The sequence below is a fragment of the Sorangiineae bacterium MSr11367 genome (assembly GCA_037157805.1).
Taxonomy (GTDB): Bacteria; Myxococcota_A; Polyangia; order Polyangiales; family Polyangiaceae; genus Pendulispora; species Pendulispora rubella.
This window is the reverse complement of sequence record CP089983.1, coordinates 5880449-6111134: the sequence shown is the minus strand read 5'-3', so window position 1 is coordinate 6111134 and position 230686 is coordinate 5880449. Positions and strand designations below refer to the sequence as shown.

General features: G+C 65.9%; 187 protein-coding genes and 2 pseudogenes (2 of these 189 cut by a window edge). 104 read left to right on the top strand and 85 right to left on the bottom strand.

The features are described 5' to 3' along the window. A protein-coding gene (locus LVJ94_23320) for a PQQ-dependent sugar dehydrogenase (protein ID WXB10144.1) crosses the window boundary here: on the top strand, positions 1 to 505 show its 3' portion. 758 nt of this gene lie to the left of the window's left edge; the window shows 505 of its 1263 coding nt (coding positions 759-1263); its start codon lies off the left edge, out of view; it ends in the stop codon at positions 503 to 505. Positions 506 to 657: 152 nt separating this feature from the next. Here the strand turns inward: LVJ94_23320 and LVJ94_23315 are convergent, their stop codons facing one another. From LVJ94_23315 to LVJ94_23285, 7 genes are all read right to left on the bottom strand, one after another. Then, positions 658 to 1869, bottom strand: coding sequence for a hypothetical protein (locus LVJ94_23315; protein WXB10143.1), 1212 nt, complete (start codon positions 1867 to 1869; stop codon positions 658 to 660). A 1-nt stretch (position 1870) separates the two neighbouring features. Beyond that, entirely contained in the window at positions 1871 to 3058 is a 1188-nt protein-coding gene (locus LVJ94_23310; GenBank protein WXB10142.1) for a hypothetical protein, read from the bottom strand. A 23-nt stretch (positions 3059 to 3081) separates the two neighbouring features. Continuing rightward, the gene (locus LVJ94_23305) at positions 3082 to 4023 is read right to left on the bottom strand and encodes a hypothetical protein (GenBank protein ID WXB10141.1); all 942 of its coding nucleotides are present in this window, start codon (positions 4021 to 4023) and stop codon (positions 3082 to 3084) included. Then, positions 4017 to 4799 (bottom strand): hypothetical protein, encoded by a 783-nt coding sequence (locus tag LVJ94_23300; protein ID WXB10140.1) that lies wholly within the window; start codon positions 4797 to 4799, stop codon positions 4017 to 4019. Before LVJ94_23300 ends, LVJ94_23305 begins: the two co-directional genes overlap by 7 nt. 38 nt (positions 4800 to 4837) lie before the next feature. After that, positions 4838 to 5746, bottom strand: a complete 909-nt coding sequence (locus tag LVJ94_23295; GenBank protein ID WXB10139.1) for a hypothetical protein — start codon at positions 5744 to 5746, stop codon at positions 4838 to 4840. Positions 5747 to 5834: 88 nt separating this feature from the next. Next, positions 5835 to 8714 (bottom strand): penicillin acylase family protein, encoded by a 2880-nt coding sequence (locus tag LVJ94_23290; protein ID WXB10138.1) that lies wholly within the window; start codon positions 8712 to 8714, stop codon positions 5835 to 5837. Positions 8715 to 8830: 116 nt separating this feature from the next. Beyond that, complete coding sequence (locus tag LVJ94_23285) at positions 8831 to 9034, bottom strand: hypothetical protein (GenBank protein ID WXB10137.1); 204 nt, start codon at positions 9032 to 9034, stop codon at positions 8831 to 8833. 153 nt (positions 9035 to 9187) lie between these two features. On the opposite strand from LVJ94_23285, the gene LVJ94_23280 reads away from it, so the two are divergent. The 3 genes from LVJ94_23280 to gspD all read left to right on the top strand — a co-directional run bounded on the left by LVJ94_23280 (position 9188) and on the right by gspD (position 14209). Next, positions 9188 to 10759, top strand: a complete 1572-nt coding sequence (locus tag LVJ94_23280) for a hypothetical protein (GenBank protein WXB10136.1) — start codon at positions 9188 to 9190, stop codon at positions 10757 to 10759. Then, a complete protein-coding gene (locus tag LVJ94_23275; GenBank protein WXB10135.1) occupies positions 10746 to 11861 on the top strand; it encodes a tetratricopeptide repeat protein in 1116 nt (371 codons plus the stop codon). The genes LVJ94_23280 and LVJ94_23275 overlap by 14 nt, the downstream gene beginning before the upstream one ends. Positions 11862 to 11944: 83 nt before the next feature. After that, positions 11945 to 14209 (top strand): type II secretion system secretin GspD, encoded by a 2265-nt coding sequence (gene gspD, locus LVJ94_23270; protein WXB10134.1) that lies wholly within the window; start codon positions 11945 to 11947, stop codon positions 14207 to 14209. A 149-nt stretch (positions 14210 to 14358) separates the two neighbouring features. Here the strand turns inward: gspD and LVJ94_23265 are convergent, their stop codons facing one another. The 6 genes from LVJ94_23265 to LVJ94_23240 are packed head-to-tail and all read right to left on the bottom strand — an operon-like array spanning position 14359 to position 17048. Beyond that, entirely contained in the window at positions 14359 to 15132 is a 774-nt protein-coding gene (locus tag LVJ94_23265) for a class I SAM-dependent methyltransferase (protein ID WXB10133.1), read from the bottom strand. 27 nt (positions 15133 to 15159) lie between these two features. Further along, on the bottom strand, positions 15160 to 15330 hold the full coding sequence (locus LVJ94_23260) for a hypothetical protein (protein ID WXB10132.1): 171 nt from the start codon (positions 15328 to 15330) through the stop codon (positions 15160 to 15162). Between the two features lie 3 nt (positions 15331 to 15333). Beyond that, positions 15334 to 15678, bottom strand: a complete 345-nt coding sequence (locus LVJ94_23255; GenBank protein WXB10131.1) for a metalloregulator ArsR/SmtB family transcription factor — start codon at positions 15676 to 15678, stop codon at positions 15334 to 15336. Then, on the bottom strand, positions 15678 to 16127 hold the full coding sequence (locus LVJ94_23250; protein WXB10130.1) for an aminotransferase: 450 nt from the start codon (positions 16125 to 16127) through the stop codon (positions 15678 to 15680). The genes LVJ94_23255 and LVJ94_23250 overlap by 1 nt, the downstream gene beginning before the upstream one ends. 55 nt (positions 16128 to 16182) lie before the next feature. Continuing rightward, positions 16183 to 16467 carry a hypothetical protein gene (locus LVJ94_23245; protein WXB10129.1) on the bottom strand — a complete coding sequence of 95 codons (285 nt, stop codon included), beginning with the start codon at positions 16465 to 16467 and terminating at the stop codon, positions 16183 to 16185. Continuing rightward, on the bottom strand, positions 16464 to 17048 hold the full coding sequence (locus tag LVJ94_23240; protein WXB10128.1) for an RNA polymerase sigma factor: 585 nt from the start codon (positions 17046 to 17048) through the stop codon (positions 16464 to 16466). Before LVJ94_23240 ends, LVJ94_23245 begins: the two co-directional genes overlap by 4 nt. 107 nt (positions 17049 to 17155) lie before the next feature. Between LVJ94_23240 and LVJ94_23235 the strand changes: the two genes are divergently transcribed. Together LVJ94_23235 and LVJ94_23230 are read left to right on the top strand one after the other, a co-directional pair. After that, a complete protein-coding gene (locus LVJ94_23235) occupies positions 17156 to 17542 on the top strand; it encodes a hypothetical protein (GenBank protein ID WXB10127.1) in 387 nt (128 codons plus the stop codon). Next, positions 17539 to 18246: a CPBP family intramembrane metalloprotease gene (locus LVJ94_23230; protein ID WXB10126.1), complete on the top strand. Its 708-nt coding sequence runs from the start codon at positions 17539 to 17541 to the stop codon at positions 18244 to 18246. The genes LVJ94_23235 and LVJ94_23230 overlap by 4 nt, the downstream gene beginning before the upstream one ends. A gap of 125 nt (positions 18247 to 18371) precedes the next feature. Here the strand turns inward: LVJ94_23230 and LVJ94_23225 are convergent, their stop codons facing one another. The 7 genes from LVJ94_23225 to LVJ94_23195 form a co-directional block, all read right to left on the bottom strand. Further along, positions 18372 to 19274, bottom strand: coding sequence for an MBL fold metallo-hydrolase (locus tag LVJ94_23225; protein WXB10125.1), 903 nt, complete (start codon positions 19272 to 19274; stop codon positions 18372 to 18374). 77 nt (positions 19275 to 19351) lie between these two features. Beyond that, the gene (locus tag LVJ94_23220; GenBank protein WXB10124.1) at positions 19352 to 20173 is read right to left on the bottom strand and encodes a hypothetical protein; all 822 of its coding nucleotides are present in this window, start codon (positions 20171 to 20173) and stop codon (positions 19352 to 19354) included. Further along, positions 20170 to 20418 (bottom strand): hypothetical protein, encoded by a 249-nt coding sequence (locus LVJ94_23215; protein WXB10123.1) that lies wholly within the window; start codon positions 20416 to 20418, stop codon positions 20170 to 20172. Before LVJ94_23215 ends, LVJ94_23220 begins: the two co-directional genes overlap by 4 nt. A gap of 15 nt (positions 20419 to 20433) precedes the next feature. Next, positions 20434 to 23607: a CusA/CzcA family heavy metal efflux RND transporter gene (locus LVJ94_23210; GenBank protein ID WXB10746.1), complete on the bottom strand. Its 3174-nt coding sequence runs from the start codon at positions 23605 to 23607 to the stop codon at positions 20434 to 20436. After that, a complete protein-coding gene (locus tag LVJ94_23205) occupies positions 23607 to 24788 on the bottom strand; it encodes an efflux RND transporter periplasmic adaptor subunit (protein WXB10122.1) in 1182 nt (393 codons plus the stop codon). The genes LVJ94_23210 and LVJ94_23205 overlap by 1 nt, the downstream gene beginning before the upstream one ends. After that, positions 24785 to 26071 carry a TolC family protein gene (locus LVJ94_23200; protein ID WXB10121.1) on the bottom strand — a complete coding sequence of 429 codons (1287 nt, stop codon included), beginning with the start codon at positions 26069 to 26071 and terminating at the stop codon, positions 24785 to 24787. The genes LVJ94_23205 and LVJ94_23200 overlap by 4 nt, the downstream gene beginning before the upstream one ends. A 92-nt stretch (positions 26072 to 26163) precedes the next feature. Further along, positions 26164 to 26499 carry a hypothetical protein gene (locus LVJ94_23195; GenBank protein WXB10120.1) on the bottom strand — a complete coding sequence of 112 codons (336 nt, stop codon included), beginning with the start codon at positions 26497 to 26499 and terminating at the stop codon, positions 26164 to 26166. A gap of 260 nt (positions 26500 to 26759) precedes the next feature. Here LVJ94_23195 and LVJ94_23190 point away from each other — a divergent pair, with 260 nt between their 5' ends. The 6 genes from LVJ94_23190 to galT are packed head-to-tail and all read left to right on the top strand — an operon-like array spanning position 26760 to position 33677. Then, the gene (locus LVJ94_23190) at positions 26760 to 27776 is read left to right on the top strand and encodes a substrate-binding domain-containing protein (protein WXB10119.1); all 1017 of its coding nucleotides are present in this window, start codon (positions 26760 to 26762) and stop codon (positions 27774 to 27776) included. A gap of 37 nt (positions 27777 to 27813) precedes the next feature. Further along, entirely contained in the window at positions 27814 to 29397 is a 1584-nt protein-coding gene (locus LVJ94_23185; protein ID WXB10118.1) for a sugar ABC transporter ATP-binding protein, read from the top strand. Continuing rightward, positions 29394 to 30413, top strand: a complete 1020-nt coding sequence (locus LVJ94_23180) for an ABC transporter permease (protein ID WXB10117.1) — start codon at positions 29394 to 29396, stop codon at positions 30411 to 30413. The genes LVJ94_23185 and LVJ94_23180 overlap by 4 nt, the downstream gene beginning before the upstream one ends. A gap of 20 nt (positions 30414 to 30433) precedes the next feature. Beyond that, entirely contained in the window at positions 30434 to 31408 is a 975-nt protein-coding gene (gene galE / locus LVJ94_23175; GenBank protein WXB10116.1) for a UDP-glucose 4-epimerase GalE, read from the top strand. Continuing rightward, positions 31378 to 32589 (top strand): galactokinase, encoded by a 1212-nt coding sequence (gene galK / locus LVJ94_23170; GenBank protein ID WXB10115.1) that lies wholly within the window; start codon positions 31378 to 31380, stop codon positions 32587 to 32589. Before galE ends, galK begins: the two co-directional genes overlap by 31 nt. Next, positions 32586 to 33677: a galactose-1-phosphate uridylyltransferase gene (gene galT, locus LVJ94_23165; protein ID WXB10114.1), complete on the top strand. Its 1092-nt coding sequence runs from the start codon at positions 32586 to 32588 to the stop codon at positions 33675 to 33677. Before galK ends, galT begins: the two co-directional genes overlap by 4 nt. Here galT and LVJ94_23160 read toward each other — a convergent pair. Both LVJ94_23160 and LVJ94_23155 read right to left on the bottom strand, forming a co-directional pair. Further along, complete coding sequence (locus LVJ94_23160) at positions 33655 to 35313, bottom strand: FAD-dependent oxidoreductase (protein WXB10113.1); 1659 nt, start codon at positions 35311 to 35313, stop codon at positions 33655 to 33657. The genes galT and LVJ94_23160 overlap by 23 nt on opposite strands. A gap of 3 nt (positions 35314 to 35316) precedes the next feature. After that, entirely contained in the window at positions 35317 to 37197 is a 1881-nt protein-coding gene (locus tag LVJ94_23155; GenBank protein ID WXB10112.1) for a prolyl oligopeptidase family serine peptidase, read from the bottom strand. Between the two features lie 264 nt (positions 37198 to 37461). Here LVJ94_23155 and LVJ94_23150 point away from each other — a divergent pair, with 264 nt between their 5' ends. Next, positions 37462 to 39255 carry a bifunctional metallophosphatase/5'-nucleotidase gene (locus LVJ94_23150; protein ID WXB10111.1) on the top strand — a complete coding sequence of 598 codons (1794 nt, stop codon included), beginning with the start codon at positions 37462 to 37464 and terminating at the stop codon, positions 39253 to 39255. 71 nt (positions 39256 to 39326) lie between these two features. Then, positions 39327 to 41846 carry a protein kinase gene (locus LVJ94_23145; protein WXB10110.1) on the top strand — a complete coding sequence of 840 codons (2520 nt, stop codon included), beginning with the start codon at positions 39327 to 39329 and terminating at the stop codon, positions 41844 to 41846. Positions 41847 to 41976: 130 nt separating this feature from the next. Here the strand turns inward: LVJ94_23145 and LVJ94_23140 are convergent, their stop codons facing one another. Then, entirely contained in the window at positions 41977 to 42645 is a 669-nt protein-coding gene (locus tag LVJ94_23140) for an urease subunit gamma (GenBank protein ID WXB10109.1), read from the bottom strand. A gap of 88 nt (positions 42646 to 42733) precedes the next feature. Between LVJ94_23140 and LVJ94_23135 the strand changes: the two genes are divergently transcribed. Then, positions 42734 to 44101 (top strand): sigma 54-interacting transcriptional regulator, encoded by a 1368-nt coding sequence (locus tag LVJ94_23135; GenBank protein WXB10108.1) that lies wholly within the window; start codon positions 42734 to 42736, stop codon positions 44099 to 44101. A 21-nt stretch (positions 44102 to 44122) separates the two neighbouring features. On the opposite strand, the gene LVJ94_23130 is transcribed toward LVJ94_23135, so the two are convergent. Next, positions 44123 to 45364 carry a hypothetical protein gene (locus tag LVJ94_23130; protein ID WXB10107.1) on the bottom strand — a complete coding sequence of 414 codons (1242 nt, stop codon included), beginning with the start codon at positions 45362 to 45364 and terminating at the stop codon, positions 44123 to 44125. A gap of 326 nt (positions 45365 to 45690) precedes the next feature. On the opposite strand from LVJ94_23130, the gene LVJ94_23125 reads away from it, so the two are divergent. The 4 genes from LVJ94_23125 to LVJ94_23110 all read left to right on the top strand — a co-directional run bounded on the left by LVJ94_23125 (position 45691) and on the right by LVJ94_23110 (position 51763). Continuing rightward, positions 45691 to 47121, top strand: a complete 1431-nt coding sequence (locus LVJ94_23125; GenBank protein WXB10106.1) for an alkaline phosphatase — start codon at positions 45691 to 45693, stop codon at positions 47119 to 47121. Between the two features lie 351 nt (positions 47122 to 47472). Next, positions 47473 to 49029, top strand: coding sequence for an ABC transporter substrate-binding protein (locus LVJ94_23120; GenBank protein WXB10105.1), 1557 nt, complete (start codon positions 47473 to 47475; stop codon positions 49027 to 49029). A gap of 72 nt (positions 49030 to 49101) precedes the next feature. Next, positions 49102 to 50709 (top strand): serine/threonine protein kinase, encoded by a 1608-nt coding sequence (locus tag LVJ94_23115; GenBank protein WXB10104.1) that lies wholly within the window; start codon positions 49102 to 49104, stop codon positions 50707 to 50709. Positions 50710 to 50863: 154 nt separating this feature from the next. Next, a complete protein-coding gene (locus LVJ94_23110) occupies positions 50864 to 51763 on the top strand; it encodes a hypothetical protein (GenBank protein WXB10103.1) in 900 nt (299 codons plus the stop codon). Here LVJ94_23110 and LVJ94_23105 read toward each other — a convergent pair whose 3' ends face one another. Together LVJ94_23105 and LVJ94_23100 are read right to left on the bottom strand one after the other, a co-directional pair. After that, positions 51764 to 52795 carry a ribonucleotide-diphosphate reductase subunit beta gene (locus tag LVJ94_23105; protein ID WXB10102.1) on the bottom strand — a complete coding sequence of 344 codons (1032 nt, stop codon included), beginning with the start codon at positions 52793 to 52795 and terminating at the stop codon, positions 51764 to 51766. It abuts the gene before it with no gap. Further along, on the bottom strand, positions 52792 to 55131 hold the full coding sequence (locus LVJ94_23100; protein WXB10745.1) for a ribonucleoside-diphosphate reductase subunit alpha: 2340 nt from the start codon (positions 55129 to 55131) through the stop codon (positions 52792 to 52794). The genes LVJ94_23105 and LVJ94_23100 overlap by 4 nt, the downstream gene beginning before the upstream one ends. A gap of 295 nt (positions 55132 to 55426) precedes the next feature. Between LVJ94_23100 and LVJ94_23095 the strand changes: the two genes are divergently transcribed. Both LVJ94_23095 and LVJ94_23090 read left to right on the top strand, forming a co-directional pair. Continuing rightward, positions 55427 to 55891 (top strand): GNAT family N-acetyltransferase, encoded by a 465-nt coding sequence (locus LVJ94_23095; protein WXB10101.1) that lies wholly within the window; start codon positions 55427 to 55429, stop codon positions 55889 to 55891. After that, on the top strand, positions 55888 to 57105 hold the full coding sequence (locus LVJ94_23090; GenBank protein ID WXB10100.1) for a GNAT family N-acetyltransferase: 1218 nt from the start codon (positions 55888 to 55890) through the stop codon (positions 57103 to 57105). Before LVJ94_23095 ends, LVJ94_23090 begins: the two co-directional genes overlap by 4 nt. A gap of 252 nt (positions 57106 to 57357) precedes the next feature. Here the strand turns inward: LVJ94_23090 and LVJ94_23085 are convergent, their stop codons facing one another. Together LVJ94_23085 and LVJ94_23080 are read right to left on the bottom strand one after the other, a co-directional pair. Beyond that, complete coding sequence (locus LVJ94_23085; protein ID WXB10099.1) at positions 57358 to 57864, bottom strand: FHA domain-containing protein; 507 nt, start codon at positions 57862 to 57864, stop codon at positions 57358 to 57360. A gap of 31 nt (positions 57865 to 57895) precedes the next feature. Continuing rightward, the gene (locus tag LVJ94_23080; GenBank protein ID WXB10098.1) at positions 57896 to 61540 is read right to left on the bottom strand and encodes a protein kinase; all 3645 of its coding nucleotides are present in this window, start codon (positions 61538 to 61540) and stop codon (positions 57896 to 57898) included. Between the two features lie 54 nt (positions 61541 to 61594). Between LVJ94_23080 and LVJ94_23075 the strand changes: the two genes are divergently transcribed. Continuing rightward, positions 61595 to 63202, top strand: coding sequence for an amino acid permease (locus tag LVJ94_23075; GenBank protein WXB10097.1), 1608 nt, complete (start codon positions 61595 to 61597; stop codon positions 63200 to 63202). Between the two features lie 297 nt (positions 63203 to 63499). Further along, positions 63500 to 63769, top strand: a complete 270-nt coding sequence (locus LVJ94_23070) for a hypothetical protein (GenBank protein ID WXB10096.1) — start codon at positions 63500 to 63502, stop codon at positions 63767 to 63769. A 75-nt stretch (positions 63770 to 63844) separates the two neighbouring features. Here the strand turns inward: LVJ94_23070 and LVJ94_23065 are convergent, their stop codons facing one another. Further along, entirely contained in the window at positions 63845 to 64459 is a 615-nt protein-coding gene (locus LVJ94_23065) for a TetR/AcrR family transcriptional regulator (GenBank protein ID WXB10095.1), read from the bottom strand. A 126-nt stretch (positions 64460 to 64585) separates the two neighbouring features. On the opposite strand from LVJ94_23065, the pseudogene LVJ94_23060 reads away from it, so the two are divergent. The 4 genes and pseudogenes from LVJ94_23060 to LVJ94_23045 all read left to right on the top strand — a co-directional run bounded on the left by LVJ94_23060 (position 64586) and on the right by LVJ94_23045 (position 68866). Continuing rightward, positions 64586 to 65351: pseudogene (locus LVJ94_23060) on the top strand (SDR family oxidoreductase). 95 nt (positions 65352 to 65446) lie between these two features. Beyond that, a complete protein-coding gene (locus LVJ94_23055) occupies positions 65447 to 66634 on the top strand; it encodes a hypothetical protein (protein WXB10094.1) in 1188 nt (395 codons plus the stop codon). A gap of 114 nt (positions 66635 to 66748) precedes the next feature. Next, positions 66749 to 68101, top strand: a complete 1353-nt coding sequence (locus LVJ94_23050) for a VWA domain-containing protein (GenBank protein ID WXB10093.1) — start codon at positions 66749 to 66751, stop codon at positions 68099 to 68101. 162 nt (positions 68102 to 68263) lie between these two features. Next, entirely contained in the window at positions 68264 to 68866 is a 603-nt protein-coding gene (locus LVJ94_23045) for a porin family protein (GenBank protein WXB10092.1), read from the top strand. A 29-nt stretch (positions 68867 to 68895) separates the two neighbouring features. Here LVJ94_23045 and LVJ94_23040 read toward each other — a convergent pair whose 3' ends face one another. The 4 genes from LVJ94_23040 to smc form a co-directional block, all read right to left on the bottom strand. After that, positions 68896 to 69615 carry a hypothetical protein gene (locus tag LVJ94_23040; protein ID WXB10091.1) on the bottom strand — a complete coding sequence of 240 codons (720 nt, stop codon included), beginning with the start codon at positions 69613 to 69615 and terminating at the stop codon, positions 68896 to 68898. Further along, positions 69612 to 71072, bottom strand: coding sequence for an alkaline phosphatase (locus LVJ94_23035; GenBank protein WXB10090.1), 1461 nt, complete (start codon positions 71070 to 71072; stop codon positions 69612 to 69614). The genes LVJ94_23040 and LVJ94_23035 overlap by 4 nt, the downstream gene beginning before the upstream one ends. A gap of 13 nt (positions 71073 to 71085) precedes the next feature. Next, positions 71086 to 72636, bottom strand: coding sequence for an alkaline phosphatase (locus LVJ94_23030; protein WXB10089.1), 1551 nt, complete (start codon positions 72634 to 72636; stop codon positions 71086 to 71088). A 97-nt stretch (positions 72637 to 72733) separates the two neighbouring features. Continuing rightward, on the bottom strand, positions 72734 to 76333 hold the full coding sequence (gene smc, locus LVJ94_23025) for a chromosome segregation protein SMC (GenBank protein WXB10088.1): 3600 nt from the start codon (positions 76331 to 76333) through the stop codon (positions 72734 to 72736). 237 nt (positions 76334 to 76570) lie between these two features. Here smc and LVJ94_23020 point away from each other — a divergent pair, with 237 nt between their 5' ends. Both LVJ94_23020 and LVJ94_23015 read left to right on the top strand, forming a co-directional pair. Next, complete coding sequence (locus LVJ94_23020; GenBank protein ID WXB10087.1) at positions 76571 to 76948, top strand: zinc ribbon domain-containing protein; 378 nt, start codon at positions 76571 to 76573, stop codon at positions 76946 to 76948. Between the two features lie 16 nt (positions 76949 to 76964). Beyond that, a complete protein-coding gene (locus LVJ94_23015) occupies positions 76965 to 77891 on the top strand; it encodes a GGDEF domain-containing protein (GenBank protein WXB10086.1) in 927 nt (308 codons plus the stop codon). On the opposite strand, the gene LVJ94_23010 is transcribed toward LVJ94_23015, so the two are convergent. Both LVJ94_23010 and LVJ94_23005 read right to left on the bottom strand, forming a co-directional pair. After that, complete coding sequence (locus tag LVJ94_23010) at positions 77892 to 78737, bottom strand: hypothetical protein (GenBank protein WXB10085.1); 846 nt, start codon at positions 78735 to 78737, stop codon at positions 77892 to 77894. It abuts the gene before it with no gap. Beyond that, positions 78734 to 79342, bottom strand: coding sequence for a hypothetical protein (locus LVJ94_23005; GenBank protein WXB10084.1), 609 nt, complete (start codon positions 79340 to 79342; stop codon positions 78734 to 78736). Before LVJ94_23005 ends, LVJ94_23010 begins: the two co-directional genes overlap by 4 nt. Before the next feature lie 23 nt (positions 79343 to 79365). Between LVJ94_23005 and LVJ94_23000 the strand changes: the two genes are divergently transcribed. From LVJ94_23000 to LVJ94_22950, 11 genes are all read left to right on the top strand, one after another. Then, the gene (locus LVJ94_23000; GenBank protein WXB10083.1) at positions 79366 to 80220 is read left to right on the top strand and encodes a chorismate mutase; all 855 of its coding nucleotides are present in this window, start codon (positions 79366 to 79368) and stop codon (positions 80218 to 80220) included. A 7-nt stretch (positions 80221 to 80227) separates the two neighbouring features. Further along, positions 80228 to 81199: a hypothetical protein gene (locus LVJ94_22995; protein WXB10082.1), complete on the top strand. Its 972-nt coding sequence runs from the start codon at positions 80228 to 80230 to the stop codon at positions 81197 to 81199. Positions 81200 to 81242: 43 nt separating this feature from the next. Next, entirely contained in the window at positions 81243 to 81551 is a 309-nt protein-coding gene (locus LVJ94_22990) for a hypothetical protein (protein ID WXB10081.1), read from the top strand. After that, positions 81544 to 82905 (top strand): 3-phosphoshikimate 1-carboxyvinyltransferase, encoded by a 1362-nt coding sequence (aroA, locus tag LVJ94_22985; GenBank protein WXB10080.1) that lies wholly within the window; start codon positions 81544 to 81546, stop codon positions 82903 to 82905. Before LVJ94_22990 ends, aroA begins: the two co-directional genes overlap by 8 nt. 26 nt (positions 82906 to 82931) lie before the next feature. Next, positions 82932 to 83663, top strand: a complete 732-nt coding sequence (cmk, locus tag LVJ94_22980) for a (d)CMP kinase (protein WXB10079.1) — start codon at positions 82932 to 82934, stop codon at positions 83661 to 83663. Next, complete coding sequence (locus tag LVJ94_22975) at positions 83660 to 84622, top strand: hypothetical protein (protein WXB10078.1); 963 nt, start codon at positions 83660 to 83662, stop codon at positions 84620 to 84622. The genes cmk and LVJ94_22975 overlap by 4 nt, the downstream gene beginning before the upstream one ends. A gap of 146 nt (positions 84623 to 84768) precedes the next feature. Continuing rightward, a complete protein-coding gene (locus LVJ94_22970) occupies positions 84769 to 86265 on the top strand; it encodes a serine/threonine protein kinase (protein ID WXB10077.1) in 1497 nt (498 codons plus the stop codon). A gap of 15 nt (positions 86266 to 86280) precedes the next feature. Next, entirely contained in the window at positions 86281 to 87306 is a 1026-nt protein-coding gene (locus LVJ94_22965; GenBank protein WXB10076.1) for a tetratricopeptide repeat protein, read from the top strand. 250 nt (positions 87307 to 87556) lie between these two features. After that, positions 87557 to 89362: a 30S ribosomal protein S1 gene (locus LVJ94_22960; GenBank protein ID WXB10075.1), complete on the top strand. Its 1806-nt coding sequence runs from the start codon at positions 87557 to 87559 to the stop codon at positions 89360 to 89362. A 120-nt stretch (positions 89363 to 89482) separates the two neighbouring features. Next, positions 89483 to 90751, top strand: coding sequence for an AI-2E family transporter (locus LVJ94_22955; GenBank protein ID WXB10074.1), 1269 nt, complete (start codon positions 89483 to 89485; stop codon positions 90749 to 90751). 4 nt (positions 90752 to 90755) lie between these two features. Further along, entirely contained in the window at positions 90756 to 91685 is a 930-nt protein-coding gene (locus tag LVJ94_22950; GenBank protein WXB10073.1) for a hypothetical protein, read from the top strand. Positions 91686 to 91911: 226 nt separating this feature from the next. On the opposite strand, the gene LVJ94_22945 is transcribed toward LVJ94_22950, so the two are convergent. Further along, a complete protein-coding gene (locus tag LVJ94_22945; GenBank protein WXB10072.1) occupies positions 91912 to 93894 on the bottom strand; it encodes a flagellar biosynthesis protein FlhA in 1983 nt (660 codons plus the stop codon). A gap of 223 nt (positions 93895 to 94117) precedes the next feature. Between LVJ94_22945 and LVJ94_22940 the strand changes: the two genes are divergently transcribed. From LVJ94_22940 to LVJ94_22930, 3 genes are all read left to right on the top strand, one after another. Next, entirely contained in the window at positions 94118 to 94894 is a 777-nt protein-coding gene (locus LVJ94_22940) for a Stp1/IreP family PP2C-type Ser/Thr phosphatase (GenBank protein ID WXB10071.1), read from the top strand. Between the two features lie 113 nt (positions 94895 to 95007). Beyond that, positions 95008 to 95916 carry a sulfate adenylyltransferase subunit CysD gene (gene cysD / locus LVJ94_22935; protein WXB10070.1) on the top strand — a complete coding sequence of 303 codons (909 nt, stop codon included), beginning with the start codon at positions 95008 to 95010 and terminating at the stop codon, positions 95914 to 95916. Between the two features lies 1 nt (position 95917). Further along, positions 95918 to 97576, top strand: a complete 1659-nt coding sequence (locus LVJ94_22930; GenBank protein WXB10069.1) for a GTP-binding protein — start codon at positions 95918 to 95920, stop codon at positions 97574 to 97576. Positions 97577 to 97656: 80 nt separating this feature from the next. Here LVJ94_22930 and LVJ94_22925 read toward each other — a convergent pair whose 3' ends face one another. Further along, entirely contained in the window at positions 97657 to 97818 is a 162-nt protein-coding gene (locus tag LVJ94_22925) for a Flp family type IVb pilin (protein ID WXB10068.1), read from the bottom strand. 544 nt (positions 97819 to 98362) lie between these two features. Here LVJ94_22925 and LVJ94_22920 point away from each other — a divergent pair. Continuing rightward, a complete protein-coding gene (locus LVJ94_22920; protein WXB10067.1) occupies positions 98363 to 98524 on the top strand; it encodes a Flp family type IVb pilin in 162 nt (53 codons plus the stop codon). A 92-nt stretch (positions 98525 to 98616) separates the two neighbouring features. Here LVJ94_22920 and LVJ94_22915 read toward each other — a convergent pair whose 3' ends face one another. Continuing rightward, positions 98617 to 99840: an aminotransferase class V-fold PLP-dependent enzyme gene (locus LVJ94_22915; protein WXB10066.1), complete on the bottom strand. Its 1224-nt coding sequence runs from the start codon at positions 99838 to 99840 to the stop codon at positions 98617 to 98619. 185 nt (positions 99841 to 100025) lie between these two features. Between LVJ94_22915 and LVJ94_22910 the strand changes: the two genes are divergently transcribed. Together LVJ94_22910 and LVJ94_22905 are read left to right on the top strand one after the other, a co-directional pair. Beyond that, entirely contained in the window at positions 100026 to 100937 is a 912-nt protein-coding gene (locus LVJ94_22910; protein ID WXB10065.1) for a hypothetical protein, read from the top strand. Positions 100938 to 102795: 1858 nt separating this feature from the next. Further along, a complete protein-coding gene (locus LVJ94_22905) occupies positions 102796 to 104079 on the top strand; it encodes a hypothetical protein (GenBank protein ID WXB10064.1) in 1284 nt (427 codons plus the stop codon). A gap of 7 nt (positions 104080 to 104086) precedes the next feature. On the opposite strand, the gene LVJ94_22900 is transcribed toward LVJ94_22905, so the two are convergent. Beyond that, positions 104087 to 104497, bottom strand: coding sequence for a DUF2000 domain-containing protein (locus LVJ94_22900; protein ID WXB10063.1), 411 nt, complete (start codon positions 104495 to 104497; stop codon positions 104087 to 104089). 34 nt (positions 104498 to 104531) lie between these two features. Here LVJ94_22900 and LVJ94_22895 point away from each other — a divergent pair, with 34 nt between their 5' ends. The 4 genes from LVJ94_22895 (at position 104532) to LVJ94_22880 (ending at position 108225) form a co-directional block, all read left to right on the top strand. After that, positions 104532 to 105386 carry an AraC family transcriptional regulator gene (locus tag LVJ94_22895; protein WXB10062.1) on the top strand — a complete coding sequence of 285 codons (855 nt, stop codon included), beginning with the start codon at positions 104532 to 104534 and terminating at the stop codon, positions 105384 to 105386. 56 nt (positions 105387 to 105442) lie between these two features. Further along, a complete protein-coding gene (locus LVJ94_22890; GenBank protein WXB10061.1) occupies positions 105443 to 106018 on the top strand; it encodes a TetR/AcrR family transcriptional regulator in 576 nt (191 codons plus the stop codon). Continuing rightward, positions 106015 to 106968, top strand: a complete 954-nt coding sequence (locus tag LVJ94_22885) for an MBL fold metallo-hydrolase (protein WXB10060.1) — start codon at positions 106015 to 106017, stop codon at positions 106966 to 106968. Before LVJ94_22890 ends, LVJ94_22885 begins: the two co-directional genes overlap by 4 nt. Before the next feature lie 222 nt (positions 106969 to 107190). Next, positions 107191 to 108225 (top strand): D-alanine--D-alanine ligase, encoded by a 1035-nt coding sequence (locus tag LVJ94_22880; GenBank protein ID WXB10059.1) that lies wholly within the window; start codon positions 107191 to 107193, stop codon positions 108223 to 108225. Between the two features lie 2 nt (positions 108226 to 108227). On the opposite strand, the gene LVJ94_22875 is transcribed toward LVJ94_22880, so the two are convergent. The 3 genes from LVJ94_22875 to nagZ are packed head-to-tail and all read right to left on the bottom strand — an operon-like array spanning position 108228 to position 110754. After that, positions 108228 to 108428: a hypothetical protein gene (locus tag LVJ94_22875; protein WXB10058.1), complete on the bottom strand. Its 201-nt coding sequence runs from the start codon at positions 108426 to 108428 to the stop codon at positions 108228 to 108230. A gap of 2 nt (positions 108429 to 108430) precedes the next feature. Continuing rightward, complete coding sequence (hutI, locus tag LVJ94_22870; protein ID WXB10057.1) at positions 108431 to 109660, bottom strand: imidazolonepropionase; 1230 nt, start codon at positions 109658 to 109660, stop codon at positions 108431 to 108433. Next, positions 109657 to 110754, bottom strand: coding sequence for a beta-N-acetylhexosaminidase (gene nagZ, locus LVJ94_22865; protein WXB10056.1), 1098 nt, complete (start codon positions 110752 to 110754; stop codon positions 109657 to 109659). Before nagZ ends, hutI begins: the two co-directional genes overlap by 4 nt. A gap of 74 nt (positions 110755 to 110828) precedes the next feature. On the opposite strand from nagZ, the gene LVJ94_22860 reads away from it, so the two are divergent. Continuing rightward, the gene (locus tag LVJ94_22860; GenBank protein ID WXB10055.1) at positions 110829 to 111827 is read left to right on the top strand and encodes a CAP domain-containing protein; all 999 of its coding nucleotides are present in this window, start codon (positions 110829 to 110831) and stop codon (positions 111825 to 111827) included. 13 nt (positions 111828 to 111840) lie between these two features. Here LVJ94_22860 and LVJ94_22855 read toward each other — a convergent pair whose 3' ends face one another. From LVJ94_22855 to LVJ94_22835, 5 genes are read right to left on the bottom strand one after another with little or no spacing between them, the layout of a single operon-like run. Then, complete coding sequence (locus LVJ94_22855; protein WXB10054.1) at positions 111841 to 112407, bottom strand: TIGR00730 family Rossman fold protein; 567 nt, start codon at positions 112405 to 112407, stop codon at positions 111841 to 111843. A gap of 17 nt (positions 112408 to 112424) precedes the next feature. Then, a complete protein-coding gene (locus tag LVJ94_22850; GenBank protein ID WXB10053.1) occupies positions 112425 to 112994 on the bottom strand; it encodes a hypothetical protein in 570 nt (189 codons plus the stop codon). Beyond that, positions 112991 to 113518 carry a hypothetical protein gene (locus LVJ94_22845; GenBank protein ID WXB10052.1) on the bottom strand — a complete coding sequence of 176 codons (528 nt, stop codon included), beginning with the start codon at positions 113516 to 113518 and terminating at the stop codon, positions 112991 to 112993. The genes LVJ94_22850 and LVJ94_22845 overlap by 4 nt, the downstream gene beginning before the upstream one ends. 10 nt (positions 113519 to 113528) lie before the next feature. Further along, complete coding sequence (locus tag LVJ94_22840) at positions 113529 to 114113, bottom strand: hypothetical protein (protein ID WXB10051.1); 585 nt, start codon at positions 114111 to 114113, stop codon at positions 113529 to 113531. Between the two features lie 20 nt (positions 114114 to 114133). Continuing rightward, positions 114134 to 114997, bottom strand: a complete 864-nt coding sequence (locus LVJ94_22835; GenBank protein WXB10050.1) for a methyltransferase — start codon at positions 114995 to 114997, stop codon at positions 114134 to 114136. A 101-nt stretch (positions 114998 to 115098) separates the two neighbouring features. Between LVJ94_22835 and LVJ94_22830 the strand changes: the two genes are divergently transcribed. From LVJ94_22830 to LVJ94_22815, 4 genes are all read left to right on the top strand, one after another. Then, a complete protein-coding gene (locus tag LVJ94_22830; GenBank protein WXB10049.1) occupies positions 115099 to 115965 on the top strand; it encodes a mechanosensitive ion channel in 867 nt (288 codons plus the stop codon). A gap of 84 nt (positions 115966 to 116049) precedes the next feature. After that, complete coding sequence (locus LVJ94_22825) at positions 116050 to 117300, top strand: ParA family protein (GenBank protein ID WXB10048.1); 1251 nt, start codon at positions 116050 to 116052, stop codon at positions 117298 to 117300. 52 nt (positions 117301 to 117352) lie between these two features. Further along, positions 117353 to 117661: a ribbon-helix-helix domain-containing protein gene (locus LVJ94_22820; GenBank protein ID WXB10047.1), complete on the top strand. Its 309-nt coding sequence runs from the start codon at positions 117353 to 117355 to the stop codon at positions 117659 to 117661. An 87-nt stretch (positions 117662 to 117748) separates the two neighbouring features. After that, positions 117749 to 118243 carry a DinB family protein gene (locus tag LVJ94_22815; protein ID WXB10046.1) on the top strand — a complete coding sequence of 165 codons (495 nt, stop codon included), beginning with the start codon at positions 117749 to 117751 and terminating at the stop codon, positions 118241 to 118243. Between the two features lie 84 nt (positions 118244 to 118327). Here the strand turns inward: LVJ94_22815 and LVJ94_22810 are convergent, their stop codons facing one another. Next, positions 118328 to 119239: a hypothetical protein gene (locus LVJ94_22810; protein WXB10045.1), complete on the bottom strand. Its 912-nt coding sequence runs from the start codon at positions 119237 to 119239 to the stop codon at positions 118328 to 118330. 454 nt (positions 119240 to 119693) lie between these two features. Between LVJ94_22810 and LVJ94_22805 the strand changes: the two genes are divergently transcribed. Beyond that, complete coding sequence (locus LVJ94_22805) at positions 119694 to 120170, top strand: hypothetical protein (protein WXB10044.1); 477 nt, start codon at positions 119694 to 119696, stop codon at positions 120168 to 120170. Between the two features lie 65 nt (positions 120171 to 120235). On the opposite strand, the gene nth is transcribed toward LVJ94_22805, so the two are convergent. Together nth and gyrA are read right to left on the bottom strand one after the other, a co-directional pair. Further along, positions 120236 to 120991, bottom strand: coding sequence for an endonuclease III (gene nth, locus LVJ94_22800; protein WXB10043.1), 756 nt, complete (start codon positions 120989 to 120991; stop codon positions 120236 to 120238). A gap of 2 nt (positions 120992 to 120993) precedes the next feature. Then, positions 120994 to 123663, bottom strand: coding sequence for a DNA gyrase subunit A (gene gyrA, locus LVJ94_22795; GenBank protein WXB10042.1), 2670 nt, complete (start codon positions 123661 to 123663; stop codon positions 120994 to 120996). A gap of 62 nt (positions 123664 to 123725) precedes the next feature. Between gyrA and LVJ94_22790 the strand changes: the two genes are divergently transcribed. Continuing rightward, entirely contained in the window at positions 123726 to 124358 is a 633-nt protein-coding gene (locus LVJ94_22790) for a glutathione S-transferase family protein (protein ID WXB10041.1), read from the top strand. A gap of 75 nt (positions 124359 to 124433) precedes the next feature. Further along, the gene (locus LVJ94_22785; protein WXB10040.1) at positions 124434 to 124667 is read left to right on the top strand and encodes a hypothetical protein; all 234 of its coding nucleotides are present in this window, start codon (positions 124434 to 124436) and stop codon (positions 124665 to 124667) included. Between the two features lie 23 nt (positions 124668 to 124690). On the opposite strand, the gene LVJ94_22780 is transcribed toward LVJ94_22785, so the two are convergent. Continuing rightward, positions 124691 to 125119 (bottom strand): hypothetical protein, encoded by a 429-nt coding sequence (locus LVJ94_22780; GenBank protein ID WXB10039.1) that lies wholly within the window; start codon positions 125117 to 125119, stop codon positions 124691 to 124693. A gap of 32 nt (positions 125120 to 125151) precedes the next feature. Here LVJ94_22780 and LVJ94_22775 point away from each other — a divergent pair, with 32 nt between their 5' ends. Then, positions 125152 to 126834, top strand: a complete 1683-nt coding sequence (locus LVJ94_22775) for an amidohydrolase (GenBank protein WXB10038.1) — start codon at positions 125152 to 125154, stop codon at positions 126832 to 126834. 219 nt (positions 126835 to 127053) lie between these two features. On the opposite strand, the gene LVJ94_22770 is transcribed toward LVJ94_22775, so the two are convergent. After that, positions 127054 to 127941, bottom strand: a complete 888-nt coding sequence (locus LVJ94_22770) for an SDR family oxidoreductase (protein WXB10037.1) — start codon at positions 127939 to 127941, stop codon at positions 127054 to 127056. Between the two features lie 65 nt (positions 127942 to 128006). On the opposite strand from LVJ94_22770, the gene LVJ94_22765 reads away from it, so the two are divergent. Then, positions 128007 to 128939, top strand: a complete 933-nt coding sequence (locus tag LVJ94_22765; GenBank protein WXB10036.1) for a LysR family transcriptional regulator — start codon at positions 128007 to 128009, stop codon at positions 128937 to 128939. A gap of 5 nt (positions 128940 to 128944) precedes the next feature. On the opposite strand, the gene bamA is transcribed toward LVJ94_22765, so the two are convergent. The 3 genes from bamA to LVJ94_22750 form a co-directional block, all read right to left on the bottom strand. After that, positions 128945 to 131656 carry an outer membrane protein assembly factor BamA gene (gene bamA / locus LVJ94_22760; protein ID WXB10035.1) on the bottom strand — a complete coding sequence of 904 codons (2712 nt, stop codon included), beginning with the start codon at positions 131654 to 131656 and terminating at the stop codon, positions 128945 to 128947. A gap of 214 nt (positions 131657 to 131870) precedes the next feature. After that, complete coding sequence (locus tag LVJ94_22755) at positions 131871 to 133268, bottom strand: thioredoxin family protein (protein WXB10034.1); 1398 nt, start codon at positions 133266 to 133268, stop codon at positions 131871 to 131873. A gap of 87 nt (positions 133269 to 133355) precedes the next feature. Beyond that, positions 133356 to 134600 (bottom strand): MFS transporter, encoded by a 1245-nt coding sequence (locus LVJ94_22750; GenBank protein WXB10033.1) that lies wholly within the window; start codon positions 134598 to 134600, stop codon positions 133356 to 133358. Between the two features lie 116 nt (positions 134601 to 134716). On the opposite strand from LVJ94_22750, the gene LVJ94_22745 reads away from it, so the two are divergent. The 6 genes from LVJ94_22745 (at position 134717) to LVJ94_22720 (ending at position 142612) form a co-directional block, all read left to right on the top strand. After that, positions 134717 to 136687 (top strand): DNA topoisomerase VI subunit B, encoded by a 1971-nt coding sequence (locus LVJ94_22745; protein WXB10032.1) that lies wholly within the window; start codon positions 134717 to 134719, stop codon positions 136685 to 136687. Between the two features lie 12 nt (positions 136688 to 136699). Further along, entirely contained in the window at positions 136700 to 137830 is a 1131-nt protein-coding gene (locus tag LVJ94_22740; protein ID WXB10031.1) for a DNA topoisomerase IV subunit A, read from the top strand. Positions 137831 to 137864: 34 nt separating this feature from the next. Next, the gene (locus LVJ94_22735) at positions 137865 to 138638 is read left to right on the top strand and encodes a TerB family tellurite resistance protein (protein WXB10030.1); all 774 of its coding nucleotides are present in this window, start codon (positions 137865 to 137867) and stop codon (positions 138636 to 138638) included. A 97-nt stretch (positions 138639 to 138735) separates the two neighbouring features. After that, entirely contained in the window at positions 138736 to 140571 is a 1836-nt protein-coding gene (locus LVJ94_22730) for an amidohydrolase family protein (GenBank protein ID WXB10029.1), read from the top strand. Continuing rightward, positions 140568 to 141194: a TetR/AcrR family transcriptional regulator gene (locus LVJ94_22725; GenBank protein ID WXB10028.1), complete on the top strand. Its 627-nt coding sequence runs from the start codon at positions 140568 to 140570 to the stop codon at positions 141192 to 141194. The genes LVJ94_22730 and LVJ94_22725 overlap by 4 nt, the downstream gene beginning before the upstream one ends. A gap of 14 nt (positions 141195 to 141208) precedes the next feature. Further along, positions 141209 to 142612, top strand: coding sequence for an ATP-grasp domain-containing protein (locus LVJ94_22720; GenBank protein WXB10027.1), 1404 nt, complete (start codon positions 141209 to 141211; stop codon positions 142610 to 142612). Positions 142613 to 142780: 168 nt separating this feature from the next. Here the strand turns inward: LVJ94_22720 and LVJ94_22715 are convergent, their stop codons facing one another. The 3 genes from LVJ94_22715 to LVJ94_22705 are packed head-to-tail and all read right to left on the bottom strand — an operon-like array spanning position 142781 to position 146969. Next, positions 142781 to 144088: an insulinase family protein gene (locus LVJ94_22715; protein WXB10026.1), complete on the bottom strand. Its 1308-nt coding sequence runs from the start codon at positions 144086 to 144088 to the stop codon at positions 142781 to 142783. Next, positions 144085 to 145443, bottom strand: coding sequence for an insulinase family protein (locus LVJ94_22710; GenBank protein WXB10025.1), 1359 nt, complete (start codon positions 145441 to 145443; stop codon positions 144085 to 144087). Before LVJ94_22710 ends, LVJ94_22715 begins: the two co-directional genes overlap by 4 nt. Positions 145444 to 145493: 50 nt before the next feature. Continuing rightward, positions 145494 to 146969 carry a sigma-70 family RNA polymerase sigma factor gene (locus LVJ94_22705; GenBank protein WXB10024.1) on the bottom strand — a complete coding sequence of 492 codons (1476 nt, stop codon included), beginning with the start codon at positions 146967 to 146969 and terminating at the stop codon, positions 145494 to 145496. A gap of 467 nt (positions 146970 to 147436) precedes the next feature. Between LVJ94_22705 and LVJ94_22700 the strand changes: the two genes are divergently transcribed. Together LVJ94_22700 and LVJ94_22695 are read left to right on the top strand one after the other, a co-directional pair. Next, positions 147437 to 147949 carry a polysaccharide deacetylase family protein gene (locus tag LVJ94_22700; protein WXB10744.1) on the top strand — a complete coding sequence of 171 codons (513 nt, stop codon included), beginning with the start codon at positions 147437 to 147439 and terminating at the stop codon, positions 147947 to 147949. Between the two features lie 44 nt (positions 147950 to 147993). Next, a complete protein-coding gene (locus LVJ94_22695) occupies positions 147994 to 149052 on the top strand; it encodes a polysaccharide deacetylase family protein (GenBank protein WXB10023.1) in 1059 nt (352 codons plus the stop codon). Positions 149053 to 149207: 155 nt separating this feature from the next. Here LVJ94_22695 and LVJ94_22690 read toward each other — a convergent pair whose 3' ends face one another. The 3 genes from LVJ94_22690 to LVJ94_22680 all read right to left on the bottom strand — a co-directional run bounded on the left by LVJ94_22690 (position 149208) and on the right by LVJ94_22680 (position 152619). After that, a complete protein-coding gene (locus LVJ94_22690; protein ID WXB10022.1) occupies positions 149208 to 150503 on the bottom strand; it encodes a hypothetical protein in 1296 nt (431 codons plus the stop codon). Positions 150504 to 150693: 190 nt separating this feature from the next. Then, entirely contained in the window at positions 150694 to 151638 is a 945-nt protein-coding gene (locus LVJ94_22685) for an NAD-dependent epimerase/dehydratase family protein (GenBank protein WXB10743.1), read from the bottom strand. Between the two features lie 36 nt (positions 151639 to 151674). Then, complete coding sequence (locus tag LVJ94_22680; protein ID WXB10021.1) at positions 151675 to 152619, bottom strand: acyltransferase family protein; 945 nt, start codon at positions 152617 to 152619, stop codon at positions 151675 to 151677. 48 nt (positions 152620 to 152667) lie between these two features. Between LVJ94_22680 and LVJ94_22675 the strand changes: the two genes are divergently transcribed. Next, positions 152668 to 153552, top strand: coding sequence for an LD-carboxypeptidase (locus LVJ94_22675; GenBank protein ID WXB10020.1), 885 nt, complete (start codon positions 152668 to 152670; stop codon positions 153550 to 153552). A 15-nt stretch (positions 153553 to 153567) separates the two neighbouring features. Here the strand turns inward: LVJ94_22675 and LVJ94_22670 are convergent, their stop codons facing one another. From LVJ94_22670 to LVJ94_22655, 4 genes are all read right to left on the bottom strand, one after another. Further along, a complete protein-coding gene (locus LVJ94_22670; GenBank protein ID WXB10019.1) occupies positions 153568 to 158376 on the bottom strand; it encodes a hypothetical protein in 4809 nt (1602 codons plus the stop codon). Positions 158377 to 158446: 70 nt separating this feature from the next. Then, the gene (locus tag LVJ94_22665; GenBank protein WXB10018.1) at positions 158447 to 160168 is read right to left on the bottom strand and encodes a serine/threonine protein kinase; all 1722 of its coding nucleotides are present in this window, start codon (positions 160166 to 160168) and stop codon (positions 158447 to 158449) included. A 72-nt stretch (positions 160169 to 160240) separates the two neighbouring features. Continuing rightward, on the bottom strand, positions 160241 to 161125 hold the full coding sequence (locus LVJ94_22660) for a class I SAM-dependent methyltransferase (protein ID WXB10017.1): 885 nt from the start codon (positions 161123 to 161125) through the stop codon (positions 160241 to 160243). Next, a complete protein-coding gene (locus LVJ94_22655) occupies positions 161122 to 161811 on the bottom strand; it encodes a hypothetical protein (GenBank protein WXB10016.1) in 690 nt (229 codons plus the stop codon). Before LVJ94_22655 ends, LVJ94_22660 begins: the two co-directional genes overlap by 4 nt. 99 nt (positions 161812 to 161910) lie before the next feature. On the opposite strand from LVJ94_22655, the gene LVJ94_22650 reads away from it, so the two are divergent. Continuing rightward, a complete protein-coding gene (locus LVJ94_22650; GenBank protein WXB10015.1) occupies positions 161911 to 162726 on the top strand; it encodes a M23 family metallopeptidase in 816 nt (271 codons plus the stop codon). Positions 162727 to 162735: 9 nt separating this feature from the next. On the opposite strand, the gene LVJ94_22645 is transcribed toward LVJ94_22650, so the two are convergent. Then, positions 162736 to 163653, bottom strand: a complete 918-nt coding sequence (locus LVJ94_22645; protein WXB10014.1) for a LysR substrate-binding domain-containing protein — start codon at positions 163651 to 163653, stop codon at positions 162736 to 162738. Positions 163654 to 163764: 111 nt separating this feature from the next. Here LVJ94_22645 and dps point away from each other — a divergent pair, with 111 nt between their 5' ends. Next, positions 163765 to 164241, top strand: coding sequence for a DNA starvation/stationary phase protection protein Dps (gene dps, locus LVJ94_22640; protein WXB10013.1), 477 nt, complete (start codon positions 163765 to 163767; stop codon positions 164239 to 164241). Between the two features lie 36 nt (positions 164242 to 164277). On the opposite strand, the gene LVJ94_22635 is transcribed toward dps, so the two are convergent. Further along, positions 164278 to 164961: a hypothetical protein gene (locus LVJ94_22635; protein WXB10012.1), complete on the bottom strand. Its 684-nt coding sequence runs from the start codon at positions 164959 to 164961 to the stop codon at positions 164278 to 164280. A gap of 266 nt (positions 164962 to 165227) precedes the next feature. On the opposite strand from LVJ94_22635, the gene LVJ94_22630 reads away from it, so the two are divergent. Genes LVJ94_22630 through LVJ94_22605 form a run of 6 tightly spaced genes read left to right on the top strand, consistent with a single transcriptional unit; the run spans position 165228 to position 178879 of the window. Further along, positions 165228 to 167594, top strand: coding sequence for a zinc-ribbon domain-containing protein (locus LVJ94_22630; protein ID WXB10011.1), 2367 nt, complete (start codon positions 165228 to 165230; stop codon positions 167592 to 167594). Between the two features lie 6 nt (positions 167595 to 167600). Beyond that, on the top strand, positions 167601 to 169448 hold the full coding sequence (gene sppA / locus LVJ94_22625) for a signal peptide peptidase SppA (protein ID WXB10010.1): 1848 nt from the start codon (positions 167601 to 167603) through the stop codon (positions 169446 to 169448). Positions 169449 to 169485: 37 nt separating this feature from the next. After that, positions 169486 to 175812, top strand: coding sequence for a hypothetical protein (locus LVJ94_22620; protein WXB10009.1), 6327 nt, complete (start codon positions 169486 to 169488; stop codon positions 175810 to 175812). Next, positions 175809 to 176354 (top strand): hypothetical protein, encoded by a 546-nt coding sequence (locus LVJ94_22615; protein WXB10008.1) that lies wholly within the window; start codon positions 175809 to 175811, stop codon positions 176352 to 176354. The genes LVJ94_22620 and LVJ94_22615 overlap by 4 nt, the downstream gene beginning before the upstream one ends. Further along, the gene (locus tag LVJ94_22610; GenBank protein ID WXB10007.1) at positions 176351 to 178255 is read left to right on the top strand and encodes a carboxypeptidase-like regulatory domain-containing protein; all 1905 of its coding nucleotides are present in this window, start codon (positions 176351 to 176353) and stop codon (positions 178253 to 178255) included. Before LVJ94_22615 ends, LVJ94_22610 begins: the two co-directional genes overlap by 4 nt. A 21-nt stretch (positions 178256 to 178276) precedes the next feature. After that, on the top strand, positions 178277 to 178879 hold the full coding sequence (locus LVJ94_22605; GenBank protein WXB10006.1) for a TerB family tellurite resistance protein: 603 nt from the start codon (positions 178277 to 178279) through the stop codon (positions 178877 to 178879). A 24-nt stretch (positions 178880 to 178903) separates the two neighbouring features. Here LVJ94_22605 and LVJ94_22600 read toward each other — a convergent pair whose 3' ends face one another. Then, positions 178904 to 181279 (bottom strand): tetratricopeptide repeat protein, encoded by a 2376-nt coding sequence (locus LVJ94_22600; protein ID WXB10005.1) that lies wholly within the window; start codon positions 181277 to 181279, stop codon positions 178904 to 178906. Between the two features lie 50 nt (positions 181280 to 181329). Here LVJ94_22600 and LVJ94_22595 point away from each other — a divergent pair, with 50 nt between their 5' ends. The 4 genes from LVJ94_22595 to LVJ94_22580 all read left to right on the top strand — a co-directional run bounded on the left by LVJ94_22595 (position 181330) and on the right by LVJ94_22580 (position 186778). Next, entirely contained in the window at positions 181330 to 183342 is a 2013-nt protein-coding gene (locus tag LVJ94_22595; protein ID WXB10004.1) for an ATP-dependent DNA helicase, read from the top strand. 128 nt (positions 183343 to 183470) lie between these two features. Next, the gene (gene eno, locus LVJ94_22590) at positions 183471 to 184745 is read left to right on the top strand and encodes a phosphopyruvate hydratase (GenBank protein ID WXB10003.1); all 1275 of its coding nucleotides are present in this window, start codon (positions 183471 to 183473) and stop codon (positions 184743 to 184745) included. Positions 184746 to 184857: 112 nt separating this feature from the next. Beyond that, positions 184858 to 185202, top strand: coding sequence for a hypothetical protein (locus LVJ94_22585; protein WXB10002.1), 345 nt, complete (start codon positions 184858 to 184860; stop codon positions 185200 to 185202). A 61-nt stretch (positions 185203 to 185263) separates the two neighbouring features. Next, a complete protein-coding gene (locus LVJ94_22580) occupies positions 185264 to 186778 on the top strand; it encodes a HEAT repeat domain-containing protein (protein WXB10001.1) in 1515 nt (504 codons plus the stop codon). Positions 186779 to 186802: 24 nt separating this feature from the next. Here the strand turns inward: LVJ94_22580 and LVJ94_22575 are convergent, their stop codons facing one another. Together LVJ94_22575 and LVJ94_22570 are read right to left on the bottom strand one after the other, a co-directional pair. Then, positions 186803 to 188491 (bottom strand): serine/threonine protein kinase, encoded by a 1689-nt coding sequence (locus tag LVJ94_22575; protein ID WXB10000.1) that lies wholly within the window; start codon positions 188489 to 188491, stop codon positions 186803 to 186805. A gap of 116 nt (positions 188492 to 188607) precedes the next feature. Then, positions 188608 to 190287 (bottom strand): ATP-binding cassette domain-containing protein, encoded by a 1680-nt coding sequence (locus tag LVJ94_22570; GenBank protein WXB09999.1) that lies wholly within the window; start codon positions 190285 to 190287, stop codon positions 188608 to 188610. Positions 190288 to 190382: 95 nt separating this feature from the next. Here LVJ94_22570 and LVJ94_22565 point away from each other — a divergent pair, with 95 nt between their 5' ends. Further along, positions 190383 to 193775, top strand: a complete 3393-nt coding sequence (locus LVJ94_22565) for a protein kinase (protein WXB09998.1) — start codon at positions 190383 to 190385, stop codon at positions 193773 to 193775. A 21-nt stretch (positions 193776 to 193796) separates the two neighbouring features. Then, positions 193797 to 194186, top strand: coding sequence for a YkgJ family cysteine cluster protein (locus LVJ94_22560; GenBank protein WXB09997.1), 390 nt, complete (start codon positions 193797 to 193799; stop codon positions 194184 to 194186). Positions 194187 to 194440: 254 nt separating this feature from the next. Here the strand turns inward: LVJ94_22560 and LVJ94_22555 are convergent. From LVJ94_22555 to LVJ94_22535, 5 genes and pseudogenes are all read right to left on the bottom strand, one after another. After that, positions 194441 to 194623 (bottom strand): annotated as a pseudogene (locus LVJ94_22555) (hypothetical protein). 1676 nt (positions 194624 to 196299) lie between these two features. Beyond that, complete coding sequence (locus LVJ94_22550) at positions 196300 to 197457, bottom strand: FecR family protein (GenBank protein ID WXB09996.1); 1158 nt, start codon at positions 197455 to 197457, stop codon at positions 196300 to 196302. Then, positions 197454 to 198107 (bottom strand): sigma-70 family RNA polymerase sigma factor, encoded by a 654-nt coding sequence (locus LVJ94_22545; protein WXB09995.1) that lies wholly within the window; start codon positions 198105 to 198107, stop codon positions 197454 to 197456. Before LVJ94_22545 ends, LVJ94_22550 begins: the two co-directional genes overlap by 4 nt. Before the next feature lie 46 nt (positions 198108 to 198153). Further along, positions 198154 to 199080 (bottom strand): hypothetical protein, encoded by a 927-nt coding sequence (locus tag LVJ94_22540; protein ID WXB09994.1) that lies wholly within the window; start codon positions 199078 to 199080, stop codon positions 198154 to 198156. Between the two features lie 17 nt (positions 199081 to 199097). Then, the gene (locus tag LVJ94_22535; protein ID WXB09993.1) at positions 199098 to 199592 is read right to left on the bottom strand and encodes a hypothetical protein; all 495 of its coding nucleotides are present in this window, start codon (positions 199590 to 199592) and stop codon (positions 199098 to 199100) included. Positions 199593 to 199616: 24 nt separating this feature from the next. On the opposite strand from LVJ94_22535, the gene LVJ94_22530 reads away from it, so the two are divergent. The 4 genes from LVJ94_22530 to LVJ94_22515 all read left to right on the top strand — a co-directional run bounded on the left by LVJ94_22530 (position 199617) and on the right by LVJ94_22515 (position 205606). Beyond that, positions 199617 to 201707 carry a DUF4139 domain-containing protein gene (locus tag LVJ94_22530; GenBank protein WXB09992.1) on the top strand — a complete coding sequence of 697 codons (2091 nt, stop codon included), beginning with the start codon at positions 199617 to 199619 and terminating at the stop codon, positions 201705 to 201707. Beyond that, positions 201700 to 203304 carry a DUF4139 domain-containing protein gene (locus LVJ94_22525; protein WXB09991.1) on the top strand — a complete coding sequence of 535 codons (1605 nt, stop codon included), beginning with the start codon at positions 201700 to 201702 and terminating at the stop codon, positions 203302 to 203304. The genes LVJ94_22530 and LVJ94_22525 overlap by 8 nt, the downstream gene beginning before the upstream one ends. A gap of 113 nt (positions 203305 to 203417) precedes the next feature. Beyond that, positions 203418 to 203840: a metalloregulator ArsR/SmtB family transcription factor gene (locus LVJ94_22520; GenBank protein WXB09990.1), complete on the top strand. Its 423-nt coding sequence runs from the start codon at positions 203418 to 203420 to the stop codon at positions 203838 to 203840. A gap of 44 nt (positions 203841 to 203884) precedes the next feature. Then, the gene (locus tag LVJ94_22515; protein ID WXB09989.1) at positions 203885 to 205606 is read left to right on the top strand and encodes a serine/threonine protein kinase; all 1722 of its coding nucleotides are present in this window, start codon (positions 203885 to 203887) and stop codon (positions 205604 to 205606) included. Between the two features lie 87 nt (positions 205607 to 205693). Here LVJ94_22515 and LVJ94_22510 read toward each other — a convergent pair whose 3' ends face one another. Continuing rightward, a complete protein-coding gene (locus LVJ94_22510) occupies positions 205694 to 206167 on the bottom strand; it encodes a MarR family transcriptional regulator (protein ID WXB09988.1) in 474 nt (157 codons plus the stop codon). Positions 206168 to 206353: 186 nt separating this feature from the next. Next, a complete protein-coding gene (locus tag LVJ94_22505; GenBank protein WXB09987.1) occupies positions 206354 to 206785 on the bottom strand; it encodes an Ohr family peroxiredoxin in 432 nt (143 codons plus the stop codon). A gap of 154 nt (positions 206786 to 206939) precedes the next feature. Here LVJ94_22505 and LVJ94_22500 point away from each other — a divergent pair, with 154 nt between their 5' ends. The 7 genes from LVJ94_22500 to metG all read left to right on the top strand — a co-directional run bounded on the left by LVJ94_22500 (position 206940) and on the right by metG (position 214641). After that, positions 206940 to 207923 (top strand): hypothetical protein, encoded by a 984-nt coding sequence (locus tag LVJ94_22500; protein ID WXB09986.1) that lies wholly within the window; start codon positions 206940 to 206942, stop codon positions 207921 to 207923. Positions 207924 to 207944: 21 nt separating this feature from the next. Then, positions 207945 to 208715 carry a nucleotidyltransferase domain-containing protein gene (locus LVJ94_22495; protein ID WXB09985.1) on the top strand — a complete coding sequence of 257 codons (771 nt, stop codon included), beginning with the start codon at positions 207945 to 207947 and terminating at the stop codon, positions 208713 to 208715. Positions 208716 to 208769: 54 nt separating this feature from the next. Further along, positions 208770 to 209843, top strand: a complete 1074-nt coding sequence (locus LVJ94_22490; protein WXB09984.1) for a LacI family transcriptional regulator — start codon at positions 208770 to 208772, stop codon at positions 209841 to 209843. 130 nt (positions 209844 to 209973) lie between these two features. Beyond that, positions 209974 to 210741 carry a 3-oxoacyl-ACP reductase FabG gene (locus LVJ94_22485; protein ID WXB09983.1) on the top strand — a complete coding sequence of 256 codons (768 nt, stop codon included), beginning with the start codon at positions 209974 to 209976 and terminating at the stop codon, positions 210739 to 210741. 27 nt (positions 210742 to 210768) lie between these two features. Beyond that, positions 210769 to 211557 (top strand): polysaccharide lyase family 7 protein, encoded by a 789-nt coding sequence (locus tag LVJ94_22480; GenBank protein ID WXB09982.1) that lies wholly within the window; start codon positions 210769 to 210771, stop codon positions 211555 to 211557. Between the two features lie 105 nt (positions 211558 to 211662). Then, on the top strand, positions 211663 to 212979 hold the full coding sequence (locus tag LVJ94_22475; GenBank protein ID WXB09981.1) for a serine/threonine protein kinase: 1317 nt from the start codon (positions 211663 to 211665) through the stop codon (positions 212977 to 212979). A gap of 192 nt (positions 212980 to 213171) precedes the next feature. Then, the gene (gene metG / locus LVJ94_22470; GenBank protein WXB09980.1) at positions 213172 to 214641 is read left to right on the top strand and encodes a methionine--tRNA ligase; all 1470 of its coding nucleotides are present in this window, start codon (positions 213172 to 213174) and stop codon (positions 214639 to 214641) included. Here metG and LVJ94_22465 read toward each other — a convergent pair. From LVJ94_22465 to alkB, 3 genes are all read right to left on the bottom strand, one after another. Continuing rightward, entirely contained in the window at positions 214601 to 215374 is a 774-nt protein-coding gene (locus LVJ94_22465) for a hypothetical protein (GenBank protein WXB09979.1), read from the bottom strand. The two genes, metG and LVJ94_22465, sit on opposite strands and share 41 nt — an antisense overlap. 70 nt (positions 215375 to 215444) lie before the next feature. Then, entirely contained in the window at positions 215445 to 215897 is a 453-nt protein-coding gene (locus LVJ94_22460) for a cytochrome c-type biogenesis protein CcmH (GenBank protein WXB09978.1), read from the bottom strand. A 79-nt stretch (positions 215898 to 215976) separates the two neighbouring features. After that, positions 215977 to 216630, bottom strand: a complete 654-nt coding sequence (gene alkB / locus LVJ94_22455) for a DNA oxidative demethylase AlkB (protein WXB09977.1) — start codon at positions 216628 to 216630, stop codon at positions 215977 to 215979. A gap of 119 nt (positions 216631 to 216749) precedes the next feature. On the opposite strand from alkB, the gene LVJ94_22450 reads away from it, so the two are divergent. Then, positions 216750 to 217310: a hypothetical protein gene (locus LVJ94_22450; protein WXB09976.1), complete on the top strand. Its 561-nt coding sequence runs from the start codon at positions 216750 to 216752 to the stop codon at positions 217308 to 217310. On the opposite strand, the gene LVJ94_22445 is transcribed toward LVJ94_22450, so the two are convergent. Both LVJ94_22445 and LVJ94_22440 read right to left on the bottom strand, forming a co-directional pair. Then, positions 217301 to 217675, bottom strand: a complete 375-nt coding sequence (locus tag LVJ94_22445) for a DUF3037 domain-containing protein (protein ID WXB09975.1) — start codon at positions 217673 to 217675, stop codon at positions 217301 to 217303. The two genes, LVJ94_22450 and LVJ94_22445, sit on opposite strands and share 10 nt — an antisense overlap. Beyond that, positions 217659 to 218438 carry an aminotransferase class I and II gene (locus tag LVJ94_22440; protein WXB09974.1) on the bottom strand — a complete coding sequence of 260 codons (780 nt, stop codon included), beginning with the start codon at positions 218436 to 218438 and terminating at the stop codon, positions 217659 to 217661. The genes LVJ94_22445 and LVJ94_22440 overlap by 17 nt, the downstream gene beginning before the upstream one ends. A 53-nt stretch (positions 218439 to 218491) precedes the next feature. On the opposite strand from LVJ94_22440, the gene LVJ94_22435 reads away from it, so the two are divergent. Further along, a complete protein-coding gene (locus tag LVJ94_22435; GenBank protein ID WXB09973.1) occupies positions 218492 to 218803 on the top strand; it encodes a GIY-YIG nuclease family protein in 312 nt (103 codons plus the stop codon). Positions 218804 to 219018: 215 nt separating this feature from the next. Here LVJ94_22435 and LVJ94_22430 read toward each other — a convergent pair whose 3' ends face one another. Then, positions 219019 to 219435 carry a response regulator gene (locus tag LVJ94_22430; protein ID WXB09972.1) on the bottom strand — a complete coding sequence of 139 codons (417 nt, stop codon included), beginning with the start codon at positions 219433 to 219435 and terminating at the stop codon, positions 219019 to 219021. 161 nt (positions 219436 to 219596) lie between these two features. Between LVJ94_22430 and LVJ94_22425 the strand changes: the two genes are divergently transcribed. Next, a complete protein-coding gene (locus tag LVJ94_22425) occupies positions 219597 to 220073 on the top strand; it encodes an OsmC family protein (GenBank protein ID WXB09971.1) in 477 nt (158 codons plus the stop codon). 2 nt (positions 220074 to 220075) lie between these two features. On the opposite strand, the gene LVJ94_22420 is transcribed toward LVJ94_22425, so the two are convergent. Then, complete coding sequence (locus tag LVJ94_22420; protein ID WXB09970.1) at positions 220076 to 220765, bottom strand: hypothetical protein; 690 nt, start codon at positions 220763 to 220765, stop codon at positions 220076 to 220078. 155 nt (positions 220766 to 220920) lie between these two features. Between LVJ94_22420 and LVJ94_22415 the strand changes: the two genes are divergently transcribed. The 3 genes from LVJ94_22415 to LVJ94_22405 all read left to right on the top strand — a co-directional run bounded on the left by LVJ94_22415 (position 220921) and on the right by LVJ94_22405 (position 224117). Then, positions 220921 to 221358 carry a nuclear transport factor 2 family protein gene (locus LVJ94_22415; protein ID WXB09969.1) on the top strand — a complete coding sequence of 146 codons (438 nt, stop codon included), beginning with the start codon at positions 220921 to 220923 and terminating at the stop codon, positions 221356 to 221358. Positions 221359 to 221448: 90 nt separating this feature from the next. Further along, positions 221449 to 223842, top strand: coding sequence for a cation-translocating P-type ATPase (locus tag LVJ94_22410; protein ID WXB09968.1), 2394 nt, complete (start codon positions 221449 to 221451; stop codon positions 223840 to 223842). Further along, positions 223842 to 224117, top strand: coding sequence for a hypothetical protein (locus LVJ94_22405; GenBank protein WXB09967.1), 276 nt, complete (start codon positions 223842 to 223844; stop codon positions 224115 to 224117). The genes LVJ94_22410 and LVJ94_22405 overlap by 1 nt, the downstream gene beginning before the upstream one ends. Before the next feature lie 10 nt (positions 224118 to 224127). Here the strand turns inward: LVJ94_22405 and LVJ94_22400 are convergent, their stop codons facing one another. Continuing rightward, a complete protein-coding gene (locus tag LVJ94_22400; GenBank protein WXB09966.1) occupies positions 224128 to 225030 on the bottom strand; it encodes a LysR family transcriptional regulator in 903 nt (300 codons plus the stop codon). A gap of 48 nt (positions 225031 to 225078) precedes the next feature. Between LVJ94_22400 and LVJ94_22395 the strand changes: the two genes are divergently transcribed. The 4 genes in view from LVJ94_22395 to mukB are tightly spaced (at most 30 nt apart) and all read left to right on the top strand, a layout consistent with a single transcriptional unit that may run on beyond the window. Next, positions 225079 to 225549 carry a class I SAM-dependent methyltransferase gene (locus tag LVJ94_22395; GenBank protein ID WXB09965.1) on the top strand — a complete coding sequence of 157 codons (471 nt, stop codon included), beginning with the start codon at positions 225079 to 225081 and terminating at the stop codon, positions 225547 to 225549. A 30-nt stretch (positions 225550 to 225579) separates the two neighbouring features. Then, the gene (locus LVJ94_22390) at positions 225580 to 226905 is read left to right on the top strand and encodes a condensin subunit MukF (GenBank protein WXB09964.1); all 1326 of its coding nucleotides are present in this window, start codon (positions 225580 to 225582) and stop codon (positions 226903 to 226905) included. Then, positions 226902 to 227723: a chromosome partition protein MukE gene (locus LVJ94_22385; protein WXB09963.1), complete on the top strand. Its 822-nt coding sequence runs from the start codon at positions 226902 to 226904 to the stop codon at positions 227721 to 227723. Before LVJ94_22390 ends, LVJ94_22385 begins: the two co-directional genes overlap by 4 nt. After that, positions 227720 to 230686: the 5' portion of a chromosome partition protein MukB gene (mukB, locus tag LVJ94_22380; GenBank protein WXB09962.1), read on the top strand. Its footprint extends 1497 nt past the window's final position; 2967 of the gene's 4464 nt are visible here — the first part of the coding sequence; it begins with the start codon at positions 227720 to 227722; its stop codon lies off the right edge, out of view. The genes LVJ94_22385 and mukB overlap by 4 nt, the downstream gene beginning before the upstream one ends.

Genomic DNA, 230686 nt, shown 5'->3' with positions numbered 1-230686 from the left:
CTGGGCCGTCGTGCAAGAGCGCGATGGGCGAGGGGAGGACCTCGTACCCGACTATGCCACCGAGCTCAAAGACGGTGGCTTCTACGGCTGGCCCTTCGGCTACATGGGCCGCCGCGAAGACCCCGCCCACCGCAACATGCGCCCCTCGCTGGTGCGCCAAACCCTCGATCCCGACGTCCTCATCCAGGCGCACTCCGCCACGATGTCGATCGTCTTTTACCAAGGCTCGATGTTCCCGCAGGAGTACGTGAACGACGCCTTCGTGGCCCTCCACGGCTCCTGGAATCGCCAAAAGCGCACCGGCTACAAACTGGTGCGCATTCGCATGAACCACGGCCGCCCCGTTGGCGGCTATGACGATTTCGCCATCGGCTTCATGCTGGGCCAAGAGCGCTGCGAAGTATGGGGCCGCCCCGTCGGCCTGGCCGTAGCCAAAGACGGCTCCCTCCTCATGGTCGACGACGGCAACATGCTCGTCTGGACCATCCGCTACAAATCCCCCTGAGCGAGAATTCACAGGAAGACAGGGAAGACGGGAAGACGAACGGCACGGATCGCACAGAAGGCTATTCGTTGGGGTTTCCAATTCGCCCAATGAGCTGATTGGAAATCCCAAAAACCCTTCCCGTCTTCCCGTCTTCCTGTGAATTCTCTCTCTTAGCGCGGCCAGATGGCGACGGTGCCGCCGACCCAGGTGAGGTTCTTGTTGAAGTCCACCCCGAGCATCTTTCCTCGCGAGGTTCGCACCAAGAAGAGGAGCGGCACCAAGGGGCGCGGTCCTTCGAGGGAACGGCGGAGAAGCATGACGCGGACTTCGGCTTTGACGCCGTTGCCGTCGGGCATGCGGATGGCGGGCGCGTAATCGACCTTTTCCTGCAGGATGAAGTTCTTCCGCTCCGCGTCGCCGAGGCGCGCGAGCACGTCGTGGGTCACGTCGATCACCACGCCGGCGCCGGCGAAGGAGAACAGCGGCTTGAGCACGTACCGCGAGAGATCTTCCGGCAGATGCTCGACGTCGGACAGAAAGCGCGTCGGCGGCACCGCGGCGTGCTTCACGAAGGGCAGGGCATACTTCGACCAGGTCCAGTACCAATTGGGGTGCGAGCACCACGTGATGTCCAGGTCCTCGCGCCAGTCGAAGGGCGGCTCCACGCCTTTGACCGCGAGCTCGTCGAACACGAGTCGATTGTAAATGCGCTTTACCGGAATACGCCGCCCGCCCGAATCGCGGTAAAGGCGGCGGCCTTCTTTGATGAGCTTCGTCACGCAAATGGCGTTGACGTCGAAAAGCCGCTTCGTCGCCACGAAGTCCGGTGCCGTCTTCTGCTTCTCCGGCTCGTGGTCGACCAGCACCACTTCCTCGGGATCGTTGCCGCCCAGGATCATCCGGCGGATCCAATCGACGTTTTCGCTCCGGTTCCCCTCGACGAAGCACGTCCACTCCACGTCGAGCCCCGGTACCTTCGCGAGAATCGCGTTCCATGCGTCGGCCTCGAGCGTCTCCAGCGCGTACAGCGAAGGAAACGCCTGCAGCTCCACGACCTTGCCCTCGAGCTTTCCGCCGGGGCCTTCCACAAGCGCAAAGTCGACCTGCACGCAGTCGGGCAAGGGATCCATGCCCGGCGCGTCGTACTTCGCCGGGATGGCTTTCTTCAACTCCGCCAAGGTCTGCGGCGTGGAGAGCTGGCCGACGATTTCTTCCGCCGACCGCACCAATTGGTCCCTCAATTCTGGCGTGACGAACAGCGGCGTTTCGGCCAATCGAAATGGGAATGGCCCCACCGCGCTCTCCAGCCAACGGTGGTAGCGCGTAAACAGGTCTTCTTGGTCGAAAGCGCGGTTGAAGGCGGTGCGGTACGGGGTATCCATCTCAGTTGGTCGGCTCTTTCGCAGCGGGAAGAACGGCGGTGAAGTCGCGCGCGAAGCGTGCTTTGTAGTCCTCGAGCAGGTGCTCGACGCGCTGGCGATCGCTCGATTGCACCACCAGGCCCGCATGGTTCGGTTCCGGCGCGCGGTAGACGATCTCGGGGTCGGTGTAGCCCGACCAATCCGGCCGCTCATCCTTGGACAAGGTCATGAGCAGCCCGGCGTAATCGTTTCGCACGGGCGGCAGTACGTACTCGTCCCGATCGAGCTCGATGTTCGCCCACTCCGCCCAAAGGTTGATGCCGCTGGCCGCCTCGATGCACTCGGCGATGTGGGCACCGCCCACGCGCGCACCCGATTCGAGGAAGTAAAAGCGGTTGTCGTCGCGCCCGAGGATGAACTCCGTGTGCGCTGCACCATACTCGAGCCCCAGCGCCGCGATGACCTGCTCGTTCATCTCGCGCAGCCGCACGGCTTGATCGGAATTTCGATCCAACGTCACCGTGGAGAAAATGCCGCCGCCGTGCGCGACGTCGAAGGGCGGCGCCCCGCAGCGATGGGCCAGTGAGAAGACGATCTTGCCCTTGACCACCAGCGAATCGACGTGAAACACGTCGCCCGGCAGGTACTGCTCGAGCAGGTGGAACGACTGCGCATCACCCTGTTCCTCGATGAGCTGCCACAGCTGCTCTTCCGACTTCACCTTGGTGATGCCCGCGGCACTGGCCTGCGAGCGCGGCTTGTTCATCCACGGCGCCGGTGTCCGCTTGGTGAACGCCCGCACCTCGTCGTGGTTGAACACGCCGGTGAAATCCGGCACCGGCACCCCGCGCTCCTTGGCGCGCTGGCGCATGGCCAGCTTGTCGCGGAAATAGCGTGCGCCCGAATCGCCCATGCCCGGATGGCGGAAGTGCTCGCGCAGGGCGCCCCCGATTTCGACGTCGAAGTCGTCCAACGCGACGATGGCGTCGAACTTGGTCGCCCGCGACAAGTAGCTCACCGTGCGAATGGTCTCGTCGAGCTTGGGCTTGTCCTGCTGCGCGAACACTTCCGTGAGCGCCTCACGCGGCCAGGCCTCCTTGAGAAGCTTCTCCCAGGTCAAAAGGTAGACGCGTGCACCGCGCGCGTGGGCCTGGCGCATGAAGCGTTCGCCTTTGAAATAGCTGGCCAAGACGAGAAGGGACTTCGGCATCAGGTACTCCTCAGAAGATAATGTCAAACAATGGAGGTGAGCTCGTTCCAGCGCGGGCGGCTCGCGCGCGGGGTTTTTGCCGCATCGATCACCAGGTCGGCCATCTTTTCGACCGTCCATCGAAAGTGGGAATCGCCGAGCGACGTGATGTCGAAGTCGGGCGCGGAGTTCATGAAATCGATGGCGTAGGGAATGCCGTCGGCAATCGCGAACTCCACCGTGTTCATGTCGTAGCCCAGCGCGCGCGTGAGCTTGAGCGCGTCGTGCACCACCCGCGCCTCCAGCTCCGCGCCCAGCGGCGGCATCGATTCGTGCGCGTGCCGGTACCGGTCGAAGTGCGAAAGCCGCGGATCCCAGAGCGCCGGAAGCACGTCGCGCCGGCCGATGACGATGCAGCGGACGTACTGCACCCAGCGGATTTCCTCCTGCACGATCATGGTGAAGCGCCCGCTGTGATCGTACGCGGCGTGCAGCTCTTGCATCGAGGCGACGCGCGTGACGCCCGTCCAGCCGCCGCCCCAGTGCGGTTTGATGTACATGGGAAATCCGAGGTCGCGCTCGATGGCGTCCCAATCGACCAGGCCCATGTTGTGCTGGAGCGACTCCGCGCTGATGGAGCTTTCGTAGTTCTTCGACGGCAAGAGCACCGTCTTGGGGACGCTCACCCCGAGGGCGTCGGCCAGTGCCACGTCGAAAAACTTGTCATCGGCGATGCGGAAAAAGGGGTCGTTGATCGTGCGCGCCCCGCGGAGCTTCGCCACCTTCAAATACGGCTGGTAGCAGGGCACCTCGTGCGAAATGCGGTCGACGATCACCTCGTACTCGAGCTTGTCGGTCGCGCGCGGCGCATTGAAGTTCGCATACACGACCTCCACGCCCGCATCGCGCCGGCCGACCTCCGCCATCAGCGCTTCGGGAAAGGAGCGCTCCCTCCCGACGAGCAGCCCGACCCGCCTCGTCACCATCCGAGCCGCTCGCTCAGGTAGTAGTTGAGCATCTTTCGCCACGTCGGCCAGTCGTGCGGCGTGTCGTGGCCCCACAGATCCAGGTTGTTCCAGATCTTCGAATCCCAGAGCACCGACGAGAAGTCTTTCGACTGCTGCGGGTGCTCCCACTGACCTTGGCCGGTCAAGATGTGAATCTGACTATGCCGGATCAAATCCCGCGTGCGCGCGTCGTGGATGTTGCGCACGTACGCCATGGGATTGTTGAAATAGACGTTGTCGTCCGAGTATCCGTGGAGCCAGCTGGGCCAGAGCTCGTAAAAGCCGCTCATCGCAATCAGCGTGTCGAACAGGTCGGGCCGGCGGAAAAACGAGTTGGCCGCGTGGTAGCCGCCGAAGCTTGCCCCGGTGACGCCGATGCGCGCATTCTCGTCGCCCAGAACGCGGCGGATGTGCGGCACCACCTCTTCCTCGACGTATTTGGCATAGAGCGCCTGCCTACGCGCCTTTTCTTTTGGTCCAATATCGCGATTCATCCACGACAAATCGTTGATGGTATTGATGGCGAAGACGTTCACCCGACCATTGAGCAAATGGTGCTCGATCGCTTTGATCAGATAAAAGCGCTCGGCATCGTAAAGATCGCTCTGGGCCGTGGGGAAGAGAAGGAGCGCGTGCCCATAGTGGCCGTAGCGCACGATGGGCATTTCGAGGCCGAGGTTCGGGCTGCGCCAGCCGAAGACCTCTTTGTTCAGCGTCGGGTCGATGTACATGAGGTACACCGATCCATAGCCCATCTCTTCCGACTTGGAACTCGCAGACGCAACCTGCGACGTTATTTACCGTCGTTGGAGCTCGACTGAATGTACCTGGGGCGGCCGATGACCCATTCTTTGAGGCGCGGCGGGTCGCTTCCCAACAAGGGGCGCACGCCGGCGGCGCGCGCGCCACCTGGTCGGGCCAACAGCCATGCGCGCTGCAGCGAGGCGTCGTCCGACGGTGTGATCGCGATGTTCTCCATCGAGATCCCCAGCTCCGTCGGGTGTGGCGCATTGCTCATGGGCGCCAGCGAGGCCGATTTTTCCTGCCACGCATAAGGTTTCGTCTCCGTTGCAATCCGGACGACATCGGGCATTCCAATCAGTCTGGTCGCGACGGAGGGGGCGAACAAATCGGACGCCTTGCAATAGACGAAACCGAGCGTCGTCGGCTTCGGTGTGCGAACCGGGACATCGTTCTGCCAGTACCAATTGGCCGGTGCAGGGCCCCAGCCCACGTAGCCCGACGAGCCCGTGCGCCAGACGACCCACGCGCCTGCATAGCGACGGCCCGGGACCCAGGCCCACCCGCGCGGGCCCGAGAACATCCACCGGCCGTAGTGGAACGTGGCCCAACCCCAGGGAAGCGTGGACACCCAGACGTATTCGCCCTGCCCGTAGGTCCATCGGCCGTGGGTCGCGTAGGGCGTGAAGTTCGCCCCGACCTCGGCGCGCGACGGATACCAGACGGTGCCGAGCTTCCGATCTTCTTCCCAGCTTCCATGCGGCTCGAGTTCGGCCCGGAACTGATCGAGCGCGCTCGGATCGACGTCGGAGTATTGCTCCGAGAAGATATCCGTCTCGCTCGGGACGAAGTGGGGCGTTTCGTGGTGTGCTTCGCCCACCGGAGTTTCAATCTCCGGAATGGTGGATGCACAACCGCTCAGGAGCACCAGCGCGAACGATGAGCAAGCCAGTACCTTCATGACGGCGTCATTCGAGAGTAGCGCGCGTCGCGTGGAAGGGCCATCACGTTGCGCGCCCGCTCGTCGGGTAAGCTGGTGTGTGACGCTCCTACTTCGATGCCGATGACGAGTAGAGGGTTCGCGTTTCCGCTTCTGCCTTCACCTCGGTGTGCGTGAACGACACCGCGTGATTTTGATTGCGCCGCCAGAGCTCGGCCTCGTCGCGGAAGTGCTTGTTCGTATCGTCCCAGACCGCGCCGCCCGGCAATGCATTGCGGGCGCGCGGCCCCGCGGGGTCCATTTCGATGACGAAGCGCTGGGTCGGGCCGTGGGCGTAACTGAAATCTACCTGAGAAAGGTCCCGTGTCTTCGTGCTGTAGGTGGCGACGTCGACGTTGTACCCATCACCATGGCGCGGGAAGCCATTGGGGAAGGTGGCATCGCCGCCCGGCGGAATGGACAGTGCCGGCCACAACGGAACCAAGGACGCGAACCGCAGCGTGTGGAAGGTGCCCCAACGCCACGCGTTGCGATCTTGGCCGGCCCTCTTGTCGGCCTTCAAGAAGGCGAGCGCGTCGAGCAACGAAGTGACCATTCGCTCGTCCCGCGACTCCGGGGTGGCGGTGTTCAGATCGTCGAACAGGAGCGAATCGTTCGCGCGCACCGCATTGACCAGCGCCACCCGCATGTCGAAGGGGGATGTCTTGAACTCGAGTTTGCCAAGCTCATCGTCGAAGGTCGCGCCGAGCATCCGCACGAGCCACACATTGAAGATGAGGGTCGCTTTGCTCGCGAGGGCCTCACCTGCATCGGCCGACAGCGTGTTGTCGTCCAAGTTCAGGCCCGCGGAGGCCTCGTAATCCTTGTCCAAGGCCCAGCGCCGGAAGACGTCTTGCACCTCGGCGATGAGGGCGGGATCGTACGCCGCGCTTTTGACCACGGTCGCGAGGTCCGGGCGCGAGCCCGGTGTCGCCCGCTCCTCCTCCGCATGACCGAGCGCCTCGAGCAACTTGGGCGTGAGCTCCGCGCCCAGAGGCGACTGCGCGTCCCCTTGAATGGAGGCCATCTCCTCGGGGGTCATCTTGTTGCCCACGGCCTCGATGCGCTTCTTGATGCGCGCCTCGCGCAGGCCCGTATCGAAGTAGCAACCCATGTACATCGGATCGCCATTGGGCAATTTGTCGTTGGACGGATCGTTGTCGACGGTCACGCCCACCTGGTCGTTGTTGGCCGTGGCGATGTACCCCGACGAAGGATTCTTCGCGTGCGGAACGTTGGCCTCGGGGAGGTATTCCCCCGTCCACTCTGCGGTGCCGTCGCCCGGCAGGACGAAGCACGGCAACGTGCCCGAAAACGTGTTCGGATCCCAGCTGTACGCCCGTTTGTCGCGCTTCGGTATTTGGGATTGCGACGAATAGAAGATATCCCCGTTGGTGTCGGCGAATACCCAGTTCTGTGCGCCCACCGAGAAGTTGCGAATGGCCACCCGCGCATCCTCGACGGTCTTCGCCCGCATGAATCCGAATACGGCGGCGAGCTCGTTGGTGGGCTCCATACCCGTCCAGCGCATACTGAGCGCGGCCTTCGAAGGATCCGGAGCCACCACCTTATGGTCGACGATGGTCGGTACCAGCGGGCCATGGTGGTGGGGCACCATCAACACGTCGTACTCGATGGGATCTCTTCCCTGGACCTTGATGGTCTCGTGGACCTTCTCGAACGGGACGTTTTGACCGTTGAAGACGACCCCCGATGCATCGCCGTTGAGCTTTTCGCTGTAGACGTCGGTCACGTCGTACAAGGCGGTGGTCGCTCCCCAGCCGACGTTGCGGTTGTACCCCAGAATGACGCCGGCGATGCCCGGGAAGGCCAAGCCCGCGACATCCATGTCCTGCGAGGGATCGCTCGCGTTGATGACGTTCAGGTGCACCATCCAGAAGACGGCGGGGGCGCTCAAGGAAAGGTGCGGATCGCTGGCCAAGATCGCGTGCCCGCTCGCCGTCCGGCTGGGCGCGACGACCCAGTTGTTCGAGCCGGTGAACGGGCGCTCGCCGAGGAAGGAGCGCATCTTCCCCAGGCCCGAAACGAACCCGTTGGCCGCGTCGAACGTCGCCGGCGAAACCGCCGCGGGGCGGACGGCTGCACGCGGCACCACCTGCGTCTGCGCGATGGGCCGCGAACCGATCTCCAGCGGCTGCGATTGCACGTGGCCCCCATCGTTGGGGAAGCCGGGCAACACCGTCGCCGTGTCGAGCGGCTTGAACTGCGCATACTGCGCCAGCAACGGCGCGCGTTTCTTCAATTGTTCATCGGTCGAAGCGCCGAATACGGTTCGCCACTTGGCGATGAAGCTCGATTGCGTGATCTCTTCGTCGGCCGTGAGCGACAACTCCTGGGACTGGAATCGCGCCACCGCCAGAACGTCGGCGCCATTCCAAGGCTCGAACGCGGTGAGGGGAAGGAGCGACATGGACTGCGGCAGCACCTCCTCGGCATTTTCCGAATTGAGGCGCGCATTGAACTGCGAAATACCGTCGGCGTACGCGTCCAGCAGCTTCTTCGCCTCGCTCTCGGCGGGCAGGGCCTCGTACATCTTCTTGGCCACGCGGTGCAGCCCGATGGTGCGCGCGCTGATGTCGCTGTCGATCAGGTCCGGACTGAGACCGCCGAGCAGCTCCGCCATGCGCCCTTCGGCGATGCGTCGAATGAGCTCGAGTTGCGCCGTGCGGTCGCGTGCGAGCTGGTATCCCTCGACGCGCATCGCATCCGCCGACGTGGTCGCGTAGATGTGCACCATGCCGTGCGCGTCGCGCACGACGTCGACGGGGCCTTCCAAGCGCTCGATCTGCGTGCGGAAGTCGATCTTCGGCGTGTAACCAAAAGGCCCCGGCGCTTCGGGAATGCCGTCGCCCGTGGAGTTGCACCCGACGTGGGACATACAGGCAATCGGCCCGAGGGACAGAGTCAAGAGAAGGTTTCGAAGGCGCATTGGCGGCAGGATACACCTTCCGCTTCGCGCGCCCGAGAAAGATGAGCTACGCCGTTCCCACCCCGAGAAAAAGCAAACGGGGAGGGAACGGTCAAAAACGACGACCGCCTTGGCGCCTATTTCAGAAAGCTGCCAATGGCATTCTTGGCGGCATCGAGCGCGCTGTCGACCTTTTCACCCGTGAGCGCCGCCTCGACGTGCCCACGCACTGCGTCGGGAAGCTTCGACCCGATGAAATCGCGCACCACACCGGCGACTTTCTCGGCTTGCTGCTGGTTGAGATCCGCTTTGGCGATGAGTTCCGAAATGAGAGCCTTCATGTCGTCCTCTCCTTTCCGTTGCCCGCGGAGTCTATCATTCGAAGTTGGGTGTGCGAGAACATGCGCGCTCCAGCTTGGGTTGAATTCTCTACGAGCTCGGCGTACACAATGAGGATGACCATCATCGTTCGGCCAGGGCTTATAACCCGCTCCATGAAAAGCCTTCACGTAATGGGCAAAAGCGGTGTCGCGATCGCGCTGCTTTTGCTCGGAGGAGCAGGCTGGATGGCCGCCTGTTCCGATGACGACAACTCCGGCACGTCACGTGGCGATGCGGGGCAAGACGCCACGCCGCGGGACACGGGCGCGCAGCAAGATACGAGCACGCAAGACACCGGCTCCCAGGCGTGCCATGCGCAGCGACCGCCCGTGGCGTCGGCCAAACTGGCGTTCTCGTCGGGGCTCGCGAATTACGATGCCGCGTACGGCAAAGCGCTTGGCGTCATTCAAGCCGACGTGAAAAACGGAGTGTTCATCGCCGGTCAAAACTGGGACCAAGTGTGGACGCGCGACACGTCGTACTCGATCGATCTGGGCGCGGGCCTGCTCTACCCAGACGTGGCGAAGAAGACGCTCGAGGGCATGACGGAAGACGATGCATTCGGCAAAGTGTGGATTCAAGACAAGGCCGGCCACTTCGGCGGATGGCCCAACTTGAGCGACGCCATCGTGGGCGCGCAGGGGGCGTGGTCGCTTTACCTCACCACCGGCGATCAGGCGCTCCTCGAGTGGAGCTACGGCATCACGGCCAACTCGCTCAAGCGCGCCGAGCGCGATGTGTTCAAATCCGACGCGGGCCTCTTCGGCGGGTGCTCCAGCTTCATGGAGTCGAACAGCGGATATCCGAAGAAATACGAAAATACGAAAACGGGATTGGCCGAGACGAAGGCGCTCAGTACGAATCTGCTTTACTACCGCGGATACGTCGTCGCCGCCAAAATGGCCACTCTGTTGAACAAACCCTCCGAGGCCGCGGGTTTCGAGGCCAAGGCCGAGGCCTTGAAGAAGGCCATCAACGACCGACTCTGGATGGCCGACAAAGGCTATTACGCCTATTTCGAAGAGAAGGACGGCACCAAAGAGCCAAAGATGGAGGGGACCGGCGAGTCGTTCGCCATCCTCTGGGGCGTGGCCGACGCCTCGAAGACGCAGAGCATCCTGGAAAAGACGCACATCACGCAGTGGGGCATCCCGTGCCTATGGCCGCAATATGCCGATTGGATGCAGTACGACGCGGGGGATGCGGATTATTACCACAACGGCATGGTGTGGCCGTTCGTTCAAGGCTATTGGGGCTGGGCCTCCACGCAATCGAAGAACGTGCCGCGCTTTCAGTACGAGTTCGATCGCATTCGCGCGCTCTCGGAGAAGAACGAGACGTTCCAGGAATTCTACACGCCCGAGGACGGCCATCCCGATGGGTCTCCGCGGCAGCTCTGGAGTGCCTCGGGGTACCTCTCGATGGTCTACCACGGCATCTTCGGGATGACCTTCGAGCCCACCGGCGTAACATTCGCGCCAGTCGTGCCGCCGGCCTTCGCCCAGTCGACCCTGGACAACATTCCGTACCGGGGCATGACCCTCCACGCGAGCGTGACCGGCACCGGCACTGAGGTGGCGAAATTCTCCGTTGACGGCACGGAACAGGCCGATCACCGCATACCGTCCAACCTGACTGGTGCCCACCGCGTCGATATTGTAATGACGCAATGTGGACAGAACTAGCCTCCTCCTTTCCCTCCTCCTCACGTCCGCGCTTCCGCTCGCGGCCTGCTCGCACAACGACCGCCCGCCGCCCTCCTCGGCTGCGACAACCGCAACCGCGGGAGGGCAGGGCTACGGAAGCGTCGCCGCCGCCCTGTCGCGCGCGCAGCGTGGGCGGGGCGAGTTCGATCAGGCCGAGCGAACCCTGAGCGCGGCGGAATCCAGCGCTCAGGCGTCCGGGGACCGCGCCAGCCTCGGCGACATCGCCGCGGCCAAGGTTTGGCTCCTCGCCGACCGCTCTTTCTACGGCGACGTCGACCCGGTGGCCGCGCGCAAGACCATCGACGATGCCAGGCGCGTCGCGCGCGAAAGTGGGAGTCGCGGCGCGCAGGCCACGGTCATCGACGCCGCTGCGTTTTACGACTACCGCGACATCCTCTTCAACGGCGGCAGCTACACCAAGGTCCGCAACGAGTTCCAACAAGCCTTGAGCGCCTACGAGGCCGTGGGGGATTTCTCCGGCCAGGCCATGAGCCTCTTTCACATCGGGCTGACCTACGAGGAGGAGGGCCGCAAGGCGGAGGCGCGTCCCTTCTACCAGCGCTCTGCGGCCTCGGCCGAGCGGGCCGACGATCCTGCCACTTTGTCGTTCCCGGTCCGGCACCTGGGCTTCCTCTACGCCGAGGAAGGCAAGCTCGACGAGGCGCTGCGCCACCAGCGCCGCTGCTTGTTCCTGCGCATCCGCGCCGGGCTGACCCTCAACGTGCCCTATGCGTACATCGCCGTGGGCGATGCCGAATTTGCAAAAGGCGACCCGGGCCGCGCCCGCATCTATTTCAATGACGCGCTCGACCTGGGCCGCGAGCAGCACTCCGATTCGGTGAGCCTCGAGGCCCACAAATCACTGGGCAAAGTCGACGAGCGCGAGAATCACAAAGACGCTGCTGCACGGCATTATCAGGAAGCTCTCAGCAGCGCCGACAAGTTGAAGAGAAACTCCGACGTCAAAGAGATTTGTGAAAGCCTGACGCGGGTTTACCAGCAAATGGGCGATCGCGATAAAGCGCAATTCTACGGGCAGCGCGCGCGCGAGGCGGACCACGCCATGAAGGCAAAAAACTAGTCGCGATTTCGCGGTCCATTGCCATCGTGGCAAGCGACCGCCAAGTTGGAATAGCGCGCCTCGCCGGGAGGTCTTCGACCGAAATGAATCATCTCGGTCGCGAGCTTCTCCTCGCAGGCGCGTCCTTTTGTCTTGGCCTTTCTTCGCTCGTGGCCTGTCCTCGTCTGGTGCGAGCGGCCGATCCCCCGTTCAAGCCGGAGCTCGCGGTCAAACCGGTCGGACCCAACGAGAAGATCAACTTTCAATTGGTGGACGCGGAGGTCTCGGAGCTCGTCCGCGTCGTGGGCGGGTTTACGGGCAAGCGTTTCGTCATTGCCAACAACAAGATCAAATCGATACGAGCCACCATCGTGGCGGCCCAGCCCATCACCGCGGCCGAGGCGTACCAGGCATTCCTCTCGGTGCTTCAGGCCAATGGCCTCACCGTGCTGGAGCGCGGAACGTATTATCAAATCGTCGAATCGAAGGACGTCGAGCGGCAAAATACTTCGGTGGTGCCGAACGATTCGCTGCCTGCCGAGGATCGGTACGTCACCCAGGTGCTGCGCCTGAAGAACGTGCGCGCGGAAGACGTTGCGGAAAGCGTGCTCGCGAAGTTTCAAACCCGCGATGGTTCGATCGTGCCGTATGCGCCGGGCAACCTGCTCATCATGACCGACACCGGCTCGAACCTGCGGCGCATGATGCGGCTGCTCGAGGACATCGACGTGCCCAATGCCTCGGAGGACAAGCTGTACTTCGAGCCGATTCACTATGCATCCGCCACCGACGTGGAGAAGAAGCTGACCGAGATCTTCGATTTGAAGAAGAAGGACGTTCCCACGAACGACGGTCTTCACATCACCAAGGTCATTGCCATCGATCGGCCGAATGCCCTGGCCATCGTGGCCACGCCCGAATCGTACAAGCGGCTCTTGAGCATCGTGCGCATCATGGACCAGCCGCTGAGCAACGAGGGCCAGATCAACGTGGTGCCGCTCCAGCACGTGGATGCGAAGAAGATCGTGCAGGCGCTCAACGAGGCGGTGAACGGTGCGGCTCCGGCCGGCGGTGGTGGTGCGCCCCCCGGCGCGGGCGGAGCCGCAGGAAGTGCGCCGAAGGCCGCGCTGAGCGTGCTCGAGTCGACGGTGAAAATCAGTGCCGACGAGTCGACCAATTCGATCCTGGTGACGTCGTCACCGCGCGATTATGCATCGATCAAAATGGTCATCGACAGGTTGGACCGGCCGAAGAGGCAAGTTTACATCGAGGCCGTGGTGATGGAGATCACGGCGGAGAGCGGGTTCAATTTCGGTGTGGCCTGGCATGGTGGCAACGTCGCCAGCGACGGCAGCCTACTTTACGGAGGATTTCGCGCGGACAAGTCGGCGCTGCCGCCCGACGCGTCGTCGCTCCAGGCATTTGCCCTGGGCATTCGCACCCCGGAAATTCCGCTGCCGTTCAGCATTCCTACCGGCACGGGCTCGAGCATCAACTCCATTCCCGGCCTGGGCATGCTCATCACGGCGGCGGCGAGTACGAAGGGGGCCGATATTCTTTCCACCCCGAGCGTCGTGGCGAGCGACAACACCGCGGCCGAGCTCAAGGTGCAGATCAACACGCCGCTCAATCCGAATGCACCGCCCCCTTCGATCATCGCGGGCGGGACGACGCTTCCAGGCGCGAACACGTCCAACACGAACATGTTGAAGATTGGGCCGCGCATCAAAATTACACCTCACCTCAACGACTCGGACGAAATACGGCTCGATGTGGACGAGCAGATCAGCGACATCATCTCGAATCCGACCACGACGTACGGCTCCGTCATTTCCGTCGAGCGATCGGCCACGACGACCCTCACGGTGAAGGACGAAGAGACGGTGGTCATCGCCGGCTTGATGAAGAACAACGTGACCAAGTCGGTGGACAAGGTACCCATCCTGGGCGATATCCCCGTTCTCGGCTCACTCTTTCGCAACACGGTGGAAAGCAACTCGAAGAGCAACTTGGTGCTCGTGCTCACCCCGCACATCATGCGCGACAAAGCCGACCGCGTTCGCATCTTCGAAAAGAAGATGGAGGAGCGCCAGGCGATGATCGACCATGCCGCGCTCTTCGGCGGACAAGCGTGGGAGCCGCGCAAAGACTTCGCACACACGCACGGCCTGGTCGGCGAAATCCGCAAGGCCTACGGCGAGACGGCCAACAAAGCCGCCCTCGAGCGCGCGCGCAACCAGCGCGAGATGAAGACGCACGAGCCGCGGGAGCCCGTGGACATGCCCACGCCGATTCAAACCTGGGGTGGCTCGTCGGACTCGTCGCCGTCGAAGCCCGCCGGAAAACCCGCGCCCAACGTGGAGCGCTAGAGAGAATTCACAGGAAGACGGGAAGACGGGAAGGACTTACGGCACAGAGGGCGCGGAACGCTTTTTTGGGGTTTCCAGTTGGCGCTGTGGGCCAATTGGAAATCAAAAAAATCTTCCCGTCTTCCCGTCTTCCTGTGAATTTCTCCCTCTTAGATCCGGCGGGCGATGGCGACGAGGCCGGTGTCGTCGTTGGAGCCGGGGCCGTCGGGGGAGATGTGGCGGTCGAAGTGCTCGCACTCGTCCACGAAGGCTTCGAATGCGCCCGTGTCGCCCGATGCGACCAGCTCGGCGACGTAGGCGTTTCCGCATAGATGCGCGAGAGAACCCATGCCCGAGGCACGCTCGACGAGCAGACCGTTGTTCTCGATGAACCGTCGAAGTTCGGACGCCGTGAAGGCGCGGATGCCGTCCCGCGGTTTGCCGTCGCGTCGGCGGGAGGCGGCTACCCAGGCCTTGTGCGCGGCGGATACGACCAACGTCCGGCGCGTCACGCGGCAGCTTTCGCGGAGGACGCGATCGGCCTCGGGGCCGGATGCCGACAGCGGGCCATCCATGTTGAGCACCACGTCGAACGAGCGATCCGCGAAGGCGGAGAGGTCCGCCGCGTTTCCCTCGAGGAAGCGGATGCTGCCGCCGCCCTCGATGGGCGATGCTTCCACCTTGCCGCGCGCGATGGCCAGCATCGCCGGCGAGATGTCCACGTGGGTGACCTCGAAGCCGCGGCGGGCGAGGGGAATCGAGAAGGCGCCCGTCGCACCGCCCACATCGAGAACCGTGCGCACGCCGCGCGCGTCGGAGGTCACCCGGTCGATTTCACGCCATCGCAGCGAGCGGTTCACCGACGGCGACTTCGTCCATTCTTCTTCGCCCGCCGCATGTTGATCCCACTCACGTCGTATCGCGTCGAAATCGATGCTTGCCATATCGGGAGCATAGAGACGGTGCCCCGTCTAGGCCAGAGGCGGCGCCCCTTTATTTGCAACGTGATTGCGATAAGACATGGCCAGATCGCCCCACCAGCGGCCCATCATGTCGGTGAAGGCCTGATCCACGAGGCCATGGCGTGCCGGGTGATCCGGGCGCAGGTTGCGGAAGCCGCGGTGCTCGAGCATCACCTGCAAGGCTCATGGTCGCTTCTTTCGCCGTTCGGCGTGGGCCTTGAAGGCATCGAGTTGCCCCGTCCAGAACGTCTCCACCTCGTCGAGCCAATCGCGCAAGCGCGCGAAGGGCTCGGGGCGCAGGCGGTAGACGCGTACGCGGGCGTCGTCCGGGAGCTCGTCCTCCTCGACGAGCCCCGTTTTGCGGAGCACGCGAAGGTGACGGCTCATCGCCGGCGCGCTCATGTCGAACGCCGCGGCGAGGTCCCCCGCGCGCTGCGGCTTTTGGCGGAGCAGGTCCACCACGCCGCGCCGCGTGGGATCGGCCAGCGCGGCCAGCGTGCGATCCAGATCGACGGCCGCCGCGGCCATCAGGCGGTCTGCTTCTTCGGGGTGCTCGTGCGCTGCGCGAACCACCAGTGATGGCCTTCGCAGTCGATGGCGGCGTACCCACGGTCGACGCCGTGCTCGTCGCCGTAGTTCTTCGTTTCGAGCTCCGCGGCGATCTTCGCCCCCGCCGCCTTGGCGCGCGCGTAATGCGCCTCCACGTCCTTGACGTAGACGAAGAGCGACTGCGTGTTGACGCCATCGATCGCGCGCGGGCTCTTGCGCCCGTCGGTTCCCCGCGAGGTCGAGCCCACCATGATGAGCCCATCTTGGTATTCGAGCTCGGAGTGAACGATGCTTCCATCGTCCCCCTCGACCTTGAGCCGTGTGACGAAGCCAAACGCGCGGCCGAGCCAATCGATGGCGGCGGGCGCGTCGTCGTAGAAGAGCGCGGACGAAATGCGGGGCCACCCCGCAGGCACATCGCTGGACATGGTTCACCTCATGGTTAACAGGATGCGAAATAGTTGACGATGAGGTGAAATATTGTCAATTCCCGATGTACACCCGCCCCAGGCTGGCAATCGAGCTCACGATGTACGCCGCGCCCATGAGCAGCAGCAGCAGCGGCAACACGGTGTGCGTCCACACGGCCACCAACACATCGCCCTCGCGTTCGGAGCCCGCGGCCGAAGGCGCGCCCGATTCCAGAAACGCGACGCGCGCATTCCGCCGCACCGACGCCGACAGCATGGGCGGCAGAGGAACCTCGGGCAGGTCTCTCAACTTCTCCAGCTTTTCGTCCAGATCCTGCCCCTCGTCATGCTCGCTCATGGTCGTTCCTCCAATCGTTCCGCAAGGGCAGCGCGTGCCCGGGAGAGGCGCTTGCGGACCGCTTCGTTCTGCAAATCGAGAATTTTGCCCACCTGCTCGGTGGTGAGTCCTTCGACCACCACGAGGAGCAGCACCTCGCGATGAATGGGCGCGAGCGTTTCGAGCGCGTGCTCCAGCCGCACCGTCTCTTGGCGCGCCACCGCCGCCCGCTCCGGCTCGACGACCGCCATCGACGGCTCCTTGCCGAACCACTCGCGCCGCACCCGGTCGACGAAAGCCCAACGCCGATGGCTGAGGAAGCGGTTGCGCGCAATGGTGAAAATCCAGGCGGCAAAGTCGGTATCGTCTTTCAGGTTGGCCGCATGCTTTGCCACGGCGAGCCACGTATCTTGAAAGAGATCCTCGGCCACGTGCGTGCCGCCCAACCGCACCAAGAAGCGCCACAGCCGGACATGGTAGCGCCGGTACAGCTCGTCGAAGGCGCGCGCCTCCCGCCGTCGGAGCGCGGCCACCAACGCCACGTCCGTCGTCGCACCCGCGGGCGGGGGAGTTTCGGTCAGTGCCATATGCAAGAGCGCCATGTTTCTCTCGAGAAACGCACCTGCCGGCCGAGCGTGACTCATTTTTTTTACGCGCGGATCCGTCACGCCTCCCGGCCTCCGGAGTTTACGTCTTCAAGGAGAACACGATGGTCGATTTCTTTCGGGAAGGCGGATGGGGCATGTGGACCATTCTCGCATTTGGCATGGTTACCGTGGGCGCAGCGCTCCGGTACGCGTATTCACCGGGCCGCAAAACGCTGCCGTTCATCATCGCGATGTCCGTCACCCTCCTCGTCACCACGGCGCACGCCACCTGGAGCGATCTGGCGGCCGTCTTCTCGTCGCTGGTACGCCTCGGTGAGGAAGGCAAAAACCCCGATGAGCTCCGCTTGATCCTCTTCCAAGGCCTCAAAGAGTGCACACGCCCCGGCTGCTTCGCGGGCCTTTTCCTGACCTTGTCATGGCTCCTCGTCTCGGTGGGCATGCTCCGCCAGCCGGCCACCGCGCCGCCTGCGAGCGACCGAAGCCCGTGAGCCACGAAGCCTCGGTTCACGTCGCGGCCGATTCGGAGTTGCGGCCGGTGGGCGACCTCGGGAGGATCCTCTTTCTGATCGTCGGCATGACGATCTGGGCGGACGTGAACGACTACCTCGTCACGCACTACCACCTGAGCAAGCTGGCGACGTTCGTCATGCGCACCGTCGTCGACTGCGGCGGTGTGGTGTGGCTCGGGTGCCTGCGCTGGGGGAAAAGCTCGCTTCGCGATCTCGGTTGGCGTTTTGCCCATCCGCTCCGGCTCGTCCTCGTGGGGCTGGCCCTCACGACGATGCACGTTGGGACCGTCTTTGCGGCCGTCGCCCTTTTCGAGGGGGGAACGGTGGTTCGAGAGTTCGCCGGCAACGTCGTTGCGCTGTCGGTGGGGCAGCACCTGTTTTATGGCTTCCTCGGCGTGAAGATCGCCTTTTGGGAAGAGACCCTCTTTCGGGGCGATCTCCTCCGCGCCCTCGAGCGGCGCATGCGCGTCGCGCCGGTCCTTCTCGCGTCGGGCGTCATCTTCGCGCTCTACCATCTTCACCTCGACGATCTGGCCGAGGGCTACCGTGTCTTTCTATCGCCCGGCTTCCTCGTGAAAGGCTTCATCGGCGCCATCTACGCGTTCACCGTGATTCGAACGCGCTCCCTATTGCCCGTCGCCATCGCCCACGCGCTCTCCTGGGCCATCTTCGCCAACAATTGAGAAGAGGATTCACAGGAAGACGGGAAGACGGGAAGGGTTTTTAATTTTCGAGAAGGAGAGGACCGGAAACCCTCTCAACCTTCCCGTCTTCCCGTCTTCCTGTGATCCTCTCCTCTCCTCTGACCTCACATGGGCCGGGTTTCGCCGATGGGGAAGATCCAGAGGCGGTTCGGGTCGTGGCCTTGGTTCGTCCAATAGGTGCGCAGGCGCTCGGGGGGCTCGATCATGGGTTCGTCGGTGAGGCGGAAGGTGCCCCAGTGCATGGCGACGAGGACGCGCGCGCGGAGGATTTCCCAGGCGCGGCCGGCTTCTTCGGGGCCCATGTGTTGTGCCTGCATGAACCACGCGGGCTCGTAGGCGCCGATGGGCAAGAGCGCGTAGTCGATCGAGGGGAAGCGTTCGGCGATGCGCGAGAAGACCTCTTCGCGGAAGGCGGTGTCGCCGGCATGGTAGGCGGTGGCTTGGGGCGCTTGGTAGACGAAGCCGCCCCACAAGCGGCGGTTGCGATCCCACGGGAGCCGCAGCGACCAATGTTGCGCGGGCACCAAGGTGATGGCCACATCGCCCTCGAGGTGCGTCTCCCACCAATCGAGTTCCACGATCCGCGTGAGCCCCGCGCGCTGGAGCACCGGGCCGACGTCCCTCGGCACCACGTAGAGCGCGGATGGCCCGATCCTGCGCAAGGTGGGGATGTCCAGGTGGTCGTAGTGCGCATGCGATACGGTGACGATGTCCGGCGTGGGCACGTCCTCCAGCGCCACGCCGGGCGGGCACGTGCGCTTGATGGGCCCCACGCGCGGCGACCAAATGGGATCGGTCGCGATCAACTTGCCACCGAGGCGCATCAACCACGTGGCGTGCCCGACCCACGTCAACGTGGGCTCGGGGCCCGCGATGCGCGTTCCGTCGTTGGCGACCTGCGGCGGGACGAAGTTTCGCTCCGGGCGAGGCCGGCTGAAATGCCATTTGAGAACGTCACCCAGGCCCTTGTCGGGCGTCGTCCCGTCGAGATTCTTGTAGAGCGGCACGCCCTTGATCTAAGTCCGTGCCTTGACACTGTCCAGAAGCCGGCCCGGCGGCTTCATGCATCTTCACAAACCGGAGCTCACCCCGAGATCGAAGCCACCCGCCGCTGCGCGACACCGGACGAGAGCACGTACAGGCATCCGTAGGTGCGGCACACCTCGAGCAGGGTGCGCTTCGCCACGGGATCCACCGTGGTGATGCTCATGAGCGCATCGGCGCAGTCGTAGCCGAGCCACCCGAGAAAGCCCACGGCCATCAACGCCCACGGCCACGCGAGCGCGCCACCACGCAACGCGATCGCGGTCGGAAGCACCGGCGCGATCATGCACAGTGAAACGATGTCGCCGACGCCCGAGGCGATGAACACCAGGGCGGCGCGGTTGCCGGCCAATGCATCGCGCACGTGGACCACCAGCGAGCCTGCGGCGATGAACAGCGCGAGCACGCCCATGGCCACGTAGGTGCGGAAGCGATTGCGCCCCGTGTCGGGCAGCTCCGCCACGCTCCATGCGCGCCCGAAGCGCCATGCACTGAGTATTCCGAAGAAGTTCGCCAACGCCGCAAGCGCGGGGCGCACCAGGTCGATGTTCGGCACCTCGGTGAGTCCCGGGAGAAAGGTGCAGTCGCGCACCAGCAAGAACGAAAAGCAGATCGCGTTGAACAGCCACGCACCGCGCAGGTAGTCGCCCTTCTCGAAGCCTGCGGCGGCGAAGAGACAACCGCTCAGTGCGAGGACCTTCACGCATTCTTGACCCACGCGAAACAATGCGGGCAGCGCGGAGGTCGGAAGGACGACCACCAAGAGAACCTGGGCGATGCTCCAAACGACCGGCAAGATTGCCAGTTGCCAAAGACGCACGTCGGATACGGATTTCGGAGTCCCCATCGCGCGTGCGCTCATAGCCCGAGTTCTTTGCCGATCTGACCGAGGAGGACCTCCGCGTACGCGCGCCCCACGAAGGTGCGGAGCATGGGGCGCAGCGCCGCTTGCAATTGCGGAACGTCCTCGAGCTTGAGCGTTTCCGGACCCCGGCCCAGCGCCTTGATCGTGAACGTCTTCACGGCCACGCGGCTAGTGTTCGGGCCGAGATACGCGGAAAGCTTTTCCGCGATGCGCTCGGCGATGGGGTTGCCCAGGGGATCCATCCGAATGGGAGCCTATCACTCCCCAGGGTACGGTGCCTTCGGGCCCTTTGCGGCAAAAAAAGTGTAAATGACCGGAAGAACGAACAGGGTCAGGAGGGTAGCCGTCAGGAGCCCCCCGATGACCACCGTGGCCAAGGGGCGCTGGACTTCGGCCCCGGGTTGGGTCGACAGCGCCATGGGCAAAAAGCCCAGCGAAGCCACCAGCGCCGTCATGAGCACCGGCCTTAGGCGTTCTTCGGCCGCTTCTTGGATCGCGGGTTTGCCCGTCCCCGGCCCCTCACCAGGACGGGGCCCCCTGGTCATTTGGTTGTCCAGGTGTTGCGCAAAGGACACGAGCACCAGCCCGTTCAACACGGCGACCCCGAAGAGGGCGATGAAGCCGATGCCGGCCGAGATGGAGAAGGGGATATCCCGCGCCCATAGCAAAACGACCCCACCCACCACGGCAAATGGCACGTTGAGAAAGATCACCAGGCCGAGCCTGACCGAACGGAACGCGAGCCATAGCAAGAAGAGGATGAGCGCCAGCGCCAGCGGCACCACCACCGCGAGCCGGCCTTTGGCCTCTTGGTAGTGCAGGAATTGCCCGCCCCACTCGGTGCGGTAGCCGCCCAGGTTTTGCGGTAAGGTCACCTCGCGCGCGACGCGCTGCTGTGCATCGCGCACGACCGAGAGCAGATCGCGCCCGCGCACATTGAACTCCACGCCGATGCGGCGTGACTGGTTCTCGCGGTTGATGGCGGCCGGGCCATCGACGAAGCCGAGATCCGCCACGTCGCCCAATGGGACGATCTGCCCACTGACCGATCGAAGGGGAAGCGCCCTGAAGGCTTCCAGATTGACACTCGCCTCGTCGCCGAGGGCGAGCTGCGTCTTCACCACGATGCCAAAGCGGCGTTCGCCTTCGAGGACGTTGCCTACGTGATGACCAACCGCCATCGTCTCCGCGGCTTGGTTGATATCGTCCACGGTGAGCCCGTACCGCGCGAGCTTGGCGCGGTCGGGTTCGATACGCAGGTACTTGAGCCCGGCGGTCTGCTCCACGCGTACATCCACCGCGCCGTCCACCTTGCGAATGGCCGCCGCGGCTCGCTCCGCCAGGCGGCGAAGTTCGTCGAGATCGCGCCCGTACACGAGCAGCGCCACGTCCGAGCGAAAGCCGGCGACGAGCTCGTTGGTGCGCATTTGAATCGGCTGCGAGATGGCCCCGGCGATCTCCGGCACGTCGGCGGTCATCCGCTCTTCGAGCTCGCGCGCGATGTCTTCCTTGGTGACACCACGCCGCCACGCCTCGCGGGGTTTCAGTCCGATGTAGACGTCCGATTGCTCGATGCCCATCGGATCGGTGGCCACCTCCGGCGAGCCGGTGCGGGTGACCACGTGATCGACCTCGGGGATCTCGCGGGCGACCCGTTCCAGGCGCATCGCCGTGGCATTCGACTCGCGGAGCGCGATGCCCGGCAGCCTTCGCGCCTCGACGAGCAGATCGCCCTCGTCGAGCTGCGGGACGAACTCCGCGCCGACGCGCGTGCCCACGCCGATGGCGGCCACGAGCCCCACGACCGCGATGCCGACGGTCCGCCAGCGATGGCGCATGCACGCTTGCAACGCGGGCACGTAGCGCTGGTGGATCGTGCGCACGATCCAGGTTTCTCCTCGCTCGGGTGGGAGCGGCCGCACGAAGAAGCTCGTCAAGACGGGCACCAAGGTGAGCGAGAAGAGGAACGCGCCGAGCAGCGCGAGGAGCACGGTGATGGCCATCGGGCGGAAGAGTTTTCCCTCGATGGAGGTGAGCGTCAGAATCGGCAGATAGACGATGGCGATGATCGTCTCGCCGAAGACGCTCGCGGAGCGCACTTCGAGGGTCGCCTCTTCGACGATGCCGCGCCGCTCGTCGGCGGAGAGCGCGCGCCCGACCTCGCGCTGGCGATCGGTGAGCCGGCGCACAGCATTTTCGACGATGATGACGGCGCCGTCGACGATGAGGCCGAAGTCGATGGCCCCGAGGCTCATCAAATTGCCGGAGAGGCCTAGCGCGTTCATCGCGATGATGGCAAAGAGCAGCGCCAGCGGGATGGTGACGGCGACCACCAGGCCCGAGCGCACGTCGCCGAGGATCAAAAAGAGCACCACGATGACCAGCGCCGCACCCTCGGCGAGGTTCTTTCCCACCGTCTTGATGGTGCGCTCGACCAAGGTGGAGCGGTCGTAGAAGGCCTCGATGCGCGTGCCTGCGGGCAGAGATGGCTGGATGGCGGCGAGCTTTTCCTTCACCGCCTCGGTCACCGTGCGCGAGTTCTCGCCGAGAAGCATCAGGGCCACGCCGATGACCACCTCGCCCTGGCCGTTCATGGTGGCCGCACCCCGCCGCAGCCGCGCGCCGAACTCCACGTCGGCCACGGTGGCGATGGTGATGGGCACACCTTGGGGCGTCGAGCCGATGACCACGCGTCCGAGGTCGTCGAGGTTCTTCACCAGGCCTCGGGTGCCAATGACGAATTGCTCGCGATCGTGCTCGATGTAGCCGCCGCCGGCGTTGGCGTTGGACTTCTCCAGCGCGGACACCACCTGCGCAATGGAGACGCCCGCCGCTTGGAGGCGTTTGGGGTCGAGCTTGATTTGATATTGCCGATCCTCGCCGCCGAAGCTGTTCACCTCGACGACGCCGGACACGATGCGAAGCTGCGGGGCAATCTGCCAATCGAGGATCTCTTCGAGCTCCATGAGCGACAGCCGCTCGTTGCGCACGGTGAATTGATAAATCTCGCCCAGGCCCGAGGTGATGGGCCCCATTTCCGGCTTTCCGTAGCGCTCGGGGACGGCATCTTGGGCCTCCCGCAGGCGTTCGCCGACTTGCTGCCGCGCAAAGTAGATATCGGTGCCGTCGCGAAAGACGACGGTCACGACGGAGAGGCCGTACTTCGAAATGGAGCGAATCTCCGTGGCGCGCGGGACGCCGGCCATGGCGCGTTCCACGGGGACGCTGATGTACTGCTCCACCTCCACGGGCGCGAGGGCAGGGGCGGAGGTGATGACTTGCACCTGCACATTGGTGACGTCGGGTACGGCGTCGATGGGCAGGTTGAACGCGGCATGGATGCCCGCGGCGACCAGAAGCACCGTGGCCATGAGCACGATGGCGCGGTTCCGGAGCGAGAAGCGCACGACGGCGGAGAGGAACGCGAGCATCACTCGGCCTCGTCCAAAGTGCGGCGTAAGATGGCGCTCTTCAGGGTGAAGGCGCCTTTGACGACCACGGGCTCGCCTTCGCGCAGACCGGAGACGATCTCCACGTCGCCGAGGACGGTGTCGCCGAGAACGACCTCGTGCAGCTCGAAGTCGCCGTCGGCTTCGCGCACGAAGACGATTTTCTTCTCGAAGGCGTCGATGACCGCGGAGCGGGGCACCACGAGTGCCGGTTTTCGCGGGGCGGAGGTGGTGATCTCGATCTTGGCGACGCCGAAAAGGCCGATGCGCAGCCGGTCCTCTTCGTTGGCGATGCGCACGCGCGCCGTGAGGGTGCGGGCCACCGGGTCGATTTCGCGGCCGATGTAATCGAGTTTGCCGGGAAACGGCTGCTCGGGAAAGGCGTTGAGGCGCACCTCGGTGGGGGCGCCCGTGCGCAGGCGGCCGAGGTCCTTCTCGAAGACGCGGCCGAGGAACCATGCCTCGGAGAGATCGGCGATGGTGGCGATGGTTTGGTCCGTGTTGACGGGTTGGCCGACGAAGGCGTCGCGCCGGGTGACGATGCCCGTGATGGGCGCGCGCAACGCCAGCCGCGAGCTGACCGCGTCGCCCGGCGAGCCCATGGCGCGCACCAGTTCATTGGCGGCCTTGGCCTGGGCATCGAGGGCGTCGGCCTCGGCCTTGGCCGAGCGCACTTCTTGATCGGCCGCGAGCCCGCGCGATGCGAGCTCGGTCAAGCGATCCGCATTGACACGCGCCGCTTGGGCGCGCGCGACGCTGGCCGCGAGATCGGCCTTCGCGCGCGCAAAATCCGGGACGCGCACGGCGGCCAGGACATCGCCGCGTTTGACGGTGCTGCCCTCGCGGAAGTTCACTTGCTCGAGGCGGCCGGCCACGGGCGAGGCGATCTTCGCCACCCGATCGGGATCGGCGCTCACCTCGCCGGGGAGCTCGAGGACGTTCGCAAGGACCTTGCGCGAGGCCGGTGCGGTCTCGATCTTCGCATCCGCGATGGCGCGCGGGGTGAGCTTCACCCGCCTGGGAAGCTCCGCGTGCTCGGGCTCGTCCGAGTGCTCGTCGGCGGCCTTTCCTTCGGGCGCCTTTTCGAGCGCGGGCTTCGATTTCGAACAGGCCGCGAGTGCCAACGCCCATGGAAGAATCAGCAGGATGGCTGCGCGTCTCATCGCACGCCTCCCTCGTCCAAGGTGCCCGTCACGCGTGCGAGCTCCACCGACGCGAGGCATAGCTTGCGCCGGGCCTCGACGTAGCCGAAGAGCAGATCGATCAGCGAGCGTTGCATCACCATGGCATCGCGCAGTGCGAGTTTGCGCGTCGCGAGCTCGTCGGCGATGGCCTCCAGCGCGCCTTCGGCTTTGCGCACCGCCTCGGGGTCGAAGCGATCCACCGCCTCTTTGCGCCGCGCGAACGCCTCCGCCGCCTGCACCACGCGGAGCTTCGTATCCCGACGCAGACGCTCGGCCTCCGCCTCGGCGCGCTCGGCGAGGGCATGGGCTTCCTCGATCTCGCCCGCGTTGGTGCGGGCCAGCGGAATGGGAAACGAGAGACCGATGCCCACCGCGCGCTCCTGGATCCAGTCGCGCCGCGCGAAGATCGACACCGTGGGATTCGGAATGCGCGACCGGCGCAAGGTCCGCGCGCGTGCCTCCTCGGCACGGCGCTCCGCCATGGCGGCGTCGATCTCCGGCGTCCGCACGATCGCACGGTCGACACGCACACCCAGTGCCGTTTCGGGGACGGCCATGGGCGTGAGCGTACCCTCCGCATCCGGACGCTGGGCTACCGGATCGAGTCCCACCGCGACGGCCAGCGCCGCCTGTGTTTCCGCGAGCCGCTGCTCCGCTTCCAGCGCGAGCGTCGTCAGCTGCACGCCCTCCGACTCCGCGAGCACCGCATCCACCGGTGCCGAAAGCCCGATCTGCGCACGCGCCGTGGCATACCCTTTGAGCGCCTGCGCAAGCCCGGTCAGCCTTCGTGCAATGCGCTGCCCTTCGGCGGCGGCCAATTCATCGAAGTAATTCGAAAGCGCCGCGGCCACCACATCGCGCCGCGCGACCATCACGCGACTTCGCGCCATCTTCTGCTCGGCCTCCGCCACGTCGATGCGTGCCCCACGCTGGCCGGCGATCTCCACCTCCTGCGAGAGCGTGGCGCTGTAGAGCGTATTCGCCTCGTTCGCGACCGGATTCGTCGGCATCCCCAAGGTCAGGCCCAGCGTCGGATTCGAGGGCAGAACCACGCCCGCCGCCGTTCGCCGTCCATCCGCCGCACGCGCACCTTTCTCTTCCGCGCGCAAGGCCATGCTGTTGGCCACCGCGCACCGCACCACGTGCTCGCGGCTCAGTCGCGCGCCGCCTCGACAATCGACATTCTCGGCACGTGTCTCCTGTGCCAATAGCAGCGACGCCGCAGCCGATGCCACGGCGGCGAATTGTTTCCAATGTTTCATTAAAGTGACCTCTGTCGGCGCGGCTGTGCCGCGCAGTCATCGCCTAAATCGCTAAACGAGGCGGACAGCCCCCGGTCCCGCTTGCGGGCCGGTCACGACAGTCGAGGTGGTCGATAAATGGAGCGCGCTGGCGCAGCCGGCGGCGTGTTCGCTTCATGCGGCGGCGCAACGCCTTCATTAACGTCAGGTAAGGTATCCAGCGCCGTCGCATCCGTGCGGGGCAACGGCGGAACGCCCGCATGCGGGCAATGGCATGCGGGACACCCCGCGGGACAATCGCATCCGCCGCGCTCATCCCCATCGCAATCGCCGCAGGCATCGGCATTGGCCTCGCCGGAGACGATCTCAGCCAGCACCGGCAGCGCGCCCGACATGGGGAGCGCCCCCGCGAACACGAGCACCCGCGCTAATGCGAAGAACAGCGCCATCCATGGATGGTGCGCTCCTCTTCGTTTGATGGGGGCAGCTCGGGACACGGCTCGACTTTTTTCTCGGGGTTGTGTGGAGCGGCGGAGGCCCCCACGGACCTGGAACGTAGCACGTCGTGCTCATGACGCATCGCTTCACGCCGGTGAGAAAGAAATTACCCTGATTCGTTTTTCTCCCCCGACCCGCGCAAGTCTCTTTACGATGCGCTGCTTTGTATATGGTCTGCTTCTCACGTCGAGGAGCTGGAGGAGCGTCGCTCATGAAACGAAGTCTCGCGCTGTGTCTCTCGGTGTGCTGTGTCCTCGCGGCCTGCAAGTCTGGAAAGGAAACCCCGACGGAGAATGCGGCCGCTGCGCAGCCCCAACCGGCCAAATCGGGTAAGCGCACCATTGCGTATATTCAGAAACAGGGAGACCAACAGTACTTCGTCGATCAGGCGGCGGGCGCTCAAGCGGAGGCTGCCAAACTCGGGGTCGAGCTCAAAGTTTCCAATGTGGCGCTCGATTCCAATTTGGCTGTCAGCACCCTCGAGACAATGATTGCTCAAAAGGTGGACGGCATTGCCATCGTCGTTCCTGACCAATTAATCGGTCCGCAAGTGATCGATCGCGCCAAGCAAGCAGGCATTCCGCTCATCGCCTCCGACGACGGAATCCTCGACGCGCAGAAGAACGCCGCGCCCTTCGTCGGCTTCGACGGCACCGCGATGGGAACCGAAGTGGGCACCAAGGCGGGACAGCTTTACAAGGCATCCGGTTGGAAGGCCGCCGAGACGCGCATCATCAGCGCCTCGAAGCAAGATCTCAGCGTTTGCCAAGATCGCGTGAATGGCGCCAAAAAAGCCTTCCTCGAGGCCTCGGGCGAGACCGGCATCAAGGTCATCGACCTGGGAACGAACAATTCACCGACGGACGCGCAAGACAAGACCGCGGGCGTCATGACCGCCAACCGCGGCGTCAAACACTGGGTCGTGTGGGGCTGCAACGACGAGAACGTCAGCGGTGTCGTGAATGCACTTCAGAACGGCAACGTCGACCAGAAAGATATCGCGGGCGTCGGCCTGGGCGCCTATCTCGCGTGCAAGGATTGGAAGGCCGGCAAAACGACCGGCATGAAGGCGGCCCTCTTCATCGACGGAAAAGACGTCGGCGCCGCGGCCGTGAAGGTGCTTTCCGAGGCGATTCAAAACAAGACCCCGCTTCCCCCCAAGACGATCGCCAAAACACACATGGTCGATTCGACGAATTGGGAGCAAGCGGGAGTAAAGTGCATGTGACCGTCAAACATCCGATGTGATAAGACGGTGGGTGCCCATGACCACCGCGTTGCAGCTATCGGGGGTGAGCAAGGGATTTTCCGGGGTACAGGCCCTCTCTGACGTGAGCATCGAATGCCAAGCTGGCGAGGTGCTCGCGTTGATGGGGGAAAATGGCGCCGGCAAGTCCACGTTGCTCAAAGTCCTCAGTGGTGACCACCAGCCCGACACCGGTCGCATCGTCGTCGGCGGAACACCGCGGGTGTTTCGCACGCCGGCCGAAGCGCACAAAGCCGGTGTGCGGGTCATCTACCAAGAGCCCGAGATCATTCCGCACGTCTCCGTTGCGGAAAACGTCTACGTGGGCGCCTTGCCGCATCGATTCCATTGGTTCGATCGCAAAGGCCTCATCAAACGTTTTCGCGCCGACCTGGAGCGATTCGGCTTCTCGGGAATGCTCGACGCGGAGATGTTGGGCAATCAATTGTCCGCCGCGCATCGCCAGCTCGTAGAGATTCTGCGTGCGCTGGTCGGCGAGGTGAAGATCATCGCCTTCGACGAGCCCACCTCCTCGCTCTCGGGCGAGGAGACGGACGTCCTCTTCGCGCTGATCGAGCGGCTGCGCCAAAGCGGCGTGGCCATCATCTACGTCTCGCACCGCATGCAAGAGATCATGCGCATCGCCGACCGCGTGGCTGTGTTGCGGGACGGGAAATACGTGGGTGATCGTAAGGTGCGGGAAAAGCCCGGGGCGCCGGCCACGTTGAGCGAGGACGACGTCGTGCGCATGATGGTCGGGCGCGATCTCTCGGCGATGTACGTGCGCGAGACGCACGAGCCGGGGCACATCGTCCTATCGCTCGACAAGATCACCAACGAGGACGTGCACGGCGTGAGCTTCGACGTGCGCGCGGGCGAGATCGTCGGTCTCGCCGGACTCGTGGGCGCAGGTCGCACCGAGCTTGCGCAGGCCATCTTCGGCGACACGCCGATTCAATCGGGTCGCATCCTCTGGGATGGGGAAGGCGAGGGCAAACTGCGCGAGCTTCACCTGCGCAGCCCGCGCGATGCCATCCGCGCCGGCATCGGCCTCGCGCCCGAGGAGCGAAAGACGCAGGCGCTCTTGATGCGTCGCTCGGTGCGCGACAACACGTCCTTGGCCGTGCTGGAGCATCTTCGGCGTTTCCGCTTCATTCGCGGTGACGAGGAGCGCGATCTGGTGCGCAAGTTCGTGAGCAAGCTGCGCGTGCGTACGCCGTCGCTGGAGAGGGAGGTGCGCACGCTGTCGGGTGGCAACCAGCAGAAGGTGGTGCTTGCCCGGTGGCTTGCACGGCGGCCGAAGCTTCTCATTTTGGACGAGCCCACCCGCGGCGTGGACGTCGGCGTCAAAGCCGAGATCTACGCCATCATCGCGGAGCTCGCGCGTGAGGGCATCGCGGTGCTGGTCATCTCGTCCGACCTCCCGGAGGTCATCGGCCTCTCGGACCGCATCGTGGTCATGCATTGCGGCCACGTGACCGGGCAGCTCACGCGCGCCGAAGCGACCGAGGAGCGGATCATGGCTCTCGCCATGGCGGGTTATCTTCAGCAAGCCCCTGAAAAAGCGTCAAAAACCGAGCAGATGATGGAAGGTGCACAGTGACTCAATCCGCGGCCGAGGCCATCCACGTGCAAGACGAACGATCGCTGCCGCGTCGCGTGCTCGACGCTGTGGGCGCTCAGAACCTGAGTTTGCTCATGGCGCTCGCCGCCGTGGTGACGATCATCGGCGTGCAGGATCCGAACTTCTTCTCCCCGAGCAACATGCTGGCCATCGGCACCGCCGTGGCCATCGCCGGGTTGCTCGCCGCCGTGCAGACCGTCGTGGTCATCTTGGGCGCGCTCGACATCTCCGTCGGATCCATGACCGGCTTCACCTCGGTCATCTGCGCCATGGTCTTCACCGCCACCGGCAGCGCATCGCTGGGCGTGGTGGCGGCGCTGGGCATCGGCCTGTTCTGCGGCTTGATCAACGGCGCCACCATCGTCTACGGCCGGGTGAACCCGGTCATCGCGACCTTGGCGACATTGGCGACCTTCAAGGGCCTCGCGCAGCTCGTCTCGGGCGGCCGCGCCCAGGGCTACACCGGCGGGGACGACTTCTTCATCTTCCTCGCGCGCGGCAGCATCGCGGCCATTCCGACGCTCATCTGGGTGCTCGTGCTCATCGCCGCCGCGCTGCACGTGCTCCTCAAGTACACGGACATCGGGCGCAACATCTACGCCGTCGGTGGCAACGACGTGGCCGCGCGCCTCGCCGGCATCGCCATCAACAAGTACGTGGTTGGCGCCTATGCGCTCTCCGGCGCAGTCGCCGCCATCGCGGGCGTGCTCCTCACCGCGCGCACGGGCTCGGGCCAGCCGGTCTCCGGCAGCGAGGGCCTCGAGCTCGAGTCCATCACCGCGGCCGCACTCGGCGGCTGTGATCTACGGGGAGGAAAGGGCGCCATCCCGAGCACGTTGCTCGCCATTCTGCTCCTCGGCGTTCTGAGCAACGGCATGACCGTCCTCGGCGTGAACCCCTTCTGGCAGAACGTTGCCAAGGGCGCGTTGCTGGCCATCGCCGTCATCATCCAACAAAAGCGCAGCGGCGAACGCGCTGTCGGGCTGCCTCGTTAGAGCGCGAGAGAGAATCCACCATGCGACTATTCGTCACGGGCGGTGCCGGTTACATCGGCAGCGTCGTTGCCGCGAAGCTTCTTCAGGCGGGGCACGACGTCACGGTGTTCGACAACCTTTCCACCGGTCACCGCGAGCTCGTTCCCAAGGCGGCCCGCTTCATCCAGGGAGACCTGCTCGATCGCGCCGCCGTGCAGGCAGCCGTGGGGGCCGGCTTCGATGCCGTGCTGCACTTCGCGGCCAAGTCCCTGGTCGGCGAGTCGGCCCAGAAGCCGTCGCTCTACTTCGGTGAGAACGTCGGCGGTGCGGTCAATCTGGTCGATGCGATGCGCGAGGCCCAGGTCCCGAGCATCGTCTTTTCCTCGACCGCCGCGGTGTACGGCGAGCCCGAGGTGGTGCCCATCCCGGAAGATGCGCCGCCACGTCCCGTCAATGCGTACGGCGCCTCCAAGTTGGCCATCGACCAGCTCCTCAGCTTCTCCGGGGCGGCCCACGGCCTGAAGGCGGTCAGCCTGCGCTACTTCAACGTGGGTGGCGCCTTCGGCTATCAAGGTGAGCGCCACACCATCGAAACGCACGTCATCCCGCGCATCCTCACCGCGGCCCAGCAAGACGAGTCGTTCGACGTCTACGGCACGGATTATCCCACGCCCGATGGCACGGCCGTCCGCGACTACGTGCACGTGGCCGATCTCGCCGACGCGCATCTTCTCGCGCTGCTCGACATGGCGGAGCGCGGAACGATCGGACAGCACCGCATCTACAACTTGGGCAACGGCGAAGGCTTCTCCGTACGCCAGGTGCTCGAGGTCGCGCGCCAGGTGACGCAAAAGGCCATTCCCGCCAACGAGCGCCCGCGCCGCGCCGGCGATCCGGTGCGCCTCGTGGCCAGCAGCGAAAAGGTCCGGCGCGAGCTCGGATGGAACCCGGAGCGCTCCGACTTGGCGAGCATCATCTCCGATGCGTGGTCCTTCATGACGAAAGGCCGGGCCTGACCGTGGCGGTGACGAGTGCCGAACTTCTCGCCACCGTGCGCGCCGAGTTTCGTGCGCTGACCTCGCGCGAGCCGGAAGGCCTCTGGCGCGCGCCCGGCCGGGTCAACTTGATCGGCGAGCACACCGACTACAACGACGGGTTCGTCTTTCCGCTGGCCATCGACCTGCACGTCCTCATCGCAGCCTCACCCCGCACCGATGGCGTGCTGCGGGTTCGCTCCGTCGAAAAGGGCGAAACGGTGGAGATCCCCGATGTGCGGGCCCTCGTGCCGTCCTCCGCGTGGAAGGGCGCATGGGCCTCGTACGTCGCGGGCACCGCGTGGGCCCTTCGCGATGCGGGCTACGCCATTGGCGGTGCCGACATCGTCGTGGGCAGCACCTTGCCGGCCGGCGCGGGGCTCTCCTCGAGCGCCGCCCTCGAATGCGGAACGGCGCGGGCGCTCACCGAGCTGCACGGCGTTGCCATCACGGATCTCGACATTGCCAAGCTCGCGCAGCGCGCGGAAAACGTCTTCGTCGGCATGCCGTGCGGGCTGATGGACCAGCTATCGTCCACGTTTGGCCGGGCAGGGCATGCGCTCTTCATCGACGTCCGCAAGCTCGACATCGTTCCGTATCCCTTCGACGTGCGCTCGGCCAACCTCGAGCTCCTGGTCATCGACACGCGCGCCCACCACGAACTGGTCGACGGCGGATATGCCGATCGCCGCGCCGCCTGCGAGCGCTCCGCCGCCAAGCTGGGGGTGCCCGCCCTGCGCGACGTCGCCGTGTCGGATCTGCCCAGCGCACTCGAGCGCCTCGCCGATCCCATCCTGGTGAAGCGCACCCGCCACATCGTCACCGAGAACGACCGCGTGAACCGCATCGCGGAGCTGCTCGCCGCCGGCCGCGTGACCGAGATTGGCCCGCTGCTCACCGCATCGCACGTCTCCCTGCGCGATGACTTCCAGATCTCGTGCGAGGAGCTCGACGTGGCCGTCGACACCGCGCTTGCCTCCGGCGCACTCGGCGCACGCATGGTCGGCGGTGGGTTCGGCGGCTCGGCCATTGCCTTGGTGCCGCAAGACAAAGCCGCCGCCCTGGAGCAAGCCGTGGTGACCGCCTTCGCCGCGCGCGGATTCACCCGCCCATGGATCTTCCACGCCGTCGCCGCCGACGGCGTTCATCGAGTTCAATCGTGAGCCGACCCGAAACGAACAAGACCCGCATCCTTCTCTCCGACGGCCGCGAATTCGTTTACTACGACGATCGCCCCGGCATCGACCGCACCGCGCCCGATCGCCGCGGCCTCGAGCCTCACAACCCGAAGTCCGAGATCCGCTACGATCCGGTCCTCGATGACTGGGTCATCGTGGCCGCGCACCGCCAGACGCGCACCAACCTGCCCAAGGCGAGCGAGTGTCCCCTGTGCCCCACGCTCCAGGGCGCCGAGTACCTCTCGGAGATCCCTGCGGACGACTACCACGTCGTTGCCTTCGAGAACCGTTTCCCTTCGCTCGGAGGCTCGAGCGGCGGCCTCGAGGTCCTCGAGGGCACCATCCACACGAAGCCCGGGGTCGGCCGGTGCGAGGTCGTCTGCTTCACCAGCGACCATGGCTCCTCCTTCGTGAAGCTCCCCCAAGCGCGCCTGCGCACCCTCGCGGCCGCGTGGGTCGATCGCACGTTGGAAATGTCGAAGTACCCGGGGGTGGAGCAGGTCTTCGTCTTCGAAAACCGCGGTGCCGAGATTGGCGCGACGTTGGACCATCCGCACGGCCAGATCTACGGCTACCCCTTCGTGACCTCACGCACCGCCCGCGCGCTCGCCTCCGCAGAGCGCTGGCAGAAGGCCCACGGCGGTTGCCTCTTCTGCGCCATCGTTTCCGAGGAATCGCAGAAGCGCATTCGCGTGGTCCGCGAGACCGAGCACTTCGTCGCCTTCGTCCCGGCCGCTCCGCGCTTCCCCTACGAGGTCCACGTCTACCCGCGCCGCCACGTGCCCGATCTCCCCGCGCTCACGCAGGCCGAGCTCGACGAGCTCATGGCCCTCCAGGTCGACTTGCTCGAGCGCTTCTTCCGGCTCTTCGACAAGCCCATCCCGTACATGTCCTGCTGGCACCAGGCCCCGGTGCGCGTGGGCCGCGATCTGCACCACCTCTCGCTGCAACTCATCAGCCCGCAGCGCGCGCCGAACACGCTCAAGTTCTTCGCCTCGAGCGAATCCGGCATGCACGCCTACACCATGGACGTCTTGCCCGAGGCCATCGCTACGCGCTTACGGGATATCTAGTCCCGGGCGCGTCCGCCGTCGCGAAGTACTCTTCGAAGCGCCGATCCGCATCGGCGCCGAACAAGATCTCGCACGCCTCGCGAAGGCCCGGCGCATCGCGCAGCACGTCCTTGTGGATCACCAGCGCAATCTTGGAGCGCCGCCGCAAAAAGTCGTCCAGCTTCACGATCATCTCGCGCCGCGCCGCCTGCGCAATCTCGCAGCGCAGGTACTCGGCGCCCTCCACGACCAACTCGGCCATCCGCGGATCGGCGCGGATGTCCTCCAAGAGCCCCAGCGCTTCGGCGCCATAACGCCGCCACAAACGCGACGTCAGCTTCTCCGAGGAGCTCGGCGGGGTCATCCCATCGAGGTTCATCAGCCGCGCCTGGTGCAAGAACTCCCGGTGCGTCTCGTCCGGCGGCTCGCCGTACCAGCGTGCCTGCGGATACGGGAAGGAGACACCCAGCGACTGCACCTCCTCGGCGATTTCCTCGCCCACGTTGAGGCAGTCGGTCAGCTTGCCGCCGAAAATGCTGATGTGACGCCGCTCGCGATCCACCTCGATGGCGTGCTTGCGCGACAGCTGCGTCCAATCGGTGCCGCCATTGCCGGTGGACGTCACGGCCAGCGGGCGCACCCCGCATCGCTCGGCGATGATGTCCGCCTCGGTCAGCGGCTTCTTCAGCTTGAGCCGCTTGTTGATGTTGTCCAACACGAACCGGCGATCTTCTGCGGTCACGTGCGTCTCGGGCCGATCCACCCGCGTGTCCGTCGTGCCGATGCACGAGCGCGGGCCCATGGGAATCACGAAGAACGGCCGCCCATCGTCGGCGAACATGGTGAGCACCCGGCGGTGCGGCGTGATGCGATCCACGATCAAGTGGATGCCCTTGGAGAAGACGTGATGGTGCGACGTCTTCTCGCCGGCGTTCCCGTTCATCGAGTCCACGTACGGCCCGCACGCATTGACCACCACCCGCGAGCGAATGGTGATTTCACGCCCGTCCGTTCTCGAGCCCGAGATGTCCTTCGCGCGTGTGACCCACATGCCCGAGGCCGCGTCGTACTCCGATCCGCGCGACTCCACGTAGTTCGCCGCCACGCAGCCATAGTTCAGCGCACCGCGTACGAAGTTGAAGACGAAGCGCGCGTCGTTGTCGTGCAAAAACGCGTCCGAATATTCGAACCCGCCGTCGGCCACCTCCAGATCGATCACCGGCTCCTCGCGCGCCATCTTCGACTGGGGCAAGAGGCGCGGCTTCTTGGTGAACAGGCTGCCGATGAACCAATAGATCCACGCACCCAAATACAGCTTCCACAATCCGTGGCGAAACCCGCGCGGGTGCGCGGCGAAGAAGCGAATCTCCTGCACCGTGGAGGGGTAACTGCGAATCAAGTGATTGCGCGACATGCAGAGTTTGCGCACCAGCCCAAACTCCATCGTCTCCATGTACTTGATGCCGCCCCATGCCAGGTTCGACGATTGTTGGCTGGTGAAACCGGCAAAGTCGCCCTTGTCGATGAGTGCCACCTTCGCGCCCCGCGCGGAGAGGCACGCCGCCGAAACGGCGCCATTGATTCCCCCACCCACCACGAGAACATCGAAGTCCACTTCGCCGAGGCGCTGGACGTTGGCAATTCGCAATTGAGGCATGATCTATTTCGTGCGTGTATTCAAGTGGGTCTCGAGGAAGCGGGCAACCCGCGAATAGAATTCGACTTGGTTGTCGTGGCGCACAATCCCATGTCCCTCGTCGTCTTTCACCATGTATTCGACGGGGGATTTGTGCTGCCGCAGTGCCTTGACGATCTGATCCGATTCCGCCTTGGGCACGCGTGGATCGTTCTTGCCCGCGTAGACGAACAGCGGTGCGGTGATCTTGCCTGCATCACGCAACGGTGAAATCGAATCCAGGAACGCGGGGTCCTTGTCCGGATCGCCAATCTCCGTCCGGTAGTTTTCCCGCACGGGCCCGCTCGTCGAGGCCATGAACGAGTTGAAGTTCGCAATGCCGAACATGTCCACGCCGGCCGCCCACAACGACGGCTGCCGGATGAGCGTGCTCAACACGACGTACCCACCGTAGCTCGCGCCGAATGCGACCATCTTCTTTCCATCGGCCCAGGGCTGCGACTGCACCCAGCGTCCGACGGCCTCCACGTCCCTGAACGAATCGAGCCTCTTCGGCCCATTGTCGGCGGCCTCGTAGGCCCGTCCGAAACCGGCCGATCCCCGGATGTTCGGCTCGACCCACGCGTAGCCGAGGCTCACGAAAAAGCGGGCGAGGGGAGACCACCGGGTCATCGACGAATCGCTGGGGCCGCCGTGGAACCAGACGATGACCGGTCGCTTCGCGTCCCCGCCGCCGCCACCCGGAGGAATGTACGCGTGCACGGGCACCTTCAGGCCGTCGCTCTCCACTTCGGCCGACGTCGTCTCGATGGCCGGCAATCGATCGAGTGAGGCGCGCGCATCGGCGCGCATCGGCTTCGACGCGCCGGTCTTGGTATCGATGGCAAAGATGTCTTGCGGCGCTTGCGGGGTCGACCACGAAACCGAAAGGCTCGAGCCGTCGTTGGAGAAGTTGCCGGCGTATCCTTGCCCCAGGGGCATCTTGATGGCGGTTTTAGGCTCGAGCGTGCGCGTGTCCAGGAGCCGCAGCTCACTATGGTTGCCGGCATTCAAGGTCAATGCGAGCACGTTCCCACCGGGCGCGACGGTGACGTTCTCGATGGTCGCACGCGGCGCCTCCGTCTCGACGTAGCGCCGGATCTCCCTCCCGCTCTTCGTATCCAGCGCCAGCACGATGGCCTGCTCGGCGCCGCCATCGGTCGCCACGAATACGCGCGAGCCATCCGGCGAAAACGCCGCCCCGCCCACGCGACTTCGTTGCCCAAGCAACGGGTACAGGGTGCTCGACGTGCCTCGCTCCAGATCGAGCAAGGCGAGCTGGTTGTCCGACCACTCGCGGAATCGATTGAAGAGCCCCCACTTCCCATCGCGGCTCACGTCCACGAGCTGCCCGCCGTTGGCATCTTGATAGATCCACTTCGACGGTACGGGCCCCGACTTGTCGGGCGTCATCGCGGTCGTGTACACGCCGGCCAACGCCGAGTTCACCGCCGTGCGGCCGCTGAAGAACAGCATGTCCTGGGCCTTCGCGGGAAGCTGCGGCGAATCGCGCAGAAGCCGATCCCTCGGCGTGAGTATCGTCAGATTTTTCCCGTCGAGGTCCACGCGGAAGAACGTCACCTGCTCGTCGGCGGCGCGATCGGAGCCGAAGACGACCGTCTTCCCATCCCGCGTCACCAGCGGCGAGAACGCCCTATCGGACGAGGTTTGCAGGCGCACGGCCGGCGCCTCCGGGTGCGCCGGATCTCCCAGATACAGCTGCGGAAGGCCTTCGCGGTTGGAGACGAAGACCACCCTCTTCCCGTCCGGTGTCAGCACGGGCTCGCGGTTGGAGAAGGCGTCCAAAATGGGCGCCACCTTTTGGGCCAGCTCCTTCTCCCGGGCGAGCGACGCGCCAGAGGACACGTCTGGATCGGCGTTGGCCTGGATCGACGCTGTACCTGTCGATGTCGCGGGGGGCGGCGCCTCGACTTTCTCGCGTTCTCGGCCAAGACAGCCACATGCTGAACTGCAAGAAAGAGCAGTGAGAGCAGACAAAAACAAGGAGGGCGCGATCGGAAAGGTTCGTAGCACGGACCCAGCATACAACGTGGCGGATGGCGAAAGTATGCTACGAGATGGACGCTCGGCTGACGTGGGTTCGTCACCGGTTTTCGTTACGGGGCAAGCATGCGTCTTCGACGATCGATTCTGGTCCTCTTACCTCTCCTCGCCGCGGCGAGCGTTCCTTTCGTCATCTCTTCCTGCACGGGGGACGACACCCTGTTGAACAACAACGGGGTGGACGCGACGACCGACCACGCGGCCGACGTGCAAGCTGATGCCGCGTCCCCCGTCAAAGTGCAGATTCTCGGCATCAACGATTTCCACGGCAACCTCGATCCGCCGGTGGGAAGCGGCGGTATCATCCCCGCCGCACCCGGCGATCCGGAGATCGGTCCCGACGCCGGCGCCAAGCCGCGCGACGGTGGTACCATCAACGACGTGCCCGCGGGCGGTGCTGCCTACCTGGCCGCGCACATCGCCAAGCTCAAAGCGGCGAACCCGAACACGGCCATCGTCTCCTCGGGCGACCTGACGGGGGCGAGTCCTCTCGTTTCGGCGCTGTTCCACGACGAGCCGGCCGTCCACGTGATGAACGCCATCGGGCTCGATTTCAACGGCGTCGGCAACCACGAGTTCGACCACGGCGTGCCCGAGCTGCGCCGCCTCCAGTACGGAGGCTGCCACCCCGACGAATGCGCCGGCGGCGCGGCCGACTATCCGGGCGCCAGCTTTCAGTACCTTGCGGCGAACGTCGACGTGGCGAAGGACAAGACGGTCTTTCCGCCCTACGCCATCAAGGACTTCGGCAGCGTCAAGGTCGCCTTCATCGGGATGACCCTGAAGGATACGCCCTCGGTCACCATCCCGAGCGCGATCGCCGGCCTCACCTTCGACGACGAGGTCGCGACGGTGAATGCGCTGCTGCCCGAGATCAAGAAGGAGAACGTCAGCGCCATCGTCGTGCTGCTCCATCAGGGCAACATCCCCACCGACGGCACCACCTACGACGGGTGCGGTATCAACAGCGGCGTCATTGCCGATATCGCCACCAAGTTGGACCCGGCGATCGACGTGGTGCTCAGCGCGCACTCGCACCAGCCGTACAACTGCACCCTCGGCGGGAAGCTCGTCACCAGCGCCGCATCGTTCGGCCGCGTGGTCACCCAGATCGAGCTCACCATCGACCCGGCGCAGCACAAGGTCACCGCCAAGACGGCGAAGAACCACGCCGTCACGCGCGACATCGCGCCCGATCCGACGGTGCAGGGAATCGTTGCAAAGTACACGGAGCTCGCCGCGCCTCGTGCGAACAAAGTCATCGGGCGCATCACCGGCCCGCTCACGCGCGTCCAGAGCGGGGAGTCGAACCTCGGCGACGTCATCGCCGACGCCATGCTGGCCGCGGCGCAAAAGCCGGGCTTGCTGGCCAAGGTCGCCTTCATGAACCCGGGCGGCATTCGCTCGGACATTCCGTGCGCGGCCAACGACTGCTCGGCCAGCAAGCCGAGCCCGGTCACGTACGCTCAGGCGTTCACCTCGCAGCCGTTTGGCAACTACCTCGTCACCATGACGCTCACGGGTGCGCAGATCCGCGACATCCTGCAGCAGCAGTTCAACGTGACCCCGGCGCGTTTCCTCCAGGTTGCCGGCATCAAGTACACGTACACCGGCACGACGGTGGACGTGTCCTCGATCCAGATCGCCGGCGCAGCCATGGTGCTCGATCAATCGTACCGCGTCGTGACGAACAACTTCGTCGCGGCCGGTGGCGATGGATTCACGGTGTTCAAGCAGGGCACCGAGGTGACGAATGCCGGCCCCGACGGCACCATCGTCGACATCGACGCGCTCACGGCGTACCTCACGGCGCACGATCCGCTCACGCCTCCGACATTGGATCGGATCGTGAAGAGATAAGACGAGAGACAGGGGACTCGTGACGTAAGCGTCACACGGACGACATCTCTGATTCGGTATAAGCCGGCTCTGTGGGGTCGTCCGCGCACTTTGGCAAATATCGATTCATCGCCACGCTGGGGCGCGGGGGGATGGCGGACGTCTACCTGGCGCTGCAAAGTGGTCCGGTCGGATTCCGCAAGCTGGTCGTCGTGAAGAAGCTCCGCGCGGACGTGGCCGAAGAGGACACGTACCGCGCGATGTTGCTCGATGAAGCGCGCCTCGCCGCGCGCCTTCGCCACCCCAACGTGGTGCAGACGCTCGAAGTGGGCGCGCACGATGGGCAGCACTTCATGGCGATGGAGTACCTCGAGGGGCAACCGCTCGGGCGACTCGCCACCGTGGCCGCGAAGGCCAACGCACCGGTCTCTGCGCCGATCGCCGTTCAGATCATCATGGACGTGCTCAGCGGCCTCCAGTACGCCCACGACCTGCGCGACTTCGACGGCACGCCGCTCGGCATCGTCCATCGCGACATCAGCCCGCAGAACGTGTTCGTCACCTACGATGGCGAGGTCAAGCTGGTCGACTTCGGCATCGCGCGCACCAACTTGAGCAACACCGCGACGCAGGCCGGTACGTTCAAGGGCAAGCCATCCTACACGGCGCCGGAGCAGGTGCGTGGCGATCCCATCGACCGCCGCGCCGACGTGTTCGCCACCGGCATCGTGCTCTGGGAGCTGCTCGCCCAGCGGCGTCTCTTTCGGGCCGAGACGCCCATGGAGGCGATGCACAAGCTGCTGCTCGAGGACATCCCGCTCCTCTCCAGCGTCAACCCCGACGTGCACCCGATCCTCGATGCGGTGTGCGCGCGCGCCCTGCAGAAGGACCCCGACGGCCGCTTCGAATCGGCGGCCGAGATGCGCGCCGCCTTGCAGACGTTCTTCGATCACGCGGGCATCCACCCGACGCCGCGCGACCGGGTGGGCGAGTGGGTCGCGCATCTCTTCGAGAAGGAGCGCACCGCCGTTCGCGATCGCATCGTCGAGTGCATGCGCGTTCAAGATGGGGATGCGCCGCGGAACATCGACTCCGTACCCACCTTGGTCCTCGGCCCGTCGTCGTCGCAGGCCACCCCGCACTCGACGAGCCATCCCATTTATTCGACCGTGCGCGCCGAGGCGAAGCGCAGTCGGGACGCGGCCACGCGCCGCCGGCTCGGTTTGATCCTAGCGGGCATCACCTTGGCGCTGGCCGCCGGCGCCACCGGCGTGGTGGTGGCGCACAACCTCCGCGCGAAGCCCGAGACCGCCGGTGCGCAGATCGCCTCCCAACGCGATGCTGCGGGGAACGAAGAGCGCGTGCTGCGGTTGTGCGGCTCCAACACCATTGGCGCCGAGCTCGCGCCTGCGCTGGTCGAGGCGTACTTCAAGAAGAAGGGCTTCGCCCAAATCGCGCGCGGACCCGGGAAAAAGCCTTCATCCGTGGACGTCCGCGCCGCGCGCGGCGATGAGCGCCCGCAGGTGGTCTCCATCGAGGCGGAGGGAAGCGCCACCGCGTTCACCGGCCTGGCCAACGGTGCGTGCGACGTGGGCATGTCCTCGCGGTCCATCCACGACGACGAGGTTGCGCTGCTCGCGCAAAAGGGCCTCGGCGAAATGCGCTCGCCCGCCAACGAGCACGTCATCGCCCTCGACGGCATCGCGGTGGTCGTCCACCCGAACAACACCGTGCGCTCCCTCGATGCCGATCAACTCCGCCGCATCTTCACCGGCACCGCGCACGATTGGTCCGAGCTCGGCGCGGCGGCGGGACCCATCAGCGTCTTCGCGCGGGACGATGCCTCGGGCACCTACGACACGTTCAAGCATTTCATCCTGGGCAAGGAGAAACTCGTCGGCGCGGCGAAGCGCTTCGCCGACAGCGACGCCCTCTCGGACGCCGTGGCCAACGAGCCCGGTGGCATCGGCTTCATCGGTCTCGCCTACATCCGCTCGGCCACCGCCCTCGCCGTCTCCGATCGCGGCGCGCCGCCGATGTTTCCTTCGCCCTTCACGGTCACCACCGAGGGCTACATGCTCTCGCGGCGTCTCTACTTCTACACGGCGGCACGCCCTTCGAGCCCGCTCACCCGCGAGCTCATCACCTTCGCCCTCTCCGCGGATGGCCAGAACACCGCCCGCACGACCGGCTTCGTCGATCTCAACGTCCGCGTTCACGATCCAGAGGCCTGCGAGAAGCGATGCTCCGCGCGCTACGTGGCCGCCATCAAGCGCGCCCGCCGCCTCTCGCTCGACTTTCGCTTCCGCAGCGGCACCAAAGAACTGGACAGCCGCGGCACACGCGATCTCGACCGCGTCGTCGCCTTCTTGAACGGCCAACCGGGCGCCCGCGTCCTGCTTCTCGGCTTCTCCGACGGCGTCGGCAACCCCGCACAGAACCTCCTACTCTCGCGCGAGCGCGCCAAGGCCGTGGGCGAGGAGCTCGCCGCCCGCGGCGTGCACCCCGCCCAGATCGACGGTTTCGGCGCCGAGATGGCCGTCGCCTCCAACGCAGACGAATCCGGCCGCGAGCGAAACCGCCGCGTCGAGGTGTGGATCGCGCCGGAATAGAGGGTTTAGGGGGTAGGGTTTAGGGTTTAGGGGGAGAGAAGAGAGAAGAAGGGATTACGGATTAGGGCGAGAGAAGAGATTGAGGGGAGAGAGCGTTCGCCCATAACCCCCTCACCAATCTCGTTCTTCCCTAAACCCTAAACCCTAAACCCTCATTCCCCTCGACCAACGTGACGGTGCGTGTCTCGCCGGGCTCGAAGCGCACGGCCGTCCCGGCGGGCACGTCCAGGTGCTTTCCTTCGGCGGCTGCGCGATCGAAGTCCAAGGCGGCGTTGGTTTTCGCGAACGGATAGTGACTCCCCACCTGAATCGGCCGATCGCCGCGGCTGGTCACGGTGATCGTCGTGCGCTTGCGCCCTGCGTACAGATCGAGCTCGCCAGGGGCCACCTCGATTTCGCCGGGCTTCGTCTCGGCTGCTCCGTCCTCGCCGAAGATGGCCAGGTCGGGCAGGGGCAAGAAGCTCCCGTAGAGGGCCAGCGACAGATCGCCATCGTCGAGCACGATGGGATCGTGCACGGTCACCAACTTGGTTCCATCGAGGAACGTCCCCTCGACTTGCACCTCGTGGATCATCTCGGGAACGCTGGCGAGCACCTGGCGGCGCCCCAGCACGCGGCGCCCGAGGTCCATCAGCTCGGCCACCGAGCGCCCATCGCGGATCCATTCGAGCAGCTGGGTGGCAAGCAGGGCGACCGCCTCCGGGTAGTTGAGGCGCGTTCCGCGTGCGAGGCGCTTCTGCGCGAGGAAACCGGCTTGGTGCAGGACGAGCTTGTCGATGTCGCGCGGCGAGAGGTGCATGGTGCCATCATCGCCGCCTGGCATCGTGCGTCAATGTGGACTCTTGCGGCATCGCTTCGGACAGAACATGATGCAGGCTGTTCCGTTCATGCGACACGCAGTTCCACCCGGGGGCGAGCCCACCAAGGTCCAAACATTCGAGCCACTCGCCAAGGCTGCCCCCTGTCCTCACCTGATGTGGCGAGACCTGCGCGGGCAACACAAGGTCAAGCTGACCATGCCCTCGACGCTCCTCGGCTCCGCGAGCGGCGTCTCGGTGGTCATCACCGACACCACGGTGTCCCGCCTCCACGCGGAAATCGAGCTCCGCGAGGACGGCGTTTGGATCCGCGATCTCGGTAGCCGCAACGGTACCTTCGTCGAGGGCGTCCTCGTCTCGCGGGCCCGCGTCGCCGACGGCAGCAAGGTGAAACTCGGCGTGACCGAGCTCACGGTGGTCTACGACGGCGAGCAACAGCCGCCCGAGCTCTGGCCCGAGGAAAGCTTCGGCCCCTTGGTGGGCCGCACCCCGGTCATGCGAGCCTTGTTCGCCTATTTGTCGAACATCGCCAAGGCCGACTCGCCCGTTTTCATCCAGGGCGAAACCGGCACCGGCAAAGAGCTGGTCGCCCAGGCCATCCACGAGGCGTCACCCCGCGCGGACAAGCCGTTCGTCATCGTCGACTGCGCCGCGCTCCCCGAGAGCCTCATCGAAAGTGAACTCTTTGGCCACGCCAAGGGCGCCTTCACCGGGGCCATCACCGCCCGCACGGGCGCCATCGAGGCCGCCGACGGTGGCACGCTCTTCCTCGACGAGATTGGCGACTTGCCCATGTCCGTCCAGCCGCGTCTTTTGCGCGCGCTCGAGTCGAGCACCATCCGTCGCGTGGGCGAGACCTCGCGCCGCAAGGTGAACGTGCGCTTCCTTTCGGCGACCCACCGGGATCTGCGCACGATGGTCAACGCCGGTGACTTCCGCGAGGACCTCTACTTCCGCCTCGCGGTCCTCCCCGTCAGCGTGCCGCCGCTTCGCGAGCACTTGGACGACGTGCCCCTGCTCGTCGAGCGCTTTCTTCCGCCCGGCGTCGCCGCCAGCCCGGAAATCGTGGCCCAGCTCACCAAGCGCCCTTGGCTCGGCAACGTGCGCGCCCTTCGCAACTTCGTGCACCGCGCCGCCGTCATGGGCGCCCAGGTGGCGCTTTCCCTGAGCGACACCGCCGGCGAAGGCGTCCCGTCACCGTCGCTTCCGCCGCCCGCCACCAACGCGGCCGCCGCATGGCCCGGCGTGGCCGACTTCGACCCAGCCATCTTCGACGCCGACTTCAAGCGATTCCGCGAAACCTGGGGCGACACCGGCGAACGCGAATACGTCCGCCGCCTTCTCGCTCGGCACGGCCGCAACGTCTCCAACGCGGCCCGTGCGGCCGGTGTCGACCGCACGTACCTCTATCGCTTGATCCGCAAGCACCTGCTCTAGCCAGGTCCAGTCCTCGTCTCGCTACATCTTCTTCAAGTACGCGAGCATCGCCGGATAGTCCGACGGCGGAAGGTGCGGAATGCCCGGGGCACCCACGGCATTGAGGAACTCCATCAGCGCCGTGTAATGCTGCAGCATTTCCTCCAAGGTGGCGGCGCTGTTGTCGTGGAAGTACGGTGCGGTAAAGCGCAATCCGCGCAACTGCGGAATATCGAACGAATTGAAATCTTCGATTTTACCGCTGATGAGCGCAACGCCCGGATCGGTGCTGGGGCAGGGCTCTTTCTTTTGCGTGAGCGGGCAGGGGGCGATGCTCCCATCGGGCAAGGTGAAGATGTACGGCCGCACCGGGAGTGTGCTGGGCTTGAAGCCGAAAGGTACCTCCGGCGGCCGCGGTCCCGAGACGAAGAGGTTTTGCGCCTGCCCGAACCCAATGTTCGAGCCGGTTCCCGTCGCCCCGCTATGACAGAGCGAGGAACACTTGTTCGTGAAGAGCGTCTTGCCCTCTTGCTCCAGCGCATTCAGCGGCGGATCCGGATCCGGCGGCGTCTCGCCCTTCTCGAGCGCTCGCGCCACCAGGTACATCCCCGGCGACGAAAAGAGCACCTTCTGGAACTCCGCCACATCGGACAGCAGCCTCGCCCCGGGCTCGCGCTGGATCTGCGAATGGTCGTGCAGCGCACCCAGTGCCTGCGATTCCAGATTCGGTTGCCGCCCGTCCTGCTGGTACGGCGCCGTGAGGCCGATGTTCAACACCGGCGGCACACCGCGAAGCACCGTCACCGAGGTCGCCGCGGGATCGTCGGCCAGGTGCACGTTCGGCGGCAGCTTCAAGGTGACGCGGATGAGACCCTTCGTGCGAAGGCTCGTGTAGTCGTTCTTGCCGTCGTCCGCATCGATCGGCTTGAACAGCGGATCGCGCCCATTCGTCTTGCGGTAGAGGGCCTCCGCCGACGCGGGCGACAGGCCGAACGCATCCTCCGGCCGGTGGCACGTCGCGCAGGCCCGCCCGTTTCCTTTGACGCCGGGGAACTCGAAGAAAAAGAGCGCCGCGCCGCGAAGGATGCTCCTCGCATTTCCCTTCGGCAGAAACGCCGCCGAGCCCACGGCCTGCGTCAGCGCCTCCTCGGACATCTCGCCCGTTTCGCCCGCGGTATCCCCCGAGCCGGAATCGTCCCGCGACTCGGCCCCTGCGCATCCCACGCCGCCCCATGCCAGAGCGGCCGCTCCCAGAATGCTCCAGACCAGCGTTGTCGTCTTCAATCGGCACCTGTCCTGTTTTGTGCTGTCGCGTGCTGCGTGGAGTGTTGCGACGGGCTGTACTGCAACGCCGGTACCGTTCGCGCCACGCACCGGGCAGGTTTGAAGTGGCGGAAAAAAAGCCAGGGGATGCGTGGTCTGGCGATCCACTGTCGACTACCAGTCCACAAAAAGTGGTCCAGGCTGCATCTGACACTCCCTGGGCGGAGGTCGTACTTCAGCTCGAAGAAACCAATCGACATGCCTCGAAGCCATCGAAAAATTGAATGAACTGCCCTGTGAAGTTTCAATTCGCTCTCGGGGCCGAGAAGCACCATCCTGTGAGGCACATGAAACGGGGCTTTTTCGTCGCGGTTGCCATCGCAGTCTGCACGGCGTGCGCGCCCACATCGAAGGTCTCGCCGGCCGCGTCGGTTGCGGCGCCGTCGGCCTTTCCAAAGAACGTCATTGTTCTCTTCGCGGACGGAACCGCGTCCACCCAGTGGGAGTTCGGCCGCTACACCAGCGAACATCTGCGCAAGCGCCCGTTTCTCGTGACCGACGTGGTCTTCCGGCAGGGCACCCTCGGATTGATGAGCACCTGCTCGGCCACCGGCATGGTGACCGACTCCGCGGCCGCGGCCACCGCCATGTCGACGGGGGAAAAGACGCACAACTTCATGCTCAGCGTCACGCCCGACGGCAAACCGCTCCCCACCATGATGGAGACGGCGAAGGCCGCCGGCTTGCGCACCGGCCTGGTCACCACCACCGCCATTTACGATGCATCGCCCGCGGGCTTCAGCGTGCACGCCAACGATCGGCGCGCCTTTCAAACCATCGTGGACCAGTACCGCGCCTTCGAGCCGGACGTCCTCATGGGCGGCGGCGCCGATTACTTCCTCCCAGCGCCCCAAGGAAAGCGGAACGACGGCGCAGACGTCATCGCCGCCTTCACCGCCAAAGGCTACCGCGTGGTGCAGCAGCCCGATGACCTGCGCCATCTCGGGGCATCGCGTCTGCTCGGCCTCTTTCCCGAGTCGCCGGAGTCTTTCGTCGACCGGCCCACCGTCGCCGAGCGTGAACGTGCCGCGTTGAGCGTGCTTTCGCAGGGAGATCGCGGGTTTTTACTCTTCGTGGAGAACGAAGGCACCGACAATGCCGGCCATGCGAACGACATTGCCGGATTAATGCACGCCCTCTGGGATTTCGACGACGCCGTGGCCGTCGCCCTCGAGTTCCAAAGGCAACACCCCGACACCCTGGTGATTGTCACCGGCGACCACGAGACGGGGGGACTGAGTGTCACCACCGCGCGCGCCGCCCGGTCGAATGCGCGCATCGTCCCGGGCGATACGGAACTTCGCCTCATCGACCGCATCTCGCTGTCGCTCGAGGTCGCGGCGGACAAGGTTGCCAGTGCGCCCGCCGCGTCAGCCGCGGAAACCCTGGACTCCATGTTGGCCATGCACTTTCCAGGCTTTGTCCTGGACCCCGAATTGCGCCGTACGATCCTGGAGGCCGGGCGCGCGGGGGATGCGGGTGAGGCGAGTGAAGGACCGCGGCGTGATGCGCGCGATCGGCGCGATGCCATTGCTGGCGCACTCGCACGCATGGTGTCACGCCAAACGGGTTTCTATTGGGGGACGTCGGGTCACACGACCGAACCCGTGGTGGTCGGTGCCATTGGGCCTGGCGCCGGAATTTTTCGCGGATACCAAGACAATACCGAATTTGCCCGGCATTTGCGGAGTCTCATCGTGCGCCGGTCACTCCGGTGACCACGCCATATCCGAATAAGAAAGGCCATAAGAGCAAACAAGAGGGCTAGCGCGCGCCACGGAGGATGCTGAAACTTGGATGGAGGACCTTTCGCTCCCACCAGTGCGAAAGATCCAACGTCGTTGACGCGACGCCTCTTGACCTTGTCGCAGATCGACGTAGCCTCATCCGTAGCGGATTTGTACGTTTCAAAGCCTCACGATTTTATTGTTCGATTGCTAGCGCTAACCCATCGAATTGTTTCGCGAGATCAGGGATCATCGAGGCATGAGAATCGAGTCGAGCGGGTCGCAATCGCGGCACGCCAAACGCAGAAACTGCGGCGATAACTTGAGCAGGGGGCAGGTTGGATGAAATTTTTCTCCAAGGTGTTTCTGGTGGGAGCACCGGCGGCAATCGCCGCATCAATGGCTGGCGTCACGGGCGGATGCTCGACGGAGTTTTCGGCCCGTGAGTGCAAGGTCGACGGCGACTGCGGGTCGAACATGGTCTGTGCCTCCGCAGGCCAAGACGGAAACAAGACCGGTGCATCGTCGGCGTGCGTGCTGCCCGAGCAAGCCCCGCTGACCATTGGCATCTCGGCCGTCGGCAATGGTCCGGCCCAGGACCTCGGCATCGGCATGCGCGACGGCATCAAGCTCGCATTCGACTATCAGAACGACCACGGCGCCGTCCGCGGGCGTAAGTTGATCCTCAAGTTCGAGGACGACGGCTACGATCCCGCCACCGCCGAACAGAAGGCGCGGGAGCTGCTGGACGTACAAACGGTCGCGGAGACTCCGCGTTGCCAGTCGACGACGAAGAACCCGCAGACCGCCGCATTGTACCCGGAGGGGACGAACCCCGTGTCCACCACGCGGCTCGATCGAGGTTCGAACGCGGTGCTCGCCATCATCGGCAATGTCGGCACGCCGACGATGGCGAGGTTCGCGCCCATTGCCCTCGAAACGCAGACGCTCTTCTTCGGTGCCTTCACCGGTGCGAAGTTGTTACTCCGCGACGAGACCGCCGGACCCGCGTGCAAGAAGTTCATCTTCAACGTGCGCGCGAGTTACGCCCAAGAGGCGCGCGCGACGCTCGAGTACTTCGTCCGGCACCACAACATCAAAGATTACAAACATCTCATTAGTTTCGATCAGTTCGACTCGTACGGTCAGGCGGGCTTTCAAGGCTTGATCGACGCGTACGGAGCGCTGCAGGCCATCCCGAGCGAAGGCCTCACGCCATTGCCCAACGCCGAGGCGCTCTTTCGCAGCCGCTACCAGCGCGACTCGGTCAATTCGGCGAAGGACGAGGCCACGAAGGTCATCAACTACATCAAGGGTGTCGTCGACGCCGATTCCAACGACCACACGTTTGGCATCTTGATGACCGATACCTACCCTGTGGGCGAGGCCTTCATCAAAGCGATTCGGGATTCGGTGCTGGGGAGTGCCCCCTACGACAAGCGGGCCGCCATCGTATTTAGCAACGTGTCGTTCGTCGGTCCCAATTCATTGGCCAAGCGTCTCAGCGCACTCGGCCCCAAGTACACCAAGAACGTACTCGTGTCGCAGGTGGTGCCGAACTATGCAGAAGACCAGGTGAGTCTGGTCCAGACCTACAACGACCTAACGAAGGGCGATCCGACCAAGCGGAACTTTACGTCCTTCGAGGGCTACATCGCGGGGCGTGTCTTCATTGCCGGACTGCTCCAGCACAAGGGCGCGTTCACCTCGGAGAGTCTCATCAATACGTTCGAGGGGCTGAGCGCGGGCGAAGAGATCGGCCTTGGTACCAGTTCGGGCTTCTCACCATCCGACCACAACTATTCGAAGAGCGTCTGGGGAACGCTCATCAATGACGATGGTTCCTTCCGTAATGCATATTTTTGGCGCGAAGGTACAGCCATAACGATTTACATTTGACCGAGTTGGGTGATGATAAAAGATCATCGTGGACGGCAACTACGGCTCGTCGAGGTGGAGGGAGAGAGTGCGATGCCGCCGGAAAGCACGGCCTCCGAGCACGTGATCGGCAAGTATCAGCTAATTGCCGATCTCGAGCAGGGGGGGATGGGGAATGTCTACATCGCAATGGCCCAAGGGCCCGGCAGCTTCAGCAAGCTGGTGGTCCTCAAGGAGCTCAAGCCGGAGTTCGCCCGTGATCCCGATTTTCTAGCGATGTTTTACGAGGAGGCGAGGGTTGCCTCCCGTCTACATCACCCGAACATCGTTCACACTTACGAAGTCGGCAGTGAAGGCGATCGCCACTTCATTGCCATGGAGTACTTGAGCGGACAGTCGCTGGCCCGGGTGCTCTCGGCCCGACATCTCGGGTTCTCCCTGGAGATGTACCTGCGCGTGCTCTGCGAGGTGCTTCGCGCCCTCGAGTACGCTCATTCGCTCACCGACTTCGACGGCAGCGCGATGGGCCTGATCCATCGCGACGTGAACCCCGAGAATGTGTTCGTCACGTACGACGGGCAAATCAAGCTGCTCGACTTCGGGATCGCCAAGGCCAAGAACTCCCGCGTGAAGACGCGCATCGGCGTCTTCAAGGGCAAGCCCTGGTATATGGCGCCGGAGCAGCTGACCGGCGACATCACGGTGCGCACGGACTTCTTCGCCATCGGCGTGATGATCTGGGAGGCCGTGTCCGGCGCGCCCATGTGGCACCAGAAGTCCGATGCAGAGGTTCTCTCGCTTCTGTCGCAGGGGCAGATCCCTTCGCTCGGCAAGGAAGTGCCCACCGCACCGGTGGAACTGGTGCGCATCTGCGACAAGGCGCGCGCCTTGAAGCCGGAAGATCGCTACGCGACCGCGGTCGAGTTTCTGGCCGATCTGGAACGCTACCTTCGCAATGCGGGCGAGCCCGTGTCCGTCCGTGACGTGTCGGCGCGTGTGGCCGATATGTTCGCCGACGAACGCGCGGAGCGGCGCGAGACGTTGGAGACGTACCTCGGGGCGATCCGCGCGAGCGTGCCCGCCATCTCGACGATCAGTGCGGCGAAGTACAGCTCGGGGGTCGCGCGCGACAGCATGGGCGGAAGTCGCCCGCGGCTTCGCATCCGGCAGACGCCGAGCGGCACGGCGAAAACGGAGGTCGCCCCGTCGGAGGGGCGGCGCAAGTGGCCGTGGATCGTCGGCGCCGCGCTCGTTGCGGCGGCCGTGGTGGCCTTCGTCTACATGAAGCCGCGCTTTGGGATCCAGGCGGAGGCCGCGACGCCGCCCCCGCCGCAGCCGGTTGCCACGGAAACCGTGGCGGCGGCCCCGGTGCCAACGCCGACCCCCGTGCCGGCGGCCGCACCACCGCCGCCGGTTGCCGCGTCGGCCTCTGCGCCGGCGGCGCAAGCAAGTGGAAGCGCAGGTGCGGGTGCAGTTGCGAGTGCGCCGGTGGCCTCGCAGGTGAGTGCGAGCGTGCCCAAGTACCCGGGCTACCGATCGCCGACCGCACGTCCCAGCGCATCGTCCAAGGCTTCGCAGCGTCCTCCCGCATCGTCGGCGGGCACCCCGGCGGCATCCGCCGCGGCCTCCGGCACACCGAACTGCGATCCCCCGTTTTACTTCGAAGGCACGAAGAAGCTATACAAGCCCGGCTGCATCTGACAGGTCTGTGGGGGGCTCCGCCGCCCCACACCCCCGAGAGGGGGAACCGACGTAGCCCCCGAGAGGGGGAACCGACGTACGCCCCGATAGGGGGAGCCGACCTACGCCCCGATAGGGGAATCGATAGGAATCAGGGGAGAGGATTTGCCTCGTCATGACACGTGCGATTCACGTTTGTTTTGCGTTTGCCGCCATCACCGCCTTTGCCGCGGAAGCACGCGCCGCCGATCCGATGACCAAGGAGCAGTGCCTCGACGCGCATAGCCGCGGACAGACATTGCGCGACACGGGCAAAGTGTCCCAGGCGCGCGAGCTGTTTCTCAAGTGCGCACAAAGCGGTTGCCCTTCGCTCATTCAAGGAGACTGCGCGCGCTTCGCCGACGAGATGACCCGCACCGTTCCCAGCGTGTCCTTCGTCGCGCGCGACGCCCGGGGCAACGACGTGGTCGACACCATCGTCTTCGTGGACGACGTGCAGGTCGCCGATCGGCTCGACAAGGGAAAGAGCTTCGACGTCGACCCGGGCGAGCACACCGTCAAGTTTTTGCACGGCGACAAGAAGGTGGAGCAAAAGGTCGTCGTGCACCAAGGCGAGCGCGAACGCCTCGTCGTCGGCACCTTTCCGGATCTGGGGGCACCCGCCAATGGCGCGGTCGCGCCGCCGGTTGCGACCGAGGGAGAGACGGAACCGAAGGACGACAAGCCGAGTCGGGGCGTTGGCCCCATCGTGCTGGCCGGCGTCGGTGCGGCCGCCCTGGTGACGGGCGGCGTCATCGCCATCATCGGCCTCGGCAAAGTTCCCAGCGAGTGCAGCTACTGGTCGAAGGACTGCTCCGCCGCCCCGGGGTCGCCCGTCTTCAAAGACGCCTCGAACGGCGCCAAGCTGGTGAACGTGGGCGTCGTCGTCGGCGGAGTGGGCCTCGCCGCCATTGCCGGCGGCCTCATTTGGTACTTCGTCGGCAAGCCCGGCGAGCCCGCGAAGAACGATCGCGCCAGCATCACGCCGTGGTTCGATCATCGCTCGGGCGGTGTCGCCTGGCAGGGCCGCTTCTAGCTAGAACGCCGCGTCGAGGACGACCTCGCCCGTGATGCCGACCTGGTAGGCCGACACGCGGCGTTCGAAGAAGTTCGTCACCTCCTGCACGTCCTGCAGGGCCATGAACGAAAACGGATTCTTCACGCCGTAGCGTTTGCGCAAACCCAGAGTCGACAGACGCTGGTCCGCGCAGAACTCCAGGTACTGGCGCACGCTCGCCACCGAGAGACCCACCACGCCGTATCCCAGGAGATCCTCGGCGAACTGGCTCTCGCAATCGATGGCCTCGTCGAGCATCGCGTAAATGGATGCCTCCAGCGGGGCATCCCACAGCTCCGGCTCCTCGCGGCGTACGGTCTTCACCACCTCGAAGGCAAAGGCCATGTGCGCGCTTTCGTCGCGGAAGACCCAATTCGTCCCCGCGGCCAGCCCATGAAGCAGCCCGCGGGCGCGCAGGAAATAGACGTACGCGAATGCGCCGAAGAAAAAGAGCCCTTCGATGCACGCCGCAAACGCAATCACATTGAGCAGGAATCGTTGCCGCGCCGCGCGTCCCTCCGGCCCCGCGGGCAGCCGGTCGATCTCCTGCAGCCCATCGAGCCACCGCATGCAAAACTCCGCCTTCTTGCGGATGCTCGGAATGTTCTCCACCGCGGCGAAGGCGCGATGGCGCGCGTCGGGATCGGGCACGTAGGTGTCGAGCAGCGTGAGGTAAAACTGCACGTGCAACGCTTCTTCGTAGAGTTGCCGCGAGAGGTACATGCGGGCTTCGGGCGCGTTGATATGCTTGTACAGATTGAGCACCAGATTGTTCGCTACGATGGAGTCGCCCGTGGCGAAGAAGGCAATGAGCCGCTGCACGAGGTGCCGCTCGGCGTCGGTCATCTTCGTCTGCAGATCGGCCGTGTCCGTGGAGAAGTCGACCTCCTCCACGGTCCACGTGTTCTTGATGGCATCCCGGTACATCTCGAAGAACACCGGGTAAATCATTGGCCGCAACGTGAGGCAAAGCCCAGGGTCGAGGATGCGCGCAGGCCTTTGGGCGCTCACTGGCACGCCTCGCACGCCTCGGGATTCTCCAACGAGCACGCGATGACCGATGCGGGCGCCGCCTCGGACTCGGATGGCACCGTGGCCTTGGCGATGCGCGTCGCCGGTCGCGAACGCAGGTAGTACGTCGTCTTCAGCCCGCGTTTCCACGCATAGAAATACATGCTCGACAACTGCCCGATGTTCGGCGACGCGCTGAACAAGTTGAGCGATTGACTCTGGTCGATGAACGCTCCGCGGTCGGCCGCCATGTCGATGAGCGCACGCATCGGGACCTCCCACGCCGTGCGAAAGAGCATCCTCATCTCGGAGGGCAGCTCTTCGATGGCCTGCACCGAGCCCTCGGAGAGCTTCAGTCGCGAGCGCATCGCCTCCGTCCACATGCCCGACTCCTTCAGAAGCGACACCAAATACCGATTCACCTGCAGGAAGTCGCCCGACAGCGTCTCGCGCTTGAACAAATTGGAAATCTGCGGCTCGATGCACTCGTAGCAACCGGCAATGCTGGCAATCGTCGCCGTGGGCGCAATGGCCACGAGCAGCGAATTGCGCATGCCTTCGCGTCGAATGCGCGCGCGCAGCGCCTCCCAGCGCGCCGCATCGGTCAGCTGGTGCGGCTCGATCCCCCACGCGTCGAATTGAAGCTCCCCGCGCGCCGCACGCGTTTCCTCGAAGGACGGGTGCTTGCCTTTTTCGACCGCGAGATCGACCGACGTGGTGAGGGCGTGGAAGTACACCTCCTCGGAGATGCGCCGCGAAATCTCGCGCGCCTCGGCCGAATCGAAGGGCAGGCGCATCTGAAAGAACACGTCCTGCAGCCCCATGAGGCCGAGTCCCACCGGCCGCCAGCGCTGGTTGGACCGCTGGGTCGCTCCAATGGGGTAGAAATTCAAATCGATGACCCGATCGAGCTGCCGCACCGCAACTCGAACGGTGCGTGCCAGCTTGTCGTAGTCGAACGACACGGTGCCGCTGGCGTCGGTCGTCGTGTGGCGCGCCAAGTTGATCGACCCCAAGTTGCACACCGCGCTCTCCTCGCGCGACGTCACCTCGAGGATCTCCGTGCACAAGTTCGACAAGTGCACCACGCGCCCGGGCAGTGCGGTCTGGTTGCACGCCCGGTTCGACTTGTCCTTGAAGGTCATCCAGCCATTGCCGGTCTGCGCCAAGGTTCGCATCATCCGCGCGTACAGTTCGCGCGCCTTCACCGTCTTGACCGCGAGCCCCTGGGCCTCCGCCTCTTCGTAACGGCGCTCGAAATCGTCCCCGAAGAGATCCGGCAAATCGGGCACCGTCTTCGGGTCGAACAGGCTCCAGATGCCGTCGGCCTCGACCCGCTTCATGAACGCGTCGGGAATCCAATTGGCGAGGTTCAAATTGTGCGTGCGCGCGGCGATGTCGCCGGTGTTGTCGCGCAGCTCGAGGAACTCCTCGATGTCCGCATGCCAGGGCTCGAGGTACACGCAGCAGGCCCCCTTGCGTTTGCCGCCTTGGTTCACCGCGGCCACGGAGGCATCGAGCGTCTTCAACCACGGCACGATGCCGTTGGAGTGCCCGTTGGTGCTCTCGATGAGCGAACCGCGCGAGCGCACGCGGTGGTACGCCAGGCCGATGCCGCCCGAGAATTTCGAGAGCATCGCGATGTCCGTGTACTTCGCGTAAATCTCCTCCAGATGGTCACCCGGCGAGTCGAGCAAGAAGCAGCTCGACAGCTGCTCGTGGCGCGTGCCCGCATTGAACAGGGTGGGGGAGCTGGGCAAATACTCGAGCGACGAGAACAGCCGATACAGCTCGATGGCCTCGGTCACCGTTTCCGAGAGCGCGCAGGCGATGCGCATGAAAAACTGCTGCGGCGTCTCCAGAACGAGACGTTCCTTCGGATGCTTGACGAGGTACCGATCGTAGACGGTGCGCAATCCGAAGTACTCGAACTGGAGATCCTGATCCGCCTCGATGGCGTCGTTGAGCTTGCGCGCGTTGCGCATCACGAAATCATGCAGACGATCCCCGATGAGCCCGAGCTTGTACGCGGTCGAAATCGACTGCGAAAACGCATGGATCTCTTGGTTGCGAACTTCCTTGTCGATGTACGTCGCCAGAAGCCTCGCCGCGAGCTTCGCGTAGTGCGGATCCTCCACGATGAGCGCGGCCGCCGTCTGAATCGAGAGCTGATCGAGTTCGCGCGTGCTGGCTCCGTCGTAGAGGCCACTGATGGTCTTCATCGCCACCCGAAGCGGGTCGACGTCGTGCAGACCGATGCAGCACCGCCCCACGGCACGCACGATCTTGTTCACATCGACCGGCTCCGTCGAACCGTTGCGCTTTTTGACCCGCATGGTGACGCCCCCAGGCTCTTCGTTGGGGGCCGCTGCTGACGCCGGACGCAGCTCCGCAACCGCCCGCGCCTTCGCCGGCGCGACGTACTCGCTCAACATGGTGCGACTCCTCCTCGTCGGGACTTATGCCCTACTAAATACCTGTTCGCAAGTTCAGGTGATTCAAAAGGGAGGTACAACATATGGGGTTCGCTGAACGTGTGTCAATCTAGATGCTGTACTTGGCCCAATTGTCCGATGGAAATCGGTGATTTGGGGCTGTTGTGCACTTTTCTCTTGTCTCAGGATACGGGGTATGCCTAATCGTGCTGCTGCATCGGATTTCTGCATCCCAAACGGTATTCGCCTGGTGGACGGGCTCGATGAACGTGCGGTTCCCGAGACCCTCGCACTGCTCGAGGGCACCTATTGGAACGAGGGCGTCTCCAGGGATGCCGTTGCGCGTTCGCATCTCGGCTCCACGGTGTGGGTCGGCGCATTCGAGGACGCGGGCGCGCTCGTAGGCTCCGCCCGCGTGTTGAGCGACGGTGCGAAGATCGCGTGGATCTACGACGTCATCGTGCGACCCGACTGGCGCGGCCAAGGCGTGGCCCAAGCCCTCATGGCATTCTTGTTGGCGCATCCGGCGGTACGCGATGTCCGACGAGTTCGCCTCAACACGCGCGACGCGCAAAGGCTTTACGCGAAGTTCGGATTTCGCGATTCGCCGCCGCCGCTGGGACCCGAAATGGTCCTCGAGCGTGATATCACCGGAACGTGAGCCTCGAGATCCGCGCGGTCGCCGCGCATGAAATCTCCGATTACGTTCGCGTCGTTTCCACAGCCATGGGCTTTCCGTTCAATCCGGATCGCCTGGGGCGTTCCTCGGTGCCGGAGCACGATGTTCGCTTCGCCGCGTTCGATGGGGACATGCTCGTCGGCGCCGGCGGCTCGTTCTCGTTCCATATGACGGTGCCCGGCGGCGTCTCGCCCGAGATCGGCGGATTGACCCACGTGGGCGTGCTGCCCACGCACCGCCGGCGCGGCATTTTGACGGGCCTGATGCGCGCCATCTTCGAGGAGAACCGCAAGCGCGGGCAGGTCATCTCGGCGCTCTATGCCAGCGAGGGGGTCATTTATGGCCGCTACGGCTTCGGCATGGCCTCCCTCGGCGGCGACATCGAGCTTCCGCGCCACGGCACCGCCTTCGTCGACGGCCCGCAAGCGGGACCTGGGGCGAAGATCCGCTACGTCACCGAGGACGAGAGCGTCCCGCTCTTCGCGTCGATCTGGGACCGCGTGCGCGCCGTCTCGCCGGGCATGTGCAGTCGCTCGGAGGGCTGGTGGCGCGGTCGCCGGGTGGGCGATCCCGATGGCATCCGCGCGGGCCGTCCGCCCCTTCAGCGCATCGTGCTCGAGCTGGAAGGCCAGCCCGCTGGCTACGCGTTTTACCGCTCCGCGACCGGTTACGACGGCTTTCACCTGGTGAACACGCTGGACGTGGTCGAGGCCATCGGCGACTCGCCGGCCGCCACGCGCGCGCTCTGGCGGTGGCTGTTCGACATCGATCTGGTGACCACCGTCAAGGCGACGTTGCTCCCTCCGGATCATCCGCTCTTCTTCCTCTTGGCCGCCCCGCGCGACATGCGCATGCGCATGTCCGACAACCTCTGGGTGCGTCTTCTCGATGTGGCCCCCGCTTTGTCGCAGCGCAAATACAACGAGGGCCCGCCGATCGTCTTCCACGTGAACGACGCCTTCGTGCCGTCCAACACGGGCCGCTACCTCCTCGAGAACGGCATTGCCCGCCCCACGGATCGCGCGCCGGATCTCACCCTCGACGTCAACGCCCTCGGCTCGGCCTACCTGGGCGGCTTCACCTTCACGCAAATGGCCCGCGCCGGCCGCATCCTCGAGCACACCCCCGGCGCCCTGCACCGCGCCGATCTCCTCTTCCACTCCGCCCGCGCCCCCTGGTGCCCCGAAATTTTCTAACTCTCCTCTTCCACTCCGCCCGCGCCCCCTGGTGCCCCGAAATTTTCTAACTCTCCCAGTAAATCCAGAAGAGGATTGAACAGGAAGGGGGGAAGGCGGGAAGGGATACGGCACAAATCCCACCGCGCACCGAGGCTGGTTTGGGTTTTCACTTGGCTCACGAAGCCAACTGAAAACAAAAAAAAGCCTTGGCACTCGGTGGGATTCGCGTTGTTTCCCTTCCCGCCTTCCCCCCTTCCTGTTCAATCCTCTTCAGCGCAAGAACTCGTAGAGCGCGTCGCCGTCCGCGACGCGGGCTTTCGCGCCGCCGATTTGCAAGGTGTCGCCGGGTTCGAGGACCATGGATTTTTGCGCCTCGATGGGGGCGTTGTTCACCTTGGTACCGTTGCTCGAGCCGAGGTCGATGACGCGCAACGGACCTTTGTCGAAATCGTGGAAGTGGGCGTGAAGTTTGGATACGGATGCGTCGCGAAGGACGATATCGCAGTTCGTAGCGCGCCCGACGGACACGCGGTCAGGATACGGATTTTGCGGTGCCTTGGTCACGGGGACGATGTCGAACGCGCTGTCGTAGTTCGACTGCCGCACGTTCTCGATGGTCATGTTCACCGTGCGATAACCGATGTTCAGCGCCTCGGGGTGAGGCGTTACGACCAGGTAGTAACCGGGATACTCACGGATGAAATGTTCACGCGAGAGCGACATCGCGTGCGCTCGAACCATGCCCACGTCGATGACACGACCACCAGCACTCAGCATCGTACGACCTCGTCGATTTGCCTCACTCGATCTATTGCCACGAACCGCGGAGTTGGGCCGCTCGCTCGAGCCATACGCTTGCCCCCGCCGCGCTGAGATATTTCTGGGCCAAGGTAAGAAGAGCACATGCGCCGCCCGCATGCGTGCACGAACGCCGTTCTGCGAGCGTCAATAAGGTTACCCCGTGTTGGAGCACATTGCCCGAGTCGCTGGCCACGTCACGCGCCTGCTCGAGCTCGCGATCGCCCGCCGCACCCGGCAAGACATCCGCCATGGCTCGGCGCGCAATAATTTCGTCGAAGGGATTCGCGTGCAACGGATCGGTCGCACGCGACAGGGCGAGCTCCGCAGCATTGCGTGCGGCATCCTCCCGGCCGCGAAGTTTCTCCAGCCGCGACAGGTAGACGAGCGCGTACGTCTCCATCCGGAAGTCGCGCGCACGGGCCAGCTCGATGGCCTGCGTCAACGCCGTGTAGGCCGCGTCGTACTCCCTTCGCAAGACGAGCAGGCAACCGCGGTAGACCGCCACGTAAAGTTTGAGCCACCCATCGCCGGGAAGCACATGTTCGCTGATGTGCGCGCCGCGCTGCACGATGGCCGTGGACAGATCGATCTCGCACCGTTCGAGGTAATACGGCGGCGTGTAGATGGCCAGGTTTCGCTCGGGCAGGGAAGGGTTCCCCAGGCGCCGCATCCAGTCGTTCATCTCCGCGTAGAGCGGGTCGAACTTGCTCCGATCGCCGATGAACGAGGCGCGCACCAGCAGCGAGAACAGATGGTAAATCCGTAGCTCGATGAATCCGAACTCCGACGCCACGGACATGCCGTCCGAGGTGGCATGCGGATCGGTCTCTTTGCCCATCAGCGCCAAGTTCATATTCAGGAAATAGCTTCCCATGGCCAGCGCCCAGGAAAGGCGCGCCGGCCCCGCGCTCTTCGGCCCACGGGACAGGTGAAACCTCCGCAGCACGTGCAGGTGCCCCATCATCTCGTCGACGATGCCGGCAAAGTGCCCCGTGTGCGCCGTCAGCCCGCCCTTGGCGATGTACGCCGCGGCCCGGAACGGCGAATCTTTGTCGCCGTCGGCTTCCGCCTTGGCGAGCACCGTTTGAAACTCCACGGTGCGCCCCATGATGGCGAGCGCGATGCTTTGCAGGATGCGGTACTCGGAGCGTTTGAGAAACGCCTCCTCCGCGGTCATGTTCGCGCGCACGGGGATCTCGCGGTAGGCCTCGCGCGCCTCGGCAGCGGTGCGCGAACGCACGATGTCTCGCCCCAGATCGAGATCCACGGCCGTCTTCCAATACGTGAAAAGCTTCTCCGCGAAGAAGAACGAGGCCGGCGTGTCGCTGCTGTAGCCCACCTCGATGAGCTTTCCCCACGCCGCCACTTGGAGCTCTGTGCGATTCGGATACTGCGGATCGTTCTCCAGAAGCGCCTCCGCCTCCTTGAGAATGCGGTAACCCTCGAGCATGCCGCTGTGCGCGAGCAGGTGGCTCGATGCCAAGAGCAGCGGCGCAATCGCCCGCGAAGGCTCGAGCGAGCGCGCAAAGTGGTAACCCGACGCGCGCGCCCCCTCCGGCGTTTTCCCCACGGTCCGTTCGAGGTGCTCGGCGATGCGCCCGTGGTGCCGGCGCCGATCCATGTCCGCCGTGGCGTCGTAAATCGTCTTGTGCACGGTGTCGTGCGTAAAGTGGTATTGGCCGCCGGAGTACTGCAAGAACTGCCGCTCGACGGCTTCGTCCAGTGCGAGGAATAGCTTCTCGTCCTCCAGCTCCGCGGCCGCACGAACGAGGGTCATGTCCAGCACGCGCCCGGCCGGCGCCGTGCGCTGCAGAAACTCGAGCTGCTCGGGCCCCAAGGTGGCAAGCCTCGACTGGATCGCGTCTTCGATGCTCGAAGGCAAGGCGACGCGGGCCAGATCGTCGTGCGCGAACCACCGCCCCGTGAGCCGCCGCAACGCGCCCTGCTCCACCAGTGCACGCAAGCACTCGGTGGCGAAGAAGACGTTGCCGTGCGTGGCCGCATGCAGGTTGGCCACGAAGGCTTCGGGCACCACGAATCCGGGCAGCGCCAAGGCCACCAACTCGCGAAGGTGCTCGCGCGCGAGCGGGGACAGCTTGAGGATCTGCGCGGCGCCCTCGACCACCGTCTGGTAGATCGGCGAAAGCCGGGTCAGCTCGTCGGAGCGGAACGTCCCGCACACCAGGCCATGCGTGCCCTGCAGCACCCGGATGATGACATTGAGGTGCTCGACCGTCGCATCGTCGGCCCAGTGCAGATCCTCGAAGCAGAGAACGAAGCGCCGGTGCTTCGCGAGCTCGCTGAGCCAGTGCGAAAGTGCCTCGAAGACGACGAGCTTTTCCTCCGCCGGCGCACGCACTTTGCGTTCGCCCTCGCGCGGCCCGTACTCCGGTGGAAGCAACGGCGCCAGTGGCTCGCGGATGCTCTCGATCAAGTCCGACGACGTGATGGGCAAGAGCAGACGCAGCGCGCGCTTGAGCGGCGCCAGCGGCGCGAGGCCTTCGGCATGGCACTGCCCGAACGCGAACGCCACGTCGGATAGCTTCGCCTGCAGCTCCAACTCCGACAGAAGCCGCGATTTTCCCGTGCCGGCCGGCGCCGCGATGAACAGCGCGCGCGCGTCGCCCTGCTCAGCCGCGCGCAGGGCCTGCTCGAGCCGTGCGGACTCCTTTTGCCGACCCACGACGGTGGGCACGTGCAGGTAGCTCGCGCGGGCGGCCAGCGGCTCCTCGGAGGCGATGGCATCGCTGGCCGATGCGAGCGCGGCCATCAGCTCGGTGGCGCTTTGAAACCGCTCCGTCGGCTCCTTCGCCAGGAGGCGCAGCAGAATGCTCGAAAGCTCCGGATCGACATCGGGTCGGATGGACACCGGATCCGGTGGTGGTGTCTCGCGGTGGGCGCGCAGAAGCTCCTGCACGGTCGCGCCGTGGAACGGATGCTGGCCCGTCACCGCGAAAAACCCGAGCACCCCCAGCGAATACAGGTCCGCCCGCCCATCGATGGCGCCGCCGGCAAGCCACTCCGGCGCGATGTACGCGGCCGTTCCCCAGAGCCGGCCCATCGTCGGCGTTCCGAGCTGGTGCATCAGCCCGAAGTCCATGAGCTTGATGCTGCCGTCTTCGAAAAGACGGACGTTGTCCGCCTTGATGTCGCAGTGAACGAACAACCGCGCGTGGATGAAGGCGAGCGTCTGCGCCAGCCGCATGAGCAGCCCGAACGTCTCCGGCGAATCGAGCGGTTCGTCGCGAACGCGCGCGCGAAGATCCTCGCCCTCCACCCGCTCCATCGTGATGTAGCGGTTGCCCGACGGAAGCATGCCGCAGTCGTAGACTTTGAGCGTGAACGGGTGCTGCAGCCGCCGCATCGCGAAAAACTCGCGGCGGAACATCAGCGCGCTCTCCTCGACCTCGTCGGGCGCGGAGACGGGCATCGCCTCGATCTCCTTCAGGGCGACGCTCTGGCCCTCGACCGCGTCGTCCGCCAGCCACACCCGCGCCGTTCCCCCCGTCCCCAGGAGGTCCACGACGCGGTAGCGACCACCCACGACGTCGCCAACCTCGAGAAAATGAGGAGTCCCAACCTCACGGGCGCGGGTCGCACTTTCGGTGCCCGCGGTGATGGTGTCCAGAAGGTGGGTCGCGATATCGGTCATCGCCGCTTTTTTCCCAGTTGATGTCCGGTGCAGTGGTAGCGTACCTCAAGCCTCGTGTTCGAGCGTCTATTTGCCATCAAAACGGTTGAGCAGATTCGCGCCAACTGTGAGGAATCGGAGCAGGCTGGAACGGGCCTGCGCCGAGCCTTGACGTCCTGGGATCTCATGCTCCTCGGAGTCGGCGCGATCATTGGTGCAGGCATCCTTTCGGCCTTGGGAACGGGGCTCGCGGGCGGGTTCGACGTCAATTTTGGCGTAACACGCCCGGCGGCAGGGCCCGCGCTCATCTTGTCCTTCGTCATCACGGCGGTGGCCTGCACCTTTACTGGACTTTGCTACGCGGAGCTCGCGAGCATGATCCCCGCGTCGGGGTCCGCGTACACGTATGCGTACGCCACCTTGGGCGAGTTGATGGCGTGGATCATCGGCTGGGATCTTCTGCTCGAGTATGCCGTCTCCAACGTAGCCATCGCCATCTCGTGGGGTAGCTATGCGACCTCCTTGCTCGATGGCATGGGCATCCATTTGCCGGGCTGGCTTACCCTCGATACCCGTACGATGCTTCAACCTGCCAGCGAATACGCGGCAGCGCACACGGGCCTGGGTTTTGGGAACCAGTTGACGTTGTTCGCCCAGGCCCGGGCGGGGACGCTGGATGGGAACACGGTGTTCTCGCACTGGGATGCGCTGGCCGGTGCACCGGTGATTTTCGGCATACCGGTCGGGATGAACCTCCTGGCCATGTTCATCACGGTGGTGATCACCGCCCTCTGCGTCGCGGGCGTCCGTGAGTCCGTGCGCACGAACAGCATCCTGGTGGCCATCAAGGTCGTTTTGCTGATCGGCGTCATCGCCGTGGGGGCCTTCTATGTGCACCCCGAGAATTTCCACCCCTTCATGCCGAACGGCTGGCGGGGCGTGCAGGCCGGCGCCGCGATCATCTTCTTCGCCTTCATCGGATTCGACGCGGTCAGCACGACCGCCGAGGAATGCAAGGAGCCAGAAAAGGACCTGCCGCGGGGCATTCTGGGCAGCCTGCTGATCTGCACGGTCATCTACATCGGCGTCTGTGCGGTCGTGGCGGGCATGCTCCGCTACACCGACTACCAGAACATCGCCGACCCCATCGCCCATGCGTTCGCCGCCGTGGGACTGAACTGGGTCGCCGGCGTCGTCAGCGTCGCCGCCGTCATTGCCCTCGCGGGTGCGCTCCTCGTCTACCAGATTGCGCAGCCCCGCATCTTCATGGTCATGAGCCGCGACCGGCTCCTTCCGCCGTGGTTCGGTGTGGTGAGCCCCAAGACGAAGACCCCGGTGAATGCCACCTTGCTCACCGGTGTCATCGTCTTATTGCCCGCGGGATTCATGAACATCGACGAGATCGTCGAACTGACCAACATTGGAACCCTCTTCGCCTTTGCCCTGGTGTGCCTGGGCGTGCTGGTTCTTCGCGTCCGCCGCCCGGACGCCCCGCGCCGCTTCCGCGCCCCCTGGATCTGGGTGAACGCTCCGCTCGGGATCGTGTTTTGCGGCTGGCTCTCCTGGGGCCTGCCCACCCACACGTGGGAACGCTTCTGGATCTGGTTGGCGGTTGGGCTGCTCTTCTACTTCGTCTACGGCGCCCGAACCCCGCGTGGCCCAGCCAACTCGCCGGCCAAATAGGGAATAAGTCTGCTCCCGCTGTTGGTTGCCCCGATGGAGGTGCTCGCTTCCGTGTGGATCGAGCATCCAACCAGAGACCAGTAGCAACCGGTAGGACCGGGGGGAGCAGTACCAAAAAACCTAGAAAAGAAGCACCTGTGCCGCTCGGCCGCAGCGGGCTTGGGCATGGCCTATTTGCATGACACGCATGTAAGCCATGCAGTTTTCGTATGGCGGTCATTCGTACGGATGCAGTAGCCGTTGCTGCATCGCATCCCTAATTTGTAATCAGTGATTTCGATCTAAAGGAGGCTCCCCATGGTTTCATTTCGAACTGCATCCATCGCCCTGGTCGCCCTTGGCTTGATGGCATGTGCGAGCGAAGGGAGGCAGCCGCGAACCGCTTACGATCCCAGCGCGAGCTACGACCCTTCGAGCCTGTACACACCTTCGCCGAATTATAGGCCTTTGGCGGTGAATCCGCCCACCACGGTCACCGGCGTTCCCGGCAACGACGGACTGCCGAGCACGACGAACTGCACCGAAACGGCCGCGGCCACCAGCGCCAATCGCCGTCTGTGTCCCTGACCTGTCGTTGATGCGCCGTCCAATCGGATAGTCATTGGACGATTGTGAATTCAAAGTTGCAGCACTGAGTCGGTTTTAGCCAATCAGCGCGTCCCAGGCGCGCATCCCGGATTCCGCGAGCGCGAGAAGCGCGTCGCGTGACGCGCCATCGCGGGCGCGAAGGGACATCCCTTGCTGAAAGGTGATGTAGAAGCTCGCGATGGCGGCCGGGTCCACCGACGATGGCAGCTCGCCCTCGGCGATCGCGCGTGCGACGCGCTCCCGAACGCGCTCGATGGGGTAGGCGCGCATCGTTCGCAGTTCCTCGAAGATGGGATCTGTTTCGAGCTCGTCGCAGTCCTTGTGGATGGCGGCCAAGGTGATGAAGCAGCCGCCGGGCGAGGCGGGCTGTGAGAAGTTCACCGCGGTGTCGCGGAGCATGCGCTCGATGCCTTCCCGTGCGGTGGAGGCCTCTTCGAGGCCGTTCAACACGTTGTAGCGCTGGGTGTCCGACGTGAAGAGTTCGATGGCCTCGCGGAAGAGCGCCTCCTTGCTTCCGAACGCCGCATAGAGGCTTGGCGAATTGATGCCGAGCGCATGCGTGAGATCCGCCATGGAGGTGCCCTTGTAGCCCTTGGTCCAGAAGACCTGCATGGCCGCCTCCAGCGCCTGCTGCCGATCGAAACTTCGCGGGCGACCGCGTCCGGCCATGGCTTTCTCCATACCTGTCCTGATTTCTGTAACGATCGACAAGTTAATCCCTTGACCCTCGTCGGCAAGGCCCCATCATTTCTGTATCGATTGACACATAAATCGAATCGGAAAGGAACGGACGGTATGTCGAGCTTGCCCAAGGCCCCGGTTGCGGGGGCGCGTTTGAACGAGAAGGTCGCGTTGGTCACGGGAGGAAGCCGCGGTATGGGGGCGGCCATGGCGAAACGGCTGGCGGCGGAGGGGGCGAACGTGGTGCTCACGTACGTCGGCAGCGAGGAAAAGGCGCAGAAGGTCGCGGCGGACATCGAGGCCACGGGCCGGCGTGCGCTCGCCCTCCGTGCCGACGGTGCGGATCCCGCGGCGGTGGTGCGCGCAGTCGAGGGTGCGCGTGTTCGGACGCCTCGACGTGCTGGTCAACAATGCGGGCATCTGGATTGCGGGCCCGTTGCTCGAGGCCACGATCGAGGACTTCAACCGCATCGTCGCAGTGAACGTGCAGGCCGTCTTCGTCGCCTCGCAGGCCGCCGCGCGGCACATGAAGCCGGGCAGCCGCATCATCAACATCGGAAGCAACCTGGCCGATCGCGTGCCCGGGCCGTACATGACGCTCTACTCGATGAGCAAGGCGGCGCTCGTGGGCCTCACCAAGGGCATGGCGCGCGATCTCGGCCCGAGCGGCATCAGCGTGAGCCTCATCTCCCCAGGCCCGACGGATACGGACATGAATCCCGCCGACGGGGTCCACGCCGAACATCAGCGCGGCCTGATGGCCATTCCGGTCTACGGCAACGCCGACGACGTGGCAGGCTTGGTCGCCTACGTCGCCAGCGCCGAGGGGCGATCGGTCAACGGTGCCCAGTTGGTGATCGACGGTGGTGTGAACGCCTGATCAACGTAGGGGCCTCCTGACAGCCCACGGTCAGTTGACATCGGTGCGCGGGTTTGAGATTGCTCATGCAAATGATTTTCAAAGTCATGTTCACAATGGGCACCCTCGTTTTCGTTTCGGCCTGCAGCAGCAGCGACGGCGACGGAAAGAGCGAGAGCGCCGTGCGCTCGGAGCACGCGTACGGTGTGGTGACGCAGGTCATGGGCGTGCAGGGCGCCACCACCTACGTCAATGTGCTCGACTCCCTCGACGCGGCCGGCATCGACCGCGCCGAGGCGCGCGAGTTTCCGGGCACGACGAGTGCGGCCGGCATCGACGGCAAGCTGTTCGTCGCCAGCGGTGAGGCGCCCGTCATCACGCGCTTCGACGTGACGAACCGCACGAACTGGACGGACGAAGGTCGCATCAACTTTGCGGCCCAGGGGCTTTCGGCGGCGAGCTTCTTCAGCACCATCACGACGGGCCCGCTGAAGGCTTACAGCGCCTTGAATGTGGTCGACCGCATCGTGTGGGATCCCTCGCGTCTGCAGATCCAGGGCACGGTGCGCGGTGATGCGCGCATCCAGCTGGTGCGCGACGGTTTGAACGTGAACCAAGGCTACGAGCAAGCCGTCCAGGCCCATCGCGCCTTCCAGCCGTTTTACTGGGCCTCCAGCGACTTCCAGCGCTTCGCGCCGTACTCCCAGGTTGCCGTCTACGACACCGACACGGACCAGACGCGTGCCTTGCTCGACACACCGTGCCCGCACCTGCACCGCTCGGCCAAGGACGATCAGGGCAACGTGTACTTCAGCAGCGGTCCAGGGAGCGGTACGGCGTGGCTTTACGACGCGAGCGCACCGCGCAACTGCATGGTGCGCATCAAGGCGGGCCAAGAGACCATCGATGCGGACTTCACGATTCGTTTCGAGGACATCACCGGCGGGCTCCAGGCCGCTGCCTTTCAATACTATGGCGGGGACAAGGGCTTTCTGGCCGTCTTCGATCACCGTGGGATCACCGTCAACCCCAATGCCAGCGAGGACGAGAAGCGCGCCGTCAACCAAAGCGAAAACTGGCACTTCTGGGTGCTGAACCTGACGACGCGCACAGCCACGCCCATGAATGGAATCGAGGCGTTCACCGGCCAATTTTTCTCCATCCGGCTCGATGGTCGCGTCTTCGTGCTTCTACCGAGGGCCAACTACACGGGCACGCGCGTGTACGAAATCCTGCCCGATCTCAGCGCACAGTTCCGCTTCGAGACCACCGGCTGGATTTATGAGATGTTCAAAGTTCGCTGAATTTTTCCTGATGGTGGCGGTCAGGGCTATGGTTTCGCGGTCGTGCCCGTTTGTGCATCGGGCTAGGATGCGTAACCTGGCCCCATTCGCTTCGGGGAACTTGGAGGACTTTGCATGCGACGCATGGCGATGAAGGTGACGGGGGTGTTGCTGCTGGCTGGCTTGAATTTGGCTGCGTGCGGAAGTGACGACCCGTCCGGCTTCGGCAATACGCCGGACGGTGGAAACGGCAACGGCGACGGTGGTGATCCCAACGGCGGCTTCCCGGATGGTGGCCTCCTTGGCGATGGCGGCCTTCTCGGCGACGGTGGCCTGCCCCAGTGCGCCACGGGACAAAGTGGCACCACGCGGCTTCCCGTCTATTTGGATATCATTCTCGACGGTTCGCGCAGCATGGATGGTCACGGCGCGCCCACGACGGCGGTGCCGTGCGACAACAATCCGCCGCCCGCATCCGGCGCGACGACGTGTTTTCTCCAAGGAAGGCGCTCGCTCGATCCCGAAGCCTCCACGCGCACGCTCAACGTGTGCCACCAGGAGGGGGACGACATCAACGACTGCCCCGCCTACCGAGGCTTGACGGGTAAGAAGTGGATTGCCGCGCGCGGAGCCCTTACCGCGTACTTTGCAGGGCAGAACCAGAACCCCAAGTTGGGGGTGGGCATGTACCTCTTTTCGAGCACGGTCTCGAGCGCGGCTGCGAGGACCGTGGACATCGGTGCGATGACCGCGGCGCAGAAGAACACACTGCGGTCGAAAATCGCCCCCGGCGTGTGGCCGAGCGGAGGCACGCCGTTGCTCGAAGCGTTCACCGGCGAAAATGGGCGTCCGGGTGGAGAGATCGCGCGGCTGACCAACTTTCAGCCGGCTGCGCCGCTCGAGGCGGGCGGCAAGCGCGTGATCCTGCTCATGACCGACGGCGTTCCGAATCCGACCGGCGGCGACAATGCGGCGACGCAGAAGAAGATCAAAGATGCCGTGAGCGCGGCCACGCCGAACATCACCACGTTCGTCGTGGGCATCGGCGATCCCACGGACGATCCGCTCGTGTACGACGAGAAGTTCCTGAGCCAACTCGCCAAGGTTGGCGGTGCGGCACCGGGAGACTGCACGCCCGATTGGAACGGTTCCACCGGCAAGCCTTGCCACTACCAGGTGACCCCGGGCGCCAAAACGGCGGACCAGATCCAAAATGAGATCAAAGCGGCCATCGACAACGTGGCGCTTTCGCTCCAAAGCTGCGACCTGCCGCTGCAAAATGTGAGTCCCGGTCTCGATCCGAACAAGGTGAACGTGCTCTACACGCCCACCGGGCAGCCCGAGAAGGTCGTGAAGCCGAATGAGGGATGGACCCTGGACGCCGCGCGCACGAAAGTGACGCTCACGGGCCAAGCCTGCGCGAATTTGAAAGCGGACCCCGGGGCCAAGGTTCGTGTGATCATCGGTTGCTCGACCGTCGTCAACTGACGGCGGGTAGGGAGAGACTTATCGAAGAAGGCGCGCTTTCGCTTGCGCAGGTGCACCTTCTTCGACTCTTAATGGGGCATTCCCAACCACCCCAACGGCTGTGGTACGCCTCGCGCCAACCGCGATCGAGGTCGAGCGGCAGCCTTTACTGAGGTTCTCTCCATGCGAAAAGCTCTCGTTGCAGCAGTTCTTTCGGCCGCCACTTTGTTCAGCGTTCCTGCGCTCGCCGCGGACACGGAGAAGAAGATCGGCGTTGGGGGCGACGCCATGTTTGTCATTCCCGTGGGAGATTTCTCCGACATCACGGGCATCCAGTTCGGCCTGCTTGGCCGCGGTGGCTACCGCGTCCTCCCGCAACTCGAAATCACGGGCCGCATCGGGTACATCCACGGTTTCAAGAAGGAATTTCCGAATACCGGGGGCAACGTCAAGTCGGGCGTTTCCGTCATCCCCGTGTGGGCCGGAGCCCGTTGGTTCTTCTTCAGCGACAACCCGCTGGCAGGTCCCTATGCGGGCGGTGAGCTCGGACTCAACTTCATCTCCACCCATCCGGATCCGGGCGACGGTGACTCGTACACCCGATTTGGTTTCAACGCTTTTGGCGGATATGTGATTAGCCCGGAACTCCCCATCGATATCCGGGGCCAGTTCCTTTATTACAATTTGATCGGCAAGGACAGCAGGGATTTGCCGGGCGGCTCCTCGATCACCGAGAATACCGCCCTCGGATTCGGCATCAGCGTCGGATATACCTACCAGCTGTAATTCGTATTTCGCCTCCGCGCGGACTTCGTTTAATCCATGTAATCCATGTCGCTCTTCTTCTCGTAGGCATCCAGTCCGGCCCACGGAAGATCGGAGGCGAGGGGAGGCGGCTCGAGGGCGAGCTCGATGGTGTCCCGCTTGGCGGCACCCTCGGACTCGCTCTCGATGCGCAGCGGAATGTCGTAGAGCTTCGACCAGAGCACGCGCACGGCGCCGGCCGCGCCCGAGCGCCCGTGCCACTCGGCACCCACGGGGGCTTCGCGCCCTTCGAGCCGCGGCATCGTGGCGATCGCGCGCGACGAGAGGATGTGCGCCGCCGCGTCGAAGGTCCCATCGAAGCGTGCGGCGTCGTAGGACTCCGGTGTGACGGCGATGATCCGCCGCTCGGCGCGCGAGACCATGGCCAACGTGGCCTCGTCGTCGTGGGTCCTGACGACGAGGCGCGCCATGGTGTACGTCGCCGGCATGGCGTGATGCTCATGCCCGTGGGCCGCCTCCCCGGGAACGCCGCGTGGAAGGATGCGCTCCGTCCAAACGCGGTCGCCGCAGCGCACGAAACGCTCCTTGTAGTGCACGTCGTGCTCGACCCCGTCGCGATCGTCCGTGTGTTCGTGGTGCGAGATTGTCGCGGCCAGACAACCGTGTGGATCGGGCCGCGGGCCATCCGCGCCCGGCTTGGCCGGATCGCTCTTCGAGCAGCCGGCCACGCTCAACGCGAGCATCGCGTACGGCCACGGCCCGCGCATCATAGACCCAGCGCCGCCTTGACCAGCGAGAAGACCCGCGTGTTGTCCAAGGTGCCCTTGAAGCGTGACGCTCCGGCGCCACCCGCCATGAGCATCACGTCCCCGCCGCCGTGCGTCTCGCTGCCCGCACCGACGGTGCCGACGCCGGCCACTTGGTAATAGTTGTCGGCCTCGGGATTGCCCTGCGCGGGCGCTGCGGGGTCGACGGTGAGCGTGTTGCCCGTGCCGACCACCGGCGATGCCGGTTTCGACTCCACGAGCGCCTTCATGTCGTCGGCGCCGCGGACGTTCGGGCGGCGTACGCCGTTGCCGAAGGCAAGGATGGTGTACGGCAGGCCATCGGCATCGAGCACGGTCGTGCCGTCGGGGTTCTTGACGACCCCGAGGACACCGGGGTTGTCCGCCGTCGTCGGTCCGGCGATGCGGCTGTAGCCGTTAATGGCCATCGTATGGTCATGGTCCGCCGTCACGACGACCAGCGTGTTCTTCAAGTCGACCTTCGCGAGCGCCGCGGCAATCGCCGCGTCGAACGCGGCCGCATCGGACAGGGCGCGCTTGGCATTGGTCGCGTGGAGCGCATGGTCGATGCGCCCTCCCTCGACCATGAGGAAGAAGCCTTTGTCACCGCTCACCTTGGAGGCGTGCACCAGAATGTCGATCGCCTTCGACGTCATGTCGGCGAGGCTCGGTTGCGCGGCCGGGTTCTTCTTCACGCGATCCAACTCGTAGTCGAGGTGCCCCGACGCGCTGAAAACGCCGATGAACTTCGTCGTGTTGGCGGCATCCAGGGCATCGAAGTCCGCCTTCGACTTGCCCACGGTGTAGCCCTTGGCCGCAAACTCGGCCAAAAGGTCGCGCTTGTCCGTCGAGGGATCGGCCTGCGGCAACCAGTGCGCCTGCGAGCCGCCCATGAGCACGTTCACGCCGTCCCCGAGCGCGGTGTTGAACCCGGCGCCGCCCGGAACGGCCTGCACGGCGATCTGGCGTGCCAGGTCGCGGTTGCAGATGTGCGCGTACGTCGCCGCAGGCGTGGCATGGGTCAGCTCCGTCGTCGTGATGGAGCCCACGGCCTTGCCCGCGCCCTTCGCCAGCTCGAGCAGCGTCGTGGCGGGGCGGCCGTTCGTCGGCGCGCAGATCGCGCTGCGGACCGTGTCGCCCGACATCGAGATGACGTCGTTGTTCATCTTGACGCCGGTCATGTACGCACTCATCGAGGGTGCGCTGTCGGTCGTCTGGGCATTGAGCGAAAACGTCTTGATGCGCGCCGTGCGCGGAAGCGTCTCCATCGCCAGCTGGCCCGACTCACCGTAACGGTAGATGCGCGTCGCCGTGACCGTGGCAGGCCCCATACCGTCACCCAGAAAGAAGATGACGTTTTTCGCTTCGCCGTCGGCATAGGCCGTGGCCGGTGCAAGGGCGGCGGCTGCGAAGGCCGCCGCAAAAGTCGTTCGGAGTTTCATCGAAGTCCTCTCCTCAAAGCCCCGCGCCGCAGCGCAAAATGTCGAACACGGCCGTGTTGGTCATGAAGCCATGAACTTGTTCGGACGAAGCGCCCGTCGACCAAATGGACACGTCGGTTCCGCCGTGCGTCTCGCTGGAAAGATGGAAGGTGGCCTCCTGCCGGTAGTCGACGCCGGACGTGGTGGTCTCGTCGAGCGCCGTTCGCTTGCCCGCGACGCGGTTCGGGCCGTTGCCGAAGCCGATGATCGTGTACGGCACGCCATCCCGATCGTTGACCGGTGTGAAGGTGCCGTCGGCCGCGGGCTCCGGGTTGCGCACGAATCCGAGCAAGCCGGGGTTCGTGGGCGTGGTTTTGCCCACGCGGTGAGCGTACCCGTTGTGCACGAGCGTGTGATCGTGGTCTGCCGTGACGACGACCAAGGTGTTCGCGAGATCGACCTTCGCCAGCACGGCGGCGATGGTCCGGTCGAACGAAACGGTCTCCTCGAAGGCGCGGCGCGCCTGCGTTGCGTGGAGCGCGTGATCGATGCGCCCACCTTCGACCATGAGGAAGTAGCCATTCGGCCCCTTGGTGAGGACGTCGAGCGCGGCGACCGCCATGTCCGTGAGGCTCGGCTCGACGGCGGGGGTCACCTTGATGCGATCGACCTCGTAGCTCATGTCGTTCGGGGTAAAGCTTCCGAAGAGCCGTTTGCCGGAGTTCGGGCTGTAGGCGGCGAGATCGGCCGCCGTCCGCACCACCGTGTAATTCTGGGCCGTGAGCTCGGCAAACAGATCGCGCTGATCGGGGCGCGTGGCCTTGTCGAACTTCTCACTTCCGCCGCCCAGCACGACATCGATCCCGTTGCCCAGCGCGGCGTTGTAACCGGCGCCGCCGGGAACCACTTGCGCGGCAATGTCGAATTCCAAATTGCGCTGGCAAATGTGCGCATACGTCGCCGCAGGCGTCGCGTCCGTGAGGCGCGTCGTGGTGACCACGCCGGTGGCCTTCCCAGCCTTCTTGGCGAGCTCCAGGAACGTGGTGACCGCGGCGCCGTTCTGCGTCACGCCGGAGTCCTCCTTGTAGCCCGAGGAGCCGACGCACTTGGTCGGGTCGGCCACGGTCTCGGGCGACATCGAGATCACGTTGTTGTTCATCTTGACCCCGGTCATGTACGCGCTCATCGACGGCGCGCTATCGGTGACCATGAAGTCGTGCGAATAGGTGCGGACGAACCCCGTCTCCGGCAGGGTATCGATGGTGAGCGAACCTTCCTCGCCGACGGAGTAGATGCGCGCACCGGTCAAGGTGGTGATGCCCATGCCGTCGCCCAGGAAGAAGACGACGTTTTTCGCCTTTCCACCGGTGGTGACGTCAGGTGCACAGGCAGGTTTCACCCCACCGTCCGGAACGGCGCCATCGGTCAGCGAGCCGGAGTCCGGAGTCGCTGCATCCAGTGGGGGGTGGAGCATGGTGTCGTCGTCCGAGCATGCGGCGACGAGCGCGATCCCAAGCAGCGCGCTGACTCCGCCCACGCGTCCAAATACGCGTAGGGCGCGTGCGCGCGTCGAATAAGAGTACATGAGAGCCTCCTTCGGGCATCGCGTGGATACCTTTCTGGAGTGTCGTTCATGTGACTCGTTCGCGACAGTTCGCCGCCGCGCCGGTAATTCCTCGTCGTTAGGCCACGGCCGCGGCCGTGCCGCCGGCTCCCGTCGCCGGGAGGCCAGGACGCTGCTTCTTTTCGGCCGTGTCGTTGATCTTGACGCTCACCAGGCGGGAGACGCCCGACTCCTGCATGGTGACGCCGTACAGCACGTCCACCATCTGCATCGTTCGTTTGATGTGCGTGATCAAAATGAACTGCGACCGATCGGTCATGTTGCGGATCATCTCGTTGTATCTTGCAACATTCGCCTCGTCGAGCGGGGCGTCGACCTCGTCCAGGATGCAGAAGGGCGAAGGCTTGATCTGGAAGATCGCGAAGATGAGCGACACCGCGGTGAGGGCCTTTTCGCCACCGCTCATCAGCTCGATGCTGGAGATCTTCTTTCCCGGCGGCTGCGCGAGGATGTCGATGCCCGTCTCCAACATGTCGTCCGGGTTGGTCAGCCGGAGCGAGGCCCGCCCGCCGCGGAACATCTGCGGGAAGATCGTCTCGAACTTCTCCTTCACCGCTTGGAACGTGTCGGCGAAAAGGCGCTTCGACTCCTTGTTCATCTGCTGGATGGCCTGGTTCAAGTCGGCCAGCGCCTTCTCGAGGTCCAGCTTCTGCGTCGTGTAGTACTCGTAGCGCTTCTCGGCCTCGGAGTGCTCGCGCACGGCGTCGAGGTTCACGCTGCCCATGCGCTCGATGAGCGTCCCCAGCTCGGAGATGCGCTCGTGCGTGTCCTCCTCGGGCGGCGGCCGCATGTGGTAGTCGCCGACGACCCGCGCCAGCTCGAGCCCGCGGAATTTCTCCGCGACGCCCTCGAGCAGGTGGGTCATGGCCAGACGGCGTTCGCGCAGGGCCATTTCGTGCCGCGTGAGCTCCTCGCGGGCCAGCTCCGCGCTCGCCCGAAGCTCCTTCAACACGGACTCGTGCTCGCCGAAGAAGACGCGCAGCGACTCGACCTCGGTGCGGACGCGGGTGAGCCCCTCGGCGGCGACCCGAGCGATTTCGGCGGCCGCGGCGTGCTTCTCGCGGTGGGCCATGAGCAAGGCTGCGGTCTCGCCCATCGACTTGGCGCACTCCAGGATCTCCGCCTGCAGGCGGGTGCGACGCTCCTCGAGCTCCTTCGTGCTTCGCTCGAGGCGGGCCAACGTGCTGCGCGCCGCCGTGAGCTTTTCGCGTGCGCCGGCCAGCTGCACCTTCTTCTCGGTGAGCACCTGGCGCTGCGCATCCACGCGATCGCGCCACGACTCCGCGAGGGCCTCGGCCTCACCGAGCTGCGCGCTGCCGTCCTCGTGAAGTGCGTTCGTCTCCTCGAGGGTGCGCTGCGTTTCGGCGCGCTCGACGTCGGCCTCGGCCAAGGTGGAACCAAGGTCCTCCACTTCGGTCGACAGGGCTTCGAGGCGCTGCACGATGGTGGCGAGTTGGTCCTCGAGCGCGCGCAGGTCCTTCTCGGCGCGGACCAGCGAAAGCTCGTCCTGGTGCGCGCGAAGGCGTGCGCTGTCGAGCGCGCCCTGGGTCTCGCCCAGCTCCGCGCGCAAGGTCTGGTGCTGGGCGAGGCGCTCGGCCACCAGGGCGTCGAGACGCGCGACGTCTTGCGTGAGCTCGCGCGTCTCACGCTTCGTGTCGAGCATGCCCGCGGCGACGTCTTCACCGGTGCCGCCCGCGATGCGCCCATCCTGGAAGAACACGGTCCCCGCGAGGGTCACCACCGCGACGTTGCCGAGCTGCTCGCGCAGGACGCGCGCCTCGCGGATGTCCTTGGCCACCAGCGTGTCGCCGAAGAGCGAGCGCGCCAACGTTTCGTCTTCCGGCGCGTAGCGGAGTCGGTCCACGAGGCGAGGGGCATCGCCCACCGCGATGGTCCCCGCCACGTACTGCGGATTCTGCGGAACGATGACCGCGCGGCCTTTTTTGTCCTGCGCGAGCCCGTCGAGGAGCTCCAAGCCGCGGTCGACGTCGCGCACCACCACGTCGTGCAGGCGGCTTCCGAGCCAGCCGGCGACCGCCAGGGTGAACTCCGCGGGGGCCTCGATACGGTCGGCCACGAGGCCGCACAAGGCCTCGTCCTTCGTGCCGACCAAGGCCTTCACGCCGGCGCCCACGCCTTCGAGCCGCGCCAGCATTTCCTCGAGGGCGTGGAGTCGCGAGCGCTTGCGCGAGAACTCGTTCTTCGCCTCTTCGAGCTCCCGCTCGCTGGTGGCGATCTGCAGCTTCAGCTCTTCGAGCCGCGTCTCGAGCTGCGTCTGCTCTTCGGCGCTCATCTCTTTGCCGGTGCGGTGCTCGGAGATCTCCTGCTCGAGCCGCGACGTGCGGGAGGCTTGTTCGAGGCGCTCGCCTTCGAGGCGCTCGCGCTCCGTCACCACCTTGTCGAGGCGCGTCTGCATCTCGTCCTTGCGACGCTCGATGCCTGCGAGCTTCGCTTGGGCGCTCGCGATGTCCGCCTGCGCCTGCGACACTTGCTGCCGCACCGTCTTCACCGATTGCTCGGCCTCGTTGTGCGCCGCGACCAACTCCGCGAGCTGGTCCTCTTCGCCGCCGACGAGGGACGCATGCGTCTCCTCCACGCCCTCGAGCGAGGCCATTTCCTCCACGACGGTCTCGCGCTCGCTCCGGGCACTTTGCCAGTGCTCCTCGATCTCGCGCTCCTCGGTCGAAGCCTTCTCGTCGCGCTGGCGAAGCCCATCGAGCTTGTCCTGCGCGCGCGTCATCGCGGCTTCTTCCGCGCGCACCTCGTTTTCGGCGCCGAAGTTCGTGTTTTGCGCCTGCTCGAGCTGCTCCTCGGCGGTGTGCATCTGCGTGCGGAAACCCTCGAGCTGCGCTTCGCGCTCGGTCAGGGCCACGCGTGCCTGGTCGCTCTCCGTCGTGAAGCGCTCCACCTCACTGGCCTCGAGCTTCATCCAGCCCGAGAGCTCCAAGTAGCGGTGCGACGCCTCGTACAGCTGCAGATCTTCGAGCTCGCTGCGGTACGAAAGGAAGCGCTCGGCCTTGGCCGCCTGCCGCTTCAACGAACCGAGGTTGCGCTCGATCTCGGCCACGATGTCGCCGACGCGCAGCAAGTTTTGCTGCGTCATCTCCATCTTGCGTTCGGCCTGCTTCTTCTTCGACTTGTACTTCGTGATGCCGGCGGCCTCCTCGATCAGCAGGCGCCGGTCCTCCGGCTTGGCGCTCACGATGAGGCCAACCTTGCCCTGCTCGATGATCGAGTACGCCTTGGCGCCGACGCCGGTGCCGAGGAAGAGATCCGTCACGTCCTTGAGGCGGACCTGCGTCTTATTGATCAAGTAGTCGCTGTCGCCGTTGCGGTTCAGACGGCGCGTGACCGCGATCTCGGGGAAGTCTTGGTACTCGAGCGGAACGTCACCTCGGTCGTTCTCGAAGGTGAGGGTGACCTCGGCGAACTCGTTCGCGCTGCGCGACTCGGAGCCGTTGAAGATCACGTCCTCCATCGCCCGACCGCGGAGGTGCTTCGCCGACTGCTCGCCCATGCACCAACGGATGGCGTCGACGATGTTCGACTTGCCGCATCCATTCGGGCCGACGATGCCCATGACGTCGTGTTCGAAATTGACGACGGTCCGATCGACGAACGACTTGAACCCGATCATTTCGAGCTTTTTGATCTTCATTTCCGCTCCGGCAGCGGGACCCGCCCGCTGTGCTGATCCTCATCGAGTGACCACATGGCAAACGTATGGTCACTTCACATAGGGTCACGCTGGAGGCTACGAAATGATCCCGGGGGCGGCAAGAACAAACTGGCAGCGGTTGGGCTCGGGTGTCTATATGTGAAGGCACTCCGTGCGGTTGGGCCGTGTTCGCTTGACAGAGTGCTCGCGCGTTCATATTTCGCGCCGTAGAAAACCATGCCGACCTACGAGTACGCCTGCTCGAACTGCCAGAATCAGTGGGAAGAGATCCAGAAGATCTCCGAGCCTGCCTCCACCGTTTGCCCGAAGTGCAACCAATCCACCGCCCGGCGCCAGATCAGCGGGGGGAATTTCATTCTCAAAGGGGGAGGCTGGTACGCCGACCTCTATTCCTCGACCAAGAAGACGGAAGGCTCCAAGACCAACGGAACGTCGTCGAATGGCGATGCTTCGAAGAAGGCCGACGCGACACCGGCGGCCTCGTCGTCATCGAATGGTTCGTCCGGGGCAAGCTCACAAAGCAGTTCGAGCGGTTCCGGGTCCGGCTCCGGCTCCTCTTCTGGAGGCTCGTCGAGTCCCAGTAGCGGGAGCTAGTTTCCAAAGAAACCGCATGTCCGAACGGCCTCAAGACTTCGACGAAGAAGACGCGGAGAGCGCAAAAACCCGCGTCACGCATCCCCGGGCGAAGCGCCTGGCGGCTACGGAAGGCGTGGGGCAGGGTGGCTGCTTGGTGGTCATCTACACGGGCGACCCGACCCAGCTCGGCAAGCGCTTCGTGCTGACGAACCCCACGCGCATCGGCCGTGGTGAAGAGAACGAGATCGTGCTCGAGGGCGATAGCGTGTCGCGCCGTCACTGCCTCGTCGAAGAGAAGAGCGGGCGCTGGTGGTGCACCGACCAGCGCTCCACCAACGGCACCTACGTGAACGACGAGCGGGTGCCCAGCGAGCGCCGGCTGGAAAATGGCGACCGGGTGAAGATCGGGTCGACCATCCTCAAGTACTTCTCCGGCGACGACGTCGAGGCGCTGTACCACGAGGAAATCTACCGGATGACCATCATCGATGGTCTGACCGGCGCGTACTTGAAGCGCTACCTGCTCGAGTACCTCGACAAGGAAATCGGGCGCGCACGCCGGCACGAGCGCGATCTCTCGTTGATGATGTTCGACTTGGACTTTTTCAAGCGCATCAACGACGAGCGCGGCCACGTCACCGGCGATCACGTGCTCAAAGAGGTCGCACGCATCGTGCTTGGGCGCATTCGCCCGGGGGACGTGCTGGCCCGCTACGGTGGCGAAGAGTTCGCGGTGGTGCTGCCCGAAACGCCGTTGGACGCGGCGCGCATCCTGGCCGAGGTGCTTCGCGGGAGCATCGAGAAGAACGCGTTCGAGTTCCAAGGCGCGCGCATCCCGGTGACGATCTCGTGCGGCCTGGCGAGCTTCACCAAGGGCGACAAGACCGGGCTCGAGTTGATCCAGCGCGCCGACGAAAAGCTCTACGTGGCCAAGCGCGCGGGCCGCAACCGGGTCGAGTAGCTAGTACGCCGGTGGCGTCAGCGTGCGCTGGGTGAGGCGCAGGACGTGCCGCTGGGCGAGGCCCGCGGTGAGCGTGAGGGTGCATCCCAAGCTGCGGAAGACCTCGACGAGCATGCGCTTCGTCACGTCGTCGACGTGGGCGCCGCCGGCGTAGTTGACCGCGCCATCGAAGGCGAGCCACGCGAAGAGCGATGCTGCGAGAAGACTCCAGGGCCACGCGAGCGTGCCACCGCGCAGGGCGATGGCGGTGGGAAGCACCGGCGCGAGCATGCAGAGCGAGCCGATGTCGCCCAGCTCCGACGCCACATTGGTGAGGGCTTCGATGTAGCCCGCGAAAAAGGCGCGCATGTCATGCACCAGCGGGCCGCCCGCCACGGCGAGCGCAACGATGGCCGTGGCCACGTATGCGCGACGGCGTGTGCGCGTGGCATCGGGAAGATCGGCCTCGCTCCACGCGCGTCCGAATCGAAAAGAGCTCACGATGGCGGAGCCGTTGCCGATCAACGACAGAACGCCGCGGCTGATGTCGATGGCGGTCGCCTGTGGGAAGCCGGGGAAGCGCGTGAGGTCCGAGAGAAAAATGAAGAGGAAGCACACGGCCTGGTAGACCCAGGCGCCGCGCAAGTAGTCGTCGCGGGCGAAGGCGCGTGCGGCGAGGGCGCTGCCGATGCAGGCGAGCGCCTCCACGACGGCGGCCTCGAGGTGGAAGAACAAGGTCAGCGACGACGGCGGCGCGAACTGGGCCGCGAGGATCACGAGCGCCGCGCCCGCGACTGGAAAAAGAGCGAAGGCGGCGAGTTGCCGCATGCTCGCATCGAGCGGAGCCGGCGTGGTGCGCGCCGTCATAGCCACGTCTCGCGGGGTGAACGGCGGCTCGGCCCGAAAATGAGGGTGCGCGCCTCGCCGGTCGAGACGCCAAGCGCGCTGGCCACCCGCTGGAGCACGAGCTGGGAGATGCGCCCGCGCGGCGGATGCGCGATGGCCGCAAGCTCGTTCTTCCAAGCGAGGGCATCCTCGGAAAAGGCAAGCTCGCCGGCTGCGTTGGCGAAGTCCGAGGCCGTGGTCTCGTCGACGTCTTTTCGTCCGCCGAGCCAGCGTTTCGCCGAGAGCGCGCCGCGTGCGAGCCGGTGAAAGGCAACGCAGGCGCTCATCCACGGTTCGACCCCGTCCGCGTGCGCCGCGCGTTCGAGTGCAGCGTGGCGCGACTCGAGGAGCTCCAGCGGAAAATCGTCGAGCTCGCGAAGGGCGCCTGGGAACTCGGTGGCGAGCCGCGCCATCGCCGCCTTCATGGCGCCAGACGACGTCGACGTGCCATCGGCGCGACGCAAGCGGAGCATCTCGGCGTACTTGGCCGTTAGTTCCGTCAGGTCGGTGCGCGAAAGCGTCACGGTGACAGGATACCGCAAGTCGTCCAGGTCGCGTCCACCCGCGTCGCCATGGACAGGCTGCATCTTGTCGCTTAACTTCTCCCGCTGTGAGCGACCGCAAACGCGCGAGCGTGGAGCTTTTGCAGCAAGTCGCCAAACTCGACGCTCAGATTCTCTCCGCAATCGAGCACCGAGCGCGGATTTCCCGGAAACTTCGTGAACTTCGGGCAGATGATGCGCCGCAGCTTCGCAGCGATCCCGGAGCCCTTCACGAGCTCGTGGCACGGGGGCACGGCGACATGCCCGCCGAGAGCCTGGAGGCGATCTTCCGCGAGATCTTCGCGGCATGCCTCGCCCTCGAGCTACCCGTCAAGGTGGTCTACGCGGGGGTGGATGGCGGGGCGGCCCACGAGGCGGCGCGCGCGCGCTTCGGAAAAACAGCGGACCTTACCGCGGTGGAAGGAACGGCCGCGGCCCTCGAGGAGGTGGCCCGGCGCCGTGCGGAGTTTGCCGTCGTCCCCATCGAGACGAAGCGCGAAGGCATCGTCCAACCGACCATCTTGGCGTTGGTGGCCACGGACCTGAAAATCGTGTCGGCCGTGGAATCGCCGATAAGGCCGGGGGAGGGCGATGCAAGCGATCGCGTACGCTACGCCATCGTCGGCACGCGTCCGTCGAGTCGGACGGGGGAGGACGTCACCGCACTCGTCTTCCATGTGGCGGACACTCCCGGGGCGCTGCTCGACGTCTTGCGGCAATTCGCCGAGCGAGGGGTCAACCTGCTGCGCATCCAGTCCCAACCGGCCGAGCCGCTCCAGGTCACATCGTCGGTGAGCGCCTGGACCTACCTCTTTTTCGTCGAGGTGGCCGGCCACACGACGGATCGCCCGCTCGTGACCGCCTTCGAAGAGGTGAAACGGTTGACGAAGTTTTTCAAAGTGCTGGGCTCGTATTCGGTATGAAGGAGCGATGCGCTTCTTCGCCGTAGTCCTTACCGCAGCAACCTTCTTGGCGGCCGGCCTGGTCGCGTGTGGCGGCGAGTCCGAGAACTCGGTGGCGCCGCAGACGCCCGCGGACGTCAAGCCGGAGCAAATCGACGCCGACCCGCTGGCGCTTCTTCCCGGGTCGGCCATCGCGGTCACCAACGTCGACGCACGGGCGTTCTACGCGAGCGCCACGTTGGGACCGCAGCTCGCGCGCATCACCGAGCGCCTTCTGCCCATCGGCGAGGAGGCGGGGTTTCGCCCCTCGCGCGACGTCGACCGCATCGTGCTGGGCAGCTACGCGATGCAGGGCGTCGACGTGGCCGCCGTCGTGACGGGGCGCTTCGACGAGCAAAAGCTCGACGACATGGCCAAAAAGAACACGCCCGCGAAGGGGGGCGGCCAGATCGTCGAATCGACGTACGCAGGTCGCACGCTGTTCACCTTGAACAACATCGGCATGTGCGTGCTCACCTCGCACACCTTGCTGGCCGGGACCGAGACCGGGATCCGCCGCGCGCTCGACCGCATCAAGGAGGGTCGGGTCAAGCGATCCATCCCCGAGTGGATGATCACCACGATCGAGACGCAGGGCGCGGAGGGGGCCGTGGCCGCGGATTTCGCCGCGCAGAACCTGGCGAACCTCAGCGCGGGGCCGCTGCGGCTCGATTGGCTCAAAGGCCTGCAAAAGGTGAGGGTCATCGGCAACTTCAAAGAGCCGGGCATGGAGCTCGCGGGAAGCCTGACGTACGACACCGCGGAGGGCGCCCAAACGGGCAAGCGTGGCATCGAGAGCGCGCACAACCTGGCCACGATGGCCTCGGCCTTCAGCGGGTTGGTGCCGAAAATCCAGGGACTCGACGTCCAGGTGGCGGACACGAGTGTGCAATGGAAGTTCTCGGTCGACGACCAGTCGATGCGCACCCTCCTCAAGGCCGTCGAGCAGTACGCGCTCTAGCCCCAGCTTGCGCGCGGGGCCTTGCGGGCTCACTCTTGAAAACATGGTATTTGGGAAACCTGGGGGCGGCCTTCAGCGGGCGGCGCGGGTGCTTGGCACCGCGGACGGGGTGGCGCACGCAGCGCTGTTTGCTCTTTTTGCGTGGCGCACCGTGGCCGGATCCGGCTTCCGGGTCGTCCAAGGCGTCTTCGCGCTCCTGGCCGGGCTCGGTTTCGCCCTGGGCGTGGTCGGAAGCATGCTGATCCGCTATGGCGGCCGCACCCGGGCCCGGTCCTTGGGTCTTTATTGCATTGCGGCGTCGACGGCTCTCGCCGGCGGCCTGCTCGTGATGGCAAATTGGACGGGTGACTGACCTCGTAATCCATCCCATCGGTGAGGGCGCGCTTTCGGGCAGCGTCCCGGTTCCTTCGGACAAGAGCATCGGCCATCGCGCGCTCTTGTTCTCCGCACTTTGCAACGGCAAGAGCCGCATCTCGGGCTTTTCCTTCTCGGCGGACAACGTCTCCACGGCGGACGCGCTGCGTGCCATGGGCGTCCGCATCGAGACGACCGGCAAGACCGAGCTGACCGTCGAAGGCGTGGGCCTCTACGGCCTGCGCGCACCCGACAAGCCGCTCGACTGCGGAAACTCGGGAACCACGATGCGCCTCATCACGGGCATCCTCGCGGCGCAGTCGTTCCCCTCGACCCTCATCGGCGACCACTCGCTGACCAAGCGGCCCATGATGCGCATCGTCGGCCCGCTGCGATCGCGTGGCGCCCGCATCGACGGCCAGCCGCACCCCAAGCGCGAGGGCGATATTACCGCGCCGCTGCAGATCCACGGCCTCGGGGAAGGGAAGTACCTCGGCCCCATCGAGTACGAGAGCCCTGTCTCGAGCGCGCAGATCAAGAGCGCCATCTTGCTCTCGGGCCTCTTCGCCCATGGCGCGACGCACTTCAAAGAGCCGACCCTGTCGCGCGATCACACCGAGCGCATGCTCTCGGCCCTGGGGGTGCCGCTTCGCACGGTGGGAACGATGGTGGAGCTCGACCCCGGGGGCTGGAACGGCCAGATGCCCGCGCTCGATATGGAAATCGTCGGCGACGCGTCCGCGGCGGCCTTCTTGCTCGTGGCCGCGCAGATCGTTCCCGGTTCGCGCGTGGTGACCCGTTCCGTGGGCACCAATCCGACGCGCACGGGGCTGCTCGAGGTCCTTCGCGACATGGGCGCGGGCCTGTCGATCGAATCGCTGGGCGAGCGCGCGGGCGAGCCGATTGCGGACATCCACTCCTGGACCGAGCCGCTGCGCGCGACCACCATCGGTGGCGAGCGTGTGGCGCGGGCCATCGACGAGATCCCCATCGCGTGCGCGCTGGCCGTACGGGCCTCGGGCACCACGGTGATCCGCGATGCCGAGGAGCTGCGCGTCAAAGAGAGCGACCGCATCGCCACCATGGCCACCGTGCTCCGCTCCTTCGGCGTGACGTGCGAAGAGCTGCCCGACGGCCTTCGCATCGAAGGCAAAGAGGGCCCGCTCGAGGCCGCGGACATCGACAGCCACGGCGACCACCGCATTGCCATGACATCGGCCATCCTGGGTCTCCTCGGGCGCGCGCCCACGCGCGTGCGCGATGCGGGCTGCATCACCACGAGCTTTCCGAAATTCGTCGCCACGTTGCGCGGCCTTGGCGCAACCATTGATGTCGTCGATGAGGCGCCGTAAGGGCGTAGCTGGTAGAGTCACCGTCGATGACCTCAATCACGTCGTCCCGAACTCGGCCCATCGTTGCCATCGATGGGCCTGCGGGGGCGGGGAAAAGCAGCGTGGCGCGCCGGCTGGCCGAAAGGCTCGGCTTCGTGCTCGTCGATACCGGGGCGCTCTACCGCACCGTCGCCCTCGCGGCGCAGCGGGATGGCATCGCCTTCGATGACGCGGAAGGCCTCGAACGCCTGACGCACTCGCTGGTGGCGGCCAACGCCATCGCCTTCGCACCGGCCCAAGGGCGTGAGCCGCGCGTCTCGTTCTCGGGCGAGGACATCTCGGATGCCATCCGCACGCCGGAGATGGGCATGGGCGCGAGCATCGTCTCCGCGCACCCTGGTGTGCGCGCCGCCTTGCTCGACCTGCAGCGAAAGCTCGGCGAGGGCGGCGGCGTCGTGCTCGAGGGGCGCGACATCGGCACCGTCGTGTTCCCGGATGCCGACGTGAAGTTTTTCCTCACGGCGTCGCCCGAAGTGCGGGCCACCCGCCGCTTCGAGGAACTTGTCGCCAAGGGCCAAAGCGTGACCTTCGAGGGCACCCTCGAGGAAGTGAAAAAGCGGGACGCGCAGGACATGAACCGCGCCCACGCCCCCCTGCGCCGAGCCCCCACCGCCATCCTCATCGACTCCTCCGGCAACACCGTCGACGAGACCGTCTCCAAAATGGCGGACATCGTTCTGGCCCACGGCAAGAACGTGAACACGGGCGAAGAAGGATGATGCGCAGCCTCCGGTTCCTCGTGCCGTTGCTCGTGGCGATGCCGCTCGCCTGTGCAGGCCGCGCGGCGCCGGAGTCCCGCGTTTCGGTGGCGGCGGCCGACGATACGGGATGGGTCCGCGACATCGTCGATGGTTCGCGCGATCTCACGGTGAACCTCCACCCGAAAAAGCTTTCGCACGATCCGATTTACGGCCCGCTGGTGCGCAAGGCGAGTCGCCTCGCCGCCGGGGAAAGCCGCTCGTCGTACCTCGGCAGCACGACCCTCGAGGTCCTGGAGCAATCCGACGAGGTCCTGCTCGCCGTGCGCTCCTCGCATCCGCTCGATGCCGTCATCATCGTCTCGGGCGTTCCCTCGGGGGTCGACGTCGAGAAGGTGCGCGACGACGATGGGCGCTCGCCGTGGAAGGAAGCGACGCGCATGCCCAATGGCCTTCTCGCGCTCTCGTCGCGCGAATCGAATCCACCGGGCACGCTCTACGTCGTGGGCGAGCGCACGTGGGTGCTCGGGGTCGGCCCCGCCGCGGAGCGCCTGCACGAGCGCCTCGTCGAACGGGGCGGCCGCACGACGCCCCGCGCCCCGTCGACCCTCGCGCCGAGTGGCAATCAGAAGGACGCGCCGCTCTCCATCAAGCTGCAAGGTGAGCTGCTCGACTCCTTGCGCGGGGTCGCGCGGAGCGGCCTTCGTCCGATTTTCGATCAACTCAGCTACGTGCGCTTGGCGCTCGCCTCGGGAGACCAAGGCAACCTCGAAGCGGTCTTCCTCTATGAACAAGACAAAGCGGCCGAGCGCGCGAAGGGTCGTGCGCAAGAGCTCATCACCGTCGTCCCCGAGAAGATTTCCCCGAACCTCGCCTTCTTGCGCGATGCCACCATCGAGCGCTCGGGACGATCGGTGCAGGTTACAGCTAAGTTGCCACGCCAGTTTTTGCGCGGTTTAGCTGACGCCGAAAAAGAATAAGAAGTAGAAGCGCAGAGCTTCGAATGTGAACGCACACGCGCCGGCGCACGTCTACGTGCGCGCACTCGCGCGAGGGTTCGGCCTCGAAAAGCCTGACTCTCGGAATCCTTATGTTATCTTCTTCCTCCAACACGAGGGGAGAACGCATGACCGTGGCGCCGGAGATCGAGGGGGTACCCGAGCCAGGTGCAGTTCTCCTTAAGAAGTACCGTGTGGAACGCGTGCTGGGGCAGGGTGGGATGGGCGTGGTCATCTCCGCCTGGCATGCGGCATTGGAGCAACGAGTTGCCCTGAAATTTCTCGTGGGCGACGCCATTCGCCAGCGCGAAGCCGTCGAGCGATTTCTTCGCGAGGCACGCGCCGCGGTCAAACTGCACAGCGAACACGTGGCGAAGGTGACCGACGTCGGCATGCTCGAAACGGGCTCGCCGTACATGGTCATGGAGTTCCTCGACGGGCGCGATCTGGGAGACATCCTCGACGACGGGATCTCCGTGCCCGTTTCGACCGCCGTCGATTACGTCATTCAGGCCATCGACGCCATTGCCGAGGCGCACGCGCGCGGCATCGTCCATCGCGATCTCAAGCCGTCGAACCTCTTCGTCACGCGGCGAGACGATGGCAGCAACGTCATCAAGGTGCTCGACTTCGGCATTTCGAAGTCCGATGCGTTCTCCGCCAACATCGACAGGGCCGCGCTCACGCGCACGGCGGCCGTCATGGGCTCGCCGCTCTACATGTCGCCGGAGCAATTCCGCTCCTCGAAGCGCGTCGACTGGCGCACGGACATCTGGGCGCTCGGCGTGATCCTCTACGAGCTCGTCTGCCACGAGGTTCCCTTCATCGGGGAGACCGTGGGCGAGGTGTTCGAGATCGTCCTGCAGAACGAGCCCACCCGCGTTCGCGATCTCCGCCCCGACGCACCGGAGGGCCTGGAGGAGGTGATCCTCCGCTGCTTGCGCAAAAAGCCGGAAGACCGCTATGCCGACGTCTCCGAGCTCGCCCAAGCGCTCGCGCCGTTTGGTTCCGGCGAATGGGATCGCTGCGTCCACCGCGCGCGCAGGCTCCTCGCCGGCAAGTCGCTCTCGCGGCTGATGACCGAGGGCCCGCCCTCGAGCCACAACGCGATGGTCGTGGGGAGCGTCGTGACGGGCCCGGCGCCCAAGGTCGCCTTGTCCATTCCGGCGGCCGTGCGCCACACCAGCGGAGGGTGGGGGACCAGTGCCTCGCACGTCACGCCGCGCCGCCCGCGCTGGCAGCTCGTTACGGGCCTGGGCGCCGCGGCCTTGCTCTTTCTCGGCGGCATCGCCATCGTCAAAATCGTCGACCGGAGCGGTCCCGAGCACCCCGCCGCCTCCGCCGTCGACCCCCTCGCCACCGAGCCCCCGCCCAAGGTGCTGGCCGCAGCCGCGCCCGCTCCCCAAGCGATTTCGGCGGCCGTGCAAGTCGACGCCGGTGTTCTGGCTCCCTCCCCCTCGGAGGTCCGCGGCTCGCCGCGGCCGACTTTCAACGCAGAGGGAGGGCCGGGGTGGGGGAGCCGCCCGCGCAAATCACCAGCCAAAGCCGTACCCAAGCCGGCAAACACGGCCGCAGATGTCGCCGCCGCCAAATCGGTGGACGGAGTCCTGGACGAACGTCATTAAAAGCGTGGGGGTCGTATGGTCGTAACGTCTCGAGTCGTTGCCTGCATCAGCGCTGCATGGTTCTTCTTCTCGGCCGACGCGCTGGCGCAACAACCGACCCCGACTCCGCCGGCGCGCGAACAGAAAGCCGGCTCGGACCTGGCCGTCGCCGAATCGCTCTTTCGCGAAGGCAAAGCCGCCATGCGCGAGAAGCGCTACGACGAGGCGTGCTCCAAATTCGCCGAGAGCATGCGCCTCGACCCGCAAATGGGCACCCTCCTGAACCTCGCCGCGTGCCACGAGATGAACGGAAAGACCGCCAGCGCGTGGGGCGAATTCAACGAGGTCATGGCCCAAGCCGCCCGCTCGGGGCAGAGCAGCCGCGTCGAATTCGCCAAGCAACACGCGGCCGCCGTCGAGGCGAAGCTCTCGCGCGTCAAGTTCGTCTCCGCACCACCCACGTCGGCCGGCGCCACCATCAAGATCGACGGCAAGGCCGTCGGCGCGGGCGCCCTCGGCACCTCCATCCCGATGGACCCCGGATCGCACCGCATCGAGGTCAGCGCCTCCGGCAAGAAATCGCGTGACGTCACCTTCGACGTCCCCCAAGGCCCCAGCACCACGGAGATCCAAGTCCCCGCCCTGGACGACGCCTCCGTCGCCACGGCCCCCTCCGCCGAGCCCACCACCCCGAAAGAGCCTTCGCGATCGCCCTCCTCCGGCAAACGCACCGCCGGCTTCGTCCTCGGCGGGGTGGGCATTGCAGGCCTCGCCGCCGGCGCCATCTTCGGCGTCGTCTACCTCGGCAAGAAGAGCGACTACAACCAGTGCACCGGCTTCTGCGGCGGCAGCGAGCAGGCGGACCAAGACCAAAAAAGCTCCGCCCAAACCATGGGCTGGATTTCCACCGCCGCTTTTGGCGTGGGTATCGTCGGCCTGGCCGCCGGCACGATCCTGATCCTCACGTCGAAGCCGGCTTCCGCCGAGAAGTCCGCGCAGTTGCGCGTGGTGCCATCGTTGAGCTTGCAGCGCGGTGGCGTTTCCCTCGAGGGCGCCTTCTAGGCTGCCCCGTCCCGCTCCGCCCTGTCCAGACTTGCTGCCTGGTCCAAGCCCCGGTCCGGTACCTGAAAGGTGTCCTTTGACACGGGGAGCTATGCAAGGTAGATACCCCCGCCGGATTGGCGCGCCTTGGTTCCGACGCGTCATCTGATTCACCGGGTCGGCAGCGGAACGGGTCCGCTACCCACCGTATTCCTCAATCCAGTTCATTTTTATCACGCGCAAACGTGAGGCAAGGCAACCCAACCACCACATGACAACAGAACCCCAAGCCCTGTCCTCGGCAGGGAAAAAGACCGAGAGCGTCGCCGGCCCCGCCGCCGACACCTTCGCTGCCCTCTTCGAAGAGAGTCTTCAGACTGGCGAATTCGCCAAAGAGGGAGAAATCGTCCAGGGCACCGTCGTCGCCGTCCAGCGCGACAACGTCGTCATCGACATCGGCGGGAAGAGCGAAGGCATCATTCCCGCGAGCGAGTTCACCGACGCCAGCGGTCAGTTGACCGTCAAGGCGGGCGATCGCGTCGACGTCTACATCGAGAGCCGCGAGAACGACGACGGCTTGGTCACGCTTTCCAAGGAGAAAGCGGACAAGATGAAGGTGTGGGATGAGATCTCGAGCGCCTGCGAGCGCGATGAGCTCATCGAAGGCACCATCAGCCAGCGCGTGAAGGGCGGCCTCTCGGTCACCATTCGCGGCGGCGTGAAGGCGTTCCTTCCGGGCTCGCAAGTCGATCTCCGTCCGATCCGCAACTTGGACAAGTTGATCGGCCAGACCTACCAATTCAAGGTCATCAAGTTCAACAAGAAGCGCGGCAACATCGTGCTCTCGCGCCGCGTGCTCCTCGAGAAGGAGCGCGATCAAATCAAGACGCAGACCTTGCAGACCCTCGAGGAGGGCAAGATCGTGCGCGGCGTCATCAAGAACATCACCGAGTACGGCGCCTTCGTCGATCTCGGTGGCATCGACGGCCTGCTCCACATCACGGATATGTCGTGGGGCCGCGTCAACCACCCGAGCGAAGTGTTCCAGGTGGGCGACGAAGTCACCGTCAAGGTCCTCAAGTACAATGCGGAGACGGAGCGCGTTTCGCTCGGTCTCAAGCAGACGCAGGAAGACCCGTGGAACCACGCCGAAGAGGCGTACCCGCCGGGCAAGCGTGTGCACGGCAAGGTCATGTCGATCACCGATTACGGCGCCTTCGTGGAGCTGGAGCCGGGCGTCGAAGGCCTCATCCACGTCAGCGAGATGAGCTGGACCAAGAAGGTCAAGCACCCGAGCAAGCTCCTCGAAATCGGCCAGGCGCTCGACTGCCAGGTCCTCGAGGTCGACGCGAAGGCCAAGCGCATCTCCCTCGGCCTCAAGCAGCTCGAGCCCGATCCGTGGACTCTCTTCACCGAGAAGTACCACCCCGGCGACAAGATCGGCGGCAAGGTCCGTTCGCTCACCGATTACGGTGTGTTCATCGGAATCGAAGAGGGTGTCGACGGCATGGTCCACAAGAGCGACCTGTCGTGGACGGCCAAGGTCAACAACCCGGCCGACCTCTACCACAAGGGTGACGACGTCGAGGCGATCATCCTCAGCATCAACCACGACGAGAAGAAGGTCTCGCTCGGCATCAAGCAGCTGTTCGATGATCCGTGGCCGACCATCTTCACGGAGTTCCCCCCGGGCCGTCAGGTCGACGCGAAGGTCATCTCGATCGTCGATTACGGTATCTTCGTCCGCGTTCGCGATGGCGTCGAAGGCCATGTCCCGCAGAACGAGGTCGTGGAGCCCAAGGACGAGGCGGGCGAGACCAAGGCCCTCAAGGTTGGCGATGCGGTCCAGGCCGAAATCGCGAACATCGACACGCAGGATCGGCGTCTTTCGCTGAGCATGCGCATCGGCGAGGGCGTGGCGGCGGCGAACAAGTCCAACGAGAAGCGCGCTTCGGTGGCCCCGAAGAAGAGCGGCTCGTCGGAGGAGACCAAGGGCGGCACCATCGGCGAGCTGATCAAGGCGAAGCTCGGTGCGCAGCTCGGTCTCGAGAAGAAAGAAGACAAAGGCGACGAATAGTCGCTAAGAAGCCCTAGAACACGTGCCCGCGACTCCTTCCCATTGCCCGATTTCGAAAGAAGTCGGGCACGCGGACGGGCGCGGGCACGCGCATGTGTACGGGCTACGATGATCTCCAGAGTGTCTAGCTTACGTTGGCAGCGCCCCGTCTTTCTTGCGGTCACGGCGACCATCGTCGTCACCGTGTCCTGGCTTGCACGCGAGGTCATGCTCCCGATCGTCCTCGGGCTGATCATCGCGTACGTCCTCATGCCCCTCGTGGAATGGGTCGAGCGGCAGAAGCTTCCCGGCAGGCGCCACGTCCCGCGCGCCGCCGCCATCGTGCTCGTGTACATCCTGGTACTCGGCGTGATGGGCATCTTTCTGCGCACCGTCGCCCCGCGCATTGGCTACGAGATGGCCAAGTTCGGGCGCGAGGTGCCCGCGCTCACGGCGCGCTTCAAGAATCAATGGGTGCCGGCGCTGCAGAACAAGCTGCACGCGATCACGGGCATCTCCCCGCCGCAGGAAGATGCGACCGAGCAACAAGAGCCGGCCGTCGTCGCGCGGCCGCAGCCCGATGGCAGCTACGCGCTGGACATCCAGGGCGGCATTTCCGTCCGCAACACGCGCGGCGGTTACACGATCCAGGCGCACGAGAAGGTCGTGCCCTTCGATCCGGATTTGTTCCTCGCCGAATCGGTGCAAGGCACCATGACGTACCTCCAGCACAATGCGCTGGAGCTCGCGCGCATCGGCAGCGGCATCATCTTCGGCATCGGGCGGTTCTTTTTCGTCTTCGGCCTCACCATGATGATCGCCGCGTACTTGATGCTCACGCGCGAGCGCATTTTGGCGTTTTTCTCTTCGCTGGTGCGGCCCTCGTCGCGCCCGGGGCTGGAGCGGCTGATCGTGCGCATCGATCAGGGGCTCTCCGGCGTGGTGCGCGGGCAGATCATCATCTGCCTCATCAACGGCGTGCTCAGTGCCATCGGCCTGGCCATCGTCGGACTGAAGTACTGGCCCATTCTGGCCATCGTTGCCACGGTGTTTTCCCTCATTCCGATCTTCGGCTCGATCATCAGCTCGGTGCCCGCCGTGGCGTTGGGGCTGACGCAGTCGTTCGGGACGGGCGTCTTCGTTTTGCTATGGATCATCGGCATCCATCAGCTGGAGGCGAACCTCCTCAACCCGAAGATCATGGGCGATGCGGCGAAGATTCACCCGGTGCTGGTCATCTTTTCGCTCCTCGTCGGGGAGCACTTCTTCCACGTAACCGGCGCGCTTCTCGCGGTGCCGTGCATGTCCATCGCACAGAGCGTATTCATTCATTTCAGACAGATCGTCCAGAAGACCGATCCCGAGCTCTCCCACGAGCCCGTCGCGTCGGTGCGGGATCTGGGAGAGTAGAACCATGGCCGACGAGAAACCCCTGAAGAAAAAGAAGCAAAACGCGGCCGATCTGCAGAAGGCGCTGCGCGCGGCTCAAGGTGGTGGCGCGGGTGGGGCCGGAGGCGAGGGGCAGCCCAAGGTGCCCATCGACTACAAGAAGACCTTCGGGCGCATCGCCATCATCCTCGTGGTCATCTGGGTCATCGCCTTCATCATCCCGTCGTGGATCGCGAAGGCGGTCGCCGGCGCGTTGACCTTGGTGGCCATTGGCTTCGGCATCTGGTTCGTGCGCTTCGTCAAAAAGAACGAGGCCCTGGGCGACCTCCTGCGCGGTGCCGACACCGCCGAGGGGCGCAAGGAAGCGCTGGAGAAGCTCGATAAGGACTTCAAGAAGGGCGACACCCAGGCGGTTCTCGCGCGCGCGCAGCTCGAGATGCAGGAAGACCCGCGCAAGGCGCTCACCACCTTGGAGACGATCAACCTCGACAAGGCGCTGCAGCCCGTCGCCGACCAAGTGCGCTCGCTGCGCGGCATGCTCCATTTGACCTTGGGCGAGCCGAACGAGGCCCGTGCGCTCGTCGACAAGATCGACCTGGGCAAGACGCAGGAGCGCAAGCAGCGCGCAATGTTCGCCACGGTCTCCGCGGAAGCGTGGGCCCGCACCGGGCAGGCGAAGAAGGCGCTGGAGACCCTGGAGCTCTTCAACCCCGACGACGAGGAGCTCGGCGAAATCCGCGTGCAAATGCTCCGCGCCCGCGCCTTCGCCTACGCGCACGCCAACGATATCAAGGGCCTCGCCCGCACCTTGCGCCGCCTCGCCGAAACGAGCCCGCAGCTTTTGGGCATGTTCGTCAGCGCGAAGAAAACCCACCCGCTGCTCGAGCGCGAGGCGAAGAAGATCCTCATGAGCACCGGCGCCGTCCCGCGCAAGATGGTGCGGCAGAAGATGTGAGGGTTTAGGGTTTAGGGTTTAGGGTTTAGGGGAGAAGGAAGACCTCGGCAGAAGATGAGGGTTTAGGGTTTAGGGTTTAGGGGAGAAGGAAGACCTCGGCAGAAGATGTGAGGGGATAGGGCAGAAGGAAGACCTCACTGGCTCCTCTTTCCTGAACCCAAACCTCTTCTTCCCCCCGTCTCTTTTTCCCCCGTCTCTTCTTCCCTAAACCCTAAACCCTCTCTCATCACCCAATGCCGGTCAGCGTGGCGCGTGCGATGGGGCGCAGGGTTACCTCTGGCAGAAGCTCGGCAAAGCTCACCACCGTGAGCTGCGGCACGTCGTGCTCCACGAGTTTGCGCACGAAGCGCCGGATGTCCGGCTGCGTGAGGATGATCCGCGGAGGGGGCGTCCCCGGATTGGTGCGGTCCTCGCTCTCGCCTGCGGATGCGGCTGTCGATGCGGAGGCCGCCGCCTCGGTCAGGGCGCGTTGAATCGCGGTGATGAGATCGCGCGCCTGCGCCGGCGGCAGCGCGAGAAAGGCACCCTCCGGCGTGCGCGAAATCGCTCGGCGCACGGTGTCCTCGATCATCGTGTCGAGCAGGCACACCTCCAGATGCGGCGCGCCCCGCGTGAGCCGGTACGTGATGGCGCGCCTAAGCTGCGTACGCGTGAACTCGGAGAGCTGCAGCGGATCGCTCTGTGTCGTGGCCGCGCTCGATAGGGCCTCCAGAATGGCCCGCAAGTCGCGAATCGAAATCCCTTCTTCGAGGAGCCGGCGCAATACGTCGGCCAGAAGCGGCAGCGATACCGGTTTGGGTACGACGTTACGCACCGTCGCCGGTGCAATCTGCTCCAGCTGGTCCAGCAGACGCTGCGTCTCGGCGAGCCCGAGAAAATCCGCGGCGCGCGCCCGCAAAAGCGTTAGCGCTTCGTCGGCAATGAAGATCGCCGAGGCCCGGTCGTCCAAGTCGGGCGGTACCGAAAGAGCCCGCGCTGGAACCTCGTGAAGCGAAAGAACCACATGCCGCGGCGGCAACGCCGGATCGACGCGAATGCGCGGTGGGGGGAGGGGAACACCCAACTCCGCAAACAGTCTTTCGCGCAATGCGAATACCCGTGTACGCGAATCCGCATCCTCGCGCAGGGCATCCAAGTCGGAGCTGACGTCGACGCTCCACGGAATCACCATCGGCACGAAATGATCCTCTTCGCCGGCTCCGCGCGGCAGCGAGCTTGCAATACCAGGCGACGACACCGTATCGCGCGCTTCGCGCTCCTCGCGGACGAGCCCTGCCTGGCGCGCCCGAGCAACGAAGAACAGCGTCACCGCGATGAGCGCGAACGGAATGGCGGGGAGTCCTGGCGTCAGTGCCATGAGCGCCACGAATCCGCTGGCAACGAAAAGGGCTTTGGGCGATGCAAAAAGTTGTCGCCAGAGCTCCTCGCCGAGCGGCGTATCCGGCTCCTCGCTGGCAACCCGCGTGACCAGCACGCCGGCCCCCGTCGACAGAACGAGCGCCGGGATCTGCGAGACCAGGCCATCGCCGATGGTGAGCAGTCCGTACCTCTTCAAGGCGAGTGTGACCGGCATTCCATGCTGCACGACGCCAATCGCGAGGCCGCCCAGAATGTTCACGGCCGTGATGACCAGCGAAGCGATGACGTCGCCTTTGACGAACTTCATCGCGCCGTCCATTGCCCCGTAAAATTGGCTCTCGCGCGCCAATTCACGGCGCCTGCGGCGGGCCTCGTTCCCGTCGATGGCCGAGCTTCGCAGCTCTGCATCGATGGCCATCTGCTTGCCCGGCATCGCATCCAGAACGAACCGTGCGCCAACTTCCGCGACGCGTTCTGCACCTTTGGCGATGACGACGAATTGAATGATGGTCAGAATGAGAAATACGACCGCGCCGACCACGTAATTGCCGCGGACCACGAAGTAGCCAAAGGCATGGATCACCTCTCCGGCATTGGCCTGAAGCAGGATCAGGCGGGCCGAAGAGACGTTGAGCGCGAGACGAAAAAGAGTCGTGAGCAGAAGAATCGTCGGGAACGTCGCAATGCCCAGCGCATCAGGCACGTATAGAACGACGAGAAGAATCGCCACCGAGAGCGAAAGGTTTGCGGATAGCAGGATGTCGAGAAGCCACGTTGGAAGCGGGACAATCATCATGGCCACCACGGCCACGACCATCAGCGCCAGGATGGCCTCCGCGCGAATGGCCAATGCACCTGCCCGGGTACCGGCCGCCCAAAGGCCCGCCCAGCCTATGCGCCCGTCTACCCCTGAGGGCCGACCCGCCCGCCCAGGCAAACTAGGCCTACGTACGCTACCCAAGCTAGCGGGGGGCGCCTGCCTGCCACGCAACGGTGTGTTTCCAGCCATTAAATGTTGGCTCCCTCCTGTGCAAGCACAAGCCTAAAGAGTTACAGTGCAAAACTGGGCATCCATGAAGGTTTCACGCAAATCCCCGGGGGAGCGATCCAGCTGGGGCATGTCCGACGTGGGCCGCAAGCGGAAGACGAACGAGGACGCGCTGTTCGTCGACGACGAATTGGGCTTGTACATCGTGGCCGATGGCATGGGCGGACACGCCGCGGGGGAAATTGCGAGCCGGGAAGCGACCGCCACCATTTACAGCATGATAAAGCAGGCGGTCCACGAGTTCGGAGAGCTCAAGAGCCCCCTGACCGAGGCTCGCATGCGGGCGGCCTGTCAGCTCATGGAAAGCGCCATCCAGGCGGCGACGTCCATCATTTACTCGATGGCCGAGCTCGATCGGCAAAAGGCGGGCATGGGCACGACCATCAGCGCCCTGCTGCTTTCCGGCGAGTACGGGATCATTGGCCACGTGGGGGATAGTCGCATCTACCACGTCAACGGGGAGAAATTCGAGCAGCTCACCGAGGACCACTCCCTCATCGCGTGGCAGCTCAAACAGGGCCTCATCAGCGAAGAGGAGGCCATGGTCTCGCCCTACCGCAACGTCATCACGCGGGCGGTGGGCAACCGTGACCACGTCGAGGTCGACACGGTCGTCTTCCCGGTCGAGAGGCACTCGCGCTTTCTCCTGTGCAGCGACGGGCTTCATGGGTACCTGCGTTCAGGCGACATCGTTCCCACGGTGGGCATCGGCGGCGAAAGCGCCGTCCGTCAGTTCGTGGACCTGGCCAACCAGCGTGGTGGCAAAGACAACATCACGGTCATCCTGGTCGAGCTGAACTAGTCGCCCGCCAGGAGATTTGGAACCGCCAAGAGCGCCAAGGATCGGGGTTCCTAACGCGATGGGCTACCGGCTGGGGCTTCGGTATGCTAGACGGCAGGTTCGGTATTTTGGACATGAACCCTGGCCGTCTTTCGCATCTGGAGCAACTCGAGGCTGAGAGCATTCACATCCTTCGGGAGGTCGTCGCCGAATTCGATCGACCGGTGATGCTCTATTCCATTGGCAAGGACTCGTCGGTTCTGGTCCGTCTCGCGCAAAAAGCGTTTGCGCCCGCACCGCTCCCGTTTCCGCTGCTGCACATCGACACCACGTGGAAATTCCGCGCGATGATCGAGTTTCGCGACCGCTTCGCGCGGGAAAACGGGCTCGACTTGCGGATTCACACGAACCGCCGTGCCCTCGCCGAAGGGGCCAGTCCCTTTGCGTGGGGCAGCAACAAATACACGCAGGTGATGAAGACCCACGCCTTGCTCGACGCGTTGCGCGAAGGCGGATACGACGCGGCCTTCGGCGGCGCCCGCCGGGACGAAGAGCGCTCGCGGGCCAAGGAGCGCGTTCTCTCGTTCCGCGATGCGTACGGCCAGTGGGACCCGAAGAACCAGCGCCCCGAGCTGTGGAACCTTTACAACGGCAAGATTCGCAAAGGCGAAAGCATCCGCGCCTTCCCCATGTCCAATTGGACCGAGCTCGATGTGTGGCAATACATCTGGCAAGAGGATATCCCCATCGTGCCGCTGTATTTCGCAGCCCCACGGCGCGTGGTGGAACGCGAGGGCACGTTGCTCATGGTCGACGACGAGCGCTTCCCGCTGCTGCCGGGCGAGGAGCCCCGCACGGAAGTCGTTCGCTTCCGTACCCTGGGCTGTTACCCGCTGACGGGCGCGGTGCGTAGCAACGCGGTGACGTTGCCGGACATTTTGCGCGAGATGGTGGAGGCCACGACGTCCGAGCGCCAGGGGCGCCTCATCGACCACGACGAGGCGGCGTCGATGGAAGCCAAAAAGCGCGAAGGGTATTTCTGATATGGCGGCGACGGAAATGACGAACGGGCTCGCGGGTTGGCTGCGGGCGCAGGAGCAAAAAGATTTGCTCCGCTTCGTGACCATCGGCTCGGTGGACGACGGCAAATCGACCCTCATCGGGCGCCTTTTGCACGATGCGCACGGGCTCTACGAGGATCAGCTCCACGCGGTGCGGCGGGCCTCGGTGCGTGGCTCCACGCGCGGCGAGGGCTCGACGTCGGAAATCGACTTTTCGCTCTTCACCGACGGCCTGCAGGCCGAACGCGAGCAGGGCATCACCATCGATGTGGCGTATCGCTATTTCACCACGGCGAGCCGCAAGTTCATCATCGCGGACACACCCGGCCATGTGCAGTATACACGCAACATGGCCACCGGGGCCTCGACGGCAGATGCCGCGTTGATCCTCGTCGATGCGCGCCTCGGCGTGCTGCCGCAGACCCGCCGCCACGCGCAGATTGCGGCGCTCTTGGGCATTTCGCACGTGGTCGCGTGCGTGAACAAGATGGACCTCGTGGGCTTCGATCGCTCCGTGTTCGACTCCATCGTGAGCGACCTTCGCGCGATCGGTGAAAAGCTCGGACTGCGCAGCCTCCACGCGATCCCCGTCAGCGCGCTTGCGGGCGACAACGTCGTCACCAAGAGCGAGCGCACGCCGTGGTGGCCGGGGACGACGTTGCTCGAGCACCTGGAGACCTTGCCGGTCGAGGATCGGGCGCGGGCAGGGGCGTTTCGCTTGCCCGTGCAGCTCGTGCTGCGTCCGGGCATCGGCTACCGAGGCTTCGCGGGGCAGATCGTGTCCGGCACGGTGAAGGCCGGTGACGAGGTGCTCGTGCTGCCCTCGGGCAAGAGCTCGCGGGTGACCAGCGTCGACGTGGCGGGTAAGTCGGTGGATATCGCCTTCGCGCCCATGAGCGTCGCGCTGCGGCTGGCCGACGAGATCGACATCAGCCGGGGCGACGTGCTGGTGCACGCCGAGACGCCGCTCACGGTGGCCACGGAGGTGGAGGCCGATCTGGTCTGGATGAGCGAGCGCCCGCTGGACCGGGCGAAGTCGTACTTGCTCAAGCATACGACGCGCACGGTGCGCGCCGAGGTGTCGACCGTGGTGTACGGGACGGATGCCGAGACGTTGGAGCCGGTGGCCAAGTCCACCTTGGTGCTCAACGACATTGCGCGGGTGCACGTGCGCTGTCGCGCGCCAATCTTCTTCGATGCGTACGCGACGCAGCGGGCCACGGGTGCGTTCATCCTGATCGACTCCGTCACCAACGACACGGTGGCCGCGGGGATGATCACGAAGGCGCTGGAAGGCGCCGCGGAGCGTGGCACCTCGCGCAGCCTGGTGGGTGACGAAGAGCGTCGCGCGCGTCTGGGCCAATCGGGCGCGGTGCTGCGCGCGGTGGCGGGATCGCTCGCGGCGGCGTTCGAGCTCGGCTACGCGCTGGAGCGGGCGCTGTTCGACGGCCGTCGCATCGCCACCGTGGTGGACGAGGCGCGCGATGCGAGCGACGCTGCCGAAGCGTGCGCGCGCGGCGGGCTATTCGCCATCGTGGCCGGCGTCGGCGCGGACGGAGAGAGCGTCGAGGTGAACGGGCGCGTGCTCCGTGCCTCGAGCCGCGAGGAGCTCGTTCAGCGCGTTCTCGCCGCGATTACGTGATCTGCGGCGCTTAAATGAAAAGCGGGCCGGAGGAATCTCCGACCCGCTTCATGGCCCTCGAGGAACGAGAGCGGTACTTCTCAGAACTCGCCCTTGGCGTCGTTCGCCGCGCCCTTGACGGCCTTGCCGAGCTTCTTGTAAGCGCCGGCGACAATCAGGAGGATGGCAACGAGGAGCAAGCCGTACTCGATCGCGGTTGCACCCTTCTCGTCCTTGACCAGCTTCATGATGTCTTTGTTCATAGGAATTCTCCTGATTGCGTTCGTTACTTGGGGGGATTTGGGGAAGCAGCGTGACCGCCGCTTCGTGAGGGCATTAGTACACGCTCCGTGCCAAGCCCGCAGTGCCCCGGCGCGCGTAAGGCTGATTTATGTAAGTTGCTGAAATGGCTGGTGAATTGCCTACTTCCGATGGGAAGAATGGTGCCGAAATGTGCGGCAAAAGAGTGGACGAGGCCCCGTTCATTGGCGGGTAATCGATGATCCAAACGAAGTAGGTCGCTCGCGAAATCGAGCCAAATTCGCGAGTCGCGAGCGCGCATGGATCATCTTTTACCGGTCTGTGGACTCGATGAAGTCCCCATTTCGTCCCGATTTTCTGCCGACGGTGAAATGTCGTTCTTGTCGACATTTTATGAGTATTTTCAAAGAGATGGGGGCGTTGCTCGCAGCTCCCGGGCGGGACGCGGGGCGTTGGCACGCAGCGTGTACTAGTGCCTTCACGAAGCGGCGGACACGCAGCTTCCCAAAACCCCCCAATCACGAAAATCAAATCAGGAGAATTCCTATGAACAAAGACATCATGAAGCTGGTCAAGGACGAGAAGGGTGCAACCGCGATCGAATACGGTCTCCTCCTCGTGGCGATTCTCCTGATCGTTGCCGGCGCGTACAAGAAGCTCGGCAAGGCCGTCAAGGGCGCGGCGAACGACGCCAAGGGCGAGTTCTGATCGCGCTGCGCGCCGGCATCAGTTCGAGGCGCGCGGGTTCTTGCGTGTTGCGGGCCGGTGGGTTTTCCCACCGGCCTTTTGCTTATTTGCGATTACGCCAGCGCGGCATCGATCGCATCGAGAAGCTGGGAGATCTCGTCGGCCGAGGTGTAGTGGACGAACGAGAGCCTCACCGCCCCGCCGGGTGCACCCAGCGCTTCGAGCAAGCGCAGCGCGTAGAAATGGCCGAAGCCCGCCATGATGCCGCGCTCGGCGAGTTTGACCACCACGTCCTGCGGATCGCGTTGACGGGGCACGAAGGCGACCGTGCTCGCGCGCTGGTGCGCATCGGCGCTGCCAAGGAGGCGCACATCGCGTCGCGATGCCAGGTGATCGAGCACCTTGGGCAACAGCGCGAGTTCGGCGTTCCGCAGGAGCTCTCGCACACGTTGCGGACGCGCCGCCCCCGGGCCACCGCCGTGGTGCGCATCGAGCGCATCGAAATACTCCGCCACGCCCCGCACGGCGGCGACCTGCGCGTGATCGGGTCCGGCCGGCAGGAGCCGCTTTCGCGGGTACGGCGCATTGAAATAGTGCCCCTCGTTGCCCAGCCGCTCCGCCAGCGCGTGCCGCACCACCATGGCCCCCTGGTGTGGGCCATATACCTTGTACAGCGAGAACACGTACACATCCGCACCGAGCTCCTTCACGTCGGGCAATCCGTGGGGCGCCCACGACACACCATCGACGACCGTCACGGCGCCCACCGCATGCGCCTTCGCCGTGATCTCCGCCACGGGGTTCACGTACGCAACGACGTTGGAGCAATGCGGAAAGGCGACGAGCCGCGTTTTCTCGGTGAGCAGCCCATCGAGCTGCGACGGATCGAGCGCACCGCTCTCGGCATCCACGCGCCACTCTTTGACGGTGATCCCACTCGCGGCAAGCCGTCGCCACACGCCGCCGTTGGCCTCGTGATCCTGGTTGGTCACCACGATCTCGTCCCCCGGCTTCAAGATTTCGCGAAAGGCCTGTGCGAGTACGTACGTATTCTGAGACGTCGACGGCCCTAGGTAGACCTCGTCCGTCTCCACGCCCAAGTATTCTGCCAATCGTGCATAGGCGGTATCCATCCACGCGCCGGCCTCGGTGGACGCCCGAAACGGGTAATACGGTTGCACCTTGAGCCGCCGATAATACGTATCGAGACGCCGTATCACCTGCGCACACGCATACGACCCGCCCGCATTCTCGAAAAATGCTTGGCCTTTCAGCGAAGATTCGTCGAACGCGGGGAACTGCTTCCGTACGAAGTCGACATCGAGGGGCTTGCTCATGGCACCCATTCTAGCCGATGTACGAATCGCGCCGCACGGATCGCGCCAAGAATATTCGACTTGCATTGAATGCGATGAAACGGCATATCGGTTCAACCATCGAATATCGATCGATGGTCCTACGTCTTACTGCGATTCACTCCCCTTGGCGGCTTGCGCAGAGCCATCATTAATGAGGATTTAGAATGAAATTGCGTAACAAATATACCTGGTTGAGTGTCGTCTTCTTCGCGAGCATCGCGGGCAGCGTTGGAGCGTGCAGCAGCAGCGACAACAACGGCAACCCTGGCGACAAAGACGGCGGACCGGGCCAGGATGGTGGCGGCACCAACGACGGCGGCGGCGGCGAGGAAACGCCGAACGGGAAAACCGGTTCCGTCAGCGTGATCAACTCGTCGTTCCAGGGGACGCCATTCTATTCGGTTTCCGCAGGGTTCACCGACGCATCGGCCCTCATCTCGGGTGAGAGCGGCAAATGCGAAACGTCGACCGAAGGCGCGTGCACGGTCATCAAGTGCCCGACGCCGGTGGTCAGCGATGCAGGGACTCCAAAACAAGTGAGCGCCGGAACCATCGAAATAAGCGGTGCCGATATTTCGCCGGCTTTCAAGCTAGAAGCGGATTCCGACAACAAGTACGAGGGCGAGAACGGATCGAAGTCCCTTTGGAAGGGCGGCGAGGACATCACGATCAAGGCCTCGGGCGACGCTAGCGGCGTGGGCTCTTTCGAGAAGACGTTGAAAGCTGCGCCACCCATCACCGTTTCCGGCGCGAGCCAGACCATCGACCGCACGAAACCGCTGGAGCTCACCTGGACGTTTGCTGGAAGCGCCGCGGGCGACATTGCGGTGGCCTTGACCACGACGGGCAACGCCGGCAGCGTGAGCGTTAGCTGCGCCGCCCCGATTGCGGACAAGAAGATTACGGTGCCTGCTGCGGCACTGGGGCAGCTCCCCAAGGGGGCTGGCTTCTTTGCCACCGCCGCGGGCAGTCTCAATACGATCAAGGTGTCCGATTACACCGTACGTCTCACGACGGTGAGTTCGGCGACCGGCAAAAATGGCCAGCCGCTTCCGTCCCAGGTGACGTACGAATAAACCGAATGTCGGGGGTTCCAGCGCGAGCCGTTGGGACCCCCGAACGGGCCTATTTGGGCATGTGAAGAGTTTTTTCGGTCGCGATGGTGCGGCCAAGGGCATGGTGTCATCGGTGTGGAACTGGCATCGTTCTCCATAGAAACTCTTCGAGATATTTTCAGCAACTTCCCTTAGTCGGGGCCGAAGGTCTTAGGTGGACTCGTATCGGAGGAACCTGATGGCCTATCATGGCGGAAGAAGATTGCCCCTTGGTGTGTTTGCGCGCGCTGCTCTCGCGCTTGCGTCGGTGCAGTGCGGTAGCGACTCTTCTTCAAATGATGAGAACAAGCCGCCGCCGCAAGTCATCAGTGGCTGCCCGATTGCGGATGGACCTCGGGCGGCACCCGCGTGCGTGAGCGATGACTTCGGATTCTTCGTCTCTCCGCGCGGGAACGATGGCGACGCAGGCTCGCGAGAAAAGCCGTTCAAGACCATCGCCAAGGCACTCCTCAATATTGGAGGAGGGCGCACATGGATCTACGTATGCGAGGGTAGCTATGCTGAAACACTGGAGTTAGCGACCGAGGTGAGCATCTTCGGTGGCTTGTCGTGCTCCGATTGGCGCTATACGGGAAACCGTCCCTCGATCGGTTCTGGGGAAAAGACTGCCCTTACCGCCAGGAATGCCGGCACGGTTCGAGTCGAGGACATCGACTTTACGACCGGTAACGCCGTTGCAAACGGAATGTCGAGTGTCGGAGGTCTCGTTTCCGGTGGTACAATTGTCCTGCGACGTACGTCATTTCAGACCGGGGCGGGGATGGCGGGAAAGAATGGTGACAGTCCTCCGCCTCGTTTCGCACCGGAGTTGGCGCCAGATGGGCGGCCACATGCCGGCTATCTCGGGGGCGTGGGGCTCGCCAATCCCAACTGCGCAAGCATTAGCGGTTCGGGAAGTGGCTTCATGCAGCCCAACCCGCCCATCGTCATCCCCGCAGTACCGGGCACCCCGTCGGTGAATCCACCGATTCCTACCAACTCGGGTTTCGATGGACGTCCTGCAGGCAACGTTGGGAACAACGGTTCCTTTGGACCGGGTGGGGCGGCAGGCGCTGGCGCTGTCTTGTGGGGAAAGCTTGGTGACACGGGTTGGCAGTCCGAGTCGGGCAAAGATGGTGGGGTGGGCGGACTTGCACAAGGCGGTGCAGGAGGGCAGATGCACGGCCAAGTCGGGGGAGGCAGCGGAGGCGCCGGTGGTTGCGGTGGCTTGGCGGGTCAAGGAGGCGCGGGCGGAGGATCGAGCATTGCTTTGGCGCTCGTGAACGCACAAGCAACCATTGAAGCGAGCCGATTTGCGGCGGGAGACGGGGCCGATGGCGGCAACGGGGGTGTTGGCCAGATCGGACAGCGAGGCGGAAGCGCTCCGAGCGAAACCGAAGACGGCTATCGAGGCGGCCACGGTGGACAGGGAGGCAGCGGAGGCGGAGGAGGAGGAGGGACCGGTGGTTTGTCCGTCGGCATCCTTTGGACAGGGAAACCTCCGAAGATCGACGGCCAGATCGTTGAGAACGTGCCCACCATCGAGAACATCACGAAAGGTAAACCAGGTAGGGGTCGACAAGGTGGTGCCGGTGGCGCCGGTGCTCCCGCGGACGCCAACCATGTCGCAGGTCTGAAGGGAGAAACGGGGACCGCAGGAAAATCCGGCATCGCCCAAGCGGTACTCGGATTGCAAGCAGGCGGCTCGCCATCGCCTTGAACCTCGAGCTGGTCTTGATGCCGGCGGGTCCTGGGCGAGCTGCTACGTTATGGGCAGATGTACAGGGACCCGTCGGAGCGCGAGGAGTTTGGGGCCCCCGAAGGGCCTTATTCTGGGCCCGTGAAGAGCTTCGCGATGGCGGAGCTGCCGCTGCACGTGCGCGGGCGGTTCGTGGCCGCGCTGGAGCGCAGGGGGGAGCCGTCGCCGTTGCTCGTGGCGAAGCAGGCGCTTTTTTCGCGGCTGTTCCGCAAGAGGGCGTGGGTGTTTCTCCTGCCGCTCGACCTCGTCGAGGTGAGGGGAGAGCGCGTGCGGCTCGTGCCGATGGGCGGGCTTCGCAAGGTGAACATCGAGCGGGAGCCGCGGCGCGATAGCCGGCGCGTGGTGCTCGTGTTCGAAGGGGGCGAGTCCTTTTCCTTCCGCGTGGCCAACGAAACGGCGGCGCAGCGCGCATACGAGAACATCGTGCATGCGCAGGGCGTCTTGAAGTCGCTCAGCATCATGCCCGACTTGGCGCAGGCCGTAGCGCTGGATCCCTTCTTTGCGCTCCGCTCGGACCCGGCGTGGGAGAAGCTCGGTGCCGCGCCGCGCGTCGCCGTCGTCGAATGGCGGCGTGTGCTGGCGACGGTGGCGGTGGGCGCGGGGCTCGTTCTGGCCGGGCGTGCGATGAGCGCGCCGCGGCCAGCCATCGTGGATCCCGTTGCGGCGCGCGCGGTGGCGACGCCGCTGCCGGCGGATACGGCCATCCCCGAGGTTCCCCAGCTGGAAGAGGCATGGCGGTCGTTCGGCCGCGATCCCGCCGAGGAGGCGCGAGAGCGCTCTTCGGAAAAACTGAAGCACCGCCTCGCGGAACATGTCACCCCCGCGGGGCGCAGCCTGCTCGATGCATTTCTCGCGAACGCGAAGAATACGAAGAACCCTCGCATCTACATCGAGGCGGAACATCTTTACCGCGGCGGGCAGCCCATCGAAGGCTGGGACGGGCACGACGGGTGGGAGCTGGAACGGCACACCGAGCGCGTCGCGCGCGCGTTCGGCATCGCGCTGTCGCAATACGTGCCCAGCGACGTCCTCGAGGTCGTGTTCCTACCCCATGGAGGCGAAGCGTCCGCGTGGGCCTCGGTCATTTCCATCGAGGTGATGCTCGCAAAGAAGAAGCCCCACGAGGACGAGACCTTCGTCTTCACCGTCTCGGTCAACCGCCAGCCGCGGTTCACGCTGACCTTGGCGCCGCCCACCGCGCCGCTCGACTCCGTGCGCAACAAGAGCCTCTTCTCCCTGCCCACGGACGTCACTCTCGAGAAGCGGCACCGCCTCGTCCTCGATGCACGCGCGTTCGACCGACTTTACGACGAGCTATTCGGCCTCTTCTTCACGGGCGACCCCATCGTGCCTCTTGGCGGGTGACGCTTCATTATTCGTGCAGGCGCAAGCCTTTGAATACCTTGTCGACCGCGTTGCGTGGGCCGTACACGGCGATGCCGGCGAATCGGAGTTTGCTCGCATCGGCGGCGCGGACCGCGGCGCGGTTGTCGATGTCGTTGTTCGTGGTGAACAACTCGTCGGTGTAGATCGCCGTGGCGAGGCCGCGCTCGAGCGCCTTGGCGTGGGCGGCGGCGAGCGCCTCACCCGAGCCTGCGTGGATGAGCACGGGCTGGCGGAACAGCGACAGGTACCGATGGTTGGCCGCGTCTTCGTAGGGCTCGCCGGCCACTTCAGGAATGCCGATGGCGACGCCGCTCGCGAGGAACGCGGTCACATTCAGCTTTTGCCACGTGGCAATGTCCTCCCGCACGGCGATGGAAATCTTGGTGTCGTAGCGCATGCCCCCATCGTTGGGGCGCGGTAAGCTCCGAGTCTTGAACGCTGGTGCGGCACCCCCTCGTGATTGGGCTCGCTACTTCCGGGCGGACGATCGGCCCCTGGAGCTGATGCACGCTTATTTTCGCGAGCACCGGTACCACCCCCACAGCCACGACGCGTACTCGTTCGGCGTGACCGAGGTTGGCGTACAGGCATTTCGCTGCCGCGGGGCCAACCGCGCGAGCGCGACCGGGATGGTCATGGCCTTCAACCCGGACGATCCGCACGACGGACACTCCGGCGCCGAGCTCGGCTTCGAGTACCGCATCGCCCACGTTGGCCCGGAGCTGTTGGCCGACGTGCTCGGCGATGCGTTGCGCGGTGGCGGGCGTGTGGCCCTCCCGCTCTTTCGCGAGCCGGTCATCCACGACGAACATGCCGCGCAGGCGCTCCTGCGCCTCTTCGCCAGCATGGAGGCGCGCAGCGGCCGGCTCGAGCGCGACGAGCGCCTTGCGGAAGCGGTGGTGGCGATGGCCCGGCGTGCGGGAATCACCGAGGAACTCCGCACACCGCGCGCGTCCTCCTCCGCGCACATCGCCGAGCGGGCGCGCGATTGGCTCGCGCAGCGGTACGCCACCGACGCCGACGCCGAGGAGCTCGCACGGGCCGCGGGCTGCAGCCGCTACGCCATGTACCGCGCCTTCGTCGCGCGCTACGGACTCTCGCCCAGCGACTACCAGCGCCAATGCCGCCTGCGCGAGGCACGCCGCCTTCTTCGAAGCGGCGCCCCGCTCGCCCAGGCGGCCAGCGCCGTCGGCTTTGCGGATCAGAGCCACCTGACGCGCTGGTTCGTGCGCTACTTCGGAATCACCCCGGGCGCCTATCGCCGGGCGGCTGAAGCGGATATGTAGACCGATTGCTATAGTTGCTCCTTGCGCTAGGTAGACCGATCGCTATAGTGACGGGCATGACCCAGTCCGATAGCCGTCGTCGTTTCTTGGAAACCACTGCGCGCCTCTTGCGCGAGCGCGGTTTCGCCGCCACGGGTATGGCCGACGTCGTGGCCGAAAGTGGCGCGCCCAAAGGTTCGCTCTATTTCCATTTCCCCGGTGGAAAAGAGGAGCTCTTTGCCGCAGCCATCGCGCATTCCGGCGAGCAAACGTGCGCGGGCATGAAGGCCGCGCTCGAGGGAAACAAGAGCACGCAGCGCGGGCTGGAGGCGATCATGGCCTACCTTGCAGCGTCGCTCGAGGGCTCCGATTTTCGCGCGGGCTGCCCCGTGGGGACGGTGGCGGCGGAAGCGCCGGATGCACCCCAAGTCCGCGACGGTGTGGCCGTTGTCTTCACCCATTGGCACGAGATCGTCAAAGGGCGCCTCGTGGAAGCCGGGGTCAAGGCGCGCAGGGCAGGGGAGCTCGCGGAGTTCATTCTCGCCGTCATCGAAGGCGCCATCGTCCTGGCCAAAGGGCGAAAGAGCACCGAGCCGGTGGAAACCGCCAAGCGCGAGCTCGCGCGCATCCTTCGAAACGAGGGCATCCAATGAAGCGCGCGCTCATGGTTGCAGGAGCGCTGCTCGCCTTCGGTGTGGCCGCCTTGGGCGTGCGCAGTCGAAAGCTTCCGGAGGCCCCGTCGCATGCGCGCGTGGCGCCGTCCCTCGAGGGCCTACCCAAGGTGGACGTTTGCTGGCTCGAGTTCGCGCGCCGCGAAGCTCCGGGGCGGGTGGCCATGGCCGGGTTTTCCACCAAGCCGGAGTGGCACGTCACCGTATCCGGCCTCTTGGTGCGGCATCCGCGCGGGGACGTTCTCGTCGATATGGGATTCAGTAGCCATTACGACGAAGAGATTGCCGATTATCCTGCGCTATTGCGATTTTGGCTCGGCCAGATCAAATCCGAAGTTCTCCATTCGGCGCCCGACGCCGTTCGCGCGGCCGGGGCGGATCCTGCGAAGCTGACGTGGGCAATCCCATCGCACGCGCACATCGATCACGCTGGCGGTCTGGTCGATCTTCCGGGCGTGCCCGTGTTGCTCCCGCAGGAGGAGATCGACTTCTTCGCCGAGTACGGGACCCAGAAGACACGCAAGGTGATCCCGGCGCATGCTCGGGCGGTGCAGGGGCGTACGACGGCGATCCATTTCGAGAAGAAGCCCTACGAGACGTTCGACGAGAGCGCCGATGTCTTCGGCGACGGATCCATCGTGATCGTAAAATTACCCGGACATACCCCAGGCAGCATCGGGACGTTCGTCAACGCCTCGGTCGAGAAGCGCTTCTTCCATGTGGGCGACACCGTGAACGTCGCGGAGGCCATCGACGCGCGCCGTCCCAAGAGCCTCGTCATGTCGGGCACGGACCACGACGAGGAGGGGGCCAACGCCATCGTGTCCCGGCTCGCCCAGCTGCACGCGCAGGCGCCGGAGGTGGTCATCCTGCCCGCCCACGACCGCGATCAATGGGTGCGCGCCTTCGGGAACCAGCCCAGCTGCCACTAACCGCCACCCGAGGAGCTCGGTTGTCTGCGACTTTGTTGACCAAAGGCCTCTCCACTTGATACGTGGCGGTGTCCTGGGCGCGCCAGCCCGTGGTTGCCATGACACGTGATCCCCACGTGGCCGGCACCTCCGAGCGGGCAAACACGCGGCAGATCCATGCCAGGCGCTCATGTACGACACGCGGCGCGAGAGTTGCTCAGCCCCCCAACGACGGAGAGATCAATGACAAAACGAGTCGGAATTCTGATGGGGGGCTTGAGCGGCGAGCGTGAGGTGTCACTTCGAACCGGGGAAGGCGTGGCCACGGCGCTCGAGGAGCGCGGTCACGACGTCGTTCGCATCGTGATCGGCCCGGAGTCGCCGTCGGTCGATGAGCTCGTTCGTCAGGCCCGCATCGATGTCGCCTTCATCGCGCTCCACGGACGCGGTGGTGAGGATGGCTGCGTGCAAGGCCTCCTCGAGTGGATGGGCATCCCGTACACCGGTTCGAGCGTCATCGCCTCCGCGCTGGCCATGGACAAACTGAAGGCCAAGGAGTTGTTCCGTCTCCACAACGTGCCGACGCCGCCGTACTACGTGGCGACCGCGCAGGATCTGGGCGCGACCTTGGCCGACTTGCAGGAGCTGCATGCGAGCTTCGGGTTCCCCGTGGTGGTCAAGCCGCGCGGCGAGGGCTCGTCGTTGGGCGTGAGCCGGGCGAATTCGCTGGAGGAGCTGGACAAGGCCATCCGCGCGGCGCTCGAGTTCGACCAGACGGTGCTGGTCGAGCGCTTCGTGCGCGCGATGGAGGTTCACGTCGGGGTGCTCGACGGGCGGGTGCTCGGGGCCATCGAGATCGTGCCCAAGAGCGGCGTCTACGACTACCACGCGAAGTACACGGCGGGCGCCACGGAGTACATTTCGCCGCCGCGCCTTTCCAGCACGCGCATCCGCGGTGTGGTGAACCTCGCGGAGCGTGCAGTGCGTGCGCTGGGTTGCTCGGGCGCGGTCCGCGTGGACCTGCTGGTGACCGAGGGCGAGAACGAGTACGTGCTCGAGGTGAACACGCTGCCGGGGATGACGCCCACGTCGCTCCTGCCGCAGATCGCCTCGGCGGCCGGTATCGACTACGGCTCGCTGTGCGAGTCCATCCTGGATACGGCGCGCCTGCACGCGGCCATTCCCCACGTGCAGCGCCGTTCGTCGGAAACGGCGGCCCGCGAGAGCGCGCCCGAGATCGTGCGGGAGAACCGCGCGGCGTTGCGCCGCGTCGGCTAGCCCTAGTCCATCAAGAGAATTGCGCGAAGCTCGACGAGTCGGGCTTCGTCTTCGTCCTCAAGGGTGTCACCCTTGGCTTGAAGGGTGCGCAGCTCCGCGTCGAAGGCGGCGAACTGCACGGCCGTGAGGATGGCCTTCTGGCGGCCGAAGTACTCGTACCGCCCGCGGTAGTCGAGGTAACGCTTGTGTGTCTGGGGATCCACGCTCACAAGGTACCGGAAATCGCGGCGCCGTTGCGCAAAACGAGGCGCGTGCGCGGCGTCCCCCAAGGCTGGACGATGGCGTGCTCGTGCGGAAGATCCCACACCACGAGGTCCGCGGCGGCGCCTGCGCGAAGTGCACCGCGATCGTTCAATCCGAGCGAGCGTGCGGCCAATCGGGTGGCCCCGAGCAGCGCTTCTTCCGGCGTGACGTCGTAGTTGCGCACGGCCAGGGCGAGGGCGAGGGGAAGGCTCTCGGAGGGCGCCGTGCCCGGGTTGGCATCGCTGGCCACGACGAGCGGCACGCCGGCCGCGCGCAGCTTGGCCACGGGCGGTGGCGCCTGCTTCAACGTGAAGCTCGCGATGGGCAGCAGCACGGCGTGCGTGCCTGCCTCGTGCAGCGCCGCGATGCCCGCATCGCCGACGGCCTCCAGATGATCCACCGAGTGCGCGCCCAGTTCCGCGGCGAGCTCCGCCCCGCCGATGTCGGCAAACTGCCCGACGTGAAGCCGCAGCTGAAACCCGAACGAGCGCGCCCGCTCGCCGAGGGCGCGGCCTTCGTCGATCTGAAACGCGTTCGCATCGAGGTACGCATCGACGTACGTGGCGAGGTTCTCCTCTTTTACCCGTGGAAGAAGCTCGTCGATCACCCGGCGCACGTAGCCCGCGCGATCGGTGCGCGCCTCGGGCGGCAGGGCATGCAGCGCGAGGAACGTGGGCACGATGCCGGGAAGATCGGCCTCGTTCGCGCAGGACGCGATGACCCGCAGCTGCTTCAACTCGTGCTCCGGCAAAAGGCCGTAGCCGCTTTTCACCTCGCACGTGGTCACGCCCAGCTGGGCCACCCGGCGAAGCCGCGCGGTGAGGAGCGCGCGCAGCTCCTCGTGGGACGCCTCGGAGACCGCGCGGAACGTGGACACGATGCCGCCGCCCGCCTTGGCGATGGCCTCGTAGTCACCTCCGGCCATGCGCACCGCGTATTCCCCGTGGCGTGAGCCCGCCCAGGCCAAGTGCGTGTGCGCGTCGACGAGCCCGGGGGTCACGACCGCGTTGCCCAAATCCGTGACGGGCACGGCGGGGTCGAGCTCCTGCCGCGGGCCCACCCACGCGATCTTCCCCGCCTCGAGCACCACGGCGCCGTTGGCGACCGCACCGAGCGGATCACCCGAGGTTGCGCGAGCTTCGTCGCAGGTCACGATGCGGGAGGCGGCGAACGCCTTGCGCGTGCTGCTCATGATGCGAGCCCTCGTGCCGCGAGTTCCTGCGCCATCGCGCGTGACGCGTCTCCGCCGACGATGTTCACCAGTTTTTCCCTTTCTTGCTCTGGACGGGGTGGAAATTCGTGACGCAGCGAGCGTACGCGTTCGGCGGCCTCCTCGCATCGGAGTCCGAAGGAGGCGTGAGCCTCCGCGTGACGCACGAGCGCATCGTAGGCGCGGGCCTGGGCGTCTTCGTTGGAGCAGATGAGCAGGAGATCGCACCCGGCCGATACCGCTTCCACCGCGAGCTCCTCGATGGGGGCGCGTGCGGCAACGGCCTGCATCTCCAGGTCGTCCGAGATCAACACGCCGCCGAAGCCCAGGTGGGTGCGCACGATATCCGTGCAGACTGCACGCGAAAGCGTGGCCGGCTTTTCGTCGAGCGCCGGGTAGACGACGTGCGCGGTCATGAGCGCCGGGATCCCCGCGCGAACGGCGGCCGCGAACGGAGCGAGCTCCACGGCCTCGATCCGCGCGCGATCCCCCGGCACGACGGGCAGCTCGACGTGCGAGTCCGTCGTGGTGTCACCGTGTCCGGGAAAGTGCTTTCCGCAGGGAAAAAGTCCCGCTCTCCGCAGGCCCCGCGCGAAGGCGAGGGCCATCGCGGTTGCCGTCTCGGGCGTCGTTCCAAAGGCGCGGTCGCCGATGACTGGGTTCTCCGGGCGCGTATGCACGTCGAGCACGGGCGCGAAGGAGGTGGTGAAGCCCAACGCGGCAAGCTCGCGCGCCTGCGCGTAAGCCACGCGTTCGACGAAGTCTTCGTCCTGGGTGGCGCCGAGGCACGCGGCCGCGGGGAGACGCAGCACCGGTGGTCCAAGTCGGGCCACGCGCCCGCCTTCCTGATCCACCGCCACGATGGGTGGTTCGGGGGCGGCCGCATGGATGTCCGCGGTGAGCTCCGCGACGGCGGTTGCGTCCGCATCCGTGCGCCCCTCAGGATAGATATTGCGTCGGAAGAGAACGGCGCCGGCGCGTTCGCCGTGGCGAAGCGCACGTGCGTAGCTGTCGGGCAGGGTCGTGCCCGTGAATCCTCCGAGGATCAAATGTCCGCACGCCTCGGTGCGTCTCATGGTTTCGTGATCCCTCTCATGCGCGTCGACGGCCCTCGTCCTGCCGCTCTGTCATGATGCACGCTATGCCCTCGATGGCCAAACCACTATCCCGTTTGACCCGTTTCACCCGCTCGCTTCTTTTCCCCTTTGCTTTCGCGTCGGCGTGTGCCGCTCCGGGTACCCCTGCGGCCGCGTCCCCCAAGCCCACGGGCGCTTCGCTGACGGAGAGCTCCGTTGCCTCTTCGAAGGGCGGCAAGAAGTTGCTCACCGTGCCCGAGGCGCGAAAGTACATGCTCGCGCTCATCAACCGCGACCGCGCCACGCAGAAGCTTCCACCCGTCGAGCTCGACGAGGGGCCCGCACAGGCTGCCGGGCAGCGCCATGCCGAGGACATGGCCCGAAACGGCTTTCTCGGCCACTGGGGCACGGATGGCTCGGTTCCCGAACAGCGCTACAGCGAGGCAGGCGGCACGGACTACGTGCAGGAGAACGCGCTCTGCTTCACCGATCAGCGCACGCGCACCTTGGACGACCGGCCGATGATCGAGGCCGAGGCGCTGGAGCGCAGCGAGGCGATGTTCTTCAACGAGGTGCCGCCCAACGATGGTCACCGGAAGAACATCTTGAAGCCGCACCACAAGAAGGTGGGCATCGGCGTGGCGCAGCCCCGCGGTACGGAGACCGAACTCGCCGTTCCCTGTTTTGCGCAGGAGTTCCTCGATCCCTACGGCACCTACGCGCCGCTCCCCAAGAAGGCCAAGGTCGGCACCATGGTGCGCGTCGAGGGCGATATCCTCGCGCCGGCCACGTTCGGTGGCATCGGTGTGGCGCGCATCCCCGCGCCGAAGCCCATCACCGTGGCGGACCTCAACACGCGGCGCACCTATCCGATCCCGAATCCGTACCAGATGTATTGGCCTCCGGGCTTTCGCACCCCGATCCCGGTGCGCGTCGACGGAAAGCACTTTTCCATCGACGTGCCCCTTTCCGATGGCGGAAAGCCCGGTCTCTACGAAGTCAGCGTGTGGGCGCGCATTCCCAGCTCACCGGACTTCATCATGGTGAGCTTGCGCACCCTGCGCGTGGAATAGCGAATCCGTCCCATCAGTCCCACTTGGAACGGGTGAGCGCCGGCGTGTAGTTCACGACCTTCGTGACCAACGCGTCGGCGTCGGAGTCGACGAGCACCATTTGGCGGTGCTCCGGCTTGAGGAAGCCTTCTTCCTCCATGTGACTGATCGAGGCGAGGAGGGAGTCGTAGTAGCCGGCGACGTTGAGCCAGGCGCAGGCTTTCTTGTGGAATCCGAGCACGCCCCACGTCCAGACCTCGAAGGCCTCCTCCAAGGTGCCGGTGCCGCCGGGGAGGGCGACGAAGCCATTGGAGAGCTCGGCCATCAACGCCTTTCGCTCGTGCATGGTGGTCACGATGCGCAGGTCGGTCAGGTTCTTGTGGGCGATCTCTTTGTCCACCAAGGCCTGCGGAATGACGCCGATGACCTCACCGCCTGCGGCGAGCGCCGCATCGGCGACCTCACCCATCATGCCGACACTCGCACCGCCGTACACCAGGCCGATGCCGCGGCGCGCGAGCACTTGCCCAAAGTTGCGGGCTGCCTCGAGGTAATCGGGTTTCTTGCCGACGCTCGATCCGCAAAAGACACAAATTCTCATTTTATCACCCTAGTCCATCAATAATGGGGCGCTATGGCGCCCGCATCCAGTCCTAGTTCGATGGCGCGCTTCATAGCAGTCCTTCCATCGATGCGCCATTGCTCTTTCTCTTCCTTCGATGCCAGAAAGCTCGGACCCATGGCGCCGAGGAAACGGCCGTAGCGAAACCACATTTCCGCATCGAGCGGTCGCTCGCGGGTGCCTCGTTCGAGGTAATGACGCGCCAAGCGTGCGTCCTGTTCGTTCCCCTTTGGGTACGAAAAGACGAAGAACGCATCGCAATATCGATAAAGCGGCAAATACCCTGGTTCGATGGCCAAAATGGCATCGAGGTATTTCGGCAGATCGGGGAAGGGGCGCTTCTCGGCAATGTGCTCGCCATATTGCACTACGACGTTGGACCACAAGATGTCGGCCGCGGCCGCTCGATGGCCGAGCGTCGCGGCGCGCAGGATCGACGGCGGCGGCAGCACGTAGAGATCGTCGCGCTCGCGAACGGCGCGGAGATCGCGCGCAAGTCCCGGCTGCACGGCGCCGATGCCGATGGCCGCTGTCACGAGGACGAGCGCGGCCTGGAATGGCGTCACTCGAGCTCCGACTGGATGTACATGCCCGGTTCGAGCTTCACGTCGGTCACGTGGCCCGAGCCCTCGGTTACGCCGCGGATCTCGAACGTGCTCGTGACCGTGTCGCCGTCGAAGTCGGCATGGGCGTGCGCGACGAAGCGGCTTTCGCTTTGGCCCGGCTCCGCGTCGAAGCCGAAGGCAAAGTAGTGCGCGACGCCTTCGTCGGCCGCGTGGAACTCGAGGGCCTTCCACGTGGGCGTGTCCCACACGCCCGGCGGATCGGTCTCGCGCTTTCCGCGCGGGACCACCGGTGGGGTGAGCGGTGCGCTCGGAGGAAACGCGTCATTGACGGAGCGCCCGCGCGCGTAGTTGCTGGCACCGGCCGCAATGGCGTGGAGCCCATCGATGGGTTCGGCGAAGCGCGAGGCGTGCAGCTCTTTGACGAAGGACGGAACGGCCACGGCGAGCACCGAGCCGAAGATGGCGATGCCCACCGCGACCTCGACGGGGGAGACTCCACGCTGGTGCAGCTGGCGGCGCATCACGGTCTCTTCTCTACTCTTCCGGATTCTCCCGTTCCAGCGTCGGCGACACTTTGGCGTGCAGCGTGTCATCCGGTGCCACCGACACGCTGTAGCGCGAAAGAATGCCATCGGCGTCGAGATCGCCTTGCGCGATGGCCGTCGCGCGGGCGTTGGGGCCGCTACCCTGCGACTCGAACGAGTACGCGTAGAACTGCGGCTGCGGGATGGAAAAGCGGAGCTCGGCCCACGGCGAGCCGGACCAATCCGCGAGCGCACTCTGGTAGCGGCGGCCCCGGATGTCGGCGACGTTGGGCGGTACGCTGGCGCGCGAGCTCGGCGGGAAGTGGCGCATCGCCTTCGCCGACTCGGGCTGCGTGCCCGCAGGCTGCCCCGAGTCGGACGAGTCGTAATACGTCGCCGCGCTCGACGCGATGGCGTTGAGTGAGCCGGCGACTTCCCCGGTCTTCGCGTGGCGCAGGATGCGCGCGACGATGTACATGCCAATGGCGACGATGATGCACGTCAGCGCGAGGGCATTGACCACCTCGATGAGCGTGATACCTCGTCTCCCGACCCGGCGCCGCACGGGCGCGAACATACATCGAACACGGCTCATGCGGGCGTTTTTGTCAACCGCTACGGTTTTTTGAAGCGGAGGGTCATTCGATCGCTTTCGCCGATGGCAAGGTACTTTTCGCGGCCTTCGTCGCCGAGCTGCAACGTGGGCGGCAAGGTCCAGACACCCTTGGGGTAGTCCTTCGTGTCCTTCGGATTCGCGTTGACTTCCGACTTCGCGTCGAGAACGAACCCGGCCGCCTTGGCGAACTGGATGACCGTATCCTCGGTCACGTAGCCCGTCTCGATGCTCTTTTCCGTCGTGGTGCCGGCAGGGGCGCGGTGTTCTTCGACGCCCAACACGCCACCCTTCTTGAGGACCTGGAACGCGGCCGCGAAGACCTTGTCCGCAAAGCCGCCCTTCATCCAATTGTGGACGTTGCGGAAGGTGAGCACCACGTCCGCCGAGCCCTCGGGGCCAAGCGTGAGGACGCTCGGCGCGTTGATGTAGCGCACCTCGACCTGGTCGAAGGCGGCCGGCGTTTCACGAAGGCGCGCGGCGTACTTCTCGGCGCTCTCCTTCTGGAAGCCCGTGGCCACGGCCGGATCGGCGCTGGTCACCGTGAGCTTGCCGTGGCCGCGCACCACGGGGGCCAGCACCGCCGTGTACCAACCGCCGCCGGGCCAGAGCTCGACGACCTTGGACTCGGGCTTGACGCCGAAGAAGGCGAGCGTCTCGGCAGGGTGACGGTAGATGTCGCGCGCCTTCTCCTTGTCAGGGCGCTGCGGCCCCGCAAGGGCTTCGCGGATGCGCGCTTCGCCACCGGTCGAGGGCGACGCGGATTCCGTCGTCGTAGTCTTCGGAGCGGCGCTTTCGGAGGTGGCGCCGCCACAGGCGGCGAGAACGATGGCCGTGAGACAGCCCAGCGGGAAAAGACGCGTCATGGGGACGCTTATACGAGGAGCGTTTCGCCCGTGGCAAGCGACGCAGGAGCCAATTTTTTGCCCACACCTTCGTGCGCGCAGTACCACCCTCGTGACGCACGATGTTGCCCAAGATTCGGGACTTCTTACATTATCCGATCCTGACGATCTCCGGCGGAGACATCACCCCCGGCTCGATCATCCTCGGCGTCGCCGTCGTCTTCACCTCGGCCATTCTGGCCAGCCTTGCCTCGCGTTGGCTGCTTCGTTTGCTTGGCTCGCGTGGCCTTTCCTCCGGCGCTCAGTTCGCGGCGTCGAAGATCCTTCGCTACAGCGTGGTCCTGCTGGGCATCCTCGTCGGTCTCAGTTCGATGGGGCTCCGGCTCGATGCGCTGTTCGCGGCGTCGGCGGTGTTGGCGGTCGGTATCGGTTTCGGCCTCCAGAACATCGCGCAAAACTTCGTCTCCGGGCTGGTCCTGCTCATCGAGCAGCCGGTGGCCAAGGGCGACTTCGTCAAAGTCGGCAATTCCGTCGGCGTCATCGAGGACATCGGCCTGCGCGCCACGCAGATCCTGACGCGCGATCAGGAGACCATCATCGTTCCGAACAGCGAGTTGATGACCTCACCGGTGATCAACCACTCGCGTCCCACACCTCACCTGCGCATCGACGTGAAGGTCGACGCTTCGGCGAAGTCCGATCCCGCACTGGTGCGCGAGACGCTTCTTGCGGTGGCGGCGGCGCACCCCGAGGTGCTGGGCGATATGGGCAGCGAGGTTCGGCTCGATCAGTGCAACGAGCCGGCCTTCGTGTTCTCGCTCCTCGTGTGGATCTCCAACCCGCACGACGACCTGCGCATCGCCTCCGATTTGCGCTTTGCCATCGAGGCGGCCTTCCGGGACAAGGGCATCGAAGGTCCGATCCCCGAGCGCATCACCTACGCACGCGACGGGCTTCCGCGCCCGCTTCGCGAGCAAAACGAGAACTGACAGGGGCCTATGAGTACTTATTTGGTAACTTATTTGGCCCGAGTGCCTCGAGATGTCTAAAGCCATTCGCGTGAGGAGAATGCGATGGCGGCGATGACCGAGAGCTGCAGCATCTGCACGAAACGATTCGACGTGCAGTTTCGCTATCAAATGGAGGAGCGCGAAGGTGGCTTTGCCTTCTATTGTTCCCAATCGTGCCACGACCGCGGGGTCCGCGGTGAGGGGTCGGGCGGGGCCGTTTGCAAGGCATGCAGCAAGCGCTTTTCCGTAGAGTTGGTGTCCCAAGTGTTGCGCATTCGCGGCGAGCGCACGTACGCGTGCTCCGAGCCGTGCAGGGCGCAGCTTCTCGCGGAAGCGAACGGCGCACGCCTCGGGGCGATGGCCGCGGCGGAAGCGCAGGCGGCGCAACAGGTGGCGCGCGCCGAGAAAGAGCGCGCGGACAAGGACCGCGTGGTGGCCGAGGTTGCGGCCTCGGTGTCGAGCGGTGGTGAAGCTCGCAAGAAGCTTCACGGGCCGCGGCGTCTGGCGATTTTCAATCACAAGGGCGGGACCGGCAAGACGACCACCAGCGTGAGCGTCGCGGCCGGCCTGGCCGAGCGCGGTCTGCGCGTGCTGCTCGTCGATACGGACTCGCAGGGCAACGTCGGCGTGTCCCTCGGCGTGAAGGCGACCACGTCGCTCTACCACGTGTTGGTCATGGGCCTGAAGGCGCAGGATGTCGCCGTCAACGTCCGGCCGAACTTCGACGTGCTCGTTTCGAACGAGACGTTGGCCGCCGCCGAGCTTTACCTGGCGGGCCGACAGAACCGCGACCGCGTGCTGCGCGAGCGGCTCATCGCGGCGGAGGCGGGCTACGACGTCGTCGTGCTCGACTGCTCGCCGTCGCTGTCGCTCTTGAACCAGAACGCGCTCGTCTTCGCCGATGGCATTTTGGTGCCCGTCGCGTGCGACTTCCTCTCGCTCGTGGGCGTGCGGCAGGTGCTCAAGACGGTGAAGAACGTCAACTCGCTCCTGCGCCACCCGGTGCAGATCTTCGGCGTGCTGCCGACGTTCTACGACGCCCGCGCGCGCATCTGCCGCGATGCCGTGGAGACGCTGAAGGAGCACTTCGGCGAACGGTGCCTGCCGCCGATTCGGCAGACCATCAAGATCAAAGAGGCTCCGGCGCAGGGGCGTACCATCTACGAGTACGCGCCGGACTCGCATGCTTCCGATGACTACAAGCGCGTGGTCGACATCATCGTCGACGGCGCGGATGCACGCCGCTCGTCACCAGCTTCATCGGGCAAGAGCAGCGTGAGCGACGACACCGGAGAGCTCGCAGCTACCGCGTGACGTCCCAAGACGGAACACGAGAGATATTTTCGAAGGACGAAGGAGATACACCATGGCGGCGCGGGATGAAGGTCTGGGAGCAGCGCGCGTGCTCGACGCGGACGAAGTACAAGGAGTTCTTTCGGGCCGCTTTTATGCACCCGCCGATGCCGCCCCCGCGCGTGCACCGTCGCGTGCTTCACTGGAGAAGCCGACTCACTACAAGGTGATCTGCATCTCCATGTACACGAAGGATCTGGACCGGTTGGATCAGCTGGTCGACGAGCTGAAAGGTCGGGGCATGACCAAGGCAAACCGCAGCGCCTTGATCCGTGCCGCGCTGGACCAGCTCGACTTGGACAAAGTGCCGCGCGGCATGTGACACGCGCCGACGCAGGGCGGCGTCGTGGTTGGACCGGCAGAGGCGCGGGGTTGCTTCGCATGAGGAAAGGCCCCACATAGGCGGGTCATGAACTCAGCAACCCTTTCCGCGCTCTCATCGTTTCCCGACGCGCTCGAGCGAGTTTTCGGTGAGGTCCCAGAGACGTCTCTCCGCTGGGTGCCGCCGTCATGGGACGGCATTCCAAGCGAGCAATTCACCGTGCTCGAACAAGTCTGCCACGTGCGCGACATCGAGATCGACGGCTACCACGTGCGGATCCGCCGCATGGTCGAGGAGACCAACCCGGTGCTCGCGGACATCGAGAGCTACGAGCTCGCCGCCGAGCGTCAATACGCCGACGCCAATCCGCGCGAGGCGCTGGCCACCTTTCGCGCCGCCCGCCTCGAAACCGTGAAGACGATTGCCGGCCTCACCGATGCCCAACTGGCACGAACCGGTTCCTTTGGCAGCTATGGATCGCTCACCTTGAAGGGGCTGATCCACTTCCTCTGCAGCCACGACCAGCAACACCTTGCCGGCCTCCAGTGGCTGCTCGGCAAGATGTCGACACCGTCGTCCTAGCGGACCCACGCCAACGTCGTTGGCAGATCCGCCACCCATGGCGCCAGGCAACACGAGTGGCGCCATGCGGTGGCGTTTTGCGTTTCAGGGCTTCTTGGAGAGCAGGATGCGCGCGAACGTCGACACGTTCGTACCGCCGTCTTCCGCCGGGTTGCCGAGCGGCTCGACGACGATGTTGCCGGTGTACTTGATGGCCGGGGCGGCCGGGTCGTTGAAGGGGAAGGGCTCGACGTTGCAGGTCGGGTGCTCGACCGTGATTTTGAAGCGGTTGCCGGGCGGGACGTTGTAGATGATGGCCGTCGGGGTCGTTGCGCCATCCTGCGTCTTTTGGGCCGACGTATCCGGGAAGGCCGCGCTCGTGAGGTAGACGACCTTCGGACCGTCGGTGCCGGCGTCCGACCCTGCATCCGTTCCTGCGTCGTCGGCCAACAGCGCGCTCGTGCCCGGCTCGACGCGGATCGTCGCGCCGCCCTCCGTGGCGCAGGTTCCTTTGATGAGGCCAACGGCGAGTACGCCCTTCTGCGGGTCCGCCTTCGGGAAGGATGGGTTGCCCTGAATGACCTGAACGAGCAACGAGGTTGCCTGCTTGTCGGGAAACACGCTCTTGCCGCGGTTGGCGTCGCCGGTCACCAGCCACTCTTGCTCGATCAAGGTGGTGTATCCGGCCTTCGAAATTCGCATGAAGTACGGCGTGTCTTTCGGCACGGCGAGCGAATAGGAGCCCTTGGGGGTCGTCCCTGCTTTGTCGACCGTCGTGGCGGTGTGGCCGTTTCCGACATCGATTGTGGCCCCCACGACGCCCTCTCCGCCGCCCGGGGGATAGTCGGAAATGATGCCCTTCTGCGTCACCATTCCCGGGGCCGGCGGGCCGGAGTCGACGCCGGGGCCGGCGTCGTTGCCGGTGCCCGTATCTTTGTTACCCCCGTCACCTGTCGGGGTCGACGTGTCATCGGAAGAACATCCTACGAATGCCAGCGAAAAGGCGAGTGCACCCACTCCGAGTGCCGCGCCGCACCTGATTGTTTTGCAAGCCATAGAAGCCATGACCGTTTTCCTCACTTGTTGGTGATTTCTAAATTTCTTGTCAGATTTGCGCGCCGCATAACGCGCCAACGAAGCATATACCGCTAAGCGTCATTGCCAACTTCGTTGACCCAAAGGGGAGCGGGCGGTCGCTCGACGTCGCGAATCGATGACGAATGCCGGGCAAAAATGCCTGGCGCCGTGTCGAATGTCATTTGATTCTGCATTTTAAAGTAGAGCCCATCCGGTCGAGAGACTCTGATTGACATCCTTCCGAACGTATAGCCATTCGGATAGCGACCCATTGAGCTCTGACTGGCTACTTTAATTTCGTTAAAATCGAATCATGAAATGAATGTTCGTACATTAATGACGAGACACGCGCACGTGAGATGTGCGACGTTGCGTTCCGACGGAGGTAATCTAAATGTACGCGATCAAAGCCATCGCCTTGGGATCCGTGTTGGCATTAGGCGCTTTTGCGTCGGACGATACCGATGCGACCTTCCGCCTTACACCGGTATCGACGAACTTTTCGGCGACCGGTGCAAGCACGCTCGTCAAAGGTGGCATTACCCTCAATTGCAACGCCAACTTCGGCGGCGCCACGGACGCCAATGGCGGCGGCGCGGTCACCACGGCGACGTTCAGCGGCGGATCGGTCTGCAACAGCCTCGCGGCCCAGGGTTTCCCGTGGGCGGTGAAGGCGGACTCGCTGACGCAAGTCACCATTCAGAACGTGACGGTCAACAGCCTCGCGGGCGCGTGCGGCCCCAGCGCGGTCGTTGCCACGTATGACAATGCCGCGGGCTCGCTCACCTTCAACAACGCGCCCCTCGCAGGTGGCTGTACGGTGACCGGCACGCTCACCACGTCACCGAAGCTCACCATCGTCACGCCGTAATTCGCCGTCGACGAGGATAGCCGGATGCCGGCGCTCCATAGAGGGCGCCGGCTATCCAGTGTATTTCAGCGGGCGCGGGCGGCTTTGCGGCCGACTTGCTCGGCGCGGAAGGCGCAAGGGCAGACGTCGTTGACGGGGCAGCCTTCGCAATTGGGCTTGATGGCGCCGCAGACGCGGCGGCCGTGGAAGATGAGCACGTGGCTCGCGTGATCCCATTCGCTGCGGGGCAGCAGGGCGCAGAGGTCTTGCTCGATTTCCGGCGGCTCTTGGTTCTTGGTCCAGCCGAGGCGCTGGGAGATGCGTTGCACGTGGGTGTCGACGACGACGCCCTCGGGGGTGCCGAAGGCGACGCCCAGGACGACGTTGGCGGTCTTGCGGCCGACCCCGCGGAGCTTGGTGAGCTCCGCCAGGGTGCGCGGCACTTCACCGCCGTGGTTTTCGACGATGCCTTGCGAAAGCGCGAGGAGGCTCTTCGTCTTTTGCCGGTACATGCCAATGCGGCTGATGAGCTCCTCGAGGTCCTCGGGCTTCGCGGACGCCATCGATTGGGCATCCGGGTAGCGCGCGAAGAGGGCAGGGGTCAGCTTGTTTACCGCGACGTCCGTGCTCTGCGCGGAGAGCACCGTGGCGCAGAGCAGCTCGAACGCGTTCTTGTGATCGAGCTCGCAGTGCGCGTCGGCGTGGTACTCGGCCAGGCGGCGGAAGACGTCGAGCTTTTCCGGTTTGGACGGGGCGGCCTTCTTGGCTCCCCCAGGAGGGAGCCGGGACGTCTTTTTCGCCGCGGGAGAGCGAGAAGCCGCCTTCTTTTTCGCAGCGGCCATCGTCAATTCAAGGTTGATGCGGGCGGGGCTCCGCCGTCGTCGGGGCTCCCGTTTTCGCTCGGAGGCTCGGCGCCGCCCTCGACCGTACCGTCCGGCGGCGGCGGAAGCATGCTGCCGCCTTCCGCATTCTCGTCGGCGGAGCTCTCCTCGAGGCGCTCGAGACCGACGACGCGCTCTTCGCCGTCGACGCTCATGATGCGCACGCCCTGGGCGTTGCGGCCCGTCTCGCGGATCTCGTCCACCTTGGTGCGCAGCATCTGACCGCGGTCGGTGATGAGCATCACCTCGTCGCCGACTTGCTTGACCAGAATGACGTCGACCACCGGCCCGTTGCGCTCGCTGGCGTCGATCAGGATGATGCCCTTGCCGCCGCGGTTCTGCGAACGGAACTCGTCGAGCAGGGTGCGCTTGCCGTAGCCCTTCTCGCAGACCGCGAGCACGTACGGGCGATCCGGCTGCGTCACGCCCATGCCCACCACGGTGTCGTCGTCGACCAGCTCGATGGCCTTCACGCCCATGGTGGCGCGCCCGGTGGGCCGCACTTGCTTCTCGTCGAAGCGGATGGACATACCCTGCTTGGTCGCGATGATGAACTCGCGCTCGCCGTCGGTGAGCGCGGCCGAGAGCAGCTGATCGTCGCCCTCGATCTTCACGCCGATGATGCCCTTCTCGCGGAAGTTCTCGTAGTCCGTCAGCTCGCTCTTCTTGATCTGCCCGCGGCGCGTGAGCGTCACCACGAACTTGCCGGGCTCGATCTTCGGCACCTCGACGATGGCGGCGACCTTCTCGCCCTGCTCCATGCCGACGAAGTTGATGATCGCGCGGCCCTTCGCATTGCGCGCGGCGAGCGGGATCTCGTACACCTTTTTGACGTAAACCTTGCCCTTGTCGGAGAAGAAGAAGACGTAGGCGTGGGTCGAGGCCACGAAGAGCTGGGTGACCCAGTCTTCGTCCCGCGCCTCCATGCCGATCTTGCCTTTTCCGCCGCGGCGCTGCGCGCGGTACGTGCTGGTGCTCGTCCGCTTGATGTAGCCCGCGTGGGAAATGGTGACGACCATGTCCTCTTCTTGGATCAGGTCCTCGTCCTGGATGTCCGCATCGCTGGCCACGATCTCCGTGCGGCGCTTGTCGGCGTACTTCGTGCGGATCTCTTCCAGCTCCATGACGATGACGTCGAAGAGCAGCTTTTCATCCGCCAAAATCGCCTGCAGGCGCGCGATCGTGTCGCTCAACTGCCCGTACTCGGCGGCCAGCTTCTCGTGCTCGAGGCCCGTGAGGCGTGCCAGGCGCATCTCGAGGATCGCCTTAGCCTGGCGCTCGGAGAGGAAGTACTCGCCGCGGGCCTTCGCCGCTTCGATTTCCTCCTCGGGGCGGCCGGCGCGGCGCACGAACGCCTCGAGGCCCACCAGCGGGAGCTTGAGCAGTTCCGTCTTGGCTTCGTCGGAATCGCGTGCGGCGCGGATGGTCTTGATGACCTTGTCCACGTCGGTCACCGCCATGCCGAGACCCTCGACGATTTCGCGTGCGGCCTCCGCCTGGCGCAGCTCGAAGCGCGTGCGGCGGGTGACGACGTCGCGGCGGTGTTCGATGAAGACGGCCAGCGTCTCCTTCAAATTGAGCACCGCGGGGCGGCCGGCGACGATGGCCAGGTTGATGACGCCGAAGCTCGTCTGCAGATCGGTCATCCGGTAAAGCTGGTTGATCATCACTTGGGGGACGACGTCCCGCTTCAATTCGATGACCAGGCGGATGCCATCGCGGTCGGACTCGTCGCGCACCTCGCTGATGCCTTCGATCTTCTTCTCGCGAATCAGCTCGCCGATCTTGGCGTGCACGCGCGCCTTGTTCACCTGGTACGGGATCTCGTTGACCACGATGAGCTCGCGCTCACCCTTGCCCGGTGCTTTCTCGACGTTCATCCGGGCGCGCATCACGATGGATCCGCGGCCCGTGCGCTGCGCCTGCTCGATGCCGGTGCGGCCGTAAATGAGGCCTGCGGTGGGGAAGTCCGGCCCCGGGATGAAGCGCATCAACTCTTCGATGGGCGCTTGCGGGTTGCGGATCAAATGGACCGTCGCGTCCAGCACCTCGCCCAGGTTGTGCGGCGGGACGTTCGTGGCCATACCGACCGCGATACCGCCCGATCCGTTGATGAGCAGGTTGGGGATGCGCGCGGGGAGCACCGTCGGCTCCTCGAGGCGGTCGTCGAAGTTGGGGGCGTGGTCGACACACTCCTTCTCGATGTCCGCCAGGAGCTCCATCGAGATGCGCGAGAGGCGCGCTTCCGTGTATCGGTACGCGGCCGGCGGGTCGCCGTCGACGGAGCCGAAGTTGCCCTGGCCGTCCACCAGCATGTAGCGCATGGAAAAATCCTGCGCGAGGCGCACCATGGCGTCGTAGACGCTGGCGTCGCCGTGCGGGTGGTACTTACCGAGCACGTCTCCAACCACGGTGGCGCTCTTGCGGTGCGCGCTGCCGGGGAGGATTTTCTGCTCGTACATCGAGTACAAAATCCGCCGGTGGACGGGCTTCAGCCCATCGCGCGCGTCCGGGATGGCGCGCCCGATGATGACGCTCATCGCGTAGTCGAGGTAGCTCGTGCGCATCTCGTCCTGGATGGAGACCGGGACGCGCTGATTCATGTTGGTCGTCGGGATGTCGTCGTTCGACATTTGGGCTTTCTTCCTACTATTTCTCCCGCCGTTTCGGTACCCATGATGGCGAGGAGAGCGATATGGCAATCACCTTGTATTACGCACCCATGAGTTCGGCGACGCGCGCATTTTGGGCGCTCGAAGAGCTCGGGATTCCGTTCGAAAAGGTCAAGCTGGATCTGCGTGCCGGCGATCAAAAGAAGCCGGATTACTTGAAGATCAATCCTAACGGCAAGGTGCCTGCACTCGTCGATGGCGAAGCGAAGATCTTCGAGAATCTAGCCATTCTTTTCCATCTTGGCGAACGATACGGCGTGGAAAAAGGACTCTGGCCCAAGGCCGATTCGCCTGCGCGCGCGGAGGCGTATTCGTGGTCCGTGTGGGGCTTGGTGGAACTCGTCCAGGGCGCGCGTTATTTCGCGCTTCACGATGGCGCGTCGCACTTTCCGGGGTTGCTTCCGCCGGAGAAACGTGTCGCCTGGATTGGCGAGCAAGCGCGCAAAGAGTGGGAGCAGAACGCGTCGCTTCTCGAGGCACGGCTCGAGGGCCGCGCGTACATCTTGGGCGATGCCTTCTCGCTCGCGGACGTGACGGTTGCGGGCAACGCAGCCTTCGGCCTGCGCATGGCGGGCTTGCCCATGGGGCCGCGCGCAACGGAATGGGTCGGGCGCTGTATGGCGCGTCCGGCGTTTGCGCGTTCGATGGCAGGGTAATGTTCTTCGGACACCGACCTTGCGGTCGAAAGGTCGCCATTCTATGGTGCAAGCTCTTCCAAAAGGAGTTCTGCCATGAAGAAGCTTTCCGTCATGTTGTTCGCCATGTTGGTCGTCGCGGGCTGTAGCGCGTCGAGCGAGGATTCGACCGGCGACAACGCTCCCGCCGTCGAGCAGAACGGCACCGAGGTGAAGCACAATTGGCCGTGCACCACGATTGGCGGAGCATGCGCCGCCGAGAGCACCTGCCAGAACGTGTACGCCAAGGGCAAAATCGAGTGCGGCCAGCAGATCTGCTGCCTCGACTGAGTCGTGACGAAACCCGGGGGGGGTTACTTGGTGATTTGCAGCCTTTGGCGATCGGCTTCGTGGATCGCGCGATAGTCGTAGGTGGGGTAAAACTCGGTGCGGTAGGCACCCCAGGCCCGTTGCTCGCAGGCGAGGTTGACCTCGCGGAGCTTGTCGGGCGGGACCCGCAACGTGACGACTTGGCCGATGCCCATCATCACGTACCACGAGACGACTTCCACGCCGGGCGGCGGGAAATTCTGGGTGAACTCGGTCTTGGCGAGGTGCTCTTTGATCTGCGCGAGCGTCTTCGTCTGGTCGTGGCGTAGGAAAATCGTCAGCAGGATCGCTTGATCGCTACTTGCCGCCGTGGTGACCGGCGCGGGGGCCGGTGGCGGTGCGGTGCGTGCGCAGGACGCGGTGGTCAGGGCGAACGTTGCCAATGCAACGAGGCGAATCGAGAGCGTTCCCATGGCGGCGTTTCATTCTACCATCGACGCATCGCATGACCGCCCTACACGTGATTCAGAACGCCGATGTTCGCACGATGGATGCTTCGGGTCGCCGCGCGGACGCGGTGGCGTGGCGCGATGGGAAAATCGTTGCGGTGGGAACACTCGCGGAGGTGACGAGCGCGGACGCGACGATCTGGGACGCGGGCGGCGCGACCGTTCTGCCGGGCTTCGTCGATGCGCATCACCATGCCTTTCTGGCCACGCTCATGGACGGCGGCGTGCAGCTGCGGCCTCCGGCGGTGCGCACCATCGGCGATTTGCAACGGGCGCTTGCGGCCGCATCGGCGCAGTTGCCGCCGGGCGAATGGCTCTTGGGGCAGGGGTGGGACGAATCGGTGCTGGTCGAGCGACGTGCGCCGACACGCCGCGAGCTCGACGATGCAGTGCCCGATCGGCCGCTCTTGGCGTTTCACTACAGTTGCCATCGGGCGCTGGCGAACAGCCGCGCTCTCGAAGCGGCGGGCATCGACAAGCACACGCCGGATCCTTCGGGAGGGCTCATTTCACGAGGGCGCGACGGGGTGCCCGACGGACTGCTCATCGAGCGCGGTATCAGCCGCGTCGAGATCGCGGCGCGCGTGCCCCACACCGAGGCGCAGGCCGAAGACTTTTTCGCGCGCCTGGGGCAGCACCACGGGGCGCTGCTGGCGGCGGGCATCACGCGCATCGCGGATGCGGCCGTGCCCGCGGATTTGATGGTGCTCTATCGGGAGGCCGCGCGGCGCGGCTTTCTCCGAGTGCCGACCGTGATGATGCCGGTCTCCGCGCGCGGGACGTTCGAGGAACCGTGGGACGTGCTCGACGGGCCGGTGACCGGGGAGGAAGAGGGGTTGCTCACCGTGGGCGCGCTCAAGTTGATCTTCGACGGCGCGCCGGTCTGCGCCATGTGCGTCGGCTGGCGGCAGATGGCCGGTGCGCTCGTGAACACGCTGGCCATGGGACTGCGCCAGCGCTCGTTCGACTCGATGAGGACCATGACGTCGGCCCGACTGCGTTTCGGCCGCACGGGGGTTCGCACGGGCATCAACATTTACCGCCGCGAGGAGGCTCGCGCGATCATCCGGGCGGCCACCGAGCGCGGTTTTGCCGTGGCGACGCACGCCATCGGCAACGACGCGGTGGACATCGCCGTCTCGGCGTACGAGGCGACGGGGAGCGCCCTGTCCCGCAAGCGCGCCCCGCGCATCGAGCACGCCGTATTCCTCTCGCGCGATCTCGTCGCGCGCATGGCCGATGCTGGCGTTCTCGTGGTCGCGCAGCCGCATTTTCTTTCACTGCCCGCCATGAGCACGGCCGCGCGCATTCCCGGCCTCGCCAACACGGCCTTGCGCTGGCTGCTCGACGCGAAGATCAAGGTCGCGGGCAGCTCGGACTACCCCGTGGCGAGCTTCGATCCGCTCGACGGCATCCGCTCCGCGGTGCAGCGGCGCACGGGCGGCGGGCACGTGCACGAGCCCGATCAGCGCATCGATCTCGACGAGGCCCTCACGATGTACACGCGCACCGCGGCTGAAGCATGCGGTGCGCTTGATCGATGCGGGACGCTGGAGGCGGGAAAGCGCGCCGACATCGTGGTGCTCGATGGCCCGCTGGCAGCGGCCGATCGCCTGCAATCGGCGCGGGTGCGGGCCACCGTGCTCGGCGGTGAGGTGGTGTTCGGGGAGCTCAGCTAACGCATCATCCGACGGGGGGCTTTGGTTCGTAGACGCGTAGCTGTCGAGCAGCGGCAGCGGGACAAGCCCGGCGGGGCCGGCGCCCTTGCCCTTGGAGAGAGGAAGGATCGCCAGACGTTATGGCGATCCTTCCTCTGAGAACCACACGTCGCGCCGGTCTCGCCGGTTTCGTCGCGCTGCCGCGGTTCTCGCACGGCCATGGCTCGAGAGCTGGTGCGTTCAATTGAACGTTGCCCTCTGCGCCGCGAGAAAATCGCGAACCGTCTGCGGCTCGCGGCCGGTAAGCTCCTTCACCGCGGAGGTCACCACGGCAAGATCGCCCTTGGTCACCGCCACGTCGAACGAGGCGATCACCGCCGCAAGCGGTGCCGGCAGGCCGTGCTCGATGAGGCCCGCGGTGAACGCTTCGGGGCTCACGGAGACGTGCTGCACCGGCTTGCCCGAGAGCTCGGTCAGCCAGGTAGCCACTTGAGCGCTCGTCACGGCGGCGGGGCCGGTGATCTCGAGGGTGCGGCGGCCCGAGTACGGGGATGACAGCGCGGCGGCAGCGGCCAGTGCGCAATCTTGCCGGGTGACGAATCCCGTCGCGCCGGTGCCGCGCGCATCGACGAGCTTTCCCGAGGCGAGGACGTGCGGCAGAGAGCCCACGAGCAGGTCGATGTACAGGTTGTTCCGCAGCACGGTGAACTCGAGGCGCGAAGCCGCGAGCGCCGCCTCGCTCTCGCGATGATCGGGCGCGATCAGGATCGGCGATTCGGCGTACGGATTCGTGAGCGACGTGTAGACCACGTGCTTCACCCCCGCGGCCTCGAAGGCCTTGATGGCTGCCCGGTGCTGGGCCAACCGGCGACCCGGCTTGTCGAGGGCGTCGGTGCTGATGAGCAGCGCGCGCGATGCGCCGGAGAACGCCTTGGCCAGCGCGCCCGGATCCCCCTCGAAATCGGCCTGGCGAACCTCGATGCCCTTGGCCGCGTAGGCGGCGAGACTCTCCGGGTTGCGGGTGGTGGCAATGATGGAACCTTGAACCTTGCGGGCGAGGAGATCGTCGAGAACTTGGCGCCCGAGCTGTCCGGACGCGCCGGTTACGAGAAGAGCTGACGTTGTCATGCGCTGAATCTTGGGTCGTTGCTGCCATGGTACAATGCGCCAAAATCTGCTTTCTGTGGTGCAGCATGGGAACAATCGATTTGAACCTGGTGCGCGCCTTCGTGGCCGTGCATGAAACGGGGAGCTTTTCGGGGGCAGCTGCCCGTCTCGATGCGCCCCGCTCGACGGTGAGCCGCGCGATCTCCGCGTTGGAGGCGTCCCTCCGCGTTCGCTTGTTCCATCGAACGACGCGGCAGGTGTCCACGACCTCCGCGGGTGTCGCGCTGTACGAGCGCCTCGCTCCTTCGCTGTCGGCACTGGAGCGTTCTCTCGCCGAGCTCCCCGAGCGCGAGGAGGAGCCCTCGGGCATCTTGCGGGTCACCTCCACGGTGGATCTTGGCGGCGCCGTGCTCGCGGAATCGGTCGCGCGCTTCACATCGCGTTACCGCGCGGCGCGCGTGGAGGTGCACTTGTCGAACTCCGTGGTCAACCTGGTGCGGGACGGATTCGACCTCGCCCTCCGCATAACCAGGGGCAAGATGATGCGCGAGTCCAGCCTGGTCGTTCGCAGGGTGGGTACCATCCGCATCCAGCTCTATGCCTCGCCCTCGTACCTCGCGCGCCGAGGCACCCCGCGCGCACCGAGCGATCTCGGCGCGCACGATTGGGTTTCCTACCGCGGCGCGATGCACCTGCAGGAAATGGCGGCGGGCGAGTGGCAGCTCACCGATTCACCGCCGAAGACGCGCATCACCCCGGAGGTGCGCGTCTTGTGCGATGACATGTCGTTCGCGCGCGAGGCGCTCAAGGCGGGGGCGGGCTTCGGGGCCATTCCTTCGTTTCTTGGCGACCCCGAAGTCGTCAACGGCACCTTGGTGCGTCTGTTGCCGCAATTGGTCGCCGAGACGAGCCGCGTTTACCTCGTGTACCCGAGCCAAAAGCACCCGGCCCCGAAGCTGACCGCCTTCCGCGACATCGTGGTCGAGCTATTGCGCCAACGCCCGCTGTCAGCTTCGTAACTTCATCAGAAGAAGTTGCCGATGGTGAACTCGAACACCGACGTCTCTTCATTGAAGATTCGGTAGAGCGGGAAGCCCCACTCGAAACGCAGCGGTCCGAGGGGTGAGAACCAGCGGATACCGAAGCCGGTGCTGGTGCGCACGTGGAGCAGGCTCGAGCCGGAGAAGCACGGACTCACCACGCCCGGGAACTGCGGGGCGGGCGTGGTCTTGCAGAACTGGTCTTCCGTGTTCCACGCATTGCCCATGTCGTAGAAGACGACGCCGCGAATACCGACTTTGTCGATGATCGGGAATTCGAGCTCCAAGTTCGAATAGGCCTGCAAGTTACCGCCGATGTTCGCGCCGTTGGGGATCGGCGTCGCATTCGGGTCGAGCGTCTGGTTCAGCGGAAGACGCGTACCGATGGTTCTCAACCGGTACCCGCGCATGTCGAGAATGCCGCCGAGGAAGAAGCGCTGGTAAATCGGCACGCCCGCGTCGCTCGGGCTGGTGATGTAGCCGATCTCCGTTCTCAGTTTGAGGACGAAGCCGGAGCCCGGCTGCCCGGTGCTGCCACCGAGGTTGTAATAGAAGTTCCCGGAGAAGCGGTGGCGCAGGTATTCGACCTCGCTGCCCAATCCCGAGTTCGCGAACTCCGTCGACAACTGCAGGTAGATACCCGACGTCGGAAAGAGTCGGTTGTCGCGTGTGTCGTAGATCAGCGCGGGGCGCAGCGAAATCGTGCGGCCGTCGTTGAACAGATTGGCCAGCGGCAGGCGAGGGAAGGTGTTGATGACGCTCGACGTGCTGCCGAAGAACGTCGTCGTATTCTGCGTATTGACCTTGTCGTACTGCACCGTGCCGGTGAGCGACAGACGCAGCCACGGCTGCACCAGCGCGTAGCCGTAGGTGAGCGATGCACCGTTCGAACTTCGCGAGAAGTCGCTGAACACGTAGAGCTGATTGAACAGCTCGGTGCTCATCGACCAGTCCGAGTTGAGGAAGTACGGTTCGAAGAAGCGGACGCTGACGATCTGCCGCAAGCTCGAAATCTGCGCTTGCAGGGCCAAGGATTGCCCGTTTCCGAACAGGTTTGCCTGTTGGATCTGCGCGGTGGCGATGAAGTTCTCCACCGAGCTGAAGCCGGCGCCGACCTGGAATGTACCGGTCGCGCGCTCCGCGATTTCGAAATAGATGGTCACCCGATCCGGGGCCGAGCCAATTTCCGGCGTGACGTCGACGCGCTCGAAGTAACCGAGGGCGGTGATGCGCTTCTTCGACGTCTCGAGCTTGGTCTCCGAATAGAGCGCGCCCTCTTGGATCTCCATCTCGCGGCGGAGCACCTTGTCGCGGGTCTTGGTGTTCCCCTTGATCTCGATGCGCTCGATGCGGGTGAGGGGGCCGCGCTTGATCGGGATGATGATGTCGACCTCGCGCTTGACGCTGTCGAGCTCCGTCTCCGGATCGGCCTCCACGCTGTAGTAGCCGGCATCGCGGTAGAGCGTGCGCACGGCCTGCAGGTCCTTCACCACCTCGGCGCGGTTGAACCAGTCGCCGCTGTGGGCGCGGATCAATTGGCGGAGGGCGCGGCGGCCGCCAAGCGGCTCGACCTCGTTGCCGTCTGCGTCGCGTTCGAACACGCGCAGCTGCCGAATCTTGAAGCGCGGGCCCTCGTGGATCACGAGCGTGATCTCGATGCCTTCGCGGTCGGGCGTGAGCATGACGCGCGGAGTACCGATCTGCACGTTCATGTAGCCCTTGTCGTAATAGAGCGCGCTCATCATGAGCACGTCCCGCTCGAACATGTCCTGCCGGTACGGGCCGCCCGATCCGAAGGAGAACAGCGAGCCCTGGCCCGTCTGCATCACCTCGCGCAATTCGCTCTCGGGGACGTTCTCGTTGCCGATGAAGGTGATGCGCCGAACGGTGACCTGCTGGTGCTCGACGATCTTGAACTTGACGATGACTTCGTTTTCGCGCTGCGCATCGATGGTGAAGTCGACGTCGGCGAGGAAGTACCCCTTCTCCTGGTACATGTCCTTGATCTTCTGGACGCTGCGGCGCACGGCCGGAACGCTGAGGATCGTGTTCGCCTTGACTTCGATGCCTTCGGTCAGCTTGTCGGTCTCGATTTCGTCGTTGCCCGAGAACTCGATGGCCTTGATGTTCGGCCGCTCGCGCACGAGGAAGCGCAGGGTGACGCCGCGGTCGCCGCGGGTGAGGTCGACTTCGACGTCGTCGAAGAAGCCCGCGTCCCAGAGCGCGCGCACGTCGCCGGTGAGCGTTTCCATCTTGAAGGGCTGGCCAACCTTTTCCTTCAAGTACGAGAGGACTTCGTCCTTCGTCGTCTTGCGGTTGCCGCTCACCTCGATGGCGATGATGTTGTAGCCCTCGGCCTTGTCACCCTCGGTCTGCGGGATGCGGATGGTGGGGCCCAGCGCCTCGGCGGGCGCGGTGCCCGGGGCTGCTGCGGCGCCGGCATCTGCATCGGGCGACGGCGCTCCTGCATTGGGCGTCGGTGCGCCTGCATCGGCGGGGGAGGCTGCCCCAGGCTTCGCTTGCGGAGCCGGCGCGGGTTTGGGCCCCGCCTGCGCCCACGCGACCGAGGAAAGGCTACCGGTGAGAAGCATCGCCAACGCCGCGCTGAACGCGAGCATGGCGACGAACAGGACGCGGCGGCATCCCTGCCCACGCCGCGAAGGCGCATCGACGGTACGAACGGAGATCGAGCGCATCAAGAGCTAGTGAGCAAGGCGGCAGTGTGGGGAGAGGTTGAGAAGGGAGAAGTTGACACGCTCGTAGCGCAGCAAAGCCTAGGAGGTCAACCGCGCGTCGCGCTCCCCAACGCCTTTTACACCTCGACGATTTTCATTCCCACGGCGTCGACTTTTCTGCTCGGCCGTCCGTCGCACCGTCTTGGTGCACCCTGCTGCACCCTGGTGCTGGCCTCTAGCGCTGCGCCGTCGCGCCGCTTCCGAGCTTCGCGCGGCGTTCTGCAAGTTGCGCGCGAAGCTTTTCGTACCCCTCGCGCAGCGAAACCGTGGACGCGAATTGCAGTGCTTCGTCGAGGGCTTGGCGTTCGGCCGGCGCGTCCTTTTTGGCCGCCGCGATATCCGCTTTGAGCTGATAGAGCCGCAGTTTGCGCGGGCCGTATGCCTTGGTGATGGCGCGGGATGCGGCAGCCAGAGCCTCGTCGTAGCGTTTCAACTCGAAATACACGCGGGAAAGGCGCGCCGGCGGGTTGTAGTCCTCCGGAAAGTCGCGTTCCGTCTGCGAAAACATGGGAATGGCCCGCGCCGGATCGCCGAGCTCGACGTACGCGAGCATCCGGTGCGCGTCGAAGACCGCGCGGCCCTTCGTGTCGGGCGCACGCTGCGCCTCGCCCTCGAGGAAGGCGGCCCATTCGGCGGCCATCTGCTTGGCCACGTCCTTCTTCCCGTCGGACTTGAGCGCGGAAATGAGCTCGTCGAAGGCCCCCGAGCGATCGTCGGCGAGGATCGTGCCCTTGGTGTGCACGATGTCCGTCAGCTCTTTGACCAACGGCGCGAGGTGCGTGTGGGCGGGCGAACCCTGCGGTTGATCCTGCGCGCATCCCGCGCCGATCACCGCGGCGTTCACGCGGTACGTGCTCATCGGAAGCGCGTGCGCTTCATGGTCAGCCACTTCGGCGCATCGCTCGGCCTGCTTGGTCGCCGACAGATCGGTCACGTACGCCGAAACGGCCTCCGCGCGGTGGTTCCACGTGCGCGGGGACTTGGCGAGCGCCTTCTCGTAGAAGCGCGCCGCGCCCGCGGGGTCTTTGTGCGCGTCGGCGCGAACGCCATCGGCGAAAGCGGATTCGGCCTCGCCCGCGTTTCCGTCCTTCTTGCGCACGTCATCGAGCGCTGCGGCGAGCTCCGGTGCGGTGAGTGCGCCGGCGAGCTTCCACGAGATCTGCTCGGTCTTCGGATCGATGACCCACAACGTCGGCAGGACGCTGAGGCCGAATTTCTGGAAGAAGGGCGCGTTCTGGTCCTTCTCGCTGTCGACGGAGAGCCAGACGAAGTTGTCAGCCTGGGCCCGCATCTCGGGCGCAGTCAGCACGTAGCTTTTCAGACTGAGGCACGAATGGCACCACGTTGCCCATCCATCGACGAAGAGCGGCTTGTTCTTCGCCTTGGCCTCGGCAAGTGCCCGCGGGTAGTCGTCCTCGATGAAGGGAAGGGGGGCATCCTTCGCCTTGGCCGGCGCCGAGGCGGCCGTCGTCTGCTGAGAGGCTGCCGTCGACGAAGGCGACGATGAACGATGCCCGCACGCGGAGGTGACGAAGCCAAGGACGGTCGCGGCAAGAAAGACAACGTGTCGCATAGGATGATTCTCCGTTCGAGGCTGGCGCGTAGCGAAGCAAGGTGCGCGGGTGGACAGTGCCGCACTCTACGCGAGCCTCGAGCGGAGTCAATTTGCACTGGCGGGATTTGCTTGCTTTTTCAGCTGCTTGCCTGGCACGAACCAAATAATGGCGCCGACAGCGAACCCAACCGTAATGAGGAACATCGCCGCGCGCATGGAGAACTGATCCGCAAGTGCTCCGATGAGAGGGGGCGACCAGAGGTCCCCGAACAGATGAATCGCGAAGATGCTCAGGGCCATGGCGCTGGCACGGCGCTCCTCGGGCACGCTTCGCAGGATGGCGGCGTTGATCGGCGAACTCGACACGAACAGAGCGATCTCGCACGCCAAGGCAATGCTGAAGAAGGTCCCCGCAGAGTCCGCGACGAAGCATGCGGCGGTCAGCGGTGCGCCCACGGCTGCACTCCATGCGCAGACGGAGAGGTAGCCGACGGACGCATTTCGGTCCGGATCTCCCTCGCCGCGATTCTGCTTGGCGGCCCTGTCCCCGAGGAAACCGCCAAGGACGGTGCCGATCGCCCCACCGATCACGGTGACCATTCCGAAGCGGAAATTGGCGGTCTTCAAATCGAGGTGGAACGTCTCGTAGAGAAACGTTGGTGCCCAAAAGGCCAGCCCGCCGATGGCAAACGTGTACGCGGCGTAACCGAGCACCGCGCGGCGGTAGGTGCGTTGCGGAAAGAGGTCGCGCAAGGCCGTGAGCATCGGCTCTTTGGCCTTGGCCACGACCCGCCGCTCCGGCTCGACGATGGCTAGGCAAAGAAGGGCGAGCATCAGGCCCGGCCCGCCGGCCACGAAGAAGGCCGCCCGCCATCCGAAGGCATGCTCGACGAAGCCACCCGTGAGGTACCCGAGCGCCGAGCCCACGGGCATCGCCGTATAAAACACGGAGAGCCATCGCCCTCGCCGCTCCGGGGGCGCGAGATCGTCGATGATCGTAGGTGCAATGGTCGCGTAGCTGGCCTCGCCGATGCCGACGAAGGCGCGCGAGGCGAGCAGCGACCATTTCCCCGCCGCGAGGCCCGACCACAGGGTCGCGAGGCTCCACACGGCGACCCCGAGGGCCATCAGCCGCGTGCGCCGTCCGCGGTCGCCCAGCACGCCAAACATCGGGCTCGTCGCGAAGTAACCCACGAGAAACACGGTGGCGGCCGTGCCCTCGACGAGCTTCGTCAGTGCGAGCTCCGCCTCGATCTTCGGCAGGACCGCCGAGAGGACGTAGCGGTCGAGGTAGTTGAGAAGATTCAGCCCGGTCAGCAGGATCAGAATGACGAAGGGTCGCCGGATCACGCCCGCAGGCTATCGCGGGCAAGGGTCACGAGCTTGACATTTGTTCAACCCACGAGCTACGTCCGCTCCCTGGACTGGGATCGCCTTAGGCGCCCCGCCTTCGGGAGTTATCACCTATGCCGAAAAGAGCCGCCAAAGTCAGCGAGCGGATCGAATCCGAAGAGACCCCCGCCGTCGAGGAATCCGAAGCATCTGCAGCGCCCACTCGCCCCGCGCGAAGGGCCACCGCCGAGACCATGGCCTCGCGCCAGCGCGAAATCTCGGTCAGCGAGTTCTTTACGAAGAATCGCCACCTCCTCGGTTTCGACAACCCCGCCAAGGCGCTGCTCACCACCGTGAAAGAGGCGGTGGACAACTCGCTGGACGCTTGCGAGGAAGCCGGCATCCTGCCGGAGCTCATCGTCGAGGTGAAGGAGGTAGGCAACCCCACCAACGCCTCGGGGGCCTCCCGCTTCCGCGTTTCCATCGAGGACAACGGCCCGGGCATCGTCAAACCGCAGATCGCGAAGATCTTCGCGAAGCTCTTATATGGGTCGAAGTTCCACCGTCTGAAGCAATCGCGCGGGCAGCAGGGGATCGGCATCAGCGCCGCGGGCCTCTACGGGCAGCTCACCACGGGGCGCCCCGTGGTCATCATCTCGAAGATCGGCAAGGGCCGACCCGCGCACCGCATCGAGCTGCGCATCGACACGAAGCGCAACCACCCCGACGTCCTCAAGGACGAAATCGTCGAGTGGGACAAGGAGCACGGTACTCGGGTCGAAATCGAGCTGGTCGCCGCCTACCGCGGTGGCCGCACCGGCGTGGAGGCCTACCTCGAGCAAACCGTGGTGGCGAACCCGCACCTCGGCCTGACCTTCCACCCGCCCAAGGGCGAGGTGCTCGTGTTCCCGCGCGTGGCCAACGAGTTGCCGCGCGAGGCCGAGGAGATCAAGCCGCACCCGCACGGTGTCGAACTGGGCATGCTCCTGCGCATGCTGCACGATTCGCCGGGCAAATCGGTGAAGCAGGTGCTCATCGACGACTTCTCGCGCATCAGCCCGGCCCTGGCCGAACAGGTGTGCGAGCTCGCCAAGGTAAAGCCGAAGACGTCGGCCGCCAGCATCGTGGGCGACGACGTGGATCGCCTCCACAAGGCTCTCGGCGAGGTGAAGGTCAAGGCGCCGTCCGCGTCGTGCGTCGTGCCCATTGGGGAGGACCTCCTCATCGAGGGCCTGAAACGCCGCTTCAAGGCCGATTTTTACGTGTCGACCACGCGCCCGCCGTCGGTTTACCGCGGCAACCCGTTCGTGGTGGAGGTCGGCCTCGCCTACGGCGGTGAGCTTCCGAACGACGATCCGGCGGACGTCATGCGCTTCGCCAACCGGGTGCCGTTGCAGTACCAGCCCAAGGCCTGCGCCATCAGCGAGGCCATCTACGATACGAACTGGCGCTCGTACGAGCTGCAGCAGCCCCGCGGAGCCTTGCCGCTCGGCCCCTTGGCCGTGGTGGTGCACTTGGCGAGCGTCTGGGTGCCGTTCACCAGCGAGGCGAAGGAGGCCGTCGCCCATTACGACGAGCTGCTTCGCGAGATGAAGCTCGCCGTGCAGGAGTGCGGCCGCAAGCTGGGTGCGCACCTGCGTGCCCGCGAGCGCGCCGTGAGCGAGCAAAAGCGCTTGCACCTCTTCCAGCGCTACATTCCCGAGGTGGCCGAGGCCATCGGGGCGATCCTCTCGAAGCCGAAGGACGCCGTGCAGCAGTCGTTCTACTCCGCGCTGCCGAACTTCGTGCGCATGGCGCAAGAGCAGCCGGAAAAGCCGGATGGCGAAGGCTCTCCCGGCGGAAGCGAGCCCCCGCCCGCGGCCAATGCCAGCGAGCCGCCGCCGCCGCCGAAGGCCGCGGCGAAGAAAGCTCCGGCCAAGAAGCCGGCAGCCCCTGCGAAGGCCGCGGCTCCTGCTGCCAAGGCAGCTGCTCCTGCTGCGAAGGCAGCCCCTGCAAAGGCGGCCGCTGCGAAGGAACCCGCCAAAAAGGCGCCGCCCGCCGCGCCCAAGAAGGGCGGCCCGCTCCCCAAGAAGCGCACGAAACCCGAGCTACGGACCCAGGTCTAAGGAGAACAACCCATGGCCGCCGCCAAGAAAGCCACGACCAAGCCCAAGACGACCGAGAAGGACGTCCGTACGCTCCGCAAGATCGAGCAGCTCGCTCAATCGGCGGTACGCACCGTCGAGAAGAAGGAGAACCCCGCGCTCTCCATCCGCATGCGCGCGCTCTCCAACGTCTCCTTCAACGAGAAGAAGCGCATCATCGAGCTGGGCCAGAAAACGCAATCGCGTGAGTTTTTCAACACGTCGATGGCCCGCAAGTTCATGCAGACCTTCCTCATCGCGCGCGGCTGCAAGACGCTGATCGACGAGGGCAAGACGGTCAGCATCCGTCAAATGTTCTACATGACGAAGCATACGCTCCAGGGCAGCTCGGAGAACACCTTCGAGGACCAGAGCGAGAGCGATCCCATCATCGAAGATCTCGAGGTGGGCATCGACGCGTTGCGCGAGGAGCTCCATCTCTTCGCCAACAAGCGCGGCCTCGTCGTGGGCTCGCTCGTGGTCAACGACGCGGGCGACGAGATCGATTTGACCCGCATGGGGCGCGGTGGCTGGGGCATTCCGAGCATCTGCGAGGACGACCAACTCCGTTTCGTGCGCAACAAGGCGGAGTTCATCCTCTGCGTCGAGAAGCAAGCCGTCTGGCACCGCCTCAACGAAGACCGCTTCTGGGAGAAGCACAAGTGCATCCTCATGACCACCGAGGGCCAGGCGGCCCGCGGGTCGCGCCGGCTATTGCAGCGCATGGCCACCGAGCTGAAACTGCCCATCTACGTCCTCGTCGATAACGATCCGTGGGGGCTCTACATCTACTCGGTCCTCAAGCAGGGCTCGATCAACCTGGCCTACGAATCGATGCGCATGGCCGTCCCGGGCGTTCGCTTCTTGGGCATGAGCTCGTTCGACTACAAGAAGTTCACCCTGCCCAAGGCGGTCGAGATCAAGCTCTCGAAGGAAGACATTTCCCGCGCCGAGCAGATGAAGGCGTACCCCTGGTTCAAGGACAAGAAGTGGCAGCGTGAGATTCAGGAGCTGCTGAAAAACGGCTTCAAGATGGAGGTCGACGCCCTCCTCACGAAGAGCATTTCCTTCATCACGGAGGAGTACATTCCGAAGAAACTGCGGGACAAAGATTTCCTGCAGTAAATCTTCCGGCGCATAATGGAGGCTGGAGGTCATCATGGTGACGGCGTTCGTCTTCATCTCCGCGGTACCGGAGCGTCAAGAGGAGCTGGTCGACGTCATTGGCGCGCGCGCCGAGGTCGTCGAGTGCCATCGGTTCGTCGGGGGCGAGCTCATGGCGCGCCTCTCGTGCGCGGATCTGGCGGGTGTGCATCAGTTCGTGGCCGATCAACTGCGGAACGAAGGGGTGGAGATCCGCATCGAGCGCGTCGAAGCGACGGTGAAGCAAGCCTCGGGCGCCGCTGCACTGGATTCGGTGACGGCCAAGCGGGGCGCCTCCATTCCGCCGCCTCCTCCGAGCGCGTCGCCGAATTCAGCGCCGGCCTCGCAAGGCCGGTCTGGCGGTCGTCCACGTCCACGTCCTCTGTCGAACCGCGAACGCGACGTCATCCGCGCGCTCGCGGCGGTGGTCTGGGTCGATGGAAATGCCGACCCGGCGGAGCTCGAGATCGTCGACCAGGTCATCTCCGGGTATGCCGTTAGCCCCGAGCAGCGCAAGGAGCTCGCGGAGTTCGTGCGCAGCGAGCGAGGGCTCGATACGACGATGTCCCTGGACCAGCTCGGGGCCGAGGATCGCGAGCTCCTCCTCACCAACGCGGCGATCATTACGCATGCCGACGGCGTTCAGCTTCCCTCAGAAAAGACGATGCTGACGAGGCTCGGGAAAATGCTGGGCTACTCGGAAGAGCAAGCCACCGTCATCGTCCAGTCGGCCGTGGAGGAGGGCGCAATCAGTCTCTCGAGCCGCGCCCTCGAGGACGAAGCGGACTGAATTCCTGAGAAATTTCAGCGTGGTGAAACGTTTGCGCTGATTAAAAGATTGCGAGCGGTCTCTATCTCGTTAGCATCGGGCCACAAGAGGTTGGCCAATGGAGACCGGGTACGACGTCATCATTCGCAACGGGCTCTGGTTCGATGGGACGGGCGCCCCTTCGGCCGTGCGCCATCTCGGGATCCGCGAAGGGCGCATCGAGGCGGTGTCCTCGGTGCCGCTTTCCGAGGAAGGCTGTCCCGAGATCATCGACGCCGAGGGCAAGTGGGTGCTGCCCGGCTTCGTCGACATCCACACGCACTACGATGCCGAGATCCTCGCCGCGCCGGGGCTGCGCGAATCCGTGCGCCATGGCGTGACCAGCGTGTTTCTCGGGAGCTGTTCCATCGGCACGGTGCACTCCTCCGCGCTCGACTGCGCCGATCTTTTCAGCCGCGTCGAGGCGGTGCCGCGCGACTACGTGCTCGCGCTGCTCGAGCGCCACAAGAGCTGGCAGAGCGCGGGTGACTACGTGCGCTTTCTCGAATCGATGCCCCTCGGCCCCAACGTGGCCGCGTTCCTCGGCCACTCGGACATGCGCGCCCACGTGATGGGCCTCGGGCGCTCCGTCGATCCGAACGACAAGCCCACCGAGGACGAGATGCGCCGGATGGAGCAGATGCTCGACGACGCGATTTCGCAGGGATTCCTCGGGCTCTCCACGATGACGAACCCCTGGGACAAGCTCGATGGTGACCGGTACCGCTCCAAGTCGTTGCCCTCGACGTTCGCCCGCTGGGGCGAGTACCAGAGGTTCAATCGCATCCTGCGCGCCACCGGCCGGGTGCTCCAGAGCGCGCCGAACATCACCACGAAGGTGAACGCGGTGCGCTTTCTCTGGGAGAGCATGGCCCTGTTCGGGCGCAAGGCGCTCAAGACGACGCTTCTCACGGCGGCCGACGCGAAATCGAGCCCGCTGTTGGTCCGCGCGCTCTGCGCGGTGGCGCGGTTCATCAATCGCTTCACCGGTGCGGACTTCCGCTGGCAGCACCTGCCGGTGCCCTTCGAGGTGTACGCCGACGGCATCGACTTGGTCGTCTTCGAGGAATTCGGCGCAGGGCGCGAGGCTTTGCACCTTCAAGAGCAAGTGGAGCGCAATCACCTGTTGACCGATGCGAAATATCGCCGCGAATTCCGCCGCGACTACGAAGCGAAGTTTACCCCGCGCGTCTGGCATCGCGACTTCCACGACGCGCACATCGTCGAGTGCCCGGACGCGTCGGTGGTGGGCAAGTCCTTCGGGCAGGTGGCCGACGAGCGCGGAATTCACCCCGTGGACGCGTTCCTCGACTTGGTCGTCGAGCATGGCACCAAGGTGCGCTGGCGAACGACGATTGCCAATCATCGCACGCCGGTGCTCGATCGCTTGGCGGCCGATTCGGCGGTGCAAATGGGATTTGCCGATTCGGGCGCCCATCTTCGCAATATGGCGTTTTACAACTTTCCCATTCGCATGCTGCGCCGGGTGAAGGCGGCCATCGATGCGGGGAGCCCGTTCATGTCTCTGGAGCGGGCCGTTCACCGCCTCACCGGCGAACTCGGTGGCTGGTACGGGATTCACGCGGGCACGTTGCGCAAAGGTGATCGCGCCGACGTCGTCGTGCTCGATCCCGCGGGGCTCGATGCGAGCGTGGACGCGTATTACGAGGCGCCGGTACCCGAGTACGGCGGGCTCTCGCGCATGGTGAATCGAAGCGATGCCGCGGTGAGGGCCACCCTCGTCGGGGGCCGCGTCGTTTATCAAAATGGGCAATTTCTCGCGGGCTACGGGGAGACCGTCCGTACGGGCTCTTTTCTCCGTGTCGGCGAGGGCAGTATGGTCGTAGCGGGCAATCCACGAGAGCAGTCGGGCACCAACGAAGTTACCACCCGGGGAGGCGAGCGCGCCGCATGAGCGAAGAGATCACATTGCCGAAGGTTCGTCGCAGTCAGCGTGAGCGGCGTGAAAGCACGATGGCGAAGCTGGTGGAGGCGACCATCGATTCGCTGCGCGAGGTTGGCTATGCCGCCACCTCGGTGAAAGAGGTGTGCCGCCGCTCCGGAGTTTCGCATGGCGGACTCTTTCGTCATTTCCCATCGATGCTCGAATTGATCCTCGCGGCGGCGGAGGAAGTGGCCCGCCGTCAGATCGCAGAGTTCGAGCGGCGATTCTGGCAGGCGCCGCTCGAGGAGCCGTCGCTCCACGCAGCGATGCGCATGCTGCGCGATGCCTGCCGCACGCCGATCAATTCGGTGTGGTACGAGCTTCTGGTCGCGGCGCGCACGGATGTGCCGCTTCGAACGGCGCTCGAGCCGACGATTCGTCGGTATTACCAGGCGATCCGCACGACGGCGTCGCGTCTTCCGGGCATCGATTCGATCCCGGCGGAGCTGTTCGAGACGCTTCTCTTCACGTTGGTGCACGTTTTCGACGGCGAGTCGTTGGCTCGCGTGGTTCTGCCCCACCCGGAACTCGAGGAGCGCCGCATGGAGCTTCTCGTCGGCTTGATCGAGCTTTTGCAGCAGCGGCGCGCCTGATAGAACGCGGCGGCATGTCCGCCCTTTTCGAGAAGGTGCTCATCGCGAACCGCGGTGAGATTGCGCGTCGCGTTATCCGAACCTGCCGCCGTCTGGGCATCAAGACGGTGGCCGTGCACTCGGAGGCCGACGCAAACGCGCCGCACGTGCACGAGGCCGACGAGGCGGTGCTCTTGGGCCCGCCGCCGCCGAAGGACTCGTATTTGAATCGTGATGCACTGCTCGCCGCCATCGAGAAGACGGGCGCGCGGGCGGTGCATCCGGGCTACGGCTTTTTGAGCGAAAATTCCGACTTTGCGCGTCGCGTGGCCGAGCGTGGCGTGACCTTCATCGGCCCGTCCCCCGACGTGCTCGACGCCTTTGGCGACAAGATGAAGGCGCGTCACGTCGCCCTCGCCGCGGGCACGCGCCCGGTGCCGGGCACCGACGAGCCGATCGCGATCGACACGCCCGAGGGCGTGGCCGAGGCCAAGGGTGTGGCCGCGCGCGTGGGGTATCCGGTCATCGTCAAAGCCGTCGGCGGCGGTGGTGGCATCGGGATGCAAATCGTGCGCGAGGAAGCGGGCATGGAGCGCGCGCTGAAGTCGTGCTCGGACCGGGGCAAGGCCTCGTTCGCGGACGCGCGCGTCTACTTGGAGCGCTACGTTCAGGAGCCGCGCCACATCGAGGTGCAGGTGCTCTGCGACGCGCACGGCCACGCGTACGCGCTGGGCGAGCGCGAGTGCAGCATGCAGCGCCGTCACCAGAAGATTCTCGAGGAGTCACCGTCGCCGGCGGCCTTTTTCCAAGGCGAGGAGGGCGCCAAGCGCCGCGCGGATCTCTTCGAGGCCGCGCTGCGCGTGGTGAAGAGCGTCGGTTACGTGGGCGCGGGGACGTGCGAGTTCATCGCCGACGCCTCGGGCGATCTGTTCTTCCTGGAGGTGAATGCGCGCCTGCAGGTCGAGCACCCCGTCACCGAGATGGTGCTCGGTCTCGACCTGGTGGAACTGCAGCTGCGCATCGCCGCCGGCGAGCCGCTGCCGGATCTCTCGCGCGTGCGTCCCGAGGGCCACGCCATCGAGGTGCGTGTCTACGCGGAAGATCCGAAGAAGGGATTCATCCCCAAGCCGGGCGCCATCGACGAGTTGGTCTGGGCCGGCGGCGTGGGCGACGCCCAAACACGCGCCCTGCGCATCGAATCCGGCGTGGCCGCCGGCTCGAAGGTCACGCCGTTCTACGATCCGATGGTGGCCAAAATCGTCGCCTGGGGCGCCGACCGCGAAGCCTCCATCGCGGAGCTCGCACGCGCTTTGGCCGGGACGAAAATCGCCCCCTGCTTCACCAACGTGGCCTTCCTCCAGGCCATCCTCGAGAGCCCCGAATTCCGCTCGGGCCGCTACGACACCTCCCTCGCCGAGGTTCTCGCCAAGCGCGTCTAACAAAAAAGAGGGAGAGGATTCACAGGAAGACGGGAAGACGGGAAGGTTTTTGGGTTTCCAATCCGCTCATTGAGCGAATTGGAAACCCAAAAGAAGCGTTCCGCGCCGATGCGTGCCGGAAGCCCTTCCCGTCTTCCCGTCTTCCTGTGAATTCTCCTTCTGGGAGGGCTAATCGCGGTCGAACGGCACGACGTCGTGCGTGCCGAGTTCGGGAATCGCTTCGCGGACCTTGGCTTCGATCTCGGAGGCCGTGCCCACGATGGAGACGAGAAAGTCGCGCGTCGTGAGGCGGTTCTTCAAGGCGCCGTTGGCCTGTTCCAAGGTGACGGCTTCCACGTGGGCGACGTAGCCGGAGTAGTAGTCCGCGGGGAGGCCGAGGAGATCGACGTCGAGGGCCTGGTGCAGCCGCTTGCTCGCGGTGTCGATCTCGAAGGCGTAGGACCGGGCGAGGTAGCGCTTGATGAAGGCGAGCTCGCGGGTGGTGATGCCTTTTTCGACGAGGTCGGTGAAGAGCTCCAGCTGCAAGGCAATGCACGCCGCGGCATCGGTGGCCGCAGGGAAGGTGACCATGGCGAACGAATGCCGCTGCCGGTCGATGCCGAGGCGCGACGAGGCACCGTAGGACCAGCCCCGCTTCGACCGCACCTCGCGCATCAAGCGCGACGTGAAGGTGCCGCCGAACACCGCATTGGCGACCGTGAGCGGAATATGATCCTCGTCGTGGGGCGACGTGCCCAATTGGCCAATCACGATTTGCGTCTGCGTGCGCTCCGGCTTGTCCACGAACACCAGGCGCCGCCCCGGAATGGGCGAGGGCGGGGGAACCGGATCCTGGAGCCGCGGCCCATCGGGGACGTCGCGGATGATGCGCCGCGCATACCTCTCGGCCGCCTCCAGCGAAATGTCGCCGGAGAAGCCGATGACCAGGTTTCCTTTGACGAAGTGCTTGCGGTACTGCGCCCGCGCATCGTCCGTGGTCAGCGACTCCACACCTGGAATCGTCCCCGCTGCCGAGCGGGAATACGGATGATCGCGAAACACCCCGCGGCGGAAAGCACGCTGGGCGAGCGCCCGGTCGTTGTCGCGTGCCCCGATCAGATCGGCCACGATTTCGCGCTTCAAGCGCCCGAACTCGTCCTCGGGGAACGACGGCGACTCGAGCAACGTCGAGAACAGCTCGATGAACGGCGCCAGATTGCGCTCGATGACCTGGCCGTACATCGTCGAGATCGACGCATTCACGTCGAGCGAGATTTCGCTCCCCAATCGGTCCAGCGCATCTTCGATCTGGTGCGACGTCAGATCCCGCGCCCCGCGGCGGAACATGCCCAGCATGGTGCGGAAAAGCCCCTGCTTCTCCACGGAGTCGTGCGCCGAGCCGCTTCGCGTGGAAACGACTACCTCGACCAGCGGAATCGCGTGGCTCTCTTCGACGAAGAGCAGCGTGCCCCCTTCGAGCTCGATGCGTGTGGTCATTCTGCCGCCTCCACGCTCGTCGCCGCTTCTTCCGGCTGCACGTGAATCGTCGTGCGGGCGCGGTCGACCAAGTAACGGCGCGCTGCGCGCAGCACGTCCCCCGCGGTGGTGCGGCGGTAGTCTTCGAGGCGCCGGAAGCTCACCGACGCGTCCCCGAGCACCGTCTCGTAAAAGCCGATTTGCTCGGCCTTGCCGCTCATCGTCTCCATCGATTGCAACGTCGATAGCTCCAGTCGCGCCTTGGCGCGCACCAATTCGTCATCGGAAATGGGCTCCGTCTTCGCCCGCTCCAGCTCCCGCGCCAACACGCCCTCGATGTCCGCCGCCGTTTTGCCCGGCCGCGCGGTGAAGTGCAATTCGTACAACCCCGGATCGCGGAAGGTGGCCACCCAGCCGCGAAGATCGCTCACGAATTCCTTCTCGATGACCAGCGCCCGATAGAGACGCGACGCGCGCCCGCCGAAGAGAATCTCGTTGAGCACCGTCAGATGGACATGATCGGCATCGCCCAGCGCGGGGCCGTGGAATCCGATGTAAAGCTTCTCCGTCGGCGTCGGCTTGCGCACCGCCACCCGGCGCTCTTCGAGTTGCGGCGGCTCGGGGTGCGTATTCTCGAGGGGGATCTCCGAACTCGGAATCGGCCCGTACGCCTTTTGAATCTTCGCGAGGACGTCCTTCTCTTTGATATCGCCGCAAATCACGACCAGCGCATTGTTCGGCGCGTAATACGTGCGATAAAATGATTCGCAATCTTCCGGCGTGAAGTTCTGAATGTCTTCCATCCAGCCGATGGTTGGCCAGTGGTACGGGTGCACCGTATACGCCGTTTTGTACAGCAGCTCGCTGGCTGCGCCCTCGATGTCGTCGTCGACGCGGAACCGGCGCTCGTTGGCGACCACTTCTTTCTCGCTGGCGACCTGCGGCTCGCGCAACACCAGGTGCGCCATGCGGTCGCTCTCCAGCTCCACCGCGAGTGACAGGCGGTCCGCCGGCAGGCTCTCGTAGTAATACGTCCAGTCGAGCCACGTGGCGGCGTTCGACTCGGCGCCGTTCTCTTCCAGCTTGCGATCGAACTCGCCCGCTTTGAGCGATTCGGTCTCGTTGAACATCAGGTGCTCGAAGAGGTGCGCCAGCCCGGTTTTTCCGAGCTTTTCGTGGCGCGAGCCCACACCGAACCATGTGAAATAGGTCACCACCGGCGCGCTGCGGTCGACCAGGAGCCGCACCTGCAGCCCATTTTCCAGCCGATACCGCAGAACCTCGCCCCCGCCGAAGGGTACCACCCCCTCGAACGTGATTTTCGACACGTCTCCCGTGTTAAGCGCTTCGATCCACTTCGCTCGTGCTGTGCTCACGGGCCGTGTTTAGCACGGCCGCAGGCTCTTAAGGCTCCAGATCCGTCGCGTTAAGGCTCCAGATCCGTCTTGAGCCTCCGGGCGCGCGTGGGGAGCCGCAGTTTGCGCAGCGCTTGGGTCTCGATCTGCCGAATGCGCTCGCGCGTCAGGGAGAACGATTCGCCAATTTCGCTCAGGGTGCGCTCGTTGCCGTCGTCGAGGCCGAAACGCATGCGGAGTACACGCTCTTCGCGGGGGGTGAGCTCGTTGAGCAGTTCCCGCGTCTCCTGCACGAAGCGCTTGCGCGCCAGCACGTCCACCGGCGCGGGGTTGTGCGTATCCTCGACGAAGTCGCCGAGACGCGCCTCGCCATCGTCCCCCACGGGGGCCTCCAGCGATACGGGCGTGCGCGCCGCGTTCAGCGCGGTCATCACCTTCTTCACCGGAAGATCGAGCTCGGTGGCCAGCTCTTCGGGCGTCGGCTCGCGGCCGTGCACCTGTTCGAGTTGGCGCCGTGCGCGGGCGATCTTCTGCCCCGTCTCCACCATGTGCACGGGGGTGCGGATGGTGCGGCCCTGATCGGCAATGGCGCGCGCGATCGACTGCCGAATCCACCACATGGCGTACGTGCTGAATTTGTATCCGCGGCGATAATCGAATTTCTCCGCCGCGCGCATCAGTCCGATATTGCCTTCTTGAATCAAATCGAGGAGGCCCAACGGCGAATTCTTCCGCCGCTTGACGATGGACACCACCAGACGGAGGTTCGCCTCCACCAGCGCCGACTTGGCCGAGTCGGCCTTGCGCTCGCCTTCGCGGATGGTCGTCACCGTGCGCTGAAGCGCGTCCACCGTCACCGTGTCCTCGGCGTCGTTGTCCGGCACGAGGCGCGCGCGCAGGCGGGCCGCGACCCGGTCGAGAACACCGCGGGTCAGACGGATCTCCTCGAGGGCCTTCCGAGCGTGCTCCCGGGCGACCTTCAACGGGGACTCCGGCTTGAGCGGCTTCTTCTTCGACTTGGCGGCCGCCGATCCCTTTTTCGCCGCAGGCGCCGCTTTGGACGCCGCCGCACTCGAAGGCGGGGGAGGGATCGATGCGCGGGCCGACGGCTTCGTTTGCTGCACGATTGCAAGATTCCGTACGGCCTCGAATTGCGCGAGCACCTTGACGGTGGCGACCTGTTCGTCCGTCGGACTCTCGGACTCGACCGAGTTGCGCGTGAGATCGCGCAGGCGCATCTTTCCTTCGCCGAGCTCGTCCGCGATCGAAACGAGCTCCCGCACCGCGAACGGCGAGGAAACCAGCGCGCTCAAGATCATGAGCTCGCCCTGTTCGATACGCTGAGCCAGCTCGACTTCGCCCTCACGCGTGAGGAGCGGGACCCGGGCGAGCCGGTGGAAATAGGCCTGAACGGAATCCTCTCCGTCGACGGTGCGCGTGGCCCTGGCCTCGCCGGCAGCGGCGGGCTTACCACCGGCGCCGCCGGCACCGGCAGCAACAGCGGCGGACCTAACGGCAGAAGAACGAGTGCTGGACGAACTTTTCACCTGATGAGCTCTTTCCTGAAGCGCCATGGAATCTAACACCCCCAATTGACCTCTCATTCCATACGGTCAACCCGTCTCCGGGGTCTGGCCGGTCGTGCGTCGGGTTTTTTCGACTTCTGCGTGATCCGATATCGACGTGTTGATACCTGCGTCGCTTCTGGCAAAGGCGCAAGTCTGCCCCGCACGTGACGCGTTGGACACGGTCGGCGCCGGATTCTTGGTTTCCAGCGCGAGCGTGGGAGAAACACAGATTTGCGTCTTGGATGAGAAAGATGCGCAACGCAACGTGCTGAGCGTGCATAAAAAGAGTGATGCTTCCGGCTCGAGAGGGGTCGTCCATCTCGCAAATGAAGTCGCAGCTCGTGCGAACGGTCGCGCATGCTCTGCCGTCGAACTTACTCTTCATGCGGGGTCCACACGAAAGTCGAAAACGGGTGGCACTCACCTTCGATGACGGGCCCGACGAAATGACACCACGTTATTTGCGCACTCTGGACCAACTGCATGTGCGCGCAACTTTTTTCCTTCTTGGAATGAACGCGGAAAAGCGGCCCGAACTTGTTCGATCCATCGTCGCTGCAGGGCACGAAGTCGCCAGTCACGGATATTCGCATCGCGCCTTTCCCTCGCTGGACGGGTGCGCGCTGGTGGATGAACTGATCCACACGGCGGATCTGCTCCCGCCCAGTCCCACGCCGAGACCGCTCGTGCGCCCGCCGCGCGGGGAGCTCACGCCCGCCACGTTGGCGCGTGTGGCCTTCGCGGGGTACACGACCGTGCTCTGGTCGCTCGACTCGGACGACTGCCGCACCACGGATTCGAACGAGGTGCAGGAAAAGGCGACGCGCGTCCGGCCCGGCGAGATCATCCTAATGCACGAGGGGCAGTCGTGGACGCTTTCGGCGTTGCCCGCCATCGTCGGGCGCCTTCGTCGGTCCGGCTTCGAGCTCGTGACCGTCGGTGAGCTCATGTCGTCGTAATTCCCGCGCAGCGCGGGCGGAAAGGTGAAAAAGGTAGGCAAGCGATGGCGCGTACGAGGCTATCGAAGCTACTCGATGAGACGGGGGCTCTCTCGTTGGTCTTGCGCCTCCGCGGACACACGGCGAGCCCCTGGCTGACGGTGTTGACGTACCACAGGGTGGCCGATCCCGCGTCGGCGGAGTTGGTCGACGGCAACGTGGTGGATGCCCGGCCCGATGCCTTCGAGGAGCAAATCGTATTTTTGAAACGTTATTGCCATATCATCGGCATGGACGATCTTCTGGCATTCCGGCACGGGGCGTCTTTGCCGCACAATCCCGTGCTTTTGACCTTCGACGACGGATATCGCGACAATTACGATACCGTGCTTCCTCTTCTGGTGCGCCACGGCGTGCCCGGGGTGTTCTTCATCGCCACGCGCTTCATCGAGGAGCGCCGCCTCTTCTGGTGGGATCGCGTGAGCTACCTGGTGAAGCACTCCCCGCACGAGTCCATCACCATCACCTATCCGCGCCCGCTGACGTTCGCGCTGGGGACGAAACGCGAGGAGCGCATCGCCGCGGCCCGCCGGGTGATGGCGGTCATCAAGAGCCACTACGACCTGAATTTGGCCCGATACCTCGATGAATTCGAGCGCGCCGCCGGTGTGACCTTGGGCCGCGAGTGCGAGCGTCGGATGGTTGACGACATGATGATGAACTGGGAGCAGGTGCGCGGCCTTCGCCGCGCCGGGATGAGCGTGCAGTCGCACACACGCGAACACCGTGTACTGTACACCTTGTCCGAGGCCGGCCTTCGCAGCGAGCTCGAAGGGTCGAAACACGACTTGGAGGAAGTGCTCGGCGAGCGCGTGGACGCCGTGGCCTACCCCGTGGGCAAGGCGCTGCATCGGGCGCCGCACGCACGCAACGCCATCCGCGCGGCGGGCTACGAACTAGGCTTCACCAACGGCACGGGCACCAACCCGGTGTGGCGCTTCGACCCAATGGATGTGCGGCGCCTCTCGCTGGAGGTGGACGTTCCGCCCTCGTACTTCCGCGGCATGGTGGCCCTGCCATACTTCGCCTACGAGCCCCACACCATGGCCCGCAACGAGTGGTGAGAGAAGAATTTAGGAATTCACAGGAAGACGGGAAGACGGGAAGGTTTTTGGGTTTCCAAGCTGCTCACGGAGCCAATTGGAAACCAAAAACAAGCGTTCCGCGCTGAGCCGAGCCGTACGTCCTTCCCGTCTTCCCGTCTTCCTGTTCAATCCTCTCAGGCTTCGACGATCACCGTCCGGCGTTTTCCCTCTTTCGTAAGGGGGATTTCTGGGGTCGTTTCGATGCGTACCGGGAGCTCCTTCAGCAATTGGGAGCAGCCGCGGCGGATGCTTTCGAGCGACGTGTCGTCGAGACCGTCGCCGGGCACGATGCGCAAGGTTACCGAGCGATCGCGGTGCTGGACGACTTGAAACTGGCGCGCCGCGTTGGCCAATCCGGTGAAAAGGACGTGGAATGCGACGCCGCTCACGAAGGAGCCGTCGGCGCCCTTCAGCAGATCCGCCGCGCGGCCCTCGACCTTGGCAATGCGTGAAAGATGGCGCCCGCATGGGCAGCGGTCCGCCGGGCCGGCCACGGCCAAGTCGCCATTTTTGTAGCGGATAAAGGGCATTCCCAAGTTGTGCAAATCGGTAATGACGACTTCGCCGGTTTCGCCTTCGCGTGCGGGGCGCTCGCGGCCGTCGGGGTCGGTCACCACGATTTCGACGAGGATGTTCTCCATCGAGACATGCAGGCCCTCGTGGGCTTCGCATTCGCTGGCGATGAGCATGACCTCGCGGCACCCGTAGGTCTCGAACACGGCGGGGCCGAAGGCGCGTTCCAGCTCGGCGCGGTCGGCTGGGAAGAGCCGCTCGGCACCGCAAAGCACGGGGATGGTTCCCCAGCCGCGGAGCTGGTTGCGGTTGATGAAGCGCGCGAGCTCGGCCGCCGCCTGCGTGTAACACACGACGACCTTGGGCGTATTGCGCTTCAGGAGGCGCACCACGTGCCGCAGGTCGGCCTCCGTCATCACCGTGCAGGGGACGTAGGTTTCGCGGCGCATGAAGCGATCGAGGAGCACTTTGGCGCGCGCCTTCGAGAAGTCGAACCCCGGCGGAGTCGGCGATCCCCAAAAATAGAGAGCGCGATCCCCCGGGTGGTAGCCCGCCCAGCCGTAACCTCGCAGCTTGATGGCCTGACGCCAATATTCGCTGTCGTTGTCGTAGCCGAAGAGCAGCGGCTGGCCGGTGGTGCCGCCGGTGTTCTTTCGCACCGTCGGGAAGGGGTAGGCGACGGACTCGCGATCGCTGGCGCGCTCGCGGGCATCCTCACGCGTGAGGACGGGGAGCTTGCGAAGATCCTCGGGGCTCTTGATATCGGCCTCGGTGATGTCGGCCTGGCGAAAACGCTGCCGGTAGAATGGGACGTGTGCGTACGCATGCCGGACGAGCCGCCGAAGCGCGCCCGTTTGAATCGCCACGAGCTCGTCGAGCGATCGCCATTGCGTACGTTCGAGGTACTCGTGGCGCACGAGCGTAGGCCGGCGCCGAATCCTCGACTCCCAAGTGGGCCACAGAATCGACCGAAACAGTTGCCCGTAGAGATCCATGGTGCCGTCGGGCGTGCGGGCCCAAAAGTAAGGCTGCGGGACGTGGCACGCGAGCACGACCTTGGATGAGCCAACGCGCTCCGACGTTTCGCCTCAATCTTACGCTTTCACGTCAGCGGTCGGAATCGACCGCCCGCACCGTGTCCGCGATGGACTGCTTGGCGCGGAATCCCAAGATTTCCCGAGCCCGGCGATCGTCGACCATGCAGACGTGGCGGATGTGGTCGAGCTCGGGCGCAGGGAAGTTGGTCAGCCGCAGCGACCAGAGGCGCTTCAACACCGAGCGCCCCACCGAATACGGAACGGGGATGCTCGGCCGATCGAGCAGCTTGATGATGCGCGACAGCGGCAGCGGATCCGGCCCGGCAATGTTGAACACGCCGCGCACGCCCGGGCGGACGGCCAGGCGGATGGCCTCGACCACGTCGCGTTCGTGGATGACCTGCACCATCGGGTCGTAGCCCAAGAGCGTTGGGATCGTGGGGAGGCGGAGGAAGTTCGACGGTGCATTGCGGACCGAGCCGAGGATGTGCACCGGCCGGAGGATGACCGTGTCCGTCTCAGGGTGCTTCCAGAAGAAGCTCTGCGCGAGCATGTCAACCTCGATGAGGTCGCGGATCTCGCCGAAGTTGGCCCCGCCCAAAAGGGGAGCCTCTTCGCTCAGGAATTGCGGATTTTCCGGCTGAGGGCCATAGACGTTCGCGCTCGAGAGCACGATCAGCTTGCCGATGCGGAAGTGCGCGACGTACTCGAGCAGCTTTGCGAAGCCCGCGACGTTCCACGCGTGGTGCTCGCCGGAGGACGCGCGCGGGTTGTGCATGATGCCGAGGTGCACGACGGCCGAGATGGCGTGCGCGCGGAAGACGTCCTTGAGCTTCTTGCGGCGGATGTCCACCTGCTGATGGATGACGTCCTTCGGCTTGTCTGGGAACGCCCGGCGGTCGACGCCGATGACCAAGCGCTGGCGGTGCAGCACGCGGGCGAGCCGCTTGCCGAGGCGGCCGCAGATGCCGGTGATGAGGATGGCGCCCTCCTCCCCGGCGGGAGGATGGAGCACGAACGAGCCTGACGGCGTTTTATCGCGGTCCACGGATCACCAAAAGACGCTGCGTCGGGCTTTGATGCCGCGGTTGAGCATGGATTGAATGGTGGCTTTGACGAGCCACACTTTCTCTTCGATCACCGCGTCGTCGTCGTCGTGGTCGCCGGTGAAGTGCATGGGTTCGCCGAAGTAGACGCGGTACTTCGTGGGCAGCGGCAATTGCCCGCCCGGCAAGAGGAATTGCGGAATGACCGGGAACGAGGGCATTCGCAATAGCTTTGCAACCGTATCCAGGTTGCCAACGGAAATGTATTGCTCTTCGCCACCGATGACCGCAATCGGGATGATGGGCGTCTTCGTCTCGATGGCCAGGCGCATGAAGCCGAGGCCGAAGTCGGTGAGCTGGTAGCGGCGGTCGAACGTCTTGGAGATGCCGCGCGCGCCCTCCGGAAAGACGAGCAGCGCCTCGCCCTGTTCGAGCAGGCGGCGCGCGTTTTCCGGGACGCCGACGACCTGCCCCACCCGCGGAAACAAGGTCGAAACGAAGGGGATCGATTGCGACCACTTTTCGACCATGGCGCGGACGAAGCGCGGCGGTTCGACGTCCATGAACATGGTGGCGCCGATGATCGCGCCGTCGATGGGGATCTGCCCCGAGTGGTTCGCGATGAGCAGGACGCGACCGGTCGGCACTTGGTTGGCGCCGTAGACGTCGGTGCGGAAGTAACGGCGGTGGAGGAACGCCGCGGAGGCGAGCGCGTACTTCGTCCAGCCCGGGTCGAGCCCGAACGGGTCGACCCCGGAGGAACCGAGCGACACCGGCACGCGCTGCAGTCGCTCGGCGAAGTCCTCACCGAGCAGCGACGACATCCACGAATCGAGCGTTTCCCCCGCCGCCTCGCGCACGCGCCGCGCCCAAGGCCATGCGGCCCGCGCCGCCGATCCAATGCGCACGAGGGCGCTGGAAGCTTGTTCGTTGTTCGCTGGCACGTCCATGAAGTAACAAAGATCGACGGCGAGAGGGAGAGACAGCTACGATGCACCATGCGTTTCACCCGCCCGGCAGCCCTCGCGCGCGGCGATCTCATTGCCGTGGCGGCACCGGCAAGCGCGTTCGACCGATCTGACTTCGACCAAGGCCTCGCATGGTTGGCCGAGCGCTACCGCATCCGCAGCGTGGATCCGTCGATTTACGAGAAGCGCGGCTACCTCGCGGGCAACGATGCGCGCCGTCGCGACGAGTTGGCGGCGGCGATGCGCGATCCCGAGGTCAAGGCGATCCTCATGGCCCGCGGTGGGTACGGTTCGACGCGCATCGTCGACCAGCTCCCCTGGGACGCGTTTCGCGCGAAGCCCAAGTGGATCGTGGGTTTCAGCGACATCACGACGTTCCATGTCGAGGCGACGCGTCTACGCATTGCCTCGCTGCATGCCTCGCACGTGAACGCCGTGGGGCGCATGCCCGAGGCGGCGCGCGAGGAGTTTCAGCGGGCTCTGGAGGGTAGGGCGCCGCCGCTCCATTTTCCGAGCTTGCAGCCCATCGTGGCGGGCGATGCGGCGGGCGTGCTCGTGGGCGGGAACATTGCGCTGCTCGAGGCCATGGCGTCGGCCGGGCGGCTCGATCTTCCGGCGGGTTGCATTCTGGCGATGGAGGACACCAACGAGGCGCCGTATCGGCTGGATCGCATGCTGACGTCGTTGCGCTTGGGCGGCTACTTCGCGAAGGCGTCGGCCATCGTCTTGGGCGAGTTCACCGAATGCCCGACGGGGTCCGATGGCGTGACGGCCATGGATGCCATGGTCTCGTGCTTGGATGCCTTGGGCATCCCGGTTTATTCGGGCGCGCCGTTCGGACACGGAGAGGTCAACACCGCCTTGGAGTTCGGCATCGAGGTCGCGTTGCGCGGGGGCCAGCTCGGGCAGGTTTGAGACGGGCAGGTTTGATCAGGTCGAGTGATCGTCGGTGAGTTCTTCCGCGGGGAAGATCTCGAGGTCGTCGTCCTCGTCGTCTTCGTCGCTGGTCTCGATGGGGATTTCCACCGACGGGCCGCGGTAGGGACGCGTCCTCGGTTGGTCCAAGAAGTCGACCGAGTTGATCTCGATTTCGTTCTCGCCCGACGAAAATCCGTCACTCGGCGTGAACTCGTCGGCGGCCGCGAAGCGATCGATGGGAACGCGCGGCGTGGAGCGGGCCGCTCCCAAGAGCTTGCGATTGAACTTGGGATCCGGGCGCGTGATGTCCGCCTCGACGGTCGGCGAGCTATCGGGGTGCTGGAGAACCGGCCGGGGAGGTGACGGCTCCGGGTCGGGTTCGACCGGCGGTGCGTACGCCGCGATGCCGACGCCGGGGTCCGACTTTTTCACCATCTTCGATTTGGCGCGCTCCAGACCTTCGAGGGCTTCGGGATCGTTCGAACGCATGCGCAGGACGCGGCGCCACGCATCCGCGGCCTCGCGCGGATCCTGCAGCTGCTCTTCCCACATCCGCGCAACTTGGCGTGCGAGTTCGGCCCGGGTCTCGATGTCCTTCCCGCGCAAGATGAGGTCCTCGTGCAGCTGCACGATGGCGCGGTAGTCCCCGAGCTCGCGCAGCAATGTGGAGAGCTGGTCCACCACGCCGCGATCGCTGGGCGACAGATCGTGAAGCTTCTTCAGATCCGCTGCGGCGCCGAGCAGATCGCCCAGCTCCTCCTGGCGGAGACGCGCGCGGCGCACCAGGAGCTGCCGCACCAGCGGCCCATCGAAGACCTCGGACAGCGCGCGGGTGAACACGGCGTCGCTGCGCGAAGGGCTCTGCACCTCGCGCCCGAGGGCCTCCACGAAGTCCAACGTGATCGCGTCGACTTGCGCGATGAGTGCATCGCCCAACAGCGAGAACGCCAGGTCGATGTCGCCCAGGTCGAGGCGCGCGATTTGGGCTGCGCGCCGGAGAAGCGAGGCGCGCGTGCGGCCGCCATCCCGCGCCCCCGTCCCGCCGCGCGAGAGCGCGAGGATCAGCGCGCGCCGGAGCTGCTCACTGCCGGTGGAGCGATCGCCCGCGACCGCGAAGTCGGACACCACGGCCAGCGTCTCGGCCGAGGGCACACCGGAGAGCGCCAGCTCGAGGAAGCCTTGCGCGCGTTCGAGGTTGCGCTTTGCCGAGGCCACCTGCGCGGCCCGCGCCAGGGAGCGCACGCGGTCGAGTGGCGCACGTGCCCGTGCGACTTGCCGCTCGTAGACCTCGATGACGTCGTCCGCATTGCCAGCCAGTGCCGCGAGCCGCTCCACGAGAGGTTCCGCCTCGTCCAGTGACAGATCGGCCAGCCCCGGTTCGCTATGGGCAATGGCCTCGGAGTACGGCACGCCGGTGCGCACCGACACCTCCGCCTGGCGCACCAGCTCCGCGGCCCTAGGCACGCCGGTGAGGTCGCGCACGAGGATCTCCTGCGCGAGCGAGAGCGCGTCGAGCTCGCCCGACTTCACCGCGAGACCTTCGAGGATGACCGCCAGATCGCGGTCGGCGACCTTGCTTCGCGCCAGCTCCACGGCCACGCGCAAGGCTTCTTGCTCGCGCTCGAGGGCCATGAACCGGTCGAAGGCGCCGCGCAGGGCCGTCGTGCGCTCGGGCGAGTGGCGCGCGGCGTACCACCACTCGACGAGCTTGGTGGCGACGATGCCCTTCCACCCCATGTGGTCGCCCAGCTCGACGTAGGTGCGGCGCAGCTCCTCGTCGCCCTGATCGCAGAGCTCCGTGAGCACCGCGAGGGCTTCTTCGCCGCGATCGAGTTGGTGCACCAGGACCTGTGCGAGCTTCTTCGTGAGCACGCTGGTCTCGTTGATGTCGCCCTCGACCTCGATCCGCTGGGCCAGGAGATCCGCGACGCGTGCCCAATCGCGGACCCGCTCGCACAGCATACAAAGCCGATTCAGCGCGTCGAAGTCTTCGGGATCGACCGTGCGCAGCACGTCGAGCGCGCGGATCGCGTGCTCCGGTTCGTCGATTTTCTCGTACAAGCGTGCGAGCCGCGCGGAGATGGGGCCGCGATCGCTGCGCAGCACCGACGTCTTCTGTCCCGCCTCGAGGTTGGTGACCAAGGTGAGCTCGCGTTCGAGCGCGATGGCGGCCTCGCGGAAGTTGTCGCGCGCCTCCTCCAGATCGCTGATGGCCTGCAGGGCCGGCCGGCACAACGGGTCGATGTCCGACAGGACGACCTCGTAGCGCACGATGGCGGTGTCGATGTCCCCGACGCCATCGGCCAAGAGCTCGGCCTCGCGCAGGGCGATGCGCACTTTGTCATCGCGCTCGGTCGCGACGCTGCCCAGGCGCCGCAAGAGCGTGGCCGCCTCGTTGTGATCTTCGCGCTCGATGGCCAGATCGATGAGCTTTTCCAAGGCTTCGCGGTCGTCGCCGTCTTCGAGGACCTTGAGCCATTGATCGCGGGAGAGCTCCCGTTCGAGGAGCCGCACCGCGTACAGGTTGGCCGCCTGCTTGCGCAGGGATACGCGCTTGGCCTTGTCCGCGACGCGGCCGCCGCGGCGGGCCAGGAACTCCACCAGCTTGGTCCAGTCTTCCTTGGAGAGATAATGCTCGCTGAGCAGCGACGCATAGTCGTCGTTCGAAGGATCCAGATCCGACGCCTGCTCGAGCCGCGTGATGGACTCGGGCTCTTTGCCGGCGCGGGTCATGAACTCCGACGCTCGGGCCAGGTGTGCTGCGTGCGCCTTGGCCTCGGTGGAGAGCAGCGCCCGCTGATCGGCCGCTGCGGCAGCTTCCTCCCAGCGCTCCACGCTGACGAAGCATTTTTCCGAAAGCTCCCAGAGCCGCGCGCTCCGATGCAGCTCGGCGGCGTTGGCGTACGCCTCGCCCGCGCCGAAGGCATGCCCGAGTTGCTCGCGCAGCTCGCCCAGTTTCTCCAGCAGCGATCCTCGTGTCCCCGGATCGATCACCGTGCGCACATTTTCGGTGATGACCTGCGTGGCCGCGTCGATGCGCTCGGCCTTCTCGAAGAGGCGCACCGCGGTGGTGATGGCGCGGTCGTCGTTGGGGGAGAGGTGCGCCACGCGCGCCCAGGCTTCCGCCGCGCTGCCGACGTCTTGCCGCTTTTGTTCGTGCAGGGCGGCCAGCTTCTTCTCGAGCACGACCTTCTCGGCCACCTCGCGCGCGGCCGCGGCCTCTTGCTCGAGGACATTGGCCATGTCGTCCCAACGCTGCGTGCGCTCGAGCAGGCGCATGAGCGACTGCCGCGCATTCTCGTCCGTGCGATCGAGCGCAATGAGCTGCTTGTACGCGGCCACGGCGCCGTCGACGTCGCGCAGGTTGCCCTCGGACAAGCCGGCCACTTCGCGCAACCGCGCCTTTCGGCTCTCCAGCACTTCCGGCACCGCCGCGGCCGACCCGAGCGCGCGCACGCTGCCCAAGAGCACATCGCGCAGCTGCGCATAATCGCGCTGCGTGCGAAGGTAGTCCTCGACCCACGCCAGCGCCTCGGCATGCGCGGGATCGATCTCCAGCGCCTCCTTGTACTTGGCGAGCGCCTCCGGTTTGCGTGCCGCCTGGGCGAGCTCCTTGGCCACGCGGAGCACCTCCTGCAGCGGATCGCGCGCCGACGAGGCATCGGCCGGCGCCGCGACGGCGGCGGGAGGCGAAGGTGACGGGCTCGCGGCCCGTGGCGGTGCGGGGGGAGGCGGAAGAGGCTCGGGAGCCTTTTCTCGCGTGGTGGCGTCGTCCTTGGTGGGAGGCTCCGACGCCATGGCCGCGCCGGTGGCCATGGTGCCGTCGGGGTTGGCCTTTAGGTACGCCGCCTGGCGTGCGGGGATGTCCTCCTCGCGTTGCAGGGACTGTGCATAGTACACATAAAGCTGGAGCGCGCGATCGTGCCCTGGCTCGATGTCCAGCGCGGCGCCCGCGTACGCGAGGCCGTGCTCACCGTGGTACGCCTCCGCGAGGCCGACCAAGAGCTCCACCGCCAAGGTGCGCTCCGCATCGGGCACTTGCTCGCCGGCCTGCACGCGATCGACCACCGACGAGGCAAGCTCCTGGGAGAGCTCCGGATCCTCCTCGTCGAACACACGCGCGCGCACCAGCGCGCCCGTGGCCCCCGCGAGATCTCCCGCGCGGTGCCGGGTTTGCGCTTCGTCGCGAAGGAGCGCCACCTTGCGCGCCGGATCGTCGACCAGCGAGAGCTCCATGTCATAGAGGAGGTAGGCGTCCTCCCACTGGCCATGCGTCTTGCACAGCTCCCGCCCGCAATAGATGGCATACGCGTTCGACGGGTCGAGTTCGATGGCTTTGCGAAAGCTCTCGATGGCCTTCTTCGGCTGCGACAGCGGAGCTTCGCTCCATAGTTTCCCGAGCTCTTCGTGCATCTGCGCGAGCTCGGCCACGAGCTCGGGGTGGTAGGGCACGAGCGGCACCAGCGCCTTGGCCCTTCGCTCGAGAAGGGCAGCCAGTCCGCGCACGTTCTCCTTGTCGCGGTAAAGTTGCGCGAGGCGCTCGGCGGCGAGGCTTTGCGTCGGATCGCGGTCGACCGCCTCCATCAGCACGCGCGCCGCGCGATGGGCATCGCCCAGGGTTTGCAGCCAGACGTTGGCGGCTTCGCTCAGCCAATGACTCGCGTACGCAGGGTCGAGCGTGAGGCTCCCGACCTTCTCGAGCAAGAGCGCGTACGCCTTGGGGTCGTTGTTGCCCGAGTCGTGAGCGGCGGCGAGGGCCTCCTCGTCGTGGGGATTTTGCACGAGACGCGCGACGAGCGTCTCGAGGTCAGCGGCATCCATGACAGAACGGCTATGCTACCAAGTTTTCTCGGTTTTCAAAACGCCGAGCCTACTTCGGTTGCATATCGAACTACTCGAGGATGCCGTAGCGAGAGCTCGCACTCGGTGCGGGTGGCGGTGTGCTCTTGTTCGTCGACGCCGTGGTACTCGGGCCGTTCTGGTTCGACGATCCACGCGTTGGTCCGCGTCCGATCCCCGCCCGTGCCGGCGATGCGATCGGCGCAGCGAGGCGCGGATGCGCGCTGGCATCCGTGTCGTTCGCACCGGCAGACTCCACGGGGCTCGTGGAGCCAACGTAAGAAGCGGAGCTTGCGGAGCTAGCCGCGGAGACCGCGGGTTCCGGTAACACCGACGCGACAGGCGCGCTGGTGCCGGTCGTCTCGGCGGTGGGGACGGCCGGGCCGACGGCGTTCGTGGCCTTCGTGGCCGTATCGGCATTGCGGGCACGCACGAACATGACCACCACCAGGACGGCGAGGGTCAAAAGCGCAATGAGCCCCCCGATGAATCCTCGCGAGGTGCGGCGTCGATCGTGCGAGGCCGAAACACCGGCGATACCGAGGCTGTCGTCCGCGCTCCCGGCCATCGTCGGCACGGACACGCTGGCGAGTGAGACTTGCTGCACGCCGCTGGAACTCGCGGCCGCAGGGTTGGCGCTTTCGAGTGCGCGCGCCAGCTCGTTGGCCATCGCATCGGCGGTGGCCGGGCGATCGGCCGGGCTTTTCGCCAGCACGCGCATGACCGCCGCGTCGATCTCCGGCGGGATGCCCGCGTCGGGCGCAACTTCGCGCAGAGGACGCGGCGGCGTCTTGATATGGCGCGCCATCACGATGATGGCGTCATCGTCGGTGAAGGGCGGGCGCCCCGTGAGCATGTGATAGAGGAGGACGCCCAGCGAATAGAGATCGCTGCGCGCATCGAGTGGCTTGGCCTGTGCTTGTTCGGGGGACATGTACCGCGGCGTCCCGAACACCGTGCCAGCCTGCGTCTCGATGGCGTTGATGGGGCCCATGCCCTCGCCGAGCATCTTCGCGATGCCGAAGTCGACGACCTTGATGATCTCCGCATCGGAGGAGTCGCCGTGCATCACCTTCGCGTAAAAGAGGTTGTCCGGCTTGAGATCGCGGTGGACGATGCCCTTCGCGTGTGCCTCGGCGAGCGATCGCAAGGCTTGCTTCGCCGTGTCGAGCGCCAAGGGGATGGGCAGCCTCTTCAGACGCGTGAGGCGTTGTCCGAGCGATTCGCCCTCGAGCAGCTCCATCGCGAGGAAAAGCTCTCCGCTCGATGCCTGGCCGAAGTCGAACACGGTCACCGTGTGCGGCGACACCAAGGCGCTGTTGGCGCGGGCCTCGCGCAGAAAGCGAGCCTTGCTCGCCTCGTCCACGGCTCGGTCGCTGCGCAAAATCTTGATCGCGACGTCGCGTTCCATCCCGTGCTGGCGCGCGCGGTACACGGTGCCCATCGAGCCCGCGCCGAGGCGGGTGAGGAGCGTGAAGCGTCCGTCGAGCGTGCGGCCCACCATCGGATCGTTCTGCGCTTCGAGCCACGTGCGCGCCGAGATCAGCGGTGTGCGATCTTGCGGGCAATGCGAAGGAATCACATCCGTCTCGGGGAACGTCAGCCGGCACATCGGGCAGAGGTATCCCGTGACCGAGCGGAACGACGGCCCGGGCGACGCTGACTGCGGGTCAGGTGGAGCAGGCTGATGGGACGACGGCGGCACCTGAGTCCAATCGTCGCGCGGAGAAAGGCTGCGCGCAAGCTCGCTGGAATGGAGTTTGTTTGGGGTCACGCGGAATTATCCGAGGCTACTTGAGTGTGGGCAGGATCCCTTCTAACGAAAGGTGGGCGTGTATGGCATACGTTACGCACGTCGATATCCTGCCGCGCATCCTGCGATGACAGTGAGCTCGAAAAGATCTCCCCCGCTCCAATATTTATCGATGGCGCTTTGCGCATAACGCAGCGGCTTGTTGAGCGCGATTCCCAAGTTCTGTTCCAGCTCGGGAAGTACCAGCAGCCGCATGGCCGTGTCCGAAATGAGCGCCTGGCCGTTGGCGAAGGTGAGGGTGATCGTCTTGGTGGTCACCGTCACTTGCTCGAACCCCGCGCGTGAAAGCTCGTTCGCCAATCCCTCCGCACCGGGTCGGAGCGACGCCGCACCGGTGACCGCCGCCTCCACGTCGGGCGCATCGTGCTTGAGCGCGTACTCGCGCAGAAGATCGCCCAATTCGGTGAACGAACCCCGGAGGGGCACGGCGAGGACGACTTGTGCGGTGGGCCAAAGGATCCGTCGGTACTCGGCGAGCAGGCGTGCGCGATCGCCGACGCTCCCGCCGGGGTGCACGGTGATGCCGTGCGAAAACCAGCCGTCGGTGAACGGTGTCGGCAGGGAAGGGACGACGGTGTATTCGCCGTCGGGACCCGAAGGCGCACGCGCAATCGCATCGGCCGAAGGATCGGTGCCGTAGATGCGCGCCCCAGGAAGTACGCGCCGGATCCCTGCGTGGAGGAAGCCGGTCCGCGCGCACAGGTGAACGACGCGTGCCGGCTCGCTGGCCTGTGCGACGTCGGCGATGCGCGTGCGGGTGAACGACGGATGGTGCTCGAGGTGCTCGAGCGCGAGCTGCACGAAGGGGGCGAGGTACCCCGAGACGGCAGGGCTGTCGAACTCTGCGGCTTGTTCCGCGGACAGCCCTTGATCGATCCGACGAGGGCCAAGGCTCGGCGGGTCGATCGCCTCGGTCATCGTCCTTTGGGCTTTCCGCCGGACGAGGCCGGCCCGGCCATTTGCCGCAGGAGATCGCGTGCCTCGGATGCGAGTTCGCCGATGGTGATGCGGCCTTCCTCTCCCGTCTCGTCCTCGAGTTGGACGGTGCGGGTGTCCTTCGTGAGCGACGCGAGCATGCTCACGCTCGCCGGATCGCCGTATTCGACGAGAGCTTCCACGGCGGCGGCGGCAGCATCGGCATCCGGATGCGCGAGGAAGCGGCCGAGCAACTTGATGACGCCCGGCTCGGGCACCTCGGCCAAGAGATAGGGAAGTTCGGAAAGCGCGGGGTCGCCCGGCTTCATGCGCTCGAGCGCGCGTTCGACACCGAGGGCGACTTCTTTGAAGCGATCGTAGGCATGCTCTTGCAGGGCTTCGCCTGCCGCATGGCGAGGCTCGGGCTCGTCGCATCCGAGGATGCGGATGAGCAGGTCGACGGTCTGGGCCCCTTCGAGATCGCTCAGCAACTCCGCCGCGCGCGTGAGGCGGAGCTGGAGCTCGCTGCGATCCGAATTCGCCAGCGCGAAGGCTTCGTCGACGGCGGTCGCGATGCTGGTCACGAGGGCACCATGGTTCTGATCGAGCAGCGAAGCGTGCGTGCGACGGACGGCACGCTCGGCGTCGAAGAGCTCTGCAATGAGCTTTTCTATGTCACTTTTTTGCACGCTCCCCCATAACACAACGATGCGCGGGAATGCGAAGTTGTGCCGTACGGTTGCGCCACTCCCGATGCGAAGATTCTGGGCAATAACGTTAAGCTCGATATGAAATTTGCAGTAGGTGCTCTCTTCGTCGTGGTCACGACATCGCTTGGGGCTGCCGCCGGGCCGCTCTCTCCGCTGCGCATTCGAACGGTCGACGTGCCGCGTACGCCGGGTGAAGCGGTGGAGACGGCATGCGCGGAGGGGCTGCTCCCGGACGGCGAAGCCTGCGTCCATTTGCCCGCGGACGACGAGGCCGAGGACGCCGTCATCGCGACCAATGCCCACCGCGAACGCAGTGGCCGCTGGGCCATCTACGATCAGATCCCGCGGCGTCCCGATCGACCGGCCGACTACGAGCTGTATCGGTACCCTGTGGCTCCGGGGCTGGCGGGCGGAAGGACCGTGGTGAGCGGTTACGATTTGGATCGCCCGAACGAGTCGCAGCGGCGCGGTGCCACGTTGCGGGCGACGGGCCATGGCGGCGTCGATCTTCCGGGGCCGCGCGGAACGGAGATCAAGGTGGTGGCGCTCGAGCACCAGCAGGGCGACGCCGACGTGGTGTTCGTCGGGCAGCTCTTTGGCACCAGCGTGGTCACGCGGCACACGATTCGGGAGGCGGGCCAGTTGCGCGACTACGTCGTGCTCTACGGACACCTTGCTTCGGCCGCGCCCGGCCTCGTGGCCGGCACCACGGTGCATGAGGGCGATCTTCTCGGATTGATGGGGGACACCGGTTCGCCGGAGTTGGTGCACCTGCACCTGGAGGTGCGCCGCGTCCGCGATGGTCTCGACATCGCCACCAAAGCCGGCGGGCAGCTCATGGAGAGTGCGGTCAGCATCGTGTGCGATCCACGCAACGTGCTGCCCTTCAAATAGGCGTGAGGTTCAGCGCGCGCGTGTGACGGGGTATGCCTCGCGGAGCACCGCCGCGAGCTTGTGCAATGCCAGCGAGAGCGGCGAGCGTTTGCGCCAGACGAGCGCAATCGTGCGCGACGGGGCCGGATCGACGAAGGAACGAACGCGCAGGCGCGCGCGGTGCGTTTCGGTTGGGATGGAGAGGGCAGGGAGCAAGGTGACGCCGGAGCCGCCCGCCACCATCTGCACGAGCGTGGGCAGGCTGGTGGCGCGAAACTCGAGCTCGCGCGCGTTGGCTCGGGAGCAGAAATCGAGCGCTTGCTCGCGCATGCAATGGCCATCGTCGAGAAGGAGGACGCCGGCATCCCGCAGCTCCGCGCGGCCGGCCGGGGCCGATTTTTTGGCCAGCGGATGCTCCGGGGGCGCGACGAGGAAGAACGGGTCCTTCGCGATGACGTCGTGCTCCACCTCGCCGATGTCGGCCTCGAGGGCAAGGAGTGCGGCGTCCAAGTTGCCGCCGTTCAAGCTCTTCACGAGGACGTCGGTCTTGTCCTCGACCCACGCCACCGTGAGCCGCTCGAACTTGCGCCGCAGCCGCGGCGTGAGCCGTGGAAGCAGGTACGGCGAGACGGTGGGGATGACCCCGATGCGCAAGGTGCCGTCCAAAGGATCGGCCACGCGCTTGGCCGCCTCCACGAGATCGTCGGCCTCGAGCAGCACGCGGCGGGCGCGTTCGACCAGGGCCTGCCCGGCGGCGGTTGGCAAGACCCGCCGGCGATCGCGCTCGAAGAGCTGCACGCCGACGGCCTCCTCGAGTTGGGCGAGCTGGGCGCTGAGCGAGGGTTGCGACACATGGCAGTGCTCGGCGGCCCTACGGAAGGAGAGCTGGTCGGCCACGGCCACCACGTATTGAAGCTGGCGCAACGAAAATGGGTGCGGTGCCGTCATGATCCCGTCACGCGCAGTGTGATAGATACCGCCTATCACGTCCATCGAAACCATGTGTTTGGGGAATCGACGGATCGAACGCATCTTGGCCAACGAGATAGAGAGGACCCCATGTACAAGAGCCCCAGTCACCTGCCCGAAGATGCCCGCGTCAAGATCGTCGAGACGCTCAACGCGCGCCTGGCCGATGGCCTCGACTTGCATAGCCAGATCAAGGTCGCGCACTGGAACATCAAGGGGCCGCAGTTCGCAGCCTTGCACCCGCTGTTCGAGACGTTTGCCGTGGGCTTGGCCAACTTCAACGACGGCGTCGCCGAGCGCGCCGTCACCTTGGGCGGCCGCGCCTATGGGACCGTGCGCCACGTGTCCAAGGCGTCACGCCTGCCGGAGTACCCCCAGGACACGACGCGCGATCTGGAGCACGTGCGCCTTCTGGCCGAGCGCTTCGAGACGTTTCTCGACGGCGTCCGCGAGTCACGCACCGTGGGCGAGAAGCTCGGCGATACGGACACCGTCGATCTGCTCACGCAGGTCGTGACGGAATTCGAGAAGCACGCGTGGTTCTTGCGTGCTTCTCTCGAGGGCTAGCCGCGCGTCAGCCGGCCATTTTCTCGCAAGCCGTTGTTACTTGCAGTAGCCGTCGATGCAGAGCGTCGGGCTGCTGCAAGGACGCTTGGCGTCGCACTCGTTGCCGATGTCCGTCTCCGACCCGCAGACGTTGTACGACCCGTTGGCCGCGGTGACGGGCCGGCAGACGGTCAACTTGTAGATTTCCCCGCCTTTGCAAGCGTCGGCGCCGGCGTCCGGTGAGCAGGTGATGTAGCAGTTGTGGTGCAAACAGATGCTGCCGGTGGCGCAGATGTCCTGCGTGCCATCCCCGGTGCACTGGGCCGGGCCTGCGTCCGTGGGAGGACCCGCATCCGGGTAGATGCACTGGAGTTTCCCGCCGGAAAGCTTGCAGGTGCCGCCGTTGGGGCAGCCATTCGTGGAGCAATCGCCATTATGGCACTGGCGGTCCGAACCGCAGACCTGGCCGTAGGGACAATTGGCGTCGCTCGAGCAGCTCTTCCCGCCGCCGACGCAATAGTTGTTCTGGCAGCTGTACCCTGAGGGGCAGTCGTAGCTGGACCCGCATTGGTAGGGCACGCACTCATTGGAGTAGTACGAGTTGGGGCAATCGTAGCAGTCGCCGCCGCCGGTGCAGACGCGGTGCCCGCTATCCCCGTCGTAAATGGGACAGCCGCTCAAGACGGCGGCCGTCGTGAGCCCGAGGGCTGCCGGAATGAGAAGACCGAACCATCGCTTCATGAAAGGAGCCCTCACGTTGAACGTCGGCCGCATGCCCAGCCAAGCATAGCAACGCGTGTGCCCCCCACAAGCACCTGTGGAAACTCGTGAATTACGCCAAAAGACAAAGGAAGCCGCGCGGGTGTGCACTCTCGTTCACGCGGCATGTGGAACACGCGTCATGCCGGGGATTAGGGGTGAGGGATTCGGGGTAAGGGATTAGGGTCCAATTGAGATAGGAATCGTTTCTGATCCCAACCCCTAACCCCTGATCCCTCCCTTCGACCATGTACGTCCAGTGCGAGCGCTGCCAGACCGAGTACGATTTCGACGACGCGCTCGTCAGCGAGAGGGGGACGACCGTCAAATGCACGAGCTGCGGGCACCAGTTTCGCGTGCGGCGCAGCATGGGGGCGCCTGAAGAAGATCGATGGGTCATCTCGACGGCGCAGGGCAGCACCCTTATTTTTACGTCGCTTCGTGAATTGCAGCGCGCCATCTCGGGAAACGCCGTGGGGCGCGACGATGTGCTCGCGCGGGGCAGTGCTCCGCCGCGACAGCTTGGCGCCATTGCGGAGCTGGAGCCGTTCTTTCACGGGAGGGAGCCCGAACGCCGGGTCACCGCGCCGATCGAGACCGCCGACGCGGGGCCGCTGGCAGCTGCGGACGAGGCTCATCTGCCCGTCGTCAGCGGGGTTCCACGCGGGACGTTGGCCGGTACCGGTCGCGCCGGAGAGGACCACTTCGACCCGCCGACCTTGCCCCCGACCGAGGCCCCCAACCCACCGCTGCCCCCGGAAGCAGGCGCGCGCGCGTCGGCTGCGGTCGAACCAACCGGCCCCGGTCGGGCCGTCTGGAAGTCGACCCGCATCGGCGTCGGTTCGGGTCACCGATCCACGACGCAAGTGGGAATCGGGCAGGTCGGGATGGGTCAAATTGGCATGGCGTCGCCGGAAGCTGGCCAGGTTGACAACGCGGCGCAGGAGCCGCGGCCAGGGGCGGTGACCACCCAGGGCGTCGGGCCGGAAGGGGCGCTCGCGCCTACGGTGCGCGTTCCGGCCGTGACCAACGAGCTTGCGGCGTCGCCCAGCGCGTCGCCGTCGCCGGTGCCGCCCGCGTACGGGACGTACGACTCGCGCGCCGGCAGGAGCGGCCCCGCGAGCGGGGCCTGGGGCGAGCGGCCGATCGATCCGGCGCAGAAGATGCCCGAGAGGCGCTTTCCGACGCCCACGCCGTCGCTCGAGGGCTCCCTTCCTCCGCCCACGGCGCCGGTGCGGCGCGCAGAGTCGCTGGACGAGGAGGATTTCAGCGATGGAAGGCGCCGTCGCAGCCGCACGCCGCTGTCCGCGATGGTCGAGCCGCTGCCGCGCCGCAACCGCGCGGCGCGATGGTTCGTGGCCATCGTCATGCTGTTTGGCGTCGGTGCGATAGCGGCCGTCTTCGGGCGGCCATACCTGGATCGGATCAGCAAGTCGATCGCGCTGCCGGAGGCCGAGCCTGCGCCGGATCCTCGCCTGGGCACGTACCTCAAACAGGGCGAGACGGCGCTCGATCAAGGCAACCTCGATCAAGCGAAGGACAACTTCGACAAGGCGAGTGCCCTCGCCGACAAAGATCCGCGGGTGCTTATCGACGTGGCGCGCCTCGCAGCGGTGCGTGCGGACGTTCCCTGGCTGCGTCAGCGGCTTTTGCCCGACGATCCGCGGGCCGAGAACGAGGCCCGGGCGAACAAGACCGAGCTCGATGCCCTGGTGAACGCCGCGCTCAAGTCCGCCGATGCGGCCATGGCGGCGGCACCGAACGAGATGGCGGCCAAGAAGGTGAAGGTCGACGCCCTGCGCCTGGCCGGCGAGAAAGAATCGGCGCGCGCCTTGGTGGGAAGCGCCTCCCTCAATGCGTCGCAGCCCGATGCGGCGTACACCCTGGCGGCGCTCGATCTGTCCGAGCAAGATCCGCCGTTTGCCATCGTCATCGAGCGCTTGCGTACCGCGGCGGGCGGGGAGGGAACCCTGGGCCGTGCCCGCGCGGCGCTCGTCTATGCGCTTGCGCGCTCGGGTGACGCTGCGCTGTCCAAGCAGGAACTCGATCGCCTGGCGGCGCTTCCGCGTCCGCACCCGCTTCTCGCGTCGTTGCGTGCGTACGTCGAACGCGGCGGGACGGGCGTGGATGCAGGGGCGGCGGCGTCCGCGGCTCAGGACGCCGGCGCGGCATCCGCGGCATCCAGTGTGTCGGCCGCGCCGAAGGGCAAGGGGGCGGCGCATGCGGCTGCGCCCCCGCCGGCGCCGAACGAGTTGCAACAGGCCGACAGCGCGAAGAACCACAACGACCTGCCGCGTGCCAAGGCTCTGTACCAAGGCGTGCTGGCGAAGAATCCGCACAACGTGGAGGCGCTGACCGGCATGGGCGACGTGGCGCGCGGCCAGCGTGATTTGCAGGGCGCGCAGGGCTACTACAAGCGCGCGATCGCCGACAATTCGGCCTACATGCCCGCGCTGGTCGGCCTCGGCGACGTGCAATGGGAAATGGGGGATCGTGCTGGCGCCACCCGGACCTACAAGGATATCGTCGAGCGGATGCCGGAAGGAACGTACCCGCACCGGGTCAAGCAGCGCGTCGAAAGCACCTCCGGGCCATCGCCATCTCCCGAGCAATAAGCCATCATGAGCGGAAAATTCGCGCGATATACGGGCCTGGCCGCGCTGGCGGCGACGCTGGCGGTGGGCTGCAAAGGACGCACGCCGTCGGCTTCAGGCTCGGGTGCGCCCGCCCGCGAGCCGCGCACCGGTCCGGCGCTCGCCCTTCTCGATTTGAGCCATGGCGTGCCGGAGCAGAGCACGGGCAGCGCATGGGGCCTCGGGCCGCGCAAGCATAGCTTCGACGAAGTGCTGCGCTCTGCGGAGCGGGCCCGCAAGGACGCGGACATCAAGGGTGTGCTCGTGCGCTTCGGCGCCGTCAGCATGGGAAATGCGCGCGCCGAGGAACTCGGCGAGGCCCTCGAAAAGGTGCGCAAGGACAAGGCCGTCTACTGCCACGGCGACGGTTACTCGAACCAGACGATGTTCGCGGCGGCCCGGGGCTGCACGAAGATTTTCGTCTCGCCCGCCGGTGAGGTGGAGACCGTGGGCATCGCCGCGCAAGTCGTCTACATGCGCAAGCTGCTTGCCGACGAGCTCCATCTGACCATCGATTTCCTGCAGGTCGGCAAATTCAAAGGCGCCGAGGAGCCGCTCACCCGCGACGGGCCGAGCCCGGAGGCGCGCGCCTCGTTGGAGTCGGTGCTGGCGGACATCCGTGCGAGCTGGCTCGGGGCCATCGGCCAAGGGCTCACGCGCGATGGACAAGCGAAGCCCAACGTGGCGGCATCGGCCGAAGATGGGCCATTTTCGCCCAACAAGGCCAAGGAACGCGGACTGGTCGACGAGGTGGGCTACGTGGACGACGCCCGCGACGCCGCGAAAAAGGCCACGGGCGCTGTTCGCGAGGAGCTCCGCTTCGGTCCCGGCGCGAGCGACGATGGGGAGGCGAGCCTCTCGGGCCTGGTGCGTGCACTCGGCAGCGACAGCGTGACCAGCGCACCCATCGCCTTGGTGCGCGCGACGGGAAGCATCTCCATGGCGCCGAGCGGCGGGCTTTTGGGCGGCCAAGAGGGGATCACCGAGAAAGAGCTCGGGAAGATCGTCACCCGCCTGGAGAAGAACGATGCAGTGAAGGCCGTGGTGCTGCGCATCGACTCGCCCGGCGGCAGCGCGCTGGCGAGCGATCTGCTCTGGCACCGGTTGATGCGGGTGCGGGCGAAAAAGCCCATCGTGGTGAGCGTGGGCGACATGGCCGCGAGCGGCGGGTACTACCTGGCGTCGACCGCGAACGTCATCTTTGCGGATGCCACGAGCATCGTCGGGTCGATCGGTGTGGTCGGCGGCAAGATTGCCATCGGCGGCGCCCTGGAAAAGGTGGGCGTGCACGCCGAGACGTTTCCGGCCAAGCCGGGCGACACCCAGGCCGCGACCCGGGCGGCGTACAACTCGCCGTTCATGGCGTGGGACGAGCCCACGCGGGCGCGCGTGCTGGAGTCGATGACCGGCGTCTACGACCTGTTTTTGGCGCGGGTGGCCGAGGGGCGGAAGATCCCGGTGGAGAAGGTCGCCGTTTCGGCCGAGGGCCGCATTTTCAGCGGGCGCGAAGGCAAGAACCGCGGGCTGGTGGACGAAATCGGCGGCCTCGACGCGGCCATTGCCAAGGCGCGTGAGCTGGCGAAGCTCGACGGCGACGCGGCCGTGGCGGTGGTGGAGAATTCGCCCCGGGTGCTCGAGGCGCTGGGCGGCGGCGGTGGTGCGGATGAGGGCGGCGAAGAGAGCCGCGCGCAAAGGGTGACGGCGGTGAAGGCGGCGGCCAAGTCGGTGCTGGACCAGGTGGCGCCGGACATGGTGCCCTTCGTGTCGGCCCTTGCCCCGCTGACGGGCGAGGAGCACCAGGCTGCCGCCATGCCGTACGTGCTCGTGGTCAAATGATAGCGAGAATCTAGGCCACATTCGCTACCATGGCGATGTGGACAAGCTCGACAACGCCATGGCTCGCGCGACATTGCCGCCGCCCGAGTGGACCGTGCCTGCCGAGGCAACGCGAAAGCGCAACTCCACGGCCCCGCCGCCCGCTCCGCAGCGCCGCACCGGCGAGCGCGCGGAGGAAGCGAGCTTGCGCGCGCGGTTGTCCGAGGCACGTCAGTTCGAGGACGCCATCGCCGAGGCTTCGGCCGCGGTGGAGCTCGCGCGCTGGCTGGCGCGGCGCGACCGCGATCTCGACGAGGCGGCCCAGTTTGCGCTGCGCGCGCTGCGGGTCGCGGAAGACCCGGAGTTGCGCCGCGAGCTGGCATCCTGGCTCGAGAGCCTGGGCGAGGCGGGGCTGGCCGCTGCGGTGCTGCGCGCCGCCATCGACGAGGGGGAGGTGCCCTCCACCGAGGCCGACGAGGCGGAGATGGCGGCGGCGCTGGTGCGCGTCGGCGTGCTGCATGCGCGCGCGGGCGATCCGGGGGGCGCGAGCGAGGCCTTCGAAGATGCGGCCCGCGTCGACAAGAAGAGCGGGCTGTCGCTGGAACTGCGCGGCACCTTGGCCTCGTGGGCATCCGATGTGGTGAGCCCCGCCATCGCGGCGCAGTCCTACGTGGACGCGGCCGCGCGGCGCAAGGCCTTGGGCGAAGACGCTCTGGAGGACACGTTGCGTGCCTTCGAGGCGGATCCGGCGAGCGACACGGCGGCGTCCGCGCTGGCGGAGGCCCTTGCCGAGAAGGGCAAGCCGCTGGCGGGCGACGCGATCTGGCGCGAGCATGCGCGCGCCCTGCCAGACAGCGCGCAGGCGCGTGCGGTCCACACGCGAAGGCGCAAAGATGCGCTGGCGCGGGGCGAGGTGGCGGTCGCGCTCGGGGCGGCCTTCGACGAAGGTATCGACGTGGGCTACCTCGGGGAGTCGGCGTCGGAGTTCGACGAGTTGCTCCTGCGCGCGGGGTTGTTCGAGATGCTCGCGGTGCGGGTGGAGGCTCGGGCGCAGGCGGAGGACGACGTCGAGGTCTGCGCGCGGCATTACGAGGAGCTCGCGCACCTTGCCGCGGGGCGCCTCGACGATCCGGAGCATGCGGCGGAGGCCTATGCCGAGCTTTACGTGCTCGATGCGAACTCGCACGAGGCGCATGAAGCGCTGCGCACGCACGCGCTCCGTTTCGCGATCGAGCCGATGCTGGAGGCCATCCAGGCCGCGGATGCTCGAGCGGTGCGGGAGGAATTGCGCAAGACCATGGTCGATTCCCCGCGTCGCCATGCGCGGCTCGATTGGGTCAAGTCCGTGGTGGAGCGCTCGGGCGCCACCGATGTGCACGAGCTCGAGCGGCTCGCCACGGACGCCGCGCCCGCCGTGCGCGCGGTGTTGTTCGCGGTGGCGTCGGAGCGGTGCCTCGCGGCGGGCGATGCGGCGGCGGCACGGGCGCACGCCGAGCAAGCGTGCCATGCCGATCCGGCGTCACCTCGCGCCGTTTGGGCGATGGCGGAGGCCTGCATTTCCGGAGAGGATCGCACCAGTGCCTCGGCCCTCGAGCGCGCGGTCAAGGTGGTGTGCCCGCGCGGGCACTTCTGCAGGGCACTGGCGGAGGCGCTCGAGAAGCTCGACGAGACCGGGTACGCGGTGGCGTGGACGCAGCAGTACGTTGCCTTGCGCCCGGGTGATCGCGATGCCACGCAATGGCTCATCGAGCGGGTGGTGCGCGCGAAGGAGGCGGCGCGCTTGGGGGACGCACTGTCCTGGGTTCTCTCGCAGCCGCAGCCCGCGGGGCCGCTGGCCGATCTCGTGGGGCAGGGGATCCGCGAGCTCTCGCACCTCGACTCGGCGCGTGCGGTGGTGGTGGCGCGGCGCGCGCTCGACGTGTTCGGCCCGCGCAAAGCGCAGCTGCGAGCGGCCTTGCTCGATGCGGCGGAGCGCGCGGGGGACGACCATCTCGCGGGCACCATCATCGAGCGATGGATCGCCTCGGGCGCGACCGCGGAGGAACGGCGCGAGCTGTTCGTCGCCCTGTCCGAGCGGCGCATGGCCACGGGCGATCTCGACGGCGAAGCGCGGGCCATCGTGCGGGCGCTTCGCCTGGGTGCTTTGCCGGGGCCTCTTGCGGAGCGCATCCAGGCGTTGAGCGAGGCGGCGCTCTCGGAGGACGGCAGCCTCGCATGGCTGGAGGCGCGTGCACGGCTGTTGAGCGAGGAGGAGGACCCCGGCGCTGCATCGGCCGCGTGGCGGGAGCTGGGGGCGGCACTCTGGGATCTCGCGGGCGATCGCCATGGGGCGGTCGACGCATGGGTGCGCGCGGCGAAGACGGCCCCATACCGAGGCTATTTCACGTTGGCGACGGACATGGCGCGCTACGCCGACCCGCAGTTCGCCTTCGATTGCCTTTGCGAGCTGATGGATCACGAGACCGATCGCGCAACCTCGGGCGCCATCGCGGCGGAGGCTGCGCGCGCCGCGCTGGCGGTGGACGAGGCGAGCCGCGGGTTCGAGTTGGCCATCGTCGCGCTGGACCGCGATCCAGAGCACACCGAGGCGCTGGAGATCGCCGAGGAGTGCGCGATCAAGAGCGACCGCATCGTGGAGATGTCCGATCTGTACGATGCGATGGGCGATCGGGCCCTGGGCCGATTCGGGCGGCGCGCGGCGCACTACCGAGGGGCGCGCTTTTTCGAGCACCACGGCGATCCCGCGCGGGCCTTGAAGCACGCCGGGGACGCGTTCGTCGCGGTGCCGTCGGAAGGTGCCGCCTTGGTGCTTTTGGAGCGCGTGGCCGATCGGGCGAACAATCGCCTCTTCGCGGTGCGTACCCTGGAATACGTGGCGGAGCTCTCTCCGAGCGCGGCGGCCCAGGCCGGGTGGCTCCTGCGGGCAGCGGCGCTGACCGACGCCGACGACGCGGGGTTGCAGCAAAGGGTCGACTGCTTGCTCCGGGCCGCGCGTCTCGCGCCCGGTGCGGGAACGCTGGCCTTGCTCGCCGACGCGGCGCAGGGACTTCTGCGCGTGGCGCCGGGCCAACACGATGCGCTGGCGGTGGGCGTCCAGGAGGCCGTGCAGGCGCTCACCGCGAAGCTCGATGGGCCCGATGGAGCGCGCACCGCGCTGGCGCTGGCCCACCTGATGTTGCAGCTTTTTCACGACGCGCGGGGTGCGCTGGGCGCGATATCGAGCGCATTCGACACCAACGCGGACATCGACGAGTACGCGTCTTTGGTCGCCTTCGCGGGCGAGCTCGCGAGCTCGCCGGCCGTCGTGGCCTTCATGGATGCCGCGCTCGCCGTGCTCGAGCAGCCGTATTCCCACGTGGGGGTGGCGGCGTTGAAGCTTCTCGCCGCCATCGCGCACCACCGCGGTGAAGGCGACTTGCGCGATCGCCTCACATTGCGCGCGGCGCTGCGCGAGCCGGAGGACCCTCAATTGGTGCGTGCGGCCGACGATGCCGCGCAGCGCCTGGGGGATGCGGAGCTGTCGCAGCGCTTCGATCAAACGGTGCCCCCGGGTGAACGCGGCGAGGTGTTTCGCGCGTACGCGCGTGAACGGGCCATCGCCGGGGAGTATGACGAGGCCATCGACGCGATGGAGCGCGCGCGCATTCTCTTCGGACCGGAGGAGCGTTCGGCCGTCGAGTCGGAGATCCGCGCGCTCTACGGGTCGGCGGGGCGCGCGTCCGATCTGGAGCGGCGCACCTTGGCGCGGGCCGAGGATGAGTCCTTTCAACCGCGCGATCGCGCCGATCGCTACGCCGAAGTGGCGCAGCGCTGCGAAGAGCGCGGGGAGCTGGGCAGCTCGGCCTCGCTGCTTCGCAAGGCCGCCGAGTTGGATCCCGCGCCGCTCGCCCGATGGAGCGCGCTCGAGCGTGCCGCGGAGATGGCCCGCCGGAACGACGTGCGCATTTTGGCGCTGCGCGAAATCGAAAAGCGTGTCGACGCCGATGCGCGTCCCGCCGTGCTGCGGCGCCTCGCGCGTGCGCTGGAGGACGCGGCGCAGGTGGACGAGGCCATCACGGTCCTCGAGCAGGTGCTCGACGCGAACCCGGACGACGAGACCTCGGATCAGACCGTGGAGTCGATGATCGTCGCCGCGGGCGACTACGAGCGGCTCGCCGAGCACCTCGCCGGACGCATCACGCGGCTCGCGCCGAAGACCGAGCGGCGCGACTCGCTCCGGGCGGTGCGGCTCCGGCGCGTGGCCATCCTCGAGCAGCGACTGGGGCGGGTCGACGAAGCGTGCACCGAGCTGGAGGAGCTTCTGCGCGAGTGGCCCGAGAACGACGGTGCGCTGCGCTACTTGGCCGATCTCTACGAGCGCACGGGGCAGACCCATCGCGCGGCGCCGCTGTGGAAGCACCTGTCGGCGCTGGCCAACGGTGCGGAGACGCAAGCGGAACTCGAACTGCGCGCCGTCACGGCGACGCGCGACGCGGGCGACCTTCGCGGGGCGCTGTTGCTGGTGAATCAGCTGCTCGAGCGCGAGCCGCTCTTGATCGAGGCGATGGTGCTTCGCGTGGACCTGGCGCGCGCGCTGGAGGACGACCACGAGCTGGGCGCCGCGCTGGAGGCGGCGGCCCTCTATGGTGGCGCAGACGATGCGACGCGCGCCGATCTGTGGGTCGACGCGGCGCAGGCCGCGGCGCGTGTGGGCGATGGAACGCGCTCGCTCGAGCGGGCGCGCAAGGCGGCCGACGCGGCCCCGCACCGGGCGGCAACGCAGCTTTTCGCGCGCGGGCTGGAGTACCGGCTGCGAGGCGCCGGCTCGGAATACGAGGCACGCACCACCTTGGCGGAACTCGGCAAGGTCGACGAGGAGCTCGAGCCGGAGGACGTGGCGCTGTCGACGTTCCTCGCGGTGGAGGCGCTCGCGGCGTTGGGCCGCGTGGACGAGGCGGCGCTGCGGCTCGCCCAGGCCTACGCGGAGGTGGGCGCGCAGCCGCTCCTCGCACTGGCCTTGGCCGAGCGCTGCATGCTCACGTCGGACTTCACGGGGGCGCTCTCCTATTACGAGGCGGCGCTGGAGGGGAACCTTCTCGGTTTCCGTTCGCGCGGCACGGTGGCTCTGGCGGCAGCCTCGGCGGCCCTTCGCGCGGATCGGGTCGATGCGGCCTTGGTGCACCTGGACGAGGCGGCGTTTCATCCCGAATCGCGCTTCGAGGCGCTGAAAAAGACGGCGCAGGTGGCCGCCGCGCGCGGCGATCTTTCGCGGGCGCGCACGGTGTTGCGCGAGCTGGTTCGTGCGACCAGCGGTGAGGAGCGCACGGTGACGTTGGCGCAGCTCGGACGGTTGCTCCTCACGTCGACGAGCGAGGACGACTTCGTCGAGGGCGAACAGGTCTTCGTCGAGGCCATGGCGGCGGCGCCGGAGGGGAGCGTGCTCTCGGCGCAGCTTTCCGCGGAGCTCGAGGCGTTGCGCGAGCGTCGTTCGTCGTTGCCCGTGGCGCCCGAGGAGACGTCGACCGCCGAAATCGAGCGCGTGCTCGCCGCACTCGATCCGGAGGCGGTTCCGCGAGAGCCTCCTCCGCTCGCCGCGCAACGGGAGCAGCCGGGCATGCTGGCGCTTTTGGCGAAGGTGGGGCATCCCGCCGTTCTCGAGGTGCTTTGGCTCTTGTGGGAGAGCGCGCCGGAGATTTTCCTTCGCGAGTCGACGAGTCCACCGGGCATCCGAATCGGGAAGGGCACCTCGGAGCCGCTGGTGCACCTGTTTCATCTTTTGCACACGGCGACGCGGCTTCTGGCGCTGCCGAAGCTCGCGCTCTACGCGCACCCGCGTCCAGGGACGACGTCGGTGACGTCGAGCGTGTACATCGCATCGCCGCCCGCCATCGTGCTTTCGGGCGATCTGCGCTCCGACACACCCGAGCTGCGCTACGCCCTGGGCCAAGGCATCGCGTGCGCCCTGCCGCAGAACGTGCTCGTCGCCTCGCTGTCCGAGGCGGAGGGGTCGCTGATGTGGCGCGCGATGCTGGGCGCCTTCGGCCCCCCCGAGTACGGCCGCCAACTGGACCCCAAGAGCGGCCGCCTGGCCGAGTCCTTCTGGCACACCGTTCCCCCGCGCACCCAGCGTCGCATGCAGGAGCTCCTCAACGCCGCGCCGCGAACGAGCTACGACGACGTCGTCGCCATGGTCCGCCAGAGCGCTCGCCGCGTCGGCCTCTTTCTCGCGGGCGACTTCGCCGTGGTCGCCGAGTCGTTCCTCCGCGAGCGCGCCATGGACCTGGAAAGCGCCCGCGCCTGGGGCGGCGTCGAGCGCTTGTGCGCGCAGTTCCCCGAGCTGGAGAACCTCGTCGAGCTTGCAGCCTCCACCGAGTACGCGGCGGCCCGCCTGAAAGGGGAGTCGTGAGGCGCAAGGTCGCTGCGGTGGCGTTGGTCACGGGCTTACTTGCCGCGTGCATCATTGCGGATCCGTTACCCGAGCAACGGAGTTTGCCGACGCGAGTGCCCTCGATCATATTGACCACCCCCGACGTATCGCGCCCCTTGCTCGAGGCACCGGATGGCGGCTTCAACGTGACCCTCCGGCTGTACAATCCGGCGGCGGGCTACCGGTGGCGTGTGTTCGTCGACTACGACGATGGCGTGAATCCGAATCCTGTCCCCGGGTTGAACATTTCCGAACCGGGGAGTTCGGACTTGCCGGACGTGCAAACTGTCACCTTCTCGTTGTCGAGGGCCGCCATGGACCCCGAGCGTTGCCACGTCATCGAGTTCGTGGTCGCACTGGTTTTTGGTGCGTTTCCCCACAACGGCGATCCGGGAGCCGATTCGGTATCGTGGCGCTACGTACCCGGTGGGGACTATTCGAAGTGTGCGCAATACGATGCCAGCGTCCCGGACGCGCGACCACTCGATGCCGGGATGGACGGCTCGGACGCTTCGCCATGAAGCCGCGGATCTTCGGCCGCCTCCTTGTCGGCATTCCCTTGCTCGTCGTCGCAGCGCATTGCAAGGAGCTGCCGCTCGAGTCTTCGCTCGCGCCGAGAAACGATTGCTCGGAGCACCCATGCCAAGGCTACCAGCAAGAAGGCGTACCGGTTTGTGACCGCGTCGGCCAGTTCTGCAAGCTGAACTCGACCTTGGACTTCACGCTGCTGATCTCCACGGCCGCCGGCTCTCCGGCGTACTCGATGCCCGCGACCGCGGTGATGAAATCCTCCGATTTGGAGGCAGTCGTCGCGCCCCAGATCTGTCCGGATGGGGTGCAGTGTGCGTACATTCCAAGTTTGGTAAGCGCGCTGGGGTGGTACCAGTTCGATCCCGCGGCGCAAAATACGTTAGGGCGCAATTTGGGCAACCCGGCCTTTACCACCATCTCGCAGCATACGACGTGGTATCCGCTCGCTTACGACAAGCCTTCAACACCACCGAAGGACCCGGTCGATACGCCATTGTCCACGGACTTCGGCATACCAGCGTTGCCCGTGTTCACCCCCATGCTTGTTCCAATTCCGCCCAGGTCGATCGAGTCCCTGGAGGACAGGGACAAACCCGGACCTGGCCCGTTTGGGAGTCCCAGCATCGGATGGGCCGTTTCTCTTCCCGCGGGGCGCTATTTGCGCGTGATTTCGCCCGATCCGCCGTTCGATCAAGTGTTCCCGCCGCACGAGCAGGTGATCGATTTCGTGGGGGCTGCATTTCAGAGGGTAAACATCACAAGCAACGAGTTGGACACGGATCCCCGCACGTTCCGGATCTCTCCCGACTCCTCGTCCGGACCGCCGCAGGATCTTACGGGTTGGACGGCCGTTCTGCAGAACAGCGTGCGGCATCGCAACATCTCACGCATGGCCACGCTTCTTCATTCGGGGATGAACGAGGTGACTCTCTACACGGTTGGTCATCCCAGTCTGCAGAACGTTTCGGCGGAGCTCGTGGTGGCGCCCCCGCCCACCGTGCTGGGGGTGCCGTCGCTCATCGTCCCGGCGTTGCCGATCATTTCGAGGCAGCCGCCTTATCCTTTCGTTCCGCCGCCAGCCAACGTGACGGGCCAGGTGGTGGGACCCGACGGCGCGCCCGTGCGGGCCACGATGGTCTTTCGAAGCGTGGACAAGCCAGGGGCGCTCGTGTCACGGCCTTCGAACGTGCTCCTTCGTTACGCTACGACGATTCAAACCGACCCTTTCGGCACGTTTCAGGTCCCGCTTCCCTTGGGGCAGTACAATGTGGCGATTTTTCCGGACCCCTCCACCCCTGAGGCTGTGCCGCTGGCGCTTTGGGTCGGGACCATGACGGTGGACGGTTCGGGGCCGAAGTCGTTCCCCGTGGTGCGCCAGACCGAGGTGCGTGGAGCCGTCGTCCTTGCCGATGGTATCGCCGTTGCGGAAGCCAGTGTGGAAGCCAAGGCTGCGGTCACTCCGTCCAATCCGGGGCCCTTTGCGCAAGCGATGCGCAGCGTGCGGACGACTACGGATGCGACGGGAGCATTCTCGCTCCAGCTCGATCCGGGCGATTACGATATTGTCGTCCGACCTAGGGTTGGAACGCGATTTCCATGGGTGGTCTCGACATCGCACAAGATAGCTGACACGCCAGTCACCTTGGACCGCCTCGTGGTACCCGCGCCCATTGCCGTTTCGGTCACGCTCGTCTCGCGAGCACGCAACATCCAACCCGAGGATCTCGTGCGCGGGGCCCTGGTCAGAGCGTTTGCCGTGCCCAAATGCCCCGTTGGGCAGTCGTGTGGGAACCGAGCGGTGGAAATTGGCCAGGCTGTTACGGATGCGAACGGCAAGCTGGAACTCTTTCTGACCGAACCACGAAATGTTTCTGCCAAGCCGCCGAACTGAAAGCTGGTAATCTCATTGGAAATGTCGAGCGAACACAAGATTCACATGCTCGCGAAGATCGCGCGCACGAAAGGGCGCCTGGCGGAGGAGCCTCCGAGCACACGTGTGATCGTGGGGACGCCGACGTCGCCTGGGTCGATTCTCATCTTGGCGGCGGCGTCGTATGGAGCGAAGCCGGCGGAGGATGCGACCGTGCCGACGGGGTTCGATCCCGTGGCGGTCGCGCTGTTCGAGTCCATTGTCGAAGGCGCCTATTTGGTGGCATCGGCCGACGGCGTCGTCGACGACGAGGAACGGCGCACCCTGGAACGGGTCGTTACGGCCGCTTGCGGTGGCACCGTCGCGCCGAAGCACGTGGCGGAGCTCATTACCGAGCTCGAAGCGTGGCTGAAGGAAGAAGGCCTCGAGCGACGCATCGCGGCCGTGGCCACGCAGATCACGCGTAAGAGCCACGCGCGCGAAGTGTTGCGCATTGCCGCGCTGCTGGGGCAAGTCAGCCACGACGTGAGCGAGGTCGAACGCGATGTGCTGGTGCGCCTCGCGCAGGCGTGCGGCCTTCAGGCGAGCGACGTGGACGTTGCCTTGCGCGAAGTGGCCGATTCGCTGGCCGAAGCGGCCTCGTAGTCGCGCCACCTCGGCGTCGCAACGTCACGAAAGGGCATCGCGGGCGCTGGCGAAGAGCTGCGCTTCCAGATCTTGCCCGCGTGCGCGCGCATCGGCCTCGAGGCGCGTCAACACGTCGCGCTGCTTTGGCACGAGGGTCACGCGTCGGTCCGGCGTGGCGTCCTCGAGGCGCGCGCTCAGAAGCGCGAAAAGCTCGTGGCTTCGCCCGAGTCGCAGCAAGCGATCGACCAATTCGTCCACGACGTCGTCGCGCGTGGGATCGGCCTGCAGCTGCCGGGTGAGCTCCTCGACCCGGGCTTCGTCCTCCGCCTCCTGCACATCGTCGCCGTGTTCGCCCGTGCCCCCCAGGCCGATGTTCATGATGGACGGAGGTGACGGCGGCAGGCGCGCCATCGACAGCCCCTCCATGTTGGCGAATTCGTCCGGGGAGAACCCGTCCGACGACTCGCCCAGCTCCGACGGGGGAGCCGGCGGTGGGGCCGCAATGCCCGCGATCTCGGCGCCCACCGCGCGGTACGCCGACGCGATGCCGAAATGGTTCGGACACAGACGCAACGCCGCCGCGAGATGGCGCTGCGCGGCCAGTGAATCGTGCAGCACCTCGCGCTCGAAAATGGCCGCCTCCAGGAGAAACGCCGCCGTCGGCTCGTGGGCCTCGCGGTTGCCCGGTGGCAGCGTCTCGGCATGATCGCGCAGCCGCGCGAAGGCCAGCGACGCGCCGGCCACATCGCCCAACTCCGCGCGCCAGCGCCCCTCGAGCGCGCGCGCCTCCACTGCATCGCGTCCGCCGTGCCGGACCGCGCGCACGTGCACGATGGCCGCGGGCCGATCGTCCAGCTTCTCCGCGAGCGCCTTCGCCAAATCGATGTGCAGCCCTGCCGCGTCCTCGTTCCCGTCCTCGCGCAGATCGATGGCGCGCGTGAGAAGCGCCACCCCGCGCGCGGTCTTGCCACGCGCCACCAGCGCGCGCCCCAAGCCGGCCAGCGCGTGCGCGTCGTCCGGAACGAAGCGCAGCGCGCGCTCGAACAGCGGCGCCGCATCCGCGACCAGCCCTTGATCCTGCCAGGCCGCCCCCGCACGCCACCACACGTCGTAGCGCGCACGCGGCCCGCTGGCCTGGGCCTCCAGGTGCTCCACGTCGGCGCGCGCATCCTGCGTGCGCCCCAGGGCGAGACGCCGCTGCACCCGCGCCCAACGGATCCGCGGCACCGCCGGCGCATGCGCGACCGCCCGATCGAGCCAGCCCGCAGCCTCCAGCGCATCGCGTGTCAGCTCCGCGGCGCGCTCGAAGGCGCGCGCGGCGAGAACCGGCGCCGTCTCGTGCTCGCCGGCCCGCTCGAACGCGGCAATGGCACCGCGCACGTCCCCCGTTTCGGCGAGCAACTCCGCCCGGAGAAAATCGAGGTGCGATCCGCGTCCCTCCTCGCGGTCCACCTCCGCAATGGTGGCCAGAGCCGCCTCGGCGCGCCCGCCGACGAACGCGTCGATCTCGGCGATGCGTGACGCAATCTCCGGGTGACGCGGCGCCCGCTCCAGCGACAACAAATCCAGGGCCCGCGCCCCTTCGTAGTCCTTTCCGAGACGCGCCTCGTCGGCCGCCCGCGTGATGGCCACGGCCTCCAGCGCGCGCGTCGCTATCTCCGTGGGCTCCGCGGCCACGGGATGCGCCGATGCATGCACAATCCACGCATCGTGCGCCGCCGCGATCGACGTGATGCTCACGTCCGCCGTTCCTGGCGTGCGCACGCCCGCCTCGGGAAGCAGCGCGCGCGCCACCTTGGTCACGGCCCGCGGCACGACGAAGCGAGCCCCTTCGCGCCGGGCCAGATTCCCAATCAGCGCCTCGATCGCCGAAATCGCCATGGCCGTCGGGGGGGCGGGAAGCCCTGTCCCGCGGGCCCGCGTCACCATCAGCGACACGTCCTCCCCCGTGACCGTGACCGCCACCGAGAACGCCAAGATGGCGATCTCCGACGAAAGGGCGAACGACGCCCCGTACTTCTCCACCCCGACCCACACCTCGCACGGGCCGACCCCGATGAGGCCGCGCAGGCGCCCCGCCGCCCACCGTCGAAGCCGCTGGACGGGAAGCTCCGCGCTGATGCGGTCCAACGTCCCGCGCCGATGCCGAAAGCGCGACACCCCACCCGAGACATCGAGGGGAAAGCGCACCGTCGGGAGTGCGATCACCAACTCCATGATCTCGAGCACCCCCATCGAAAAAGGCCGCCCCAGCTCCAACCCGAGCCCACCTTTGCCGATGGCCAGCCGCAGCTCGAGCCCCTCCGCCGCACGCGTCGCGCCTGTCGCGCCTGCGGCCGGGCCCGCCGATTCGGGGGTCGGATCCGGGGCGCGACGCGCTGGACTTCGTTGCGCTGAGGGTGGCCGCTGGGAATGCACGGTTTTTCTATGGTAGCAAGCACCCTCGAGGGAGCGCGAGTTTAGGAAGAATGCGAGTTGCGGATGTCATGGGGCCGGGATCGGCCCTCAGCCGGGCCCTGGGCGGTTACGAGCCGCGCGAAGGGCAACTTCGCATGGCGGAGGCGGTGGAGCGCGCCCTGGATATCGAGCGTCCCCTGTTCGTCGAGGCGGGCACCGGCACGGGAAAGACGCTCGCCTACCTGATTCCGGCGGCCCTGAGCGGGAAAAAAGTGGTCATCTCCACCGGCACCCGCGCCCTGCAGGACCAAATCATGTCCAAGGACCTCCCCCTGGTGGCGGAGGTGCTCGCACCGCACGGTATTCGATTCCGTTCGGCCATGATGAAGGGCTTATCGAACTATTTATGCCGCCGCCGCTTCCAGGAGCTGCGTGAAACCGAGGCCCACCGCTTCGCCCTCGAGACGGACTTGATCCACATCGAGAAGTGGGTGCCGCGCAGCCGCACCGGCGACCGGGTCGAGCTCTCCATGCTCCCCGACGACTCCCGCGCCTGGTTCGCCGTGCAGTCGTCCACGGACACGCGCATCGGCAAAGGGTGCGCCTACAACGATGACTGCTTCGTCACGCAAATGAAGCAGGAGGCCGAGGACGCGGACTTGGTGGTGGTGAATCACCACCTCTTTTTCGCGGATCTCGCCCTGCGGCGGGGCATGGCCGCGCAAGGACGGCGTGCGGACATGGCCAGCGTCATCCCGGCCTACGACGCGGTCATCTTCGACGAGGCCCACCAGCTCGAGGACGTGGCGACCACGTTCTTCGGCGTGAGGGCCTCGAGTGCGCGTGTCGACGCGCTGGTGCGCGATGCGCTTCGCACGCTGACCGCAGCGGGGCGAGGGGAGGCGCGCGGCATGCTCGACCGCGTGGAGCACGCCACCCACGCATTCTTTCGAGCGCTTCCTGCGGGGCGTTTTGCGGCCGGCGGTGTGGACTCGCGCCGGCCGCTCACCGGGCAGGAGCTCGAGGGCGCGACGTACGAGCTTTTCCTGAAGCTGGTCGCGGCCGTGGACGCGCTCGCGACCTACGCGGATCTGTTCGCGCGCGAGGAGTCGATCGCGCTCATCGCGCGCCGGGCGGCGGATTTGAAGCGCGATCTGCAGCAGATCGTCGAGGGAGCGCGGGCCATCGGCCGCGGCAATCCGGAGGACGACGAGGACCCGCAGGCCATGCGCAACGTGGCGTGGGTCGAAACGCGGGAGAAGTCGGTGGCCATCGGCTCGAGCCCCGTTCACGTGGGCGGTTTGCTGCGCGGGGCGCTGTTCGATCGCGTCTCGGCGGTGATTTGCACGAGCGCCACCTTGGCCGCCGCTGGCGGCTTTCACTTTGCGAAAGCCCGGCTCGGGGCCACGCCGGAGGCCGAGGAGCTCATCGTGGCCTCGCCCTTCGACTACGGCTCACGGGCCGGCTTCTACGTGGCGCGCGATCTGCCCGAGCCAACGAACCCCGCGTTCGAAGCGGCGGCCGCGGAGCGCATCATCGAGCTCGTCGAAATGACCAAAGGCGGCGCCTTCGTGCTGGCGACCTCGAACCGCGCGATGAAGAACTTGTGCGGCATCCTGCGCGGTCGCATCCGCGAGCCGATCTTGCTCCAGGGCGAGGCGCCGAAGCAGATCCTGCTGGCGCGTTTTCGCGAGCTTGGCAACGCCGTGCTCGTGGCCACGATGAGCTTTTGGGAAGGCGTGGACGTCCCAGGTCATGCGCTGCGGCTGGTCGTGCTGGACAAGATTCCCTTTGCAGTGCCAACCGACCCTTTGGTGGCATCGCGTTCGGCCGAAGTGGAACGCCAAGGTGGGAATCCATTCTCGCAATATTCCGTTCCGGCCGCGGCAATCTTGCTCAAGCAGGGCTTTGGCCGTCTCTTGCGCACCCGAAAAGATGGCGGCGTCATCGCCTTGCTCGATCGGCGCGCGACCACCAAGGGCTACGGGCGAATGCTCCTGTCGAGCCTCCCGCCGGCGCGACGGCTCGGAAGCATGGACGACGTGCGCGCATTTTGGCGGGAACTCGACCTCGTCGGATCGTGAGCGCCTCAAGCGGGGCCGGCCGCCCCATCCGAAACATGTTTCGCGCGACAATCGCGGCGACTCCCGCTTTCGCACGGGGGAAATGAATGCTACTCCCCGGGCTTCCACGACTTTCCCCCGGGTCCAACATGAGCGAAATTTCAGCAGTTTTCGCGCGAGAAATCCTTGATTCGCGCGGCAATCCCACGGTCGAAGTCGAAGTACAAACCGAGAGCGGCCGCGGTCGTGCGGCGGTTCCGAGCGGCGCCTCGACCGGTGAGCACGAGGCCATCGAGCTGCGTGACGGCGACAAGGCGCGCTACCTCGGCAAGGGTGTGCTTCAGGCGGTGCGCAACGTCAATCAGACGCTCGGCCCGGCCATCATCGGGCTCGACTCGCTCGATCAGCCGGCCATCGACAAGGTGCTTCTGCAAGCCGACGGCACGGCGAACAAGTCGAAGCTCGGCGCCAACGCGCTGCTCGGCGTCTCCATGGCCGTTGCGCGTGCGGCGGCCGACGTGGTCGGTCTCCCGCTCTGGCGCTACCTCGGCGGTCTCAATGCGCGCGTGCTCCCCACGCCGCTGATGAACATCGTCAACGGCGGCCAGCACGCCGACAACGGGCTCGAGATCCAGGAGTTCATGATCGTGCCCGCCGGCCTTCCCACCTTCGAGGAAGCGCTGCGCGCCGGAACGGAAGTGTTCCACACGCTCAAGGGCATCCTCAAGAAGCGCAACCTGACGACCGCCGTCGGTGACGAAGGCGGCTTCGCACCGCGCCTCGAGTCGAACGAAGAGGCCATCGGCGTCATCGTTCAGGCCATCGAGGGCGCCGGCTACGCGCCGGGCAAGGACATTTTCCTGGCGCTCGATTGCGCGGCCAGTGAGTTCTACGACAAGAAATCGGGCAAATACACCTTCGACAAGAAGGCCGTGTCGTCCGACGAGCTGGTGGCCATCTACGAGAAGCTCACCAAGACGTACCCTATCGTGTCGATCGAAGACGGCCTCGCCGAGGACGATTGGACCGCCTGGAAGAAGCTCACCGAGCGCGTGGGCGACCGCGTGCAGCTCGTGGGCGACGACTTGTTCGTCACCAACGTGGAGCGTCTGAAGCGCGGCATCGATGGCGGCTACGCCAACGCGATCCTCATCAAGCTGAATCAGATCGGCACCCTCACCGAGACGCTCGACACGATCCGTCTCGCGACCGCGGCCAAGTACCGCTCGATCATCAGCCACCGCTCGGGCGAGACCGAGGACACCTTCATCGCCGACCTCGCGGTGGCGACGAACGCCGGCCAGATCAAGACCGGCAGCTTGTCCCGCTCGGACCGGATTGCGAAGTACAACCAGCTGCTTCGCATTGGCTTCGAACTGGGCGCCGGCGCCGCCTTCGCAGGCCGCGACCCCTTCAAGTCGTAGTCGCTCTTCGCAGGGTGCGCCTCCACGCCGAGGCGCACCTGCTGCGAAGTGCCGAAATTCGTTGGCAGCACGCGGATGAGCGGTACGGCCATGGCAGCGCTAATTTGGACGCATGCGCGTCGCCGAGGCCCATAGTCTCGCCTATCACCAGGCCGTGGCCGAGCGGCTGCGCCGCGAGCCGGACCTTTTGAGTGACGTTCGCATCCGGGTGCTGACCTGGCTGGCTCGGCAGGACCGTTCCCGCCATTACGCGGAGGAGTGGCTTCGCATCGTCGATGCGGGCCTGCCCGCCGTATTGGCGGTGCTCGAAGGACCGTCGTGGCACGACGTCGATCTGAGGCACGCGTCACCTTTCGCCGGGCTCCTTCCACCACAGGATCGTTGGCGTATCTGGAGGTCGATCCCGCATGACCCGGAGAGAGACCCTGGACGCATCCGCGCGGACGCGCGTCGCTGAAGTTTTTTTATTCTCGTCGCGATTTCGACGAACAAACGTCGGGGTTGGGCGTCCATGAAGCATGCGCCGATCGCTTCTTGCTTGGAAGGTGGCGACCTTGCTTTCGCTCGGGCTCGCTGTGTTCTTTGCGTTGCGCCCGATGCGGAAGGCTTCCGGGGAGGAGGCGCGGGCGGACCGTTCGGAGCTTGCGCCCAGCACGGCGTGTGCGGGGGTGGCCATGCCGGTGCCGCTCGGGGGCGGGTTCGTGGCCGATTCGGAGCGGGAACCGGGGGCGACGCCGATGTCGCTCTACGTTGGCCAGTGGATGGATCGGCTTCGGGCGGCGCGGTTGGAATCGCACAAGTGCACGGCGCTTCGCCACCTTGGCATTTCCGGGGAGCCGGCGGCGGTGCAGACGATCCTCGAGGTGTATCGCACGGCGCGCCGACCGGAGTTGCGGTACTGCGCCATCGACGCCCTTGGCGAGACCGGGGCGTCCGAGGCGATGAATTGGCTCGGCGAGATCGCGCGCGGCTCGGATCCGGGGCTCACGGGAGCTGCGTTCGGGGCCCTGGCCATGAGTCGCAGCGAGGCGGCGCGCGCGGAGCTGCTCGAGTTGGCGCATAGCGATTCGCCCAAGTTGCAGCATCAGGCCATCGTGGCGATGGGCCAGGCCGGATGGCCCGAGGCGGCGCCGCTCCTGGTCCACGCGCTGGAGCGTGCCAAGGGACGGGACAAGACCGCGCTCGTGTACGCGTTGGGGGAGGTGGGGGACCCTTCGACGGTGCCGATGTTGCTCAATCTTGCGCAGCAGGGTGGACCGGGGGAGATGCGCGGCATTGCCGTGGAGGCGCTCGCCCAGATTGGCGGGCCCGAGGCCTTGGCGTTTCTCCTGCAGGAAGCCCGCGGCAAGAATGCGCCGACGGTCGTGAATGCGCTCGCGCAAATGTCGGACGAGGCGGCGCAGAAGGCGCTCGCCGACTTGTCGCGAACGCCAGGCCCTGCGCAGGTGCAGGCGCTGCAAGAGACGATGGGCAACGCGCCCAACAGCGATCCGCGTGCGCGCGAAGAGGCTCGCACGGCCTTGATCCGCATCGCGCACCAAGGTGGAAAGGACGCCGCGGAGGCGGTCAACGCCCTGGCGATGGATGAATCGCTGGAGAGCTCCCGCGAACTCGCCGCCATCGCCCGCGGTAGCGGCCCCCAGGCGGAGCAGGCGGTCCTGTCCCTCGGCCGTCGCGAGGATCCCGAGTCCGTGCGGACCGTCACCGAGCTCGCGGAAGGTTCGTCCCCCGCGCGTGCGGGCGCGCTGCAGGCGCTGGCGGAGGCCGGCGATCCGCAGTCCATGGGGACGTTTCTCCGCGCGTACGAATCGCAGAGCGGCGATGTGCGGGGCGCCGCCTTGCAAGGGCTCGCGCAACTCGGCGGGCCAGAGGCGGAGCGCGTTCTCGACGGCGCACTTCGCAGCAGCGACGCCTCGACCCGCCGCCAGGCGGTGCAAGCCATCCGCACCAGTGGCAGCTCCACGATGGAAGGGCGCGTGGACGCCGCGGGCGATTCCGACGAGGGGCCGCCGCCCGATCCTTGCGCGCGCTGACTGACACGCCCGTCGGCCGTTACCTTAGTCGTCGAAGGTCTTTCGCTCGGTGGGCAGCTTGATCGACCCGAAGGGATCCTCTGGGGGATCCTCGCGCGGCGTGGGCGCGGGGCGGATGCGCGCATTTTCCGCGGCGTCCACGATGGCGGCGGCGACACCATCCCGATGGCCCGCATCGAGTGCCGTGGCTTCGCGTTTGACGACGCGGCGCTTGGGCGCGGACGGAGCACGCTCACCCGGGGCGGAGACGCGCTCCGCGGGGGCGGGATTGCCGAGCGCAATGGCGTCGGGGAATGCTCCGTCGGGCGTGATGACCACCTGGGTCGTTCGCAGGCGGCCCGCGGCGGTGAGCCCTATTTCGTGGCGGCTTCCGAGCTCGCCCACGACTTCCACGTACCCCGTCGGCGAGGGCACCGTGCGCTGCCCATCGACGAGGACTTCCTCCGCGGGGGGCACGTGCACCCAGACGGAGCGCGCCGCCGACATCAACGTCCCCGTTTGCGGGAGCATTCCCGCCGGTGTGATCGGTGCCGGCTCCGCCGATGCCGCCGATGCGACGGGCGTGACCGATGTGACCGCGGCGTGGATCGCGCGGGACACCGAGGAACCGCGCGTGCGCCAGAGCCCCATGACCGCGAGGAGCACCACCGCCATGGCGATGGCCCCGAGCACCGCCGTCAGCAGGGAGCCCTTGTCCGGTCGCGTGGCGACGGAACCTTGCAGCGTCTGATCCCAGCTGCGCGCGTTGACCCCAGGCCCCGCTTGCGGGGCCGCTCCTGCATCGTCGAAGCGCCGCGACGACGATGGCTCGAACCCCGCGCGCTGCTCCTCGGTGATCGGCCCCACGTCGGCCGGTGCAATGCGCAGATCGCCCACGATGGTCGCGATGCCGTGGGCCATCTCGCCGGCGGACTGAAACCGCGCGGACGGCGGAATGGCGATCGCGCGCTCGACGAAGGCCACCATCTCCGGCGGAACCCAGGGCGCGACCTCGGAAAGCGGCCGTGCGGGTTCCGTGCAGATTGCATACATCAAACGAACCAGCGTATCGGCGGTCGGGTGCGGCGTCTGACCGGAGAGCAGCCGATAGAGCACGGCGCCCAGCGAGAAAAGATCGCTTCGATGATCCAGGGTCGGCAGGTCCTGCGCCTGCTCCGGCGACATGTAGTGCGGCGAGCCCACGACCTGACCGCCCATCGCCGCCGGGTCATCGTCGAGATCTCGCACCTTGGCGATGCCGAAATCGAGCACCTTGACCACGACCTCGTCCGCCTCGAGCGAGAGAAAGATGTTCGCCGGCTTGACGTCGCGGTGGACGATGCCCGCGGCGTGCGCCTTCGAGAGGCCCAAGGCGGCCTGGCCCACGATGCTGAACGCCAGCTCGGGCGCGAGCGGACCGAATCGCTTGATGAGCGTGTGCAGGCTCTCGCCGCGCAGAAGCTCCATCACCAGGTAGCGGCGGCCCGTATCGCGGTCGGTGCCGGCGTCGAACACCTGCACGATGTGCTCCGCGTCGAGCGTGCCCGCGGCGTATGCCTCGTGGCGAAAGCGATCGCTCGCCACCGCCTCGTTCACCGCGGGCTGTTCGTAGAGCAATTTTACGGCGACCGCGCGGCCGGTGACCATGTGGCGCGCTTCGAACACCTCGCCCATGCCACCGGTGCCGATGGATCGTTCAAGACGGTACTTTTCGCCGATGATCGTTCCAAGCATGCCGACGGGAGCCCTGGGGTAGAGCTTTACGACATCCCATGGTGCTCCATTCGGAGCGAAATCGCCAGCGAACTGAACTACAGCATCGGCGCAACGAGGCACCGAGCGGGAAGGGGCTATTTCCGCAAATAATCGCGGCCTTCGCGCTCCAGGTACTCGTCGTACGTGCCACCGAACTCGACCACCGTGGCGGCTTCACGTTTCTCACCCGTCCCACCTTCGCCGGGCTGTAGCTCGAGGACGCGGTTGGTGAGCTCGGCAACGAAGTGCCGGTCGTGGCTGACCACGACCACCGTTCCGGGGAACGGCTTCAACCCATCGAGCAGACCCTCGATGGACTCGATGTCCAGGTGGTTGGTCGGCTCGTCGAGCACCAGAACATTGTGCTTTTGCAGCAGCAACTTCGCCAAGAGAAGGCGCGCCGACTCGCCACCGGAGAGCGCCTCGATCTTCTTCAGCGCGGCCTCGCCCGAGAAGAGGAGACGCCCGAGGATCGCGCGAATCGACTCTTGGGTCGCCGTCTTGTCGAAGGAGTACAGCCACTCGTACGCCGTCAGGCCCTTGGCCGTCTCGCCGAGCGCCTCGTGGTGATCCTGCGCGAAGTAGCCCACGCTGGTCTCGTGGCCCCAGCGGATCTCGCCGGTGTCGGGCTTGAGCGTTTCCTTCTTGGTGTCCGCGTCCAAGTTGGCGGAGGAGCCGACGATCAACTTCAGCAACGTGGATTTGCCGATGCCGTTCGGGCCGATGACGGCCATCTTGTCGCCGCGGTTCAAGTTGAGGCTCAGGCCCTTGAAGATCTTCTTCTCGGGGCCGAAGGCCTTGTCGACACCGTCCACGCGGAGGACATCGCGGCCGCTGGGCTTGTCCAGCTCGAAGCGCACGAAGGGACGCACGAGGCTCGATCGTTTCAGCTCCTTCACCTCGAGCTTCTCGATCTGCTTCACACGCGACTGCGCCTGCTTGCTCTTCGAAGCGTGCGACCCGAAGCGGTCGACGAACTGTTGCAGCTCCGCAATTTTCTTCTTCGCCGCGGCGTTTTGCGCCTGCGCGCGCTGGCGGGTCTCGTACTTCTCCTCGACGAAGTCCGTGTAGTTGCCGGTGTAGACCGTGATGGTCTGGTAGTCGACGTCCGCCATGTGCGTGGCGACCGCGTTGAGGAAGTGCCGGTCGTGCGAGACGATGACCAGTGTGCCCTTGTAGTCGACGAGGAACTGCTCGAGCCATCGGATCGAGTCGAGGTCGAGGTGGTTCGTCGGCTCGTCGAGCAGGAGCACGTCCGGGTGCAGGAAGAGCACCTGCGCCAGAAGCACCCGCAGCTTGTAGCCGGCGGCGAGGGTGCTCATCGGATCACTGTGCTTGTGCGTCGGAATGCCGAGGCCGACGAGGAGCTCCGCGGCTTCGCTTTCCGCGACGTAGCCGTTCTCCTCGGCAATGACGCCTTCCAGCTCGCCCAGGCGGATGCCGATCTCGTCCGTGACCTCACCGGCAAGAAGGGTTTCCTTCTCGGCCATGGCGTCCCAGAGGGCCTTGTTGCCCATCAGAACGGCGTCCAAAATGCGCTCTTTGTCGTACGCAAAGTGGTTTTGCTTGAGGACGCCGAGCCGCAACGACGATGGAATACTGATGGATCCCATGTCGGATTCTTCATCCCCCGCGAGCATTTTCAGCAGGGTCGACTTGCCGGCGCCGTTGGCTCCGACCAAGCCATAACGCTTGCCGGGGTCGAACTGCATCGACACGTTCTCGAAGAGAATCTTGGGTCCGAATCGTTTGGTGAGGTTCTCGAGAAGAATCACGGGCCCCTTCCTACCAAAGAAGCGAAAGTCGTCGAGGGAAAAGCTGGAAAATCGTGGCGGTTTTTCGTGTGGCAGCGGATGATGAGTGAATCACCGTGAAAGGACCGTGGACCTACGTCAGCGGCCTGCTCGATCTCCCGCGGATGCATGACCCTGCAGAGCGGCGCGCTTCGTGGCGGCAGGCTTTGGCGACTCTCGCCCGAGTGAGCGTGCAAGATGGGCCCAGCCCGCTCGACGGCCTTCATCCGGATGCCCTCGTCAAAGTGGTGCGCGTGGCGCTCCACGATGGCCTGGTGGACGATTTGGATTGGCTGGCACCCCCCGCCTCGGGCGCGGCGCTCTATGCGCTTGCCGCCGCGCTCCCCCCAGGCCCGGAGCAGCGCGAAATGGGGCGGCGTGTCCTCGGGCGCCTGAACGCCGCGAACGCGGAGACCTTCGTGGCGATGGCCACGCGCATGGCGCTGGGCTCCGGGAAGGGCCTGGGCACGTCGGCGGTGCGTGCGCGGGTGGCGCTGGTGGTGGATTTGCCCTTGGCGCTGGGGGTTCGCGATGGGCCGCTGGCCTATGGGCTGTGCGCCTCGCGCGAGCTCGCGCGGGAGTGGATCGTGATGCCGTCCAGCGGCTCGCTGCACGCGCGGCGGATCGCGGCGCGGCTCATGGAGCGGGCGGCGCGGGAGGCGGCCACGCGCGCGCAGCAAGGGGATGATCACGCGCTGCGCGTGTTCCAGGCCGATGGACTGCAGGAGGCGTGGCGGCGGTTGCTCGGGGACCGCGAATCGCTGGTGTGGCGCTCCATCGCGGTCGCGCGGGGCCTTTTGGCGCCGTTCGTTCCGGCGCTGAAGGCGGAGGTCGCGGGCGCGCTGGCGCCGGGCCTCACGCCGACGGAATGGCGCCGCGGGGCCACGTCGCTCGCGGCGATGGTGGCGGTGAGCCCCGATGTGGCGCTGCGCGGTGCGGTGCACGCGATCGACAGCGGCGCGCTGGAACGGGATGCGGGGATGACGGCGGCGTTCGCGTGGGGCTTGCCGCGCGCGGCGGAGGCCGAGCCCGATGCCGCGAAGGTGCTGCTCGAGCGGCTGGTGGCGCGCGCAGGGTTCGAGGCGTCGGAGGCCATTGCGGAGTTGCTCGCGGAGTACGGCAAAGGGTCGTTCGTGGAGCGCGCCGCGGCGAAAGCGTTTGCGGCGCTGGGGCGCATCAGCAACCCCGATCCATTCGTGCCCGACGATGCGGCGCAGGCCCTGGCCCGCGAGATTGCGCGCGATTTGAAGCGCGCGACGAGCGAGGAGCCTTCGCTGCGCGAGCAACTGGCGGCGGCACTGGAGCTTTTCGTCACGCACGGCGCGAAGCAGTCGTACGCCGCGGCGCGCGAGGTGCTCTCGGGGGCGGTGGCGGCGCTCGACACCCTGGACGTGCTCGCGCAGGACGAGGGCGAGGAGGGCCGCGGTGGATCGACGGCGCGGCGCACGTCGCTGGCCGTGGTGCGCGATCTGGACATCACCTTGCTCGAGCGCCACACGTTGTCGGATTTGCTCAAGCTCGGTGGCTCCGATGGCACGCGGCACGAAGACGAGCTCGACACCGTGCGCGAGCGCATCGCCTCGTGGATCCTGTCGCGCGAAACGGGAACGGGCGCGCATACGACGTTGCGCCTGCGGCGGCTCCGCGCGCTGATCCACCTCGTCGACAGCGACGTGGGTGCCTACGACGAGCCCGCACGCGCGGCGAAGCTTCGCACGCGGTGGTGCCGCATCGCGGGGGCGCTGGTCGAGCGGTTCGAGTCGGGGCCTCCGCCGGTGCTCGTGCGGACCTTGTCGGCGGCGCTCGCGCGGACGCTCGATGCGCTGGTGCGCGCGGAGGCCATCGAAACGGTGGATGCGCTGCTCGTGGGGGTCGGGGTGGGGGATGCCCTGGCGCCCGTGTTCGACGAGCCGGTCGCGTTTCGCGCGGCGCTGGCCACGGCGCCGGTGACGCACCTTCGCACCTTGGCCGAGGCGGCCATGGATCCCGATTTGAAGCACATGTTCGAGCGCTACGAGCGCTTCGTTCGTGCGTGCAGCCCGAGCAGTCTTTCCACGGGCAACAGCGAGCCCGCGCCGCTTCAAACGCAGATCGGGGCGCTGGACGAGCTGGCGCGCGAACTCTTTCTGCATCCGTCGAAGCGCGGTGAGGCGTTTCGGACGGCGCTGGTCGGTTTGCACGGCGCGCTGGTCGCCATCGAGGAGGCGCCCACGCTTTCGGCGCTGGTCGATCCCAGCGGCGGCGAGTACGGGCCTCTCGGCGCGCTGGAGACGCAGCTCTCCACGGTGCGGTACCTGGCGCGGTTCGCGCGCGGGCGGGTCGATGGCTCGCAGGTCGACACGCCGCCCGAACAAGCCACGGAAGAAGGCATCCGCGTGCTGGTCGCGCGGGCGGTTTCGGGGGCGGCGCCGCAGCTCACACGCGAGACCGTCGCCGGGTGCGAGGCTCGGCTCTTGAAAGACGTTCCGCCGTCGCTGGCGCGGGTCGTGTCGTCGGTGCTGGCGTACCTGCATGCGATGCCCGTCGACAGCGAAGTGGTGGACTCGCAGCACGTGCGCGTGGCGAAGCCGGATCCGCTGCCCTCGTGGGTGCCGCCCCGGCGCACCATCGGTGGCTTTTACATCGTGAAGGCGCTCGGCTCCGGAGGCTCGGGCAGCGTGTTCATCGTCAACCGGGTCGAAGATCGGCACGAGCCGAATGCGGAAAAGTTCGCGCTGAAGGTGCCCGATTATTCGGCCACGGCGGCGCGCACCCTGTCCGAGGCGGCGTTCTTGGATCTTTTCCGCGCGGAGGCCTCGGCGCTCATTGCGGTGCCGCAGCACAAGAACCTGGCACGCTTCGTCACGTTCGACCTGGCCGCGCGGCCGAAGCCCATTCTGGTGATGGAGCTCGTGGAGGGCGCCACCTTCGCCAATGTGATCGACTCGCGCGCGCTCGACATGCAGCGCTGCTTCGGCGTGCTCGATGACGTGCTGCGCGGCCTGGAGGCGATGCACGGTGTGGGCGTGGGCCACCTCGATCTAACGCCGTCGAACGTCGTGCTTCGCGCGGGGCACGACGGCGTGCTCGTGGACTTCGGCCTGGCCGGTCGCCACATCCGCCCCGGCTGCGCCACCGGTCCATACGGCGCACCCGAGGTCTGGGGCGCGACCAGCGGCAACGGCCCGCAATCGCCGCAGGCGGCCGACGTATACGCCTTCGGCTGCCTCGCCTTCGAGGCGCTCACCGGCATTCCGCTCTTTCAGGCCCCGAGCGAGATGGCCCTCATCGCGGCGCACATCGCCCACGATGGCCTTCCGCCGCGTCTGCGTGCGCTGGCCACGCGCGTCGGGCTCGCTCCGCTCGGCGAGGCCATCTTCTGGGCCCTGCGCCGCGACCCGACCTTGCGCCCCAGCATTTCCCAAGTGCGCAGCGATTTTGCGCAGGTCGCCTCACGCCTCTCCGGGTTGAAGTGGCCGCTCTCCATTTAGAAGAGTAAACCTCCCGTCCGAATGCCCACCCCCGTGACTGGAGAGCCCGATCCGAACGGCGCCGACTGTGTCGGTTGCGGCCGTTGTTGCCATCACCCGGCCCACACCGTGCACTTTTTGGAGAGCGACGATGTGCGGATGGGCAAGCGCCTGCTCGAGATTTACACCGAGGAGTACCGCTCCCCGCCGGGCTTTCGCTTCATGAAAAACGTCCCCGCGAACAACGGCATTGCCGGCGAAACACGGTGCGCAGGGCTCGACGTTTCGGTGCCCGAGCAATACCCATGCGCCGTCTACGAGGTGCGTCCGGAGGACTGCCGCATCGTCGAACCGGGATCGCCGGCGTGCCTCGAGGCACGCCGGCTCGGCCATCTCGGGAACTCGGTGGAGTTCCACCGCGCTCCCTCGTGATCAATGGACGATGTTGACGCAGTAGCCGTTGTTGCAGGGGATGCCGTTGCAGCAGTCGGTGGACTCCTTGCAAGATTGGCCGTAAAGCGAGCACGTTCCGGTGCCGCCGTCGGGGGTGGTCGTCGCGCCGCAGGTGCCCTTCACGGAGCCGGGCGGCGTGTTGCAGGTGAGGCCATTGCAGCAGTCCGCGTTGACGGTGCAGGCGTTGCCGGTCTGGCTGCATTGCGTGGTGGGCGGTGCGCAGCGGAGGGTGCCGCTGGCGTCGGGGAGGCACTTGGCGCCGTTGCAGCAGTTGGCCGAAAATGCGCAGGTCTGGCCGGTGGTGCGGCAGGCCAGGCCTCCGTCGGTGCCCACGACGTGGCATCGCGGAACGCCCACGGGATCGAGTTCGCAGTTCGTCTTCGACCCGAGGTGCTCGCAGCAGTCATTGCGCGCCGCGGAATTGCTGCACACGTAGTCCTTGAAGTGGCAGACGTTTCCTTCGGGGTTGCAGCTTCGCGGGTTGCGGCAGATGCCCACGGCGGCGCCGGGCTCTTTGTCGCAGGTGACGTTGCCGTCGCCGGGTAGGCCCGTACCGGCGGCGCCGCAGCAGTCCTTGTCCGCGCGACAAAGGTCACCGTTGACGCGGCAGCCGTTGGCGGGTTGGCAGATGTTCACGCCGGAGGGCGCGTACGGCGCGCAGAGGCGGCTGCAGCATGCCTCGCAGCCTTTGCCTTCGCACACCGTGCCGTCGACGCCGCCGTTGCAGTAGGTCGAACCCGTGGGGGCGCTGCAGGTGCCCAGGGTCGCGCCGGCGGTCTTGGTGCAGATGCCACCGCAGCAGTCTTCGGCGTGGGCGCACGCGTCGCCACCTTGAATGCAGTACGACGAGTTGAGCTGGCACACTCCCCCTTTGCACAGCTTGGAGCAGCAATCGCCGGCACCGGAGCACGCGTTGCCCGCCGTCTTGCACGTGCCACCGGGATTGAGCGGCTGGCAGGTGCCGCCCGAGCATTTGCCGCTGCAGCACGATTCGGGCGTGGTGCAGGCCTTCGAATCTTGAATGCACGCCGCCGCCGCACACTTGCCGCCTTCGCAGCGCAGGCTGCAGCAATCCGTCCCGTTGCCGCACGTCGCACCGGTCGCGGCGCATTGCCCGACGCCGCCGGTACACTTTTTCGTGGTGGCATCGCACGTGCCGGTGCAGCACTTTTCCCCCGAGGTGCAGGCGGTTCCGGACGGATCGCACGCCGATGGGACACCGCCATCGAAGACGCCAAATCCCCCGTCGGGCTCGACGACGTCCGGTCCGGCGTCGCCCCCATTGAAGATGGAGGCATCGTCGTTGCTGCCGCAGGCGAAGATCACCGCAGCGAAGAAGATGAGAAAAAGGACAGTACGGCGCATCGTCATGGCCCCAGGGTGGTTCGGCGTTTCCCGAATCAGGCAGGCCCGTGTCGATTAATTCTCAGCTGGGATGAACGCACGCGAATGTCGCGGGATCGCACACGGACTGGTCACTCGGGCAATCCGATGACACGAGGCAGCGTACGCATCTCCCTGAAATGAGATCGCATCGCGGATGACCTGCTGCGCAATCCGTATCCACGAGGCATTCCACACATCGGCCCGTGGCCACTTGGCATACGCGCGCCTTGTCCGAATTTTTGCACTCGCTGTGGGCCTGGCATTCTTTGCATATCTGCGATTCGGAGTGGCAACTCGAATTGCCAGGGCACGTGCCCCCGTCTTGGCACGAGGGGACGCAAACCTTCTGCGCGCAGAGCTGACCCGAAGGACAATCGTCGCGCGTGCCGCAGCCGATGCAGCGATGGAGTGCGGTGTCGCACCGGGGCAGGGGACCTGCGCAATGCGAATCGGAGGTGCACGCGACGCAGGCGCCGGAGGTGGTGTCGCAATGCAAATTGGATAAGGGGCAGATGCCGGCTTGGGTTCGGCAATCGACGGGTGGTGTCTGGCTATCGGTGCGGGCGTCGAGGGATGCGTCGAATGCGGTGCCGCCGTCGGTGGGATCGGTGAACTCGAGCTCTCCGTGGCATGCGGCGATACCCGTGAGGCGCGCGAGGCCTGCGAAAATCGCGAGGGCGAGAAAGCCGAAACGCATCGAGGGAGTCTATTCGCCGAGAAGCGCGCGCGCATCGGCGCGGGCGAATCCGTTGGGATAGCGGTCCAAGTAGTCCTTGGCCGCGGTGCGTGCGGAGGCGCGATCGATGTGCGTGAGCAGCCGCCAGCGCTCGACGGCGGCGCTTTCTGCGAGGGCGCTCTTGGGGTAGCGCGCGAGGAAGGTTTCGAACGTGGCAAGGGCACCGCGGGCGTTGCCGGCGCGCTTTTGATCCGTGGCGCGTGCGAAAAGGTCGTTCTGGGCGGAGAGATCCGAGGTCGACGTCTCGGGCGCGGCCACCGGGGCCGGTGCGGGTGGGGGCCGTTTGGCGCTCGCCCGAGCATTTCCTTGAGCTCTGCCTGGATCGCTGCCTGGATCGCTACCTGGATCTCTCCCCCTCCCCGAGCCCTCCCCCCGGGAGGGAGGGAGCACCAACGGGGGCTGTTGAGGAGGCGATGCGGCCGATGCACACGGCCACTCTTCGCCCGCGGCGACAGGCGTCTCGACGCCTCCGTGGCGCACGACCACCACGCCTTCGAGCACGCTCACGCGCGTGGTGCTTCCATTGCCGCAGGTGGCGTGCGGCTCGGCGGCCGCGACGCGGAATTGCGTGCCGCGGACCTCCACGTCGGCATCGGGCGTGCGCACCACGAAGCGGTCGCCTTCGCCCAGCTTCGAAACGCGCGCCTGCAGAGCGCCCTTGGCGAGCCAGTAAATCTGGTGGCGATTCTGCGAGAGCACCGACAGATCCGCCTCCGCCTCCAGGGCGAGGTGCGTGCCCGTCGTCAGGGTCAACGCCGCGTGCCCGCCCTGGGGCACCACCACGTGGTCGCCAGCTTGAACCTTCTTGCCCGACGCCAGCGCTTCGCGGGCACCGTCGCGCTCCACGTACGCGGCCTCGCCGCTCGCCTCCGCAACCGCCTCCACATGCGCGGGGCGTCCGCGCGCGAAAAGCGCAACCGCCGCGGCGGCCGCGAGAACCGCCACACCTGCACCGGCCCCGCGCGCGACCATCTTTCGCCGTGCGCGCTGCCGTATGGCACCGCGGACGGCGTCGATGCGCTGGGCGCGGGCGGCACCGTGCTGCCCCGGCTCGAATGCGTCATCCTCGGTGAGCTCACGGCGAAGTGCTCGTGCAGCGAGGTCGGCGTACTCGGGACCGCGGCTCATGGATCCACCCCCGTTTCGAGCGCACCCCGCAGCTCGGGATCTTCGGCGAGCCGCTCATGGAGCTCGCAGCGCCCGCGCACCAGCCGCGTCTGGGCGGCCGCGACGCTCACCCCCGTGATCGTGGCAATCTCGCGCAAATCGTAGCCGCACACATCGTGAAGCAGGAAGGTCCACGCCTTGTCCGGATGCAGCTCGCCCAGGTGCTGCCGCACCCGCTGCATCGTGTTGCGGGCGCTCAAGGTGCGGGACAGCTTCGACGGATCCAGATCGTCCGGTGGGGGCGGAGCGAAGATGAGCCGCTCGCGCTTGCGCCTGCGCAAGTGGTTGTACACTGCACGCGATGCGATGGTGGAGGCCCACGACTCGAGGGAGCACTCACCACGGTAGCGATCGAAGGACTGAATCAACTCGACCATGCTGAGCTGAATGAGGTCCTCGTAATCGGCGTCGCGCCGTCCGAGCAAGCGTTGGATCGTACGGCTGACGCACGGGTAGAGGCGGTCATGAAAGGCGGTGGCCGCCAGATCATCGTTCGCGCGGATGGCCGCGATGAGCTGCGCGTCGTCGAGCGCCGGCGTACGCGGGGAGGCCGGCGGAGAAGCCGGCGCCGGCGCGGGGCGCGAGGGGACGAGACGAAGCTTGGCCTGCACGATCCGGAGAGTAACCCGACGCCTCGAAAGCCAGGCAGGGCGCCCCTCAAAAGCGCACCCTCACGCCCAGCTCGCCCGTACCGCGGTACGGGGACAACGTGGCCTCTGTGTGGCCATTGACCACAATGTCCGTCTCGCCAAGGTTCGCGTGCAAGCCAAGCCCCGCGAGCGCGGCGATGCGCGGGGTGAAAAACCACGCTGCTGCGAGGCGAACGCGCGCGCCCGGCACCCAACGCCCCTCCGTGTGCGAGCCGTCGGTGCCATTTCGGGAGACCGCTTCGTGGGAAAGGGCGGCCTCGGCGGAAACGGCGAGTTCGTACGGGCGCCCCGGGCCCGCGAGCACGATGGGAACCTTGGCGCCGGCCGAAAGGGACGCGATGTCGATGCGGCCATCGATGTCCTTCATCGCGCCCGTGGACCAATCGGCGCTGGCCGTGACGCCGGCCTGCGGAACGATGAGGTAGGCCGCGCGAAGGCCACCGCCGAACGCCGTGGCATGGGCAGCCACGTGCACGTGCGCGCCCGCCTCCAGCTCGAAGGGGAATCGCGGCCACGAAGGACGTGCGGGCGGCGGCGTGGCGATCGGCGCGGGCGGTGCATCGAGCGCGGGCCCGAGCGGGCTCTCGGTGCGAATCATCGTCGCGAGCGTGAACCCGATGGTGCGGCCTCGTTCATCGAGTGCGTCGGCGTCGTTGAAGGAGAAGAAGCGATCCGTCCACCCCGCTTGCCCGCTCCAGTGCGCGTGCAGGGAAACGCGCCCGCCCTCCAGCCATCGCAACGTCACCACGGCATTCGCGTGGAGCCGGTCGGCGAGCGCCACCGCGTCGTCGTCCGAGGCGGGCGTGCGCGCATCGACCACCACGCGCGCCTCGGCTCCGAGCGCGCGTGACGTCGCCGCTGCCAGGCCCCCGATGAGCGGGGCCTGTGCCTCGCCCGGGGGAACCAGCAGCAGAATGACGACGCCTGCGCTCATGGGCGTGGGGGCCGCGGTTACGCGTCGCCGAAGACTGCTTTTTTCAGCTGACCGGAAACGTTGAAGTCCACGAGCTCGTTGTAGCCGCCCACGGCGGTGCCGGCGACGAAGACCACGGGCAGATCGTCTTCCTTGCACCGGGCCTCGCGCACCACGAAATCCTTCGTGGCGGCGTCGCCCGTGACGTCGAGCTTCTTGAACGCGATGGACGCCCCGGAGAGCAATTCCTCGATGCGGCCCAGCATGCGCGCATTCCGGTCCTTCTCGAAGTAGACCATGACGGGGGCCTGCTCCCGGACGATGGCGGTCCGCCCGCCCTCCCGGCGCAACTGGGCCAACCGTTCGCGGGCCTCGTGACGGCGCACGAGCTCTTCTTGGGAACAGATGGGTTGCCCCAAGGTCACGTTTACCCGCCGCAGAAGGTCCTTCGGGATGCGGATGGGGGCCAAGTTGTCGCCGAACGGCGTGGTGATGGCACGGTGAAGGGCGGATCGGAGGCTGCCTTTGAGCATGAATCCTCATACCATGGCTGGGCCATGCAAGAGATCGCGTGCGAGAGCCGTATCGCATCCGTGGACCTGTTTGCGCGCGGCGCCGTGGTGACGCGCCGGGTGACCCTTCCTTCGGACCTGCCCGAGGAGGAGGTCGACCTGCTCATGGGCGGTATCACGGTGCAGGCGCAATCGGGCAGCGTGCGGGCGATCTTGTCGCTCGACGAAGGGGCGGAGCGGCGCATCGTTTACGTGCGCGCGCGGGCCGTGCTGCCCTTGGAGCCGCCCGCGCCCGGCGAGCTTGCGCAGCGCGTGCGCGAGCTCGAGGGCGATTTGGAGAAGCTGGAGCTCGAACAGCGCTACGTGCACGCGCGCCGGGCCGCCGTGGGGACGGTGAAGCCGGAGCCCGTGCTCGACGTGCGCTGGCGGCGCATCGATCCCGAGTCGCGCGTGTCCGACGCGCTGGCCGTGCTTTCGCTGGTCGACGATTTGACCTCGGAGCTCGATCGAAGGCTGCTCACCATCGACGATGCCCGCATCGATCTGGAAAAGCGCCTCGAGCGCGCACGTCTGGAGGCGGCGCAGGGCAGCACGGCGGAGCACGCGCAGGCGAGGGAAACGCGCGCCATCGTGGTGCGCCTCGGTGCGGGGCCCCGGCCTTCGGCGCTCGAAGTCTCCTACGCGGTTCCTGCGGCGCGCTGGTGGCCCGTGTATTCTGCACGCTTTGCCACGGGCCCGAAGCTCGCGGCGGAGTGGAGCCTGGAAGCCTTCGTGGCGCAGGCCACCGGTGAGGATTGGCAGGGCGTTCAGGTGAGTCTCTCCACGGTGGGCTTGGTGCGCGATGCGCAGCTGCCCGAGCTCCTCTCGTACCGTCTCGGACGAAAGCAGCCGCCGCCACGTCGCGGTTTTCGCCCGCTGCCCGAGGGCCTGCGCGAGATGTTCGCCGGCTACGACGAAGCGCTCGCCCGGTTCGTGCCGCCGCCGGCGCCCCCGCCGCGGCCACCGCGCCCGGTGCCTCGGCACGCGGGCCCGCACGCTGCGTTGGACGAAGCGGTCTTCAGCATGGCCGAAAGCGCCCCCGTGGGGGAGCTGAGTGACGCGAACGGCATGGAGGAGATGGCCTTCGCGCCCGCGCCTGCGCCGGGCTCGATGCCTGCCGCGGCCGCGTACGGCGCCGCACCCGCGCCCATGGTCATGGCCCGTCGCCAGGCCAAATCCCTCGTCCCGATGCGGGCGATGGCGCTGTCGGCGTCGATCGAGGATCAGCCCACGGTGGTCGGCTACCCCGATTCGTACGAACTGCAGCCCACCGATGCGTGGCTCGATTTCGACGCCCTGGTTCTCGCGGACATGGATGACCGCGACAAGCGCGGGCAGCTCGTGCGCGATCCCGCCTCGATGGCGGATGCGACGTCGGACGAGACGCACACCATCGAGCGCATTCCCATGCCGCGTTACGCATCCGATCCGCGCTACGTCGGCAACGGGGAGCGGCAGGTCCGCTACCGCGCCGATGCACCGGCGGACATCGGTTCCGACGGTGCCGCCCACCGCATTCTCGTGCGCAGCGCGGCGGGGGACGCGGCGCTGTCGATGGTGGCCTTCCCGCGCGAATCGGCGGAGGTGTACCGCGAGGCGTCGCAGCGGAATCCCTTCGAGGGCGTGACCCTTTTGCCAGGGCCGGCGGATGTCTTTCTCGATGGCGGGTTGCTCACCACGTCGGCCCTCGAGCTCACCGGCGATGGCGGCTCCTTGCGTCTGGGGCTTGGCGTGGAGGAGCGCATCCGCGTGGTGCGCAACGTGCGCGCACAGGAGGAAAGCGCTGGCTTCCTGGGCGGCAAGATCGCCGTGGTGCACGATGTCTCCATCGAGCTGTCATCGGCCCTGGGCTACCCGGTGACCCTCAAGGTGTACGACCGCCTGCCCGTGACGGAGGACAAGGACGTCGAGATCGAGCTCGTGTCCACGCGCCCTCGTCCGGACAAATACGATCAGGCCGAGCGCGGCACGCCCATCCGCGGGGGCCTCGTCTGGGAGATCGAACTCGGCGCGGCGGGGCGGACCCGCATCGACTTTTCGTACCGCATCGTGCTTCCAGCCAAGAGTGAGCTCGAGGGAGGAAATCGACGTGACTGAGACCGCGCAAGCCTGGCCTCGGGCCATTCACCCCACGACGGTACGCGAGGTGACGTTTTTCGAAGATCGGGCCGAGGTCGTGCGCACGGCGGATGTCGTGCTGGAGGAGGGCGAGCGATGGCTCGTCTTTTCCGGCGTGACCCCGTTCATCGACGAGCGCTCCGTGCGCGTGCGGCTGATCTCCGGCAAGGCCCGGGTGCTTGGCGCGCGCATCAAGCGCCGCGTGCACCACGAGGAAACGCTGGGCCGCGCGGACCTCGACGAGCGTGAGGGCCAATTGCGGCGCGCCGAGCATCGCCTTCAGGAGGCGAACGATGCCACCGAGCGGGCGCGTCTCCGCGGCGAGGGCGTGCGCGAGCTGCTCGATCGATGGACCTCGGGGCTCTCGACGGTGCCTCGCGGGCTGCGCGCTTCGAACGGGCACGAGAACGGGCGCAAACACGCATGGCGCGGGGCCTACGATGCGCTGGCCCAGGCGGAGGCCGAGGTGCTCGGTGCGGCCGATGCGGCCCGCGTGCAACGCGTTCAGGCCGAGGACGAGGTGGCCCACGCCGAAGCGCGGTTGCGCGAGGGGAACCTGCGGCATGTGCGGCAGGAGGCCCTGGTCGAGGTGCGCGTTCGGATCGATGAGCCGGGCGAGGCGCGCTTCGAGATCGTGTACCGCACGCCGGGTGCGCTCTGGCGTCCCGAGCACGTGGCCCGCGCCGGGGAGGGAACAACGGCGGAAGACGAGCTCGAGCTCCTCACGTGGGCCACGGTGTGGCAGCGCACCGGCGAAGATTGGAACGACGTTCGGGTGCGCCTTTCGACCGCGCGTCCCGCCCACCAGGCGACGCCTCCGCTCTTGGAGGACGACCGGCTGGTGACGCGGCGCAAGTCCGATGCGGATCGGCGGCGCACGGTCGTCGAGGGGCGCGAGCAGGAAATTCTGTCCGCGGCGGTTTCGGGCGCCAAGAACGCCGTCGAGCAGATGCCCGGCGTCGACGACGGCGGCGTTCCGCTCGTTTACGAGGTGCGGGCGCGCGCCGACGTTCGCTCGGACGGGCGCCCGGTGCGGCTCGAGATCGGGCACGTTCGCCTACCGGCGCGCGTGGAGCGGGTGGTGTACCCCGAGCTAGCGCGCGTCGCACACATCCGGGCCACGGCCACGTTGTCCGAGGGCGGGCCGCTTCTGGCTGGGCCGGTCCACGTGCACCACGCGGGCACGGCCGCCGGCCGCGTTCGAACGCGGTTCGTGGCGCAGGGCGATCCCTTCGAGCTAGGCCTCGGCACGGACGACGCCATCCGTGTGCGCCGCGATGTCGAAAAGGAGGACGAGACGAGCTCGATCCTGGGCACACAGCGCCGCAAGCGCACCGTCACGGTGTGGTTATCCAACCTGTCGCGCGAGCCAAAGCGCCTCCGCGTGACCGAGCGCGTGCCGGTGAGCGAGATCGATGGCGTCGACATCGACGTGCCCGCGCAGCACACCTGGCAAATCGATGCTCGAGACGGCTTCGCCACCTGCGACGTCGAACTCGCCGGCGACGAGACACGCAAAATCGTCCTCGTGTACGAGCTGCGCGCCACGTCGAAGATGGTATTGCCAGACTTGTAGAGACCTACACTTTGTCAACTGCGCAATCGTATTGCAGTTGAAATTTAGTTGGTTCGAAGCGTGTATCGCTTGCGGAACCGCCGCGCATGGGCGAAAACGATTTGGACCCCGCGATGATGAAGAGTTCCGCGACCGAATTGCCCGACCCCACATGTGGTCCCGAGGAGCACGCGCTACGTAGCGGACGTCGCAAGCCCGTCAGCGACGAGGCTTTCGAACGCGCTGCGTCGCTCTTCCGTACCGCTGCCGACGTATCCCGTCTCAAGCTGCTGGAGCGCCTGGCCGACGGCGAGTGGTGCGTGACCGAACTGGCCGAGGCCGCTGGAAGTGCGCTCTCCACGGTGTCGCAGCAGCTGCGCATGCTCCGTGCCGAGCGCATCGTCACCCGCCGGCGTGCGGGCAAGCACGTGTTTTACTCCCTCGCCGATCGGCACGTGATCGACATGGTGCACAACGCCCTCGAACACGCGTCCGAGCGAAGCCACCTCGTGGCCGACGTCGCGGGCAGCGCCGTCGAAGACGTCGCCGAAGAGTAGGCTACATCCCGCGCCACGAGTGAGTGGTATACGAGGCTCGCACCATGAGCCTGTCGTTTGGCCACCGTTTGGTTCCAGGGTCCGTCATCGGCGGAGACTTCACGGTGGAGAGGCCGCTCGACGAGGGCGGCATGGGCGCGGTGTTCGTGGTCGCGCAGCGAAGCACGGGAAAGCTGCGCGCCCTCAAGGTGATGCACCGGGAGATCGTGGCCGATGCCGCGTTGGCCCGGCGGTTCGAGCAGGAGGCGCGGGTCGGTGCGCGCATTGCGAGCGATCACGTCGTGGAGGTCATCGCCGCGGGTTTCGATGCGAGCATCGGTCTGCCGTACCTGGTGATGGAGCTCCTGGAGGGGGAGACGTTGCGCCATCGCATGGACACGCGTGGTGCGATGGCACCTGCCGAGGTGCAGGCCATTTTCGAGCAGCTCTGTCACGCGGTGGCGGCGGCGCACGCGGCGGGGGTCGTGCATCGCGATCTCAAGCCGGAGAACGTCTTTCTGGCGTCCTCGCGGCGCGCGGGGGCGACGCCGTTCACCGTGAAGGTGCTCGATTTCGGCATCGCGAAGTTGCTTGCGGAGGTGCAGACGCATGCCACGCGCGGCACGCTCGGTTCGCCGCTGTGGATGGCCGCGGAGCAGACCGCGTCGGGCGATATTGCACCGGCGGCGGACGTGTGGGCGCTCGGCCTCATCGCGTACCACCTGCTGACCGGTGGCTATTACTGGCGCACGGCGCGCGGTGGGACCAGCGTCCAACTTTTGCGCGAGATCGTGTTCGAGTCCCTTCCACGGGCGAGCGAGCGCGCCCGAGAGGACGGTGTTGCCGAAAGGCTACCCCCCGGGTTCGATCCATGGTTCGCGCGCTGCGTGACCCGCGAGATGGCCTCGCGCTTTCCCAACGCACGAACCATGTGGGACGCGATGCAGTCGGTCTTCGCGGGGTCGGGGGAATCGGTCGATGCGACCATGGCCCCGCGTCCCGTGCTCGTCGCCGCGCCGCGCATCGATCCCGCGCTCGCCCCGACGGAAACGCCCATCGCCTCCGTCCAAGAGGCGCGTGCCGCGCGGCCGCCGCCTCGCGCCCGCGCGGTGCCGTTTGCCGCCGGTGTGGTGGTCGCGGTCGCCGCCCTGGGCGGAGGCTACTTGCTCGCCACGAAGCCCAAACCGGCCGCGCCGCCCCCGACGCCGGTCGCGGTGTCCGCTCCCACGCCGGCCCCGCCGCCTCCACCTCCGGCCCCGGCGCCCGCGTCCGCATCGGCCACCGCGTCCGCCTCTGCGGCGCCGCCACCGGTAGCTTCGGCCATCGCTTCGAGCGCCCCCACCGCGCCTCCCCGCAAGCCGAAGAAACAGCTCTCGGCAAGCGGCTTCGGCGATCCCGCCGATCGCAATGCTGCGGTTCTCTGGAAGGTCCAAGACCGGCGCGTCCGGCTCTTCACCCGCATGATCCGAAACGACACCAACGTCATCGACAAGGAAGTTCGCGAGGCCGTCGACCACACGTCCTGGCTCTACCTGCGCTGCTACGAGCGCCACTTCCAGAGCGCAAAAATACTACCCGAGGGCGATGTCACCGTCTCCTTCGAGATCCTCGACCAGCTGCCGCGCCACGGCAAACTCGAATCGAGCACCTTCGAAAGCGTCGCCTTTAGCACCTGCGTGGTCGACGTTCTTCTGGGACAAACGGCGAACGGCGCAGGTCCCGATGGCAAAGGCCACGTGCTCTACGCATTCCGCTTCGTCCCCATGGATAAGCCACCGGTCGAATGATCGTGTCAGGTTGACGTTACGTCGTGCTGGAACCGCGGCAGCGTGAATGACCGGCGGGACCGGAGCGATGTTTGGTGTCTGCCACGATCAATCGCCTTCTACGTCATTCTCTTCGAGCCGCTTCGACAGTGCGCGCAGCTCGTCGCGCACCATTTCGAGGCGGCCGATCGAGGCCGCATCGTCCAAATCGTAACCCGCACGGCATGCGATGCCGAGCGGGACGCGCTTGGCCTTGGCCTTGAGGGCCTTGCCCTCGCGCGTGAGATGCACGTGCACCACGCGCTCGTCCTCCTCGCTGCGCTGGCGGGTGACCAGGCCCATGTGCTCCAGCCGCTTCAAGAGGGGCGTCAAGGTTCCCGAGTCGAGCGCCAGCCGCTCGCCCAACCTCTTCACCGTGGCGCCGTCCTCCTCCCAGAGGACGAGCAGCACCAGATACTGCGGATACGTCACGCCCAGCGGATCGAGCAGATCGGCATAGGCACGCGTGAGTGCGCGCGACGCCGCGTACAACGCGAAGCACAGTTGATCATCGAGTCGTAATAGGTCGTCCCGCGAGCTCATTCATGTCGTCCTTCTGGGCTACCTTTCACCATTGAAGGTGTGGAGGTTCACCCTGCCTGATCGAACCGCCAAGACGCCGAGAACGCCAAGGGAGGGAGGGTCGAGAAACGGCCTTTTCACGATTTCCCAATCTTTGGCGTCCTTGGCGTCTTGGCGGTTCGCTTCTTTCTGCGACCGAGTGTGGCGTTAGGCCAGACGAATCGCGACTTCGATGTTTCCGCGGGTCGCGTTCGAGTACGGGCAAACCTGGTGGGCCGCATCGAGGAGCGCCTGCGCCTGATCGCGCGGCAGCTCGGGAATTTCTGCGGTGAGTTCCGCGGCGAGCCCGAAGCCCTGGCCCACGGCGCCGATGTCGACCTTGGCCGTGATCGTCACGGGGCCGGTCTTGATGCCCTTGCTCTTGGCCACGAAGGCGAGCGCGCTGCCGAAGCACGCGGCGTATCCGCCCGCAAAAAGCTGCTCGGGGTTCGTCCCGTTGCCACCGGGGCCGCCGAGGCTCTTGGGAAGGCTCAACTGGACGTCGAGGTTTCCGTCGTTGCTGGTGACCTTTCCTTCGCGGTTCGAGGCCGAAGCGGTGGCGGTGTAGAGGACCTTGTCGATGTGTACCGGATTGCTCATGACCAGATAGGTAGCGATCAATTTAATTGTGCGCAACTGAATTTCGTCACGGCGACGTCGATCCCATCGATGAGCTCGAGCTTGCAAGCCCATCGATATGATGGTAACGTTACCATGCGTTAACATCGGGATTCGTGCCAAACCGAGGTGAAGGATGCAAACGACGCGATGCCTCAGTCTTATCGTCCTCACCGCGATCGCCTGCGCATCCGGCAAGGCCGAGGAGGAAATGCCGGCGACGCCGGACGGCGCCTCTCACGTGCCGCCGCAGGTACCACCGCAGGCGCCCGATGCGGCCTCGCAGGTCGCGCAGGATGGGGCTCTCGATGGCGACGGCGTTCAAATGCTATTTCCCTCGGCGTCATCCGGTGTCTCGTTTCGACTTGGCCCGAACAATCCCAACGACACCGATCGTTTCCTCATCGAAAAAGGCACCAAGGCCACCCCGGGAACGGATGGCGGTATCCACTTTTGGAACCTGCCGAGTTACCCCTTGGATTACTCGAGCGGCGGAAAAGGCTGGACGAGCCGCCTGCATGTGCACGCGAGCGGCGGTGAGCAGAAGTACACGTGGAAAACACAACACGGATACCTCTCGAGCCCGCAGGATTTGAAGAACCAAGAATTCACCGTGTACGTTCGCCCGCACCAGATCCTCGATCGGCCGCGCGCCGCGCTCACCTTGAAGATCCGTGGCGGGAAGCACTCGTCGAAGGAATCCGAGGCGGCTCTTGGCTCGTGCACCATGATGGTTCTCTCGCCCGCGAGCGAGGGCCACGTTGCCCGGTTTGGCAAGGAGCTGAATCACCCCACCTACGATTACGTCAAGCTCACCTCCGCCTTCTCCGCGGAAATGGCCGATAACGTGTGGGTCGGCATGAAGCTGGTGAGCTATGCGCAATCCGGCAAAGTCATCAATCGCCTCTATCTCGATACCGATCCGTTCGATCGCACGAGCGGCAAGCCGAAGAACGGTTGGCGGCTCTTCAGCGAGTACGTCGACGAAGAGGGCAAAAGCACCGGCACGTACACGAAGCTCGTCGATTGGGGAGGGTGGCAAACCACGTTCCGCACCGACGGCATCCACGATATGGACGTGGCCATCTTCTCCGTGCGCGAGATCGTTCCGCCGGGGTAGCCTCCCGCAGTAAAGTTAGGCATGCGCTTTCAGGATGACGATGCATTCTGCCGGTACGTCGCGGGCGAGCTGGCCGGCCTGGCCGACGTCGTGGCGGTGGCGTTGGGCGGATCGCGGGCTGCGGGGACGCACCGGCCGGACAGCGATTGGGACTTTGGCATTTATTACCGCGGCAACTTTTCGCCGGACGCTTTGCGTGCGCTTGGCTGGGCGGGAGAGGTGTGCGAGCTCGGCGCGTGGGGTGGGGGCGTGTTCAACGGCGGCGCGTGGCTCGAGGTCGATGGGCGCCGCGTCGACGTGCACTACCGCGACTTGAACGACGTGGAGTTGCGGCTCGCGGAGGCGCGTGAAGGGCGATTCCACATCGAGCGCCTGCTCTTCCACCTGGCGGGCATCCCGAGCTACTTCGTGGTGGCGGAGCTGGCGCGGGCGCGCGTGCTGCATGGCGAGCTGCCCAAGCCAGAATACCCGGACGCGCTGCGGCAGGCCGCGCAGCGAACCTGGTGGAACGACGCTCGACTTCACCTCGCGTACGCGAAGGCTGCGCACGCATCACGCGGGCATGTCGTGCACGTGGCGGGGGCCATCGCGCGGGCCACGTGCGAAGCGGCGCACGCCATTCTGGCGTCGCGTGGTCAATGGGTGACCAACGAGAAGACGCTGCTCGACGACGCAGGTTTGCGCGATGCCGACGCATGGCTCACCGGGCTCGAGCCAGGGCGTCTCGTCGAGGCCGTCGACCGCGTCGCGGACAACTTGGCAAAGGCTATTGCGGCGGCGCAGGCGCCATAAAGAAAGATACAAATCCGGTGGAACGTGCGAAGATCTTCGACGCAAGCAAACGAGATGGCAGAAAAGCAGAAGACCCATCGGCAGCCAAAGCTTTCTCGCCCCACCACGATTCGCGACATTGCGGAGCACACCGGGGTTGCGGTGATGACGGTTTCCCGCGTCGTCAACGAGAGCGGGTACGTCAGCCAGGAGATGCGCGAGAAGGTCCTGAAGGCCGTACAGGAGCTCAATTATCATCCCAATGGGCTCGCCCGCGGTCTCAAACGGCGGCGCACGCAGGCCATTGGCATCCTGGTGCCCGACATCGCGAATCCCTTCGCGGCGGAGTTGGTCGGCGGCATCCAGGAAGTGCTGTCCGCACGCGGCTATTCGTCGTTCATCAGCACGAGCGATCGCAGCACCACCCGCGAGGAGGCCGGCTTGCGCGCCCTCTTCGACCACCGCGCCGATGGAGCGATTGTCGCGACGCGTGAGACGAAGGCGGGCAATGATTTCTTATTGGGCTTGCTGAATTACGATTTGCAGATCGTCGTCGTCGGGCGCGAACTGAATCATCCCCGCGTGGACCGCGTCACGGCGGACCATTTCAAAGGCGGTTACGACGTCACCGAGCATTTGATTCGAATGGGGCACACCCGCATTGCCTTCGTCGGAGTCACGCCCGCGAACGGGGCAGGGTTGCATCGCTACCGCGGATACATGGAGGCTTTGCGCGCGAACGGCATTCCCTTCGACGAACAGCTGGTCGTCGGACCCAAAGTCGATGCGGGCCCGGGGTTTTCCACGCAAGACGATGGCTACGAGGGGACGAAGCGCCTCTTGGCCTCCAAGCGCCACCCCACCGCCATTTTCGCGCGCAACGATTTTACCGCGATGGGATCGATGTATGCCATTCGCGATGCGGGGCTGGCCATTCCCGACGACATCGCCGTTGCCGGTTTCGACAACGTGCCACTCTCCGCGTACACGGCGCCGCCTCTCACCACCGTGGCCCAGCGAACCGTCTTGCAAGGGCGCGAGGCCGCCCTCCTCTTGCTCGATCGCATCGACGGCAATCGGCAGCGCGAACGCCGCAACATCTGCCTCGATTGTGAACTCATCGTCCGCCAATCGACCACCAGGTCGTAGTCGATTTACGAGGACGGATTAAAGAAGGTTCACTGAAATCGACGCCGCCGTCCGCTTTCGGGTGGCGGAGCGGTCTGCGTCGTTTATGATAACGTTATCACACGGCGATGGCGGTCGTTCGAGGAGAGGCATGTACAAATATTCGGACATCGTAGGGAAAGTGGCATTGGTGACCGGGGCAGCCTCGGGCATCGGAAAAGCCGCGGTCTTGGCCCTCGCCGAACAAGGCGCGCGCGTCGCAATCAACTACTTCCGCAACGAGAAGGGCGCCGAGGAGACCAGGCAGCAAATCCTTGCGGCGGGAGGGCACGCCATCACCGTGCGGGCCGACGTGACCCATCCCGACGACGTGCAGCGGGCCGCTGCCGGCGTTGCCGCCGAATTGGGGCCCATCGACATCCTGGTCAACAATGCCGGATCGCTCGTGGAACGATTGCGCCTGATGGACATGTCCGAAGCGCGCTGGGACGACGTGGTGGACCTCAATCTGAAGAGCGCGTTCTTCTGCGCTCAATCCGTGGCCAGCTCGATGATCGAGCGTAGGACGGGGGCGATCGTCAACGTCTCGTCGATTGCGGGGCGCAACGGTGGGGCGCTGGGATCCATCCATTATTCCTCGGCCAAGGGTGGTCTCATCAGCATGACCAAGGGGCTCGCGAAAGAGCTCGCGCCCCATGGAGTCCGTGTGAATGCCGTGTCGCCCGGGGTCATCGACACGGCCTTTCACGAACGGTTCTCCACGCCCGATGCGATGAAGGCATACGCCAACGCCATTCCCGTGGGGAGGGTGGGATCCCCGGCGGAGGTGGCGAGCGTCATCGCGTTTCTCGCGTCGGACGCGTCGAGTTACGTCGTGGGGGAGACCATCGAAGTCAACGGCGGGATGTTAATGGATTGATAACGTTACCACTTTGGGAGGCGGACGATGAACGGACGATGGATTCTCGGATTGGGGGCGCTGCTGCTGGTCGGATGCTCGGGCGAGGCAACGGGTGACGATGTCCCCTTGGGCGAGGCGACCGAAGGAGGCGAGGCGGCCCTTGCGGGCGAGGCGCCGGCCAAGGTGCTCGACCTGACGAATTGGAAGGTGACCTTGCCCACGGGCTCGTCCGAAAAGCCAAAGGAGGTCACCCAGCCGTCGCTGGCCACCTTCTCGGTCGATCCGTATTTCAAAGTCAACCCTGCGGGCAACGGCGTGCAATTTCGGGCCCCGACCAATGGGGTCACCACCAGCGGCTCGGGCTACCCGCGTTCCGAGCTGCGCGAGATGAAGGCCGGTGGCAAGTCCAACGCCAGCTGGTCGACCAGCTCGGGCACGCACACCATGATCATCGACGAGGCCATCACCGCGGTGCCCAAGAAAAAGAAGCACGTGGTGGCCGGCCAGATCCACGATGCCAACGACGACGTCATCGTCATCCGCCTGGAGTTTCCCAAGTTGTTCGTCGACATCAACGGCGACGAAGGCCCCACCTTGGATGCGAACTACGTCCTCGGCAAACGCTTTACGGTGAAGTTCGTCGCAAGCGCCGGCAAAATCAAAATCTACTACAACGACGCCAGCTCGCCGGCCTACACACTGAGCAAGAAGACGTCGGGGTGTTACTTCAAAGCCGGCGCCTACACGCAGTCGAATTGCGACAAGGAAGACTCCTGCGGCGCGAGCAATTACGGCGAGGTGAATATTTATGGACTCAAAGTCACGCACCAATAGACTTGGCTGACTCAGCGGCGCATTCGATCGTCCCTATTCATGGGACGACTGCATTAACTCGAAGTCAATAACATGGACTCCCGCGCGGCCGGCCATTGATGGTTTGTGAGCCGCGTCGGGGAGAAGTATCGCCTCGAACCGGGCCACCACCTCGATCGGTACGAGCTTCTCTGCCCGATCGCCCGCGGTGGGATGGCTTGGGTGTGGCTCGCGTGCCTTCACGGTAAGGCCGGATTCGAAAAGTTGGTTGCGGTCAAAACGATCCTTCCGCAATACGCAACGGATCGGCGCTTTCAACGTATGTTTCTGGACGAAGCACGCATCGCCGCTGGCATCACGCATGCCAATGTGGCGCGCGTTCTCGATCTGGGGGAATCCCGCGGTATTCTGTATTTGGTGATGGAGTGGGTCGACGGCGACTCGCTGGCGAAGCTCCAGCGTGCCGTGAAGGATCGGGAAGAATTGATTCCCATCGATGTCGCGCTGCGCATCGTGGCCGATGTTTCGGCCGGGTTGCATGCGGCCCACGAACTGCGGGATCCCTCGGGTGCGCAGCTCGGCGTCGTTCATCGTGACGTGTCGCCGCAGAACATTCTCGTGAGCGTAAACGGGATTGCGAAACTCATCGACTTTGGAATCGTCACCGTCCGCGATCGCGCGTTGGACGACTTCCACGCGGGGCTGCTCAAAGGGAAATTTCCCTTTATGTCACCGGAGCAAGCGGTTGGAAAACCCGTGGATCGGAGGTCCGACGTCTGGGCCATGGGCGCGGTGACTTATTACTTACTTACGGGGAATGCACCGTATGGCGACGATAATGAGTTTGCGACCCTGCGCAAGTTGAGAGGGGGCGCACCTCCGCCGTCGCTCCCCCCGATGTACCCATCGGAGCTCAATGCATTGTGCAAGCGAGCCATGGCCCGCAACCCCGAGGAGCGCATGGCGACGGCCGCCGAGTTTCAATCCAGCGTCGAGATGCTCATGGTGCAGATGGGATGCCATCGGGTTTCGAGCGACCTGGCGGCGTTCGTGGGACATCACATGGGGGATCGTCGCGATGCCCGCTACAAGGCCATCGCCCATGCCGTGCGGGTGGCGGCGGATCGACGTTGCAAGGTTCTCTTGTCGCGATCCATGGCCGAGGCGCTCGATCTGGACGGGCTGGAGGACTCCAACGTCGGGATCCCCAGGACCATCCCGATGGCTCCGCACCAGGAGGACGATGAGACGCGCACGTTCATCCCGCGGAGCCAGCGGCGTCGCACGCGTTTGGCCCCGCGTTCGGCATGCGTCCTCGCGCCGAGTTGCGGGGAGCCATTTCGCGCCGCCCTGTTGGGGGTGGCGGTAGCGTTGTCGTTTGCGGGCGTGATCGTGCTCCTGCGTATTCTTTTTTTGACGGTCGGTGGTGGCGTGTCACACTAACGCCGATGTTCGAAGTTCGCCCGTCCGCAACGATGTCGATGTCCATGCGTGCCAGCACGCGCGGAGTCGCCGCGGTGTGGGACGGATAGGTCGAACCAAGAACCGTCGAACCTTTCTGCCACCCAACCCGGGCCGCTCCGCAAGAGCCGCCCGGGTTTCGTCGTTTTGTCCCGCGAAAAAGGAGCTACCACCATGACCCGAACATCCGTCTTCGTTTCCACTGCTATCCCGTACGTCAACGCAGCCCCGCACCTCGGCTTCGCGTTGGAGATCATTCTCGCGGACGCCTTCGCCCGGCATGCCCGTGCGCGGGGGGCCGCCGTGCACTTCGTGAGCGGCACCGATGACAACAGCCTCAAGAACGTGCGGGCCGCCGAAGCCGCCGGCCTCTCTCCCCGCGCGTTCGTGGATGCGCACGCGGCGCACTACCGTGACTTGCAGTCGCTGCTCGGCGCATCGTTCGACGACTTCGTTCGCACCAGTGCCGATCCGCGCCACGTCGAAGCGGTTCACGCATTGTGGGAGGCCTGCGCGCGGGCTGGAGATCTCGAGAAGCGCACGTACCAAGGCCTCTATTGCGTCGGTTGCGAGGCGTTCTACGAGGCCTCCGAGCTCGTGGGCGGGACGTGCCCCGAGCACGGCACCGCGCCCGAGGTGGTCGAAGAGGAAAACTGGTTCTTTCGTCTCTCGCGCTACCAAGCGCCCATCGCCGAGGCCCTCGCGTCGGGCAAACTCCGGATCCACCCGCCATGGCGCGGGCGCGAAATCGCCACATTCGTCGCGGGGGGCCTGCGCGACGTCAGCGTCTCGCGCTCACGCACACGCGCGCGGGGCTGGGGAATCGCCGTTCCGGGCGATCCGGACCAAGTGATTTACGTGTGGTTCGACGCGCTCGCGTACTACCTGACGTCGGGTCTCTGGACCGGCACCGATCGGCGCATCCAAGTCGTGGGGAAGGGGATTGCCCGCTTTCACGCGGTGCTCTGGCCTGCGCTGCTCCTCGCGGCCGGCTTGCCGCTTCCCACGGACCTCTGCGTTCACGGCTACCTCACCGTGCGCGGCCGAAAGATCGGCAAGTCCGCGGGGAACGGCATCGCCCCGCAGGCCGTGGTGTCCCGCTATGGCGCGGACGCGCTCCGCTACTTCCTGCTCCGTCACGTCGGCCCGGTGCAAGATGCCGACGTGGACGAGGATCGCCTCACCGCGGTCTACACGTCCGAGCTGGCCGACGCCCTGGGCAACCTGGTATCGCGCACGCTCGGTCTCGTTCGACGCATCCCGCGTGGTGCGGTGCCCGACGAACCCGACGGCGATGCGCTCTCCGTGCGAGCGCGCGCCCTGGAGAAGGTCGTCGACGACGCCTGCGAACGCCTCGCCCCGGACGAAGCCCTTCGCGCCATTTGGACGCTGGTTGCGGCCGCGAACAAGCACCTCGCCGATGGGGCCCCGTGGGCGGCGCCGAGCGCGTGTGAAGCGTGGGCCATTTTGCACCCCGCGCTGACGGCCATCGAGGCGATTGGCCGCGCCCTCGTTCCATTCTTGCCATCGACGGCGGAGGCCATCGAGCGCGCCCTCGAGAATCCCACCGCGGCGGCGCCCGTGCTCTTTCCGAAGACGGTGCTCACTGCCGTGGAAGAAGGCTCATGTCCGCCCGGTACGTGAGCGACTCGGAGTGCATGGCCCCGATGGCTCGTATCCCCAGCTGGTGCTCGAGGGTCTCGATGTCCTCGGCCAGGTGCGCGGACTTTCCATATTCTTCGACGGTCGTAAATCCCATGAAGAGAAGAATGTCATTCAAATCCCCGCCATCGACGATTCGGTATGCCAGCATCGTTTTGATGCCGATGGTCTCTTGGTAATTCGTTTTTAGCTTTCCCAGCACGCGCAGCGCATTCGGTGTATCGGTCACGGTGAGTGTGACCATGCGAACGTATTTCGACGTCAGCCCGCTGGGCCGGCCGATGCTCAGATCCTCGAGCGCAATGACCCGGCAGATCGATTGGAACTCGCCGAAAGGGTGAACGTGCGCTCGGTTGTCGGCGGCATCTTCGGCCGGCTTCAGCGGCGCGTCGAAATCCGACCAGGCGCGCCCGATGGTCGCATCCATGAATTGCCCATGGCGCGGTCCGGAGGTGAAATACCAGCCGTACCAGCCCCACGTGTCCCCGTTGGACTCGTGCCATCGCAGGTGCTGCTTGTAGCCATTGTCGAAGTTCTGCTCTTGTCCTTCTTTCGGCTTCCACACCACGAATTGCGCGACCGCATTGCGTGTTTGGGACGCAAAGGAGAGCGTTTCGGCCCGCGCCTGGTCAGCTGGATGCGATGGATGCGAGGTGCTACCGCAGCCCGAGGCGAGCAAGAGGCATGCGACGACGAAGACGCCCATTCGTACCATGGCCCCGAGGATGGGGCCGCGACATCAGCGCGTCCAATCGGAAATCGCGATGAAGGATCATCGAGATTCTCTATGGATGATCGAGCTCGCGCAGCTCGTCGTCGAGCCGCGCGTCGTACTCGTCGTGGCGGACGGCGCGCGGGGCTGCGGGCGCCGTGCGCGGGCGCGTCCAGCGGCGCCAGAGCCACAGGAGACCGATCGCGCTGAGCAGCATGACGCTGGCGCTCGCGAAGGTCACGGCCACGCGTGGATCGCGTCCCTTGGGGATGGCGCGGATCCGCTCGCCGTAGCGCGCAACGAGGTCCTCCTCGATGGTCTCCACGGATTCGCCTTGGTCCAGGCGGCCGTGGATTTCGGTCCGGAGCTCGGTCGCCAGTGGCGACTCGTGGATGTCCAAGGTCTGCGTCCAGCAGCATGGCGCGAGAAGGCGTCCCTCGAGGATGGCCTCGCCATGCTGGGCAAATGCGGTCACCACGACAAATGTGAAGCATAAGCCGAAGAGCGTTGCGAACAGTCGGGGCATGGGCAGACTCCTGACATACGTATTTAGAGCCGCCAGCCCTGGAGGGTGAGTGCGGCAAGTCGTCGCATCGTCGCCTTCTTCATAGCGCTTTGCGGAACGTCAGGTTGATGCGGCGGCCGCCAAAGATGGGGTGGTGCCCATCTTCGAGCTGCGCGACGCCATGAAAGGTGAGCCGGGAAGGTCCGCCCCACACCACGACGTCACCGTGCTCGAGCCGAATGCGCCGAGGTCGATCCGAGCGCTGGGCGCCTCCGAACAAGAATGTCGCCGGCAAGCCGAGCGACACCGAGACGATGGGCGCGGAGAAATCTCGCTCGTTGCGATCCTGATGCAGCGACAAGCGAGAACCTGGCTCGTACCGGTTGATCAGGCAGGAGTCCGGGACGAAGCCGTCGAAGCCAGCTTCCTTGGCCGCGCGCGCAGCCAGATCGAGAAACGAGGCAGGCAGCGGCGGCCACGGGCGCCCCGTTTCGGGGTCCAACGGATCGTAGCGGTAACCGCGTGCATCGGTGACCCAGCCCACGTGGCCGCAATTGCTCATCGCGACGGACATGCGAAAGCCGCCAGGAGTAATCATATGACGAAACGGTGCAGTGCTCGTGAGCTTATCCAACGTGGCCGCGAGCTCCGTCTCGATGTCTTTGGCGAAGTGCACCAGCAACACCGCACCTTCCGCCAACGACTCGCGTGGCTTCCGCGTATCCTGCCAATCCCCGAACAATCCGATGGTCACGTGTACGATTCTACGCGCGCACGTCGTGTCGAATATCTAATTTTCGCGAGGAAGCAATTTCGTGAGTGCTCGTACGAACCGGGGCCTCAATGGCACGTACGAAAGTGAGTAAATTTAAAATGAAATTAACGAAGAAGCATTCGCTTGGTGGCGGGGTCATCTTGTTGGCGGTGGGCGTCTCGTTGGCGGGCAGCAGCGCGGCGGCGGAGACGGAATCGCAGAGCGCGCTCGCGACGGATTGGAGCACCGCCCCCGTGACGGTGACGCACAGCCCCGCGCCGGTCCCGAATTTCAAGACGTTGCGCGTGGCCAAGCAAGCGGGGTTCGATCGGTCCACGTTCGAATTCGACGGCAATGCCGTCCCCGGCTACATCGTCCGCTACACGACGACGCCCTCGCAGTGCGCGAGCGGCGATCCCATCCAGGTGACCGGCGCGGCCAAGCTCGAAGTGATCATCCAGCCGGCCAACGCCTACAGCTCCGAGACCGAGCAGCCGACGTTCTCGCCCGCGTCGATCGTCGATCTCAAGCCGAATCTCTCCTCGGTGAAGCAGCTCAAGATGTCCTGCCCGGGCTTCGAGGCGGAGACCTCGTACATCGTCGGCGTGGCGTCGAAGAAGAACTTTCGCGTGCTCGAGCTGACCAACCCGCCGCGCATCGTCGTGGACGTTCAGCAGTAAGTGCCCATCAACCGCGCCAGGGCCTCCTCCGGTTCGTCGGTGAGGCCCGCGTGGGGCGGGGAGACCTGCAAAATGGTGCTGCGCGTGGCCGTGAGCCAATGCCACCGCTCGCGCAGCGGCAGTTGCCCGATGGGACCTTCTCCCTCGCAAACGAGGGGGATGGCCGCGAGGTGCTGCCGCACCAGTTCGAGATCGGCCTGCCGCAGGCCCGGCCATAGCGCGAGCAGGCGCACCTCGTCCAGCGCGATGCGGGCGGCGAGGTAGTCGCGGGCGCCGCAGAAGAGAATGATGCCGGCGTTGATGAATTCCTCACGCTCCACGCGCGGGACGACGCGCACGATCGCGTAATCAAACGCGCTGCGCACGGATCGCCTCCTCGAGCAGCAGGGGGAGGGTGGCCCGGCGCGCGTGAAGCCACCCGAGGTAGGCCGCGCGGTGCGAGGCATCGTCGGAAAAGCCATGCTCGGGACCGAGCCAGCCCGCGGGGATCTGCTCCACGATGCGTGCGATGGCTCCGTCGGTGAACGCCGCCGCCAGATGCGCCGCCGCGGCCTCGAGCTCCGTGGCCCAGGGCAGAAGAATGTGCTGGCGCACCTCGGCGAACGGATCGCGCACGCCGTCGAGCGGGTCCGCCGGGCTCCAGCCATGGTGGAAGTAGAGCGAGGCGCCGTGATCGATCAACCACAGGTGCGTGTGCCACACGAGCAGGTTCGGGTTGCGCGGTGTGCGGTCGACATTGGCGACGAATGCATCGAGAAGCACCGCACGGGAGGCCGTGACGGCATCGGGCGCCGGCGCCACCACCGGATCGAAGGTGATGCTGCCGGGCAGGTAGTCGAGCGCGAGGTTCAATCCAGCGCTGGCCTCGAGTTGATCGCAGATCTCTCGATGGGGTTCGCTGGCCGCCAGGGTGCGGTCGAGTTCCGCGAGCACGATTTCCGGCACGCGGAGGCCCGCCACGCGGGCGAGCTCACCGGCAATGAGCTCGGCGACGAGGGGCTTGGTGCCCTGCGCCGCACCCCGCAGTTTGACGACGTAGAGGCCCAGGTCGTCGGCCTCGACCAGCGCGGGCACGGAGCCGCCTTCGCGAAAGGGCAGCACGTACCGAATGACGTTCACGGTGCGCATGTTTCTCGCGCCTTACCTTAGCGGAACCGGAAGGAGCCATGTAGTCTCGCCGCGTGGCCTCCTCGTGGTTCGTCTACATTGCGCGCTGTGCGGACAGCTCTCTTTACGTGGGCATCGCCCGCGACGTGGCCGCCCGCATGGCCCAGCACGACGCCGGCACCGGCGCCCGCTACACGCGAGGGCGCGGCCCGCTGGAGGTCCTGGCCACACGGCGCTGTGCAAGCCAAGGGAATGCGCTGCGCTTGGAGTATGCGCTCAAAGGCCTTTCGCGCGATCGAAAGCTCGCGCTCGCCGCATCGCCGGGCGAGCTCTCGGCCTTTGCCCGCGGGTGCATTCGAAAACGTCGGGTCGTAAAAGCCGATTGATCCTTTGCGGGCTCGCGAGTTTCTTCGCAGCCGAGCAGCGGCAGCGAGAATCCCCGGCGAGGCCGGCGCCCTAGTCCGTCTCCGGTGTCAGGATCGCCAGACGGATGGCGATCCTATCTTCTGGATGCACTTCGCGCCGGCCTCGCCGGGCGGTCTCGCTGCCGCGGTTCCAGCACCAAGTCGTTCCGACCCGACACCTTCGATCGACCGTTGCGTCAAGTCTCGTTCGCGCTGTCCCCGCGGGCACGGATGCGCCGGTGGGCGGCGAGGGCGGTCTTCAAGCGAAGTGCAATTTGGCTCATGCCGCTCCCTTTGGATATCCAGCCGTGCGCATTGGTTTCCAATGCACACAGCCGGAGCTCGGCCTCGCTGCATGACGAAATGACGAAATATTTCGTATCGGGGCCGGCCACGCTGCGAATCAACTCGATGATTCGGTCGCCGCGCATGGTGGGAATATGAATATCGACCAATGCAATGTCCGGCTGAAAAGAGCGCACCAAGCTGGTCAGCCCGATGGGGCCTTCCCTCGTGGCGACGTCGAATCCTTCGAGCGCAAGTCCCCGTGCGAGCAGGTCCAACTGCGTAGGATCGTCATCGACCGCGAGGATACGTGGACGCCATTTGTTCATCCTCAGCCCTCCCAAAACTCGTCGATGCTACCGCGCGCACTCCGAGGAATCCAAGCAATGTTTGTATATTCCACCGACAAACTCAGGGCCGTGTGAACGCGGGTGCCGCAGTGTCAGCAGCGAACGGAAATCCGAATCGTGCTTCTGGTATCGTTGGTCGTATGGGTCAAGAACACACGTTCGCTTGCAAGCTCGTCTGGACCGGTGCCGAGCGCGGTCCGCTCACCGACTACGCGTCGTACTCGCGCGAGTACGTCGTCGAAATGGAAGGGAAGCCACCGATGCGTGGCTCGGCGGCGCCCGTGTATCGTGGAGATGCTTCGCTGCACAATCCCGAGGATTGGCTCGTTGCGGCGCTGTCGGGCTGCCATTGTCTGTCGTACCTCGCGCATTGTGCACGGGCAGGGATCGTCGTCGTTGCCTACGAAGACGCCGCGTTCGGTCGGTTGGCATTGCGTGATGGGAAAATGCGCTTCACGGAGGTCACGCTCGCGCCGCGGGTCACGATCCGAAAGGGCTCCGACGAGACCAAAGCGCATGCGCTGCACGAGAAGGCGCACGCCGATTGCTTCACTGCCAACTCAGTGAATTTTCCCGTTCGGAACGAACCTGCCGTGATTGTCGTCGGCGACGTTTGACGTTAGGGGACGAGGCCCAGAAGCGCATCCGGCGTGCATCGCGCGAGGTACTCTCGATCGGCTCCCTCGACGTGCGCGCCCTCGGCCTTGAAGCGCGCGAGCGCCCCTTGGATCACGTCGGCGTGCATGCGCAGCCACGCAGGCTCGTCGAGGCCGATGGCACGTCGATTGATCCACATCCAGAAGAGGGCGGCCTGGTCGCATTGAAGCTCCGTCCACGCGCGCTCGCCGACATCGAAGCGCCCATGGTTGTGGAAATGCGACCAATCGTGCAGCCCCCAGAAGAGCGCATTCATATTGTCGGCCGCGAGCCAGAGCACATCGCGCGGGCGAATCCGCCGCGCCCACAGCTCGTCGGTCGCATCGTCGATGGCGTACGGCGCCAGGGCCCAGTCCTCATTGCCGGCATCGTCGCTTAGCCCCATGCCAAACGCGTGGAGCTTCGCCAGTTCGCGGGGCAGGAAGTCCTCGCGCCCATCCAGACGGCCCAGGAAGGCGCGATGAAAGACGAAGACCATCCGCGCGGGATCGGTTCCATCGAGCGGCGTCGATAGGTCAAAGGGACGTGCACGCGGGCGCGTCCACTCGAGCGTGTCGCTCGCGCACCAGCCGAAATCGTCGAAGATTCGCTGGGGCACGCACCTCGGCAGGGGCGGGGTGTCGAGAACCACGGTGATGTTCGGGGTTGTCATTCGGACGTCGGCGTCACAATCCATTGCCAGGCTCGAGAGTACGGACCAATACTGGACGATCGGGGAGACATACCATGAGCACTTCTTCATCTTCTGGTCGTTCTGGTGCATCCAGATGCATTGTCCTTGCGCTCCTTGCTGCCGTCGCTCTTCTGGTGTTTCTGGTGGTTTTTCTGGCCGGGAAGACCACCGAGGCGGCCACCAGCGACGCCGACGCGCTCCAACTCATCGCGCTCGACAAGGCCATGCAGAAGTCCGTCGTGGACCGTGACGCCAAAGCGTTCGCCAACTTTCTCACGGACGACTACACCTTGGTGAGCGGCAGCGGCCGCATTTACGACAAGGCGGCCGTCGTGGCCGAGATGTCCTCGCCCGACGTTCGCTACGACGTCAACGAGTCGAGCGATTGGCGCGTACGGGTCACCGACAATACCGCTTTGGTAATTGCTATTTTGCATTCCAAAGGTATCGATCACGGAAAGCCATTCGATCAGCGAATTCGCTTTACCGATACGTGGATTCGCCGCGGCGAGAAAGGCGCATGGCGCAACATCGCCGGCCACGCGAGCAAGCTCGGAGACGGCGTCAAGTAGGAGCTGGGGCGTCGTTCGCAGACCTGAACGATTCGAGAACCGAAGAAGTTATTGACTCGCGGCGAGCCGATTGCTCTGCTGATTGGTCTCATGTCGGGCGACGCCACACTGCTCGGTGCGGCATCCCTTCCCGATCTGCTTCGGCAGATCACGGTGAAGGCTTTCGTACCGGGCCGCATTCGCTTTCATCTCGACTTCAAAGGGGACGCTTTTCTTCGCGACGCCATGCGACGCGAGCTCCAGCGTATCCACTCCGTGCGCCTGGCGAGCTACAGCTCGCGCACGCGGACGGCGCTCGTCTTCTACGACCCCGACCAGGTGAAGCCCGTCGACGTGGCGGAGGCCATCTGCCGCGGCGTGAAGGATTTCGCGCGCGTGCACGGCGAGTGCGATCTGCGCGACCACCGGCACGAAATCGCGGGCATCCACCGCGATGCCAACGGTGAGCACAGCCACCACCATCATCATCACGACGACCACGCGGGCCACGATCACCACGACGATCACGGCCACGACCATCAGCACTTGGGGAGCGACGAAGCCGTCCGCAAGGAGACCCTGCGGCTCGGTGCCGTGGGGGCCGTGCTCGGGTGGCTCGTGTCGCGGCGCCTTCGCGGGGTGCCGGTCCTCGGCAGCGGGGGCCCGCTCACCGATCTGGCGATGCTCCTCACGGTGGTGAGCGGCTACCCCATCTTCAAGAGTGGCGCGAAGTCGGCGGCCAAGGGCAAACCCACCGACGACACGTTGATTGCCATCGCGGTGATGGCCACGCTCCTGCTGCGCGAAAGCCTCACGGGCCTCAGCGTGGTGTGGCTCATCCAGCTCGGCCGGCTGCTCGAGGAGATCACCCTGCGCCGTTCGCGCTTGGCGATTGCCGACTTCATGGATCTGGCGCCGCCGGAGGCGTGGAAGCTCTCGCCGGCGCACGTGCCGGGTGGCAAGCCGGGGTTGCACCAGACGCCCGTGGAGCGCCTGGAAAAGAGCGACGTGGTGCGCATCTTCCACTTCGAGAAGGTGCCGCTCGATGGAAAGGTGGTGGCCGGCGTCGCCCTCGTGCAGGAGAGCTTCCTCACCGGCGAGGCGCTCCCCAAGGAAAAGCGTGCCGGCGACACCGTGTACGCCGGATCCATCGTGGAGTCGGGCGAGATCGACGTGGAGGTCACCAGCCTCGTGCACGAGACGCTCATCGCGCGCATGGTCGCCGCGGTGCAAGATCTGCAAGAGCGCCGCGCCCCCATCGAGGCCATCGGAAACCGGTTTGCCTCGCGGTTCGTGCCCATCTCGTTGGGGCTGGCGGGCATCACGTTGCTGCTCACGCGCAACTGGACCAAGGCCATCACGATGCTGGTCATCGCCTGCCCATGCGCGGCGGGTCTGGCTACGCCCACGGCGGTGTTCGCGAGCATTGGTGGCGCGGCCAAGCGGGGCATCCTCATCAAGGGCGGGCTGCACCTGGAGGGCGCGGCGCACGTCGATGCCGTGGTGCTCGACAAGACAGGCACGCTCACCGTGGGCTCGCCCAAGCTGGTGGCGATTCGCCTGACCCATGCAGGTGCGGCACGCGGTGAGAACGAGTGCGTGCGCTTTGCGACCGCCGTCGAGCGGCATGCGACGCACCCGCTGGCGGCGGCCATCGTCCGGGAGGCGCGCGAACGCGGTCTGGAGCCGGCGCAGGTGGTCGACTACGTGCCGCATCCGGGGTTCGGCGTCGCGGGGCTGGTCGATGGGGTGCGGGTCCAGATTGGAAGCCGTGCCTTCCTGCAGCGCGCGGGCATCGCCATGGACGGGGCGGACGTGGACCCTTTGCCCGAGGTGCGTGCGGCGCAATCGCTGGTTCATCTGGCGCTGGACGGTGCGCATGCGGCGACGTTTGCCGTGGCCGATGCGGTTCGGCCCGAGGCGCGTGCCGCGCTGGAGCAGGTACGAAAGCTGGGGGTGAAGCGCATATTGCTCGCCACCGGCGATCGCGATGCGCCCGCACGCTACGTGGCCGAGCAACTGGGCATCATCGAGGTGCACTCGGAGATGCTCCCGCAGGACAAATTCGACCTGATCGACAAGCTTCGCGCGGAAGGCCACCGCGTGGCCATGGTGGGCGACGGCATCAACGATGCGCAGGCGCTGGCCCATGCCGACGTGAGCATCGCCATGGGCGAGGGGCGCTGCGATCTGGCCATCGAGACGGCCGACGTGACCCTGGCGCGCAACGACCTGTTCCTGGTCCCGGAGGCGCTGGGCATCGCGAAGAATGCGCTGCGGACCATCCACGAGAACTTCGCCGCGTCGATTGGCGTGAACCTGGTGGGGCTCGGGTTCGGCGCGCTGGGGCGGCTGTCGCCGTTTTCGGCGGCCATCGTGCACAACTTGAGCACCATCGCGGTCGTGCTCAATTCGTTTGCCCTGCAAAAGAGAACCGCGCGCGCGACGCGCACGGACCTCGGACTTTTGGAAACGCGAGACCCACGAGACCTGGGAGAGCGGTGATGGCAAAGGGAAAGAAGAAAAAGAAGAAGGGCAAGAAGCTGGCCGCCGCCGAGGAAGTACCGCTCGGGACGAAGCTCCAGTACATCGGCGTGGGGATGGTTCTCGGCGTTGCCGCTGCCCCCACGGTGCGCAAATGGATCGAGCGCGCGCGGCCCGAGATCGACAAGCTTCTCGAGAGGCTCACCGCGCAGGCCGAGGAATTGGCCGAAAACGCGGGCGACTTCATGGCCACGGCGCGCGGACGCGTCTCCGCGAAGAGCGACGACGCGAACTAGAAATGGCCGCTTACCCCCGAAGCGCGCGCGCCACCCAGTCGATGGCGAGTGCGACGCGCTTCGGTAGCAGGCGGCGCGACGGATACACCGCGTAGAGCTCGCGCGCCTCGGGATGACCCACGTCGGCCTTGGGCTCGAGCAGGAGCAACCCTGCCGCCACGAGCTCGTGCCTCGGCGCGCGCACGATGCCCAGGCCGCGGGTGGCCGCCTCGATGCCCACGCGCAGATCGCTCACGGAGAAGCGAGCATGCGGCCGGAGGGTCGTCGCGGCACCGTCCTCGCGCCGGAAGCGCCACACGGTGCCGGGCCCGGTCACGATGGCGGGCAGCGACTCCAGCGCGGCGCGATCCAGCTTTTTGCGGTGGGCGAGCTCCTTCTGCACGAACGCGGGCGAAGCGCCCAGTCCGAAGGGAACGGCCCAAATGCGCCGGGCCACGAGATCGGCACCGTGCACGGGACCGGCGCGGAAGGCGAGGTCGAGCCCTTCCTCGAGCAGGTCCACCACCGCATTGGTCAGCGACAGCTCCACGATGACCTTGGGGTGCGCTTCGGCGAAGGACATGAGCGCCTCGGCGATCGGCCGCGAGCCACTTACCGTCGGCGCGGTCACCCGGAGCCTCCCGGAGAGCTCCTCGCCGGCGAGGTCCTCGACGACGCGGTCCATCTCGTCCAGAAGCGGAGCGGCGCGCTCGAGCAGCACGGTGCCCTCGGGTGTCAAGCTCACCCTGCGCGAATTGCGCTGAAAGAGCCGCACGCCGGCCGCCTCCTCGAAACGCGCCACCGTGCGGCTCACCGTGCTGGTCGGTACCCCTGTGTGGCGCGCGGCGAGGGCGAAGCTCCCGTGTTCGGCGACGGCGACGACCACGCGCAAATCATCGATGCTTACCGGGGGCACAGTGGATTTGTAGCCCATCGTGCGGATCGATTGAACAACGAGGCGCCCATCGGGAACGTACGAGCAATGGCCCTTGAACAACGGTACTTGGAAATCGCAGAAAAGACGGGAGGGCCCATTCTCGAGCTGCGCGCGGCGGCGGGATGGGCGGCCATTCCGCTGGCCCGGGCGGGATACCGCGTGGTGGGCGTGGACATGTCCGGAGGCCCGCTCGACGAATTCCAGGAAGAGCTCGATCGCGAAGACCGCGATGTGGGCCATCGGATCCACGTGTTCCAGGACATCGCAACCTTGAAACTGGCGGATCCGGATTTTTCACTGGCCATCGTGGCCTACGACGACGGCCCGTCGCGGCCCGAGGCGCTGCAGGTCACGGCGGCCGCGGCGCGGCACCTCGCGCCGGGCGGGGTGTTGGCGCTGGACCTGGCCGGGGTGGCCCATCTTCGGCGATTCGAGCTGGAACCGGTGCTGAAAAGCGCCGGGCTCGAGCTCACGTCCATCGGCAGCGGGTCCCTGGTGACGGCGACCAAGAGGTAAAAAGCTGCTATCTGTCACGGTCTCCTGGCCGTGAATCCGAACCGCGTTCTTGCTTCGCTCGCCCAGCGCGGGCCATCGCTCGATCTTTCGACGCTGGACCTGTGCTTTCTCGCGGCGCTTCATCTGCAGGCCGAGAACGCGGCCCTGACGTCCTTCTCGGAGGAGCAGCTGGCGGACGTGTTCGAGCAGGTGGAGGCCGTGATGGCGGCCGCCGCCGAACCAGGGCAGCCCGCGAAGCAGCGACGCTCCACGCATGCCATTCGCAGGCTGCGCGAGCAGCGGATGATTGCGCGGGTCGACGGCGCCGGCATCGTTCGCGCGGGCGAATACGCGCTCACCCGCCTGGCCAACGGCATCATCGAATTTTTTCTCGAGGACGACACCCTCACGCGCGATAGCCTGACCGTGCTCACGCGCAGCCTTCTCGTGGGCCTGGGCGAGATCCTCACCGCCGCCAAGTCGGCGCGCACGGAGGAAGAGTGGCGCATGGGCGTCATCAGCCCGCTGCGCGTCACCATGGGCGATCTGGCCAACGGCATCGAGCGCCGGCAGTGCGGCTTCGACCTGCAGCAGGAGGACTTCCAGCGCGAAATTGCAGGGTTGCTCCACGCGGACTGGTTCGGGGCGGTGGCGCGATGCCAGGAGCTCCTCGAGTCGAGCAGCGGCACCTTGAGCGAGCTGAATCAGATCCTGCTGCGCGACACGCACCAATTGCAGTCGCTGCTTCAAGACGTCCAGGAGGTGGCCGCGGAGGCCGGGGTGGCCGATGCCGAGGGGGCGGCACGCACCGTGGTCGATCAGGTGGACCGCATTGCCGCCTGGGGATCGGCGCGGCAGCGAGCGTGGTCCGAGTATTACCAATACGTGCACCGCTACTTGCGCGATGTGGTTCGCCTGGATCCGGCGCGCACATTGACGCATCGCCTGCGCGAGCACTTGGCGGGAACGGCGGGCAAGCAGTTTGCGCTGACCTTGGCGAGTGCGCCGCCGATTCGTCTTCTGCGCGAGGTGGAGATCCCGCCGGAGGAGAAGCCGACCGTGCGCCGTCCGCGCAAGGAGCGCGAGCAAGGCCTCGCCGATGCGCCGGCGGAGAATCCGCAGGCGATTCTGGAGGAGCGCGTGCGCGGTGCGATCGCCGACGGGGCGCGTGCGCTGGGCACCGTCACGGAACGGGTCATCGCGGAGGTGGCGGAGGAGGAGCGCTTCGTCACCACCGGCCGCGTGGCGCAGGCTGTGGCCCGCTTGGGCGATCCGGAGGGGATGGCGGAGCGCGCGTGGGTGCCGATGCAGGATGGCCTCATGATCGAGGAATGGACGGTGCGCGTGGCCGCCGAGCCCGAGAAGGAGGCCTCGTGAGCTCGGACGGCAGCCCGCGGTTCGTGCGGCTCGAGGACGTCATCCTCGACGAGGCGTACCCCGACGTGGATCTCGCGCTGCGACGCGGGCGGCACATCGATCGGGACGACGTGGCCTGGTACACGTTCCTCGTCGACGCCGAGGATCATCTGGAGCCGCTGTACCGTCGCTTCGGGTGCGAGCTCATTCATCGAAGCGATGGCTATTTTTACCTGCTTCCCACGGGGGACGCGCTCGGCAAGCGTCACCTTTCGTCCGGCGAAATGCTGGTGGGGCAAGCGCTGACGCTTCTCTATTTGGAGCCGGCGACCCTCGAGCAGGGCGGCACGGTGACCCGCGAGCAGGTGCTCGGCCACCTGGCGGGCGTGGTGGGGGCCGATGCACTGGTGCGGGTGATGAACCCGAAGCGAAAAAAATACGACGAGCGCGTCGCCCAAGAGACGGTGCGAAACAAGGTCGCCGAGGCGTTGCGCCGCCTCGCCACCTTGGGCTTCGTGGAAGTCGTCGAGGAGGATCGCATTCGCTTGCGATCCGCACTGATGCGCTTCGCCGAGCCGGTCCGCGGAACGAAGGCCCCCGAAGCCGCCCTCGCGCGTCTGGTGGCCGAAGGCGAACTGGTTCTGGCCGAGGAGGACCCCTCGGAAGAAGAATCGGAGTCCGATTCGGAATCAGAGCCCAAATCCGAACCCACGTCGGAATCCGCGCCAGAATCCAAACCCGATTCGGAATCGGAATCGGAATCCGCGTCGGAGTCGGAATCCGAATCGGAGTCCGAGTCCGAGCCCGCCCCCGACGACGAATCGGGTGACCCATCATGATGCGGGCGCGGGCGACCGCGCTCGCCCTGGTGAACTGGAAGGGAGTCTTCTACGAGCGCTACCTCTTCGATCGCCACGTGACAGCGCTCGAAGGCGCCAACGGGGCAGGGAAGACGACGGTGATGATCGCCGCCTACGTCGTGCTCCTGCCGGACATGACGCGCCTGCGCTTCACCAACCTGGGCGAGAGCAGCGCCACCGGCGGCGACCGCGGCATCTGGGGGCGCCTGGGTGAGCAAGGCCGCCCGTCGTATGCGGCGCTGGAGATCGAGGTCGGGCCGAAGAAGTTCATCGCTGGCGTCCACCTCGAGCGAAAGGCGGAGCCCACCATCGTGCTCACGCCCTTCTTGATCAAAGACGTCGACCTCCAGGGCAGCCTGAAGGAACTCTTTCTCTTGTCGCGCGGCGAGCACGACGAGGTGCCCGAGCTCACGGAGCTGCGCGAGGGCGTGGCGCGCCTCGCCGGCAAAATCGACGTCTTCGCGACCGCCAAGGAGTACTTCGCCGCCTTGTTCGAGCACGGCATTACGCCGCTGCGGATGGCCACCGACGAGGACCGGAACAAGCTGAACGAGATGCTCCGCACGAGCATGACCGGCGGCATCTCGCGCGCGCTCACCACGGAGCTTCGTTCCTTCTTGCTCAAAGAAGAGAGCGGCCTCTCCGACACGCTGTCGCGCATGCGAGGCAACCTCGATGCGTGCAACCGGACGCGCACGGAGGTTCGCGAGTCTCGCCACCTCGAGCACGAGATCAGCGGCATCTTCGATGCGGGCCAGGCGATGTTCGCCGCCGCGGTGGCCGCGACCCGCGAGCGTGCCAACGAGGCCGCCGGGCGCCTGGAGGAGGCTCGCGCCGCCTCGGCGGAGGCCGCCCGCGGCGTGCGCGGCCTGGAGGCGGACATCGCCGAGGCGAAGCAAAAGCACGAGCTCTTTGCCGCCCGTCTCGCCGAAACGAAGCGCCTGCTCGAGGAGGCCCACGTTCGCGCCGGCAAGATGGCGCGCGCCCGCAGCGTGCACCTTCGCATCGCCGAGCTGGAACGCGAGCTCTTACGCAAAGCCGAAGACGCACGCACCGCACGCGAGGCCTACGAGGTCGCGACCAAGGCGCGTGAGGCGCGAAGGCTCGAACGCGATCGGGCGCGCGATGCCTACGATCGCGCGGCCACTGGCGTGGGCGATCTCGAGAAAGGCCTCGAAGAGCTCCACCGCAACGCGCATGCGCACCGCCGCGTGCGAAGCCGCTTCGAGGAGGCGCGCACCGCCCTCGGAGAGCTTGCGCTGGCCGAGGACGAACATGCCGTCGTGGGGGCCCTCGAGCGAACGCGCGCGCGCCTCGGCGAAGTCGACCTGGAGCGCTCGCGGCTCGACCGCGATCGCGAATCGGTCGCCGTGCGGCAGGAGGAATACGATCGCGCCCTTCGCGCGCTCGCCGCGCTCACGGCCGGTGCGGGCAACGCCGCGGCCGAAGGCGCCCACGACCGAGCGCGCGCCGCCCTCGCGCGGTTCGCCGACTTGAAGACGTCAGTCGAGCGGCCCACGGAGACGGCGGCCGAGCTGGCGCGCGCGCGGCGGCTGGCCGAGCAGCAGGCGAAGGCGCGCGCACGGGCGCTCGAGCTCTCCATCGAGCCCGGCCCCGACGAGGCGCCGGCGCACGCCGTCCAGCGACACCTCGACGCCACCGAGACCGAGCTTCGGGCCGCGGAAGACGAGCTGCGCACCGAATCGACGCGCCGCGAGGAGACGCAGCGCACGCTCCGTCGCCTGCGCGCGGAGGCCACCGAGCTCGCGCGGCGCGCCGAGCGGTGGGCCGCCGGCGCGCCCAAGCTGGAAGCGCTGGAAAAGCGCCTCGAGATGCCCCTTCGCCGCCGCGAAAGCATCGCGCCCGCGCGCGATCGACTCGCCTCGGACGCCGAGCGCGAGCGCGCCGCCCTGACCGAGAAGAAAGAGCTCCACGAGGCGCGCCTGCGCGAGGCCAACGCGCTCGACGCCGCCGGCGGCGCCTTCGATGCGGACCTTCTGAGCCTTCGCGACGAACTCGATGCGGAGCTGCTCGCGAGCCGCTTCGAGGAGCTCGACCCGGAGGAGGCGGCCATGCTGCAAGCGCAATTGGGGCCGCTGGAGAACGCGCTCATCGTCGACGATCCCGAGGGCGCGGCGGCGGCGTTGTCGAAGTACCCGCGCACCATGAACAGCGTTCTGCTGGTGAACGCGCACGCCGCGCTGGGGCTCGACGAGCGAAAGCCCACCCGGCGCGGCGACGATGTGTTCGTCCAGGAGTCCTTCGGCATCCGCGTGACACGCGTGCCGGACCATCCGTCGCTCGGCCGTCGCGCCCGCGAACGCCGCGCCGCCGAGCTGCGCCAGGAGGCCGTGGGCCTCGAGCGCGACATCGAGGCCACCCTTTCCCGGGCGCGCAGCCTCGACGAAGCCAAGCGCGACGCCGACGATCTCGCCGCCGATTGGTCGACCTTCGAGGGCGGCGATCCAAGCGAGGCCCTCGCGCAACTTCGCCACGAGATGGACACCCTCGCGCAGCTCGAGGACGAGGCCGAGTCACGGGTGCGCGCCCTGCGGCAGCGCGAGGGCGCGCTTCGAACGCGCATCGCCGCCCTGCGCGCGCTTCTCGGCGACGCGTACCTCCTGGCGCCGCCCGACTACGCCGCCCGCACCGCGGAGCTCGAGTCGCAAAGCGACGCCGTCGAGAGTGCGCGCGAGGAGCTGCGGCGCACCGAAGACGATCGCCGCACCTTGGCGGAGCTCGTGGAGGTGTTGCGTCACCCTCCGACCCTCGCGGCCGACGACGAGCGGGCCGCCTTGGAGGCGCGTCGCCGCGAGCTCGACGAAGAGCGCGATCGCCTGTTCGTGGCCCTGACCGCGCTGGCGGAGGTGGTGGAAAACCGCGCCGCCTTCCGCTTTACCGATGCCGAGCGCGCGTTGGCCGAGCAAAAGGCCATCGTGCCG

Bases quoted from the DNA above. Each gene is read 5' to 3' on its own strand.
- LVJ94_23315 (WXB10143.1), bottom strand. From the start codon at position 1,869: ATGGATACCCCGTACCGCACCGCCTTCAACCGCGCTTTCGACCAAGAA.
- LVJ94_23310 (WXB10142.1), bottom strand. From the start codon at position 3,058: ATGCCGAAGTCCCTTCTCGTCTTGGCCAGCTATTTCAAAGGCGAACGC.
- LVJ94_23305 (WXB10141.1), bottom strand. From the start codon at position 4,023: ATGGTGACGAGGCGGGTCGGGCTGCTCGTCGGGAGGGAGCGCTCCTTT.
- LVJ94_23300 (WXB10140.1), bottom strand. From the start codon at position 4,799: ATGGGCTATGGATCGGTGTACCTCATGTACATCGACCCGACGCTGAAC.
- LVJ94_23295 (WXB10139.1), bottom strand. From the start codon at position 5,746: ATGAAGGTACTGGCTTGCTCATCGTTCGCGCTGGTGCTCCTGAGCGGT.
- LVJ94_23290 (WXB10138.1), bottom strand. From the start codon at position 8,714: ATGCGCCTTCGAAACCTTCTCTTGACTCTGTCCCTCGGGCCGATTGCC.
- LVJ94_23285 (WXB10137.1), bottom strand. From the start codon at position 9,034: ATGAAGGCTCTCATTTCGGAACTCATCGCCAAAGCGGATCTCAACCAG.
- LVJ94_23280 (WXB10136.1), top strand. From the start codon at position 9,188: ATGAAAAGCCTTCACGTAATGGGCAAAAGCGGTGTCGCGATCGCGCTG.
- gspD (WXB10134.1), top strand. From the start codon at position 11,945: ATGAATCATCTCGGTCGCGAGCTTCTCCTCGCAGGCGCGTCCTTTTGT.
- LVJ94_23265 (WXB10133.1), bottom strand. From the start codon at position 15,132: ATGGCAAGCATCGATTTCGACGCGATACGACGTGAGTGGGATCAACAT.
- LVJ94_23255 (WXB10131.1), bottom strand. From the start codon at position 15,678: ATGGCCGCGGCGGCCGTCGATCTGGATCGCACGCTGGCCGCGCTGGCC.
- LVJ94_23250 (WXB10130.1), bottom strand. From the start codon at position 16,127: ATGTCCAGCGATGTGCCTGCGGGGTGGCCCCGCATTTCGTCCGCGCTC.
- LVJ94_23245 (WXB10129.1), bottom strand. From the start codon at position 16,467: ATGAGCGAGCATGACGAGGGGCAGGATCTGGACGAAAAGCTGGAGAAG.
- LVJ94_23240 (WXB10128.1), bottom strand. From the start codon at position 17,048: ATGGCGCTCTTGCATATGGCACTGACCGAAACTCCCCCGCCCGCGGGT.
- LVJ94_23235 (WXB10127.1), top strand. From the start codon at position 17,156: ATGGTCGATTTCTTTCGGGAAGGCGGATGGGGCATGTGGACCATTCTC.
- LVJ94_23220 (WXB10124.1), bottom strand. From the start codon at position 20,173: ATGAGCGCACGCGCGATGGGGACTCCGAAATCCGTATCCGACGTGCGT.
- LVJ94_23215 (WXB10123.1), bottom strand. From the start codon at position 20,418: ATGGATCCCCTGGGCAACCCCATCGCCGAGCGCATCGCGGAAAAGCTT.
- LVJ94_23210 (WXB10746.1), bottom strand. From the start codon at position 23,607: ATGCTCGCGTTCCTCTCCGCCGTCGTGCGCTTCTCGCTCCGGAACCGC.
- LVJ94_23205 (WXB10122.1), bottom strand. From the start codon at position 24,788: ATGAGACGCGCAGCCATCCTGCTGATTCTTCCATGGGCGTTGGCACTC.
- LVJ94_23200 (WXB10121.1), bottom strand. From the start codon at position 26,071: ATGAAACATTGGAAACAATTCGCCGCCGTGGCATCGGCTGCGGCGTCG.
- LVJ94_23195 (WXB10120.1), bottom strand. From the start codon at position 26,499: ATGGCGCTGTTCTTCGCATTAGCGCGGGTGCTCGTGTTCGCGGGGGCG.
- LVJ94_23190 (WXB10119.1), top strand. From the start codon at position 26,760: ATGAAACGAAGTCTCGCGCTGTGTCTCTCGGTGTGCTGTGTCCTCGCG.
- LVJ94_23185 (WXB10118.1), top strand. From the start codon at position 27,814: ATGACCACCGCGTTGCAGCTATCGGGGGTGAGCAAGGGATTTTCCGGG.
- galE (WXB10116.1), top strand. From the start codon at position 30,434: ATGCGACTATTCGTCACGGGCGGTGCCGGTTACATCGGCAGCGTCGTT.
- LVJ94_23160 (WXB10113.1), bottom strand. From the start codon at position 35,313: ATGCCTCAATTGCGAATTGCCAACGTCCAGCGCCTCGGCGAAGTGGAC.
- LVJ94_23150 (WXB10111.1), top strand. From the start codon at position 37,462: ATGCGTCTTCGACGATCGATTCTGGTCCTCTTACCTCTCCTCGCCGCG.
- LVJ94_23140 (WXB10109.1), bottom strand. From the start codon at position 42,645: ATGCACCTCTCGCCGCGCGACATCGACAAGCTCGTCCTGCACCAAGCC.
- LVJ94_23135 (WXB10108.1), top strand. From the start codon at position 42,734: ATGCGACACGCAGTTCCACCCGGGGGCGAGCCCACCAAGGTCCAAACA.
- LVJ94_23125 (WXB10106.1), top strand. From the start codon at position 45,691: ATGAAACGGGGCTTTTTCGTCGCGGTTGCCATCGCAGTCTGCACGGCG.
- LVJ94_23120 (WXB10105.1), top strand. From the start codon at position 47,473: ATGAAATTTTTCTCCAAGGTGTTTCTGGTGGGAGCACCGGCGGCAATC.
- LVJ94_23115 (WXB10104.1), top strand. From the start codon at position 49,102: ATGCCGCCGGAAAGCACGGCCTCCGAGCACGTGATCGGCAAGTATCAG.
- LVJ94_23110 (WXB10103.1), top strand. From the start codon at position 50,864: ATGACACGTGCGATTCACGTTTGTTTTGCGTTTGCCGCCATCACCGCC.
- LVJ94_23100 (WXB10745.1), bottom strand. From the start codon at position 55,131: ATGCGGGTCAAAAAGCGCAACGGTTCGACGGAGCCGGTCGATGTGAAC.
- LVJ94_23095 (WXB10101.1), top strand. From the start codon at position 55,427: ATGCCTAATCGTGCTGCTGCATCGGATTTCTGCATCCCAAACGGTATT.
- LVJ94_23085 (WXB10099.1), bottom strand. From the start codon at position 57,864: ATGCTGAGTGCTGGTGGTCGTGTCATCGACGTGGGCATGGTTCGAGCG.
- LVJ94_23080 (WXB10098.1), bottom strand. From the start codon at position 61,540: ATGACCGATATCGCGACCCACCTTCTGGACACCATCACCGCGGGCACC.
- LVJ94_23070 (WXB10096.1), top strand. From the start codon at position 63,500: ATGGTTTCATTTCGAACTGCATCCATCGCCCTGGTCGCCCTTGGCTTG.
- LVJ94_23065 (WXB10095.1), bottom strand. From the start codon at position 64,459: ATGGCCGGACGCGGTCGCCCGCGAAGTTTCGATCGGCAGCAGGCGCTG.
- LVJ94_23055 (WXB10094.1), top strand. From the start codon at position 65,447: ATGGGCACCCTCGTTTTCGTTTCGGCCTGCAGCAGCAGCGACGGCGAC.
- LVJ94_23050 (WXB10093.1), top strand. From the start codon at position 66,749: ATGCGACGCATGGCGATGAAGGTGACGGGGGTGTTGCTGCTGGCTGGC.
- LVJ94_23045 (WXB10092.1), top strand. From the start codon at position 68,264: ATGCGAAAAGCTCTCGTTGCAGCAGTTCTTTCGGCCGCCACTTTGTTC.
- LVJ94_23040 (WXB10091.1), bottom strand. From the start codon at position 69,615: ATGATGCGCGGGCCGTGGCCGTACGCGATGCTCGCGTTGAGCGTGGCC.
- LVJ94_23035 (WXB10090.1), bottom strand. From the start codon at position 71,072: ATGAAACTCCGAACGACTTTTGCGGCGGCCTTCGCAGCCGCCGCCCTT.
- LVJ94_23030 (WXB10089.1), bottom strand. From the start codon at position 72,636: ATGTACTCTTATTCGACGCGCGCACGCGCCCTACGCGTATTTGGACGC.
- smc (WXB10088.1), bottom strand. From the start codon at position 76,333: ATGAAGATCAAAAAGCTCGAAATGATCGGGTTCAAGTCGTTCGTCGAT.
- LVJ94_23020 (WXB10087.1), top strand. From the start codon at position 76,571: ATGCCGACCTACGAGTACGCCTGCTCGAACTGCCAGAATCAGTGGGAA.
- LVJ94_23015 (WXB10086.1), top strand. From the start codon at position 76,965: ATGTCCGAACGGCCTCAAGACTTCGACGAAGAAGACGCGGAGAGCGCA.
- LVJ94_23010 (WXB10085.1), bottom strand. From the start codon at position 78,737: ATGACGGCGCGCACCACGCCGGCTCCGCTCGATGCGAGCATGCGGCAA.
- LVJ94_23005 (WXB10084.1), bottom strand. From the start codon at position 79,342: ATGCAGCCTGTCCATGGCGACGCGGGTGGACGCGACCTGGACGACTTG.
- LVJ94_22995 (WXB10082.1), top strand. From the start codon at position 80,228: ATGCGCTTCTTCGCCGTAGTCCTTACCGCAGCAACCTTCTTGGCGGCC.
- LVJ94_22990 (WXB10081.1), top strand. From the start codon at position 81,243: ATGGTATTTGGGAAACCTGGGGGCGGCCTTCAGCGGGCGGCGCGGGTG.
- cmk (WXB10079.1), top strand. From the start codon at position 82,932: ATGACCTCAATCACGTCGTCCCGAACTCGGCCCATCGTTGCCATCGAT.
- LVJ94_22975 (WXB10078.1), top strand. From the start codon at position 83,660: ATGATGCGCAGCCTCCGGTTCCTCGTGCCGTTGCTCGTGGCGATGCCG.
- LVJ94_22970 (WXB10077.1), top strand. From the start codon at position 84,769: ATGACCGTGGCGCCGGAGATCGAGGGGGTACCCGAGCCAGGTGCAGTT.
- LVJ94_22965 (WXB10076.1), top strand. From the start codon at position 86,281: ATGGTCGTAACGTCTCGAGTCGTTGCCTGCATCAGCGCTGCATGGTTC.
- LVJ94_22960 (WXB10075.1), top strand. From the start codon at position 87,557: ATGACAACAGAACCCCAAGCCCTGTCCTCGGCAGGGAAAAAGACCGAG.
- LVJ94_22950 (WXB10073.1), top strand. From the start codon at position 90,756: ATGGCCGACGAGAAACCCCTGAAGAAAAAGAAGCAAAACGCGGCCGAT.
- LVJ94_22940 (WXB10071.1), top strand. From the start codon at position 94,118: ATGAAGGTTTCACGCAAATCCCCGGGGGAGCGATCCAGCTGGGGCATG.
- cysD (WXB10070.1), top strand. From the start codon at position 95,008: ATGAACCCTGGCCGTCTTTCGCATCTGGAGCAACTCGAGGCTGAGAGC.
- LVJ94_22930 (WXB10069.1), top strand. From the start codon at position 95,918: ATGGCGGCGACGGAAATGACGAACGGGCTCGCGGGTTGGCTGCGGGCG.
- LVJ94_22925 (WXB10068.1), bottom strand. From the start codon at position 97,818: ATGAACAAAGACATCATGAAGCTGGTCAAGGACGAGAAGGGTGCAACC.
- LVJ94_22920 (WXB10067.1), top strand. From the start codon at position 98,363: ATGAACAAAGACATCATGAAGCTGGTCAAGGACGAGAAGGGTGCAACC.
- LVJ94_22915 (WXB10066.1), bottom strand. From the start codon at position 99,840: ATGAGCAAGCCCCTCGATGTCGACTTCGTACGGAAGCAGTTCCCCGCG.
- LVJ94_22910 (WXB10065.1), top strand. From the start codon at position 100,026: ATGAAATTGCGTAACAAATATACCTGGTTGAGTGTCGTCTTCTTCGCG.
- LVJ94_22900 (WXB10063.1), bottom strand. From the start codon at position 104,497: ATGCGCTACGACACCAAGATTTCCATCGCCGTGCGGGAGGACATTGCC.
- LVJ94_22890 (WXB10061.1), top strand. From the start codon at position 105,443: ATGACCCAGTCCGATAGCCGTCGTCGTTTCTTGGAAACCACTGCGCGC.
- LVJ94_22885 (WXB10060.1), top strand. From the start codon at position 106,015: ATGAAGCGCGCGCTCATGGTTGCAGGAGCGCTGCTCGCCTTCGGTGTG.
- LVJ94_22880 (WXB10059.1), top strand. From the start codon at position 107,191: ATGACAAAACGAGTCGGAATTCTGATGGGGGGCTTGAGCGGCGAGCGT.
- hutI (WXB10057.1), bottom strand. From the start codon at position 109,660: ATGAGCAGCACGCGCAAGGCGTTCGCCGCCTCCCGCATCGTGACCTGC.
- nagZ (WXB10056.1), bottom strand. From the start codon at position 110,754: ATGAGACGCACCGAGGCGTGCGGACATTTGATCCTCGGAGGATTCACG.
- LVJ94_22860 (WXB10055.1), top strand. From the start codon at position 110,829: ATGGCCAAACCACTATCCCGTTTGACCCGTTTCACCCGCTCGCTTCTT.
- LVJ94_22855 (WXB10054.1), bottom strand. From the start codon at position 112,407: ATGAGAATTTGTGTCTTTTGCGGATCGAGCGTCGGCAAGAAACCCGAT.
- LVJ94_22840 (WXB10051.1), bottom strand. From the start codon at position 114,113: ATGAGCCGTGTTCGATGTATGTTCGCGCCCGTGCGGCGCCGGGTCGGG.
- LVJ94_22835 (WXB10050.1), bottom strand. From the start codon at position 114,997: ATGACGCGTCTTTTCCCGCTGGGCTGTCTCACGGCCATCGTTCTCGCC.
- LVJ94_22830 (WXB10049.1), top strand. From the start codon at position 115,099: ATGTTGCCCAAGATTCGGGACTTCTTACATTATCCGATCCTGACGATC.
- LVJ94_22825 (WXB10048.1), top strand. From the start codon at position 116,050: ATGGCGGCGATGACCGAGAGCTGCAGCATCTGCACGAAACGATTCGAC.
- LVJ94_22820 (WXB10047.1), top strand. From the start codon at position 117,353: ATGGCGGCGCGGGATGAAGGTCTGGGAGCAGCGCGCGTGCTCGACGCG.
- LVJ94_22815 (WXB10046.1), top strand. From the start codon at position 117,749: ATGAACTCAGCAACCCTTTCCGCGCTCTCATCGTTTCCCGACGCGCTC.
- LVJ94_22805 (WXB10044.1), top strand. From the start codon at position 119,694: ATGTACGCGATCAAAGCCATCGCCTTGGGATCCGTGTTGGCATTAGGC.
- nth (WXB10043.1), bottom strand. From the start codon at position 120,991: ATGGCCGCTGCGAAAAAGAAGGCGGCTTCTCGCTCTCCCGCGGCGAAA.
- gyrA (WXB10042.1), bottom strand. From the start codon at position 123,663: ATGTCGAACGACGACATCCCGACGACCAACATGAATCAGCGCGTCCCG.
- LVJ94_22790 (WXB10041.1), top strand. From the start codon at position 123,726: ATGGCAATCACCTTGTATTACGCACCCATGAGTTCGGCGACGCGCGCA.
- LVJ94_22785 (WXB10040.1), top strand. From the start codon at position 124,434: ATGAAGAAGCTTTCCGTCATGTTGTTCGCCATGTTGGTCGTCGCGGGC.
- LVJ94_22780 (WXB10039.1), bottom strand. From the start codon at position 125,119: ATGGGAACGCTCTCGATTCGCCTCGTTGCATTGGCAACGTTCGCCCTG.
- LVJ94_22775 (WXB10038.1), top strand. From the start codon at position 125,152: ATGACCGCCCTACACGTGATTCAGAACGCCGATGTTCGCACGATGGAT.
- LVJ94_22770 (WXB10037.1), bottom strand. From the start codon at position 127,941: ATGACAACGTCAGCTCTTCTCGTAACCGGCGCGTCCGGACAGCTCGGG.
- LVJ94_22765 (WXB10036.1), top strand. From the start codon at position 128,007: ATGGGAACAATCGATTTGAACCTGGTGCGCGCCTTCGTGGCCGTGCAT.
- bamA (WXB10035.1), bottom strand. From the start codon at position 131,656: ATGCGCTCGATCTCCGTTCGTACCGTCGATGCGCCTTCGCGGCGTGGG.
- LVJ94_22755 (WXB10034.1), bottom strand. From the start codon at position 133,268: ATGCGACACGTTGTCTTTCTTGCCGCGACCGTCCTTGGCTTCGTCACC.
- LVJ94_22745 (WXB10032.1), top strand. From the start codon at position 134,717: ATGCCGAAAAGAGCCGCCAAAGTCAGCGAGCGGATCGAATCCGAAGAG.
- LVJ94_22740 (WXB10031.1), top strand. From the start codon at position 136,700: ATGGCCGCCGCCAAGAAAGCCACGACCAAGCCCAAGACGACCGAGAAG.
- LVJ94_22735 (WXB10030.1), top strand. From the start codon at position 137,865: ATGGTGACGGCGTTCGTCTTCATCTCCGCGGTACCGGAGCGTCAAGAG.
- LVJ94_22730 (WXB10029.1), top strand. From the start codon at position 138,736: ATGGAGACCGGGTACGACGTCATCATTCGCAACGGGCTCTGGTTCGAT.
- LVJ94_22725 (WXB10028.1), top strand. From the start codon at position 140,568: ATGAGCGAAGAGATCACATTGCCGAAGGTTCGTCGCAGTCAGCGTGAG.
- LVJ94_22720 (WXB10027.1), top strand. From the start codon at position 141,209: ATGTCCGCCCTTTTCGAGAAGGTGCTCATCGCGAACCGCGGTGAGATT.
- LVJ94_22715 (WXB10026.1), bottom strand. From the start codon at position 144,088: ATGACCACACGCATCGAGCTCGAAGGGGGCACGCTGCTCTTCGTCGAA.
- LVJ94_22700 (WXB10744.1), top strand. From the start codon at position 147,437: ATGACACCACGTTATTTGCGCACTCTGGACCAACTGCATGTGCGCGCA.
- LVJ94_22695 (WXB10023.1), top strand. From the start codon at position 147,994: ATGGCGCGTACGAGGCTATCGAAGCTACTCGATGAGACGGGGGCTCTC.
- LVJ94_22680 (WXB10021.1), bottom strand. From the start codon at position 152,619: ATGGACGTGCCAGCGAACAACGAACAAGCTTCCAGCGCCCTCGTGCGC.
- LVJ94_22675 (WXB10020.1), top strand. From the start codon at position 152,668: ATGCGTTTCACCCGCCCGGCAGCCCTCGCGCGCGGCGATCTCATTGCC.
- LVJ94_22670 (WXB10019.1), bottom strand. From the start codon at position 158,376: ATGGATGCCGCTGACCTCGAGACGCTCGTCGCGCGTCTCGTGCAAAAT.
- LVJ94_22660 (WXB10017.1), bottom strand. From the start codon at position 161,125: ATGACCGAGGCGATCGACCCGCCGAGCCTTGGCCCTCGTCGGATCGAT.
- LVJ94_22650 (WXB10015.1), top strand. From the start codon at position 161,911: ATGAAATTTGCAGTAGGTGCTCTCTTCGTCGTGGTCACGACATCGCTT.
- LVJ94_22645 (WXB10014.1), bottom strand. From the start codon at position 163,653: ATGACGGCACCGCACCCATTTTCGTTGCGCCAGCTTCAATACGTGGTG.
- dps (WXB10013.1), top strand. From the start codon at position 163,765: ATGTACAAGAGCCCCAGTCACCTGCCCGAAGATGCCCGCGTCAAGATC.
- LVJ94_22635 (WXB10012.1), bottom strand. From the start codon at position 164,961: ATGAAGCGATGGTTCGGTCTTCTCATTCCGGCAGCCCTCGGGCTCACG.
- LVJ94_22630 (WXB10011.1), top strand. From the start codon at position 165,228: ATGTACGTCCAGTGCGAGCGCTGCCAGACCGAGTACGATTTCGACGAC.
- sppA (WXB10010.1), top strand. From the start codon at position 167,601: ATGAGCGGAAAATTCGCGCGATATACGGGCCTGGCCGCGCTGGCGGCG.
- LVJ94_22610 (WXB10007.1), top strand. From the start codon at position 176,351: ATGAAGCCGCGGATCTTCGGCCGCCTCCTTGTCGGCATTCCCTTGCTC.
- LVJ94_22605 (WXB10006.1), top strand. From the start codon at position 178,277: ATGTCGAGCGAACACAAGATTCACATGCTCGCGAAGATCGCGCGCACG.
- LVJ94_22595 (WXB10004.1), top strand. From the start codon at position 181,330: ATGCGAGTTGCGGATGTCATGGGGCCGGGATCGGCCCTCAGCCGGGCC.
- eno (WXB10003.1), top strand. From the start codon at position 183,471: ATGAGCGAAATTTCAGCAGTTTTCGCGCGAGAAATCCTTGATTCGCGC.
- LVJ94_22585 (WXB10002.1), top strand. From the start codon at position 184,858: ATGCGCGTCGCCGAGGCCCATAGTCTCGCCTATCACCAGGCCGTGGCC.
- LVJ94_22580 (WXB10001.1), top strand. From the start codon at position 185,264: ATGCGCCGATCGCTTCTTGCTTGGAAGGTGGCGACCTTGCTTTCGCTC.
- LVJ94_22575 (WXB10000.1), bottom strand. From the start codon at position 188,491: ATGCTTGGAACGATCATCGGCGAAAAGTACCGTCTTGAACGATCCATC.
- LVJ94_22560 (WXB09997.1), top strand. From the start codon at position 193,797: ATGCCCACCCCCGTGACTGGAGAGCCCGATCCGAACGGCGCCGACTGT.
- LVJ94_22550 (WXB09996.1), bottom strand. From the start codon at position 197,457: ATGAGCCGCGGTCCCGAGTACGCCGACCTCGCTGCACGAGCACTTCGC.
- LVJ94_22540 (WXB09994.1), bottom strand. From the start codon at position 199,080: ATGAGCGCAGGCGTCGTCATTCTGCTGCTGGTTCCCCCGGGCGAGGCA.
- LVJ94_22535 (WXB09993.1), bottom strand. From the start codon at position 199,592: ATGCTCAAAGGCAGCCTCCGATCCGCCCTTCACCGTGCCATCACCACG.
- LVJ94_22530 (WXB09992.1), top strand. From the start codon at position 199,617: ATGCAAGAGATCGCGTGCGAGAGCCGTATCGCATCCGTGGACCTGTTT.
- LVJ94_22520 (WXB09990.1), top strand. From the start codon at position 203,418: ATGATGAAGAGTTCCGCGACCGAATTGCCCGACCCCACATGTGGTCCC.
- LVJ94_22515 (WXB09989.1), top strand. From the start codon at position 203,885: ATGAGCCTGTCGTTTGGCCACCGTTTGGTTCCAGGGTCCGTCATCGGC.
- LVJ94_22510 (WXB09988.1), bottom strand. From the start codon at position 206,167: ATGAGCTCGCGGGACGACCTATTACGACTCGATGATCAACTGTGCTTC.
- LVJ94_22505 (WXB09987.1), bottom strand. From the start codon at position 206,785: ATGAGCAATCCGGTACACATCGACAAGGTCCTCTACACCGCCACCGCT.
- LVJ94_22500 (WXB09986.1), top strand. From the start codon at position 206,940: ATGCAAACGACGCGATGCCTCAGTCTTATCGTCCTCACCGCGATCGCC.
- LVJ94_22495 (WXB09985.1), top strand. From the start codon at position 207,945: ATGCGCTTTCAGGATGACGATGCATTCTGCCGGTACGTCGCGGGCGAG.
- LVJ94_22490 (WXB09984.1), top strand. From the start codon at position 208,770: ATGGCAGAAAAGCAGAAGACCCATCGGCAGCCAAAGCTTTCTCGCCCC.
- LVJ94_22485 (WXB09983.1), top strand. From the start codon at position 209,974: ATGTACAAATATTCGGACATCGTAGGGAAAGTGGCATTGGTGACCGGG.
- LVJ94_22480 (WXB09982.1), top strand. From the start codon at position 210,769: ATGAACGGACGATGGATTCTCGGATTGGGGGCGCTGCTGCTGGTCGGA.
- metG (WXB09980.1), top strand. From the start codon at position 213,172: ATGACCCGAACATCCGTCTTCGTTTCCACTGCTATCCCGTACGTCAAC.
- LVJ94_22465 (WXB09979.1), bottom strand. From the start codon at position 215,374: ATGGTACGAATGGGCGTCTTCGTCGTCGCATGCCTCTTGCTCGCCTCG.
- LVJ94_22460 (WXB09978.1), bottom strand. From the start codon at position 215,897: ATGCCCCGACTGTTCGCAACGCTCTTCGGCTTATGCTTCACATTTGTC.
- LVJ94_22450 (WXB09976.1), top strand. From the start codon at position 216,750: ATGAAATTAACGAAGAAGCATTCGCTTGGTGGCGGGGTCATCTTGTTG.
- LVJ94_22440 (WXB09974.1), bottom strand. From the start codon at position 218,438: ATGCGCACCGTGAACGTCATTCGGTACGTGCTGCCCTTTCGCGAAGGC.
- LVJ94_22430 (WXB09972.1), bottom strand. From the start codon at position 219,435: ATGAACAAATGGCGTCCACGTATCCTCGCGGTCGATGACGATCCTACG.
- LVJ94_22425 (WXB09971.1), top strand. From the start codon at position 219,597: ATGGGTCAAGAACACACGTTCGCTTGCAAGCTCGTCTGGACCGGTGCC.
- LVJ94_22420 (WXB09970.1), bottom strand. From the start codon at position 220,765: ATGACAACCCCGAACATCACCGTGGTTCTCGACACCCCGCCCCTGCCG.
- LVJ94_22410 (WXB09968.1), top strand. From the start codon at position 221,449: ATGTCGGGCGACGCCACACTGCTCGGTGCGGCATCCCTTCCCGATCTG.
- LVJ94_22405 (WXB09967.1), top strand. From the start codon at position 223,842: ATGGCAAAGGGAAAGAAGAAAAAGAAGAAGGGCAAGAAGCTGGCCGCC.
- LVJ94_22400 (WXB09966.1), bottom strand. From the start codon at position 225,030: ATGGGCTACAAATCCACTGTGCCCCCGGTAAGCATCGATGATTTGCGC.
- LVJ94_22395 (WXB09965.1), top strand. From the start codon at position 225,079: ATGGCCCTTGAACAACGGTACTTGGAAATCGCAGAAAAGACGGGAGGG.